Source organism: Amycolatopsis australiensis (genome assembly GCF_900119165.1).
Taxonomy (GTDB): domain Bacteria; phylum Actinomycetota; class Actinomycetes; order Mycobacteriales; family Pseudonocardiaceae; genus Amycolatopsis; species Amycolatopsis australiensis.
Genome location: NZ_FPJG01000006.1, coordinates 111,666 through 336,329 on the forward strand (window position 1 = coordinate 111,666; position 224,664 = coordinate 336,329).

The 224,664-nt window shown below is 71.6% G+C and carries 212 protein-coding genes and 1 pseudogene (2 of these 213 running past the window's edge); 89 read left to right on the forward strand and 124 right to left on the reverse strand.

Going from position 1 to position 224,664, the window contains the following annotated elements; genetic code table 11:
* Nucleotides 1–1,243, forward strand: partial view of a DHA2 family efflux MFS transporter permease subunit gene (locus BT341_RS01555; protein WP_072474559.1) — the 3' portion only. It extends 371 nt beyond the left edge of the window; 1,243 of the gene's 1,614 nt are visible here — the last part of the coding sequence; its start codon lies beyond the left edge, outside the window; its stop codon occupies nt 1,241–1,243.
* A gap of 63 nt (nt 1,244–1,306) precedes the next feature.
* Here the strand turns inward: BT341_RS01555 and BT341_RS01560 are convergent, their stop codons facing one another.
* Nucleotides 1,307–3,154, reverse strand: coding sequence for a glycoside hydrolase family 3 protein (locus tag BT341_RS01560; protein ID WP_072474560.1), 1,848 nt, complete (start codon nt 3,152–3,154; stop codon nt 1,307–1,309).
* Between the two features lie 110 nt (nt 3,155–3,264).
* Here BT341_RS01560 and BT341_RS01565 point away from each other — a divergent pair, with 110 nt between their 5' ends.
* A complete protein-coding gene (locus BT341_RS01565) occupies nt 3,265–3,894 on the forward strand; it encodes a Maf family protein (protein WP_072474561.1) in 630 nt (209 codons plus the stop codon).
* A 100-nt stretch (nt 3,895–3,994) separates the two neighbouring features.
* The gene (locus tag BT341_RS01570; protein WP_072474562.1) at nt 3,995–5,347 is read left to right on the forward strand and encodes a dicarboxylate/amino acid:cation symporter; all 1,353 of its coding nucleotides are present in this window, start codon (nt 3,995–3,997) and stop codon (nt 5,345–5,347) included.
* Nucleotides 5,348–5,409: 62 nt separating this feature from the next.
* Here BT341_RS01570 and BT341_RS01575 read toward each other — a convergent pair whose 3' ends face one another.
* Complete coding sequence (locus BT341_RS01575) at nt 5,410–6,123, reverse strand: hypothetical protein (protein ID WP_072474563.1); 714 nt, start codon at nt 6,121–6,123, stop codon at nt 5,410–5,412.
* A 130-nt stretch (nt 6,124–6,253) separates the two neighbouring features.
* Here BT341_RS01575 and BT341_RS01580 point away from each other — a divergent pair, with 130 nt between their 5' ends.
* From BT341_RS01580 to BT341_RS01605, 6 genes are all read left to right on the forward strand, one after another.
* Nucleotides 6,254–6,529, forward strand: a complete 276-nt coding sequence (locus BT341_RS01580; protein ID WP_072474564.1) for an SAV_915 family protein — start codon at nt 6,254–6,256, stop codon at nt 6,527–6,529.
* Nucleotides 6,530–6,636: 107 nt separating this feature from the next.
* Nucleotides 6,637–8,430, forward strand: coding sequence for an acetyl/propionyl/methylcrotonyl-CoA carboxylase subunit alpha (locus BT341_RS01585; protein ID WP_072474565.1), 1,794 nt, complete (start codon nt 6,637–6,639; stop codon nt 8,428–8,430).
* Nucleotides 8,431–8,488: 58 nt separating this feature from the next.
* Nucleotides 8,489–9,004 carry a DUF1707 SHOCT-like domain-containing protein gene (locus tag BT341_RS01590; RefSeq protein WP_072474566.1) on the forward strand — a complete coding sequence of 172 codons (516 nt, stop codon included), beginning with the start codon at nt 8,489–8,491 and terminating at the stop codon, nt 9,002–9,004.
* A gap of 7 nt (nt 9,005–9,011) precedes the next feature.
* Nucleotides 9,012–9,401: a DUF1707 SHOCT-like domain-containing protein gene (locus BT341_RS01595; RefSeq protein WP_084742716.1), complete on the forward strand. Its 390-nt coding sequence runs from the start codon at nt 9,012–9,014 to the stop codon at nt 9,399–9,401.
* Nucleotides 9,402–9,422: 21 nt separating this feature from the next.
* Nucleotides 9,423–10,598: a sensor histidine kinase gene (locus tag BT341_RS01600; RefSeq protein ID WP_072474567.1), complete on the forward strand. Its 1,176-nt coding sequence runs from the start codon at nt 9,423–9,425 to the stop codon at nt 10,596–10,598.
* A gap of 10 nt (nt 10,599–10,608) precedes the next feature.
* The gene (locus tag BT341_RS01605; protein WP_143168455.1) at nt 10,609–11,139 is read left to right on the forward strand and encodes a GNAT family N-acetyltransferase; all 531 of its coding nucleotides are present in this window, start codon (nt 10,609–10,611) and stop codon (nt 11,137–11,139) included.
* A gap of 13 nt (nt 11,140–11,152) precedes the next feature.
* Here BT341_RS01605 and BT341_RS01610 read toward each other — a convergent pair whose 3' ends face one another.
* Nucleotides 11,153–12,922, reverse strand: coding sequence for a glycerol-3-phosphate dehydrogenase/oxidase (locus tag BT341_RS01610; RefSeq protein ID WP_425426268.1), 1,770 nt, complete (start codon nt 12,920–12,922; stop codon nt 11,153–11,155).
* Nucleotides 12,923–13,219: 297 nt separating this feature from the next.
* Here BT341_RS01610 and BT341_RS01615 point away from each other — a divergent pair, with 297 nt between their 5' ends.
* Together BT341_RS01615 and glpK are read left to right on the forward strand one after the other, a co-directional pair.
* Nucleotides 13,220–13,972 (forward strand): MIP/aquaporin family protein, encoded by a 753-nt coding sequence (locus BT341_RS01615; RefSeq protein ID WP_177328717.1) that lies wholly within the window; start codon nt 13,220–13,222, stop codon nt 13,970–13,972.
* 31 nt (nt 13,973–14,003) lie between these two features.
* Nucleotides 14,004–15,518, forward strand: a complete 1,515-nt coding sequence (glpK, locus tag BT341_RS01620) for a glycerol kinase GlpK (RefSeq protein WP_072474570.1) — start codon at nt 14,004–14,006, stop codon at nt 15,516–15,518.
* A gap of 323 nt (nt 15,519–15,841) precedes the next feature.
* Here the strand turns inward: glpK and BT341_RS01625 are convergent, their stop codons facing one another.
* From BT341_RS01625 to BT341_RS01645, 5 genes are all read right to left on the reverse strand, one after another.
* On the reverse strand, nt 15,842–16,645 hold the full coding sequence (locus tag BT341_RS01625) for a VOC family protein (RefSeq protein ID WP_072474571.1): 804 nt from the start codon (nt 16,643–16,645) through the stop codon (nt 15,842–15,844).
* Between the two features lie 80 nt (nt 16,646–16,725).
* A complete protein-coding gene (locus BT341_RS01630; protein ID WP_072474572.1) occupies nt 16,726–17,367 on the reverse strand; it encodes a class F sortase in 642 nt (213 codons plus the stop codon).
* Between the two features lie 69 nt (nt 17,368–17,436).
* On the reverse strand, nt 17,437–17,994 hold the full coding sequence (locus tag BT341_RS01635; RefSeq protein WP_072474573.1) for a hypothetical protein: 558 nt from the start codon (nt 17,992–17,994) through the stop codon (nt 17,437–17,439).
* 219 nt (nt 17,995–18,213) lie between these two features.
* On the reverse strand, nt 18,214–18,669 hold the full coding sequence (locus tag BT341_RS01640) for a hypothetical protein (RefSeq protein WP_072474574.1): 456 nt from the start codon (nt 18,667–18,669) through the stop codon (nt 18,214–18,216).
* Between the two features lie 72 nt (nt 18,670–18,741).
* The gene (locus tag BT341_RS01645) at nt 18,742–20,142 is read right to left on the reverse strand and encodes an NAD(P)H-quinone dehydrogenase (RefSeq protein WP_072474575.1); all 1,401 of its coding nucleotides are present in this window, start codon (nt 20,140–20,142) and stop codon (nt 18,742–18,744) included.
* A 126-nt stretch (nt 20,143–20,268) separates the two neighbouring features.
* Between BT341_RS01645 and BT341_RS01650 the strand changes: the two genes are divergently transcribed.
* Nucleotides 20,269–20,721, forward strand: a complete 453-nt coding sequence (locus tag BT341_RS01650) for a gamma-glutamylcyclotransferase family protein (RefSeq protein ID WP_218177718.1) — start codon at nt 20,269–20,271, stop codon at nt 20,719–20,721.
* A gap of 499 nt (nt 20,722–21,220) precedes the next feature.
* On the opposite strand, the gene BT341_RS01655 is transcribed toward BT341_RS01650, so the two are convergent.
* From BT341_RS01655 to BT341_RS01675, 5 genes are all read right to left on the reverse strand, one after another.
* Nucleotides 21,221–22,522, reverse strand: a complete 1,302-nt coding sequence (locus BT341_RS01655; protein ID WP_143168456.1) for an amidohydrolase — start codon at nt 22,520–22,522, stop codon at nt 21,221–21,223.
* Between the two features lie 206 nt (nt 22,523–22,728).
* Nucleotides 22,729–23,031, reverse strand: a complete 303-nt coding sequence (locus BT341_RS01660; protein ID WP_072474578.1) for a hypothetical protein — start codon at nt 23,029–23,031, stop codon at nt 22,729–22,731.
* 49 nt (nt 23,032–23,080) lie between these two features.
* Nucleotides 23,081–24,076 carry a methylmalonyl Co-A mutase-associated GTPase MeaB gene (gene meaB / locus BT341_RS01665; RefSeq protein WP_072474579.1) on the reverse strand — a complete coding sequence of 332 codons (996 nt, stop codon included), beginning with the start codon at nt 24,074–24,076 and terminating at the stop codon, nt 23,081–23,083.
* Between the two features lie 3 nt (nt 24,077–24,079).
* The gene (scpA, locus tag BT341_RS01670) at nt 24,080–26,248 is read right to left on the reverse strand and encodes a methylmalonyl-CoA mutase (RefSeq protein ID WP_072474580.1); all 2,169 of its coding nucleotides are present in this window, start codon (nt 26,246–26,248) and stop codon (nt 24,080–24,082) included.
* The gene (locus BT341_RS01675) at nt 26,245–28,080 is read right to left on the reverse strand and encodes a methylmalonyl-CoA mutase family protein (protein ID WP_177328718.1); all 1,836 of its coding nucleotides are present in this window, start codon (nt 28,078–28,080) and stop codon (nt 26,245–26,247) included. The genes scpA and BT341_RS01675 overlap by 4 nt, the downstream gene beginning before the upstream one ends.
* Before the next feature lie 124 nt (nt 28,081–28,204).
* On the opposite strand from BT341_RS01675, the gene BT341_RS01680 reads away from it, so the two are divergent.
* Complete coding sequence (locus tag BT341_RS01680; protein WP_072474582.1) at nt 28,205–29,929, forward strand: serine/threonine-protein kinase; 1,725 nt, start codon at nt 28,205–28,207, stop codon at nt 29,927–29,929.
* Nucleotides 29,930–29,937: 8 nt separating this feature from the next.
* Here BT341_RS01680 and BT341_RS46245 read toward each other — a convergent pair.
* Nucleotides 29,938–30,127, reverse strand: a pseudogene (locus BT341_RS46245) (IS481 family transposase); the annotation flags it as partial.
* 1 nt (nt 30,128) lies between these two features.
* Entirely contained in the window at nt 30,129–30,761 is a 633-nt protein-coding gene (locus BT341_RS01685; RefSeq protein ID WP_072481732.1) for a MerR family transcriptional regulator, read from the reverse strand.
* 113 nt (nt 30,762–30,874) lie between these two features.
* Between BT341_RS01685 and BT341_RS01690 the strand changes: the two genes are divergently transcribed.
* The 3 genes from BT341_RS01690 to BT341_RS01700 are packed head-to-tail and all read left to right on the forward strand — an operon-like array spanning nt 30,875 to nt 33,008.
* Complete coding sequence (locus tag BT341_RS01690; RefSeq protein ID WP_072474583.1) at nt 30,875–31,816, forward strand: hypothetical protein; 942 nt, start codon at nt 30,875–30,877, stop codon at nt 31,814–31,816.
* Nucleotides 31,813–32,232, forward strand: coding sequence for an ABA4-like family protein (locus tag BT341_RS01695; RefSeq protein ID WP_072481733.1), 420 nt, complete (start codon nt 31,813–31,815; stop codon nt 32,230–32,232). Before BT341_RS01690 ends, BT341_RS01695 begins: the two co-directional genes overlap by 4 nt.
* Nucleotides 32,229–33,008 carry a purine-nucleoside phosphorylase gene (locus BT341_RS01700; protein ID WP_072474584.1) on the forward strand — a complete coding sequence of 260 codons (780 nt, stop codon included), beginning with the start codon at nt 32,229–32,231 and terminating at the stop codon, nt 33,006–33,008. The genes BT341_RS01695 and BT341_RS01700 overlap by 4 nt, the downstream gene beginning before the upstream one ends.
* 92 nt (nt 33,009–33,100) lie before the next feature.
* On the opposite strand, the gene BT341_RS01705 is transcribed toward BT341_RS01700, so the two are convergent.
* Complete coding sequence (locus BT341_RS01705) at nt 33,101–34,261, reverse strand: glycosyltransferase (RefSeq protein WP_072474585.1); 1,161 nt, start codon at nt 34,259–34,261, stop codon at nt 33,101–33,103.
* A gap of 30 nt (nt 34,262–34,291) precedes the next feature.
* On the opposite strand from BT341_RS01705, the gene BT341_RS01710 reads away from it, so the two are divergent.
* The 8 genes from BT341_RS01710 (at nt 34,292) to hisS (ending at nt 41,692) form a co-directional block, all read left to right on the forward strand.
* The gene (locus tag BT341_RS01710; protein ID WP_072474586.1) at nt 34,292–35,926 is read left to right on the forward strand and encodes a phospho-sugar mutase; all 1,635 of its coding nucleotides are present in this window, start codon (nt 34,292–34,294) and stop codon (nt 35,924–35,926) included.
* Nucleotides 35,926–36,378 carry a flavodoxin family protein gene (locus tag BT341_RS01715; RefSeq protein ID WP_072474587.1) on the forward strand — a complete coding sequence of 151 codons (453 nt, stop codon included), beginning with the start codon at nt 35,926–35,928 and terminating at the stop codon, nt 36,376–36,378. The genes BT341_RS01710 and BT341_RS01715 overlap by 1 nt, the downstream gene beginning before the upstream one ends.
* A 312-nt stretch (nt 36,379–36,690) precedes the next feature.
* Nucleotides 36,691–37,095 (forward strand): helix-turn-helix domain-containing protein, encoded by a 405-nt coding sequence (locus tag BT341_RS01720; RefSeq protein ID WP_072474588.1) that lies wholly within the window; start codon nt 36,691–36,693, stop codon nt 37,093–37,095.
* On the forward strand, nt 37,092–37,613 hold the full coding sequence (locus BT341_RS01725) for a hypothetical protein (protein WP_072474589.1): 522 nt from the start codon (nt 37,092–37,094) through the stop codon (nt 37,611–37,613). The genes BT341_RS01720 and BT341_RS01725 overlap by 4 nt, the downstream gene beginning before the upstream one ends.
* Nucleotides 37,610–38,752 (forward strand): MAB_1171c family putative transporter, encoded by a 1,143-nt coding sequence (locus tag BT341_RS01730; protein ID WP_072474590.1) that lies wholly within the window; start codon nt 37,610–37,612, stop codon nt 38,750–38,752. Before BT341_RS01725 ends, BT341_RS01730 begins: the two co-directional genes overlap by 4 nt.
* Nucleotides 38,740–39,906, forward strand: a complete 1,167-nt coding sequence (locus BT341_RS01735; RefSeq protein ID WP_072474591.1) for an amidohydrolase family protein — start codon at nt 38,740–38,742, stop codon at nt 39,904–39,906. Before BT341_RS01730 ends, BT341_RS01735 begins: the two co-directional genes overlap by 13 nt.
* A gap of 86 nt (nt 39,907–39,992) precedes the next feature.
* On the forward strand, nt 39,993–40,382 hold the full coding sequence (locus tag BT341_RS01740) for a hypothetical protein (protein WP_072474592.1): 390 nt from the start codon (nt 39,993–39,995) through the stop codon (nt 40,380–40,382).
* A gap of 23 nt (nt 40,383–40,405) precedes the next feature.
* Entirely contained in the window at nt 40,406–41,692 is a 1,287-nt protein-coding gene (gene hisS, locus BT341_RS01745) for a histidine--tRNA ligase (protein ID WP_072474593.1), read from the forward strand.
* Between the two features lie 49 nt (nt 41,693–41,741).
* Here the strand turns inward: hisS and BT341_RS01750 are convergent, their stop codons facing one another.
* The 8 genes from BT341_RS01750 to BT341_RS01785 all read right to left on the reverse strand — a co-directional run bounded on the left by BT341_RS01750 (nt 41,742) and on the right by BT341_RS01785 (nt 50,262).
* On the reverse strand, nt 41,742–42,953 hold the full coding sequence (locus tag BT341_RS01750) for a sensor histidine kinase (protein WP_072474594.1): 1,212 nt from the start codon (nt 42,951–42,953) through the stop codon (nt 41,742–41,744).
* Nucleotides 42,950–43,597, reverse strand: coding sequence for a response regulator transcription factor (locus BT341_RS01755; protein ID WP_072474595.1), 648 nt, complete (start codon nt 43,595–43,597; stop codon nt 42,950–42,952). The genes BT341_RS01750 and BT341_RS01755 overlap by 4 nt, the downstream gene beginning before the upstream one ends.
* Nucleotides 43,598–43,661: 64 nt before the next feature.
* Entirely contained in the window at nt 43,662–44,942 is a 1,281-nt protein-coding gene (locus BT341_RS01760) for a cation:proton antiporter (RefSeq protein WP_072474596.1), read from the reverse strand.
* Nucleotides 44,939–46,204 carry a cytochrome P450 family protein gene (locus BT341_RS01765; protein ID WP_072474597.1) on the reverse strand — a complete coding sequence of 422 codons (1,266 nt, stop codon included), beginning with the start codon at nt 46,202–46,204 and terminating at the stop codon, nt 44,939–44,941. The genes BT341_RS01760 and BT341_RS01765 overlap by 4 nt, the downstream gene beginning before the upstream one ends.
* Entirely contained in the window at nt 46,201–47,271 is a 1,071-nt protein-coding gene (locus BT341_RS01770) for an alpha-hydroxy acid oxidase (protein WP_072474598.1), read from the reverse strand. The genes BT341_RS01765 and BT341_RS01770 overlap by 4 nt, the downstream gene beginning before the upstream one ends.
* Nucleotides 47,271–48,806, reverse strand: coding sequence for an NAD(P)-binding domain-containing protein (locus BT341_RS01775; RefSeq protein WP_072474599.1), 1,536 nt, complete (start codon nt 48,804–48,806; stop codon nt 47,271–47,273). The genes BT341_RS01770 and BT341_RS01775 overlap by 1 nt, the downstream gene beginning before the upstream one ends.
* An 80-nt stretch (nt 48,807–48,886) precedes the next feature.
* Nucleotides 48,887–49,810 (reverse strand): aldo/keto reductase, encoded by a 924-nt coding sequence (locus BT341_RS01780; RefSeq protein ID WP_177329034.1) that lies wholly within the window; start codon nt 49,808–49,810, stop codon nt 48,887–48,889.
* Between the two features lie 50 nt (nt 49,811–49,860).
* Complete coding sequence (locus BT341_RS01785; protein WP_072474601.1) at nt 49,861–50,262, reverse strand: MerR family transcriptional regulator; 402 nt, start codon at nt 50,260–50,262, stop codon at nt 49,861–49,863.
* An 82-nt stretch (nt 50,263–50,344) separates the two neighbouring features.
* On the opposite strand from BT341_RS01785, the gene BT341_RS01790 reads away from it, so the two are divergent.
* The gene (locus BT341_RS01790) at nt 50,345–50,959 is read left to right on the forward strand and encodes a TetR/AcrR family transcriptional regulator (protein WP_072474602.1); all 615 of its coding nucleotides are present in this window, start codon (nt 50,345–50,347) and stop codon (nt 50,957–50,959) included.
* Here BT341_RS01790 and BT341_RS01795 read toward each other — a convergent pair.
* From BT341_RS01795 to BT341_RS01805, 3 genes are read right to left on the reverse strand one after another with little or no spacing between them, the layout of a single operon-like run.
* On the reverse strand, nt 50,935–51,828 hold the full coding sequence (locus tag BT341_RS01795; protein ID WP_072481735.1) for a pentapeptide repeat-containing protein: 894 nt from the start codon (nt 51,826–51,828) through the stop codon (nt 50,935–50,937). The two genes, BT341_RS01790 and BT341_RS01795, sit on opposite strands and share 25 nt — an antisense overlap.
* A gap of 34 nt (nt 51,829–51,862) precedes the next feature.
* A complete protein-coding gene (gene upp, locus BT341_RS01800; RefSeq protein ID WP_072474603.1) occupies nt 51,863–52,486 on the reverse strand; it encodes a uracil phosphoribosyltransferase in 624 nt (207 codons plus the stop codon).
* A gap of 5 nt (nt 52,487–52,491) precedes the next feature.
* Nucleotides 52,492–52,914, reverse strand: a complete 423-nt coding sequence (locus tag BT341_RS01805) for a protein-tyrosine phosphatase family protein (protein ID WP_072474604.1) — start codon at nt 52,912–52,914, stop codon at nt 52,492–52,494.
* Between the two features lie 85 nt (nt 52,915–52,999).
* Between BT341_RS01805 and BT341_RS01810 the strand changes: the two genes are divergently transcribed.
* The 4 genes from BT341_RS01810 (at nt 53,000) to BT341_RS01825 (ending at nt 57,022) form a co-directional block, all read left to right on the forward strand.
* Nucleotides 53,000–53,614 carry a DUF1707 SHOCT-like domain-containing protein gene (locus tag BT341_RS01810; RefSeq protein ID WP_072481734.1) on the forward strand — a complete coding sequence of 205 codons (615 nt, stop codon included), beginning with the start codon at nt 53,000–53,002 and terminating at the stop codon, nt 53,612–53,614.
* A 141-nt stretch (nt 53,615–53,755) separates the two neighbouring features.
* Nucleotides 53,756–54,730, forward strand: a complete 975-nt coding sequence (gene deoC, locus BT341_RS01815; protein WP_072474605.1) for a deoxyribose-phosphate aldolase — start codon at nt 53,756–53,758, stop codon at nt 54,728–54,730.
* Nucleotides 54,730–56,163: an aldehyde dehydrogenase family protein gene (locus BT341_RS01820; RefSeq protein ID WP_072474606.1), complete on the forward strand. Its 1,434-nt coding sequence runs from the start codon at nt 54,730–54,732 to the stop codon at nt 56,161–56,163. Before deoC ends, BT341_RS01820 begins: the two co-directional genes overlap by 1 nt.
* On the forward strand, nt 56,156–57,022 hold the full coding sequence (locus tag BT341_RS01825; protein WP_072474607.1) for an aldehyde dehydrogenase family protein: 867 nt from the start codon (nt 56,156–56,158) through the stop codon (nt 57,020–57,022). Before BT341_RS01820 ends, BT341_RS01825 begins: the two co-directional genes overlap by 8 nt.
* A 346-nt stretch (nt 57,023–57,368) precedes the next feature.
* On the opposite strand, the gene BT341_RS01830 is transcribed toward BT341_RS01825, so the two are convergent.
* Together BT341_RS01830 and BT341_RS01835 are read right to left on the reverse strand one after the other, a co-directional pair.
* Nucleotides 57,369–58,022 (reverse strand): GH12 family glycosyl hydrolase domain-containing protein, encoded by a 654-nt coding sequence (locus BT341_RS01830; protein ID WP_245804866.1) that lies wholly within the window; start codon nt 58,020–58,022, stop codon nt 57,369–57,371.
* Nucleotides 58,023–58,289: 267 nt separating this feature from the next.
* A complete protein-coding gene (locus BT341_RS01835) occupies nt 58,290–58,928 on the reverse strand; it encodes a TetR/AcrR family transcriptional regulator (protein ID WP_072474609.1) in 639 nt (212 codons plus the stop codon).
* A gap of 179 nt (nt 58,929–59,107) precedes the next feature.
* Here BT341_RS01835 and BT341_RS01840 point away from each other — a divergent pair, with 179 nt between their 5' ends.
* Genes BT341_RS01840 through BT341_RS01850 form a run of 3 tightly spaced genes read left to right on the forward strand, consistent with a single transcriptional unit; the run spans nt 59,108 to nt 61,767 of the window.
* Nucleotides 59,108–60,331 carry a cytochrome P450 gene (locus BT341_RS01840; RefSeq protein ID WP_072474610.1) on the forward strand — a complete coding sequence of 408 codons (1,224 nt, stop codon included), beginning with the start codon at nt 59,108–59,110 and terminating at the stop codon, nt 60,329–60,331.
* Nucleotides 60,332–60,341: 10 nt separating this feature from the next.
* On the forward strand, nt 60,342–61,535 hold the full coding sequence (locus tag BT341_RS01845) for a cytochrome P450 (RefSeq protein WP_072474611.1): 1,194 nt from the start codon (nt 60,342–60,344) through the stop codon (nt 61,533–61,535).
* Between the two features lie 37 nt (nt 61,536–61,572).
* The gene (locus BT341_RS01850; RefSeq protein ID WP_072474612.1) at nt 61,573–61,767 is read left to right on the forward strand and encodes a ferredoxin; all 195 of its coding nucleotides are present in this window, start codon (nt 61,573–61,575) and stop codon (nt 61,765–61,767) included.
* A gap of 43 nt (nt 61,768–61,810) precedes the next feature.
* Here the strand turns inward: BT341_RS01850 and BT341_RS01855 are convergent, their stop codons facing one another.
* From BT341_RS01855 to BT341_RS01870, 4 genes are read right to left on the reverse strand one after another with little or no spacing between them, the layout of a single operon-like run.
* Entirely contained in the window at nt 61,811–62,644 is an 834-nt protein-coding gene (locus tag BT341_RS01855) for a carbohydrate ABC transporter permease (protein ID WP_072474613.1), read from the reverse strand.
* Entirely contained in the window at nt 62,641–63,573 is a 933-nt protein-coding gene (locus BT341_RS01860; protein ID WP_072474614.1) for a carbohydrate ABC transporter permease, read from the reverse strand. The genes BT341_RS01855 and BT341_RS01860 overlap by 4 nt, the downstream gene beginning before the upstream one ends.
* On the reverse strand, nt 63,573–64,907 hold the full coding sequence (locus BT341_RS01865) for an ABC transporter substrate-binding protein (protein WP_072474615.1): 1,335 nt from the start codon (nt 64,905–64,907) through the stop codon (nt 63,573–63,575). The genes BT341_RS01860 and BT341_RS01865 overlap by 1 nt, the downstream gene beginning before the upstream one ends.
* Nucleotides 64,900–65,904, reverse strand: a complete 1,005-nt coding sequence (locus tag BT341_RS01870) for a zinc-dependent alcohol dehydrogenase family protein (protein ID WP_072474616.1) — start codon at nt 65,902–65,904, stop codon at nt 64,900–64,902. The genes BT341_RS01865 and BT341_RS01870 overlap by 8 nt, the downstream gene beginning before the upstream one ends.
* A 128-nt stretch (nt 65,905–66,032) precedes the next feature.
* Here BT341_RS01870 and BT341_RS01875 point away from each other — a divergent pair, with 128 nt between their 5' ends.
* Nucleotides 66,033–67,022, forward strand: a complete 990-nt coding sequence (locus tag BT341_RS01875) for a sugar-binding transcriptional regulator (RefSeq protein ID WP_072474617.1) — start codon at nt 66,033–66,035, stop codon at nt 67,020–67,022.
* 28 nt (nt 67,023–67,050) lie between these two features.
* Here BT341_RS01875 and BT341_RS01880 read toward each other — a convergent pair whose 3' ends face one another.
* Complete coding sequence (locus BT341_RS01880) at nt 67,051–67,410, reverse strand: winged helix-turn-helix transcriptional regulator (protein ID WP_072474618.1); 360 nt, start codon at nt 67,408–67,410, stop codon at nt 67,051–67,053.
* Between the two features lie 69 nt (nt 67,411–67,479).
* Between BT341_RS01880 and BT341_RS01885 the strand changes: the two genes are divergently transcribed.
* Nucleotides 67,480–68,058, forward strand: a complete 579-nt coding sequence (locus BT341_RS01885; RefSeq protein ID WP_072474619.1) for an NADPH-dependent F420 reductase — start codon at nt 67,480–67,482, stop codon at nt 68,056–68,058.
* Here the strand turns inward: BT341_RS01885 and BT341_RS01890 are convergent, their stop codons facing one another.
* Together BT341_RS01890 and BT341_RS01895 are read right to left on the reverse strand one after the other, a co-directional pair.
* Entirely contained in the window at nt 68,059–69,102 is a 1,044-nt protein-coding gene (locus tag BT341_RS01890) for a C45 family autoproteolytic acyltransferase/hydrolase (protein WP_084742718.1), read from the reverse strand.
* Nucleotides 69,103–69,263: 161 nt separating this feature from the next.
* Nucleotides 69,264–71,768: a DEAD/DEAH box helicase gene (locus BT341_RS01895; protein WP_072474621.1), complete on the reverse strand. Its 2,505-nt coding sequence runs from the start codon at nt 71,766–71,768 to the stop codon at nt 69,264–69,266.
* 148 nt (nt 71,769–71,916) lie between these two features.
* Here BT341_RS01895 and BT341_RS01900 point away from each other — a divergent pair, with 148 nt between their 5' ends.
* Entirely contained in the window at nt 71,917–73,185 is a 1,269-nt protein-coding gene (locus tag BT341_RS01900; protein WP_072474622.1) for a primosomal protein, read from the forward strand.
* Nucleotides 73,186–73,615: 430 nt separating this feature from the next.
* On the opposite strand, the gene BT341_RS01905 is transcribed toward BT341_RS01900, so the two are convergent.
* Both BT341_RS01905 and BT341_RS01910 read right to left on the reverse strand, forming a co-directional pair.
* Nucleotides 73,616–74,827 (reverse strand): MFS transporter, encoded by a 1,212-nt coding sequence (locus BT341_RS01905; RefSeq protein ID WP_072474623.1) that lies wholly within the window; start codon nt 74,825–74,827, stop codon nt 73,616–73,618.
* A 100-nt stretch (nt 74,828–74,927) separates the two neighbouring features.
* Nucleotides 74,928–76,022, reverse strand: coding sequence for an adenosine deaminase (locus BT341_RS01910; protein WP_072474624.1), 1,095 nt, complete (start codon nt 76,020–76,022; stop codon nt 74,928–74,930).
* Between the two features lie 213 nt (nt 76,023–76,235).
* On the opposite strand from BT341_RS01910, the gene BT341_RS01915 reads away from it, so the two are divergent.
* Nucleotides 76,236–77,327, forward strand: a complete 1,092-nt coding sequence (locus BT341_RS01915) for a coiled-coil domain-containing protein (RefSeq protein ID WP_072474625.1) — start codon at nt 76,236–76,238, stop codon at nt 77,325–77,327.
* 97 nt (nt 77,328–77,424) lie between these two features.
* On the opposite strand, the gene BT341_RS01920 is transcribed toward BT341_RS01915, so the two are convergent.
* The 6 genes from BT341_RS01920 to BT341_RS01945 form a co-directional block, all read right to left on the reverse strand.
* Nucleotides 77,425–78,708, reverse strand: a complete 1,284-nt coding sequence (locus tag BT341_RS01920) for a thymidine phosphorylase (protein ID WP_072474626.1) — start codon at nt 78,706–78,708, stop codon at nt 77,425–77,427.
* A complete protein-coding gene (locus tag BT341_RS01925; RefSeq protein ID WP_072474627.1) occupies nt 78,705–79,094 on the reverse strand; it encodes a cytidine deaminase in 390 nt (129 codons plus the stop codon). Before BT341_RS01925 ends, BT341_RS01920 begins: the two co-directional genes overlap by 4 nt.
* A complete protein-coding gene (locus BT341_RS01930; protein ID WP_072481736.1) occupies nt 79,095–80,327 on the reverse strand; it encodes an ABC transporter permease in 1,233 nt (410 codons plus the stop codon).
* A gap of 32 nt (nt 80,328–80,359) precedes the next feature.
* Nucleotides 80,360–81,451: an ABC transporter permease gene (locus BT341_RS01935; protein WP_072474628.1), complete on the reverse strand. Its 1,092-nt coding sequence runs from the start codon at nt 81,449–81,451 to the stop codon at nt 80,360–80,362.
* Entirely contained in the window at nt 81,448–83,031 is a 1,584-nt protein-coding gene (locus BT341_RS01940) for an ABC transporter ATP-binding protein (protein WP_072474629.1), read from the reverse strand. The genes BT341_RS01935 and BT341_RS01940 overlap by 4 nt, the downstream gene beginning before the upstream one ends.
* 77 nt (nt 83,032–83,108) lie before the next feature.
* Nucleotides 83,109–84,251 carry a BMP family lipoprotein gene (locus tag BT341_RS01945; protein WP_072474630.1) on the reverse strand — a complete coding sequence of 381 codons (1,143 nt, stop codon included), beginning with the start codon at nt 84,249–84,251 and terminating at the stop codon, nt 83,109–83,111.
* Nucleotides 84,252–84,801: 550 nt separating this feature from the next.
* Here BT341_RS01945 and sdhC point away from each other — a divergent pair.
* From sdhC to BT341_RS01965, 4 genes are read left to right on the forward strand one after another with little or no spacing between them, the layout of a single operon-like run.
* A complete protein-coding gene (sdhC, locus tag BT341_RS01950) occupies nt 84,802–85,245 on the forward strand; it encodes a succinate dehydrogenase, cytochrome b556 subunit (RefSeq protein WP_072474631.1) in 444 nt (147 codons plus the stop codon).
* A 1-nt stretch (nt 85,246) separates the two neighbouring features.
* Nucleotides 85,247–85,663, forward strand: a complete 417-nt coding sequence (locus tag BT341_RS01955) for a succinate dehydrogenase hydrophobic membrane anchor subunit (protein ID WP_072474632.1) — start codon at nt 85,247–85,249, stop codon at nt 85,661–85,663.
* Between the two features lie 19 nt (nt 85,664–85,682).
* Nucleotides 85,683–87,437: a succinate dehydrogenase flavoprotein subunit gene (sdhA, locus tag BT341_RS01960; protein WP_072474633.1), complete on the forward strand. Its 1,755-nt coding sequence runs from the start codon at nt 85,683–85,685 to the stop codon at nt 87,435–87,437.
* Nucleotides 87,437–88,207: a succinate dehydrogenase iron-sulfur subunit gene (locus tag BT341_RS01965; RefSeq protein ID WP_072474634.1), complete on the forward strand. Its 771-nt coding sequence runs from the start codon at nt 87,437–87,439 to the stop codon at nt 88,205–88,207. Before sdhA ends, BT341_RS01965 begins: the two co-directional genes overlap by 1 nt.
* Before the next feature lie 546 nt (nt 88,208–88,753).
* Here the strand turns inward: BT341_RS01965 and BT341_RS01970 are convergent.
* Together BT341_RS01970 and BT341_RS01975 are read right to left on the reverse strand one after the other, a co-directional pair.
* On the reverse strand, nt 88,754–90,148 hold the full coding sequence (locus tag BT341_RS01970; protein WP_072474635.1) for a S8 family peptidase: 1,395 nt from the start codon (nt 90,146–90,148) through the stop codon (nt 88,754–88,756).
* A 63-nt stretch (nt 90,149–90,211) separates the two neighbouring features.
* On the reverse strand, nt 90,212–90,445 hold the full coding sequence (locus BT341_RS01975; protein WP_072474636.1) for an SCO4848 family membrane protein: 234 nt from the start codon (nt 90,443–90,445) through the stop codon (nt 90,212–90,214).
* Nucleotides 90,446–90,488: 43 nt separating this feature from the next.
* Here BT341_RS01975 and BT341_RS01980 point away from each other — a divergent pair, with 43 nt between their 5' ends.
* Nucleotides 90,489–91,733, forward strand: a complete 1,245-nt coding sequence (locus tag BT341_RS01980) for a D-alanyl-D-alanine carboxypeptidase family protein (protein WP_072474637.1) — start codon at nt 90,489–90,491, stop codon at nt 91,731–91,733.
* Here BT341_RS01980 and yhjD read toward each other — a convergent pair.
* The 5 genes from yhjD to BT341_RS02005 form a co-directional block, all read right to left on the reverse strand.
* A complete protein-coding gene (yhjD, locus tag BT341_RS01985; protein ID WP_072474638.1) occupies nt 91,730–92,740 on the reverse strand; it encodes an inner membrane protein YhjD in 1,011 nt (336 codons plus the stop codon). The genes BT341_RS01980 and yhjD overlap by 4 nt on opposite strands.
* Before the next feature lie 45 nt (nt 92,741–92,785).
* The gene (locus tag BT341_RS01990) at nt 92,786–93,286 is read right to left on the reverse strand and encodes an AAA family ATPase (protein WP_072474639.1); all 501 of its coding nucleotides are present in this window, start codon (nt 93,284–93,286) and stop codon (nt 92,786–92,788) included.
* The gene (gene trpS / locus BT341_RS01995) at nt 93,283–94,317 is read right to left on the reverse strand and encodes a tryptophan--tRNA ligase (protein WP_072474640.1); all 1,035 of its coding nucleotides are present in this window, start codon (nt 94,315–94,317) and stop codon (nt 93,283–93,285) included. Before trpS ends, BT341_RS01990 begins: the two co-directional genes overlap by 4 nt.
* A gap of 559 nt (nt 94,318–94,876) precedes the next feature.
* Entirely contained in the window at nt 94,877–95,218 is a 342-nt protein-coding gene (locus BT341_RS02000; RefSeq protein WP_072474641.1) for a hypothetical protein, read from the reverse strand.
* 336 nt (nt 95,219–95,554) lie between these two features.
* Nucleotides 95,555–96,052 carry a MarR family winged helix-turn-helix transcriptional regulator gene (locus tag BT341_RS02005; protein ID WP_072474642.1) on the reverse strand — a complete coding sequence of 166 codons (498 nt, stop codon included), beginning with the start codon at nt 96,050–96,052 and terminating at the stop codon, nt 95,555–95,557.
* Nucleotides 96,053–96,133: 81 nt separating this feature from the next.
* Here BT341_RS02005 and BT341_RS02010 point away from each other — a divergent pair, with 81 nt between their 5' ends.
* Nucleotides 96,134–96,607 (forward strand): cupin domain-containing protein, encoded by a 474-nt coding sequence (locus tag BT341_RS02010; protein ID WP_072474643.1) that lies wholly within the window; start codon nt 96,134–96,136, stop codon nt 96,605–96,607.
* Here BT341_RS02010 and BT341_RS02015 read toward each other — a convergent pair.
* Nucleotides 96,604–97,401, reverse strand: a complete 798-nt coding sequence (locus BT341_RS02015; protein WP_072474644.1) for an exodeoxyribonuclease III — start codon at nt 97,399–97,401, stop codon at nt 96,604–96,606. The two genes, BT341_RS02010 and BT341_RS02015, sit on opposite strands and share 4 nt — an antisense overlap.
* Nucleotides 97,402–97,439: 38 nt before the next feature.
* On the opposite strand from BT341_RS02015, the gene BT341_RS02020 reads away from it, so the two are divergent.
* Nucleotides 97,440–98,183, forward strand: coding sequence for an MBL fold metallo-hydrolase (locus tag BT341_RS02020; protein WP_072474645.1), 744 nt, complete (start codon nt 97,440–97,442; stop codon nt 98,181–98,183).
* Nucleotides 98,184–98,762: 579 nt separating this feature from the next.
* On the opposite strand, the gene BT341_RS02025 is transcribed toward BT341_RS02020, so the two are convergent.
* Nucleotides 98,763–99,059 carry an SH3 domain-containing protein gene (locus BT341_RS02025; RefSeq protein WP_072474646.1) on the reverse strand — a complete coding sequence of 99 codons (297 nt, stop codon included), beginning with the start codon at nt 99,057–99,059 and terminating at the stop codon, nt 98,763–98,765.
* 192 nt (nt 99,060–99,251) lie between these two features.
* Nucleotides 99,252–100,475: an NADP-dependent isocitrate dehydrogenase gene (locus tag BT341_RS02030; protein ID WP_072474647.1), complete on the reverse strand. Its 1,224-nt coding sequence runs from the start codon at nt 100,473–100,475 to the stop codon at nt 99,252–99,254.
* Nucleotides 100,476–100,731: 256 nt separating this feature from the next.
* Between BT341_RS02030 and BT341_RS02035 the strand changes: the two genes are divergently transcribed.
* Genes BT341_RS02035 through BT341_RS02050 form a run of 4 tightly spaced genes read left to right on the forward strand, consistent with a single transcriptional unit; the run spans nt 100,732 to nt 102,961 of the window.
* Nucleotides 100,732–101,241: a hypothetical protein gene (locus tag BT341_RS02035; protein WP_072481737.1), complete on the forward strand. Its 510-nt coding sequence runs from the start codon at nt 100,732–100,734 to the stop codon at nt 101,239–101,241.
* 25 nt (nt 101,242–101,266) lie between these two features.
* The gene (locus tag BT341_RS02040) at nt 101,267–101,647 is read left to right on the forward strand and encodes a DUF2203 domain-containing protein (RefSeq protein WP_072474648.1); all 381 of its coding nucleotides are present in this window, start codon (nt 101,267–101,269) and stop codon (nt 101,645–101,647) included.
* Nucleotides 101,648–101,657: 10 nt separating this feature from the next.
* Nucleotides 101,658–102,275, forward strand: coding sequence for a class I SAM-dependent methyltransferase (locus BT341_RS02045; protein ID WP_072474649.1), 618 nt, complete (start codon nt 101,658–101,660; stop codon nt 102,273–102,275).
* Nucleotides 102,272–102,961, forward strand: a complete 690-nt coding sequence (locus BT341_RS02050) for a hypothetical protein (protein ID WP_072474650.1) — start codon at nt 102,272–102,274, stop codon at nt 102,959–102,961. Before BT341_RS02045 ends, BT341_RS02050 begins: the two co-directional genes overlap by 4 nt.
* Here the strand turns inward: BT341_RS02050 and BT341_RS02055 are convergent.
* A complete protein-coding gene (locus BT341_RS02055) occupies nt 102,951–103,439 on the reverse strand; it encodes a hypothetical protein (protein WP_072474651.1) in 489 nt (162 codons plus the stop codon). The genes BT341_RS02050 and BT341_RS02055 overlap by 11 nt on opposite strands.
* Nucleotides 103,440–103,573: 134 nt before the next feature.
* Nucleotides 103,574–103,987 (reverse strand): DUF2000 domain-containing protein, encoded by a 414-nt coding sequence (locus tag BT341_RS02060; protein WP_072474652.1) that lies wholly within the window; start codon nt 103,985–103,987, stop codon nt 103,574–103,576.
* A 50-nt stretch (nt 103,988–104,037) separates the two neighbouring features.
* On the opposite strand from BT341_RS02060, the gene BT341_RS02065 reads away from it, so the two are divergent.
* Genes BT341_RS02065 through BT341_RS02075 form a run of 3 tightly spaced genes read left to right on the forward strand, consistent with a single transcriptional unit; the run spans nt 104,038 to nt 105,925 of the window.
* Complete coding sequence (locus BT341_RS02065; RefSeq protein ID WP_072474653.1) at nt 104,038–104,814, forward strand: helix-turn-helix transcriptional regulator; 777 nt, start codon at nt 104,038–104,040, stop codon at nt 104,812–104,814.
* 21 nt (nt 104,815–104,835) lie between these two features.
* Nucleotides 104,836–105,339 (forward strand): DUF2165 domain-containing protein, encoded by a 504-nt coding sequence (locus BT341_RS02070; protein WP_072474654.1) that lies wholly within the window; start codon nt 104,836–104,838, stop codon nt 105,337–105,339.
* 4 nt (nt 105,340–105,343) lie between these two features.
* Nucleotides 105,344–105,925, forward strand: a complete 582-nt coding sequence (locus tag BT341_RS02075; protein ID WP_072474655.1) for an HhH-GPD-type base excision DNA repair protein — start codon at nt 105,344–105,346, stop codon at nt 105,923–105,925.
* Between the two features lie 159 nt (nt 105,926–106,084).
* Here the strand turns inward: BT341_RS02075 and BT341_RS02080 are convergent, their stop codons facing one another.
* Nucleotides 106,085–106,825 (reverse strand): spermidine synthase family protein, encoded by a 741-nt coding sequence (locus BT341_RS02080; protein ID WP_245804867.1) that lies wholly within the window; start codon nt 106,823–106,825, stop codon nt 106,085–106,087.
* A gap of 58 nt (nt 106,826–106,883) precedes the next feature.
* On the opposite strand from BT341_RS02080, the gene BT341_RS02085 reads away from it, so the two are divergent.
* Nucleotides 106,884–107,072 carry a DUF1918 domain-containing protein gene (locus BT341_RS02085; RefSeq protein WP_072474656.1) on the forward strand — a complete coding sequence of 63 codons (189 nt, stop codon included), beginning with the start codon at nt 106,884–106,886 and terminating at the stop codon, nt 107,070–107,072.
* Here the strand turns inward: BT341_RS02085 and BT341_RS02090 are convergent.
* The gene (locus BT341_RS02090; RefSeq protein ID WP_072474657.1) at nt 107,069–108,247 is read right to left on the reverse strand and encodes an MFS transporter; all 1,179 of its coding nucleotides are present in this window, start codon (nt 108,245–108,247) and stop codon (nt 107,069–107,071) included. The two genes, BT341_RS02085 and BT341_RS02090, sit on opposite strands and share 4 nt — an antisense overlap.
* A 107-nt stretch (nt 108,248–108,354) precedes the next feature.
* Between BT341_RS02090 and BT341_RS02095 the strand changes: the two genes are divergently transcribed.
* Together BT341_RS02095 and BT341_RS02100 are read left to right on the forward strand one after the other, a co-directional pair.
* Nucleotides 108,355–108,678, forward strand: a complete 324-nt coding sequence (locus tag BT341_RS02095) for an ArsR/SmtB family transcription factor (protein ID WP_072474658.1) — start codon at nt 108,355–108,357, stop codon at nt 108,676–108,678.
* Between the two features lie 186 nt (nt 108,679–108,864).
* Nucleotides 108,865–110,049 carry an MFS transporter gene (locus BT341_RS02100; protein WP_072474659.1) on the forward strand — a complete coding sequence of 395 codons (1,185 nt, stop codon included), beginning with the start codon at nt 108,865–108,867 and terminating at the stop codon, nt 110,047–110,049.
* Here BT341_RS02100 and BT341_RS02105 read toward each other — a convergent pair.
* Both BT341_RS02105 and BT341_RS02110 read right to left on the reverse strand, forming a co-directional pair.
* Nucleotides 110,046–110,369 (reverse strand): DUF3017 domain-containing protein, encoded by a 324-nt coding sequence (locus tag BT341_RS02105; protein WP_072474660.1) that lies wholly within the window; start codon nt 110,367–110,369, stop codon nt 110,046–110,048. The genes BT341_RS02100 and BT341_RS02105 overlap by 4 nt on opposite strands.
* Entirely contained in the window at nt 110,369–111,223 is an 855-nt protein-coding gene (locus BT341_RS02110; protein WP_072474661.1) for a bifunctional methylenetetrahydrofolate dehydrogenase/methenyltetrahydrofolate cyclohydrolase, read from the reverse strand. The genes BT341_RS02105 and BT341_RS02110 overlap by 1 nt, the downstream gene beginning before the upstream one ends.
* A gap of 221 nt (nt 111,224–111,444) precedes the next feature.
* Here BT341_RS02110 and BT341_RS43400 point away from each other — a divergent pair, with 221 nt between their 5' ends.
* Entirely contained in the window at nt 111,445–114,984 is a 3,540-nt protein-coding gene (locus BT341_RS43400) for a glycohydrolase toxin TNT-related protein (RefSeq protein WP_084742721.1), read from the forward strand.
* Nucleotides 114,985–115,027: 43 nt separating this feature from the next.
* On the opposite strand, the gene BT341_RS02125 is transcribed toward BT341_RS43400, so the two are convergent.
* A complete protein-coding gene (locus tag BT341_RS02125; RefSeq protein ID WP_072474662.1) occupies nt 115,028–115,615 on the reverse strand; it encodes a pentapeptide repeat-containing protein in 588 nt (195 codons plus the stop codon).
* Between the two features lie 310 nt (nt 115,616–115,925).
* Here BT341_RS02125 and BT341_RS45135 point away from each other — a divergent pair, with 310 nt between their 5' ends.
* Both BT341_RS45135 and BT341_RS02135 read left to right on the forward strand, forming a co-directional pair.
* Nucleotides 115,926–116,123, forward strand: a complete 198-nt coding sequence (locus tag BT341_RS45135) for a hypothetical protein (protein ID WP_177328720.1) — start codon at nt 115,926–115,928, stop codon at nt 116,121–116,123.
* A 422-nt stretch (nt 116,124–116,545) separates the two neighbouring features.
* Nucleotides 116,546–117,289 carry a class I SAM-dependent methyltransferase gene (locus BT341_RS02135; protein ID WP_072481738.1) on the forward strand — a complete coding sequence of 248 codons (744 nt, stop codon included), beginning with the start codon at nt 116,546–116,548 and terminating at the stop codon, nt 117,287–117,289.
* Here the strand turns inward: BT341_RS02135 and BT341_RS02140 are convergent.
* From BT341_RS02140 to BT341_RS02155, 4 genes are all read right to left on the reverse strand, one after another.
* Entirely contained in the window at nt 117,282–120,587 is a 3,306-nt protein-coding gene (locus tag BT341_RS02140; protein WP_072474663.1) for an error-prone DNA polymerase, read from the reverse strand. The genes BT341_RS02135 and BT341_RS02140 overlap by 8 nt on opposite strands.
* The gene (locus tag BT341_RS02145; protein WP_072474664.1) at nt 120,588–120,965 is read right to left on the reverse strand and encodes a hypothetical protein; all 378 of its coding nucleotides are present in this window, start codon (nt 120,963–120,965) and stop codon (nt 120,588–120,590) included.
* Between the two features lie 2 nt (nt 120,966–120,967).
* Nucleotides 120,968–122,575, reverse strand: a complete 1,608-nt coding sequence (locus BT341_RS02150) for a DNA polymerase Y family protein (protein ID WP_483860496.1) — start codon at nt 122,573–122,575, stop codon at nt 120,968–120,970.
* Between the two features lie 469 nt (nt 122,576–123,044).
* Nucleotides 123,045–123,752, reverse strand: a complete 708-nt coding sequence (locus BT341_RS02155; RefSeq protein WP_072474665.1) for a hypothetical protein — start codon at nt 123,750–123,752, stop codon at nt 123,045–123,047.
* 216 nt (nt 123,753–123,968) lie between these two features.
* Between BT341_RS02155 and BT341_RS02160 the strand changes: the two genes are divergently transcribed.
* Nucleotides 123,969–124,457 (forward strand): GNAT family N-acetyltransferase, encoded by a 489-nt coding sequence (locus tag BT341_RS02160; RefSeq protein ID WP_072474666.1) that lies wholly within the window; start codon nt 123,969–123,971, stop codon nt 124,455–124,457.
* Between the two features lie 46 nt (nt 124,458–124,503).
* A complete protein-coding gene (locus BT341_RS02165; RefSeq protein WP_072481740.1) occupies nt 124,504–125,253 on the forward strand; it encodes a hypothetical protein in 750 nt (249 codons plus the stop codon).
* Here the strand turns inward: BT341_RS02165 and BT341_RS02170 are convergent.
* The 9 genes from BT341_RS02170 to BT341_RS02210 form a co-directional block, all read right to left on the reverse strand.
* Nucleotides 125,250–126,026 (reverse strand): hypothetical protein, encoded by a 777-nt coding sequence (locus tag BT341_RS02170; RefSeq protein ID WP_072474667.1) that lies wholly within the window; start codon nt 126,024–126,026, stop codon nt 125,250–125,252. The genes BT341_RS02165 and BT341_RS02170 overlap by 4 nt on opposite strands.
* 119 nt (nt 126,027–126,145) lie before the next feature.
* Nucleotides 126,146–127,705 (reverse strand): bifunctional phosphoribosylaminoimidazolecarboxamide formyltransferase/IMP cyclohydrolase, encoded by a 1,560-nt coding sequence (purH, locus tag BT341_RS02175; protein ID WP_072474668.1) that lies wholly within the window; start codon nt 127,703–127,705, stop codon nt 126,146–126,148.
* Nucleotides 127,695–128,312: a phosphoribosylglycinamide formyltransferase gene (gene purN / locus BT341_RS02180; RefSeq protein WP_072474669.1), complete on the reverse strand. Its 618-nt coding sequence runs from the start codon at nt 128,310–128,312 to the stop codon at nt 127,695–127,697. Before purN ends, purH begins: the two co-directional genes overlap by 11 nt.
* 77 nt (nt 128,313–128,389) lie before the next feature.
* A complete protein-coding gene (locus tag BT341_RS02185; RefSeq protein WP_072474670.1) occupies nt 128,390–129,895 on the reverse strand; it encodes a cell division protein PerM in 1,506 nt (501 codons plus the stop codon).
* A 142-nt stretch (nt 129,896–130,037) separates the two neighbouring features.
* Nucleotides 130,038–130,820, reverse strand: a complete 783-nt coding sequence (locus tag BT341_RS02190; RefSeq protein ID WP_072474671.1) for a DUF5336 domain-containing protein — start codon at nt 130,818–130,820, stop codon at nt 130,038–130,040.
* Between the two features lie 207 nt (nt 130,821–131,027).
* Entirely contained in the window at nt 131,028–131,918 is an 891-nt protein-coding gene (gene sucD / locus BT341_RS02195) for a succinate--CoA ligase subunit alpha (protein WP_072474672.1), read from the reverse strand.
* Nucleotide 131,919: 1 nt separating this feature from the next.
* Nucleotides 131,920–133,089: an ADP-forming succinate--CoA ligase subunit beta gene (gene sucC, locus BT341_RS02200; RefSeq protein ID WP_072474673.1), complete on the reverse strand. Its 1,170-nt coding sequence runs from the start codon at nt 133,087–133,089 to the stop codon at nt 131,920–131,922.
* A 117-nt stretch (nt 133,090–133,206) separates the two neighbouring features.
* Complete coding sequence (locus BT341_RS02205; RefSeq protein ID WP_072474674.1) at nt 133,207–133,521, reverse strand: hypothetical protein; 315 nt, start codon at nt 133,519–133,521, stop codon at nt 133,207–133,209.
* Nucleotides 133,511–135,331, reverse strand: coding sequence for a hypothetical protein (locus BT341_RS02210; protein ID WP_072474675.1), 1,821 nt, complete (start codon nt 135,329–135,331; stop codon nt 133,511–133,513). Before BT341_RS02210 ends, BT341_RS02205 begins: the two co-directional genes overlap by 11 nt.
* A gap of 733 nt (nt 135,332–136,064) precedes the next feature.
* Here BT341_RS02210 and BT341_RS02215 point away from each other — a divergent pair.
* Nucleotides 136,065–136,745, forward strand: a complete 681-nt coding sequence (locus BT341_RS02215; protein WP_072474676.1) for a M23 family metallopeptidase — start codon at nt 136,065–136,067, stop codon at nt 136,743–136,745.
* A gap of 1,352 nt (nt 136,746–138,097) precedes the next feature.
* Here BT341_RS02215 and pcrA read toward each other — a convergent pair.
* Entirely contained in the window at nt 138,098–140,512 is a 2,415-nt protein-coding gene (gene pcrA / locus BT341_RS02220; RefSeq protein ID WP_072474677.1) for a DNA helicase PcrA, read from the reverse strand.
* 156 nt (nt 140,513–140,668) lie between these two features.
* On the opposite strand from pcrA, the gene BT341_RS02225 reads away from it, so the two are divergent.
* The 7 genes from BT341_RS02225 (at nt 140,669) to BT341_RS02255 (ending at nt 147,452) form a co-directional block, all read left to right on the forward strand.
* The gene (locus tag BT341_RS02225; protein ID WP_072474678.1) at nt 140,669–141,094 is read left to right on the forward strand and encodes a DUF1707 SHOCT-like domain-containing protein; all 426 of its coding nucleotides are present in this window, start codon (nt 140,669–140,671) and stop codon (nt 141,092–141,094) included.
* Between the two features lie 162 nt (nt 141,095–141,256).
* Complete coding sequence (locus tag BT341_RS02230; RefSeq protein ID WP_072474679.1) at nt 141,257–141,553, forward strand: chorismate mutase; 297 nt, start codon at nt 141,257–141,259, stop codon at nt 141,551–141,553.
* Between the two features lie 64 nt (nt 141,554–141,617).
* Nucleotides 141,618–141,932, forward strand: a complete 315-nt coding sequence (locus BT341_RS02235; RefSeq protein ID WP_072474680.1) for a hypothetical protein — start codon at nt 141,618–141,620, stop codon at nt 141,930–141,932.
* 310 nt (nt 141,933–142,242) lie between these two features.
* Nucleotides 142,243–143,412 carry a hypothetical protein gene (locus BT341_RS02240; RefSeq protein WP_143168458.1) on the forward strand — a complete coding sequence of 390 codons (1,170 nt, stop codon included), beginning with the start codon at nt 142,243–142,245 and terminating at the stop codon, nt 143,410–143,412.
* 260 nt (nt 143,413–143,672) lie between these two features.
* Nucleotides 143,673–144,536 (forward strand): hypothetical protein, encoded by an 864-nt coding sequence (locus BT341_RS02245; RefSeq protein ID WP_072474681.1) that lies wholly within the window; start codon nt 143,673–143,675, stop codon nt 144,534–144,536.
* 215 nt (nt 144,537–144,751) lie between these two features.
* A complete protein-coding gene (locus tag BT341_RS02250; RefSeq protein ID WP_072474682.1) occupies nt 144,752–146,368 on the forward strand; it encodes a serine/threonine-protein kinase in 1,617 nt (538 codons plus the stop codon).
* A gap of 13 nt (nt 146,369–146,381) precedes the next feature.
* Entirely contained in the window at nt 146,382–147,452 is a 1,071-nt protein-coding gene (locus BT341_RS02255) for a serine/threonine-protein kinase (RefSeq protein ID WP_072474683.1), read from the forward strand.
* Here BT341_RS02255 and BT341_RS02260 read toward each other — a convergent pair.
* Nucleotides 147,449–148,351: a LysR family transcriptional regulator gene (locus tag BT341_RS02260; protein ID WP_072474684.1), complete on the reverse strand. Its 903-nt coding sequence runs from the start codon at nt 148,349–148,351 to the stop codon at nt 147,449–147,451. The two genes, BT341_RS02255 and BT341_RS02260, sit on opposite strands and share 4 nt — an antisense overlap.
* Before the next feature lie 103 nt (nt 148,352–148,454).
* On the opposite strand from BT341_RS02260, the gene BT341_RS02265 reads away from it, so the two are divergent.
* A complete protein-coding gene (locus BT341_RS02265; protein ID WP_072474685.1) occupies nt 148,455–149,369 on the forward strand; it encodes a DMT family transporter in 915 nt (304 codons plus the stop codon).
* Here the strand turns inward: BT341_RS02265 and BT341_RS02270 are convergent.
* Genes BT341_RS02270 through BT341_RS45140 form a run of 3 tightly spaced genes read right to left on the reverse strand, consistent with a single transcriptional unit; the run spans nt 149,366 to nt 151,797 of the window.
* The gene (locus BT341_RS02270; protein WP_476726792.1) at nt 149,366–150,034 is read right to left on the reverse strand and encodes a response regulator; all 669 of its coding nucleotides are present in this window, start codon (nt 150,032–150,034) and stop codon (nt 149,366–149,368) included. The genes BT341_RS02265 and BT341_RS02270 overlap by 4 nt on opposite strands.
* A 19-nt stretch (nt 150,035–150,053) precedes the next feature.
* The gene (locus tag BT341_RS02275) at nt 150,054–151,343 is read right to left on the reverse strand and encodes an ATP-binding protein (RefSeq protein WP_425426461.1); all 1,290 of its coding nucleotides are present in this window, start codon (nt 151,341–151,343) and stop codon (nt 150,054–150,056) included.
* A gap of 49 nt (nt 151,344–151,392) precedes the next feature.
* Nucleotides 151,393–151,797: a glycoside hydrolase family 6 protein gene (locus tag BT341_RS45140; protein WP_072474687.1), complete on the reverse strand. Its 405-nt coding sequence runs from the start codon at nt 151,795–151,797 to the stop codon at nt 151,393–151,395.
* A 21-nt stretch (nt 151,798–151,818) separates the two neighbouring features.
* Here BT341_RS45140 and BT341_RS45145 point away from each other — a divergent pair, with 21 nt between their 5' ends.
* The 3 genes from BT341_RS45145 (at nt 151,819) to BT341_RS02295 (ending at nt 153,844) form a co-directional block, all read left to right on the forward strand.
* Nucleotides 151,819–152,145, forward strand: a complete 327-nt coding sequence (locus BT341_RS45145; RefSeq protein WP_072474688.1) for a hypothetical protein — start codon at nt 151,819–151,821, stop codon at nt 152,143–152,145.
* Nucleotides 152,146–152,343: 198 nt separating this feature from the next.
* Nucleotides 152,344–153,621, forward strand: coding sequence for a PspC domain-containing protein (locus BT341_RS02290; RefSeq protein ID WP_072481742.1), 1,278 nt, complete (start codon nt 152,344–152,346; stop codon nt 153,619–153,621).
* On the forward strand, nt 153,614–153,844 hold the full coding sequence (locus tag BT341_RS02295; RefSeq protein ID WP_072474689.1) for a hypothetical protein: 231 nt from the start codon (nt 153,614–153,616) through the stop codon (nt 153,842–153,844). Before BT341_RS02290 ends, BT341_RS02295 begins: the two co-directional genes overlap by 8 nt.
* A gap of 43 nt (nt 153,845–153,887) precedes the next feature.
* Here BT341_RS02295 and guaA read toward each other — a convergent pair whose 3' ends face one another.
* Nucleotides 153,888–155,444, reverse strand: a complete 1,557-nt coding sequence (guaA, locus tag BT341_RS02300) for a glutamine-hydrolyzing GMP synthase (protein WP_072474690.1) — start codon at nt 155,442–155,444, stop codon at nt 153,888–153,890.
* A gap of 109 nt (nt 155,445–155,553) precedes the next feature.
* Between guaA and BT341_RS02305 the strand changes: the two genes are divergently transcribed.
* Complete coding sequence (locus BT341_RS02305) at nt 155,554–156,099, forward strand: DinB family protein (RefSeq protein WP_072474691.1); 546 nt, start codon at nt 155,554–155,556, stop codon at nt 156,097–156,099.
* Here the strand turns inward: BT341_RS02305 and BT341_RS02310 are convergent.
* Nucleotides 156,067–156,672: a rhomboid family intramembrane serine protease gene (locus BT341_RS02310; protein ID WP_072474692.1), complete on the reverse strand. Its 606-nt coding sequence runs from the start codon at nt 156,670–156,672 to the stop codon at nt 156,067–156,069. The two genes, BT341_RS02305 and BT341_RS02310, sit on opposite strands and share 33 nt — an antisense overlap.
* Nucleotides 156,673–156,746: 74 nt before the next feature.
* Here BT341_RS02310 and BT341_RS02315 point away from each other — a divergent pair, with 74 nt between their 5' ends.
* Nucleotides 156,747–157,781 carry a zinc-dependent alcohol dehydrogenase family protein gene (locus BT341_RS02315; protein WP_072474693.1) on the forward strand — a complete coding sequence of 345 codons (1,035 nt, stop codon included), beginning with the start codon at nt 156,747–156,749 and terminating at the stop codon, nt 157,779–157,781.
* Between the two features lie 55 nt (nt 157,782–157,836).
* A complete protein-coding gene (locus tag BT341_RS02320) occupies nt 157,837–159,282 on the forward strand; it encodes an aldehyde dehydrogenase family protein (RefSeq protein WP_072474694.1) in 1,446 nt (481 codons plus the stop codon).
* Nucleotide 159,283: 1 nt separating this feature from the next.
* On the opposite strand, the gene BT341_RS02325 is transcribed toward BT341_RS02320, so the two are convergent.
* The 3 genes from BT341_RS02325 to BT341_RS02335 all read right to left on the reverse strand — a co-directional run bounded on the left by BT341_RS02325 (nt 159,284) and on the right by BT341_RS02335 (nt 163,348).
* A complete protein-coding gene (locus BT341_RS02325; RefSeq protein ID WP_072474695.1) occupies nt 159,284–160,756 on the reverse strand; it encodes an FAD-binding oxidoreductase in 1,473 nt (490 codons plus the stop codon).
* Between the two features lie 161 nt (nt 160,757–160,917).
* On the reverse strand, nt 160,918–161,628 hold the full coding sequence (locus tag BT341_RS02330; RefSeq protein WP_072474696.1) for a maleylpyruvate isomerase N-terminal domain-containing protein: 711 nt from the start codon (nt 161,626–161,628) through the stop codon (nt 160,918–160,920).
* A gap of 10 nt (nt 161,629–161,638) precedes the next feature.
* Nucleotides 161,639–163,348, reverse strand: coding sequence for a GMC family oxidoreductase (locus tag BT341_RS02335; RefSeq protein WP_072474697.1), 1,710 nt, complete (start codon nt 163,346–163,348; stop codon nt 161,639–161,641).
* A gap of 153 nt (nt 163,349–163,501) precedes the next feature.
* Here BT341_RS02335 and BT341_RS02340 point away from each other — a divergent pair, with 153 nt between their 5' ends.
* A complete protein-coding gene (locus BT341_RS02340; protein ID WP_072474698.1) occupies nt 163,502–163,696 on the forward strand; it encodes a DUF397 domain-containing protein in 195 nt (64 codons plus the stop codon).
* On the opposite strand, the gene BT341_RS02345 is transcribed toward BT341_RS02340, so the two are convergent.
* The 4 genes from BT341_RS02345 to guaB all read right to left on the reverse strand — a co-directional run bounded on the left by BT341_RS02345 (nt 163,680) and on the right by guaB (nt 167,628).
* Nucleotides 163,680–164,813 (reverse strand): GuaB3 family IMP dehydrogenase-related protein, encoded by a 1,134-nt coding sequence (locus tag BT341_RS02345; protein ID WP_072474699.1) that lies wholly within the window; start codon nt 164,811–164,813, stop codon nt 163,680–163,682. The two genes, BT341_RS02340 and BT341_RS02345, sit on opposite strands and share 17 nt — an antisense overlap.
* Before the next feature lie 190 nt (nt 164,814–165,003).
* Entirely contained in the window at nt 165,004–165,531 is a 528-nt protein-coding gene (locus BT341_RS02350) for a hypothetical protein (protein WP_072474700.1), read from the reverse strand.
* Between the two features lie 74 nt (nt 165,532–165,605).
* On the reverse strand, nt 165,606–166,064 hold the full coding sequence (locus tag BT341_RS02355; protein WP_084742723.1) for a DUF3574 domain-containing protein: 459 nt from the start codon (nt 166,062–166,064) through the stop codon (nt 165,606–165,608).
* 52 nt (nt 166,065–166,116) lie between these two features.
* Complete coding sequence (gene guaB, locus BT341_RS02360) at nt 166,117–167,628, reverse strand: IMP dehydrogenase (RefSeq protein ID WP_072474702.1); 1,512 nt, start codon at nt 167,626–167,628, stop codon at nt 166,117–166,119.
* 150 nt (nt 167,629–167,778) lie between these two features.
* Here guaB and BT341_RS02365 point away from each other — a divergent pair, with 150 nt between their 5' ends.
* A complete protein-coding gene (locus tag BT341_RS02365) occupies nt 167,779–168,174 on the forward strand; it encodes a DUF5319 domain-containing protein (RefSeq protein ID WP_072481743.1) in 396 nt (131 codons plus the stop codon).
* Nucleotides 168,175–168,235: 61 nt separating this feature from the next.
* On the opposite strand, the gene BT341_RS02370 is transcribed toward BT341_RS02365, so the two are convergent.
* From BT341_RS02370 to BT341_RS02390, 5 genes are all read right to left on the reverse strand, one after another.
* Nucleotides 168,236–169,180 (reverse strand): anti-sigma-D factor RsdA, encoded by a 945-nt coding sequence (locus tag BT341_RS02370; protein WP_072474703.1) that lies wholly within the window; start codon nt 169,178–169,180, stop codon nt 168,236–168,238.
* Nucleotides 169,181–169,753 (reverse strand): sigma-70 family RNA polymerase sigma factor, encoded by a 573-nt coding sequence (locus tag BT341_RS02375; protein WP_072474704.1) that lies wholly within the window; start codon nt 169,751–169,753, stop codon nt 169,181–169,183.
* A gap of 388 nt (nt 169,754–170,141) precedes the next feature.
* Nucleotides 170,142–170,738 carry a response regulator transcription factor gene (locus BT341_RS02380; RefSeq protein WP_003073605.1) on the reverse strand — a complete coding sequence of 199 codons (597 nt, stop codon included), beginning with the start codon at nt 170,736–170,738 and terminating at the stop codon, nt 170,142–170,144.
* Nucleotides 170,739–170,869: 131 nt separating this feature from the next.
* Nucleotides 170,870–171,724, reverse strand: a complete 855-nt coding sequence (locus BT341_RS02385; RefSeq protein ID WP_072474705.1) for a hypothetical protein — start codon at nt 171,722–171,724, stop codon at nt 170,870–170,872.
* Between the two features lie 56 nt (nt 171,725–171,780).
* Entirely contained in the window at nt 171,781–172,686 is a 906-nt protein-coding gene (locus tag BT341_RS02390; RefSeq protein ID WP_177329036.1) for a MerR family transcriptional regulator, read from the reverse strand.
* A gap of 248 nt (nt 172,687–172,934) precedes the next feature.
* Between BT341_RS02390 and BT341_RS02395 the strand changes: the two genes are divergently transcribed.
* On the forward strand, nt 172,935–173,237 hold the full coding sequence (locus BT341_RS02395; RefSeq protein WP_033261506.1) for a WhiB family transcriptional regulator: 303 nt from the start codon (nt 172,935–172,937) through the stop codon (nt 173,235–173,237).
* A 119-nt stretch (nt 173,238–173,356) separates the two neighbouring features.
* Here BT341_RS02395 and groL read toward each other — a convergent pair whose 3' ends face one another.
* Nucleotides 173,357–174,970: a chaperonin GroEL gene (gene groL, locus BT341_RS02400; protein WP_072474707.1), complete on the reverse strand. Its 1,614-nt coding sequence runs from the start codon at nt 174,968–174,970 to the stop codon at nt 173,357–173,359.
* A 98-nt stretch (nt 174,971–175,068) separates the two neighbouring features.
* Nucleotides 175,069–175,362: a co-chaperone GroES gene (gene groES, locus BT341_RS02405; protein WP_004559922.1), complete on the reverse strand. Its 294-nt coding sequence runs from the start codon at nt 175,360–175,362 to the stop codon at nt 175,069–175,071.
* Between the two features lie 328 nt (nt 175,363–175,690).
* Between groES and BT341_RS02410 the strand changes: the two genes are divergently transcribed.
* On the forward strand, nt 175,691–177,562 hold the full coding sequence (locus BT341_RS02410) for an N-acetylmuramoyl-L-alanine amidase (RefSeq protein ID WP_072474708.1): 1,872 nt from the start codon (nt 175,691–175,693) through the stop codon (nt 177,560–177,562).
* Between the two features lie 25 nt (nt 177,563–177,587).
* Here the strand turns inward: BT341_RS02410 and BT341_RS02415 are convergent, their stop codons facing one another.
* Together BT341_RS02415 and xrtP are read right to left on the reverse strand one after the other, a co-directional pair.
* On the reverse strand, nt 177,588–178,964 hold the full coding sequence (locus tag BT341_RS02415; RefSeq protein ID WP_072474709.1) for an XrtP-associated glycosyltransferase: 1,377 nt from the start codon (nt 178,962–178,964) through the stop codon (nt 177,588–177,590).
* Nucleotides 178,961–179,470 carry an exosortase P gene (xrtP, locus tag BT341_RS02420; RefSeq protein ID WP_177328721.1) on the reverse strand — a complete coding sequence of 170 codons (510 nt, stop codon included), beginning with the start codon at nt 179,468–179,470 and terminating at the stop codon, nt 178,961–178,963. The genes BT341_RS02415 and xrtP overlap by 4 nt, the downstream gene beginning before the upstream one ends.
* Before the next feature lie 360 nt (nt 179,471–179,830).
* Here xrtP and BT341_RS02425 point away from each other — a divergent pair, with 360 nt between their 5' ends.
* The 3 genes from BT341_RS02425 to wecB all read left to right on the forward strand — a co-directional run bounded on the left by BT341_RS02425 (nt 179,831) and on the right by wecB (nt 182,059).
* Nucleotides 179,831–180,601, forward strand: coding sequence for a choice-of-anchor protein CoaP (locus tag BT341_RS02425; protein ID WP_072474710.1), 771 nt, complete (start codon nt 179,831–179,833; stop codon nt 180,599–180,601).
* 11 nt (nt 180,602–180,612) lie between these two features.
* Complete coding sequence (locus tag BT341_RS02430; RefSeq protein WP_072474711.1) at nt 180,613–180,792, forward strand: LPXTG cell wall anchor domain-containing protein; 180 nt, start codon at nt 180,613–180,615, stop codon at nt 180,790–180,792.
* 115 nt (nt 180,793–180,907) lie between these two features.
* Nucleotides 180,908–182,059: a non-hydrolyzing UDP-N-acetylglucosamine 2-epimerase gene (gene wecB / locus BT341_RS02435; protein WP_072474712.1), complete on the forward strand. Its 1,152-nt coding sequence runs from the start codon at nt 180,908–180,910 to the stop codon at nt 182,057–182,059.
* Between the two features lie 9 nt (nt 182,060–182,068).
* Here the strand turns inward: wecB and tsaD are convergent, their stop codons facing one another.
* Genes tsaD through tsaB form a run of 3 tightly spaced genes read right to left on the reverse strand, consistent with a single transcriptional unit; the run spans nt 182,069 to nt 184,256 of the window.
* A complete protein-coding gene (gene tsaD / locus BT341_RS02440) occupies nt 182,069–183,115 on the reverse strand; it encodes a tRNA (adenosine(37)-N6)-threonylcarbamoyltransferase complex transferase subunit TsaD (RefSeq protein WP_072474713.1) in 1,047 nt (348 codons plus the stop codon).
* Entirely contained in the window at nt 183,115–183,594 is a 480-nt protein-coding gene (gene rimI / locus BT341_RS02445; RefSeq protein WP_072474714.1) for a ribosomal protein S18-alanine N-acetyltransferase, read from the reverse strand. The genes tsaD and rimI overlap by 1 nt, the downstream gene beginning before the upstream one ends.
* Entirely contained in the window at nt 183,591–184,256 is a 666-nt protein-coding gene (gene tsaB, locus BT341_RS02450; protein ID WP_072474715.1) for a tRNA (adenosine(37)-N6)-threonylcarbamoyltransferase complex dimerization subunit type 1 TsaB, read from the reverse strand. The genes rimI and tsaB overlap by 4 nt, the downstream gene beginning before the upstream one ends.
* Nucleotides 184,257–184,456: 200 nt before the next feature.
* On the opposite strand from tsaB, the gene BT341_RS02455 reads away from it, so the two are divergent.
* Nucleotides 184,457–185,881, forward strand: coding sequence for an acyl-CoA synthetase (locus BT341_RS02455; RefSeq protein ID WP_072474716.1), 1,425 nt, complete (start codon nt 184,457–184,459; stop codon nt 185,879–185,881).
* Nucleotides 185,874–187,205, forward strand: coding sequence for a carboxyl transferase domain-containing protein (locus BT341_RS02460; protein ID WP_072474717.1), 1,332 nt, complete (start codon nt 185,874–185,876; stop codon nt 187,203–187,205). The genes BT341_RS02455 and BT341_RS02460 overlap by 8 nt, the downstream gene beginning before the upstream one ends.
* A gap of 15 nt (nt 187,206–187,220) precedes the next feature.
* On the opposite strand, the gene tsaE is transcribed toward BT341_RS02460, so the two are convergent.
* From tsaE to glmS, 8 genes are all read right to left on the reverse strand, one after another.
* Nucleotides 187,221–187,685, reverse strand: coding sequence for a tRNA (adenosine(37)-N6)-threonylcarbamoyltransferase complex ATPase subunit type 1 TsaE (tsaE, locus tag BT341_RS02465; RefSeq protein WP_072481745.1), 465 nt, complete (start codon nt 187,683–187,685; stop codon nt 187,221–187,223).
* Nucleotides 187,682–188,779, reverse strand: coding sequence for an alpha/beta fold hydrolase (locus tag BT341_RS02470; protein WP_072474718.1), 1,098 nt, complete (start codon nt 188,777–188,779; stop codon nt 187,682–187,684). The genes tsaE and BT341_RS02470 overlap by 4 nt, the downstream gene beginning before the upstream one ends.
* Nucleotides 188,776–189,891 (reverse strand): alanine racemase, encoded by a 1,116-nt coding sequence (alr, locus tag BT341_RS02475; protein WP_072474719.1) that lies wholly within the window; start codon nt 189,889–189,891, stop codon nt 188,776–188,778. The genes BT341_RS02470 and alr overlap by 4 nt, the downstream gene beginning before the upstream one ends.
* A gap of 29 nt (nt 189,892–189,920) precedes the next feature.
* A complete protein-coding gene (locus BT341_RS02480; protein WP_072474720.1) occupies nt 189,921–191,012 on the reverse strand; it encodes an ABC transporter ATP-binding protein in 1,092 nt (363 codons plus the stop codon).
* Nucleotides 191,013–191,015: 3 nt separating this feature from the next.
* Nucleotides 191,016–192,446: a xylulokinase gene (gene xylB, locus BT341_RS02485; protein WP_072474721.1), complete on the reverse strand. Its 1,431-nt coding sequence runs from the start codon at nt 192,444–192,446 to the stop codon at nt 191,016–191,018.
* The gene (locus tag BT341_RS02490) at nt 192,436–193,269 is read right to left on the reverse strand and encodes a DeoR/GlpR family DNA-binding transcription regulator (RefSeq protein WP_072474722.1); all 834 of its coding nucleotides are present in this window, start codon (nt 193,267–193,269) and stop codon (nt 192,436–192,438) included. Before BT341_RS02490 ends, xylB begins: the two co-directional genes overlap by 11 nt.
* A 157-nt stretch (nt 193,270–193,426) precedes the next feature.
* Entirely contained in the window at nt 193,427–194,866 is a 1,440-nt protein-coding gene (locus BT341_RS02495; protein ID WP_072474723.1) for a bifunctional ADP-dependent NAD(P)H-hydrate dehydratase/NAD(P)H-hydrate epimerase, read from the reverse strand.
* Between the two features lie 18 nt (nt 194,867–194,884).
* Nucleotides 194,885–196,747: a glutamine--fructose-6-phosphate transaminase (isomerizing) gene (gene glmS, locus BT341_RS02500; RefSeq protein ID WP_072481746.1), complete on the reverse strand. Its 1,863-nt coding sequence runs from the start codon at nt 196,745–196,747 to the stop codon at nt 194,885–194,887.
* A 263-nt stretch (nt 196,748–197,010) separates the two neighbouring features.
* Here glmS and BT341_RS02505 point away from each other — a divergent pair, with 263 nt between their 5' ends.
* Nucleotides 197,011–197,835 carry a dienelactone hydrolase family protein gene (locus tag BT341_RS02505; RefSeq protein WP_072474724.1) on the forward strand — a complete coding sequence of 275 codons (825 nt, stop codon included), beginning with the start codon at nt 197,011–197,013 and terminating at the stop codon, nt 197,833–197,835.
* Nucleotides 197,836–197,839: 4 nt separating this feature from the next.
* Here the strand turns inward: BT341_RS02505 and BT341_RS02510 are convergent, their stop codons facing one another.
* From BT341_RS02510 to BT341_RS02530, 5 genes are all read right to left on the reverse strand, one after another.
* Complete coding sequence (locus BT341_RS02510; protein WP_072474725.1) at nt 197,840–198,295, reverse strand: hypothetical protein; 456 nt, start codon at nt 198,293–198,295, stop codon at nt 197,840–197,842.
* Nucleotides 198,296–198,309: 14 nt separating this feature from the next.
* Nucleotides 198,310–200,859 carry a hypothetical protein gene (locus BT341_RS02515; RefSeq protein ID WP_072474726.1) on the reverse strand — a complete coding sequence of 850 codons (2,550 nt, stop codon included), beginning with the start codon at nt 200,857–200,859 and terminating at the stop codon, nt 198,310–198,312.
* Nucleotides 200,859–201,170, reverse strand: a complete 312-nt coding sequence (locus BT341_RS02520; protein ID WP_245804868.1) for a hypothetical protein — start codon at nt 201,168–201,170, stop codon at nt 200,859–200,861. Before BT341_RS02520 ends, BT341_RS02515 begins: the two co-directional genes overlap by 1 nt.
* A 117-nt stretch (nt 201,171–201,287) precedes the next feature.
* Complete coding sequence (locus BT341_RS02525) at nt 201,288–201,542, reverse strand: acyl carrier protein (protein ID WP_072474728.1); 255 nt, start codon at nt 201,540–201,542, stop codon at nt 201,288–201,290.
* The gene (locus BT341_RS02530; protein ID WP_072474729.1) at nt 201,535–203,079 is read right to left on the reverse strand and encodes a fatty acyl-AMP ligase; all 1,545 of its coding nucleotides are present in this window, start codon (nt 203,077–203,079) and stop codon (nt 201,535–201,537) included. The genes BT341_RS02525 and BT341_RS02530 overlap by 8 nt, the downstream gene beginning before the upstream one ends.
* A 30-nt stretch (nt 203,080–203,109) precedes the next feature.
* On the opposite strand from BT341_RS02530, the gene BT341_RS02535 reads away from it, so the two are divergent.
* Nucleotides 203,110–203,994 carry a cytochrome P450 family protein gene (locus BT341_RS02535; RefSeq protein WP_072474730.1) on the forward strand — a complete coding sequence of 295 codons (885 nt, stop codon included), beginning with the start codon at nt 203,110–203,112 and terminating at the stop codon, nt 203,992–203,994.
* On the opposite strand, the gene glmM is transcribed toward BT341_RS02535, so the two are convergent.
* From glmM to rplM, 3 genes are all read right to left on the reverse strand, one after another.
* Nucleotides 203,980–205,314, reverse strand: coding sequence for a phosphoglucosamine mutase (gene glmM, locus BT341_RS02540; RefSeq protein WP_072474731.1), 1,335 nt, complete (start codon nt 205,312–205,314; stop codon nt 203,980–203,982). The two genes, BT341_RS02535 and glmM, sit on opposite strands and share 15 nt — an antisense overlap.
* 173 nt (nt 205,315–205,487) lie before the next feature.
* Nucleotides 205,488–205,982, reverse strand: a complete 495-nt coding sequence (gene rpsI / locus BT341_RS02545) for a 30S ribosomal protein S9 (RefSeq protein WP_072474732.1) — start codon at nt 205,980–205,982, stop codon at nt 205,488–205,490.
* Between the two features lie 11 nt (nt 205,983–205,993).
* Nucleotides 205,994–206,446, reverse strand: a complete 453-nt coding sequence (gene rplM / locus BT341_RS02550) for a 50S ribosomal protein L13 (protein WP_004560141.1) — start codon at nt 206,444–206,446, stop codon at nt 205,994–205,996.
* A gap of 261 nt (nt 206,447–206,707) precedes the next feature.
* Between rplM and BT341_RS02555 the strand changes: the two genes are divergently transcribed.
* Both BT341_RS02555 and BT341_RS02560 read left to right on the forward strand, forming a co-directional pair.
* Entirely contained in the window at nt 206,708–207,601 is an 894-nt protein-coding gene (locus tag BT341_RS02555; RefSeq protein WP_072474733.1) for a hypothetical protein, read from the forward strand.
* Nucleotides 207,602–207,630: 29 nt separating this feature from the next.
* Nucleotides 207,631–208,293 (forward strand): DUF4333 domain-containing protein, encoded by a 663-nt coding sequence (locus BT341_RS02560; protein ID WP_072474734.1) that lies wholly within the window; start codon nt 207,631–207,633, stop codon nt 208,291–208,293.
* A 503-nt stretch (nt 208,294–208,796) separates the two neighbouring features.
* On the opposite strand, the gene BT341_RS02565 is transcribed toward BT341_RS02560, so the two are convergent.
* The 5 genes from BT341_RS02565 to eccCa all read right to left on the reverse strand — a co-directional run bounded on the left by BT341_RS02565 (nt 208,797) and on the right by eccCa (nt 216,187).
* Entirely contained in the window at nt 208,797–209,090 is a 294-nt protein-coding gene (locus BT341_RS02565; RefSeq protein WP_072474735.1) for a WXG100 family type VII secretion target, read from the reverse strand.
* Between the two features lie 61 nt (nt 209,091–209,151).
* Complete coding sequence (locus tag BT341_RS02570) at nt 209,152–209,469, reverse strand: WXG100 family type VII secretion target (protein ID WP_072474736.1); 318 nt, start codon at nt 209,467–209,469, stop codon at nt 209,152–209,154.
* A gap of 251 nt (nt 209,470–209,720) precedes the next feature.
* Entirely contained in the window at nt 209,721–210,056 is a 336-nt protein-coding gene (locus BT341_RS02575; protein ID WP_072474737.1) for a hypothetical protein, read from the reverse strand.
* A 16-nt stretch (nt 210,057–210,072) separates the two neighbouring features.
* Entirely contained in the window at nt 210,073–212,064 is a 1,992-nt protein-coding gene (locus BT341_RS02580; protein ID WP_072474738.1) for a type VII secretion-associated protein, read from the reverse strand.
* A 112-nt stretch (nt 212,065–212,176) separates the two neighbouring features.
* Nucleotides 212,177–216,187 carry a type VII secretion protein EccCa gene (eccCa, locus tag BT341_RS02585; protein ID WP_072474739.1) on the reverse strand — a complete coding sequence of 1,337 codons (4,011 nt, stop codon included), beginning with the start codon at nt 216,185–216,187 and terminating at the stop codon, nt 212,177–212,179.
* A gap of 316 nt (nt 216,188–216,503) precedes the next feature.
* Here eccCa and eccD point away from each other — a divergent pair, with 316 nt between their 5' ends.
* Nucleotides 216,504–217,868, forward strand: a complete 1,365-nt coding sequence (gene eccD / locus BT341_RS02590) for a type VII secretion integral membrane protein EccD (RefSeq protein WP_084742725.1) — start codon at nt 216,504–216,506, stop codon at nt 217,866–217,868.
* A gap of 21 nt (nt 217,869–217,889) precedes the next feature.
* On the forward strand, nt 217,890–219,512 hold the full coding sequence (locus tag BT341_RS02595) for a type VII secretion-associated serine protease mycosin (protein ID WP_072474741.1): 1,623 nt from the start codon (nt 217,890–217,892) through the stop codon (nt 219,510–219,512).
* Between the two features lie 12 nt (nt 219,513–219,524).
* Here BT341_RS02595 and BT341_RS02600 read toward each other — a convergent pair whose 3' ends face one another.
* From BT341_RS02600 to eccB, 3 genes are all read right to left on the reverse strand, one after another.
* Nucleotides 219,525–220,547, reverse strand: a complete 1,023-nt coding sequence (locus BT341_RS02600) for a WXG100 family type VII secretion target (protein WP_072474742.1) — start codon at nt 220,545–220,547, stop codon at nt 219,525–219,527.
* Nucleotides 220,544–220,864 (reverse strand): hypothetical protein, encoded by a 321-nt coding sequence (locus BT341_RS02605; protein ID WP_245804869.1) that lies wholly within the window; start codon nt 220,862–220,864, stop codon nt 220,544–220,546. The genes BT341_RS02600 and BT341_RS02605 overlap by 4 nt, the downstream gene beginning before the upstream one ends.
* 63 nt (nt 220,865–220,927) lie before the next feature.
* Nucleotides 220,928–222,568: a type VII secretion protein EccB gene (eccB, locus tag BT341_RS02610; protein ID WP_072474744.1), complete on the reverse strand. Its 1,641-nt coding sequence runs from the start codon at nt 222,566–222,568 to the stop codon at nt 220,928–220,930.
* A gap of 873 nt (nt 222,569–223,441) precedes the next feature.
* Between eccB and eccE the strand changes: the two genes are divergently transcribed.
* Nucleotides 223,442–224,664, forward strand: the 5' portion of a protein-coding gene (gene eccE / locus BT341_RS02620; protein ID WP_072474745.1) for a type VII secretion protein EccE. 13 nt of this gene lie beyond the right edge of the window; 1,223 of the gene's 1,236 nt are visible here — the first part of the coding sequence; its start codon is at nt 223,442–223,444; the stop codon falls past the right edge of the window.

Genomic DNA, 224,664 nt, shown 5'->3' on the forward strand with positions numbered 1-224,664 from the left:
GCACCTGTTCCCGCCGGCCAAGCGCGGTCCGGCGATGGGCATGTGGGGCGGTGTCGCCGGCCTGGCGACGATCACCGGCCCCCTGCTCGGCGGCGTGCTCGTCGACCACCTCGGCTGGGAATGGATCTTCTACGTCAACGTGCCGATCGGCGTGGTCGCCATCGTCATGACGCTGCTGCTGGTGCCGGACTGGCAGCCGAAGCACTCGCACTCGTTCGACCTGCTGGGCATCTTCCTCTCCAGCGCGGCGCTGCTGTGCATCGTCTTCGGTGTCCAGAACGGACAGCAGTACGACTGGGGCACGGTGTTCGGCGGGATCACGGTGTTCGAGATCATCGGCGCCGGCGTGGTGCTGCTGATCGCGTTCCTGGTGTGGCAGCGGTACAACAAACGCGAGCCGCTGCTGCCGCTGCAGGTGTTCGCGAACCGCAACTTCTCGGCGGGCACGCTGACGGCGACGACGGTCGGCTTCGCGATGACCGGCATGTTCCTGCCGCTGGTCATCTACATCCAGTCGGTGCTCGGGCTGACCCCGACGATGGCGGGCTTGCTGACCGCGCCGATGTCGCTGCTGTCGGGGCTCGTCGCGCCGTTCGTCGGGAACCTGTCCGACAAGGTGAACGGCAAGTACCTGGTGATGTTCGGGCTGGCGGCGCTGGCCGCGGGCCTGGGGATCATCGCGCTGCAGGCGTCGCCGACGAGCAGCGCGTGGAGCTTCATCCCGGCGCTGCTCGTGTGCGGGCTCGGCATCGGCTGCATCTTCTCGCCGATGAGCAACATGACGATGGGGTCGGTGGAACCGCGGCTGGCCGGGACGGCGTCGGGGATCTTCAACACCTCCCGCCAGGTGGGTGGCGTGCTCGGCTCCGCGGCGATCGGCGTGCTGCTGCAGGCGCAGGTCAGCTCGTCCATCGCCGACGAGGCGGCGAAGGCCGCTGCGCAGCTGCCGGAGCAGTACCGGGAACCGTTCGCTTCGGGGATCGCGCACGCCGCGGCCAGCACCGGCGAGTTCGGGCCGGCCGGCGGGCCGTCGCCCATGCCGGGGCTGCCCGCGGAGATCGCCGCGCAGGCCGGGAAGCTGGCCACCGAAGCGGTCCACAGTGGACTCACGGACGCGGCCCGCGTGACGATTCTGCTGCCGATGGCCGTGCTGCTGCTGGGTGTCCTGTCGGCCGCCGTGCTGCGGCGGGTCACGCCGCACCGGGAAGCGCCGAAGCCGGCCACCGAGGCCGCCGCGGCCTGAAAACCGTGCGAGCCTCCGGGTGTCGGGTACCGGAGGCTCGCACGGACCGCGGGAGCGGTGGTTTCAGTGCCGTCGGTAGGACAGCCCGTACCCGTACGGGAAGAGGGGCTGCTGCCCGTCACCGACGTTGATCGGCTCCTGGGACGAACTGCGCGGCCAGGTGAAGTTCAGCTTCCCGGTCGGGTTGTAGTCGCCGTAGAGGACGTCCGCGACGCCGGCGCCCTCCGAGCCCGGCAGCCAGGCCGCGACCAGGCCGTCGATCGACGGCAGCTGCGCGGTGAGGTCCAGCGGCCGCCCGGAAACCGTCACCACGACCAGCGGGACGCCCGAAGCCTTCAGCTTGCCGATGAGGGCGACGTCTTCGGCGTCGAGGCCGAGTCCGTCCGGCCGGTCTCCCCGCCCTTCGGCGTACGGCGTTTCGCCCACCACGGCGACCGCGACCTGGTAGCTGTGGTCGATTCCGTCACCCGCACGGTCATAGGTCACCTCCGTGCCCTTCCCGGCACCGCTGCGGATGCCGTCGAGGATCGTCGTGCCGGGGATGACCCGCTCGCCGCTCTGGCCCTGCCAGGTGAGCGTCCAGCCGCCCGCCTGGTTGCCCATGTCGTTCGCGTTCTTCCCGGCCACGAAGATCTTGCTGTTCTTCTTGGCCAGCGGCAGGACCCCGTCGTTCTTGAGCAGCACCTGCGACTCGCGCACCGCCTGCCGCGCCAGCGCGCGGTGTGCCGCGCTGCCGAAGTCCTTCTGCAGCGAGCGGTCGGTGTACGGGTGCTCGAACAGGCCGAGCTCGAACTTCTTCGTGAGGATCCGCCGGTTGGCGTCGTCGATGCGCGACATCGGGACGTGTCCGTTCTGGACTTCGACGCGCAGCGTGTCGATGAACTTCGCGTAGTCGTAGGGCACCATCACCATGTCGATACCGGCGTTGACGGCCTGGCTGACCTCGGCCGGGGTGAACCCGGGCTGGCCGTCGATCTGGTTGATGCCGTCCCAGTCCGAGATCACGTACCCGGAGAAGTGCAGCTCGCCCTTCAGCAGGTCGGTGATGAGGAACTTGTTGCCGTGGTCCTTGACGCCGTTCCAGCTGTTGAAGCTGATCATCACCGAGCCGACGCCGTGGTCGACCGCGGCCCGGAACGGCGGGAGGTGGATGCGGCGGAGCTCGTCGAGGCTGATCTGCGTGTTGCCCTGGTCGACGCCGCCGGTCGTGCCGCCGTCGCCGATGAAGTGCTTGGCGGTGGCCATGATCGACGTCCGGTCGTCGAGCGAACGGCCCTGCATGCCTTCGATGATCACGGAGTTCGCGACGGCGTTGCGCGGGATCTCGCCGAACGACTCGTACGTGCGGCCCCAGCGGTCGTCACGGGCGACGCACAGGCAGGGCGCGAAACCCCACTTGACGCCGGTGGCGGCGGCTTCGTCCGCGGTGACCGCGCCGATCTTCTCGACCAGCCGCGGGTCGTTCGCCGCGCCGAGGCCGATGTTGTGCGGGAAGACCGTGGCGCCGTAGACGTTGTTGTGGCCGTGCACGGTGTCGGCGCCGTAGACGATCGGGATGCCTAGGCCGGTCGACGTCGCTGCCTGCTGGTACGCGTCGATCATGTCCGCCCACCCGGCGGGCGTGTTCGGCGTCGGCGTCGAGCCGCCGCCGGAGAGGATGGAGCCGAGCCGGGCGGTCGCGGACTGGGCGGGCGTCGCGACCTGGCGCTCGGCCTCGGTCATCTGCCCGATCTTGTCGTCGAGCGTCATCCGCGACATCAGGTCCTTGACGCGTGCGGACACCGGTGCGTGCGGGTTCTTGTAGAGCGGCGCCGCCGAGGCCGACGCCGCCGGGGCGAGCGCCGTGCCCGAGACGAGGACAGCGGCGAGGACAGTGGCGCGCAGTGATCTCTTGGCGCGGAGGAGCGACATTGTTCCCTCCGGAAACGATCCATATGTTGCGAGCCACAACAAAATAGCTCTCCGGCTGCGTGGCGTCAGTCACAATTCGGTCACGACGGCCCGCCGGGTACGTTCACGCTGTGCAGTTCGTTCTCGCCTCCCAGTCCCCCGCGCGGCTCGCCCTCCTGCGCTCGGCGGGCCTCGATCCCGCCGTGTTCGTCTCCGGCGTCGACGAAGACGCCGTCGCCGCTTCACTGACCGACCCGTCGCCGTCGGAGCTGGTCACCGCGCTCGCCGCGGCCAAGGCCGACGCGGTCGTCGAGCAGGTCGCCGCGGCGCACCCGGACGCCGTCGTCGTCGCCTGCGACTCGATGCTCAACATCGGCGGCCGGATGGTCGGCAAGCCGGGTGCGCCGGAGATCGCGCGGGAGCGCTGGGCCGCGATGGCGGGAACATCCGGTGAACTCCTCACCGGGCACGCGGTCGTCCGGCTCGAAGACGGCGCGCGCACGAAAGAGACCAGCGGCTGGGAATCGACGACCGTCCGCTTCGGCACGCCGACCCCCGAGGAGATCGACGCCTACGTCGCCACCGGCGAGCCACTGCACGTGGCCGGCGGCTTCACGATCGACGGCCTGGGCGGCTGGTTCGTCGACGGGCTCGCCGGCGGCCACACGAGCGTCATCGGCATCAGCCTGCCGCTGACGCGCCGGCTGCTCGCCGAGGTCGGCGTGAGTGTCGTGGATCTCTGGCGGCGTCCCGCATCCTGAGAAAGGCGCCACACGAACGGGTGATCCGGAAGAGTGCTCGCTTGCCTAACGTTCTTCCCACGAGGCAAGACAGGAAACTTTCGAGCACCGGAGTCGCCCCGTGTCTTTCGTACGGACCTACACCAAGCCGCGGGTGTTCGCGGCCGCGGTCCTCGGTTCGCTGGTCGTCGGCGCCCTCCTCGGCGTCGTCGCGCGGCAGACCGAGGCCGGCTGGCTGACCGATCTCCTCGACCAGGTCGGCACCATCTTCACCACGCTGCTGCAGATCGCGGTGATCCCGCTGGTCTTCACGGCGATCGTGGTCGGCATCAACAGCCTGCGCGGCCTCGGCGGCGGCCGCACCGCCGCGCGCCTCGGCGGCAAGACGGTGCTCTGGTTCGCCATCACGTCGTTCATCGCGTCGCTGATCGGCATCGCGATCGGCCGGATCTTCAACCCGGGCGCCGGCGGGCTCGGCGGCGTGACGGCGACGGCCAAGAACGCCGACAAGGCCGCCAAGAGCGTCGACCACTGGGGCTCCTGGGACGCCTTCGTCAAGGGACTGCTGCCGGAGAACTTCGTGAAAGCGTTCTCCGACGGCGAGACGCTGCAGGTGCTGTTCCTCGCGCTGGTCATCGGCGCGGCCGCCTACAGTCTCGGTGAGCGCGCGAAGCCGTTCGTGGACTTCACGACGAGCGTGTTCGAGATCATCCAGCGCTACCTCGGCTGGATCGTCCGGCTCGCCCCGATCGGCATCATCGGCCTGATCGGCGCGGCGGTCTCCAACTACGGCGACGCGCTGTTCCGGCCGCTGTTTTCGACCACGCTCGCGGTGTACGTCGGGTGCCTGCTCGTGCTGTTCGTCGTCTACCCGATCCTGCTGCGGTTCGTGGCGAAGGTCAGCCCGCTGAAGTTCTTCGCCAAGGCAGGCACGGCGATCCAGTTCGCGTTCGCCTCGCAGTCCTCGGCCGCCACGCTGCCGCTGACCCGCCAGTCGGCGGTGAACCTCGGCGTCCAGCCGGCGTACGCGGCCTTCGCGACCCCGCTCGGCAGCGCGACCAAAATGGACGGTTGCGCCGCGGTCTTCCCGGCCATCGCGGCGATCTTCGTCGCGAACCTGGCCGGGGTGTCGCTGAACTTCTGGCAGTACGCGGGCATCGTGGTCGTCGCGGTGGTCGGCGCGCTCGCGACGGCCGGCACCACGGGCTGGCTGACGGCGTTCACGCTGACGACGTCGTTCATCGGCCTGGACGCGAAGCAGGTCGCACTGGGCCTGGCGCTGATCTACTCGGTCAACCCGATCATGGACATGATGCGCACGGCGACGAACGTCGCGGGCCAGATCGTGGTCCCGACGATCGTGGCCCGCAGCGAGGGCCTGCTCGACGACGAGGTCCTGAACTCGCCGACGGACCGCCCGCTGCACACCGACGACGGTTCCGCAGCGCGCCCCACGGCCCCGGCTCCCGCCTGACCCCAGCGCCCCAAGGCGGCCTTGGGTGCGTCTCACGCACCGAAGGCCACCTTGGGGCGCTTTCAGGCCGGGCAGGGGCGCAGGTCGGCGCGGGTGAGCCGGATGTCGGGCCAGCCGCGCAGGTCGGACGGCGACGTCACGCGCCGCGTGCAGCCCACCGACCGGCCCGCCAGGTCGTACACCTGGCCCAGCACCGGGGCCGCGTCGCACTTCGGGGTTCCGGGCTCCGCGCCCGGGCAGTCGTGGCGCACCACGATCACGTCGGGACGGCCGTCGGCCGTGACGTCGTAGAGCGAGAGCGTCCCGGCGTCGGAAAAGTACGGCTTCCCCGGGTCGCGCCACACTCCCCCGCTCGCCACCAGCAGCTCGCCGTACGCGGCCTTGCCGGCGTCGCCACGGATCAGGCACGCCGGGGCCGCGCCGTCGATGCAGCGCAGCGAGTCCTGGTCCAGCCGCACGCCGAGCTGGGCGATCGCCAGCTCGAACACCGTGCCCGGCTCGGGCCCGACCCGCACCCGCGCCGACCCGCCCGAGGCGTCGGTGAGCAGCACCACCGGCACCCCGCCGACCGTCATCGCCGCGACCTGGCGGCACGGGCCACCGCCGCACGTCACCACCGGGGGCACCGGGGCCGCCGCGGGTTCGGCCGCGCCGGACGGCTCCGCCGGCCGCGGCCGCAGCAGGAACACCGCGCCGATCGCGCCGAGGGTCACCACCGCGGCCAGCACCGCGGTCAGCAGCGCCGACCGTGGCGTCCGCGCCGCCGAAGTCCGCATGAGACAGAGCGTAAGCCGGTTCGCGACTGTGTGTGGGCGGCGCCCCGGCCGGGTGTGGCCGAAATCCCCCGGCCGGGCACCCCGCGGAGCCGAGCGGGCCTCGCGGAGCGTATCCGTCTATGTTGGCCGGGTGACGAACCCGAACCTGCCGCCCGCCCTGTACCTGCCGACCGGCCCGGTCAGCGCCGAGACCGAAGGCGCGTCGATCGAGCTGCGCCGCACGCCCGACGGCCGTACCGCGCTGGTCGCGTTCACCGCGCTCGACCGGCTGATCGAGTGCTGCGGCGAGCACCAGCCGTGGGCGCTGGTGAACACCGAGCACCTGCCGAAGGTCCACGCGGCGAACCCCTACGACGTGATCGTCCTCGACTCGCCCTTGCCCGCGGAGCTGCGCCACCACGCCTGAGCGTGGTTCAGCTCTCACTCCAGGGACGCACGACGTCAGATCCGTAGACTTTCCGGATGCCGCGCAGGCGGTCAGCAATGCAGCTGTCGGGACGCAGGAGGTGCGGGGTGGCCGAGCAGGTCGGCGAATCCACGGGTGGCCCGGTGACCAAGATCCTGGTCGCCAACCGGGGCGAGATCGCGGTGCGGGTGATCAGAGCCGCCAAGGACGCTGGGCTCGCCAGCGTCGCGGTGTACGCCGATCCGGATCGCGACGCGCCGCATGTGCGCCTGGCCGACGAAGCCTTCGCGCTCGGCGGCACGACGGCCGCCGAGAGCTACCTGAACATCGAGAAGCTGCTCGACGCCGCGAAGCGCGCGGGCGCCGACTCGGTGCACCCGGGCTACGGCTTCCTCTCCGAAAACGCGGACTTCGCCCAGGCCGTCCTCGACGCCGGGCTGACCTGGATCGGGCCGAGCCCGCAGTCCATCCGCGACCTCGGCGACAAGGTCACCGCGCGCCACATCGCCATGCGCGCGGGCGCGCCGCTGGTCCCGGGCACCAAGGAGCCGGTCAAGGACGCCGCCGAGATCGTCGCGTTCGCCGACGAGCACGGCCTGCCGGTGGCGATCAAGGCCGCCTTCGGCGGTGGCGGCCGCGGCCTCAAGGTCGCGCGCACCCGCGAAGAGATCCCCGAGCTGTTCGAGTCGGCCACGCGTGAAGCTGTGGCCGCGTTCGGCCGCGGCGAGTGCTTCGTCGAGCGCTACCTGGACAAGCCGCGGCACGTCGAAGCCCAGGTGCTGGCCGACATGCACGGCAACGCGATCGTCGTCGGCACCCGTGACTGCTCGCTGCAGCGCCGTCACCAGAAGCTCGTCGAGGAGGCGCCCGCGCCGTTCCTGAGCGACGAGCAGCGCAAGCGCATCCACGAGTCCGCGAAGGCCATCTGCAAGGAAGCCGGCTACTACGGCGCGGGCACGGTCGAGTACCTCGTCGCGACCGACGGCACGATCTCCTTCCTCGAGGTCAACACGCGGCTGCAGGTCGAGCACCCGGTGTCGGAGGAGACGACCGGGCTCGACCTGGTCCGCGAGATGTTCCGGATCGCGCGCGGCGAGAAGCTGCGGATCACCGAAGACCCCGAGCCGCGCGGGCACTCCATCGAGTTCCGCATCAACGGCGAAGACGCGGGCCGCGGCTTCCTGCCCGCCCCGGGCACGGTGACGAAGTTCGTCGCGCCGAGCGGGCCGGGCGTGCGCGTCGACTCCGGCGTCGAGTCCGGCAGCGTGATCGGCGGCCAGTTCGACTCGATGCTGGCGAAGCTGATCGTCACCGGGTCGGACCGGAACAACGCCCTCGAACGCAGCCGCCGGGCGCTCGACGAGATGGTCGTCGAGGGCATGGCGACGGTGCTGCCGTTCGACCGCGTGATCGTCAACGACCCCGCGTTCGTCGGCGACGAGAACGGCTTCAGCGTGCACACGCGCTGGATCGAGACGGAGTTCGACAACCAGATCGAGCCGTTCGTCGCCCCGGACGTCGAGACGCCGGAAGAGGCGCCGCGGCAGAACGTCGTGGTCGAGGTCGGCGGGCGCCGGCTGGAAGTGTCGCTGCCGGGCGGCTTCGCGCTCGAAGGCGGCGGGGGCGGCGGAGCGGCCGTCAAGGCGAAGCCGCGCAAGCGGGCCGGCGGCGGCAAGGCCGCCGTGAGCGGCGACGCCGTCACCGCGCCGATGCAGGGCACGATCGTGAAGGTCGCCGTCGAAGAGGGCCAGACGGTCGAAGCCGGTGAGCTGATCGTCGTCCTCGAGGCGATGAAGATGGAGAACCCGGTCACCGCGCACAAAGCGGGCACCGTGACCGGTCTGGCGGTCGAGGTCGGCGCCGCCGTGACGCAGGGCACGCAGCTGCTCGAGATCAAGTAGGACAGTTCGTTACGGATGTCGTGGTGGGCCGCCCCGGAGGCGGCCTACCATCGACTACGTGACCGAAGTTCCGTCTCCGCAGCTGCGGATCAGCGACCAGAACCGCGAGTCCGCGTTGGCCGCGCTCGGCGAGCACATGAGCGCGGGGCGGATCGACATCGACGAGTACGGCGAGCGCTCGGCGCGGATCACCGCGGCGAAGACGCGCGGCGAGCTCGTCGAGATCTTCGCGGACCTGCCGGCCCCGCACCCCCAGTACGACGACGTCCCGCGGCCCGCCGCGGCCCCGGAGCCGGCCGCGGCCGCCCCGCCGGCGCCGCGTCAGCCGGACGGCTGGTCGGGCGCCCAGCGGTTCGTCGCCGCGTTCGTCCCGCTGATCTGGCTCGTGGCGATCGCGCTCATCGCCACCCACGTCGTGCACCCCACGCTGATCCTCATCCCGATCGGCGTGAGCATGTTCGGCCGGGCGATGTGGGGCCACGACCACCGGCGGGACCGGCACGTGCGCGACCGGGAGCGCCGGCGCGAGCTGCGTGACTCCTTCCGCGACCAGCGGCGCGAACTGGGTCGCTGATCCCGTCGTGGGTGACATGCGGTTGAGCGACGCCGAACGCCAGGACGCCCTGGACGTGCTGGAAGAGCACGTCCGCACCGGGCGGCTGGACATCGACGAGTACGGCACGCGCTCGGCGAAGGTCACCGCGGCCAAGCGGGTCAGCGAGCTCGTGCCGCTGTTCGAGGACCTGCCGTCGCCGCGTCCGAGCGCCCTGCTCAACGGGGCCACGGCGCCCGACGTGCCGGTGATGCCGGGCGGCAACGCGCTGGCCACGTTCCTGACCCGCAGCGCGGTGCCGATCGCGATCGTCCTGGCGATCGCGGTGCTGGTCCTGTCCCGCGGCAGGCTGCTGATCATCTGCGTCGCGCTGCCGCTGGTGGTCGCGATGCTCGCGGGCGTCCGCCGTCGCCGCTGAGCCTGCGAGAATCGGCCCGTGATGGGCGTGGTTCCGGGCGCGCTGGACGCCCGAGGCGAGCGGCTGGCGGGACCGGTCTTCACCGGCGTCGGGCTGGCCGCGCTCGCCGCCTGCGTGGTCTGGGGGCCGGGGGTCCGGGGCACCACGCTGGTGTTCGTCGTGGTGACGGCGGTGTGGCTGCCGCTGCTGATCCCGCTGTTCCCGCGCCGGGCGGCGCACCCGTGGCTGGTCGCCGGCTACTACGCCGGCGTGCTGGCGGCCGCCGTGGTCCTGGTGGCCCGCGACGACACGTTCATGGGCTTCGCGTCTTTCGGCTATCCCCTCGCCTTCGTGCTCTTCCCGGCGCGGTGGGGCTTCTTCGCGGTGGCGGCGACGGCGACGTTGTCGCTGCTGGCGGCCGACTCGGAGGCGCGGAGCCCGACGTGGGTGCTGGTCCTGTCGCTGGCCGGGCCGTTGCTGTACGCGGCCTGGTTCGTCGGCGCGGAGAGCGAGCAGCGGCGGAAGGCGAACGTGCGGCTGGAGGCCGCGCTGGAGGAGAACGCGAGTCTGCACGCGCAGCTGGTGGCGCGGGCACGCGAGGCGGGCATGCTCGACGAGCGGCAGCGGTTGGCGCGCGAAATCCACGACACGCTGACCCAGGGCCTGACCGGGATCGTCACGCAGCTGCGCGCGGCGGAGGAGGCGGACGGCCCGGAACGCGACCGGCGCCTGGAGCTGGTACGCACGCTGGCGCGCGACAGCCTCGGCGAAGCGCGCCGGGCGGTGCAGGCGCTGGCGCCGGAGCCGCTGGTGTCGGCGCGGCTGCCGGAAGCGCTTTCCGAGCTGGCGGCCCGGGTCGCGGCGACGTCCGGCATCGACGTCGGCTGTACCGTGACCGGCGATCCGTCGCCGCTGCTGCCGGAGCTGGAGGTGACGCTTCACCGCGTCGCGCAGGAAGCGCTGGCGAACGCGGAGAAGCACGCCAAGGCGTCAAGGATCGGGCTGACACTGTCCTATTCGGACGAAGTGGTGCTGCTGGACGTGGTCGACGACGGCATCGGGTTCCGCCCGGGCGACCGCGGCGAAGGCACGGGGTTCGGCCTTGAGTCGATGCGCCGGCGCGTCCACCGGGTGGCGGGGACGCTGTCGGTGGAGAGCACGCCCGGGGGCGGGACGGCGGTGAACGCCCAGGTCCCGGCGATCCGCCGGGGTGGCTAGGCTGGGCGGAGTGGAACCGGTGGAGATCAACGCGGGCACGTACTACCTGCGCCAGCTGCGCGCGGACCGGCACATCGACGACCGGCCGTTGCTGATGGAGGCGTTCGCGGACCCGACGCACCGCAAGTACGTGCTGAACTACCGCCTGCGCACCCTGGACGAAGCAACGGAGTACGTCGCGCTGCGAGCAGCCCAGTGGGCGGGCGACGAGCGGTGTTCCTGGGCGATCGCGGAGCCGACGTCAGGACGGCTCCTTGGCGAAGTGGGCCTGCGCGAACTGGACCTGGACGCGGCGTACGCGGAGGCGACGATCTGGGTCCACCCGGCAGAGCGAGGAAAGGGCATCGCGACGACGGCGTTGACCGCGGCACTGCGGTTCGGCTTCGGCGGCCTGGGGCTGCGGGAGGTGACGTACCGCTACGAGGAGAGCAACACCGCCTCGGCGATCGTGGCGGAGCGCTGCGGGTTCACGCTGCTGGGCCCGGAGGCCGAGCACGCCCCGACGGGAGAACGCCTGATCCGCTGGCACCGCACGTCCTGAGCACGCCGCCCGCTCAGCTCACCGGCTCCACGATGCCCGCCCGCGCCTCCGGGGCCGCCGACCTCAGTGCGTCCGCCGCTTCGTCGTTCGGCTGGGACTGGGACTCTCGCTCCGCCTTGACCCGCGCGTTGTAGACCTCGATCTCGTGCTTCACCGTGTCGGGCGACCAGCCGAGGACTTCGCCCACCAGGGTCGCCACCTGCTCGGCGCAGTCCACGCCGCGGTGCGCGTACTCGATCGAGATCCGCGTCCGGCGGGCCAGGACGTCCTCCAGGTGCAGCGCGCCCTCGTGCGAAGCCGCATACACCACTTCGACGCCCAGGTAGTCCGGGGCGTGCTCGATCGGCTTCAGCAGCTCCGGGCGGCCGTCCGCACAGGCCAGGACCTCGTGGACCAGCGAGCCGTAGCGGTCCAGCAGATGCCTCACCCGATAGGGGTGCAATCCGTGTTCCGCGGCGAGGTGGTCGGCCTGGTTGACGAGCGCGTGGTAGCCGTCCGCGCCCAGGAGCGGGACCTTGTCCGTGATCGACGGCTGCGAACGGCCCGGCAGGTCCACCGCCGCCGCGTCGACCGCGTCCGCCGCCATCACCCGGTACGTCGTGTACTTGCCGCCCGCGATCGCCACCAGGCCCGGCGCCACCCGCGCCACCGCGTGCTCGCGCGAGAGCTTCGACGTCTCTTCGCTCTCGCCGGCCAGCAGGGGGCGAAGGCCCGCGTACACGCCTTCGATGTCGTCGTGGGTCAGCGGCGTCGCCAGCACCGTGTTGACGTGCTCGAGGATGTAGTCGATGTCGTGCTTCGTCGCGGCCGGGTGCGCCAGGTCCAGGTTCCAGTCCGTGTCCGTCGTTCCCACGATCCAGTGATTTCGCCACGGGATCACGAACAGCACGGACTTCTCCGTCCGCAGGATCAGCCCCGACTCCGAGACGATCCGGTCGCGCGGCACGACGATGTGCACGCCCTTGCTCGCGCGCACCCGGAACCGCCCGCGGCCGCCGGAGAGCCGCTGCAGCTCGTCGGTCCACACGCCGGTGCAGTTGATCACCGCGGCCGCCGAGATCTCCGTCTCGCGCCCGTCCTCGACGTCGCGCACGCGCACGCCGGACACCCGGTCGGCCTCCCGCAGGAACCCGACGACCTGGGTCGAGGTCCGCACGACCGCCCCGTAGTGGGCCGCCGTCCGCGCGACCGTCATGGTGTGGCGAGCGTCGTCGGACTGGGCGTCGTAGTAGCGGATGCCGCCGATCAGCGCGGACCGCTTGAGCGCCGGCACCATCCGCAGCGCACCCGCGCGGGTGAGGTGCTTCTGCCCCGGGACGCTGCGAGCGCCGCCCATCGTGTCGTACATCAGCAGGCCCGCCGCGGTGTACGGCCGCTCCCACACGCGGTGCGTCAGCGGGTAGAGGAAGCTGACCGGCTTCACCAGGTGCGGCGCGATCGTCGTCAGCATCAGCTCGCGCTCGCGCAGCGCCTCCCGGACCAGGCCGAACTCCAGCTGCTCCAGGTAGCGCAGGCCGCCGTGGAACAGCTTGCTCGACCGGCTCGACGTGCCCGAGGCGAGGTCACGGGCTTCGACGAGGGCGACCCGCAGCCCGCGCGTCGCCGCGTCCAGAGCCGTGCCCGCGCCGACCACGCCACCGCCGATGACGACGAGGTCGAAGGTCTCGTTGCCCAGCCGTTGCCAGGTCTCTTCCCGCTTGGCCGGGCCCAGTCGAGCCGGGTTCGTCTCCGCTGCGTGCTGAGCCACGTGACATCCTCCTCGTGCCGGCGAGGCTTCCAGCATCGCACGACCTGGTGATCCTCCGCCCGTCCACGGGCGACACGTGTGGCGTAACCCTCCGCGATCTTGCTGTGCCGCTGGTTGGCCAATCCGACGGCAGCCACGGCGAAAACCGGCACGTCGCGAATCGGCTGCGGCCCGTACCCGCCTGCTTTCAGTCGGATTGGTCAAAGTTTCGGCTGCCCGGTGCTTGGAATCCGCTTCTACGCCCCGGTAACGTCGCGCTGACGTGGGTCGGCAACGGTGCCGTGGCTCGCCGTGATCGACCCTGCGCAGAGTGTCCAGTGTGGAGGTGCAGCGGTGAGTGCTGGGGCAATAATCGTCTGGGAAATACTGGGAACGGCCGCGCTGATCCTGCTCGGCAACGGCGTGGTCGCCAACCACGTGCTCCGCAAGAACAACGGCCACCAAGCCGGCTTCCTGTTCATCAACTTCGGCTGGGCGTTCGCCGTGTTCACCGGCGCCAGCATCGCCGCGCCCACCGGCGCGCACCTCAACCCGGCGGTGACGCTGGGCCTGGCCATTTCCGGCAAGACCCACTGGTCCGACGTCCCGTTCTACTTCATCGGCGAGATGGTCGGCGCGATCCTCGGCGCCGTGCTCTGCTGGGCCGCCTACAAGCTGCAGTTCGACGACCACCCGGAACCGGAGAGCACGCTCGGCATCTTCTCCACCGCGCCGCAGATCCCGAACGTCGCCTGGAACCTCGTCACCGAGATCATCGGCACCTTCGTGCTGGTCGTGTGGATCCTGCTCAGCCCGGTCGCGGCGGCCGCGTCGCCGGACGGCGTGCCGACCTTCGGCAACTCCGCGCTCGGCTACGCGGGCGTGTCCTTCGTCGTCCTCGTGATCGGCACGTCACTCGGCGGGCCGACGGGTTACGCCATCAACCCGGCCCGCGACCTCGGCCCGCGCATCGCCTACGCGTTCCTGCTGCCGATCAAGAACAAGGGCAACGCCAACTGGGGCTACTCGTGGATCCCGGTCGTCGGCCCGCTCGTCGGCGGCGCCCTCGCCGCGCTGGTCTACCTCGGCGTCCACAACCTGTCCTGATCGCCCCTCCTCCCGAATTCCTGGAGCACACATGACTTCGTACGTAGCCGCGATCGACCAGGGCACCACCTCGACCCGGTGCATGATCTTCAACCACGAGGGCCGCGTGGTCTCGGTCGACCAGCGCGAGCACGAGCAGATCTTCCCGAAGGCCGGCTGGGTCGAGCACAACGCCGAGGAGATCTGGGAGAACACGCGCCGCGTCGCCGCGGGCGCGCTGGCCAAGGCCGACCTGACCGCCCGCGACATCGCCGCCGTGGGCATCACCAACCAGCGCGAGACCGCGCTCGTCTGGGACAAGACGACCGGCAAGCCGGTGTACAACGCGATCGTCTGGCAGGACACCCGCACCGACCGGATCGTGACGGAGCTCGGCAACCTCGGCGGCGGCCAGGAGCGTTACCGCGCCAAGGTCGGCCTGCCCCTCGCGACGTACTTTTCCGGGCCGAAGATCAAGTGGATCCTCGACAACGTCGAAGGCGCGCGCGAGAAGGCCGAAGCCGGTGACCTGATCTTCGGCAACATGGACACGTGGGTGCTGTGGAACATGACCGGCGGCGCCGACGGCGGGGTGCACGTCACCGACCCGACGAACGCGTCCCGCACCATGCTGATGGACCTCGACACCCTGCAGTGGGACGCCGAAATCGCCGGCGAGATGGGCATCCCCCTTTCGATGCTGCCGGAGATCCGTTCGTCGTCGGAGGAGTACGGCAAGGTCCGCGAGAAGGGCGCGCTGGCGGGCGTCCCGATCGCGGGCATCCTGGGCGACCAGCAGGCCGCGACGTTCGGCCAGGCGTGCCTGTCGCCCGGCGAGGCCAAGAACACCTACGGCACCGGCAACTTCATGCTGCTGAACACCGGCCCCGAAAAGGTGATGTCGCAGAACGGGCTGCTGACCACGGTCTGTTACAAGATCGGCTCGAACGACACGGTCTACGCGCTGGAGGGTTCCATCGCGGTGACGGGTTCGCTGGTCCAGTGGCTGCGTGACAACCTGGGCATGATCACGACGGCGGCCGAGATCGAGGAGCACGCACGCAGCGTCGAGGACAACGGCGGCGCGTATTTCGTTCCGGCGTTCTCGGGCCTGTTCGCTCCTTACTGGCGATCCGACGCGCGCGGCGCGATCGTCGGCCTCACCCGGTTCGTCAACAAGGGCCACCTGGCCCGCGCGGTCCTGGAGGCGACGGCGTTCCAGTCCCGCGAGGTGATCGACGCGATGAACGCCGACTCCGGTGTCCCGCTGAAGTCGCTCAAAGTGGACGGCGGCATGGTCGTCAACGAGCTGCTGATGCAGTTCCAGGCGGACATCCTGGGCGTGCCGGTGATCCGCCCGGTGGTCAACGAGACAACCGCGCTGGGAGCCGCGTACGCGGCCGGGCTGGCGGTGGGCTTCTGGGAGTCGGAGGACGACATCCGCAACAACTGGGCCCAGGACAAGCAGTGGGACCCGGCAATGGACGAGTCCCGCCGCGAGCGCGAGTACCGCAACTGGAAGAAGGCGGTGACAAAGACGTTCGACTGGGTCGAGGACGAAGACTGACCGAGCCGAGCCGCGAGGGCCGGGGGTGCCGATGGGCGCCTCCGGCCCGCTCGCTGCTCGGGCTCCTCGCTTGTCGTGGCTGACCGGCCGCGGCCGGGCTCGCGACTGAGGCTCCGGCGCCACCGCGGCCGACCCCGACGGCAGCACCGAGCCGCGCACCACCAGGCAGAACGGGACGATCGCCCCGGGCTCGCCAGCTCCGGCCTGCACCCTCTCCGGCCCGCTCCCCTCCGGGCCCCCGGCCCGCTCCCCCTCTCCGGCCCGCTCCCCTACGGGCCCCCGGCCCGCTCCAGCCCCGGCCCGGCCCCGGCCCGCGAACCGGCTCAGTCCTCCCAGCCCTCAGGCTTCCCGGACTGCTCATTGGGCGCGATGACCAAGAACGTCACCCCCTGGTCATCGGCCAGCCGAACCTGCCGCCCATAAGGCGAGTCGGACGGCTCATCGAGCACCCGGCCACCCAGCTCGGCAGCCTTCGCCGCGGCCGCCTCGGCGTCCGCCGCCCAGAAATACGTCGACCAGTGGGACGGCACCTCCGCCGGCACCGACTCCGGCAGGCCGCCGAGGCCGCCGACCGGGCGGCCGTCCACCAGCAGGACCGCGTACGTGAACTCGTCGTTCGACAGGTCCTGGAAGCCGTAGCCGAAGACCTGCTCGTAGAACGCCTTCGCCGCCGGGTAGTCGCGGCTCATGCATTCGTTCCACGCCGGCGCTCCGGGTGTCGCCGTGACCTGGGTGCCCAGGTGGTTGCCGGGCTCCCAGAGGCCGAACACGCCGCCCGCCGGGTCGGCCGCCACCGCCATCCGGCCTTCCTGCATCACTTCCATCACCGGCATGACGATCTGGCCGCCGGCCTCGGTGATCGCCGCGGCTGTCTTGTCCACGTCGGACACCGACAGGTACGTCGTCCACACCGGTGGCACGTCCTGTCCCGGCGGTGTCTGGCCGATCCCGGCGACCGGGCGGCCCCGCAGCTGGGCCATGCCGTAGAAGCCGGTCTCCTCACCGCCCGTCTGCACGTCCCAGCCGAAGAGGCCGCTGTAGAACGCCACCGCTTTCGCCTGATCGGGCACCATCAGGTCCACCCAGCTGGGTGTGCCGTCGGGCCACCGCTCGTCCCGGAACACCATGTCGACTCCCAACCCTCGTCCACGCCGCCTGGGGTGACGGCCGACACAGTCTTGCACCCACCACCGACAGAAACCGAAAATCAGCCCTCGACCAGGCGGGCGTAGACGACGATGTTGTCGACGTAGTTGTGCGCGCTCCGGTCGAAGACACCGCCGCAGGTGATCAGCCGCAGCTCGGGGCCCGCCGTGTCGTCGTAAACGCCTTCGCGTTCGAAGTCCTTTTTCGGCACCTGGTGAACCTTCGTCACCTCGAACACCGCGGTGGTGCCATCCTTTCGGGTGATCGAGACGCGGTCGCCGGGCGCCAGTTCCTTGAGCCGGAAGAAGATGCCCTTCTGGTGGTTGCCGTCGACGTGCCCGAGGACGACGGCCGGGCCGACCTCGCCCGGCGTCGGCGCGTAGCTGTACCAGCCGGCCTGCAGCGGCGTGGTCACCGGCGGTACTTCGATCGTGTTGTCCGCGTTGACGCCGAGCGGGATCAGCGACGAGTGCGCGCCGATCTTCGGGATGTCGATCGAGACGGGATCGGACTTCGGCAAGGCCGCGACGACGTGCTGGGCCTGCGGTTCCTGCGCGGACGCGACCGGCCGGGCGGGCGGCGGCTGCGCGGTGCCCGGGTCATCGTCTCCGCCGAGCGTCAGGACCAGCACTGCCAATGCGGCCAGCAGCGCGACGACGAGGGCGATCAGCACGCCGCGTCTGCTCGTGATTCTCGTGGTCATGCTCTCCCCCTCGTCGTAACGCGACACTTTCGGGTGAACCCGCCGACCGAAGCTACCCCGGCTCCCCGGTCAGCGGCGCCGTGCCCGCCGGGCGAGCACGAGACCGGCGCCGCCGGCCGCGAGCACACCCATCCCGGCGGCAGCAGCCAGCGGGGTGCCGGAGCCGTCGGCCGGGCCGTCGGTACCACCGGTCTGCGGTGCACCGGCGGGCACCTTCGCGACCTGCTTGGTGGCCTCTTTCGCGACCTGCCTGGGAACGACGTGGACGACCACGTCCGGCTCCGCCGCGTCGCAGAGCATCCCGACGCGGTAGTCGCCCGGCTTGGCGGTCAGCGAGACCTCGAAGGTCGCCTTGACCAGGTTGCCTTCGCCGATCGAGGTGACCTGCTTGCTCACCTCCTTGATCTCCGGCACGGTGGCGAGCAGGACGTCAGTGTTGCGGTGGTTGCGGAAACACCGCCCGCTGACCACGAATCTGTCACCGGGGTGGACCGTCTTCGGGTTGGCCGTGAGGTACGGGAACGGCGGCTTGTGCATCGGGCCGGTCGGCGTTTCCGCGGCGAAAGCCGCCGGAGTGCCCAGCAGCAGCCCAGCCGAGACACCGGCGACAACAAACGTCCTACGCATTGTTTCTCCCCTTTTTTGGACAGCGCGAATACCGCGGAGAATTTCCTCGATTTCAGCTCACGGACACCGTTCACGGCCCCCTGCCTCGGCTTTCCCGCTCGCCTATGCCTTGGAAGACGCCCAGCACGCGCCGGGGTTGCGCGCGTTCACAACGAATCGGCCGACATGAAAAAACCACCCGGGAGCGCGGCTCCGAGGTGGTTCCTTCTGCTCAGCGGATCAACCGGCCATGCTGCCGTCGCCCGCTTTCGCGGCGCCGGACGGCACCTTCGAAACCTGCGGTGCCGGCACCGTGAACTGCGTCGTGTAGTTCTGCTCGCTGCAGGACACCGTCAGCTCGTACGTCCCGGCCGGGGTGCCCGGCTTGAGCGCGACGTCGGCGCTGACGTTCGCGTCGACGCCCATGAACGGGCCCGGCGTGTAGTTGGAAAACGTCAGCACTGGCGACGTGAAGGTCGGCTTGTCCCCCGCGCACTTGGCCAGCGCCACGTTCGGCGCGTCGCGGACGTACTTGTTCACGAGCGTCTGGTTGACCGCCGTGTTGGCGTTGAGCTGGACGAAGCCCGGCGGCGGCGTGGCAGGCGCCGGACTGGTGCTCTGCTGCGCCGTCGCGGGCGCCGCCAGCGCCGTTGCCCCGAACACCGCTGCCGCAACGAAAACCACCGTCTTGCGCACCTTCGCACCCTTCGCGTCCTTCAGCCTTACAACCGACAAGACGCGAAGGGCGTGAAGGGGTTGCGTGCTTCGTCAGTCGAGATCGTCGTGGCGCATGAGCTGGCGTCCGGCCTCGGTGATCGAGCCCGAGAGCGACGGGTACACCGAAAATGTCAGTGCCAGGTGGTCCACTGTGAGCTGGTTCTGGACGGCGAGCGCGATGGGAAGGATGAGCTCGCTCGCCTGCGGCGCCACGACGACACCACCGACGACCACGCCGGTGGCGGGGCGGCAGAACAGCTTCACGAAGCCTCGGCGGAGGCCCTCCATCTTCGCGCGCGCGTTGGTGGCCAAGGGCAGCATGATGGTGCGCGCGGGCACCTCGCCGGAGTCGATCGCCTGCTGGCTGATGCCGACGGTGGCGATCTCCGGGTGGGTGAACACGTTGGCGGCGACGGTCTTGAGCTTGATCGGCGCGACGCCCTCGCCCAGCGCGTGCCACATCGCGATGCGGCCCTGCATGCTCGCCACCGAGGCCAGCATCAGCACGCCGGTGCAGTCGCCGGCGGCGTAGATCCCGGGAACGGAGGTGCGCGAAACGCGGTCGACGGTGATGAATCCGCCGGGGCCGGGCGAGATGCCGACCTTGTCGAGGCCGATGTCCTTGGTGTTCGGGACCGACCCGACGGTCATCAGCGCGTGGCTGGCTTCGATCACGCGGCCGTCGGCGAGGAAGATCTCGACGCCCTTTTCGGTGCGCTCGACGCGGTCGGCGCGCGCCTGCTTCGCGACGGTCGTGCCGCGCTGGGAGAAGACCTCTTCGAGCACCGCGGCGGCGTCGGCGTCTTCGTGCGGGAGGACGCGGTCGCGGCTGGAGACGACGGTGACCTTGACGCCCATCTCGGTGTAGGCGGACGCGAACTCGGCGCCGGTGACACCGGAGCCGATCACGGCGAGGTGCTCCGGCAGCTCCTCGAGCTCGTAGAGCTGACGCCAGTCGAGGATGCGCTCGCCGTCCGGCACGGCACCGGGCAGCACGCGCGGGGTCGCGCCGGTCGCGATCAGGACGACGTCGGCGGGCAGCGTCTCGGTGCCTTCGGACGTCGTGACGGCGACCTTGTGCGTCGCGAGGCCGGGCTCGTCGTCGCTGAAGCGGGCTTCGCCGATGATGACGCGGACGCCTTCGCGCTGGACGCGGGCGCGGATGTCGGCGGACTGGGCGAGCGCGAGACCCTTCACGCGGCCGTGGACGGTCGGGAGGTCGATGCTGGTGTCGGCCAGGTCGGTGTTGATGCCGAGCTCGCCGAGGTCGTGCATCTTGGCCAGCGCGCCCGAACTCGCGATGAACGTCTTCGAGGGGACGCAGTCGTAGAGGACACAGGCACCGCCCAGGCCGTCGCGCTCGACGATCGTGACGTCGGCGCCGTGCTGGGCCGCGACGAGCGCGGCTTCGTAGCCGGCCGGGCCCCCGCCCATGATCACGATCCTGGTCACCTGGCTCCTCCTTCGACAATCCGTGCGGTGCTCTCACCGTACGCGGCGAAGGTGACCGGACACTGAAGTGGGCGAACACGGCGAGTGCGTCCACTCGGGTGCGGGAGGTGTCGCTACGCTGTCGGCGTGCCGTTGTATGCCGCGTACGGATCGAACATGGAGCCCGCCCAGATGCTGGAGCGCGCGCCGCACTCGCCGATGGCCGGCACCGGCTGGCTGGAGGGCTGGCGCCTGACCTTCGGCGGCGAGGACCTCGGCTGGGAAGGTGCCCTGGCGACGATCGTCGAGGACCCGGGTTCGCGGGTCTTCGTCGTCCTCTACGACGTGACGCCGCTGGACGAGGCGGGCCTGGACCGGTGGGAGGGCGGTGAACTGGGGATCCACACGAAGATCCGCCTGCGCGTCCAGACCATGGACGGCTCGGCGCTCGCGTGGCTCTACGTCTTGGACGCCTACGAGGGCGGGTTGCCTTCGGCCCGGTACCTCGGGGTCCTGGCGGACGCCGCCGAGGCGGCCGGCGCTCCGGCCGACTACGTCGAGGACCTCCGGACGCGTCCCTGCACCGGCATCACGGGCTGATCGGCTCCGCACGCAACCGAGGGCGAGATGCGGCAACGCCCTGTGGATACCTCGGCGGCTCGGGCGGTCGGTGACGCGGTCCCGCACATGGTCCCGAAGCCTTCGGAGAGGATCCGGCGGCAGACCGCGGATGCCCGTTTCGACGGCCGCCAAGGCGGTTCGCTCGCCACCCAGGCACAGCAATCACTCAGCGATCGCAGGCCATCGGTTTCGAGTACGACGTGCTGCTCGTCCGGCGGTCGAAACCCCATGCGGCACAAGGGAAGCGCACAGCCGCTGCCGCCCGGTCGGTAGAGCGGGTGAGTCGGCGCCTGGCCCACCGCGCGCTGCCATGAGCGGACGCCAAGGCTTGGCGGACGGCACGCTCCCGAAGTACTTCGACGGCCCCGCGCATTGATCACCCGACCGTGAACGAGGCCCTTCCGGCACCGCCGGAAGGGCCTCGTCAGCAGCCTGTGGACAACCTGGCCGACCTGTGGACAACTCGGCCTGAGCGGGGTCAGGCGAGGGACGTCAGAGCGGTGTGGACCAGGGTCCGGACTCCACAGAGGAGAGCACGTTCGTCCAGGACGAAGGTGGGGCGGTGGATGTCCGACTGCGGGTCCGGGGATCCCGGCCACACGCCCAGGCGGGCGAAGGCTCCCTGGATGTGCTCCAGGTACCAGCCGAAGTCCTCGCCGCCGGAGGACTGCTCCGTCGAGGCCACCGCGCGCTCGCCAAGGGCCGCCTCCGCGCCCGCGCGCATCAGGGCCGTCGACTCCGGGTCCGACACCACCGGCGGGACGCCGCGGCGGTAGTCCAGCGAGAAGCCGACGCCCGTCGGAGCCAGCAGGGACTGCACCGACGACGCCACCAGTGGCTCCAGCGCCGTCCAGACCTCGTGGTCCGCCGTCCGCAGCGTGCCGCGCAGGACGCCGTCCTGCGGGACCGCGTTCGCCGCCTGGCCCGCGTGCACCGCGCCCCAGACCAGCACCGTTCCCGAGCGCGGGTCGACGCGCCGCGACAGCAGCGCGGGCAGCCCGGTGATCACCGTGCCCAGCGCGTGGACCAGGTCGGCCGTCAGGTGCGGGCGGGACGTGTGCCCGCCCGGCGACGTCAGCCGCAGCTCGATCAGGTCCGCGGCCGACGTCAGCGCGCCCACGCGCATCCCGATGCGGCCCACCTCCAGGCGCGGGTCGACGTGCAGGCCGTAGATCCGCTCGACGCCGTCCAGCGCGCCCGCCGCGATCATGTCCAGCGCGCCGCCGGGCATGACCTCCTCGGCGGGCTGGAAGATCAGCCGCACCCGGCCGGGCAGCTCGGGCGCGCCGGCCAGCGCGCGGGCCGCGCCGAGCAGGATCGCCGTGTGGGCGTCGTGGCCGCACATGTGGGCCGCGCCCTCGACGGTCGAGGAGTACGGCAGCCCGGTCGCCTCGGTGAGCGGCAGCGCGTCCATGTCCGCGCGCAGCGCCACGCACCGCTCGCCGCTGCCGATGTCGCAGACGACGCCCGTGCCGGCCGGCAGCACCCACGGCTTGAGCCCGACGGCGCGCAGCAGCGTGACGACCAGTTCCGTGGTCGCGAACTCGTGCCGGGACAGCTCCGGGTGCGCGTGGATGTGCCGCCGCCAGGCGAGCACGTCGGTCGCGTTGGCGCGCAGCCAGTCGTCCAGCCAGAACGGGCCGCGGCCCGCACCAAGGTCCTCCACGGGAGCCATGCTTACGCCGGCTTCGGAAATGAGCGCTTCGGACCCCTCCATGGGGTTGATGATGCGCCCATGGGGGTCGCCTGGAACGTCCGGTCGTGAGTCGAGCACCGTCACGCCGCACCTCCTCCCGCAACACGGGTAACCCGCGCGGCGGCTGGGGTCACGCAACGTGCCGATCGATCTGTCGTACGCATTTGCAGACGATCGTGCACCATGCAGCCGGCAAGGCGCGCCTCGAAAACGGCCGTCCTAGATGGCCGGTACCGGATCTGCGTTGAACGGCGCGCGGGAGTTCGGCAACGCCGAACGCCGTTCCCGCGTCAGGACCCCTTGGCCCGCTTCGAACGGATCCGCCTGCCCCAGATGACGATCGCGAGCAGGACGACCGCGACCACCCCCGCGATCAGCTTGTTCTTGGTCTTCTCGCTGTTCGCCTTGTCGGTCTGGGCCGGGTCGAGGACCGGGCCGGGCGGCTGGGTCTGCACCGGCACCAGCACGGGAGAAGCGTGCGCCACGGTCACCGTGACGGCCGCCGTGCGCACCGGCTCGGCCAGCGCCGGCGACGCGGTGAACAGCACCGCGCCGAGCACCCCGACCAGGACCAGACCCCGCAGTTTCGCCATGTCATCCCTTCGCCTCGCCAGGCATTGTGCCCGCGGACCGCCCGGGGTGTCAGCCACCGCGCGGTGGACTGAACGCGTCGAGGATCCGCTGAGCACCGAGGGTAGCCGTCAGCTCACCGTCCCGCACCGCCCGTTCGACGTCGGGAACGACCGTTCGCACGTCCGGATGCGCCGCCAGCCGACTCAGCAGCTGTTCGCGGACCATCGCCCACGTCCAGTCGACCTGCTGCTGCCGCCGCCGCGCCGCCAGCTCGCCGGACGCCGTGAGCGTGTCGCGGTGCTTCTCGATCGCACCCCAGACCTCGTCGAGCCGCAGGTTGTGCAGGCCGCTGCAGGTCAGCACCGGCGGGGTCCACGACGCCTCGGGCCCGTAGATCATCCGCAGCGCGCCGGACAGCTCCCGCGCGGCGCGCCGCGCGTCCCGCTCGTGGTCGCCGTCGGCCTTGTTGACCGCGATGACGTCGGCCAGCTCCAGCACGCCCTTCTTGATGCCCTGGAGCTGGTCGCCGGTGCGGGCCAGGGTGAGGAACAGGAAGCAGTCGACCATGTTCGCCACGGTCACCTCGGACTGCCCGACGCCGACCGTCTCCACCAGCACGATGTCGTAGCCGGCGGCCTCCATCAGCACGATCGTCTCACGGGTCGCCCGCGCGACGCCGCCGAGCGTGCCGGACGTCGGCGACGGCCGGATGAACGCCCGTTCGTCGACCGCCAGCCGCGCCATCCGGGTCTTGTCGCCGAGGATCGACCCGCCGGTGCGCGTCGACGACGGGTCGACGGCCAGCACGGCGACGCGGTGCCCCGCCGCGGTCAGGTCCGTGCCCAGCTGATCGATGAATGTCGACTTGCCGACACCGGGCACGCCGGTGATGCCGACGCGCTGGGCGCCGCCCGCCGACGGCAGCAGCTCGACCAGCAGCTCCTGGGCCAGCGCCCGGTGGTCCTCCCGCTGCGACTCGACCAGCGTGATCGCCTTCGACAGCGTCCCGCGGTCGCCCGCCAGGACGCCCTTGGCGTAGGCGGTGACGTCGATCTTGCGCGGCAAGGGTCAGGACTCCCGCGCCGACAGCTGGCCGAGCAGGTCGATGGCCGCGTCCGCGAGCACCGTGCCGGGTCCGAAGATGGCCGCCGCCCCGGCCTCGCGCAGCGCCGGGTAGTCCTGCGGCGGGATGACGCCGCCGACGACCACCATGATGTCCTCGCGGCCCAGCTCGGCCAGCTCGTGGCGCAGCGCCGGCACCAGCGACAGGTGGCCGGCGGCCAGCGACGAGACGCCGACGACGTGCACGTCCGCCTCGATCGCCTGGCGGGCGACCTCGGCCGGGGTGGAGAACAGCGGGCCGACGTCGACGTCGAAGCCGAGGTCGGCGAAGCCGGTGGCGATCACCTTCTGGCCGCGGTCGTGGCCGTCCTGGCCCATCTTCGCGACGAGGATCCGGGGTCGCCGGCCCTCCTCCGCGGCGAACTCCTCGACCAGCGCACGGGCCTTCTCGACGTTCTGCGTCTTCCCCACCTCTTCCCGGTACACCCCCGAGATGGTCCGAATCTGGCCGGAGTGCCGGCCCCAGACCTTCTCGAGCGCGTCGGAGATCTCGCCGACCGTGGCCTTCGCGCGGGCCGCGTCGATGGCCAGCTCCAGGAGGTTGCCGCCGTTCTGGGCGCCTTCGGTGAGCCGCCGCAGGGCGTCCTCGGTCGCGGCCGGATCCCGCTCGGCGCGCAGCCGCCGCAGCTTTTCCAGCTGCTGGGCGCGGACGCCGGCGTTGTCGACCTTCAGCACTTCGATCTCGATGTCGTCGGTGACCTGGTACTTGTTGACGCCGATGACCGGCTGGCGGCCGGAGTCGATGCGCGCCTGGGTGCGCGCGGCGGCTTCCTCGATGCGCAGCTTGGGGATGCCCGCGTCGATCGCCTTGGCCATGCCGCCGGCCTGCTCGACTTCGGTGATGTGGCCCCACGCCTTGCGCGCGAGGTCGTAGGTCAGCTTCTCGACGAACGCGCTGCCGCCCCACGGGTCGATCACGCGCGTGGTGCCTGATTCCTGCTGCAGCAGCAGCTGCGTGTTGCGGGCGATCCGCGCGGAGAAGTCGGTCGGGAGGGCGAGGGCCTCGTCGAGGGCGTTGGTGTGCAGCGACTGCGTGTGCCCCTGAGTGGCGGCCATCGCCTCGACGCAGGTGCGGACGACGTTGTTGTAGACGTCCTGCGCGGTCAGCGACCAGCCCGACGTCTGGGAGTGCGTACGCAGCGAAAGCGACTTCGACGACTGCGGGTTGAAGCCCTTCACCAGCTTCGCCCACAGGAGACGCGCCGCGCGCAGCTTCGCGACCTCCATGAAGAAGTTCATGCCGATCGCCCAGAAGAACGACAGCCGCGGGGCGAACTTGTCGACGCTCAGCCCGGCGTCGACACCCGATCGGATGTACTCGACGCCGTCCGCGAGCGTGTACGCCAGCTCCAGGTCGGCGGTCGCCCCGGCTTCCTGCATGTGGTAGCCGGAGATGGAGATCGAGTTGTACTTCGGCATGTGCTGCGAAGTGAAGGCGAAGATGTCGGAGATGATCCGCATCGACGGCTGCGGCGGGTAGATGTAGGTGTTGCGGACCATGAACTCCTTGAGGATGTCGTTCTGGATGGTCCCCGCGAGCTGCTCCGGCTTCACCCCCTGCTCCTCGGCCGCGACGACGTAGAGGGCGAGCACCGGCAGCACCGCGCCGTTCATCGTCATGGACACCGACATCTTGTCCAGCGGGATGCCGTCGAAGAGCTGGCGCATGTCGTAGATCGAGTCGATGGCGACACCCGCCATGCCGACGTCGCCGGAGACGCGCGGGTGATCGGAGTCGTAGCCGCGGTGGGTGGCCAGGTCGAAGGCGACCGAAAGCCCCTTCTGCCCGGCGGCGAGGTTGCGCCGGTAGAAGGCGTTGGACTCCTCGGCGGTGGAGAACCCGGCGTACTGGCGGATGGTCCACGGCTGGTTGACGTACATCGTCGGGTACGGCCCGCGCAGGAACGGCGCGATGCCGGGGTAGGTGTGCAGGAAGTCCACATCGGACAGGTCGGCGGCGGTGTAGACGGGCTTGACGCCGATGCCCTCGGGCGTCTCCCAGGCCAGCGCGTCCGGGCCCTTGCCGGTGGCGTTCTCCACCGCGCGCGCCCACGTGCCGCGGTCGCCGGTGGCGGGCGTGCCGAGTTCGACGCCGGCGAAGTTCGGGATGGTCATCGCGCAACTCCCAGCTTGGCGTGCAGGCCGTTGAGGACTTCGAGGGCGTCGCACCCGGCGAAGACGTTCTCGTCGATGCCGTCGTACTCGCCCTTGCCCGCGAGCAGGACGTACTCGGCGCCGAGGGACGCGGCGACGTCGGCCGCCTGCGCGGAGTAGGCCTCGTCGGTACCGCAGATACAGGCGATCCGCGCCCCGCTCGCGCGGAAGGCGCCGGGCAGGTCGTCGGTCGCGCCCGGGTTGACGGCCTCGATGCCGCCGGCCTGGAACAGGTTCGCGGCGAAGCCGGCCCGCGCGGTGTGCGCGGCGACCGGCCCGAGGGTGGCGAGGAAGATCTTGGGCCGCGAGCCGTGCGAAGCGAGGTACGCGTCCGAAGCGTCGCGCAGCGCTTCGAAGCCTTCGGCGTACCGGTGCCGCGGCAGGCCGCCCTCCATAGTGGACTCGACGGGCTCGCGGACCACCGGCTTCTCGGCCAGGTCGGGGAACTCGCTGACGCCGGTGAGCGGGTCTCGCCGGGTGGCGATCCGCTTCGCGCGCTTCTCCCAGGTGGCGGCCAGCCGGGACGCCAGCGCGCCGGACGAAAGCTCGGCGACCAGGCCACCCGCGCCCTCGATGGCGGTGAACTCGGCCCACGCGGCGTGCGCGAGGTCGTCGGTGAGCTTCTCGACGTACCAGGAGCCGCCGGCCGGGTCGACCACGCCGGCCAGCTTGGACTCCTCCAGCAGCACGGCGTGGGTGTTGCGGGCGATCCGCGCCGAGAACGCGTCGGGCTTGCCGATCGCCGCGTCGAACGGCAGCACCGTGATCGCGTCCGCGTCGCCGACACCCGCGCCGAAGCAGGCGACCGTCGTGCGCAGCATGTTCACCCACGGGTCGCGCCGGGTCAGCATCGCGGGCGACGTCACCGCGTGCTGGCGCATCGGCGAGGAGAACCCGCAGACCTCGGCGACCCGGGCCCAGAGCCGGCGGGCCGCGCGCAGCTTCGCGATGGTGGAGAACTGGTCGGCGGTCGCGGCGAGCCGGAACTCCAGCTGGGCGGCCGCGGCCTCGACGTCGAGCCCCGCGTCCGTCAGCGCCCGCAGGTAGGCGACACCGGCCGCGATCAGCGCGCCCAGCTCCTGCGCGTCCGACCCGCCGGCTTCGTGGAACGGCAGGCCGTCGGCGACGACCGTGCGCACCTTCGGGTACTTCCCGGCGACACGCGCGGCGAGCGCGGCGGCCGGTCCGAGGTCGGCGGCCGAGCCGGTGCGCGCCGCCAGCCCGATCGGGTCGGCGCCGAGCACGGCGGTGGCCTCGCTCGCCGGGATCTCCCGCTCGTCGAACAGCGTCAGCAGTTCCGAAGCCGCTTCTTCGTAGTCGGCCCCCGCGTCGAGGACGACCGGGGCCAGGTCGAGGTAGACCTCGTTGAGCGCGTCGGCGACCGACGCGGGCGGGACGGCCAGCCAGATCGACGTCACGCCGCCTTCGAGGTCGGCGAGGATCGCCTTGTTGACCGCGCGGGCGTCGTCGCCGGCGAAGCGGGCCCGGACGTCCCAGCCGGTGCTGACGTGGCCTTCCGCCCGGGCGCCGCGCACGTACGGCGGCACGCCGGGGAAGCCGCTGTCCCACGGCACGTCTTCGGCCGTGTACAGGGGCTGGATCTCGATGCCGTCGTAGGTCCGCGTGACGAGCTTGCTCTCCGGGGCACCCTGGAAGTCTTCGGGCAGCTTGCCGCTCTTGCGCAGGACACCGGCGACGAGCTCCTGCCACTGCTCGCGCGTCGCCTGCGGGAACTCGGCCGCCAGGTCGAGTTCGGAGATCGGCGCTGACTCCGGACCGGCCACTTCAGTCATACCCAGTGATGGTAGAGGCACGGGCCGCGTCCGACCTGTGACTCTAGTCGCGCCCCTATGCGGATAAGGGTCGATCGGGTACGCCACAATTGGGGACGTGCCCCCATCCAGCGAAGAGACACGAGTGGTCGCCGGTCGCTACCGGCTGCGTTCGGTGCTCGGCTCCGGGTCCATGGGCACCGTCTGGTCGGCCTACGACGAGTTCCTGCACCGGCAGGTGGCCGTCAAGGAGATGAAGGTGCCGCCGGGCATCCCGGCGTCGCAGGCGGACGAGCTGCGGGAGCGGACGCTGCGCGAAGCCCGCGCGATCGCCGTGCTGTCCCACCCGAACGTGATCATCCTGCACGACGTCGCCCGCGAGGACGACCAGCCGTTCGTGGTCATGGAGCTGCTGCCTTCGCGCAGCCTCGCGCACATCCTGCGCGACCACGGGCCGCTGACCGTCGAGCAGGCCGCCGCGGTCGGCATCGCGGTGGCCTCCGCGCTGGAGGCCGCGCATGCCGCCGGCATCACCCACCGCGACGTCAAGCCGGGCAACGTCCTGGTGGCCAGCGACGGCCGGATCAAGCTCACGGACTTCGGCATCGCCCGCAACGTCTCCGAGGCGACCATGACCCGCACCGGGATCATGCTGGGCTCGCCCGCCTACATCGCGCCGGAGGTCGCCTCCGGCGGCGCCGTCACGCCGGCCGCGGACCTCTGGGGCCTCGGCGCGACGCTGTTCGCCGCGGTCGAGGGCGCGCCGCCGTACGACGCCGACGGCGACCCGCTGGAAACCGTCGGCAAGGTCGTCAACGGCAAGGTGCCCGAGCCGAAGGACGGGCCGCTGGCCGACGTCATCACCGCGCTGATGAAGAAGGAGCCGGGCGAGCGGATCACGCTGCGGGACGTCCGGCACCGGCTGTACCCGCTGCAGACGAAGACGCCGCTGGACCTCTTCGGGCCCGAACTGTTCCGCACCCCGGACGGGAAGAAGACGTCCGCGCAGCCGGACGCGACCGACACGCAGGTGATCAAGACCGTCCTGCCGGAGAAGCCGTCGAAGGCGGAGAAGCAGGCCGAGGGGTCGAGCAGCGAGCTGGCCGCCGACCCGGGCCCGCTGCCGTTCCTGCGCCCGCCCCCCTCGCCCGCGACCGACCCGCCGACGGTGTTCGTGCCGCCGCCGCCCGGGCCGGGACGGCGGACCGCGCGGGCCACGGCCGTGCTCGTCGCGGTGGCGATCCTGCTCTTCCTGCTGGCCGCGGGCGGCGGGTTCGCGCTGGCCAGGACGGTCGGCGGGCAGCCGCTGCTGCCCCCGGGCGGCGAGCCGGCGGCCACGTCGAACGGGCCCACCGAGCTGCCCGCGCCGGTGCTGGTGCGCCAGACCGGCGACGGCAGCTACGCGACCGGCGACGGCGGGCAGTTCGCCCTCGACGTGCCGGAGGGCTGGCAGAAGTTCTCCGCCACGCACAACACGAAGTTCGGGGTCAGCCTGGCCGTCCAGTACGTCTCGCCGGACGGGCGCCGGTCGCTGCGGCTGGAGCGGCTGGCGAAGTACTTCGGCCAGTTCCCCAACGACGACGAGTACATCGCCTGGCTGAAGCAGTCCAACTCCGGCAACGCGCTGGAGCTGTTCCCGCCGCAGCCGCTGCCGGACGGCAAGGGCACGACGCTGGTCTACCGCATGGCCGAAGGCGGCAGCCAGCACCCGGGCGACGGCGCCGGCGGCACCCGCGTCACGTTCGCGAACCTGGTCAGGGCGGGCACCAGCCTGTGGATCCTCTCGGTCACCGCGCCCGCCGAGCAGGAGAACGCGGCCAAGGCGGACGTCTTCGACCCCATCGCCCGCACGCTGAGCGTCACGGACTAGGTGTACTGCCCGGGGAGGTAGCCGATGCGAGCCGGCCCCCAGCGGCGGGCGAGCCGGGCCTTGATGACCCGCCGCTCGGTCCACGTCGGCGTCCGCCCTGCGCTGGTCCGCGGCCGGCTGGACCGTCGAGCATCCCTGTTCACCCTGGTCGCAGTAGCGAGCGGCCCATCGGGCGGTGGTGAAGACCGACACCTGGAAACTAGGGCGCCCGGTCCAGCAGCTCACGGGAGGCGAACTCCTGGGCGACGTGACGCAGGCCGGTGAAGATCCGGTCGCCCAGCACCGTGGCGATCAGGCCGGCCTCGATGATCTTGTCGAACGACGTCAGCCCGGTCACCACCTCGACGTCGAGCTCCGCGACCCGCAGGGCCAGCACGAAGTACTCGTCGAGGCGTTCGGCCAGCTTCTCGTGGCCGAGCTCCTTCGCCGTGGCCAGCGCGGCGACCAGGTTGCCGACCGTCCGGTTCTCCTCCGGGTGCCACTTCCAGCCGTGACGGCGGGCGAGGTCCCGCAGCAGCTCCGATGCCCACTCCGCGGCCTCTTCCGACACCTTCGGGGGGTCGCCCGCGAGCTCCTGCTGGACGACGCCCATCGTCTCGTGCGGGGTCTCGCCGCCGTCGATCGCCGCGAGGACGGCGCCGACCGAGGCCAGTGGCAGGCCGCCGACCTCGGTGAGCGCCTTGATCAACCGCAGCCGCTGGACGTGGGCCGCGGAGTAGCGGGCCTGGTTCGGGCTCGTCCGCTCCCCCGGCGGCAGCAGTCCTTCGCGCAGGTAGTACTTGACGGTCGCGACCGGCACCCCCGACTCGGCGCTCAGTTCGGCCATCCGCATGCGCATCCGCTCCGATCCCAGGGTCGGCCTCCGGGGCAACCCTGAAGACTCCTCAGCATGGATAGTTTAGCTTCCCATAACGGAGAGCTTGACTATCCATTCTGGGAGGAACCATGACCATCCTTGCCGACGTCCGGAACAGAACGCGCGGGTGGCACCGGCCGTCCGCGTTCGCGGCCGTCACCCTCGGCGTGGTGGCGGTGCTGTGCGTCGCCGCGCTGCTCGTCGACCACCGGACCCTCGGTGGCGCGCCGATCTGGGCCAAGCCGTTCAAGTTCGCCGTGTCCGGCGCGCTCTACTTCGCCACGTGGAGCTGGCTCGTCTCGCTGCTGCCGCGGTTCCGCCGCACAGCGGGCCTGCTGACGAACTTCCTCGTGCTGATCTTCGCCGCGGAGTACGTCCTGCTGGTGTTCCAGGCGGCACGCGGGCGGGCGAGCCACTTCAACAACGCGACGCCGCTGGACGCCGGGATCTACAACGTCATGGGCAAGATGATCATGGGCCTGTGGGTGGCGACGCTCGTGCTGACCGTGCTGGTGATGTTCACCGAGGTGGCGGACCGGGCGAGCTTCTGGGCCGTGCGCGCCGGCGCCGTGCTGTCGCTCGTGGGGATCTCGCTGGGCATCCTGATGACCAGCCCGACCGCGCAGCAGCGCGCGCAGTGGAAGGCAGGCGGGCAGCCGGACATGATCGGCGCGCACACCGTCGGGCTCGCGGACGGCGGCCCCGGCCTGCCGATCCTCGGCTGGAGCACGGCCGGCGGCGACCTGCGGATCCCGCACTTCGTCGGGATGCACGCGCTGCAGGTGCTGCCGCTGCTGGCGATCGGGCTCCTGGCCCTGGCCGGGCGTTTCCCGCGGCTGCGTGACGGCGTCGTGCGCGCGCGGCTCGTGCTGATCGGCGCGGCCGCGTACGCGGGCCTGACCGCGCTGGTCACCTGGCAGGCGCTGCGTGCGCAGTCGATCGTGCACCCGGACGCGGCGACGCTGGGCGCGGCCGCGGCGCTCGTCGCGGCCACCGGGCTGGGCTCGTGGGCGGCGGTGCGCACCCGATGACGCTGTTCGGTCTCGCGTTCCCGCTGGCGGCGCCGTTCTGGACGCTGATGATCCTGGCGCCGGCGTGGCGGTGGACGCCGCGGATCATGGCGTCGCCGTGGGTGCCGCTGCTGCCGCTGGCCTGCTACTTCGCACTCGTGCTGCCGCACTTCGGCGAGTGGGGGCCGGCGATGCTCCGGCCCGACCTCGGCGTGCTGCAGACGCTGCTGGCCACGCCGTGGGGCGCCGGGCTCGTCTGGGCGCACCTCATCGCGTTCGACCTGTTCATCGCCCGGTGGATGTACTTCGAAGGCCGGTCACGCGGGATTTCGCCGTGGATCGTGAGCCCGGTCCTGGTGCTGACGATCTTCCTCTCCCCGTTCGGGCTGGTCGTGTTCCTGGTGGTCCGGAGCGTCCGGATACGCTCGGCGGCATGAGTGAACACGAGGCCGCGAGCGCCATCGCCAAGCGCACCGGCGTTGACGCGCACGACATCGCGGTGGTCCTTGGCTCGGGCTGGCGCCCGGCGGCGGACGTCATCGGGGAGTGCGAGACGGAGATCCCGTTCGCCGAGCTGCCCGGCTTCACCACGCCCGGCGCGGTGGGGCACGGCGGCACCATCCGCTCGCTGAAGATCGGCGACAAGAACGTCCTGGTGATGCTGGGGCGGACGCACTTCTACGAGGGCAAGGGCGTCGACCAGGTGGTGCACAACGTGCGCACCGCGGCGGCGGCCGGCGTCCGGTCGGTGCTGCTGACGAACGCGGCGGGCGGGCTGCGCGAAGGGTTCCAGGTGGGGCAGCCGGTGCTGATCTCCGACCACCTCAACCTGACCGCGCGCTCGCCGATCGTCGGCGCGAACTTCGTCGACCTGACGGACCTGTACTCGAAGCGGCTGCGGGACATCGCCCGCGAAATCGACCCGTCGCTGGAGGAGGGCGTCTACGCCGGGTTGGTGGGGCCGCACTTCGAGACGCCGGCCGAGATCCGGATGCTGCGCACGCTGGGCGCGGACCTGGTCGGCATGTCGACGGTCCTGGAGGCGATCGCGGCCCGCGCGGCCGGGGTCGAGGTGTTCGGCCTGTCGCTGGTGACGAACCTCGCCGCGGGCATGACGGGCGAGCCGCTGAACCACGAAGAAGTCCTGGAAGCGGGCCGCGCGGCGGCGACCAAGATGGGCTCCCTGCTGCGCGAGCTGGTCACCCGCGCCTGACCCGAGCGCCCCAAGGCGGCCTTCGGTGCGTCAGACGCACCGAAGGCCGCCTTGGGTGCGTCTGACGCAACCAAGGCCACATTGGGGCGCGGTCAGGCCAGGGTCGGGAGCTGGGCCGCCACTTCGGCCGGGGACGGCATGGCGGCCACTTCGGCGGCCAGCGTGCGGGCCGCGTCGCGGACCGACGTGTCCGTCAGCAGCGTGCGGGCCTTTTCGGCGACGGCTTCGGCCGTGACCTCCGCGGCCAGCAGGCGGTCGCCGACTCCGGCCGCCAGCACCGCGTCCGCGTTGCTGAACTGGTCCGCGCCCTGCGGCAGGAGCAGCTGCGGCAGGCCCGCGCCGAACGCGCCGAGCGTCGTGCCGCTGCCGCCGTGGTGGACCACGAGGTCGACGTGCGGCAGCAGCTCCGACTGCGGGACCCACGCCTCGAGCCGGACGTTCGCGGGCACCTCGCCCAGCACCGCCGGGTCGACCGTCGGGCCCGTCGCGACCAGGACGTCGACGTCCAAACCGGACAGACCGGTGATCGCCGCGCCGAGGACGCCAGCGTGGCCCATCGCCGTGCCGAGCGTCAGGTAGACCAGCGGCCGCGACCGCTCCAGCACACCCGGCGGCAGCTCACCGGGCTCGCTCCAGCCGACCGGCCGCAGCGGGACCCGGCGCGTCCGCGCCAGGAAGTCCGGGTCCTGCACCGACTCCGGGCAGATGTCGATGAACGGCCCGGCGAACGCCAGGTCCTCGCCGACGTGGATGCCCAGCGACGCGCCGTGCGCGCGGATCGCGTCGCGGATCCGCGTCACCATCGGGTCGCCGGTCGACACGCGCCCGAACCCGTGGGCCACTGCCGGGATCCCGGCCTTCATCGCGGCGAACGTGCCACCCGAGTTGCCCGCCTCGCTCACGACCAGGTCGGGCCGGACGTGTTCGAACAGCGGCAGCAGGTCGGCGAAGAACCGCTCCGGCATGAGTTCGCCGAACACCTTCGCGACGATCGGCCCGAGCACCTCCGGCGGGATCTCGCCCGGCGGGCGCCGCGGCCCGGGCGGCCCCGACTCGGCGAACGCCTGGCCGAAGGCCTGCGAGATGGCGAGCCCGGCGGCCGCGGTCTCGAGCCCGGCTTTCGTCAGCTGTGGCAGGAAGTCTTCCGAAGTGGCGAAGACGACGTCGTGGCCCGCGTCGCGCGCGGCGACCGCCAGCGGGACGAGCGGGAACGTGTGACCGAAGGACCCCAGTGAGGTGAAGAGCAAGCGCACTCCCCCGACCCTAGCCCGTAGGCTGGCCCGGTGACACTGAACTCCACCCTGCGTGACGCCGCCTACCGCTGGATCGCCGACGACCCGGACGAGCACACCCGCACCGAACTGCAGGAAGTCCTGGCGAACGCGATGGGCGGCGACGCCGCGGCGGCCGGCGAGCTGGCGGACCGGATGGCCGGGCCGCTGGAGTTCGGCACCGCCGGCCTGCGCGGGCCGGTGCGGGCCGGGCCGAACGGGATGAACGTCGCCGTCGTCACGCGCACCACCGCCGGGGTGGCGGAATGGCTGAAGGCGCACGGGCACGCGGGGGCGCTGGTCGTGATCGGCCGCGACGCGCGGCACGGCTCGGAAGCCTTCGCCACCGTGGCCGCCGAGGTGCTCACCGCGGCGGGTTTCGACGTCAAGGTGTTCGGCCGCCCGTTGCCGACGCCGGTGCTCGCCTTCGCCGTCGGACGGCTCGGGGCGGTGGCCGGCATCCAGATCACCGCGTCGCACAACCCGCCCGCCGACAACGGCTACAAGCTCTACGACGCCACCGGCGGGCAGATCGTGCCGCCGTCGGACGGCGAGATCGAGCGGGCCATCCAGGCCGCGCCCGCCGCGGTGAGCGTCCCGCGGGCGCCCGGCGCCGAGGTCGTCGACCTGCTGGACCGCTACCTCGACGAGGTCGCGACGCTGCCGATGGGTTCCGAGCGCACGGTGCGCGTCGCGGCGACGGCGCTGCACGGCGTCGGTGCCGAAACGCTGCGCGCCGCGTTCGAGCGGGCCGGGTTCACCGACCTGCACCTGGTGGCCGCGCAGGAAACGCCGGACCCGGAGTTCCCGACCGTGGCGTTCCCGAACCCGGAGGAGCCGGGCGCGACGGACCTGCTGCTGGCGCTGGCGTCCGAAGTGGACGCCGACCTGGCCATCGCGCTCGACCCGGACGCCGACCGCTGCGCGCTGGGCGTGCGGGAGCGGGACGGGCGGTGGCGGATGCTGCGCGGCGACGAAACCGGCGTCCTGCTCGGCGCGTACGTCTTGTCCACAGTGGATCGCACGGTGCTGCCGGACCCGCTGGTCGCGACGACGATCGTCTCGTCGTCCATGCTCGGCGAGATCGCGAAGGCCGAAGGCGCCCGCTACGCCGAGACGCTGACCGGGTTCAAGTGGCTGGTCCGCGCCGGCGAAGGACTCGTGTTCGCCTACGAAGAAGCGCTCGGCCTCTGCGTCAACCCGGGTTTCGTGCGGGACAAGGACGGCATCGCCGCCGCCACGCTGGCCGCCGGGTACACCGCGCGGCTCAAGGCGGAGGGCCGCACGCCGCTCGACGTGCTGGACGAGCTGGCGCGGCGCCACGGCGTCCACCTGACCGACCAGGTTTCGCTGCGGGTCACGGATCTCGCCGTCCGCGGGCAGCTGATGGCGAAGGTGCGGGAGACGCCGCCGGCCGAGCTGGGCGGGGTCGCCGTGACGCTGACGGACCTGCTGCCCGACGCCGACGTGCTGCGCCTGACCGGCGAAGGCGTCCGCGTGGTCGTGCGGCCGTCCGGGACCGAGCCGAAGCTGAAGGCGTACCTGCAGGTCGTGGCGCCCGTCACGGATTCGCTGGCGGACGCGCGCGCGGCGGCGCAGGCTCGGCTGAGCGCGTTGCGGCAGAACGTCGAGGAGCTGCTCGCCTGATGCCGCGGCTGCTGATCGTGCACCACACGCCTTCGCCGTCGACGCAGGCGTTGTTCGAGGCGGTGCTGGCCGGCGCGACCCACCCGGACATCGAGGGGGTCGAGGTGGTCCGCCGGGCGGCGCTGGCCGCGACCGTCTCCGACGTCCTCGCCGCCGACGGCTACCTGCTGGGCACGCCGGCGAACCTGGGCAGCATGAGCGGCGCGCTGAAGCATTTCTTCGACACCATCTACTACCCGTGCCTCGACGCGACCCGCGGGCGGCCGTTCGGCTACTGGATCCACGGCAACAGCGACACGTCCGGGACCGAGCGGCAGCTGCTGGCCATCACCACGGGCCTGGCCTGGACGCAGGCGGCGGCCCCGGTGGTCACGACGGGCGAACCGGACAGGAAGACCCTGGACGCGTGCACCGAGCTGGGCGGCACGCTCGCGGCGACCTTGCCGGCCTGACTTTGCCGGTCCGGGAAAAGAAGGGGGCCTGTCACCGGAAGCCCTGGGGGTCGACCTCCGGCGACAGGCCGTTGGTCAAGGGATCGCCACGAGGGCGTTCGACCTTGGCAGGAGAAGCGTACTACAGACGGTGCGATCATGACGAGTCGAAGACGCGGGCGCCTCTCGTCTTGCGGTTCCGTACACCCCCAGGGTACGGAGAGCAAGACGAGAGGCGTGCCAACTGTAAACCACTGCATACGTTAGCTGTCAACATGTGCGTACAGTGGTTTCCCGGCTAGAATTTTCACGGCGGAAACCTAGGGGACGGGTATGGCACGGGAACGCACCTTCGCCGAGCGCCTGAGCGCCCTGATCGAGGCAGCTCGGGTCGACGGCCGCGCGCCGCACAGCTACCGGGAGATCTCGGCCGCCATCGAGCGGGCGGGCGGGCCGGCGATGTCGCCCGCCTACCTGCAGCAGCTCGCGACGGGCAAGCGCGTCAACCCGAAGATCCACTACGTCGAGGCGCTGGCGAAGCTGTTCGGCGTGCCGGTCACGTACTTCTTCGACGAAGAGGTGGCCGCGGTCCCGGCCGGGGAAGCGCAGCTGATGGCGATGCGGGCGCAGGAGCTCTCGCCGCAGGGACGGCGGCAGGTGATGGACCTGCTGGAGCTGGTGGAGCGCTACGAGCGGGCCGAACGCGAGGGCCGCAACCCCGAGGACGCCGCGCGATGAAGGAACGGGAGCTGCGCCGCCGCTGCCGCAAGCTGCTGAAGCAGCTCGACATCGGGCCGCCGCTCGACGTCGGCGTGCTGTGCACGCGGCTGGGCGAACAGCGCGGCAGGCCCATCCGGCTGATGGCCTACCCGCTGGAGGTGCCGGGCCCGTTCGGCTGCTGGATCGCGACGTCGTCGGCCGACTACATCTTCTACCAGGCCGAAACGACGAAATCCCACCAGGACCACATCATCCTGCACGAGCTCGGGCACATGCTGGCCGACCACCACCCGCACGGCGACGCCGAGCCCGCCGACTTCCTCCGCGGGCCCGCGCCCGGCCTCGACCCGGACGCCGTGCACCGCGCCCTGCGGCGCACGTCCTACGATGACGCGCACGAGTGGGAAGCCGAGACCGTCGCCACCATCATCCTCGAGTGGGCGTCGGTCCTGAACTACACGATCCCGCGGCGCGCTGCGGACCGGGATCTCCGCCGGATCCAGGGGGCGCTCGGCGATCACCAAGGGTGGTTGTGAGCACGCTTTTCAGCCCGGTGAACGTTGTCGCGTTGGTGCTGTTCGCCGCCGCTCTGGCGTGGCGGCTCTACCAGGTGACGCGTGCGCCGACGCTGCCGAACTGGGCGGTCACCGCGTGCGTGGCCGGGTTCGCCGCGGCGTTCCTGCTGCAGCAGCAGGTGGTTTCCGACGAGGTCGACGCGGTCTTCGGCCGCGGCGCGGCCCGGGTGGCCAACAACGCGCTGCTGGCGTGCGGCGTGTGCGCGCTGGTGATCTTCTTCCTCGGCTCGGCGCTGGGCCCCCGCCGCCACCGCCGGGTGGCGGCGGAGCTGGTGCCGCTGGCCGCGGCGATCGCCCTGATGATCGTCGCGATGGGCGTGACGCCGGCGCCACTGCGCGGGCTCCCGCTGGGACCGGCGACGATCCACGACACCGGCGTCGCCGTGTTCTACCTCGGGGCCGGCCTCTACCTCATCTACGGGCTCGTCGCCTGCACCACGTGGATCGTGCGGTACCAGCGGGTGGCGGACCGGAACCTGCGGATCGGGCTGCGGCTGAGCGCGGTCGGCCTGGCCAGCGCGGCCGCGGGCAGCGTCTTCCGCGCGTTGTACATCGTGGTGGCGTGGGTGTTCGGCCCGGTCGTGAAGGTCCTGCTGCTGCTCGGGGTGCCGTTCGTGATCGTCGGCGGGACGCTGTTCCTCGCCGGCGTCACCTACCCCGGGGTGCGGGCGCGGATCGCCGCGCTGCGCCGGCGCAGGCGGCACCGCCGCGAGCACCACGAGCTGGCTCCCTTGTGGACGGTCCTGGTGCGGGCGTTCCCCAGCATCGTGCTGCGGACGCCGCCGCGGCGGCGCGGCGAACGGCTTTCCCCGCGCAGCGTCCACCGCGTCTACTACCGCCGGGTGATCGAGATCCGCGACGGGCTGGTGCAGCTTTCGCCGTACCTGGACGCGGACTTCGGCGAGCTGGTCGCCGCCGATCCCGCCGCCGCGGCCGCCGCGCTGCAGGCGGCGCTGGCGCGGCACGCGGCGGCCGAGCCCAGTGACGGGCACGCCAAGCAGGTCCTGCCCGCCCCGGCGGACGACATCGAATCGGACGTCCGGCCGCTGCTCGCGCTGTCGGCCGCACTGGGAGAACGGGGAGTCACGTGGACACCGTGATCACCGCCGGCCGGGTGCTGCCGCGGCCGTCGGCGCCGGTCGAGGACGGCGCCGTGCTCGTGCGTGACGGCGTGATCGTGGCGGCCGGGCCGCGCGCGGACGTCGTCGCGCAGGCCGGGCCGGACGCCGTCCGGCACGACTTCCCGACCGGAACCGCGCTGGCGGGACTGTTCAACGTCCACGTGCACCTGGCCTTCGACGCGTCCCGCGAGATGCTGGCGCACTTCTCCGAGAGCGACGACCTGCTGGAGGGCGCGCGCTCGCGGCTGACGTCGATGCTGCGCAGCGGCGTGACGACCGTGCGGGACCTCGGCGACCGCGGGCACCTCGGCGCGGCGGTCCGCCGGTCCTTCGCGGGCGAGGTCGCGCCGCGGCTGCTGGTGTCCGGGCCGCCGATCACCGTGCCCGGCGGGCACTGCCACTTCTTCGGCGGCGAGGTGTCGTCCGACGACGAGATCCGGGCGCTGATCGACGCCAACGCGGCGGCGGGCGCCGACGTGATCAAGGTGATGGCCAGCGGCGGCCAGATCACCGAAGGCGGCGCCGACATGTGGGAGTCGCAGTTCGACGCGCGGCAGCTTTCGCTGGTCGTCGCACACGCGGCCACCCACGGCCTGCCGGTGGCGGCGCACGCGCACGGCGCCGACGCGATCGAGGCAGCGGTCGAGGCCGGCGTGTCGACGGTCGAGCACTGCAGCTTCCTGACCGGGCCACGCTCGTCCGACCGCCGCGACGCCGTGGCGGCGAAGATGGCGGCCGACGGGATCTCGGCCTGCTCGACGAGCAGCCGCAACTGGCGGGTGATCGTCGAGAAGCTCGGCGACGAGGTGGCGCAGGCGATGTACGGGCGCCTGCCGTGGCTCGAGGAACACGGGGTGCGGCTGCTGTCCGGCACGGACGCGGGCCTGCCGGGGTCGGTGTTCGACGACCCGGTGGGGGCGCTGGAGCTGTACGAATGGCTCGGCTTCCCGCGGCGGCGGATCCTGGAGATCGCCACCGAGGACAGCGCCGCGGGCCTCGGCCTGGGTTCGGTGACCGGACGGCTCGAGGCCGGGCTCACGGCGGACGTCCTCGTGGTCGAAGGCGATCCGCTGGCGTCGCTGTCCGCCCTGCGGAACCCGCTCCTCGTGCTGGCCCAGGGCCGCGAGGCGTAGTTACCCGGCCGGGGAATGCCGACTTTGGTGACGCTGTTTTAAAACAGTGTTACTGTAGCGCCACCCCGACCCGAAGGAGTCCTCCGATGCACGGACCGACCCAGCTGTTCACGGTGATCGCCCTGGTCTCGCTGCCGACCGTGATGTACGGCGGTTACGCGCTGATGGGCGTCATGCGCGACCGCAAGCTCACCGAGCACCAGCGCGCGATGTTCCGCGCCGGCCACGCCCACGCCGGCGTCCTGCTGGTCCTCGCCCTGGTCGCGCTGCAGATCCTCAGCCGCACGACCCTCTCGGACACCACGCAGTGGATCGCCTGCTTCCTGCTGCTGTTCGGCATCCTCGCTCAATCGGGTGGATTCTTCGTCCACCTGATCCCGGGCAAGGGGTCGCTCGGCGGGCGCGTCACGTCCGTCGGTGCGGTGCTGCTGGCCGCGGCCACGCTGCTCACCGCGTACGGGGTCGCCTTCGCCTGAGCGCCGGTCGTTAAGCTGGTGACGTGCCTGAATACCTGCCGACCGCGCCCTACAAGGGGACCCGGGACTTCCTGCCCGCCGAAATGTCCGTGCGTACCCAGGTGTTCGGTCATCTCTACGACGTCCTGGAGCGCCGCGGCTTCCTCCGCTACGACGGCCCGATCCTCGAGTCGGCCGAGATCTACGAGCGCAAGTCCGGCCAGGAGATCGCGGACAAGCAGCTGTACACGCTGACCGACAAGGGCGGGCGACGGCTCGCGCTGCGCCCGGAGATGACGCCGTCGGTGGCGCGGATGATCGCCGGGAGCGCCAAGTCGCTGTCGTTCCCGGTCCGCTGGTACAGCCACCCGAACTGCCACCGGTACGAGGCGCCGCAGCGCGGCCGCGTGCGCGAGCACTGGCAGATCAACGCGGACATCTTCGGCTCGGACAGCGCCAACTGCGAGATCGAGATCTTCGAGCTGGTGCACGACATGATGGCCGCGCTGGGCGCGACGCCGGACATGTTCGTGCTGCGCGTCAACGACCGGAACCTGCTGACGTCGGCGCTCACCGACGTCGCCGGCGTCTCCGAGGACCACCTGTCCCAGGTATTCGCGCTGGTCGACCGCTGGGAGAAGTACCCGCGCGAGAAACTGGCCGAGAGCGCGGCGGAGATCGGGCTGTCGGACAAGCAGTTCGAGAAGCTGGCCGAGACGCTCGGCGCCGGCGAGGCGCTGCTCGACGAGCTGCCGTCCGAGGTCCGGGAGCAGTCGAACCTGGTCCGCGTGCTGAACAGCAGCGCGGGTTCGCTGGTGAAGTACGAGCCGATGATCGTGCGCGGGCTGGCGTACTACACGTCGACGGTGTTCGAGGTCTTCGACACCTCACCGGAGAACCGCCGTGCCCTGTTCGGCGGCGGCCGCTACAGCGACCTGGCTTCGATGTTCACGCCGCAGCAGATCCCGGGTATCGGGTTCGGCATGGGCGACGTGACGCTGATGGACTTCCTCGGCACGCACGGCCTGACCCCGGCCCCGCGCAGCGAGGTCGACGTGATGGTGATCCCGGTGACCGAGGACCTCTTCGACGCGGCCCGTTCCGTGGCGGGCTCGCTGCGCGCCGCCGGGCTGCGGACGTCGACCCCGATCGAGCACCGCAAGCTCGGCAAGGAGCTGACCCGCGCGGACAAGGCGGGCGCGGTGGCGGTGGTGATCGTCGGCCAGGAGGACTGGGCGGCGGGGAACGTGACCGTCCGCAGCCTGGCGACGCGGGAGCAGAACCCGGTCCCGGTCGCGGAAGCGCCCGCGGCGGTCGCGGCGTTGCTGTGACACAGCGGTATCGCGCGTGCTGCCCTCCGGCCGCGCGACGCCTGCCTGATCACGCGTGCTGTCCGGCCGGGTCGGCGCGGAGCAACCTCAGGGTGAACGTCGCTCCCGCCCCCGGCTTGCTCGCCGCCGCGATCGTGCCGCCGTGGCCCGTCACCACCTCGCGGACCAGTGCCAGGCCGAGGCCGAACCGGCGGCCGTCGCCGTCCGAGCCGCGGGCGAACCGCTCGAAGACGCGGTCCGCGTCCGCCGCCGGGAAGCCGACACCCGTGTCGCGGACGCGCAACTCCACGTGCCGGTCGTCGGGCACACCCAGCCACACCTCGATCGAGCCGCCCGGCGGCGTGTGGCCGAGTGCGTTGTCCAGCAACGCCGACAGCACCCGGCGCAACGCCGTCGGCACTCCCTGGACCACGTACGGCCGCCGCTCGCGGGTCACCGCCAGCCGCACCTGGCTCTCGCCCGCGCGGACCGCCTCCGCCGCGACCGCCTCCTCCGCCAGCGTCCCGAGCTCCACCGGCTCCAGCGACGGCCGTTCGCCGCACGCCTGCGCCGACAACAGCAGGTCCTCGACGACCTCGCCGAGCTCCCGCGTGCCGCGTACCAGGTGATCGAGGTCCTCGGCGTCACGGCCGGACGCGCGTCGGGCCAGCAGCTGCGCCCGCGTGTGCAGCCTGGTCAGCGGCGCGCGCAGTTCGTGGGAAGCGTCGGCGACGAACGTCCGCTGCCGCCGCAGCGCGTCGGCCAGCGGGCGAATCGCCCGGCACGCCAGCACCCGCCCGCACAGCACGGCCGCCAGCAGCGCGAGCACCTCGGCGACGCCGAGCCCGAACACCAGCGACGACCGGTCCTGGATCTGGTAGCGCTCCTCGAAGAACGCCTGCGAGACGACGCCGTCACGGTTCTCCACGCGGATCGTGTACGTCATCCCTTCGAGCGACCGCCGTTCCGTGTGGACGTCACCGGGCGAGGGCACCGCGGCGTCCAGCGACGGCAGCGGCATCCCGGGCGGCACCGGGCCCGCCGGCGTGTGCGTGCCCGGCGTGAACAGCCAGACGCAGCCCGGCGGGATCGTCGCGGGACCGAGCTGGATCGTCCGGGCCAGCGTCCGGTCGGCGTCGGCGTGCTGCCCGGACAGCAGCATCCCGTAGGCGACCGCGCCCGCGACGGCCACCAGCAGCGACACGACCACGGCGATCTGCGCGGTGATCGCCCACCGCGCCCGCCGCAGGGCCCGCTCTTCGGGGTCGCCGCGGGCCTTCACACCGCGCCGATCTGGTAGCCGAGGCCGTGCACGGTCCGGACGACGTCGCGGCCGAGCTTGCGCCGCAGGTAGTACACGTAGGTGTCCACAATGGACTCACCGGTCGAGTCGGCGAACACGCGCGTGCGCAACGCGGCGCGCGGGTGGATCGCCTTGGGCCGCTGGGCCAGCGTCCGCAGCAGCTCGAACTCGCGCCCGGACAGCGTGATCCGCTCCCCGCGCGGCAGGACGACCTCGCGCCGTTGCAGGTCCAGGGCGGCCGCGCCGAGCGGGAGGCATTGCGCGCCCTCGAGGTCACGGCGGCCCAGCGCCCGCAGCCGGGCCAGCAGCTCCTCGGCCTCGAACGGCTTGACGAGGTAGTCGTCGGCACCGGCGTCGAGCCCGCCGACGCGGTCGGCCAGCTCGCCCAGCGCCGAGAGCACCAGCACGCGCGTGGTCACCGCGCGGGCCCGCAGCCGCCGGAGCAGCTCCAGCCCGTCCAGCACCGGGAGACGGCGGTCGATGATCATCACGTCGTACCGCCCGGTGAGCCCGAGGTGCAGCCCCCGCTGGCCGTCGTGGGCCGCCTCGGCTTCGTAGCCTTCGCCGGTGAGCAGCTCCGCGAGCATGCCCGCCAGTTCGCGGTCGTCTTCGACCAAGAGCACCCGCGGTTTCGTTGCCCCATCGCGCACGAACCCATACTGGCAGTGATTTTCCGAATTTGAACTATCAACTTTTCCCGGTGGCCGGCACCGGTTCCGCCGTCAGGAGTACCGCGCTGCTCCCCCGGCGGGCATCGCGCCGGTCGAGCAGGGTCAGGATCGGCGCGGTCATGATCGTGGTGACGAGCGCGACCAGCACCAGCACCGTGAACAACGCCGACGAGACGATCCCGGCGGCGAGCCCGATGTTCAGCGCGATCAGCTGCATCAGCCCCCGCGCGTTGACCAGCACGCCGACCCGCGTCGCGATCTCCGGCGGCTCGCCGGCCAGCCGGGCGGCACCCCACGAAGCGCCCAGCTTGCCGGCGATCGCGACCACCACCGTCACCAGCGCGAAGGCGAGCAGCTTCGGATCGGCCAGCAGCGCGAACCGCGTGTTCAGGCCCGAGTAGGTGAAGAAGAGCGGGACGAACACGATTCGCCCGATCGGCATCAGCTTGGCGAGCACCGCGTCGGAGGCCGCGCCGCGCGGGAACGCCACGCCGACGGTGAACGCGCCGAACACCGCGTACAGCCCGATCGTGTCGGTGAACCAGGCGGCCGCGAACAGCGTCAGCGCGGTGATCAGCACCCGCTGGTCGACGCTCACCCGCTCGCTGCCGATCATCCGGCTCAGCAGGCGCCGGCCGACGACGAACACGGCCAGCGCGAAGAGCACGCCGCCGCCCAGCGCGAGGGCGACCGGACCGGCCGACCCGGCGTGCATGCCGAGCACGACCGCCAGCAGCAGCCACGCGAGCACGTCGTCGAGCGCGCCGCAGGCCAGCGCCAGCGAGCCGAACTTCGTCGACGCGATCCCGCGTTCGGTGATGATCCGGACCATCATCGGGAACGCGGTGATCGCCACCGCCACCCCGACGAACGCGGCCGAGGTCACCGGCGAGACGCCTTCCTTGCCGATGCCGACCCACGACGTCCCGGCGACCGCGACGCCGACGCCGAGTGCCAGCGGCACCAGCGTCCCGGCCGACGAGATCGCGGCGACCGACTTCCGCGACCGCGCGATGCTCCCGAGGTTGAACTCGTAGCCCGCGCCGAACATGTAGATGACCAGGCCGATCTGGCCGCCGACGTAGAGCAGCGAGCGGATCCCGTCCGGGAACAGCGCCGCCTGCACGTGCGGCAGCAGCAGCCCGAACAGCGACGGGCCGAGCAGCACGCCCGCGACCATCTCCCCGACCACCGGCGGCTGGCCCAGCTTGACCGCGATCATGCAGACCACCCGCACGACCACGAGGATCACCACCACGGCGAGGAAGAACATCGGCGCCGCTTCGGACGGGCTCATCGGTTACCTCCGGCGAAGTAGGTGGTGCAGAGGGCCTGGCGACGGGCGTCGAGAACCATGTACGTGCCGAAGACGAGCTGGGCGAGGCTGCGCCAGACGTCCTCCCAGCGGTCGCGGACCGCGAGCCACGCCAGCGGCGCGCGGTTCCGGCGGGCGCCACGCGGGGTGAGCAGTGCGGGACCGCGGTTGGGGATCGAGCGCGTGTGACCGGCCGTCGAGGCGAGGCTGAACCGCCGCAGCACCTCGCGCGTCACGATCCGCATGGTCACCGGGGCGATCCCGCGGGCCGGGCAGGCGCGGTTCTGCGCGACGCCGAACGGGATGAAGTCCGCCTTCGCCGCCTGCGCCGCGAAGTCCGGGTAGCTGAAGCACAGCACCGTGCCCGCCGGGATGGTCAGGTGCTCCAGCTCGATGTCGGCGGTGGAGATCCGGTGCGCGATGCCGAACAGCGGGTACGCGCGCAGTCCGTCGTCGATCACGCGGGCCAGGTAGGCGTCGTCGTCCGGGTGCTCGACGAGGCGCGCCTGGACGTCCGGCCGTTGGGCGATGATCATCAGCAGGTGCGCCATCGCTTCGGACATCTGCACGACAGCGGTGTTGAAGAACGTCCCCTGCAGGTAGTACGCCTGCTCATCCGGGGTCAGGGAGGGCGGCAGCGGGTGCGGGACGTCGGTAAGCCGCCGGCGCAGGTACCGCGTCAGGCGGGCCCGGCGGCGCATGTTCCGCGGCCGCACGCATTTGAGCGCCGAGACGACGTCGTCGGCGTGCCCGACGATGAGGTCGCGGGCCTCGGGCGGGCACGGCTCGTCGAACACCAGCTCGTAGTACAGCTCCGCCCAGATCGGCATCATCTCGTCGCGCAGCCGGACCAGCCCGGGCCGGACGCCGTCGAGGACGCGCGCTGCCACCCGCCGGGTCAGCTCCTCCGAGTCCTGTTTGGACCGGACGAGGATGTGCCGGGTGCACTTGGCGACCTCGTCGTAGCGCGGCCCGGCTTCCAGGTGCTCCTGGTGCACCTGCGGGCCGGGCGCGAGCCAGTACCAGAACAGGTCCGACAGCGCGGCACCGCGGCTGCGGCCGTTCGCGGCCGGGTCGGCGTAGACGCGCTTGAAGTCCGCGGCACCGACCCGCTCGCCGGGGACGGTCAGCGTGTCCTGGCCGTTGACCAGCGCGAAGATCTTCATCCGCAGCGCCACGACCCGGTGTGGCAGCCACGCGGGCGCGGTCGCCACGGCGGCCGCGGCCAGCACCTTGCCGATCATCGCCGCACCTGGTCCGGGGTGAGGTCGGCCGGGTGCCGGCCGCCGCACATCGCGAGGGCCTGGTCGAAGTCGTCCCGCAGCAGGTTCAGGACCTGCGTGACGCCTTCGCGCCCGGCCGCGGCCAGGCCCCACACCACCGGGCGGCCGACGCCGACCGCGTCCGCGCCGAGGGCCAGCGCCTTGACGACGTCGGTGCCGCGGCGGATCCCGCCGTCGAGCAGCACGGGGATCGCGCCGCCGACCGCGGCCGCGATCTCCGGCAGCACGTCGATCGTGGCGGGCACGGTGTCGAGCTGGCGGCCGCCGTGGTTGGACACGACGATCCCGGCGACGCCGTGGTGCACCGCCAGGCGCGCGTCTTCGGGGTGGAGCACGCCCTTGACCAGCACCGGCAGCTTGGTCTTCGCGCGCAGCCACCCGATGTGGTCCCAGTTCAGCCCAGCCGACATGACGATCTCCCGGACATGGCTGGCGTTGCCGCCACTCCGGTTTTCCCCCAGGTTGCGCAGGTTCTCCACGGCCAGACCCGGCGGCAGGTCGTGGAAGTCGTTGCGGTCGTCGCGCTCGCGGCGGCCGAGCACGGGCGAATCGACCGTGACGACGAACGCCTTGACACCGGCCGCTTCCGCGCGGCGCACGATCGCCTCGGTGAACTCCAGGTCGGGCTGCAGGTACAGCTGGAACCACAGACCCGGGTCCGGCACGACCTCGCGGGCCGCCGCGGCGATGTCCTCGATCGCCGTGGTGGCGGCCATGCTGACGATCATGATCGTGCCCGCCCGCGCCGCCGCGCGAGCCGTGGCCAGTTCGCCGTCGGCGTGCGCGAGCCGGTGGAACGCCGTCGGCGCGAGCAGGATCGGCATCGAAGACGGCGTCCCGAGCAACCGGATCGAGAGGTCGCGCTTGTCGCTGCCGCGCAGTACCCGGGGCAGCAGCCGGAGGCGTTTGAAGGCTTCTTCGTTGTCGCGCACGGTGATTTCGTCCTGTGCGCCGCCCGCGAAGTAGTCGTAGTGCACCGGGTCGAGGCGCTGCCGGGCCGCCGCCTCGAACTCCGCGACCGTCCGCATCACAGCTCCCGCGTGAAGAACGCGGCCAGCGGTCCGATGTGGACCTCCTGGTCCCACTCGTTCTCGAGGTTCTCGGTGACGTGGTGGGTGGCGACCAGCTCGCCGCGGCGGTAGTGCCGCACGATCGGGTGGAGGTAGTGGCCTTCGCCGTGGTCGTTCGCCTTGTCCTGGGCGGCACGGGCGACGAAGTCGAACGGGTCGACCTTGTCGTGGTCCGGGCCGTAGTCCAGCGTGACGACGTAGGCGTCCTCCGGCGGGTTTTCGAGGACCCGGTCCACCGGCACCTCTTCGAGGTAGCGGGCGGTGTCGCCGTCGACGACCAGGACGTCACCGAGGAAGCCGAACTGCTGGTACAGCGCGGAAGTCCGGTTGATCCGGGTGATCACGGCGTCGGTCAGCGCGTCCGGCTTCGCGGGCAGCTCGGTGGCCGGCCACGGCGTGTCGTGGTACCGCTCGTTCAGCACCTTGGCCAGCGCGCGGACGCCGTAGCGAAAGCCGTGGATGAACGCGCTGGTGGCCTTCTTGAAGTCGCGGACCTGCGTGATCGTGCCCGCGAAGTACAGGCCGGGCACGTTGACGGACTCCCAGTCGGGTGTCTGCGCCGGGAAGCGGTCGTTGATGGTCAGCCGCGGGCGGCAGTCTTCGTCGAACATTGAGGCGTCGAAGCGGAAGCCGGTGCAACCGATCACGCGGTCGTAGCGGATCTCCTTGATGACCTCATCGGCTCGCGCGAAGGCGAACTTGACGTGGTAGCCGTCGGCGTCCTTGCGGATTTCGCGGACTTCGCCGTCGAGGATCGCGTGCTGCAGCTTCAGCTGGTACATGTCGAGGATGCCCGCGTTGTAAGCGCGGAGGTGGCCGACGAAGTGCGTGCGCCACGCCAGCTTCACCGGCCGCGGGCCGCCGACGTGCACGACAGCGGCCTTCTCGATCAGGTTGTCGGCCGTCTCGAAGGCGGAGTTGCCCTTGCCGAGCACGAGAACCCGCTGGCCGGTGAACTCGTCCGGGTCCACGCTGACGTCGACGTACTGGTCGATCAGCTCGACGCCGGGGAACCGCGGGATGTACGGCTTGGTCACGCCGGTGGCCATGATCAGCCGGTGCGCCCGGAATTCCGGGTCACCGGCGGTGAGGACGAAACTTCCTGCTTCGCGGCGGATGCGCGTCACGCGAGTGTCGTAGCGGACGTCGACCTTGTGCTTCTTCGCGTAGTCGGCGACGTAGCGCAGGAAGTCCGGTGCGTCCGGGAAGAGCTTGTCGCTGTAGTCGGTGAAGACCAGCTGGTCATCGTCGCCGTCGGCGAGGATCGAGTTCCAGTCCATCCGCATGCGCAGCTCCGGGTCGGCGTACCCGGTGTGCTTCTTGTTGATGGAGATGAGGGTCCGGTGCCGCGGGAACGTCTCGAAGAAGTGGCCGGGCGCGGACCCGGCCTCCAGCACGAGGTACCGGTGCCCGGCGTGGCCGAGGTGCTGCCCCAGCTGCAACCCGGCCGGCCCCGCGCCGACGACCAGATAATCGAGCACTTCCTCCGCCACGACGACCTCCTGAGGCTCGGCACCGAAGTTGATCGGCGCCGAGCCTGCTCCGGAGATCTCAGAAAAGGCTCAGAGGCGCGTTACTTCCCGGCCGCGCGAGCCAGCCGTTCCGGGTAGCGCTCCCCCGCGACCGCGTCGGCGGGTGCGGCCGCCTCGATGGCGGCGAGGTCTTCGGCCGTCAGCTCCAGGGAAGCCGCCGCCACGTTCTCCTCGAGGTACTTGCGGCGCTTGGTGCCCGGGATCGGCACGACGTCCTCGCCCCGCGACTGCACCCACGCGAGGGCGAGCTGCCCCGCCGTGACGCCCTTCTCCGCGGCCAGCTTCCGCAGCGCGTCGACGATCGCCAGGTTGCGCTCGAAGTTGCCCTCGGCGAACCGCGGCAGGCCGCGGCGCATGTCGTCCTCGGGCAGGTCCGCCACCGACTGCACCGCGCCGGTCAGGAACCCGCGGCCCAGCGGCGAGAACGGCACCACGCCGATGCCGAGCTCCCGGCACGTGTCCAGGATTTCGCCCTCGATGCCCCGCGTCCACAGCGACCATTCGCTCTGCAGCGCGGTCACCGGGTGCACGGCGTGCGCCGCGCGGATGGTCGCCGCGCTCGCCTCGGAAATCCCCGCGTACCGGATCTTCCCGGCTTCGGCCAGCTCGGCCAGCGCGCCCCAGGTCTCCTCGATCGGCGTGTCCGGATCGACGCGGTGCTGGTAGTAGAGGTCGATGTGGTCGACGCCGAGCCGGCGCAGCGACTCGTCGCAGCACTGCTTGACGTACGCGGCGTCGCCGCGCGCGCCCATCGCGCCGTCGTTCCAGACGATGCCGAACTTCGTCGCCAGCACGACTTCGTCGCGGCGGCCGGCGATCGCGCGGCCGACCAGCTCCTCGTTGACGCCGTTGGCGTAGACGTTCGCGGTGTCCAGCAGCGTGACCCCGAGCTCGAGGGCGCGGTGGATCGTCGCGATCGACTCCTCGTCGTTGTCGCGGACGCCGTAGGCCTGGCTCATCCCCATGCAGCCGAGCCCCTGGGCGCCGACCTCGAGGCCGCCGAGCTTCCTGGTCTTCACGCGGAAATCTCCTCCATGCCGGGTTCGACGCCGAGCACCTTGCGCTCGACCTGGGCGTAGTTGTCGATCTTGTAGTCGAGGATGTCGAGGCAGGCCTGCAGCTCGGCGATCCGCTCGGCGACCGACCGGCGCTGCTCCACCAGCAGGGCCTTGCGGCGGCCCGCGCTGGCCACGCCGTGACGGCGCAGCGACGCGTACTCGCGCATGCTCTTGATGGGCATCCCGGTGGTGCGGAGCTTGGTCAGGAACCCCAGCCAGTTGAGGTCGTCGTCGGAGTACGCCCGGCGGCCGGCGGTGTCCCGCGCGGGCGGGTCGAGCAGTTTGATGCGCTCGTAGTACCGGAGGGTGTCGATGGACAGTCCGCTACGTCGAGCGGCTTCCGCTATCGAGTAGCTCATGGCTCGACACTACGACCTGGAGTGCACTCCAGGTCAACTCCCGCTCCTGCCATTGGTAACACTGTTGCGCTACGCTGCGTGGATGGCGCGACCACGCACGCACGACGAAGCGCTCCGGCTGAAGCTGCTCGACCGCGCCGGCGAGCTCATCGCGGCCGACGGGCCGAAGGCGCTCTCCCTGCGCAAGCTGGCCGCCGACGCCGGGACGTCGACCACCGCCGTGTACTCCCTCTTCGGCAGCAAACCCGATCTGGTGAACGCGCTCTACACCGAGGGTTTCCGCCGGTTCGGCGCCCGCATGGCCGCCACCCCGCTGACCGGCGACCCGGTCGAGGACCTCGTCGCGCTGGGCAGCGCCTACCGCGCGAGCGCGCTGGCCGACCCGAACCTGTACGGGATCATGTTCACCAGGTCGGTCCCCGGGTTCGAGCCGAACGAAGACGCCGAGAAACTCGCCCGTGAAACGCTGAAGCCGCTGGAGCGGATCATCCGCCGGGCCATCGCCGACGGAGTCTTCGTGGACGTCCCGCCGGAGACGGTCGCGGTCGGCTGCTGGGCCTTCGTCCACGGCCTCGTGTCGCTGGAGCTGACCGGCAACCTGCCGGAGGAGTTCGACGTCACGGGCTCGTACGAGACGGCGTTGCGCGCGAACGCGTCCGGCTGGCTGCGGCCTCAGAACAGCCGCAAGGAGCCCTGACGGTCCTCGTCCGCCAGGTCGAGGTGCTCGTGTTCGCCGCCCTCGAAGTCAGCTACCGCTTCGAAGACCGTTTCCGCGAACTGGAAGCGGCCGCCCGAGCGGACCCGGGTGAAGCGGACGTCGCGGGCGAAGCGCGACCGGGAGAAGAACGCGCCCTCCTCGAAGACGGTCCGGTCGAAGTTCGCGATGTCGGTGAACTCGGTGCCGTAGAACGCCGCGCGGCGGGTGAAGCGCGCGCCGCGGATGTGGACCGCGCCGACGAACCGGGCGCGGCTGAAGTCCGCCGCGGCCAGGGTGCAGCCGCTCAGGCGGAAGTCGACGAGGGTGGCTCGCTGCAGGTCGATCGACATGCCGGGCCAGTAGCCTGCCGTGTCGTGGCTCAGGTGGGTCTTGAGCAGCTCCTGCACGGCCAGGCGGACCAGGAGCTCGGGGTCGGTGTCGCCCAGTTCCGCGACGGTCCGGCCGCGCAGGCCCGTCACCGGGCCCGCGAACGGCATCCGCAGGGCGGCGCACCACACGTTGACGATCATCTGGCGCTGCTTCGGGTTGTCCTGCCCGAGCCGTTCCAGCGCGTAGAGGCCGCCGAGCCGCACCGGCGCCTTGTCGCTGCCCAGCTGCTCGACGGCCTTCGTGTACAGCTCGGTGACCCGGCGTTCCTCCAGGTCACGGGTCGTCTCGGCCAGCTGCAGCTCGAGAGTGCGCTGCCGGCGCGTCGCCAGCCACAGCGCGAACACCCCGCCCGCGCCCGCGCCGACGCCGAACGCCGTCTTGACCGCGTCGATCCGCACCGGCGCGTCCGGGCGTCCCGACCAGGCCAGGAACAGCCAGAGGAGCACGCCGGTGACGACCGCGACCGCGGCGGCGGTCACGGCGATCCACCGCCACTTCAGCACCGGCAACGGCTCAGACGGCGCCGTACTGGCGGTCACCGGCGTCGCCGAGGCCCGGGACGATGAAGCCCGAGTCGTTGAGGCGCTCGTCGATGCTCGCGGTGACCACGCGGACCGGCAGGCCGGTCTTCTCCAGGTGCGCCAGGCCTTCCGGCGCGGCCAGCGCGCAGATCGCCGTGACGTCGTCGGCGCCGCGGTCGGTGAGCAGCCGGATCGTGTACTCCATCGAGCCGCCCGTGGCCAGCATCGGGTCGAGCACCATGACCGGCCGGTCGGCGAGCGATTCCGGCAGCGACTCGAGGTACGGCGTCGGCTTCAGCGTCTCCTCGTCGCGTGCGAGGCCGACGAAGCCCATCTGCGCGTCCGGGATCAGCTTGTGCGCCTGGTCGGCCATGCCCAGCCCGGCGCGCAGCACCGGGACCAGCAGCGGCGGCTTGGCCAGCCGGTAGCCGTCGGTGCGGGCGACCGGCGTGTGGATCCGCTCGGTCTTCACCGGCACGTCGCGCGTGGCTTCGTAGACCAGCATGACGGTCAGCTCGTGCAGCGCGGCCCGGAACGCGGCGCTGTCGGTGCGCGCGTCGCGCATCGTGGAGAGCCGGGCCTTCGCGAGGGGGTGGTCGACGACGTGCACATCCATGCGGGTCAATCTAGCTGTTTCGCGAAGCTCTTCACCCAGCCGCGCTGCCAGGGCGTTTCGACGGCTCGCTCGTGGTAGTGCGCTCGCGTCCAGGCGACGGCTCGGTGGGCGGGGACGCCGGAGAGCACCGCGAGGCAGGCCATGACCGTGCCGGTCCGGCCGGCGCCGCCGTAGCAGGCGACCTCGACGGTCTGGGTCTTCGCCCGCTCGTGCAGGGCCTTGATCTTCCGGCGCGCTTCGGCGGGGCGGGTGGGCAGCAGGAAGTCGGGCCAGGTGACCCACTCGTGCGGCCACGTGATGCCGCCGCCGTACTTGCGCCGCAGCTTGCTCGTTCCCAGGTAGAGCCCGAAATCGGGCTCGGGTCCGTCGGGGCGTGGGCGCGCCAGCCCACGCCCGTGCACGCGGGTGCCGTCCGGAAACTCGACCATGGGGTAAGTGTCCTCCGGAAGATGGACACGGTGGGTGGTTTTCGCCGCTAAGCTGCGCCGGGTGAGCGAACTGACGCCCGACCAGATGCGGGCTTCCGACGCGGACCGCGAACGCGTCGCCCAGGTGCTGCACAACGCCCTCTCGGAAGGGCGGATCACGGTCAACGAGCTGGAAGAGCGGCTCTCGACGGTCTACGCGGCGAAGACGCTCGGCGAGCTGAAGCCGGTGACGGCGGACCTGCCGTCCGCGGCGGCGGCCGTCGAGCCGGCGACGACGCGGGCACTGGGCTACCCGGACCAGCGCATCGGCGGCCACCCGGGCTCCCCGGTGTCGATCGGCGTGCTGTCGGGCGCGGTCCGCAAGGGCAGCTGGGTCCTGCCCCCGCAGCACAACAGCTTCGCGTTCTGGGGCGGCACGGAGATCGACCTGCGCCAGGCCCGTTTCGCGGACAAGCACAGCACGATCACGGCGGTCGCCATCATGGGCGGCATCCAGATCACGGTCCCGGACGACGTGAACGTCGACGTCACGGGCATCGGCCTGATGGGCGGCTTCGTGCTGGAGGACAAGTCGGGAGCGCCGCCGGCACCTCCGACGGCACCGACGGTGAAGGTGAACGGACTGGCCTTCTGGGGAGGCGTCGTCGTGTACCGGAAGCCGGCCCAGCGTTCGGAGCCGCCGCAGATCGAAGGGGCCTGACCGGTCCCGAGCGCCCCAATGCGGCCTTCGGTGCGTGAGACGCAACCAAGGCCGCCTTGGGGCGCTCGTCGCCGGTGACATGCCAAGCCGGACCGTCACATCCCTCCGGCACTGTCGGACCCGCCGCCTAGACTCAGCGGCATGACAGCCACGACCAGCACGTCAGCGGCGCCGGCCACCCCGGCACCGCTGGTGGACGCGACTCGCGACGACGCGAGCCTGCGCCGCTTCCTGCTCGGGCTGCCCGGTGTCGACCAGGTCGGCGTCGAGCAGCGCGCGGCGGGCCTCGGCACGCGCAGCATCAAGAAGGACGCCAAGCGGTGGGCCATCGACACCGCCATCTCCATGGTCGACCTGACCACGCTGGAGGGCGCCGACACCCAGGGCAAGGTCCGGGCGCTCGCCGCGAAGGCCGTCCGGCCCGATCCCGAGCGGCAGGACACCCCGCGCGTCGCCGCCGTCTGCGTGTATCCCGACCTGGTCGCCACCGCCGTCGAGGCCCTCAAGGGCAGCGGTGTGCACGTCGCGAGCGTCGCCACCGGCTTTCCCGCCGGGCGCACCAGCCGCGAGGTCAAGCTGGCCGACACCCGGCTCGCCGTCGAGTCCGGCGCCGACGAGGTCGACATGGTGATCGACCGCGGCGCCTTCCTCGAGGGCCGCTACATGGACGTCTTCGAGGAGATCCAGACCGTCAAAGCCGCCTGCGGGGAGGCCCATCTGAAGGTCATCCTCGAGACCGGCGAGCTGGCGACGTACGACAACGTGCGGCGCGCGTCGTGGCTGGCGCTGCTCGCCGGCGGCGACTTCATCAAGACCTCCACCGGCAAGGTCTCCCCCGCCGCGACGCTGCCGGTCACCCACATCATGCTGCAGGCCGTCCACGACTGGCACCGGCAGACCGGGCAGCTGCGCGGCGTCAAGCCCGCGGGCGGCATCCGGACGACGAAGGACGCGATCAAGTACCTGGTCGCGGTGCACGAGGTCGCCGGCGAGCAGTGGCTGACCCCGGACCTGTTCCGGTTCGGCGCGTCCAGCCTGCTCAACGACCTGCTGCTGCAGCGCCGCACCCAGGTGGACGGCCACTACAGCGGCCCCGACTACGTGACGGTGGACTGATGCCCGTTTTCGAATACGCGCCGGCGCCGGAGTCCCGGGCCATCGCGAACCTGAAGGACTCCTACAAGCCGTTCGTGAACGGCGAGTTCGTCGACGGCTCGGGTGAGCCGCTCAAGACGATCAACCCGGCCACCGAAGAGGTGCTCGCCGAGGTCGGCACGGCCTCGAAGTCCGATGTGGACACCGCGGTGAAGGCCGCGCGCAAGGCGTACGACGGTGTCTGGTCCAAGATGCCGGGCACCGAGCGCGCGAAGTACCTCTTCCGCATCGCGCGGCTGATCCAGGAGCGCTCGCGCGAGCTGGCCGTGCTGGAGAGCCTCGACAACGGCAAGCCGATCAAGGAGTCGCGCGACTCCGACGTCCCGACCGCGGCCGCCCACTTCTTCTACCACGCGGGCTGGGCCGACAAGCTGGAGTACGCCGGCTACGGGCCGTCGCCGAAGCCGCTGGGTGTCGCGGGCCAGATCATCCCGTGGAACTTCCCGCTGCTGATGCTGGCCTGGAAGATCGCGCCCGCACTGGCCACGGGCAACACCGTCGTGCTGAAGCCGGCGGAGACGACCCCGCTGACCGCGCTGGTCTTCGCGGAGATCTGCCAGCAAGCCGAGCTGCCGCCGGGCGTGGTGAACATCCTCCCGGGCGCGGGCGACATCGGCGCGTCCATTGTGGAGCATCCGGGCATCGACAAGATCGCCTTCACCGGCTCGACCGAGGTCGGCAAGGCGATCCAGCGCCAGGTCGCGGGCACGCCGAAGAAGCTGACGCTGGAGCTGGGCGGCAAGGCGGCGAACGTCGTGTTCGAGGACGCGCCGCTCGACCAGGCCATCGAGGGCATCGTCAACGGCATCTTCTTCAACCAGGGCCACGTCTGCTGCGCGGGCTCACGGCTGCTGGTCCAGGAGTCCATTGCGGACGAAGTGCTGGAGAAGCTGCGGTACCGGGTGTCCACGTTGCGCATCGGCGACCCGCTGGACAAGAACACGGACATCGGCGCGATCAACTCCGCCGAGCAGCTGGCGAAGATCCGCGGGCTCGTCGAGTCGGGTGACGCCGAAGGCGCGCAGCGCTGGACCAGCCCGTGCCCGGTGCCGGAGCGCGGGTTCTTCTTCGCCCCGACGGTGTTCGCCAACGTCCACCAGTCGATGCGGATCGCGCGCGAGGAGATCTTCGGCCCGGTGCTGTCGGTGCTGACGTTCCGCACGCCGGACGAAGCCGTCGCGAAGGCGAACAACACGCCGTACGGGCTCTCGGCGGGCATCTGGACCGAAAAGGGCTCCCGGATCCTGTGGATGGCGAACCAGCTGCGCGCCGGCGTGGTCTGGGCCAACACCTTCAACCGCTTCGACCCCGCCGCGCCGTTCGGCGGCTACCAGGAATCCGGCTTCGGGCGCGAAGGCGGCCGCACCGGGCTGGAGGCTTACCTCGATGTCTGACCGTATTTCCGTCGCGAAGACGTACAAGCTGTACATCGGCGGCAAGTTCCCCCGTTCGGAGTCCGGCCGGGTGTACCCGGTGACGGACGGCAAGGGCAAGTTCCTGGCGAACGCGGCGCACGCGTCCCGCAAGGACGTCCGCGACGCGGTGGTGGCGGCCCGCAAGGCGTTCCCGGGCTGGTCGAGCGCGACGGCGTACAACCGCGGCCAGGTGCTCTACCGGGTGGCCGAGGTGCTGGAGGGCCGCCGCGACCAGTTCGTCGCGGAGGTCTCGGCATCGGAAGGCCTGGCCGCGAAGAAGGCCGAGTCCCTTGTGGACGCTTCGATCGACCGCTGGGTCTGGTACGCGGGCTGGACCGACAAGATCGCCACGGTCCTCGGCGCGGCGAACCCGGTGGCGGGCCCGTATTTCTCGTTCACGGTCCCGGAGCCGACCGGCGTGGCCGGGGTACTGGCCCCGCAGGGGTCGTCGTTGCTGGGCCTGGTCAGCGTGCTGGCCCCGGTACTGGCGACGGGCTCGACGGCGGTGGTGGTCTCGAGTGCGGAGCGCCCCTTGCCGGCGATCACGCTGTCGGAGGTCCTGGCGACATCGGACGTCCCGGCGGGTGTGGCGAACATCCTGACGGGCCGGGCTTCGGAGCTGGGCCCGTGGCTGGCGTCCCACGCGGACGTCAACGCCCTGGACCCGACAGGAGCGGCCCCGCAGGACCGCCCGGGACTGACGCGCGAAGCGGCGAACACGGTGAAGCGGGTGCTGACGGTCCCGGAGGCGGAGCCGGACTGGACGGCGGCGCCGGACCTGACCCGGCTCCGGAGGTACCTGGAGGCGAAGACGGTCTGGCACCCCCTGGGCGTCTGATGTCGTGAGCGGAGGCCACCACCCGTTCGGCCGGGTGGTGGCCTTCATTCTTGTGGTGGATTCTCCGCGGAGCGCTGTCGATCCATGTCGCGGCCCGGCCAGGTCCGGCGGGTTCAGCCGTCGTTGCAGTTCGACCCGGGCCGGAAGGATCCGGCCGCCCAGCTTGACGACGTCGAAGAGGTCGCACGCCACCTGCACAGCCTTGGCAGGCGCTGCTGGATCGACGGCTCCGACGTGGCGGACCAGCCCGGCTTCGGCGCCGGTGGCGCGACGCCAGCAAGCCGGTCGCGTTCGCGACCTCGCACCATCTCGCCTACCTGGCCACTCGCGACGCGGCCTGACGCCGTCAGCTCATCGTCACCGAGAAGTCCGTCAGCGTGAATCTCGCCTTGCCGCCGCCCGTCGAGCAGAACTCGATTCCGTAGCCGATCTGGTTCACCGTCGGGTTCGGGGGGATCAGGCCCTTGCCGACCGCCCACGCGATCATCGCCTTCAGGTCCACGCTGCCCGAGTACTGCGTCGCCCTCGACACGAACGCCACGTAACCCTCGTCGTCCGCCCAGACGTCGTACGTCGTCCCGGCCGCCGTGTACGTCGTCAGCTTGTCTCCCGACGGGACCTGCTTCCGGTTCTCCGTCCACACCATCAGCTCGCTGACGCCCTTGCCGTCACCCACGCCGTTCAGCCACACGTCGTACGCCACGTCGTAGACTCCGACGCCCGGGCCGCGGCCCGCGAACGTCGACCTGATCACCGAAAAGTCGTTGACCGGCTTCCCATTCTGATTGTTTATGTCCTTGTGCACGTTCGGATAGGTTTTCACCGACGTCGAGTCCGGCTGGGTGGATTCGACGAACCAGTTGTCGTACGCGCACGCGTGCAATGTTTCCGGGCCCGCCTCGCCCGCGTTCCACATGTTGTTGTGGACGTAGTAGCCGCCGTTCGCCCAGCCGCCGTCGGGTTCGCTCGTCGTGAACTCCGGGCTGCGACAGCTGCGCACCGGCGTTGCCGACGGCGGCGCCGGGGGCGGGACCACCGCACGGGACGAAGGCGCAGGTGACACTGAGGTCGCCGGTGGCACGGACACCGCAGGCGAGGAGGCCGGCACGGCCGGGGAAACCGGAGCAGCCGCACCGGCGACCGGCCCGCCACCACATCCCGCGACCGTCAGAAAGGGAATCGCCAACCAGCAGGACAGCATTCTTCGTCGCATTTTCCCGCCCGCAACCCGAATTCGGCAGAACGAGGCGGAACACTAACAGAAGAATCAGGCGGGATCGAGGTCCCGCGAAGTGATCGGCCGCCCCGGCAGTTCGCTGCCCGGCCGGGCGCCGAGGCCGTCGATCATGATTCCGACGCAGCGCCGGGCCGCCAGCTCGGCCACCTCCGGCGTCTTCGCGCGGACCTGCCGCAGCAGCGTCGCGAACAGGATCGCGATGTCGCCCGCGCCGACGTCCTCGCGCAGCTTGCCCTCGGCCTTGGCGCCGTCGACGAACTCGTCGAGCACCGCCAGGATGTCGTCACGCAGCCGGCGGACCTCGGGGTCGTTCTTCAGGATCACCAGCGCCCGCGGCGACACCATCGCCAGCTGGACGCTCAGCTGCAGCTCCACCGACTGCCGCAGCAGCCGCTCCAGCGCGCGCCACGACGATGTCTCCTCGGCCGCGATCGCCCTCGCGTCGATGAGCACGCGCTCGAAGTTGTCCATCGCGACCGCGCGGATCAGCGCGTCGCGGTCCGGGAAGCGGCGGTACAGCGTGCCCACGCCGACGCCGGCCGCGCGGGCGATCTCCTCCATCGGCACCTCGGGACCGGAGACGGCGAAGATGGTCTTCGCGGCGGCCAGGATCTGGTCGCGGTTGCGGCGCGCGTCCGCCCGCAGGGTGGTCTCGGGGTCTGCCGTCATGCCGTTCGCCTTCCGATGGATCGCGCGCGCTGATTCTCGCACGGTCAGGCGGCCACGCACTGGGTCCACACCACGTCACCCGTTAGCTAGTGGACGACTTCCTTCCGCTTCGGTACGTTGGGCCCTGGAACCGGAATGTAATCCTCCGCATACTTTACGTCCGTTTTAGGGGGCCCGAAATGACCGAAGTCGCCGAACCTGCCACGCGGGAAGACGTCTTTCCGCTGGAGCGGAGCTGCCCGTTCGCTCCGCCGCCGGCCTACGAGAAGCTCCGCGCGGCCGGGCCGGTGCACCGCGTCGAGCTGCAGTCCGGCCAGGAGGCCTGGGCCATCACCCGGCTCGAGGACGTCCGGCAGATGCTGACCGACCCGCGGTTCAGCTCCGACCGGTTCAACCCGGGCTTCCCGTTCCTGACCAAGCAGGGCCGCCCGGTGCGGCGGAACAACTTCACCGCGTCACTGATCAACATGGACCCGCCGGAGCACACCGCCGCCCGCCGCGAGGTCGTCGGCGAGTTCACCGTCAAGCGGATGAAGGCGCTGCAGCCGCGGATCCAGCAGATCGTCGACGAGCACATCGACGCGATCCTGGCCGGCCCGAAGCCCGCCGACCTCGTGTCCGCGCTGAGCCTGCCGGTGCCGTCGCTGGTCATCTGCGAGCTGCTCGGCGTCCCGTACGCCGACCACGAGTTCTTCCAGGTCCGCAGCTCGACGCTGCTCAACCGCGACGTCGACCAGGAGGTCCGCGTCCAGGCCGTCGACGAGCTGCAGGAGTACCTCGACCAGCTGGTCGCCAAGAAGGAGGCCGAGCCGTCCGACGACCTGCTCGGCCGCCAGATCCGCAAGCAGCGCGAGGAGCACGGCGCCGCCGACCACGACTCGCTCGTCTCGCTGGCCTTCCTGCTGCTCATCGCCGGGCACGAGACGACGGCGAACATGATCTCGCTCGGCACGGTCGCGCTGCTGGAGAACCCGGACCAGCTCGAGATCATCAAGAACGACCCGGGCAAGACGCTCGACGCGGTCGAGGAGCTGCTGCGGTACTTCACGATCGCCGAGTTCGCGACCTCGCGCGTCGCCACCGAGGACGTCGAGATCGGCGGGCAGCTGATCCGCGCCGGCGAGGGCGTCCTCGGCCTGAGCTACTCCGGCAACCGCGACGAAGCCGCGTTCCAGGACGCCGACAAGCTCGACCTCGAGCGCGGCGCGCGCCACCACGTCGCGTTCGGCTTCGGGCCGCACCAGTGCCTCGGCCAGAACCTGGCCCGGATGGAGCTGCAGATCGTCTTCGACACGCTGTTCCGCCGCATCCCCGAGCTGAAGCTGGCCGCGCCGGTCGACCAGCTGCCGTTCAAGCACGACTCGTCGATCTTCGGCCTCTACTGCCTGCCCGTGACCTGGTGAGGGGGACGTCATGACCGCGGTCCACGAGTTCCCGATGACTCGCACGTGCCCGTTCGCGCCGCCGCCGGCGTACGAGCAGATCCGCGAAGCGGAGCCGGTTTCGAAGGTGCGGCTGCCCGACGGCGGCTGGGCCTGGGTGGTCACCCGGCACGAGGACGTCCGGACCGTGCTGAACGACCGGCGCTTCAGCGCCGACCGCCAGCACCCGGACTTCCCGCAGCTGGTGAAGGGCGGCTTCCGGCGGCAGGGCGACGAACGCACGATGATCACCATGGACGCGCCCGAGCACGGGCCGGCCCGCAAGGCGGTGCTCGGCGAGTTCACCGTGCGCCGGATGGAGGCGCTGCGGCCGCGGATCCAGGAGATCGTCGACGGGCAGATCGACGCGCTGCTGGCCGGGCCGAAGCCCGGCGACCTCGTCGAGACGCTGGCGCTGCCGGTGCCGTCGCTGGTGATCTGCGAGATGCTCGGCGTGCCCTACGCCGACCACGACTTCTTCCAGACCCACACGGCGAAGATCATCAAGCGCGGGACGAGCCCGCAGGAGCGGCGGGCGGCGTTCGACACCGTGCGCGGCTACATGGCCGACCTGATCGCGGAGAAGGAGCAGGACCCGCCGGACGACGTGCTCGGGCGGCAGATCGTCAAGCTGCGCGAGGAAGGCACCTACCGGCGGGCTTCGCTGGCCGCGACGGGCTTCCTGCTGCTGGTCGCGGGCCACGAAACCACGGCGAACATGATCTCGCTGTCGACCGTGGCGTTCCTGCGCAACCCGGAGCAGCTCGCGCGGATCAAGGCCGACCCGGGCAAGACGCTCGACGCGGTCGAGGAGATGCTGCGGTACTTCACGATCGTCGACGCGGCGACGGCCCGGCTGTGCGTCGAGGACATCGAGGTCGGCGGACAGCTGATCCGGGCCGGCGAGGGCGTCCTGGCGCTGGGCTACGCGGCGAACCGCGACCCGCGGGCGTTCGACAACCCGGACGAGCTGGACATCGAGCGCGGCGCGCGTCACCACGTCGCGTTCGGGTTCGGCCCGCACCAGTGCCTCGGCCAGAACCTGGCCCGGATGGAGCTGCAGATCGTCTTCGACACGCTGTTCCGCCGGGTCCCGACGCTGGCGCTCGCCGCGGACGTCGACGACCTGCCGTTCAAGGACGACGCGAACATCTACGGGCTGTACCGGCTGCCGGTGACCTGGTAGAGAACGAGCTGCCGTCCCACCACAGGAGAGAAGGACCATGAAGATCATCGCGGACACCGGCAAGTGCGTCGGCGCCGGGCAGTGCGTGCTCACCGAGCCCGCGCTGTTCGACCAGAGCGAGGACGACGGCACGGTCATCGTCCTCGACGACCAGCCGACGGGCGAGCTGGTGGAGAAGGCCCGCGAAGCGGTGCACGTCTGCCCCAGCCAGGCCCTCTCGCTGCAGGAGTGAGCAAGGCCGTGAAGGGCACCTCCGCCGAGGTGCCCTTCACGGGCTACTTGACCGCGCCCATGGACAGGCCGCGGACCAGGTGGTTCTGGGCGATCCAGCCGACGATCATCACCGGCAGCGAGGCCAGCAACGCGGCGGCGGACAGCTGGGCCCAGTACAGGCCCTCGCTGGTGATGAACCCGACGAGGAACACCGGCACGGTGCCGGCGCGGGCCGCCGTCAGGTTGACCGCGTAGAAGAACTCCGTCCAGGAAAAGATCACGCAGATCAGCGCCGTCGCCGCGATCCCGGGCGCGACCACCGGCATGATGATCTTGCGCAGCAGCGTCGGCAGGTTCGCGCCGTCGATGCGGCCGGCCTCGATCATCTCGTGCGGCACTTCCAGGAAGAACGACCGCATCATCCAGATGGCCAGCGGCAGGTTCATCGACGTGTACAGGATGACCAGCGCCCACACCGTGTCGAGCAGTTCGGTGTTCTGCGAGATCACGTACAGCGGGATGATCGCCGCCACGATCGGCAGCATCTTCGTCGAGAGGAAGAACCCCAGCGCGTTGGACGTGCCCTTCACCGGCGCCAGTGACAGCGCGTACGCCGCCGGGACGCCGAGGAGCAGCACCAGCAGCGTCGACAGGATCGTGACGAACGCCGAGTTCGCCAGGTAGGGCAGGAACCCGCCGTTCAGGACGTTGGCGATCTGGTCGAACGTCGGCGTGAACAGCAGCTTCGGCGGGTCGGTGTAGGCGTCGGCCTCCTGCTTGAACGCCGTGATGATCATCCACAGCAGCGGGAAGACGAAGAGGATCGCGATCACCCAGGTCGCCAGGGTCAGCGAGCCCTTGCCGTACTGCCGCTTCCGGGGAGCCAGGGTGGTCATTTGATTCCTCCGCTCACGGAGAAGGTGCGGAACATCAGGCGCAGGGCGAAGGTCGCGACGATCATCGTCAGGATCACCACGATGACCCCCATCGCCGACGACTGGCCGACGTCGAAGCCCTCGAACGCGCGCTGGTAGATGTAGTACGGCAGGTTGGTGCTCGCCGTGCCCGGGCCACCCTGAGTCATGAGGAAGATGGCGTCGAAGCTGTTGACGATGTAGATCGCGCCCAGCAGCGTCGCCAGCTGCAGGAACCGGGACAGGTGCGGCAGCGTGATGGCGACGAACGTCCGCCACCGGCCCGCACCGTCCACATTGGCCGCTTCGAGGACGTCCTTGGACTGGCTCTGCAGGCCGGCGAGGATGAGCAGCATCATGAACGGCGTCCACTGCCACACGATCTGCGCCATCACCGAGGCGAGCGGGAACTTCGACAGCCAGTCGACGTCGGTGCCGAAGACGAAGTGCAGCAGCCCGTAGGTCGGGTCGAACATCGTCGTCTTCCACAGCAGCGCACCGGCCGCCGGCAGGATCAGGAACGGCGTGATCAGCAGCGTCCGGACGACACCGCGGCCGAAGAACTTGCGGTCGAGCAGCACCGCCAGGCCGAGACCGAGCAACAGCGCGACGAGCACGCACACCACCGTCAGCAGCACGGTGTTGAGCAGCGCGACCAGGAACGTCGTGTCGCTGAAGACGTCGACGTAATTCCGCAGGCCGACGAAGTGCCGCGACCCGGGCCGGACGAGGTTCCACGACTGGAACGAGTAGAACACGGTGAGCAGGAACGGCAGCTGCGTCACCGCGATGACGAAGATCAGCGCGGGCAGCAGCGGCAGCCGCCGTTTCGCCGCGGTGCTCAGGCCGCGCTTCTCCTCGACCTTCGCGTGCGTCTGGGACGTGGGGGTGGATACGGAGAGCGTGGACATCACTGCACCGCCTTGTAGGAGTCGCCCACGGTTTGCGCGTAGCCCTGGGACTGCTTCAGCGCGTCTTCGACGGATTCGCGGCCGGCGATCGCGGCCGACAGCTGCTGGCTCACCCGCGTGCCCAGGTCCTGGAACTCGGGGATGCCGACGAACTGGATGCCGGGATAGGGCACCGGGTTCGCCATCACTTTCTGCTGGTTCGCGTCCGCGATGCCGTCGAGCGTCGGCTTCGCGTAGGCCGCCGCGGCCTTGGCGTACTCGGGGATCGCGTACGTCGACTGGCGCACGCCCGGCGGGACGCGGTTCCACCCGTAGGTGTGGCCGACCTTCTGCACGTACGCCTTGTCGGTCATCCAGGCCATGAACTTCCAGGCCGCGTCCTTGTCCTTGGCCACCTTCGGGATACCGAGCGCCCAGGTGTAGAGCCAGCCGCTGGCCCGCGTCTTGACGACCGGCGCGGGCGCGTACCCGGACTTGCCCACGATCTTGCTGCTCGACGGGTCCTCGTTGGTGCCCGCCATGACCGTGGCGTCGTACCACATCGCGGCCTGGCCCTGCGTGTACCGCGTGCCGCACTCGGAGAACCCGGCGCTGGAGGCACCGACTTCGCCGTGTTCGCGGATGAGGTCGACGTAGAAGTTCGCGGCCGCGGTGAACTCCGGGGACGTCAGCTTGGCGTTCCAGTCCTTGTCGAACCACTGCGCGCCGAAGGTGTTGGCCACCGTCGTGAACGGCGCGAGGCTCTCGCCCCAGCCGGGCTTGCCGCGCAGGCAGATCCCGGCGACGCCGGCGGCCTTGTCGTCGAGCTTCGCGGCGAAGTCCGCGATCTGCTGCCAGGTCGGCTTGGCGGGCATCGTCAGCCCGGCCTTCTCGAAGAGGTCCTTGCGGTAGGCCAGGAACGACGACTCGCCGTAGAACGGCACCGCGTACATCTGGTTCCGGTACGACAGCGACTGCCTGATGCTGGGGATGAAGTCGCCTTCGTCGTAGCCCGGCGTGGCGGCCATGTGCGGTTCGAGGTTCTCGAGCCAGCCGTTGGCCGCCCACTGCGGGGCCTCGTAGTTGCTGATCATGACGACGTCGAACTCGCCGCCCTCGGTGGCCGTCGACGCGGTGATCTTCGCGCGGGCCTGGTTTTCCGGCAGCGAGACGAACTTCAGGTTGATGCCGGTGGCCTTCTCGAACTCCGGCGCGAGCGAGATGGCGTCCTTCATCTGCGGGTTGGACACGATCGCGATGACGAGCGTGCTGGCGCCCTGGCCGATCGAGCCCGCACCCGCACAGCCCGTGACCAGCAACGACGTCGCGGCGAGGAGGGTGAGCACCTTACGCACGGCCGCCTCCGGGGAGCACCTGCACCTTGAGGCCCGCGCCGCTGCGCATCTTGGCCAGCGCCTCGGGGTACTGCTCCAGCGGCAGGGTGTCCGTGAGCAGCGACCCGGTGTCGATCGCGCCGTTCGCGACGAGATCGAGGGCCGCGCCGAAGCTGTGCAGCACGGCCATCGAGCCGACGACGGTGATTTCGTCGTTGTAGATGCGGAACGGCGAAAGCGCGACGCGCGCTTCGGCCGGTGCGACGCCGAAGACGAGCAGGCGGCCGCCGCGGCGGATCGAGTCGAAGGCGGCTTCGATGGCGGGCGCGGCGCCGGTGCAGTCGACGGCTACGTCGAACTTCTCGCCGTGCAGATCGCTGACGTCCTTCGCGGTGGCGACGGCGCCGAGGCTCTTCGCGCGGGGCAGCCGGGCTTCGTTGCGGTCGACCACGGTGACCTGCGCGCCCGAACGCTGCAGCAACTGCTGCATGATCAGGCCCATCGTGCCGGCGCCGACGACGAGGAAGCGTTCTCCGGCCTCGGCACCGACGCGGCGCACGCCGTGCACCGCGCAGGAGACGGGCTCGACGAGCGCGCCCTGCTCCCAGGTCATCGAGTCGGGCATGCGGTAGCAGTTGGCCGACGGGACGGCGACGTACTCGGCGAAGGCGCCGTCGACGGTGTCGCCGGTGGCGCCCCAGTTCGCGCAGAGGTTGCCGTGGCCGGCGCGGCAGGGGCCGCAGTAGCCGCAGAACAGCGACGGGTCGACCGCGACGCGGTCGCCGACCTTCCACTCGCCCGGCACGTCCGCGCCGAGCTCGACGATCTCGCCGGCGAACTCGTGCCCGGGGACGATGGGGTACGGGGTGGGCGGGAAGTGCCCGTCCGCGATGTGCAGGTCGGTCCCGCAGATCCCGCACGCTCCGACCTTGACGACGACCTGGCGTTCCCCGGGTTTCGGATCGGGCACCTCGCCGACCCTGATCTCACCGGGCCGGTCGACGATGGCGGCACGCATGCCTTGCCCCTTCCTCGCGCTCATATGAGCGGCGTTGACCTATGGCGTCGAGAACATGTGAAGGCATTACAGGTCTGACGTCGGTGTTACGTCAACCTTTCGGCTGGATTTCGCGTTATAGTGCTCATATGAGCGCTTCCAAGAAGCAGCCGTCGTTGAGCGAGGCGATGCTGCTGGCCACCGTCGCCCGGCGCTTCTACGTGCAGGGACGGTCCAAGCTGGAGATCGCCGGCGAGTTCGGCGTCAGCCGGTTCAAGGTGGCGCGGATGCTCGACACCGCCAGGGAGTCCGGGCTGGTCAGGGTGGAGTTCTCGCTGCCGGTGCCGGTGGACCTGGCGTTGTCGGACGAGGTGCGCTCGGCGTACGGCCTGAAGCGCGCGCTCGTGCTCGAACGCTCAACCGAGCGCGAACCGAAGGAGGTCGTCCGCGGGAAGATCGGCACGTTGGCGGCCCGGCTGCTGGAGGAGATCGCGGTCCCGTCGGACGTCATCGGGCTGTCGTGGGCCCGGTCGGTGAACGCGATGACCGAGGCGATCCGGTCGCTGCCGCGGTGCCCGATCGTCCAGCTGTGCGGGGTGCAGGCGGGGATGGACATGCGCGGCCGGTCGGTGGAGACGGTCAGCCGCGTGACGTCGGTGTCCGGCGGCGACGCGTACCCGATCTTCGGGCCACTGGTGCTGCCGGACCGCCGGACGACCGAGACGTTGCGGCGGCAGCCGGGGATCGCGGAGACGTTCGGCCAGTTCCGGAACCTGACCAAAGCCGTGGTCAGCATCGGCGCGTGGCAGCCGGGCGAATCGACGGTGTACGACGCGCTGGACGAGGCCGAGCGCGCGGCGATCGCGGCCCGTGGCGCGACGGCGGAGGTCGCGGCACGCCTGTTCGACGCTTCGGGAAACGCCCTGTCGACCGGCTTGGCCCACCACGTGCTGGCGATCAGCCACGAGGAGCTGATGGCGGTCCCGGAGGTGATAGCGCTGGGCTACAGCCGCCCGAAGGCGGCGGCGGTGGACGCGGTCCTGAGGTCGGGCATGGTCTCGACGCTGATCACCGACGCGGCGGCAGCGGTCCCGCTCCTGGCGCTGGCGGCCAAGAACCCGCCCAGCCCTCGTGAGTGAGAAACAGTGTTCTGCCCCTGTTCCTCACTCACGACAACCCGGCGCGGTCGGCGGCTGCCCGCGTTGTCGCTGGCCGTGCTCGGTCTTGAGCAGCGAGGACGGCGTCGCCGTGCTCGGCGGCCCAGCGCCCGAAGCCCTCGATCGGCTCCAGCAGAGTCGCGCCCAGCGACGTAAGCGCGTACGCCCCTTCGCGACGCTCGACCAGCCCGTCGAACTCCAGGCGGCGCAAGGTTTCCGTGAGCACCTTCGCGCTGATCCCGCCGATCTCGCGCCGGAGCTCGACGTGCCGGCGTGGGCCGTCGCGCAGTGCCCACACCACCACCGGGTTCCACGTGTTGGCGACCAGGTCGAACGCGAGCCGCGTCCGGCAGTCGGCGAGGAAGTCCATGGTTACCGTTCGGTTCCTTCCCGGGTCCCTACCGTCGTGCTGGTACCAGCCAAGCACACGGAGGACGCAATGCGGATCGGGATCTTCGGCACGGGCGGGATGGCGGACGCCCTCGGCACACACTGGGCCCGCGCGGGACACGAACTGATGATCAGCGGCCGCTCGGACCCCGGCGCCCTCGCGCGGCGGCTCGGCGCCGCCACCGGAGCGTGGCACGAGACGGCCGCCTTCGCCGACGTGCTCCTGCTCGCGGTCCCCGCCGGGGCGATCGGCAAGGTCCTCGCGCAGGCGGGCCCGCTGGCCGGGAAAGCGCTGGTGGACTGCACCAACGACCCGGGACTGACCGGCGCCCCGGTGGCGTCGCGGATCGTCACGGACGCCCACGTTGTGAAGGCGTTCAACCTCGCCCCGACGGACGTCTGGCGGCTGACCCCGCCGGCCTGGGACGGCCGCCCGCTGGCAGTCCCCCTGTGCGGCGACGACCCGGCGGCGGTGGAGAAGGTCAGCACGCTGGTCCGGGACGTCGGCGCCAAGCCGGTCCACGCCGGCGGCCTCGACCGCGCCGCGCTCCTGGAAGCGACGGCGGCGTTCGTCATCGGCCTGTGGTTCGCGGGCGAGGACGCCCAGGCGATCCTCGCGCCGTCCTGATCAGCCGACGGCGCCGACGTTCCCCGCGGCCAGGTCCGCCGCCCCGGCCCGCAGCGGCGCGCCGCCGCGGGGAACCACCGTCACCTCACCCGAAGCCAGATCCGTCACGACGGTGCTCAACGTCAGCAAGGTGTCGTCGCCGGTGGCGTCACGGTGGACGTCGCCGGTCAGCGCCGCGGTCAGCCACTTCGCGTCCGGATCGGACGCCGTCAGGTGCGCGCACACCTCCGCCCGCGCCAGGCTCTCCTCCGGAGCGACGTCCAAAGTGGGCGGAAGCTGCCGGAAGTGGTTGGTGTGCCAGGAAAGTCCATTCGCGACGGTCGACACCGCCGTCTCGTCGCCCGCCTTTTCCGCCACCGTCACGCCCGGCGACCCGACACATCCCATCGTGTAGGCGAACCCGCCCGCCGAAGTCCGTGACCGCAGCATCGACACCGCTTCCGCGAGCGTGGAAGCACGCTGCAGCGTGCGCGCCACGAAGTGCCGCCCGGCGCACGGCGAAGGCGCGACCACGCTGACGCTGTCGATGCCCCACACCAGCCCGTGCGTGGTGATGGTGAACGTGTTCGACGGCAGGAACCCCGGGTACCACCAGACGCACACGCCGGGCTCGCCGTCGATCAGCAGCGTCAGCAGCCGCCCGATGCCGTCGAACACCGGGTCGCCGTCCTCGTTGTGGCCGAGCAGCGACCGCGGGCCCGCCCAGGCCAGGTCGGTGCACCCCGTGCCGTCGCCGGCGCCGAGGTCGCCACGCAGGTTGGCCAGCAGCAGGTCGTCGAACGGCACCCCGGCACCCTCGGCAAGCGCGGTCAGCTCCGCGTACGCGTCCGGGTGCTCGACCTGCGACGCCGATTCGATCGCCCGGAACAGCACCGGCGACCGCCGCGCGCGGGCCGTGACCGGCCACGACGGCAGTCCGGCCAGGACGGTCCGGATGTCCGCGGCGGCGTAGGCGCCCAGCTCGCGGAAAGCGGCTTCCCGCGGACCCCGGACGATCGTCCAGCACACGTCGCCGATCCGGTGCTCCGCCACTGTCGCCACCATGGCATCACGATGACTGACAAGTCAGGAATTCGCAACGGCGGTGACACCCGGGGCTTCGCCCCAAGCCGGGGACTCCGCCACCCGGACCTCCGACAAGAATCAGAGACATCCGGGGCTTCGCCCCAAGCCCGGGACTCCGCCACCCGGACCCCCGACAAGAATCAGTGCGCGCCCACCCCGGTCACCCGCACGACCGCCGCGCCGGCCTCGTCCGACGCCGCCAGGTCGACCTCCGCGCTGATGCCCCAGTCGTGGTCGCCCGCCGGGTCGTCGAAGATCTGCCGGACCTTCCACACGTCCGGCTGCTGCTCGATCACCAGCAGCTGCGGGCCGCGCGCGTCCGGGCCGGTGCCGAGCGAGCCGTACTCCTCGAAGTACTCCTCGATGGCGTCTTCCCACGCCTCGGCGTCCCAGCCGGACGCCGCGTCCAGCTCGCCGAGGACCGACCACGCCCGCCGCGCGAACAGCTCGACCCGGCGGAACAGCTCGTTGCGCACCAGGACGCGGAACGCGCGCTCGTTGCGGGTCACCGCGGGCGGCAGCTCCGGCGGCCGGTGCGACGGCGGTCCCTCCTCGGTCGGGTGCCGCAGCGCCTCCCACTCGTCGAGCAGGCTGGAGTCGACCTGCCGGACGAGCTCGCCGAGCCACTCGATGAGGTCCTGCAGCGCCTCCGTCTTCGCCTCGTCGGGCACCGTGTGCCGCAGCGCGTCGTAGGTGTCCGCGAGGTAGCGCAGCACCAGGCCTTCCGACCGCGCGAGCTGGTAGAACCCGATGTACTCGACGAAGTTCATCGCACGCTCGTACATGTCGCGCACGACGGACTTCGGCGAAAGCTCGTAGTCCGCGACCCACGGGTGGCCCTGGCGGTAGCTGCGGTAGGCGTTGTTCAGCAGCTCTTCGAGCGGCTTCGGGTAGGTGACGTTCTCGAGCAGCTCCATCCGCTCGTCGTACTCGATGCCCTCGGCCTTCATCGCCTGCACGGCCTCGCCGCGCGCCTTGAACTGCTGCTGCGAAAGCACCGGCCGCGGGTCGTCCACAGTGGATTCCACAACGGACACGACGTCGAGCGGGTACGACGGCGACTCCATGTCGAGCAGCTCGATCGCGGCCAGCGCGAACGGCGAAAGCGGCTGGTTGAGCGCGAAGTCGAACTGCAGGTCGACGGTGAGCCGGACGATCCGGCCCTGCTCGTCCGGTTCGGGCAGCCGTTCGACGACGCCGGCGGCGAGCAGCGCGCGGTAGATCGCGATGGCCCGCAGGATGAGCTTGCGCTGCGACGCGCGATCCTCGTGGTTGTCCTCCAGGAGGTGCCGCATCGAGTCGAACGCGTTGCCGGGTCGCGAAATCACGTTCAGCAGCATCGAGTGCGTGACCTTGAAGCTCGAAGTGAGCGGCTCGGGATCGGCCGCGATGAGCCGGTCGAACGTGCTCTCGGTCCAGTTGACGAACCCCTCGGGCGCCTTCTTCCGGACGATCTTCTTTTTCTTCTTCGGGTCGTCGCCCGCCTTCTCCAGTGCCTTCGCGTTCTCGACGACGTGGTCGGGTGCCTGGACGACGACGTAGCCGTCGGTGTCGTAGCCCGCGCGCCCGGCCCGGCCGGCGATCTGGTGGAACTCGCGCGCCTTCAGGTGGCGCTGGCGGACGCCGTCGTACTTGGTCAGCGCGGAAAACACCACAGTCCGGATCGGGACATTGATGCCGACGCCGAGCGTGTCGGTCCCGCAGATCACCTTGAGCAGCCCGGACTGGGCCAAGGTCTCGACCAATCGGCGGTACTTCGGCAGCATGCCGGCGTGGTGGACACCGATGCCGTGGCGGACCAGCCGCGAGAGCGTCTTGCCGAACCCGGCGGAGAACCGGAAGTCGCCGATCAGCTCGGCGATCGCCTCCTTCTCGGCCTTCGTGGTGACGTTGATGCTCATCAGCGTCTGCGCGCGTTCGATGGCCGCGGCCTGCGAGAAGTGGACGACGTAGACGGGCGCTTGACCGCCGTTCAACAGCTCGGACATCGTCTCGTGCAGCGGCGTCAGCGCGTACCGGAAGGTCAGCGGCACCGGGCGCTGCGCCGACGTGACGACCGCGGTCGGCTTGCCGGTGCGGCGCGTGAGGTCCTTCTCGAAGAACGACACGTCGCCCAGCGTCGCCGACATCAGGACGAACTGCGCCTTCGGCAGCTCCAGCAGCGGCACCTGCCACGCCCAGCCGCGGTCGGGCTCGGAATAGAAGTGGAACTCGTCGGCCACGACCTGCCCGACCGGGGCGTCCGCACCGAACCGCAACGCGATGTTCGCCAGGATTTCCGCCGTGCAGCAGATGATCGGGGCGTCCGGGTTGACGCTGGAGTCCCCGGTCATCATCCCGACGTTGTCGGCCCCGAAGATGTCGATGAGCTGGAAGAACTTCTCCGAGACGAGGGCTTTGATGGGCGCGGTGTAGTAGCTGCGGCGGCCCTGGGCGAGCGCGGTGAAGTGCGCGCCGACGGCGACGAGGCTCTTCCCGGACCCGGTCGGCGTCGACAGGATGACGTTCGATCCGGAGACGACCTCCATCACCGCCTCCTCCTGCGCCGGGTACAGCTCGATGCCCCGTTCGGCCGTCCAGGTCGTGAACGCTTCGAACAGGGCGTCGGGGTCGGGATCCGCAGGCAGGAGGTCTGTAAGAGTCATCAGGCGTCCATCGTGCCATCCGCTCGTCGCAAAGTCGGCAGGGGCGATCGCATCGCGCGTGGTAAACCCGTAGGCTTCGCGGTACCGCGCTACGACCGGGGAGATACGGTGTCGCGCGCACACGGGCGGTACTCCGGAGGGCTTAGGAATGGCACAGGACATCATCCCGATCGAACTCGGGCTGCCGCAGGGCGACGTCGTCACCCTGTGGGCGCCGCGCTGGCGGGAAGACGGCGAGGAGTGGGAAGCGTTCCTCGGCGACGAGGACGACCTGTACGCCTTCCCGGACGCCGCTCACCTGGCCGCTTTCGTCCGCACGTCCGAGCGGCACGACCTGATCGACCACCCGGCGTGGGACGCGGTGCCGTCGCTGAACGTGCCCGAGCTGATCCCGGACGAGGACCACACCTACGACCTCGTCGGCGTCCCGGAGCTGGTGGCCGAGGAGCCGGACGTCTGGCACATCGCCGAGCTGGCGGAGATCGTCGGCATCGTGCGGTCGCTCGCCGACGTCTGCGACCTGGAAGAGGTCCACGAGATCCTCGACTCGACCGAGGGCTTCTCGCTGCTCGACCAGGGCACCCTCCCGTTCACCGGCAGCGTCGGCGTGCAGGTGTGGAACGACCTGTCCGAGACGGTGTCGCAGAAGTGGGACACCGTGCTGGACGCGATCGACAGCCTGGTGACGGTGCCGGACGTCGACGAGAAGGTGCTGGAGCAGACGGCCGAGGAGCTGGCGGCCTTCCACGAGGAGTCCGCGGAGGCCGAGGCCGGCGCCGAAGGCGAAGAGGACCTGGAGGCGCTCGACACGCTCGACTCCGCCGAGGACGAGGACGAGGACGAGGAAGACGAGGGCCCGGTCGGCTTCTGGGCCGAGGTGGGCATCGACCCGATCAAGATCATCACGTCCGGCGCGGAGTACTACACGCTGCGCTGCTACCTCGACGACGCACCGGTGTTCCTCGGCAGCGAGGGCGAGATCGACGTGTTCACGTCCACGGGCGCGCTGGCCCGGGCGCTCGCCGACGGCAAGGAGCTGGCCGACACGGACCTGGCCGAGGTGTCCACGTGGGACGAGGTCCTGGCCAAGGCGACGGCGGGCGAGCTGGAGATCGAGGTCGACCCGGAGAACACGTACGTGTTGACGGGCCTGGACGCGGACATCGCGGAGGGCCCGGAGGCGATCGACCCGAACCAGCTGGAGCTGGCGGTGGAGCTGATCACGGACGCGGCCGAGTGGGCGGGCGACGAGAGCGTCGAAGCGGCGCTGGCGTCGAACGAAAGCCTGGGCTGGCTGGTGTCGTTCGTGCTCCGCCCGGACCCGACGCGCCTGGAGCCGTCGGCCCCGTTCGACACGGAGCAGAGCGCGTGGCGCAAGCTGGTGGAGACGTTCGAGAACCGCCTGACGGTGGCTTGATCATTCCGGCCGGAGGCCGCCTCCCGTGATCGGGGAGGCGGCCTCCGCCGTGTCCGGCGCCCGGCGGATCGCTCCACAGCCTCCGCTGGATGTGGACAACTCGGCCCAGCGCGCGCACGCACGCCGGTTTTCGTCGGCGCCCGCCGATACGCTGGAGACGGGGGGCGCCCCCGCGAGCCAAACCGCGGCAGGCCGCCCCCGCGGGCCAAACCCCCACAGGCCAAACCGCAGCGGCCGAGCCCGCGGGCCAAGCCCCCACGGGCCAAACGCCCGCGGGCCAAACCGCAGCGGACCACGCCCCCACAGGCCAAACCGCAGCAGGCCGCCCCCACAGGCCAAACCGCAGCGGGAGCGGATTGGCGGCATCAGTGGACGGCACCCACGTTGACCCCCGGATCACGCCTCGGCTGGAGGCGCAGGTCAGGCCGCTTCAGGCGTCTGAGGGGTGCTCCGCGCGGACCGGGACCACCGCCACCGCCAAGGCCGGGAAGATCGCCGCCACGCAGAACGCCAGTGCGTACCTGCTGTCGCCGATCACCAGGCCCAGCAGGGGCGGCGTCAGCGAGGCCGCGATGTTCTGGGCCGTGTTCTGGGTGCCCATCGCGCGGCCCGACCACGCCAGGCCCGCCAGCTCCGCCGACGCCGTGAACCCCAGTCCGTTGTCGGCCACCGTGATCACCCCCGCCAGTGCCAGCGCCAGCAGCACCAGCCATGGCCACGAAGCGTCCCCCAGCGCCACCAGCAGCATCACGCCGCAGCTCATGACCGCCAGCTGACGCATCGGGCGCAGCCTGCTGCCCACCCGGTCCGACCACCAGCCCGACCCCAGCCGGCCGGCCGCCCCCAGCACTTGGACCACCGCCAGGTACCAGCCTGCCGACAGCGGGCTCCAGTGCTGCACCGCGACCAGGTACACCGGCGCGAACGCCGACACCGCGAACTGCGGCACCACCAGCAACGTGCTCGCCCCGTGCACCCGCCACAGCGCCGCGTGCCGATACGGCGACGGCGGCTTCTCCCCCGAAGCCGGCCGAGGCGGCCGCGGCGGGTCCGTCACCAGCCACGCCACCAGCAGCGCCACGACGATCGCCAGCCCGGCCGGCAGCAGCACCGCCGCCCGGAACCCGAAGTGCGCGGCCAGCGGCGGCAGCCCCAACGCCGCGACGCCGACGCCGAGCGGCTGGGCCGTCTGGCGGATCCCCATCGCGATGCCGCGCTCGGACTTCGCGAACCAGCCCATGACGACGCGGCCGCTCGCCGCGTTCACCGAAGCCGTGCACGCTCCGGCAGCCAAGAACACCCCAAAGAGCAGGCCGACCGGGTGAGTCCCGACCCCGGCGTACACCAGGAGTAATCCCGAGACACCCAGGCCGAGCGCCATGATCAGGCGCTCTCCGTAACGGTCCGCAGCCGCGCCCCACACGATCAGGGTGAACAGCAGCCCGATGCTCGGCGCCGCGACGACCGTGCCCGCCTCCGCCAGTGACAGCCCCTCGGCTTCCCGCATGGCCGGGACCAGGAACGGGATGCCGTAGAGGAACGAGCAGCTCGCGGTCTGCGCGGCGAGGCCGAGCGCGAGGATGAGCCACCGCCGTGAACTGGCTTGCAGCTGCTCACCCGCATCACCCGCGACCTGCGCCATCGCCCTCACCGTCTCAATATATGAGAAGTACTTCCTACATAGTGAACGATAGTTGGCATGACTAAGGACCGCAAGCGAGTTACGGTCCGAAGCCGGGAAGTCAGGCCAGCGCGGCGTAGCCGGGCTTGATGACGTCGTCGATCAGCGCCAGGCGGGCGTCGAAATCGATGAACGCGGATTTCATCGCGTTGATGGTGAACCACCGGAAGTCGTCGAGGCCATACCCGAAGGTCTCGTGCAGCGCGGCGAATTCGCTGGTCATCGTGCACCCGCTCATCAGCCGGTTGTCCGTGTTCACGGTCACCCGGAAGCGCAGCCGCGTGAGCAGGCCGATGGGGTGCTCGGCGATCGAGCGCGCCGCGCCAGTTTGGACGTTCGACGTCGGGCAGATCTCCAGCGGGATGCGGCGGTCGCGGACGTACGCGGCCAACCGTCCAAGGTGGACCGTGCCGTCCGCGTCGGTCTTGATGTCCTCGACGATCCGCACGCCGTGCCCGAGCCGCTCGGCACCGCAGTGCTGAATCGCCTCCCAAATGGACGGCAAACCGAACGCTTCACCGGCGTGAATGGTGAAATGCGCATTGTTCTGGCGCAAATACTCGAAGGCGTCGAGATTGCGGGTCGGCGGGAATCCGTCCTCCGGCCCGGCGATGTCGAAGCCCACCACGCCGGCGTCGCGGTAGCGGACGGCCAGGTTCGCGATCTCCAGCGCGCGGGCGTGCTGGCGCATCGCGCAGAGCAACGTCCCGACGCGGATGCTGCCGCCGTTCGCGGCCACCCGGCGGGTGCCCTCCGTGAAACCCGCCTGGACGGCCTCGACCACCGCATCGAGTGACAGACCGCGTTCGACGAACAACTCCGGTGCGTAGCGCACCTCGGCGTAGACGACGCCGTCGGCGGCCAGGTCCTCCACCGCTTCCGCGGCGACCCTGACCAGGGCATCCTCGGTCTGCATCACGCCGCAGGTGTGCGCGAAGGTCTCGAGGTAGGACACGAGCGAGCCGGAGTCGGCCGCCCGGCGGAACCAGGTGCCCAGCTCGGCCGGGTCGGTGGCCGGCAGACCGGCGTAGCCGGTGGCTTCGGCGAGCTCGGCGACGGTGGCCGGGCGGAGGCCGCCGTCCAGGTGGTCGTGCAGCAGGACCTTGGGGGCGCGGCGGAGCGTCTCGCTGGTCAGAACAGGGCTTTCGTCAGGCATCCCCCAACGGTAACCTCGGTGTCATTCCCCTACATGGCCGTAACTCTCAAGCTCGGGCTAACCCTCAGCGTCGAGGATCACGTGGCGAATCGGCCATCCGGGGGCAGCCTCCGCAATAGGTGCTTCACGGGGGCCATACAGACAGCAATTTTTGCAATCGATAAGCTTCGTGGCACGTCCCTCCATTTCCCCGCCGACGAAGGACACACAGCAGTGACCACTGACAACCACATTGCCGCCCCGTCCTTCGACCGGATGCGCAACATGCTGGTGCGCGCGGCCGAAGTGCGTGAGAGCGAGCAGCAGCAGATCTTCGACGCGCTGGACGACATCTACGCCCGGCTCGCGCCGGTGGACTCGCTGGGCGCGGTCCGCAAGCGGCTGTCCGAGCTCCCCGACCGCACCGAGGTCGGCGTGCTGGCCGAGCGCCTCGACGAGGCGATGTCCCGCCTCGAGGCCCAGGACAACGCGCTCGCCGCGCTGACCCGCGCGGTCGAGAGCATCGTCGACAAGCTCGCCAAGCCCTTCGCGCAGCTCGACGGCCGTCTCGACGGCGTCGCCGCGCGGTTCGAGGGCGTCGCCGGGCGGATGGACGGGCTCGAGGACAAGCTGCAGAACATCCACCGGCGGCTGGACGAGCTGGGCGGGCACCTCGACAAGCAGGACGCGAAGCTCGAGGCGCTGCCGCAGTCGGTGCACGGGCCGGTCCGCGAGCGGATCGAGCTGGCCGAGTCGATGCTGCGCGAGCGCGTCGACACCGCCGACCACGAGCTGCGCGCGAAGGTCGACGAGCTGGACCGCGCCACCAAGGAGCGGATCGGCGCCAACACCGAGGCGCTCAAGACGGCGCTGACCGAGACCGGCGAGATGATCGACGCCTCGGACCGCCTGGAGAACCTCGGCAACCGGCTCGAGACGGTCACCACCCGCCTCGACGACCTGGCCGCCCGCCTCGACAAGGTGGAGGACGGCTTCCTGACGAGCCTCGGCGACCTCGACGGCGCGGTGAAGAGCGGCCTGGCCAAGGTCGAGGGCACGCTGGCGAAGCAGCCGGACACCGACTCGGTCGACTCGCTGGTCCGCCGGAGCAACGACGAGAGCGTCCGGCGCATCGGCGGCCAGCTCGACGAGGCGATGGCGACGTTCGCGGAGCTGATGCTCGGTGGCGGCCCGGCGGTCCAGCAGATCGCCCCGCCCCCGCCGGCCCCGCGCCAGCCGCGTCGCAGCTCCCGCAACGGCCGGGCCCCCAAGCCCGCGGACACGAAGGCCAAGGCGGGCGACGGCGCCGAAGAGGCCACGGAGTAACGATCCGCTCAGCTGACGAGGCCCCCGCCGGATCCCGGCGGGGGCCTTGTCGGTCGAGCGGAGTCACTCGGCGGGGTGATCATCGCCGCGATGACCATCACATCCCGGCGCGGATGGTCTCCACGACGATCGGCCCCGGCGAAGGGGCCGACTCGGCGATCGAGAAGCCGCCGGCCAAGGCCTCCAGGGCCGCCGGGACCGCTTCCGGCGTGTCCGTGTGCAGTTCCAGCAGCGGCTGCCCCTCGGAAACGGCGTCCCCGGGCTTGGCCAGGCACAGCACGCCCGCCGCCGCCTGGACCGGGTCCTCCTTGCGCGCGCGGCCCGCGCCCAGCCGCCACGCCGCGACCCCCACCGCGTAGGCGTCCAGCGAAGCGAGCACACCCGAAGAAGGCGCCGAGACGACGTGTACGTGCGAAGGCGTAGGCAACGGCGCCGACGGGTCGCCGCCCTGGGCGGCGATCATCCGGCACCACACCTCGTACGCTTCGCCGGACGCCAGCACCGCCGCGGGATCCGCGGAAACTTCCGCGAGAGCCAGCATCTCCGTGGCCAGCGCGAGAGTCAGCGAGACCACGTCGGACGGGCCGCCGCCCTTGAGCACCTCGACCGACTCCGCGACCTCCACCGCGTTGCCGACCGCACGCCCGAGCGGGACGTTCATGTCGGTCAGCAGCGCCGTCGTCGGCACGCCGTGGTCCGCGCCGATCGAGGTCAGCGTCGAGGCCAGCGCCCGCGCCTGGTCGAGCGACTTCATGAACGCGCCCGACCCGAACTTCACGTCCAGCACCAGCCCGGACGCGCCTTCGGCGATCTTCTTGCTCATGATCGAGCTGGCGATCAGCGGGATCGACTCGACGGTCGCGGTGACGTCCCGCAGCGCGTACAGCTTCTTGTCCGCCGGCGCCAGCCCGGACGTCGCCGCGCAGACCACCGCGCCGACGTCGTCGAGCTGCCGGAGGATCTCCGCCGTGGACAGCGAAGCCCGCCACCCCGGGATCGACTCGAGCTTGTCGAGCGTCCCGCCGGTGTGGCCGAGCCCGCGCCCGGACAGCTGCGGCACCGCCGCCCCGCACGCGGCCACCAGCGGCGCCAGCGGCAGCGTGATCTTGTCGCCGACCCCGCCCGTCGAGTGCTTGTCGACCGTCGGCCGCGACACGTCCAGCGACAGCCGCTCGCCGGACTCGATCATCGCGCGGGTCCACCGGGAGATCTCGGCCGGCGACATCCCGTTCAGGAAGATCGCCATGGCCAGCGCCGACATCTGCTCCTCGGCCACGACTCCGCGCGTGTAGGCGTCGACGACCCAGTCGATCTGCTCGCCGGAGAGCGTCCCGCCGTCCCGCTTGGCCCGGATGACGTCGACCGCCGCGAACCCGCTCACGGCAGGTCGTCCGGGCCGAAGGCGTCCGGCAGGACTTCCGACATCGGCAGGATGCCGCTGGGCGTGTCCACCAGGCACGTGGATCCGCCCAGCTCGAACAGGATCTGCCGGCAGCGCCCGCACGGCATCAGCAGGTCACCGGCGCCGCTGCGGCACGCGACGGCGACCAGCCGCCCGCCGCCGGACAGCCGCAGCTGCCCGGCCATCGTGCATTCGGCGCACAGCCCGAGCCCGTAGGACGCGTTCTCGACGTTGCAGCCGGTCACGACCCGGCCGTCGTCGACGATCCCGGCGACCCCGACGTGCAGCCCCGAGTAAGGCGCGTACGCGTGGGAAGCGGCCTCGATGGCCTGAGAACGCAGCGCGTCCCAGTCGAAAGTAGACACTCAGTCCTCACCTCGCCGGTACGGCTGGCCGTCGGCCTTCGGCGGCCGCAGCCGCTGCGACGCCACGGCCAGCACGATGAGCGTCACGAAGTGGGCGGTGTACGGGATCAGGTCGGACGGCAGGGTGTCGTTCGCCCAGTAGATCGCGTACAGCACGCCCGCGCCGACGACGCCGAGCCCGGCGGCGATCCACTGCCGCCGGAACAGCTGGACGACGACGATCACGGCGACCAGGATGACCGCGCCGTACAGCAGCGCGAGCACCGCTTCGCCGCCGCCGGCGAGCTGCAGGCCGTCCGCGTAGCCGAACAGCGCCGCGCCGCCGAGCAGGCCGCCCGGCCGCCAGTTGCCGAAGATCATCGCCGCGAGGCCGATGTACCCGCGGCCGTTCGTCTGGTTCTCCAGGTAGTCCGCGCCGCCGCGCAGCAGCACCAGCGACGCGCCGCCCATCCCGGCGAGCGCGCCGGAGACCAGCATGGCGATGTACTTGTGCCGGTAGACGTTGACGCCGAGGGACTCCGCGGCCACCGGGTTCTCGCCGCACGAGCGCAGCCGCAGGCCGAAGCGGGTCTTCCAGAGCACCCAGAAGCTCACCGGCACCAGGACGATCGCGATCATCGTCAGCGGCGCGACCTCGGTGACCAGGCCGCGCAGGATGCCGGCGACGTCGGAGATGCCGACACGCTGCTGCTTCTCCAGGTCGCCGAGCCAGTCCGAGAGGAACGTCGCCGAGTACGTGTCGAACTTCGGCACCACCGGCGACTGCCGCGGGTTGCCCGACAGCGGCTCGAAGATCAGGTTCGCCAGGTACTTCGTGACGCCGAGGCCGAGCAGGTTGATCGCGACACCGGAGACGATGTGGTTGACGTTGAACGTCACCGTCGCCACCGCGTGCAGCAGGCCGCCGAGCGCGCCGAAGGCGATGGCGGCCAGGAGCCCGGCCCAGACGCCGCCGTTGTACGAACCCCAGGCCGCACCCCAGGTCCCGAGGATCATCATGCCCTCGAGACCGATGTTGACCACGCCCGCGCGTTCGGCCCAGAGGCCGCCCAGCGCGCAGAGCAGGATCGGCAGGGCCAGGCGCAACGCCGTGTGCGCGGTGTTGGACGACGTGAGCGCGGCGACGCCGGTGGAGTACGACGCCGTGGAGATGACGGCGATGGCGACGACGGCCCAGATCACGCCGCGCAGCCAGCCGGGGAGCCGGCCGCGGCGCTGACGCCGCACCGGCATGGTCGAGCCGGATCCGGGAGCGACGTCGGTGATCACACCGCACCTCCCCCGGCGACGGAGGAACCCTTGCGGCCGGCCAGCGCGCGCCCGACGCGCCGCTGCTCGGCGGCCAGGTCGGCCCGGCGCACGACCTCGTACGCCACGACGACCGACAGCACGATGATGCCCTGCATGATCGTCGCGATCTCCTTGGACACGTTGATCTGCTCCAGCGACACCGCGGAGGTGTCGAGGAACGCCCACAGCAGCGCGCCGAGCGCGATGCCGCCGGGGTGGTTGCGGCCCAGCAGCGCGACCGCGATGCCGGTGAAGCCGTACATCTGCGTCGCGGTGATGCCGTAGGTGTAGTCGCGCCCGAGCAGCTCCGGCATGGCGACCAGGCCGGCCACGCCGCCGGAGAGCAGCATCGCGATCAGCGTCATCTTCTTGGCGTTGACGCCGCCCGCGGCGGCCGCCGTGGTGGACTCGCCGGACGCCTTGAGCTCGAACCCGAACCGGGTGCGGTTGAGCATGAACCAGTACGCGGCGCCGATCACGGCCGCGATGATCACGAACCCGAACAGCGTGCCGGAGCCGAGCGGGATGCCCGGGATCCGGCCGGACGGGGCGATCACGCGGGTGCCGATGTTGTTGCCGGTCTGCACGCCGAACTGGTCGGCGTTGACGAGGAAGGCGATGATCCCGGCGACGATCGCGTTGAGCATGATCGTCGAGATGACCTCGCTGACCCCGCGGGTGACCTTGAGGACCGCCGGGATCGCCGCGTAGGCCATGCCCGCGACGATGGCGACCAGCAGGATCGCGATCACGTGGATGACCGGCGGCAGCTGCATGGCGCCGCCGGCGATGGCCGCGACGACCGCGGCGAACCGGTACTGGCCCTCGACGCCGATGTTGAACAGGTTCATCTGGAAGCCGATGGCCACCGCGAGCCCGGACAGGTAGTAGACGGTCGCCAGGTTCACCGTGTCGACCGCGGTGGAGCCCTTGAACATCTGGCCGATCATCGTGCCGTACGCCTGCAGCGGGTCCGCGCCCGAGATGATCAGCGCGATCGCCGAGAGCAGCACGGCGAACACGATCGCCAGCAGCGGCGGCAGCAGTTTCGTGCGCCAGGAGGTCATTCTTCGTCACCCTCTCCCGCGCCGGTCATCGCGGAGCCCAGTTCCTGCGGGGTCACCGTCGCCGGGTCGGCCTCGCTCACGAGGCGCCCGCGCAGCATGACCCGGATCGTGTCGGACAAGCCGATCAGCTCGTCGAGGTCGGCGGAGATCAGCAGCACGGCGAGGCCGGCGGCGCGGGCCTGGCGGATCTGCTCCCAGATCAGCGCCTGCGCGCCGACGTCGACCCCGCGCGTCGGGTGCGAGGCGACCAGCAGCACCGGGTTGCCGGACAGCTCCCGCCCGACGATCAGCTTCTGCTGGTTGCCGCCCGAGAGCGCCGCGGCCGGGACGTCGATGCCGGGCGTGCGGACGTCGTAGTCCCGCACGATCCGCTCGGTGTCGGCGCGGGCGCCCGCGATGTCGAGCAGCTGTCCCTTCGAGACCGGTTCGCGGGTCTGGTAGCCGAGGATCCGGTTGACCCACAACGGTTGCGTGAGCAGCAGGCTGTGCCGGGTGCGGTCTTCGGCGATGTAGCCGATGCCGGCTTCGCGCCGCGCCAGCGTGCCCGCTTTCGTGATGTCGCGGGCCTTGCTTGCGCCGGTGCCAGTTTCGTGAATGAGCTCGATCCGGCCGCCGGAGGGCTTGCGCATGCCCATGATCGTCTCGACGAGCTCGGTCTGGCCGTTGCCCTCGACGCCCGCGATGCCGAGCACCTCGCCCGCGCGCACGGTGAACGTGACGTCGTCGAGCGCGTTGCGGTCCGATCCGTCGGCGCGCAGCGTCAGCCCGGTCAGCCGCAGCACGTCCCGGTCGGTGACCGTGGACTCGCGGGTCTCGGGGCTGGGCAGCTCGGAGCCGACCATCATCTCCGCGAGCTGGTGGGAGGTGATGGTCTTCGGGTCGGCGGTGCCGACGGTGGTGCCGCGGCGGATCACCGTGACGGTGTCGGCGATCGCGCGGACCTCGTCGAGCTTGTGGGAGATGAAGAGGAACGTGTAGCCGTCGGCCTTCATCTCCCGGACGGTCGCGAAGAGCGCGTCGACCTCCTGCGGCACGAGCACGGCGGTCGGCTCGTCCAGGATGATGATCTTCGCCCCGCGGTAGAGCACCTTGACGATCTCGACGCGCTGGCGGTCGGCGACGCCGAGCTCCTCCAGCAGCGTGTCCGGCTTGGCGTGCAGCCCGGTCCGCTTGGCCAGCTCGGCCAGCCGGGCCCGGGCGGCGCGGCCGATGCCGTGCAGGCCCTCGGCGCCGAGGAACACGTTCTCGCCGACGGTGAGGTTGTCGGCCAGCATGAAGTGCTGGTGCACCATGCCGATGCCGTGCCGGATGGCGTCCTGCGGGTTGCGCAGCTTCACCTCTTCGCCGTTGATCGCGATCGTGCCCTCGTCCGGCGGCTGCATGCCGTAGAGGATCTTCATCAGGGTGGACTTGCCGGCGCCGTTCTCGCCACAGATGGCGTGCACCTCGCCGGCGGCGACGGTGAGGTTGACGTCGGAGTTGGCCACCACGCCGGGAAACCGCTTGGTGATCCCGGTCAGCTGGACGGCGGGCACGCCCCGGTCGGGGACGGCCTCGGCCGGGGCCTCGGCAGTGCTCATGGGCGGGAGAATTCCATATCTCGTAAACGCGTGCGGGGCCCGGAGGAGAATTCCTCCGAGCCCCGGCGCGGTCTGCCTTACTTCTGCGGCTTGTCCGAAACGGTGATCGCGCCCGAGATGATCTGGGCCTTGTAGCCGTCCAGCACGTCCTTGATGTCGTCGACCTTGCCGCCCGAGGTGGCGTAGCCGACGCCGTCGACCTTGAGGTCGAACCGCTTCGGCAGGCCGCTCAGGTCACCCTTGGCGACGGCCTGCACGTAGTCGAACACCGCCACGTCGACGCGCTTGAGCATCGACGTGATGATGATGTCCTTGTCGGCCTCGACGGTCTTCTGGTTGTACTGGTCGGAGTCGACACCGATGGCCAGCGCGTTGCCCGCCTTCGCGGCGTCGAACACGCCCTTCCCGGAGGCGCCGGCGGCGTGGTAGATGACGTCCGCGCCCTTGGCGATCTCGGCCTGGGCCTTCGCGTTGCCCTTCGGCGGGTCCTGGAACCCGGAGAAGTCACCGGCGGGCGTGAGGTACTCGTCCTCGATCTTGATCTTGTTCGAAACGGTCTTCGCGCCCTGCAGGAAGCCGGCCTCGAACTTCTGGATCAGCGGGGTGTTGACGCCGCCGACGAAGCCGATGTGGCAGTTCTTGCTCTTGTACGCGGCGGCGACGCCGGCCAGGAACGACCCCTGCTCCTCGGCGAAGACCAGCGGCGTCACGTTCGGCAGCTGGATCGAGTCGTCGTCGACGATCGCGAACTTCGTGTTCGGGTACTTGGCCGCGACGACCTTGACCGACGGCGCGTAGGCGAAGCCGACCGCGATGATCGGGTTCAGGCCCTGGCTGGCCATCTGGTCGAGGCGCTGCTGCTTGGCCGACTCGGCCTCGCTGGCGCTGGCGGTGCTCTCGCTGACCGTCGTGACGCCGAGGTCGCTCTTCGCCTTGTCGGTGCCCGCGGCGGCGGCGTCGTTGAACGACGCGTCACCCCGCCCGCCGACGTCGAAGGCCAGGCCGATCTTGAGCTTGCTGCCGTCCACCTTGCCGCCGGCGGCGGCCGTGCTGCTCGACGCCGCGGGGGCCGCGGGCGGCTTCGGCGCGGTGACGCAGTCGGAACCACCCGACGAGGCCGCGGTGTTGTTCGAGCTGTTCCCACCGCCGGAGTCCTTGGCGCACCCGGCCAGGGCGAGCACCCCGGCCATGGCCACGGCGGCCAGCGCGGTTCCACGCATGCGACGCAACGTGTTTCTCCCTCCCCGCTGATCCAGCGGATGATCAAGGGCACGACCCGGCCCTACTGCCGGGTCGACCGCCAGACCGTACCCGGCGGACAGGAAGGCGCCATAGGAAAGGCACGCTACGTAACACAAACGTTTACTCGCGACTTGAACGCGCGACCGAACGTGCACCCAAAGTGATCATCGGGTACGTCGAAAGCTACTTTCGGCGGGTTGTGCCGCTTTGACCCCGGCCGGAAGGCCGGGTCGCGTCACTCAGTGTGCCGGATCGGCGGAGCGCACGACCAGCGCGGTCACTCTGTGAGATGACGGGACATCACGCCGCCGAGTGCGCTGCACCACACCGCCGGGTGGCGGCACGGCCGTACCGGTGTCTGGTCCATCACAGAGGGGAACCCGGAGGTGAGCCGGGTGCCGCGGGCGGGTCTAGCATCCGATCCATCCAGGCTCGATGACGTTGATCTCGGCATTGCCGCCGTTTCAGGGCGGTTGCGGACCTCACCGGCCACCGGGCACACAGTCAGACGTTGGAGGCCGTTCACCGATGTCCACCACGGCGAGCACTGCCCCGCAGGCAGGCGCGAGCGATCGGGCGGGTGCCTCACGCCGGCAGGGGACCTTCTACCGGGGTGACCCCGGCATGTGGTCGTGGGTCCTGCACCGCATCACCGGCGTGCTCACCTTCTTCTTCCTGTTCGTGCACGTGCTCGACACCGCGCTGGTGCGCGTGTCGCCGAACACCTACGACCAGGTCATCGAGACCTACAAGACCCCGATCGTCAACCTCCTGGAGGTCGGCCTCGTCGGCGCGGTGCTCTTCCACGCGCTCAACGGCGTCCGCGTCATGCTGGTCGACTTCTGGTCGAAGGGCCCGAAGTTCCAGAAGACGATGCTGTGGGTCATCGGCGTGGTCTGGGTCGTCGTGATGGTCCCCGGTGCGTTCTTCATGCTGAAGCGCACCGCCGAAATGCTCTTCGGGGGTAACTGACATGGCCGAGTCGCTCACCCTCGACAAGCCGCGCTCGCCGAAGCGCCCCGCGGCCCGCCGCAGCAACTTCGAGCTCTACAGCTGGCTGTTCATGCGGATCTCCGGCCTCGCGCTGATCATCCTCGTGCTCGGCCATCTGCTGATCATGAACATCCTCGACGGCGGTGTGCACCGCATCAACTGGGGCTTCGTCGCCGGCCGCTGGGCCTCGCCGTTCTGGCAGTTCTGGGACCTGCTGATGCTCTGGCTCGCCGAGATCCACGGCGGCAACGGCCTGCGCACCATCATCGACGACTACGCGCGCAAGGACAGCACGCGGTTCTGGCTGAAGATCCTGCTCTACGTCTCGATGGTGGTCATCCTTGCCGTCGGCACGATGGTCATCTTCACGTTCGACCCGAACATGCCCGCGAACTGAAAGCCACGGAGACTTTTTCATGCAGTTCCACAAGTACGACGTGGTGATCGTCGGCGCCGGCGGCGCCGGCATGCGCGCGGCCATCGAGTCCGGCCAGCGCACCCGCACCGCGGTCCTCACCAAGCTCTACCCGACCCGCTCCCACACCGGCGCGGCCCAGGGCGGCATGTGCGCCGCGCTGGCGAACGTCGAAGAGGACAACTGGGAGTGGCACACCTTCGACACGGTCAAGGGCGGCGACTACCTCGTCGACCAGGACGCCGCGGAGATCATGGCCAAGGAGGCCATCGACGCGGTCCTCGACCTGGAGAAGATGGGCCTGCCGTTCAACCGCACGCCCGAAGGCAAGATCGACCAGCGCCGCTTCGGCGGGCACACGCGTGACCACGGCAAGGCCGCGGTCCGCCGCGCCTGCTACGCCGCCGACCGCACCGGCCACATGATCCTGCAGACGCTGTACCAGAACTGCGTCAAGCACGGCACGGAGTTCTTCAACGAGTTCTACGTGCTCGACCTGGTGCTCTCGGAGGACGAGAACGGCAACCCGGTCGCCTCCGGCGTCGTCGCCTACGAGCTGGCGACCGGCGAGCTGCACGTCTTCCAGGCGAAGTCGATCGTGTTCGCCACCGGCGGCGCGGGCAAGATCTTCAAGACGACGTCGAACGCGCACACCCTGACCGGTGACGGCCTCGGCATCATCTTCCGCAAGGGCCTGCCGCTGGAGGACATGGAGTTCTTCCAGTTCCACCCAACCGGCCTCGCCGGCCTGGGCATCCTGATCTCCGAAGCCGTCCGCGGCGAGGGCGGGATCCTGCGCAACGCCGACGGCGAGCGGTTCATGGAGCGCTACGCGCCCACGATCAAGGACCTCGCGCCGCGCGACATCGTGGCGCGCTCGATGGTGCAGGAAGTGCTGCAGGGCCGCGGCTGCGGCCCGAACAAGGACTACGTCGTCCTCGACGTCACGCACCTGCCGGTCGAGGTCCTCGAGACCAAGCTGCCGGACATCACCGAGTTCTCGCGCACCTACCTGGGCGTCGACCCGGTGAAGGAGCCGGTGCCGGTGTTCCCGACCTGCCACTACGTGATGGGCGGGATCCCGACCAACGTGCACGGCGAAGCGTTGCGGGACAACGAGAACGTCATCCCCGGCCTGTACGCGGCGGGCGAGGTGGCGTGCGTGTCCGTGCACGGGTCCAACCGGCTCGGCACGAACTCGCTGCTGGACATCAACGTGTTCGGCCGCCGCGCCGGCATCGCCGCCGCGGAGTACGCGCTGTCGCACGACTTCGTCGAGCTGCCGGACAACCCGGCGCAGCTGGTCGAGGAGCAGCTGGCGAACCTGCTGTCCGAGCACGGCGACGAGCGCGTGGCGGACATCCGCAAGGAAATGCAGCAGACGATGGACTCGCACGCTTCGGTGTACCGGACCGAGGACACGCTGAAGCAGGCGCTGACCGACGTCCAGGCGCTGAAGGAGCGCTACCAGCGGATCACGGTGGCGGACAAGGGCAAGCGGTACAACACCGACCTGCTCGAAGCCGTCGAGCTGGGCTTCCTGCTGGAGCTGGCCGAGGTGCTCGTGGTGGGCGCGCTGGCGCGCAAGGAGTCCCGCGGCGGCCACGCCCGCGAGGACTACCCGAACCGCGACGACACGAACTTCATGCGCCACACCATGGCCTACAAGCAGGGCACCGGGCTGTCCGCGGACATCCGCCTCGACTACAAGCCCGTGACCTTCACCCGCTACGAACCGATGGAGCGGAAGTACTGATGACCACTGCTACTGAAGCTCCGGCTGCTTCTGTCGCCGACGACCACACGCCGATCACGGTCACTCTGAAGATCCTGCGGTTCAACCCGGAGGTCGACGAGGAGCCGCACTGGGAGTCCTACGACGTCCCGGCCCACCGCACCGACCGGCTGCTGAACCTGCTGTTCTACGTCAAGGACTACATCGACGGCACGTTCTCGTTCCGCCGTTCGTGCGCGCACGGCGTGTGCGGGTCCGACGCGATGCAGATCAACGGCATCAACCGCCTGGCCTGCAAGGTCCTGATGAAGGACCTGCTGGAGAAGGACGGCAAGAAGACGACGATCACGATCGCGCCGATCAAGGGCCTTCGCACGCTGAAGGACCTGTACGTCGACATGGACCCGTTCTTCGAGGCGTACCGCGCGATCAAGCCGTACCTGATCACGTACGGCAACGAGCCGACGCGCGAGCGCATCCAGTCCCAGGCCGACCGCGACCGTTTCGACGACACGACGAAGTGCATCCTGTGCGCATGCTGCACATCGTCGTGCCCGGTGTACTGGAACGACGGCTCGTACTTCGGCCCGGCGGCGATCGTGAACGCCCACCGGTTCATCTTCGACTCCCGCGACGAGGGATCGGAGGAGCGCCTGGACATCCTGAACGACGCAGAGGGAGTGTGGCGCTGCCGCACGACGTTCAACTGCACGGACGCCTGCCCACGAGGCATCCAGGTGACGAAGGCGATCCAGGAAGTGAAGCGCGCCCTGCTGTTCAAGCGCGTCTGACGCATCCGCAACACCGAAAGGCCCTCCGGCAACCTGCCGGAGGGCCTTCTTCATGTCCCGCGCAAGTGAGCAACCGGCAGCCGGCAGCGCAAGCCAACCACGACGTCACCAGACCTCGCCCGCCCCTCATCCCAGCCTTCTCTTCAGCCGGCGGTCGGGTTTGTCAAGGCACGCTTTCCCGCCTTGACAAACCCGACCGCCGGCTGAAAATCCCCCTGGAGGGGCGGGGGAGGTCGGACCCGCTGTTTCCTCGGCAGGACTGAGCCGCGGCAGACGTCTGCCGCGGCAGAAAAAGATCTTCCTCGCCGGACGGGCAGGCTCCGGGATGACCACCCGTCTCGCTGCTGCCTCTCGTTTGCGAGGTGGGCCGCTGGGTGGTCATCCCGTCGCCTGGTTGAGGCCTATCACTTTGAGCCGGGCCCGCAAGCTTGCGCTGTTCTCTCGCCTTGGTCTCTGTGTTGCGGGCCCGGCTCAAAGTGATTTGATGGCCTCAGGCGACGGGATGACCACCCAGCTCCTTTGTCGGGCGTTGCGTCCGTGCCCCCGTCAGCGCACCGCGTCCAGGGCGTTCACCAGGCCGTGGCCGTAGTACGAGTTGTTCTTCGCCGGGCCCGTGCACTCCGTTTCCGCCGACGCGCACTTCACCACGTCCGCCTCGCCCTCCAGGAGCCGTGCGATGAACCACGGTGGAGCGCCGCGGAACTTCGATGCCAGCAGCGCCGCCACTCCAGCCGCGTGCGGGGATGCCATCGATGTCCCGCACTTCGACCCGTAACGGCCGCCGAACACCGTTGTCGAAAGCGGGCAAGCCGGGCCGGCTCCTTCCGGCGGCGTCTGGACGAAGTCGCCGCCCGGGGCCGTCACGTCGATCTCGCCGTAATTGCTGAACGACGACTTCGTGCCCGCGTAGCCCACCGAAGACACCGTCACCACTCCGTCGATCGCCTTCGGGAGGATCCCGCACGTCGAGTCCACCGGGTGCGGGCGGTTCGGGTCCGTGGTCTGCTTGGTCGTGTCGAAGCCCGAGTTGCCCGCCGCCGACACGTTCAGCACTCCGTGGCGCGTCGAGAACTCGATCGCGCGGCGGACCGCTTCGTACGCTGCCGCGTCGCCTGGCTCGCGGGAGCAGAAGAACATTCCCGGGTCGATGTAGTAGCTGTTGTTCGTCACCTGGAAGCCGTGCTCCGCCGCCCAGACGAACCCGCAGACCGCCGACTCCGGGAAGATGTAGCCGTCGTCGTTGACGACCTTCACCGAGGCCAGCCGTACTCCCGGCGCGATGCCCGTGAAGCCCGCCGCCGGGTCCTCGCCCGCGATCGTGCCCGCCACGTGCGTCCCGTGGTCCGACGTCGTCGGCGCCCAGGACGCCGGTGACGAGTCCGGCGCGCCCGTGACGCAGCCCGCCGACGACCGCGGGTCGACGGCCGCCCGCAATGCCGGGTGCGTCGCGTCGATGCCCGAGTCGAGCACGCCCACCGTGACCGAACGGCTGCCCTGGAAGATCTTGTTCGCTTCCGGCGCGTGAATCGCCTTCATGTCCCACTGCTGCGCCGACAGATCGCCGGCAGCCGCGACGGACCGCGTGTGCTCCAACGTCCGGACCGCGCCCAGCGACGTGCGCGCCGAGACGGCCGAAGCCACGTCCTTACCGCCCGAATACGCCCGGTAGACGCCGATCTTCTGCTGGAAGTCCGCGTTGCGCGAACTGGCGATCGCGACGCCGATCTCGGCGTAGTACGCCACCTTCGTGCCGCACTTGGCCGCCAGTTCGCGGTCGACGGCCGACGCCGGCGTACCCGGCTGGTACGTCACCACGTAGGTGTACGGCGTGCTCGTCGTGTCGCAGGTGACCGGCGCGGCCTCCGCGGGCGGTGCCGCCGTGAACAGGCCGCACCCGACGGCCAGCGCGAGCGGAACCGCCATCCGGCGTGAACGGGACATTCCACCTCCAAAGTCGGTGGCGTCAACCTAAACCGGCCCCGGAGCCGGCGCCACCGACCAAAGTCAGGAGCCGGCGCGGGCCCGCACGCCGCGCCAGCCCAGCACGCCGATGATCGTGCCGAGCACGAACGACACGACCGTCAGCACGGCGTGGACGACGAAGTACGCGGTCGGCGAGCCGTCGGGGGTCCACGACCGGTCGCTGTCCCAGAGGTTCTTGGCGAACGTGATCCAGATGATCCACGACCACACGCCGAAGGCCAGCAGGAACAGCGAGGTGCCTCGCGAAATGCGCATGCCCCTGAGTATGCGACGCGGCCCGCGGCGCTAGATTGCTTGGGTGCACTCCGCTGTCTCCCGGTCGCTCAAGGTCCTCACGACGACGCTCGCCGCCGCCCTCCTGGCCCTGAGCACCCCCGCCCTCGCGGCCGCCGGGCCGCAGCCGGGCCAGTGCGCGAACCGGGAGGCCCCGCCGGCCCCGGTCGACACGTCGGAGAAGCCCGCGCCGGGCAAGGCGGCCCCGCCGCCGCTGCCCGTGCCCGCCGTCCCGGTCGGCGGCCCGCGGATGGCCGAGTGCGGCCTGATCACCCCCACCGGCGCGCTCAACCCGCCGGACGGCAACACCGCGGCCTCGTGGCTGGTGCAGGACCTCGACACCGGCGCGGTCGTCGCGGCGAAGGACCCGCACGCGCGCCAGCGGCCGGCGTCGCTGATCAAGACGCTGCTCGCGCTCGTCGTCGTCACCCAGCTGAACCCGCAGCAGGTGATCGTCGCGACGAAGGAGGACGCCGAGCAGGAGTGCACCTGCATCGGCCTCGTCGCCGGCGGCCAGTACACCGTCGACCAGCTGCTGCACGGCCTGCTGATGCACTCGGGCAACGACGTCGCGCACGTGTTCGCCACCGCGCTCGGCGGCGTCGACGCCGCGGTCGCGAAGATGAACGCGCTGGCGGCCCGCATCGGCGCACTGGACACGCGCGCCGCGACACCGTCGGGGCTGGACGGGCCGGGCATGTCGACCTCGGCCTACGACCTGAGCCTCATCTTCCACTACGCGATGAAGCAGCCGGAGTTCGCGAAGGTCGTCTCGACGAAGAACTTCGAGATCCCGCCGACCGGCGGCAAGCCGGCGATCCCGGTGTTCAACGACAACAAGCTGCTGGGCGTCTACCCCGGCTTCCTCGGCGGCAAGACGGGCTTCACCGACGACGCCCGGCACACGTACGTCGGCGCGGCGCAGCAGAAGGGCAAGCGCCTGGCGGTGGTCATGATGCGCGCCGAGCAGAAGCCGACCAAGGTGGTCGACCAGGCGGCGAAGCTGCTCGACTACGGCTTCGCGCTGGAGGCCGACCACGCCGAGCCGGTCGGCAAGATCGACTACCGGGCCCCGGCGGCGACGCCGTCGAGCAGCGAGCCGTCCGTGCTCGCCGACGGCGGCACCGGCAACAGCGGCACGTCTTCGGCCGCCGCGGCCGCCAAGGAGGACCCGTTCGGCGTCACCGGCTGGATCATCACGCTGGTGGTGTTCCTGATCATCGTCGCCGGGTTCGTCATCGGGCACCAGCGCAAGAAGGCCGCGAGCTAGGACTTGCGGCGGCCCAGCCAGGCGAGCAGGGCCCCGGCGCTGAACGCGCCCGCGACGGCCCCGAGCCCCGGCCCGCGCTGCACCGTGACGCGCTGTTCGAGCCGGACCGGCGGTGGCGGCGGCGCGACGACCTTGCGCTGGTTCTCCGTCGCCGTCGCCGTCCACGCGGTGACGAGCAGCAGGAAGCGCGAGACGAGGTTCGCGAACACGAGCAGGCCGATGACCGGCCCGAACAGCGCGGCCGACGGCGACTTCGTCACGCTGGCCAGGTAGACGGTCGCCACCTGCTGGAGGACGACGAACCCGACAGCGGCGAAGGCGGCGCCCTTGACGGCGCTGCGCAGCTCGACGCGCTCGCGGGGCAGCCGCGCGATCACCCACAGGAAGACGAGGGTGTTGGCGAGCAGGCCGAGGATGATCGTCGCGACGCGGAGCAGGAAGATCGCCCAGGTGGCGTGGTTGAGGCCGACGAGCTCGAGCAGGAACTGCCCGACGCCGCCGCCGACCGCGGTCAGCGCGAAGGACACCCCGAGCGCGACCCCCAGCCCGATCAGCGCGACGAGGTCCTTCAGCGTCTGCTTGACGAACGGCTGCGGCCGTTTTTCCTGGCCCCACTGCGCGGTGAGCGCGTCACGCAGGTTGGACATCCAGCCGACGCCGGAGTAGAGCGCGATGAGCAGGCCGAAGATCCCGATGCCGCTGCCGGAGTTGAGGGCGCCGTCGACGATGCTCTTGACGAGGCCGCGCAGGCCCTCGGGCACGGAGTTGTCGATGCCGTCGGTGATCTTGTGGATGATCGTCTGGTCGTGGTTGACGACCAGCCCGAACACCGCGAAGGCGACCATGAACAGCGGAAAGACCGAAAGGACGCTGAAGTAGGTGATGGCGGCGGCGTAGTGGTTGCCGTACCGCTCGGTGAAGGCCTCGTTGGCCCGGATGAGGTGATCGAGCCACGGGTACTTCCGCCGCAGCCGCGGCAGGAGCTTTTCCTTCTCTTCTTTCGCCACTGTGAAACGCTAACCACGCCCCGTGACTCCCGCAACGCGAGCGGCTCAGGTGAGGGAAGCGAGCAACGCGGGGTACGCGTCCGCGGAGGTCAGCGCCGTCACCCGGCGGCTCGCGGCGAACGCGGTGACCGCCTCGTAGGCCCGGTCCAGTTCGGACTCGGTCAGCGGGACGGCCGTCTCGATCTCCGACGGGCCCCGCGTTTCGAACCGGCGCCGCGCGAGTTCGCGCCCCGGCAGGAGCACGAACTCGTGGTACGCCGCGCCGGTCTCGCCGGCCAGTGCTTCGAGCCGCTCCGGGAAGCCGGGACGCGCGACCAGCTGCGGCACCACGACGTCGTGGCCGGCGGACAGGTGCGTCCGCGCGGCCGCCACCGCGATGTCCCTGGCCAGCAAACCGGCTTCGCCGGGATGCGCGCGCCAGCCGCCGAGCATCGCCCGGAGGCGGTCGACGTCGAGGGCCAGCGCGGGCGGGTGGTCGTCGGCGTAGCGCCGGGCGAGCGTCGACTTGCCGCTGGCCGGCGGGCCGTTCAGCAGGATCAGCTTCACCGCACCGGCGGCAGGAACCCGATCCGCTGGTAGGTCTTGGCCAGCGTCTTCGCCGCGACCTCGCGGGCGCGCTCGGCCCCGGCGGCGAGGATCTTGTCCAGCTCCGCGACGTCGTCCAGATAGGACTTCACGCGGTCCTGGATCGGCGTCACCCACTCGACGAACACCTCGCCGAGGTCCTTCTTGAGGTCGCCGTAGCCCTTGCCTTCGTAGGCGGCCTCGAGGTCGGGGATCGACCGCTCGGTGAGGGCGGAGTAGATGGTGAGCAGGTTCGACACGCCCGCCTTGTTCTCGGCGTCGAACCGGACCTCGCGGCCGGTGTCGGTGACCGCCGAGCGGATCTTCTTCGCCGAGCGCTTCGGGTCCTCCAGCAGCTCGATGAGACCGTTGCCGGTGGCCGACGACTTGCTCATCTTGCTCGTCGGGTCCTGGAGGTCGTAGATCTTCGCGGTGTCCTTGATGATGTACGGCTCGGGCACGACGAACGTCTTCCCCAGCCGGTTGTTGAAGCGCTGCGCGAGGTCGCGCGTCAGCTCCAGGTGCTGGCGCTGGTCCTCGCCGACGGGGACGGCGTCGGCCTGGTAGAGCAGGATGTCCGCGGCCTGCAGGATCGGGTAGGTGAAGAGGCCGACGCTGGAGCGGTCGGAGCCCTGCTTCGCGGACTTGTCCTTGAACTGCGTCATCCGGCCGGCCTCGCCGAAGCCGGTCTGGCATTCGAGGATCCAGCTCAGCTGGGCGTGCTCGGGGACGTGGCTCTGCACGAACAGGGCGCTGCGCTGCGGGTCGATGCCGATGGCGAGCAGCTGCGCGGCCGAGACCCGGGTGCGCTGCCGCAGCACCTTTGGGTCCTGCTCGACGGTGATGGCATGCAGGTCGACGACGCTGTAGAAGGGCTCGTGCGTGTCCTGCAGCCGAACCCACTGGCGCAGCGCACCGAGGTAGTTGCCGAGGTGGAAGGAGTCGGCAGTGGGCTGGATCCCGGACAGGACCCGCGGACGACGTGCGGCGGCGACGGTCTGCTCATCGGACACGCAAGGATTCTTCCAGGCGGCGACCGGAGGTGGGCGCGGAGGGGGCGCAAGCTGGGGATTCCTCCAAGCCGAGCGGGGCGGCGGGGCGCTCAAGCTCGATTTCGCCGAGCCGGAGCGCGCCGCTCGTGGGTTCAGCCACCGCCGGGCGGCGCGGGCACGGGCTTCGGGCCGAAGCCGCGATTCGCTCCACTCGGCGCGGGGCGGCCCATGCGGCCCCGGGTGTGAGCTGCGAAGAGTCAGACCAGGTCCGGGGCTCAGGCGCGCGGCGCGGGATGCGCCCGCCTCGGGGGCTCGGGCCAGCGCCGCGAGAAACTAGGCGGGACTGCGGTGGTCAAGCCGCGGGACGCGCCCGCCTCGGGGGCTTGGGCCAGCGCCGCGAGAAACTAGGCGGGACTGCGGTCGGCAAGCCGCGGGACGCGCCCGCCTCGGGGGCTCGGGCCAGCGCCGCGAGAAACTACGCGGGACTGCGGTGGTCAAGCCGCACCATGCGATGCGCGGGGCCACCAGCCCGGCGCTCCAGCGGCCGGTCGAAGTCGCGAAGTTCCCTGGCGCGCCGGTCTCAGGCGTGCGGGTGCTGGGTGAACAGGGGGCGGGTGGGCGTCGCGTCGGGGTCGGCCAGTACTGCTTCCGCCATGGCGGTCACCCGGCCCGGGACCTTCGGGGCTGCCTGGGCGGGCGTCGTGGCCGTGCGGGTCTTGCGGCGCTGGCGCAGCACGCCGAGTGTCATGCCGACGATGCCCAGCGCCACCGCGACCAGCCCCACCGGACCCAGCACGCCGAAGCTCTCCGCGTTGCTGTCGGCCCGCGCGGTCGTCACGTCGGCGAACGCGCTGCCGCCGGCCAGCAGCAGGGCGGCCGGGACGAAGGTGACCACGGCGATTCCACGCAGGGTCGACCGCATCAGGGGTTGACCTGGGTTGCGCACCGGAGTGCCTCCCGCGAGTGACGAGCTGAACGCTCACCCATCCGAGTGAGACGCTGCGTGCTGCTGGTCAAAAAACTACCGAGCGTGTCAAGACCTGTCGGTTCTGATCGACTCGGAGGCCGAGAGTAGCGCCCAACCGTGGAGACGGTCCGGGCACCCCCAGGGTTCACATCGCCACTCGTGTGGGTTCCACCACTCGGCAAAACGCCCACTCAAAGTAGAGCGACTGCTGCCCGTCCGGTCACCGCCACCCCGGGCAGCCTGTCCTGTTGAGCCGGGGCGCGGCGAGTACCGGGAGGCCCTTCTTCGCGGTCAGGCCGGGTCGAGCATGCGGAGGAGCTTGCGCAGGACGTCGTCGAGCAGGCCGAGTTCCTTGCCGCTGAGAGAGGAAAGCAGCTCGCTGACGTTCGCCGTGTGCTCGGTCATCGCGGCGTCGACGGCCTCGAAACCCTTGTCCGTCAAGCGGATGCGGAAACTGCGGCGGTCGTTCGGGTCCAGCGCGCGCTCGACGAACCCGGCCTTCTCCAGCCGGTCGAGGCGGCTGGTCATGCCCGCGCGGGACATCATCAGCGTCGCGGACAGCTCCGACGGGATGAGCGTGTACGGCGGCCCGGACCGGCGAAGCGCGGCCAGGACGTCGAACTCGCCGCGCTGGAGCCCGTACTTGCCGAACACGCGCTCCTGGGCCGGCCCGAGCACGAGGCTGAGCCGCCCGAGCCGTCCGGCGACGCCGATGGCGGTCAGGTCCAGGTCGGGGCGTTCGCGGTGCCACGCCGACACGACGGCGTCGACGGCGTCTTCATCAGTCACCCGGCCAGCTTATTCGACGACAACACTATTCGACGCCTGATAGTTTGACAGCGAACTATCAGACATGGAATCATCTTCGGCATGACGACATTGCTGGTACGCCACGACGAAGCCGAGCAGCTCGGCTCGACCCCCGACACGATGACCCTGCTCGCGGACGTCTCGCAGACCGGCGGGCACCTCAGCACGAACCGCGCCTCGCTGGGCCGCGGGCGCGACGGCGCCACGCCGCACTTCCACACGTCCTCGGCGGAGATGTTCTTCATGCTCGACGGCGAGCTGGAGGTGCTGAACGGCGACGAGGTCGTGACGGTCTCGACCGGCGACATGTTGTTCGTCCCGCCGCACACGACTCACGCTTTCGGGGCGACTTCGCGGTCGGGCGCCGACGTCCTGATCGTGTTCACGCCCGGGGTCGAGCGGTTCGAGTACTTCCGGATGATCGACCGCATCCGGCGCGGCGAGGCGTCGCCGGCGGAGATCCTGGCGGCGCAGGAGCGGTTCGACAACCACTTCGTGGACAGCGCGGCTTGGCGCGCCGCCCGCGCGGCCTAGATGTCGTAGGTCGCGGTGACCGGCGCGTGGTCGGACCAGCGCTGGTCGTAGGACGCGGCGCGCTCGACGACGACCTCGACGACCTTCTCGGCGAGGCCGGGAGTCGCGAGCTGGCAGTCGATGCGCCAGCCGGAGTCGTTGTCGAACGCCTGCCCGCGGTAGGACCACCACGTGTACGGGCCGGGGCCTTCGGGGTCGAGGCGGCGCTGGACGTCGACGTAACCGGCTTCGGCGTAGACGCGGCCGAGCCAGGCGCGTTCCTCGGGGAGGAAGCCGGAGTTCTTGCGGTTGCCGCGCCAGTTCTTGAGGTCGATCGTGTCGTAGGCGATGTTCCAGTCCCCGGCGACGACGACCTCCCGCCCGGCCGCGGCGGCCTTCCCCCGCAGCTCGCCGAGGTACGGCAGGAACGCGGCCATGAAGCGTTCCTTCTCCGCCTGACGTTCGGTGCCGACGTCACCGCTGGGCAGGTAGAGGCTGGCGACGACGACGTCCGGCAGGTGGATCTCGAGGTACCGGCCGCTGTCTTCGAACTCGGGCTCGCCGAAGCCGATGCGGACTTCTTCGGGCTCGACGCGGCTGTAAACGGCGACACCGTTGCGGCCCTTGACGGCCGAGTGGGCGTGCACCGAGAACCACCCTTCGGGCTCGACGACCGCCTTGGGGAGCTGACTCGCCTCGGCACGCACCTCCTGGCACGCGACGACGTCGGCCTTCGTGGCGGCGAGCCACTCGACGAAGCCCTTCTTGGCGGCGGCGCGGAGGCCGTTGACGTTCACGGTGGAGACGGTCAGCACGGGTGAACGGTACCTGGCCGCTCTGCCAGACTGCGCCCATGGACGATGGCGCGAGCCGGCTGACGGTGCTCGGCAGTTGCGGCGCCTGGCCGGAGCCCGGCCGAGCGTGCGCCGGATTCCTGTTGGTGCACAACGGTTTCCGTGTCGTCCTCGACCTCGGGTACGGCGCGGCGTCGCGCCTGTTCACGCATTGCGCGGGCGGGTTGCCGGACGCCGTCGTGGTGACGCACGAGCATCCTGACCACTGCGCGGACGTCAGCGCGCTCGGGCGGGCGTCGTACTACACGGGGTCGCGGCGGTTGCCGTTGTACTGCACACCGGGCACGGTCCGCCGGCTGGAGGCGATGGAGCCGCGGCCGCATCCGACGGAGGTGTTCGAGGTGCACGACCTCGGCGCACCGGCGGAAGTCGGGCCGTTCGGCCTGACGTCGCACCTGCTGCCGCACCACGTACCGAACTTCGGCGTGCGCCTCAGCGCGCCCGGGCTGACGGTGGCGTACACGGGCGACACGGGCCCATCACCGCTGCTGGCGGACCTTGGCCGCGACGCGGACCTGTTCATCTGCGACGCGACCCTCCGCACCCCACCGCCGGAAGGCGAGCCCCGCTACCTGATGACCGCGCGGGAGGCGGGCGAGCGGGCAGCCTCGGCCGGGGCGCGCCGGCTGCTGCTGACGCACTTCTGGCCGGGCACCGACCGCCCGGCGGCCGCCGCCGAGGCACGCGCGGGGTTCGGCGGTGCGGTGCTGGTCGCGGAGGAAGACCTCACCATCGCGCTCTGACGCCGGAGCCGGGCCCGCTTGCGGCCTTCGGCTGCGCTGGCGGCAGCAGCCGCGCTCGCGGAACGGACTCCTACCGGCCCTTGGCTGATGCCGCGAGACGACGGAAGCCGCGCTGGCGACCTTCCCCCGGGCCCGGGCTGATGGCAGCCGCGGTCTCCGCCGGAACGGACTCCCGCCCCCGTTGGCCACGCCTCCGCGGCGGCAAGCCGGAGCGGAATCCGCCCGCCGTGCCTCCAAGCGCCACCGACGGCCGCGGCCAGGGCGGCCTCGCGATGGCAGCGGCCACCGGAGATCCCTCGCCCCACGCTCCGACCCCCGTCCGAGCGCGTTCCCCAGGCGCCATCCCCGGCAACCGGCCGCCGCTCCAGCCCGCGGACCTCCCCCTGGAGACCCCGCGGACAACCCGCGCCCCATGCCGCATTCAGTTGTCACCCGCTCCCCGGGCTCCGCTCCTCCTCTCCGCCGACCTGCGCGGCCGGATCTGATCAGTTCTAACACCCACCACCGACAAAAACGGGCGCGCTCGATCCACCGCACCGGGGCTCAACGCCGGCCGGCCCGATCAGGTCCAGGAACGAATCAGCAGGTGGAACCGGCTACCGGCTGCGTGAACGCCGCGGCCACCCACTTGCCGTCGGCCACCTTGCGGAAGCCGTTCTGCACGCCCGGCATCGCGTCGAACTGGGCGTCGCGCAGGTACTTTCCGACGATCTTCGCGTTGCCGTCCGCCGACTCGCGGGCGTTGAGGACGTCTGCCGTCACCGTCACCTTGCAGCCGGTCGCCGATGCTCCCGAGGCCTGCTTGCCCGCGTTCATCACGTACACGACGATGACCAGGACGACGGCGCCCAAGATGAGCAAGGTCTTCTTCGACATGCCTTCCTCCAACCGCGAGCCCGTCCCCCGCCAAGGGTAGGCAATCCTTTACCCGGACCGACAGCGCCGGACGCACCAACCACCCGGAGGCGCCAGTCCTCCGCACCCGCCGGTGACCCGCTGTGCACAAAGCCGGGCACGAAAGAAGCCCCCTCCCCGGCGAACCGGGAAGGGGGCTTCGAGCGAGCGAACTCAGCCCTGCGCGATCTTCTTCGCCAGGTTCTCGTCCAGCGTCGCGAGGAACTCCTCGGTCGTCTGCCACGGCTGGTCCTTGCCGATGAGCAGCGCGAGGTCCTTCGTCATCTTGCCGCTCTCGACGGTCTCGACAACGACCTGCTCCAGCTTGTTCGCGAAGCCGATCAGCTCCGAGTTGCCGTCCAGCTTGCCGCGGTGCTCGAGGCCCCGGGTCCACGCGTAGATCGACGCGATCGGGTTCGTCGAGGTCGGCTTGCCCTGCTGGTGCTGGCGGTAGTGCCGGGTGACCGTGCCGTGCGCGGCCTCGGCCTCGACGGTCCGGCCGTCCGGCGTGCGCAGCACCGACGTCATCAGGCCGAGCGAGCCGAAGCCCTGGGCGACCGTGTCGGACTGGACGTCACCGTCGTAGTTCTTGCACGCCCAGACGTAGCCGCCCTCCCACTTCAGCGACGCGGCGACCATGTCGTCGATCAGCCGGTGCTCGTAGGTGAGGCCCTTGGCGTCGAAGTCCGACTTGAACTCGGCGTCGAAGATCTCCTGGAACACGTCCTTGAACATGCCGTCGTAGGCCTTGAGGATCGTGTTCTTGGTCGACATGTAGACCGGCAGGCCGCGGTCGAGGCCGTACTGCAGCGACGCGCGCGCGAAGTCCTCGATCGACTTGCGGTAGTTGTACATCCCCATCGCGACGCCGCCGCCCTCGGGGAACTTCGCGACCTGGAACTCCATCGGCTCCGACCCGTCCTCCGGGGTGAAGCTGATGGTCAGCGTGCCGGGGCCGGGCACCTTGAAGTTGGTGGCCCGGTACTGGTCACCGTGGGCGTGCCGGCCGATGATGATCGGCTTCGTCCAGCCGGGGACCAGCCGCGGGATGTTCTGGATGACGATGGGCTCGCGGAAGATCACGCCGCCGAGGATGTTGCGGATGGTGCCGTTGGGCGACAGCCACATCTTCTTGAGGCCGAATTCCTCGACCCGCGCCTCGTCCGGGGTGATGGTGGCGCACTTGACGCCGACGCCGTGCTCCTTGATGGCGTTCGCGGCGTCGATCGTGACCTGGTCGTCGGTGCGGTCCCGCTCCTCGATGCCCAGGTCGTAGTAGTCCAGGTTCACGTCCAGGTACGGGTGGATCAGCTTGTCCTTGATGAACTGCCAGATGATGCGGGTCATCTCATCGCCGTCGAGTTCGACGACGGTGCCCTGGACCTTGATCTTGGCCATGAGCAGCGGTGCTCCTTCCGCGGATCTTCGCGTTGCTTCATACGTCTCGCCGGTAGCGGTACAAGCGTACTGCTTGACGGAGCTGGATGGTTCCAGTAGTGGTCGGTATCAAGTCTCCACCCGCGATTTGTGGCGGGGCTCACGGGGCGGGTACCGCCGTTCGCGGGATCCGACCGCTCGCCGAGCGAGGATCGCGCGAAGGGGTGAACCAGGGCACGATGCCACCCGTGAACTCATCATGCGGGAGGTGACGGCCATGTCGACCCATCGGTACGCCGACTACGACGAAGACTACGAGGACTACGAAGACACCACCGACGTGCTCGACGAGCGGCCGCGCCGCGGCGTCGCGCACCTGGTCAGCGCCTTGGGCGGCCTCCTGCTCACCCCGGTCGCGCTGGGCCTGCTGAGCTGGGGCGGGCTGCGCCAGCAGCAGCTGATCCAGGCGACGCTGAGCACCAACCGCGACCCGCTGGGCATCGCGCTGCTGGCGGGCGGGGCGATCCTGCTGCTGGTCGTCGCCGCGCTCGGTGCGCTGTCGGCGGCGGGCCCGATCCTCGGCGGCCTGCTCTACGGCGTCCTGCCCGGGGTGGCCGCGATGGCCGTGCCCGAATGGGGCTTCCGGCTGGTGAACCTGATGCCGAAGAGCGACATCGCGTACGGCGTCATGGACTTCCTCTTCATCGGCGGCCTGCTCGGCGTCGGCTTCCTGCTGGTCGGCAGCGGGCTGGCGAACGCGCTGGTCCGGCGGCGCCGCGAAGCCTGACCCCGGCCGGTGGCATCATCGGCGGATGGGACTGTTCACCGTCGCGGAAGCCCGTGCCGAGCTGGCGCGGCTACGGCCGGTCCTGGACGAGCTGGTGCGCGTGCGAGCGGACGCGGCCGAGCTCGCGGCGTCGCTGCGCCCGGGTGGCCGGGGCACCGAGCTGGGCGGGCTGCCCGAGTGGAAAGCCGCGCAGGCCCGGCTCGACGACCTGATGACGACGGTGCAGCGCACCGGCGCCGAGCTCAAGGGGTTCGCGCCGCTGCTGATCGACTTCCCGGCCGAGCTCGACGGCACCGACGTGCTGCTGTGCTGGCTCGAAGGCGACCGCGAGCTGGGCTGGTACCACCGCGCCGACCTCGGGTTCGCCGGCCGGCGGCCACTGAAAACCACTGGCCCGCCCGGCTAGGTTCGAGTCCGTGAGCAACGAATCCAGAGCAGCCTTCTTCGACGGCACGGCCGAGCACTACGACGACGACAATTTCCACGCCCTGGTGGCGGACGCGCTGGTCGAGCCCCTGCCGGACGGTCCGGAGCTGGTCCTCGACGTCGCGACGGGAACGGGCTTCGCGGCGTACGCGGCGTTGCGCCTGAAGCCGGCTCGCGTGCTGGCCGTCGATCTGTCGCCGGCGATGGTCGAGCGGGCTTCGGCGAAGGCGCCTTCGCAGGATCCGTCGGGGCTGATCGAGTGGCAGGTCGGCCCGGCGGTGCCGATGCCGGCGCCGGACGGATCGGCCGACGTGGTGCTGTGCGCGTCCTCGCTGCACTTCCTGGGCGCGGTGGCGTTCGAGGACTGGCGGCGCGTGCTCAAGCCGGGCGGCAGGCTGGCGTTCTCGGTCGTGTCGGGAGCGCGGTTCCGGCCGTCGGGCCCGTTCGCGGAGTTCGTCCCGGGCGATCTGACGTTTCCGCTCGACGAAGCAGGCGCCGCGGCACTGGCGTCGTCGGCGGGCTTCGTGGACGTCTCGGCGCAGACGTTCACCGCCGACGACGGCGAACGGGTCCGCAGCGTGTTCCTGGTGCACGCGACGGCTCCGTGAACCTGGAGCGGTTCGCGGACGGCCACCTGACCAGCGTCGACGTCGCCGGGCGCCGCGTAACGGTCGAGCTGGCGGCCTACGCGGACCACCGGCTGGTGCCGGGCGAGGTCTCGGTCGTCGAGGTGTTCGCGCTGACGGCCGACCCCGCCGAGCTGCGGATGACCGAACCACCGGCTGCGGACCACACCATCGAGGAGCCGTCGTGGTGGGATCACGACGGCCTTCGCACGGTCGAGTTCTTCGCGCCGCTGCGGATCCGCGTGACGGCCGCGGCGTTCGAGCTGACGCGGCTGCGGACCGAACGACGGCCGGTCCGGCCCGCACCGTCGGCGACCGATTGCGCCTTCGCGACTTCGCGCCCGCCTGAACCGCGCGAGCTGGGCGGGTCCGTCGTCTGGCGCACCTACGGTGGTGACGCCGGTACACCGGCCGATCCCGACGGCTGGTTCCTCCAGCGCCGGGATCGGCCGGCGACCTCCCCGACCGGCGTCCTCTGTTCCATCGCGCCGGGCCGGGTGACGTTCCGGCGCTACGACGCCGACGACGACCTGTGGCGCGCCGTCCGGCTGGTCGCCGGCGAAGACGCGAGCCGCGCGTGGTGCGGTAACTGCGTCTTCACCCCGGCCGACTGGGTCGCCTGGGTGACCGCCGGGACCATGCCGCCCGTGGAGCGGCTCAAGCCGTGAAGTGGGCCTCACCGCGGGTGGCCGGGCCGTCCGGGCTGCCGCAGTGCTGGACGAACGTCACGTCCACGCCCGTCTCGTCCAGCCGGTCGATCGTGAAGTCCGCGTAGTCGGTGCCGCAGCCCAGGCCGTTGGTGACCACGAAAATCCCCGGTGTCGGCAGCGCCGGGTCGTTCTGGCCGCGGTAACGCGCGCCCGTGTACGTCCCCGTGTGCAGCGCCTCGCCCGCCGGGGCGCTCAGCTCCACGCGCAGGTCCTTGAAGCCCGACTGCACGTCGATCTTCAGCACGCCGTTGTACTCCCAGACGGCGATCTCGTCGCCCGGGGCCGAGTACCGGGCGCTCCCCTGCAGCGGCCAGGCGCCGTTTTCCGAGGTGTACGCGACCGTCTGCACCGGATCCGCCGAAGCTGCCGGGACGGTCACCGCCGCCAGTGCCAGCGCCGCCGACGTCACGACCAACGCACGACCGAACGAATTCATGTGGAACCTCCCCTGTCCCGCCGCCTCGCGCGGCGCCGCCGCCGATCATGGCAGCGGACCCGTGCCCGACTGGGGCTTTTGCGCTGTTCCCCACGGTTTTCCCAGTTGGGCAACCTTCGCTCGCGCCGGCGCGTCTACTGATGAAGGGAAGCTCCCTTGAGGATCTTGTCCACGGCGTTCTTCGGGCCGTGCACCGCGAGCCCGGCCAGCGCCAGCTTCTCGGCCGGTACCGCGCGGACCGCCGCCCGGTTGTCGGCGTCGTTCCCGGTGTGGAACAGCTCGTCGGTGAAGATCGAGAACCGCAGGCCGCGGCCCAGCGCGCGGCCGTGCGCCGCCGTCAGGACCGCCGCCGAGCCGGAGAACACCAGCACCGGCTGGCCGAACATCGGCAGGTACTCCGTGTCGTCGGCGTCGAAGTACGGTTCACCCATCAGCTCCGGCGTCACGTGCGCGATTCCGCTCACCAGGAACGCGGTGACGTTCAGCCGCTGCCAGGACGCCAGGTCGTCACGCAGCAGGACGGCGATCTTCGTGTCGAAGGAACTCATGCCGGACAGACTCGACCGGCGGCCACCCGTGCGTCTTGTACGTTCTTGACATGGCGCACGTCGCGGCTTGGCGGCCGGCGGTCCCGGGGATCGCCGAGGTGTTCCACGCGCGCTTCACCACCCACGCCTACCCGCCGCACACGCACGACACGTGGACGCTGCTGATCGTCGACGACGGCGTCATCCGCTACGACCTGGACCGCCACCACCACGGCGCACTCGGCCCGGCCGTGACGCTGCTGCCGCCGAACGTCGCGCACGACGGCCGCGCCGCGACCAGCCACGGCTTCCGCAAGCGCGTGCTCTACCTGGACACGTCGGTGCTGGGCGAAGACCTGGCCGGCGCGGCGGTCGACCGGCCGAGCGTCGCCGACGGCGTCCTGCGCACCCGCATCCACCAGCTGCACGAGTCGCTCACTCACCCGGGCGACGCGCTGGAGGCCGAGAGCCGGCTCGCGCTGGTCGCCAACCGGCTCCGCGGCCACCTGGGGAAACCGGCTTCGCACGAGCCGAAACGCGGTCTCGCCGACGACCTGCGCGAGCTTCTCGACGCGAAGCTGCCCGAAGCGCTGACGCTGGCCGAAGCCGCCGAGACGCTGGGCGCGCACCCCGCGCACCTGGTCCGCAGCTTCGGAAGCCGGTTCGGCCTGCCGCCGCACCGCTACGTAACGGGCCGCCGCGTCGACCGCGCCCGGCGGCTGCTGCTCGACGGCTCCCCCGCCGCCGACGTCGCCGCCGCGGCCGGGTTCACCGACCAGGCCCACCTGACGCGGCACTTCAAGCGCTACCTGGGCACGACGCCGTCGCGCTACGCGAAAATCCGGTGACGGCGTCGTTACGATCCGGACATGGGGTTCCTCGCCAGGATCGGTGGCCTGCGGTTCGCGGTCGCCGTCCTCACCGCCATGACCGCCCTCCAGATGACGCTCATCGCGTTCGGCAACATCACCGACTTCGGCACGAACCAGGCCTTCGTCCAGCACGTGCTCGCGATGGACACGACGTTCCGCTCACCGCACATGATGTGGCGCGCGATCACCAGCCCCGGCCTGCAGAACGCGGCGTACGTCGTGATCATCGCGTGGGAGACGCTGACGGCGCTGGTCCTGATCGCCGCGCTGGTCCAGTGGATCCGGGCGAAGGACGCGACGGCCCGGCGGCTCTCGACGCTCGGCTGGGTGATGTGGGTGCTGCTGTTCGGCGTCGGCTTCCTCGCCATCGGCGGCGAGTGGTTCCAGATGTGGCAGTCGGAGAAGTGGAACGGCCTGCAGCCCGCGCTGCAGAACTTCCTGATCGCGACGGTCGCGCTGGTCGTCGCCCAGCTGCCTGCCGGGAAAACTGTGTCAAGATGACCGCATGCTGCGCGAACTGCACCTGACCGGCGACCCGGCGGCCGACAAGCTGCTCAACGACGACCCGTTCGCCCTGCTCGTCGGCATGCTCCTCGACCAGCAGTACCCGATGGAGCACGCGTTCGCCGGCCCGCGGAAGATCGCCGACCGGATGGACGGCTTCGACATCGCCAAGATCGCCGCGACCGACGTCGAGACCTTCGTGGAGCTGTGCGTGACGCCGCCCGCCATCCACCGCTACGGCGGCTCGATGGCCCGCCGCGTCCACGCGCTCGCCCAGCACATCATCGAGAAGTACGACGGCCGCACCGAAGGGATCTGGCTCGACGGGCGCCCGAAGCCGGACGGCCCGGAGGTGTTGAAGCGCCTGAAGGCGCTGCCCGGGTTCGGTGAGCAGAAGGCCAAGATCTTCCTGGCGCTGCTGGGCAAACAGCGCGGAGTCCAGCCGAAGGGCTGGCGCGAGGCGGCCGGCGCGTACGGCGACCGCGGCTCCCGCCGGTCGATCGCCGACGTCACGAACGCCGAGACGCTCGCCGAGGTCCGGGCGTTCAAGAAGGCCGCCAAGGCCGCGGCCGCGTCAAGCTAGCGCACCCAGACGCGCGGCGGGTCTAGCGGACGCGTGCCGTGGTCCAGCGCGCCCCGCAGTGCGTCGCCGTGTTCGTAGCCCATCACCGGCAGGCCCAACAGCCGTCCGAGACGTCGATGCGCGGGAGAATGTCGGCCGCCGTAGCGCGCGGATCGAGCGTCACGGCGTCCGGGAAGTACTCCGGCGTGCGCGTGGGGCTCGTCCAGGCAAGCGGGCCGAACTCTCCGCCGCAGAGCAGGTCGCGCCAGGCGGCGTTCTCCGCGACCGCTGATTCCGCGCGAACCACAGCACGTCCGGTTCGCCGCGGGGCACCTCGACCGGCACTTCCCGGACCGAAGCGAAGTGCGTGCGCAGCCGGGTCGCGAACTCCGGCGCCGCACCCGCGCTCCACACCGCCAGCACCCCGCCCGGGTTCAGCAGCTCCGCCAGCCGGGCCAGCCCGGCGTCGGAATACAGCGCCGCGTTGCTTTCCGTGACCGTCCACTCGGGACCGTTGTCGACGTCCAGGCACAGCGCGTCGAAGCGATCCGACGTCGAGGCCAGCCACGGGACCAGGTCCGTCTCCACCAGGCGGACTCGCGGATCGGCCAGCGCGTCGCCGTGGACTGTCCGAAGTGGACCCTCCCGGTTCCACGCGATCACCGCCGGCTCGCGTTCCACCACCACGACCGAAGCCGCGCCCGCGTCGAGGGCCGCGCGGAGGGAGAAGCCGACACCCAAGCCGCCGATCAGCACCGACGCGCCCGGCGTCAGCGCGCCGGTCACCAGGAGGCGCTCGGACTCGCCGTTGCGGGTGTCCATCAGGAAAACGCCGTTCTCGATCACTTCGTAGGCGTGGCCGTCGCGACGCAGCACGAGTTCGCCGACGCGGCCCCGGACCGATTCCACCACCTCGACCATGCTCCGACCTTCTCACGAGCGGCCGCCGCTCCTACCCTGGACACGGGAGGTGAAACCCATGCACGCAGGAGTAGGAGACGAGATCCAGGTCCACGGCCGGACGGTCGGGGCCGCCGAGCACCGCGGCGAGATCATCGAAGTCCGCGGGCCCGACGGCGCACCGCCCTACCTCGTGCGGTTCGCCGACGGGCACGAGGCCCTGGTCTACCCCGGGCCCGACTGCGAAGTGCAGGCGCGCGCCGACTAGCCGACGGCGACCTGTTCCCGGGGCTCGCGGACCCGCCCCCACGCCGCACCCACGAGCAGCAGGGCCAGCAGCGTCAGCGCGGCCGCGACCTCGGGCAGCAGCAGCGGCCCGCCGGACGACAGGACCGCCCCGCCGACGACACCGGACAGGCCGACGCCCAGGTAGATCGCCGACGCGTTGAGCGAGAGCACCAGGCCGGCGTGGCCCGGGGACAGCTCGATCAGGCGGTGCTGCACCGGCGGGTTGAACGACCACGTCGCCAGGCCCCACACGAACAGCGCGATCGCGGCCCCGATGGTCGTCGCGGTCGCGATCGGCAGCAGGGCCATCACGACGGTGATCGACGCCGTCACGACGAGCAGCGGGCCGCGCGAGCCCCAGCGGTCGACCGCCCGGCCACCCGCGAAGTTGCCGACCGCGCCACCGACGCCGTAGCAGAACAGCAGCACCGTCACCGTCGTGCCGTGGACGCCCGCGGTCGCGGCCAGCAACGGCGACACGAACGTGTACACCATGAACGCCGCCAGGCACGCCAGGATCGTCGTGGCCAGCATGACGAGCACCCGCGGGTCACGGCCGGCGGCGAACCGCTCGGCGAGCCGCACCCGCGGCGGCGCGGCGACCGTCGGCAGCGCCAGCCGCACGGCCAGCGCGCTCGCCAGCGAGAACGCCGCGACCAACGCGAACGCCGCCCGGTAGCCGAGGTGCTGCGAAATGAGGCTGCCGAGCGGGACACCGAAGATGAGCGCGACGGTCAAGCCGCCGAACACGAGCGCGACCGCGCGGCCGCGGCGTTCCGGAGCGGTCAGCTCGGCCGCCACCGCGCTCGCCGCCGGGGTGAACACCGCGGCGCCGACCGCGGTCACCACCCGCGCCACCAGCAGCGTGCCGTAGCCCGGCGCCAGCGCGGCGAACAGGTTGCCCGCCCCGGTGACGGCGAGCGCGGCGACCAGCAGCGCCCTCCGCTCCCAGGTGCCGGTGACGGCGGCGAAGATCGGCGAGCCGACCGCGTACGCGATGGCGAAGGCGGTCACGAGCTGCGCCGCGGCCGTGGCCGAGACGTGCAGCTCGCCGGTCAGCGCCGGCAGCAGCCCGGCGACGATGTACCCGCTGGTCCCGACACCGAACGCGCCGAACGCCAGCACCGAGATCCTTGAGGACGAGGGTGTGGACATGGACTGAGCCCCAAGCTGAACAGGGATTGGTTCGATGAACGTCGTAGTTCGACAGTTACCGTACTACGTCCCCGCGACAATTTCGACATGCGTCGTACAATGGGTCCATGGCCAAGTCCGTCACCCTGCCGCCGCTCGTCCACCCGAACCGGGACGAGATCACCGTCGAAGGCGTGCTGCGCGCCCTCGCCGACCCGGTGCGGCTGGCGATCGTCCGGCAGCTCGCGGCCGCGGACCGCGAGATCGCCTGCGGGGGGCTGACCGTGCCGGTGACGAAGTCCACACTCACCCACCACCTCGCCATCCTGCGGCAGGCCGGCGTCGTGGCCGGCCGCCAGGAAGGCACGACCCGGTTCAACTCGTTGCGCCGCAACGATCTCGACGCCCTGTTCCCCGGCCTGCTCGACGGGGTGCTGGCCGCGCCGCGGTAACCCGTGTGGATCGTCACCCGATATCGGGATGACAACGACCCCCTTCGTCGGTTGAACTGTGCGTAGGACAGCTCACGGCGCTGGGGCCGCATGGCTGTCTTAAATTTTGTCCCTGTACTGAACCGATCCAGTAAACCCCGGCCGGGATTGGCTCGGTAATCGTTTACCCACCCTGGAAGGAGTGCCGTGCCCGTCGCGCTGCTCGCGCTCGCCATCGGAGCTTTCGGCATCGGGACCACCGAGTTCGTCATGATGGGCGTGCTGCCACAGGCGGCCGCCGACTTCGGCGTCGACATCCCGACCGCCGGCCACCTCATCTCCGCCTACGCCCTCGGCGTCGTCGTCGGCGCCCCCCTGCTCACCGCCGTCGCCGTGCGGCTGCCGCGCAAGACCATGCTGCTGGCCATGATGGGCCTGTTCACGCTGGGCAACGGCCTGTTCGCGCTGTCGCCCAACCAGGAGTTCGGCGTCGCGTTCCGGTTCCTCGCCGGCCTGCCCCACGGCGCGTTCTTCGGCGCCGGCGCGGTCGTCGCCTCCAGCCTCGTCGGCGCCGGTCAGCGCGCCAAGGCCGTGTCTCTGATGTTCCTCGGCCTGACCCTGGCGAACGTCATCGGCGTGCCGCTGGGCACGCTGCTCGGCCAGCAGGTCGGCTGGCGTGCCACCTTCGGCGTCGTCGCCGTGATCGGGCTGGTCGCCATCGCGGCCATCGCGAAGCTCGTCCCGCACCAGGGCAAGCCGTCGGCCGAAGCGTCGCTGCGCAACGAACTCGGCGCGTTCAAGCGGCCGCAGGTGCACCTGGCGCTGGCCATCGTCACGTTCGGGCTGGGCGGCGTGTTCGCCTGCCTGTCCTACATCACGCCGATGCTGACCGACGTCGCCGGCTACTCGCCGTCGAACGTCACGCTGCTGCTGTCGCTGGCCGGGGTCGGCATGACGATCGGCAACCTGCTCGGCGGCCGGCTGGCCGACCGCGCGCTGATGCCGAGCCTCTACGTCGCGCTGCTCGCGCTGGCGTGTGTGCTGGGGATCTTCACGATCACGGCGCAGGGCAAGGTCGGCGCGGCGATCACGATCTTCTTCGTCGGTGTCGCCGGGTTCATGATCGGCCCGATGATGCAGGCGCGGATCATGGAGAAGGCGGGCGGCACTCCGTCCCTGGTGTCGGCCGCCGTCCAATCCGCGTTCAACATCGCCAACTCGATCGGGGCCTACCTCGGCGGGCTGGTGATCGCCGGTGGCCTCGGCCTGGTCGCCCCCAACTGGGTCGGCGCGCTCCTGGCCGTCTTCGGCCTGACGCTGGCGATCGTCTCCGGCACGCTCGACCGGCGGGAGGCCAAGGCCGGACGCCGCGAGCTGGCCATGGCGTCCTAAGAGGAACCGAACGGGCCGCCGATGATGGTCAGGGCCACGTAGAGGATGCCCGCCGCGAGGGCCGTGTACGTCACGACGTCGACGACCTTGCCGCGGATCGCCAGCAGTCCCGCCCTGGCCGCCGGCAGCACCGCCCGCAGCACCCCGGCGAGGAGGAGCGCGGCGCCGATCAGCGCCGCGCCCTCCCGCCAGTGGTACTGGACGATCCGCAGGGCCGCCACGGCCACCACCAGCAGCACCACCGCGAACGGCAGCTGGGCGAACCGGGCCTGCCCGCTCCGGCGGTCGCCGATGTCCCGCCGGTCCTGGGTCACGGTCATCAGCCTTGGACCGAGCGTTCCGCCGCCTCGACGACGTTGCTGACCAGCATCGCCCGGGTCATCGGCCCGACGCCGCCCGGGTTCGGCGAGATCCAGCCGGCCACCTCGGCCACGTCCGGGTGCACGTCACCGGTGAGCTTGCCGTTCACGTGGGACACGCCGACGTCGAGCACCGCGGCGCCCGGGGCGACCATGTCCGGCGTGATGATCCCCGGCACGCCCGCGGCGGCGATCACGATGTCGGCGCGGCGGACCTCGGCGGCGAGGTCGCGGGTGCCGGTGTGGCAGAGCGTGACGGTGGCGTTCTCGCTGCGGCGGGTCAGCAGCAGGCCCAGCGTCCGGCCGACGGTGATGCCGCGGCCGACCACGGTGACGCGCGCGCCGTTCAGCTCGACGTCGTGGCGCTTGAGCAGCTCGATGATCCCGTACGGCGTGCACGGCAGCGCGCCCCGCTGGCCCAGCACCAAGCGGCCGAGGCTGACCGGCGCGAGGCCGTCGGCGTCCTTCTCCGGGTCGATGCGCTCGAGGACGCGGTTCGCGTCGAGGTGCTTCGGCAGCGGCAGCTGGACGATGTAGCCGTGGCAGGCCGGGTCGGCGTTCAGCTCGTCGATGACGGCTTCGAGCTTCTCCTGGGTGATGTCGGCGGGCAGGTCGCGGCGGATCGAGTTGATGCCGATCTTGCCGCTGTCGGCGTGCTTCATCCGGACGTAGGAGTGCGATCCCGGGTCGTCGCCGACCAGGACGGTGCCCAGGCCCGGCGTCACCCCCTTCGCGGCCAAGGCCGCGACGCGCGGTTCGAGCTCCGCGAAAATGGCGTTCTTGGTGGCCTTGCCGTCGAGAATCTTCGCCGTCACGGGCCCATTCTGGCAAAGCGGCGCCCGCGCGTCGCTTCCAGGCTCCGGCGGTCGCAGCCCGTAGAGTGGCGGCTACCCCCACGGTCCACTAGCGACGGCGGCCGCGATCAAGCTGTGATCTACCGCACTTCGCATCACACGAGGTCAGACCGTGTGCCACCGGGTCGCCGAGCGGCAAAACCCACATGCGGGGTGCACACGCGCGCGCGAACAGTCAAAATGTGCGGGTGGCACAACCGACGACGCAGCTGAACGCGACCGAGCAGGACACCCTGGTCAAGCAGATCGGCCTTGCCCTGCTCCGTGCCGCCCCGCGCGACTGGCGCAAGGTCACCGCGGAGTACCGAGCCGTCGGGAGGTACCACGAGCTGACCGGCGAAATCGTCACCGAGGACGGCTCGGTGCACGAATGGCTCGCCACCCACGACATCGCCACGCTGTTCGGCAGGCTGCGCGGCGGCATGTACCGCGACGGCCGCGGCACCTGGTTCAACGCGCGCTACCAGCTCGACCACCCGTCCAGCTACAACCTCGAGTACAACCGCGACGAGCCGGTGTGGAACCTCGCCCCGCCGCCGCAGGCCTACTCGGACGAGCTGCGGATGTTCCCGCGCACCGAGGAGAACGTGCCCGAGTGGCTGATCCGGCGGATGTCCGGGCTCGGCCCGGAGCAGCCGGGGCCGCACTTCCGGATCGCCCGGATCTTCGACACGATCGGCCCGGCGGGCCGTCCGGTGATCAACCGCCCCGACCTGGAGGTCGAGGAGCAGGACCGGCTGCTGGAGTACCTCGACCACGCCCCGCTGGTCGTCACCGACCGCGGCTACGACATCGACCGCCTGGCGGCGACGCCCGAGGCCACGGTGCCGGTCGCGTTCCACAGCGACGGCCAGTGGATCTGGCCGGCCGCGGTCAACTTCTACCTGCGCAAGTACGGCGTCTCCCCGGAGCCGGACCTGGTCGAGCACGTGCGCGCGGTCGGGTTCAAGCTCCCGCCGGTCGACGAGCCGACGCTGCAGGCCGCGGGCGCGTACCTGGTCCGCGGCAACCAGCCGCCACCACCACCGCAGCAGCGTCCGGCCGGGCCGCCGCCACAGGCGCCGGCGGTGGCCGCCGTGGCCCCGCCGCCGCAGCAGGCCGCGCCGGAGTACGCCGAAGAGGGGTACGACGAGCAGGAGTTCGACGACCGCTTCGCGGAAGACGAGCACTACGACGAGCATGACGCGGGCTCGAACGGGACGTCCCCGGAGCCGGGCCGGGTCCCGGACCTCGAGGAGACGGCCGAGTACGTGCCCGACCAGCCGATCGGGCATCACGAAGAGGAATCGCACGAGCACGACGGTGCGTCCCATCCGGCGTTCGGTGAAGCGCGGCGGGAGGAGCCGTCGTTCGACGACGGTTCTCATGGGGACGAGGAGCCGTCGCACGCGGGGGGCCAGCCGGGGCAAGCCGGGTTCCAGCCGGGGCAGGAGGGCGAGCACGCCTTCCAACCCGGCCAGCCAGGCGAGCACGCCTTCCAGCAGGGCGAGGCCGGTTTCCCGGCGGGGCGGCAGGCCGGGCCGGGCTTCCAGCCGGGACAGCAAGGTGAGCACGCCTTCCAACCCGGCCAGCAAGCCGGACCGGGTTTCCAGCCGGGTCAGCAGACCGGACCGGGTATCCAGCCAGGCCCGCAGACCGGACCGGGTATCCAGCCAGGCCCGCAGACCGGACCGGGTATCCAGCCAGGCCCGCAGACCGGACCGGGTATCCAGCCAGGCCCGCAGACCGGACCGGGTATCCAGCCAGGCCAGCAGGCGGGACACGGCTTCCAGCCGGGCCAGCAGGGCGAGGCCGGTCTCCAAGCGGCCGCGCAGGCCGAACATGCCTTCCACCCGGACGAAGAGGCTGAACACGGCTTCCAGCCGGGCCAGCGGGGCGAACATGCCTTCCAGCCCAGCCAGGAGTCCGAGCACGACTTCCAACCGGGTCAGCAGGGCGAACCTGGTTTCCAGCCCGGGCAGCAGGGCCAGCCCGGCTACCAGCCAGAGGGCTTCCAGCCCGCCCATCAGGGCGAGCACGACTACCAGCCCGGCCACGAGCCAGAGCAGGGTTTCCAGGCTGCCCAGGGCGAGCATGCGTTCCAGCCCGGCCAGCAGCCGGAGCACGTCTTCCAGCCCGACCGGGAAGCCGAGAGCGGCGGCTTCCAGCCGGAAGAGCAGGGCGAGCACGACTACCAGTCCGGCGAGCAAGGCGAGCACGCCTTCCAGCCCGGCGAGCAAGGTGAGCACCCCTTCCAGCCCGACCAGGCCCGGCGAGGAGACGAGAACGCCAGCTACCAGCCCGGCCCGCAAGCCGAACACGCTCTTCGGCCCGGCCAGCAGCCCGAGCACGGCTTCCAGCCCAGCGAGCAGCCCGAACAAGGCTTCCGGCAAGGCCAGCAGCCCGAGCACGCTTTCCAGCCCGGCCAGCCCCACCGGGAAGAGGAGAACGGCAGCTTCCAGCCCGGCCATGAAGCCGCGCACGGCTTCCAACCCGGCCAGCAGCCCGAGCACGGCTACCAGCCCGGCCAGGAAGCCGACCAGCCCGAACGCGCCTTCCAACCCGGCCAACCCCGGCCGGAAGAGCCGTCGCGGTTCGATCCTGGTCCGCCGACCATGATCACCCAGCCCGAAGTGCCCGGTGTGCTGCCTGTTCCGGAGCCTCCCGCGCCTCAGGCCGCCGCCCAGGAACGGCCCGCGGAGCCGCAGGCGCCCCGGTCCGGCCGTCGGGCGCTGCGTCGGGAAACCCCGGACCACCCCGTGCTCGCCGGCCTGCAGGCCAAGCTCGACGAGCTCGACGTGCCCGAAAGCAGCTACAAGCTCGGTGAGCCCGCCGAACACGGGTGGAGCGTCGAGCAGGTCGACGACGGCTGGCGCGTCGGCTGGTACGACGGCAAGCTCAGCAACCCCGCCGTCTTCGGGGACGCCGAGGACGCCGCCGCGTTCATGCTCGGCAAGCTGCTGCTCCACCCCGAGGGTCACGTGCCCGCCGAGGAGCCGCCGGCCGCCGCCGAACCCGAGCCCGCTCCTGAGCCGGAACCCGCGCCGAAGCGGGTCGTCGCCACCGTGTCGCCTGAAGTCGCCACCGGCTCCTACCCCGTCCGCAAGCCGGACCCGGTGCCGCCCCAGGAGCAAACCGCCTTCACCAGCGCCAAGGAACTCTTCGGCGACCTCGACGACGACGAGAAGCCCGTCCCGCCGCGTCCGCCCGCGCCGGTCGCGCAGCAGGCCGGGCCGCCGCCCGCGCCGCAGCGGCGGGAGGCGCCGACCGTCCTCGCCCCGGCGCCGCAGGGTGCCCCGCCCGGACCGCCGCCCGCCGTGCCACCTGCGCCGCAGCGGCGGGAGGAGCCGGCCCGTCCGGCCGCCGTCAACGGCGGTGGTGGCCAGCAGCAGTGGCCCATCACGCCGCTGGCCGGCGAGCCGCCGCTGACGTTGTTCCGCGGCAAAGAGCTGCGTGAGCTGCCCGCTGGCAGCGAGCTGGACCGCTTCGGCGGTCCGAACGGCAACCTGACGTACGCGGCGGGCACGCCGTTCCCGGAGCGCTCGCTGGTCCCGGAATGGGTGAATCGCCCGTATCACGTCTACCGGGTGCAGCGGCCGCTGGAGACGCTCGCCGGCGTCGCGATCCCGTGGTTCAACCAGCCGGGCGGCGGGTCGGCGTACCTGCTGCCGGCGTCGATCGAGGAGCTGCTCGCCGAAGGCGACCTCATCGAGCTCGACCCGGGTGAACCCCCGATCGACTGAACCTTCGCGAAAGCCCGGTGGCGCGCCACCGGGCTTTCGCCGTTCACCGGACCACGAGCCCGTGGGCCGCGGCGAACGCGATCGCCGTCTCGACGTCGACGCCCGCCCCGCGCAGGTCGGCTTGGACCAGGCCGTTGGCGTCGAGACGCGCACCGCGCAGATCAGCGCCGTCGAACTTCGCGCCGTGCAGGCGGGCGCCGGTCAGGTCACTGTCGCGCAGGTCGGCGCCGGTCAGATCGGCCTCGGTGAGGTTGGCTTCGCGCAACCGCAGGCCCGACAGCCCGAGCTTGCGCAGCCGCGCCTTCGCCAGCGACGCCAGCGAGAGGTCGCACTCGGTGAGCGCGAGCCCGGCGAAGCCGCACTCGGCGAACGAAGAGCCGAGCAGCGAGCACGCCGTCCAACGGCTTTCGACGAGCACCGCGCGGTCGAACGTGCACGAGCGGAACGCCGACGCGTCGTGCCGCGAGCGGGACAGGTCGGCGCGGCTGAACACGCAGTCGTCGAACGTGCAGCCACGGGTCCGCAGGCCGCTCAGGTCCGCCCCGGTGAAGTCGCATCCGGTGAACCGGCGCTTTTCCCACCACTGCCCGGACAACACCGCGTCGCGGTAGTCCTCCCCCGTCTCCAGCACGGGCCCCAGGGTGTCACACCGGCGATGGGAGCTTCGCACCCTGCACGTAGTTCATCGCCTCGAGGTACTCGGGCAGCTGGGCGCGACGCATCATCTCGGCCTCGGTTGCCGAAGGGGTCGCGCACCCGGCCGACGCGGTCGCCGAAGAACAGCACCGTCTGCCGCGTCACCTCGGTGGCGCCGGCGGCGATCGCGCGCCGCTGCGCCTCCTCGCTGTCCGGCACGTAGAGCCGCAGGAAGGCAGGGTTGCGGCCCAGTCGTCCGGCGAGTCGAACGCCATCACGACCGCGTCGCCGATGCGGACCTCGGCGTGGCCGGCCTTCCCGTCCTCACCGACGACCCGGCCGAGTCCCTCGGCGTTGAAAGCCTGCTTCAGGAAGTCGAGCAGACCGGCGGTGTCGTGGCCGATGATCAGCTCTTGACCGCTGCATGCCGGCCTCGCGAGGTGGCTCCGCCGCCCGTGCTGACGGATGTCCTTGCCTGTGGTTGGTACGAGCAAACCGGCTGAGGCGCGCGGACCGGTGGGTACTGGCGGCTGTCGGCGCCGGGGCCCAAGGTGCGGCGGTTTCCAGCCGTTCCCGCGCCTGCTCGGGCACTCGCGTCCGGGCGGACCACCTTGGCCGCGAATGCCGCTTGTCCGGCTCCCCGCAGCGCTCGTGCGCGTGGTCGAAAAGTTCCAGACTCTGCCCGCGCTTCCGCGCCACGCGGCGAAGTGCCGGTCAGCTGTGCGTGCCACCGGGGCACCGGCAAGACCTCAGGCGTGACGCAGGAGCCTCCACGCCCCGGACAGCACGCTCGTCGCCGAGGCCGCGAGCGTCTCGGGCCTGCTGGACCTCGACCGGCGGCGGTTGCTGCCGCGCGGCCGGAGCTGTTCGGCTCGGACCCGAAAACCGCGTGATCATTCCCGCGGCGCTGGCTACGGTGACGCCCGTGCCCGACCACGCCTTCGCCGACCACGAGCTCGCCGCGCTGTACGACGCGCTGAACCCGCGTGAGAGCAGCGGCGACTACGAGTTCTACTTCCCGATGCTCATGGCCGCCGGGTCGGTGCTGGACGTCGGCTGCGGCACCGGTTCGCTGCTGCACTGGGCGCGCGAGTCCGGCCACCGCGGACGGCTCGTCGGCATCGATCCCGCCGCGGGGATGCTCGCCCAGGCCCGCCGCCGGGACGACGTCGAATGGGTGCACGGCGATTTGTCGACTGCCACCTGGGACAGCGAGTTCGACTTCGCCGTGATGACCGGCCACGCGTTCCAGGTACTGCTGACCGATGAGGAGCTGCGCACGGCCTTCGCGGCGATCCAGCGCGCGCTCAAGCCCGGCGGCCGCTTGGGGTTCGACACCCGCAACCCCGCGGCCCGCGCCTGGGAGCGGTGGACGCCTTCGCACGTCTGGGAGGCCGTCACGGCCGACGGCGTCCCGGTCCGTTCGTGGAACGACGCCGGGCCGTTCGAAAACGGCTACGTCCACTTCACGACGACGTTCGAGAGCCCGGCGTGGGACGCGCCCCGGTTCAGCGAAAGCACCCTGCGGTTCCTCGACGTTCCGTCGCTGGCCGCGTTCGTCGCCGAAGCCGGCCTGGTGATCGAGCAGCAGTACGGCTACTGGGACCGCACGCCGGTGACCGACGCGAGCCCGGAGATCATCACGATCGTCCGCCGTCCGCTCACCTGAAGTCCCGCGACTTCGCCTTGATCCGCATCGGCAGCGGCTCGACGCGGTGGGCGAGCACGCTCACCACGCCGTCGGCCTTCTCCACGACCCCGCGGATCAGCAGTGCCGGGCTGGCGCGCGCGACGCGGTGGTAGCGCTGCCACAGGCCGAGCGTGCAGATCACGTTCACCATCCCCGTCTCGTCCTCGATGTTGAGGAACGTGACCCCGGCCGCCGTCGCCGGGCGCTGCCGGTGCGTCACCGCGCCGCCGATCAGCACGCGGGCGCCGTCTTCGAGGTCGGCCAGCCCGCTCGCCGGGACGACGCCGAGCTCGTCGAGGCGGTCGCGGATGAACTCGGTCGGGTAGCTGCCCGGCGACACCCCGGTCGCCCAGACGTCCGCCGCCGCGACGTCGAGGCCGTCCATGCCGGGCAGCACCGGCGCCGAGCCGCCGACCAGGCCCGGCAGCTTTTCCGGGCGTTCCCCGGCGACCGCGCCCGCGGTCCACAGCGCCTGCCGCCGGTCGCCGCCGAAGCACGAGAACGCGCCGGCCGTGGCCAGCGCCTCGAGCTGCGGAGTGGTCAGCCGCACCCGGCGCGCGACGTCGGCCAGGTCGCGGTACTCGCCGTTTTCGGTCCGCTCGGCCACGATCCGCTTCGCGACGTCTTCGCCGATCATCCGCACGGTGCTGAGCCCGGTGCGCACGTCGTGGAACTTCCCCGTGCCCGCTTCCAGCGTCGCGTGCGGCAGGCTGCGGTTGATGTCCGGGCCGTGCACGGTGACGCCGTGGCGCCGCGCGTCGGCGACCAGCGACTGCGGCGAGTAGAACCCCATCGGCTGCGCGCGCAGCAGCCCCGCCAGGAACGCGTCCGGGTGGTAGTACTTGAAGTAGGCGCTGGAAAACACCAGGTGCGCGAAGCTCAGCGCGTGGCTCTCCGGGAAGCCGAAGTTCGCGAACGCCTTGAGCTTCAGGAAGATCTTCTCGGCCAGTTCGCGCTCGACGCCGTTCGCGGTGGCGCCGTCGAGGAACCGCTGCCGCAGCCGGTCCATCTTGCGGTCCGAGCGTTTCGACCCCATCGCGTGCCGCAGCTGGTCGGCCTCCGCCGCGGTGAAGTTCGCGACGTCGAGCGCGATCTGCATCATCTGCTCCTGGAACAGCGGCACGCCGAGGGTCTTTTCCAGCGCTGTCGCGAGCAGCGGGTGGTCGTAGTCCCACTCTTCGCGGCCCTGCTGGCGGCGGATGTACGGGTGCACCGAGCCGCCCTGGATCGGGCCGGGCCGGATCAACGCGACTTCGACGGCGAGGTCGTAGAACTTCTTGGGTTTCAGGCGGGGCAGCGTCGCCAGCTGTGCGCGGCTTTCGACCTGGAACACGCCGATCGCGTCGGCACGCCCGAGCATCTCGTAGATGTTCTCGTCGGTGAGGTCGAGCTCGGCGAGGTCGATCTTCTCGCCCTTGTACTCGGCGACGAGGTCGAGCATGTAGTGCAGCGCCGACAGCATCCCCAGGCCGAGCAGGTCGAACTTGACGAGCCCGGCGGCCGCGCAGTCCTCCTTCTCCCACTGGATGACGCTGCGGCCCGCCATCCGCGCCCACTCGACCGGCACGACCTGGCTCACCGGCTCCTGGCACATGACCATCCCGCCGGAGTGGATGCCGAGGTGGCGCGGGAAGTCCTCGAGCGCGAACGCCAGCTGCACGACCTCGTCCGGGATGTCGTGGTCGTGATCCTTTTCCGTGCTGCGCAGGGACCCCCAGCGGTCGATCTGCTTGCTCCAGGCGTCCTGCTGGCCCGGCGAGTAGCCCAGCGCTCTCGCCGCGTCACGGACGGCGGAGCGCCCGCGATAGGTGATGACGTTCGCGACCTGGGCGGTTCTCAGGCGGCCGTGCTTTTCGAAGACGTACTGGATGGCTTCCTCACGGCGGTCGGACTCGATGTCGAGGTCGATGTCGGGGTAGCCGTCGCGGTCCGGGGCGAGGAAACGCTCGAAGAGCAGGCCGTACGCGACGGAGTCGACCTTCGTGATGCCGAGCGCGTAGCAGACGGCCGAGTTCGCCGCCGACCCGCGGCCCTGGCAGAGGATGTGGTGTTCGTTGCAGAACCGCACGATGTCCCAGACGATCAGGAAGTAGCCGGGGAACCCGAGTTCCTCGATGATCGCCAGCTCGTGCTCGATCTGGGCGTTCGCCTTTTCCTCGTGGTCTTTGCCGCCGAAGCGTTCTTCAGCGCCTTCTTTGGTGAGTTTCCTGAGGTAGGTCGCCTCGGTTTCGCCCGCCGGAACGTCGAAGGGCGGCAGCTTCGGGGCGATCAGCTGGAGCGGGAACGCGCATTCCATGCCGAGGAGAGCCGCGCGGCGGACGGCGCCGGGGTAGCGCCGGAACAGGACGTCCATTTCGGCGCCGCTGCGCAGGAACGCCGTCCCGGCGGCGGGAAGCCAGCCTTCGAGCTCGTCGATGCCACGGCGGGCGCGGATGGCGGCGAGCGCATCGGCCAGCGGGGCGCGTTCGGGCCGGGCGTAGTGCGCGGCGGTGGTGGCGACGGTCGGCACGCCGAGGTCGCGCGCGAGTTCGGTCAGGAGGTCGTTGTGCGTGCTGTCGAGCGGCTGGCGGTGGTCGGTGAGCTCGACGTAGACGTGGTCACGGCCGAAGCGGTCGACGAGTTCCTTGAGCTTTTCGGCGGCGGCGGCCGGGCCGTGCGTGACGAGGGCCGAGCGCACGGCACCCTTCCGGCACCCGGTGAGGACGACGCACTGCCCGGCGACCTCCTCGGCGACGGCGTCGAGGTCGTAACGCGGGCGGCCCTTTTCGGCCTTCTCGTGGATCTGCCCGGCGGTGATGGCGCGGCAGAGGGCCCGGTAGCCCTGGTCGCCGCGGGCGAGCAGCAGGAGGTGCTCACCTTCGGGGTCGGCGACGCCGTTCTGCGGCTTGGGGAGCCCGAAGCTGAGTTCGGTGCCGAAGACGGTGTTGACCCCGAGTTCCCGCGCGGCTTCGGCGAAGCGGACGACACCGTACATGCCGTCGTGGTCGGTGAGGGCGATGGCGTCGAGTTCCAGCCGCGCGGCTTCCTCGACGAGCTCTTCGGGGTGGCTGGCGCCGTCGAGGAAGCTGAAGTTGGAGTGACAGTGCAGCTCGGCGTAGGGCACGCGGACGGTTTCGGCGCCGTCGTCGTTGCGCCGCGCCGGGAGGTCGTGGGGGCGCTGGTAGGTCTCGCGGTGACGGCTCCAGGCGGGGCTGTCGCCGTGATCGCCGGGTGGTACCCCGCCGGCGAGGGTGCGGGCGAGGTCCTTCCACCGGACTGGTGGGTTGTTCCAGCCCATTCAGCGCTCCTCGGCGTCCCGGCGCCGTTGTTCTTCGGCTGCGGCTTCGGCGGCCCGGCGGCGGTGCCAGTTGGTGGGGTGGTTCCAGCGACTGCGCGCTTCGGCTTCGCTCATGTGGCGGGGTTGGTCGCCGTCCTCGCGTCGCCGGCCGGACGGATGGTTCCGCCGGCTGCGCGCTTCGGCCTCGCTCATGCGGCAGCCGTTCTCGTCCGACCGGCGTGGGACCGGCAGCACGATCACCGGGCAGACCCAGTCGTCGTCCGTGGCCGGCTCCGGTACCTCGCGCAGCCACTCGCGCTCTTCGTCCGCCCGGCGCGGCGTTGCCTCCGGTTGCGCGCGCAGCCAGTTGCGCAGCTTTCGTGCGTAGTCCTCGTCCATGCTCAGTCGTACACTCCCTCGACCGTCCACAGTGGATTTTCCGTGCCCGCGCAGTGCACCAGCACCGCTTCCGGCGGGTCGTCCGCCTCGCCGGCGACCAGCAGCTGCACCCGCGCGCGTCGCGGGCCCGGTCTTCGGCGGTCGCCCGCCAGCGGCCACGGCCCCGCCCAGCCCACGACCGCGCGAGGCGGCCCGCCGGTGATGCTCAGCCCGCGCGGGGTCGCCGTCAGCTGGTCGCGTTCGGTGACGCCCACCGGCCTGCCCTCGGCGTCGACGACCTGCGCGGGTACCGGGCGGTCCAGGACCGTCGCCGGGGACGGAGCCGGCAGGCGCCCCGGCCACGTCGCGTCCGCCGGTGTCGTCCGTTCGCGCGGGTCGCCCCAGGGCACCAGGCGGACCCGGCCCGCCGGGTCGCGGCCGCCGTCGAGCAGTGGCGTCAGCACGCCTTCCGGCCCGAGCAGGCCCTGGACGCGCACGAACGCTCGCGCCGCGCGTTCGTCGTCCTCGTCGGAGCGGCCGTTGCGCCACAGGTCGAGCTGCAGCGAACGGCCCTCGACGGTCTCCTCGGGTTCCAGCCGCAGCCGCACGACGCCGGACGTCGGACGCCGGCCCGGTGCGGCGCGCAGCCAGCCTTCGAACTGCCAGCGCAGGCGGTCGGCGACGCCGGCGGGTGTCAGCGGTTCCGCGCACCGCCACGCGCGGCCGAGGTGTTCACCGTCTTCGGTGACCGCGTAGATGCCGAGCCGGGTGCAGGCCAGGCCGTGGCCGGCGAGACCCGCGCAGAACCGCGTGGCGAGGCCCTTGGCGAGGAAGGCCGCGACGTCGACCCGCTCGACGACCGGGTCGAACTCCTCGGTCACCGTCAGCTCCGGCGGCGGGCTGCGGCGCAGCGGCGGACGTTCGGAGCGTCCCCGTGCCAGCCGGTGCGCGAGCAGCCCCGGAGTGCCGAACCGGGTGACGACGTCGCGTTCGGGCAGGTCCGCGAAGGCGCCGAGCGTCCGCAGGCCGAGCCGGCGCAGGAGGTCGACGAGTTCCGCGCGGTCGGCGCCGGGCTGGTCGAGTTCGGTGATCGGCAGCGGAGCGAGGAACTCGGCGACACGCCCGGGTTCGACGAACTCCCCACGCCGGGCGGCGAGCGTCGCGGCGAAAAGCCCTTCGGCGACGCCGACCTGGCATTCGACGCCGGCGGCGGCCGAAACCTCGTCGACGAGCCGTTCGACGAGGGCATGTTCACCGCCGAAGTACGCGGCGGCCCCGGAGACGGGAACGGCAACGAGCCCGGGCCGGACAACCTCGACCCCGACGACAAGCCCCTCGACGGCCAGCGCGACGGCTTCGAAGAGCCGCGCGTCGCGGCCGTCATCGGCGCCGAAGACGGCGAGGTCGGGACAGTTCGACTGCGCTTCCCGCCGCCGCATGCCCCGCCGGACGCCGTTCCGCCGGGCAGGGGCGTTGCTGGCGACGACACGGTTGGCACTGAAGACGGCAGCGGGCACGGTGACGGAAACCCCGTCAACCGCGGCGGCGGCGACCACGGGCCAGTCGGGGCACCAGAGGACGAGCATCCGCGCGGGCAGATCGGAGGCGGCGCGCTGCGCGGGGACGGTCATGCGGCCACCCCACGGCGGCTGGTGGGAGCGGTACCGGTGCGGCGGAGAGGCCGACGCGGGTGAGTGGCGAGCCGGCTCGCGTGGGCAAGCGGACGACGCACGTGCGCGACGGGTCGGCTCGCGCACCGGGATGGTCGGCTCGCATACCCAGCCGGGCGGCTCGCGCACCCGAAGGGTCGGCCCGCGCACCGGAAGGGTCGACTCGCGGGCCCGGCCGGTCGACTCGCCCACCGGAACAGTCGCCTCCGACACCGGAACGGTCGGCTCACGTACTGAGCCAGTCGGCTCGCGCACCGGAACGGTCGCCTCCCGCACCGGAACGGTCGGCTCGCGCACCGAGCCAGTCCGCTCACGCACCGGAAGGGTCGGCCCGCACGCCCAGCCGGTCGGCTCGCCCATCGGAACGGCCGGTTGACCTCGTGGGCGCTTTGACAGGACGCCCAGCTTCCGCAAGTCCACAGTAGACCGCTCATGCTGTCGCCTCCGCCCGCACGACCGGACGCGGCGCAGCCGCCGCACCCGCCGCAAGCGCGCCAGCCGGACCCGGGAGCTGCAGGTCCGCCGTGCGGGGGCGGGCCGCCGAGCCGCGGCCGTGGGCTCGGACCCGTACCCGGCGCTCGCGGAGGTGGCCGTAGCCCTCCTCGAGCCCCGACCACGCCTCCACCCGGCACGACAGCTCGACGTCCGCTCCCGGCCACGGCCCCGACGTCAGCAGGACCGCGCCGCGGTGGCGGGCTCGGGCCGACAGCCGCCGCGCCGCGGCTGCCTGGACCGTCTCCGCCTGGACCGCCACCACGTCCACTCCGTCGAGCAGCGCCGCGACCACCTGCGGCAGCTCCGCGCCCGGACGCGGGACCAGCGCCAGCCGGTCGAGGTCGACGCCGTACTCGGCCGCCGCCGCCAGGCCCAGCGACGGCATGCCGACCACGGCCGCCCACGAGCCCGCCGTCGTGGCCTCGGCGAGCAGCGCGAGCAGCAGTGACGTCGCCCCGTGGACCGCCACCGTGCTCCCCCGGCGGAGGCCGCCGCCGGGCAGCAGCCCGGCCAGCGCCGGGGCGACCCGAAGCACCCTTCCCGTCGCGCGGGCCCGCTCGGCCTGGGCTGCCACCCGGCTCGCCGTGCTCACCCCGGGCAGGGCCGCCAGCCGGGCCACCGGCGGCTCCACCACAGCGGTCACCGCACGCACCTCCCCACCACGGACTAGGCCGGCGATCGGGCCTCTCCCAAAACACGACCGCCGGCACTGGTTCGCCGCGGGGAAGGCGGCGGTTCCATGTCGAACACGTGTTCGACGTAATCAAGTCAACCGTGAACCCCAAGACCTGTCAAGTCACCCACAGGAGTGTCCGTAATGCAGTTGCCTCGGCCGCGGCATGATCGCTAGACAGGCCCCGTGGAGCTCACCGAAGGCCGGCCCGAAGACTGTCCGGAACTGCTCGTCCTGCAACGCTGCTGCTGGGTCCAGGAGGCCATCCTCAACGACACCCTGGACATCCCCGCGCTGCACGAAACCCTCGAAGAAGTCCGCGACTGGACGAAGACGTGGTCGGTCTGGGTCCTGCGCGACGGGCACCGGCTGGTCGGCGCCGTCCGCGCCCGCCTCGACGGTGACCGCTGGGAACTGGGCAGGCTGATGGTCGCCCCGGACCTCGCCGGACGCGGGCTGGGCCGCCGCCTGCTCGAGCACGCCGAAGCGCAGGCTCCCGCCGAGGCCCGCCGGTTCGCTCTGTTCACCGGCGCCCGCAGCACCCGCAACATCACGCTCTACCAGCGGGCCGGCTACCGGCTCACCGACGCGGCCGCGGCGGGCGGGCACATCCGCGGCGCCGTGTACCTGGAGAAACCCGTCACCCAGCGCGAGAAAACCGGTCCGCCCGCCTGACGCTGCGGCGTCGGCTAGATTTCCGGTGGACTTCTCGGGGGTGGCGATGACCAAACGGCCGGTTCTGTGGTTCGCCGGAGCGGTGGTCGCGGCGGGTGCGGTGCTGGCCGTCGTGGTCACCTCGGGCGACGGGGTGCCCGGTGCCAAGGCCGTGGCTCCCGCGCCGACGACGATCGGCGCCGAATGGCGCTCCTTCCGCGCCGACGTCACCGGGATCCGGCCGGGTCCGGACGACCTCAGCCTGTTCGTGCAGGTCGCGCTGCCCGGCCGGGACCCGGGCTGCGTCCGCGAGCCGCGGATCGAACAGGTCGTGGAGACGAAGACCGACGTCCGCGCCGACGTCGTCTACTCGACCCGGCCGGCGGCGGGCGGCTGCCAGGACAAGGTGCCCGCGGAGCTGCGGCTGACCACGGCGACGCCGCTCGCGGACCGCACGGTGATCCTCAACGGCGACAACGGGAACGCCTGGCACCGGCTCGGTGCCGGCTGGGGCCACTGCGCGCCGCGGGGCACCTGCGCCCCGCCCGCCGATCACTGCGATCCGGCGTGGATCGGCGCGGCGGCGTCCGCGACGGCCGCCGACAACGCGGGCACCACCCGCGCCTGCGACCCGGACTGGCTGGTCCTCGACCTGCCCGCGCTCCGGACCGGGCCGGCCACCCGCGCGGTCTTCCGCTGGGCCGACGCCGGCTGGACGTCGGTCACGCAGGTGAAGTCCGCCGGGTGCGGGGAAATCCGGGCCGCCGAGCCGAAGTTCCCCGTCGCGCTCTGCCGGACGCTGCCCGCGCCCGCCTAGCGCGGCAGCTTCTTGACGACCTCCGCACCAACGGCCTTCACGGCTTCGTCGACTTCCTGCTGCGGCATCGGCGAATTCGAGAAGAAGCCCTTGTCCCAGCCGGACACCTCGACCGTCACCACGTTCGTGCCCTTGAGCACGTGCAGCTCGGCGCCACCGAAGGCGCTGTTGGTGACCAGCCGGACCAGGGCCGCCTTGTCACCGATGCCGGGCACGTCGGTCGGCGCGACCTCCGGCCGCGTCGGCATGAAGTTGTCCTTCGCCTGCTTCAGGGCGTTCTCGCCGGAGTACTCGACGACTCGGACGTTGAGGGTCGCGTCGCGGACGTTCTCGTCCGGCCCCGGCTTGAACCCGCAGCCGACCTGCTTCAGCCCGGGGACCGGGGCGGACGTGCCGCCGTCGTTGCTGCCCGCGAAGCTGGGGAACCCGGCCTTCTCCAGCACCGGCGCCGGGATCTGGCATTCGGCCGGCGGTGGTGACGACACGGGCGCCGCGCCGGTGCTCGCGAAGTAGTCGCTCGCGAAGATCCCAAGCGGGATGCCCGCGCCGAGCAGGACGACGACGCCGCCGATGACCCCCAGGATCAACCCGGTCCGCTTCTTCTTCGGCGGCGGCATCGGCGCGCCGTACCCGGCCGGCGGGTAACCCGGTGGCGGGTAGCCCGCCGGCTGATACCCGGGTTGCGGCGGCTGATACCCGGGTTGCGGCGGCGGGTACCCGGGCTGCGGGCCCGGGTACCCCGGCTGACCTTGGCCGTACGGCGGCTGCTGCATCGAGCCCTCCCTCTCGAAGCGCGGGTCTGGTGAACCTTGTTCAGCCGTCGGCCGCCGCATGGTTTCTGCAGTAGTCGGCAGTGTGCGGGCGGGGCACGGCGGCCTCACCAGAACAAGGTTCAGTGCGCGAAGTGGCGCGTCCCCGTCAGGTACATCGTGACACCGGCCTTCTCCGCGGCCGCGATCACCTCGGGGTCCCGGATCGAGCCGCCGGGCTGCACGATCGCCCTCACCCCGGCCTCGGCCAGCACCTCCAGGCCGTCGGGGAACGGGAAGTACGCGTCCGACGCGCCGACCGAGCCCTTGGCCCGGTCCCCCGCCCGCGACACCGCGAGCCGCGAGGAGTCGACGCGGTTGACCTGGCCCATGCCGACGCCGACGGTCGCGCCGTCCGCGGCGAGCAGGATCGCGTTCGACTTCACCGCGCGCAGCGACCGCCACGCGAACTCCAGGTCACGCAGGGTCCGCTCGTCGGCCGGGGTGCCGGTGGCCAGCGTCCACGACGCCGGGTCGTCACCGGGCGCGTCGATCGCGTCGACGGTCTGCACCAGCACGCCACCGGAGATCGGGCGGAACTCCACCGGCGACGCGTCGGTCGCCGGCAGCTTCAGCAGCCGGATGTTCTTCTTGCGCTGCAGGATCTCCAGTGCCTCGGCGTCGAAGTCCGGCGCCAGCACGACCTCGGTGAAGACCTCGGCGATCTGCTCGGCCGCCTCGCGGCTGACCGGCCGGTTCGTCGCGATGACGCCGCCGTAGGCCGAAACCGGGTCGCACGCGTGCGCCTTGCGATGCGCCTCGGCGACGTCCACGCCGACCGCGATGCCGCACGGGTTGGCGTGCTTGATGATCGCGACGGCGGGCTCGGTGAAGTCGAACGCGGCGCGGCGCGCGGCGTCGGTGTCGACGTAGTTGTTGTACGACATGGCCTTGCCGTGCAGCTGCTCGGCGTGCGCCAAGCCGGGCCGGTCGCTCTTGTACAGCGCGGCCTTCTGGTGCGGGTTCTCGCCGTAGCGCAGGACGTCGCCACGCTGCCAGCTCGCGCCGAGGTAGTCCGGGAAGCCGGAGTCGTCCGCGGGCGCGTAGACGTTGGCGAACCACGACGCCACCGCCGTGTCGTACGCCGCCGTGTGGGCGTACGCCTGGGCCGCGAGCCGCTTGCGGTCGTCGAAGTCGAAGCCGCCGCCGGCGACGCGCTCCAGCACCCAGCCGTAGCGGGCCGGGTCGACGACGACCGCGACACTGCCGTGGTTCTTCGCCGCCGCGCGGACCATCGCGGGACCGCCGATGTCGATGTTCTCGACGCAGTCCTCGGGGCTCGCGCCGGACGCGACGGTCTGCGCGAACGGGTACAGGTTCACCACCAGCAGGTCGAACGCCGCGATGCCGAGCTTGCGCAGCTGCTCGACGTGGTCGGGGTTGCCCTGGTCGGCCAGCAGGCCGGCGTGCACGCGCGGGTGCAGCGTCTTCACGCGGCCGTCCAGCGACTCGGGGAAGCCGGTGACCTCTTCGACCGGCGTGACCGGGACACCGGCGTCGGCGATGACCTTCGCCGTGCCGCCCGTGGAGACGATCTCGACGCCGGCCGCGTGCAGGCCGGTCGCGAGGTCCAGCAGGCCCGCCTTGTCCGAGACGCCGATCAGCGCCCGGCGGACCGGGCGCCGTCCCAGGTCAGTGCTCACGAAATGTCACCTTTCGTCCGTCCACGGTGCAGCCACCGCGGCCGAGTCGCTCGATCGTTTCCACCAGCAGCCTGCGCTCGACGGCCTTGATCCGTTCGTGCAGGACGTCTTCGGTGTCGTCGCTCTCCACGACGACCGCCTCCTGGGCGATGATCGGCCCGGTGTCGACCCCGGCGTCCGCGAAGTGCACGGTCGAGCCGGTGACCTTGACGCCGGCCTCGAGCGCGTCGCGGACCGCGTGCATCCCGGGGAAGGACGGGAGCAGCGCCGGATGCGTGTTGATCACCGTGAACCGGCCGAGGAACTGCTCGCCGAGGATCTTCATGAAGCCCGCGGAGACGACCAGGTCGGGCTGGTAGGCCGCGACCGCCTCGGTCAGCGCCTTGTCCCAGGCGGCCCGGTCGGGGTGGTCGGCGACGCGGACGGTGAACGACGGGATGCTCACGCGCTCGGCGCGGGTCAGCGCTTCGATGCCGGTGCGGTCGGCCCCGACGGCGACGACCTTGGCCGGGAAGCCCGACCGCGCGGTGGCGTCCAGCAGCGCCTGCAGGAGAGTGCCGGAGCCCGACGCGAGCACGACGAGCTTCACCGGGGTGGGCAGCTCCAACCGTTGAGACAGAGCGGGCTCCTTGCCGCGGGCGGTGCGCAGCCGGGCGCACGGCGCTTCACCAGGTCACGTCAACCCTAACGGTCGGGCTCGTCCGGCTCGACGTCGCCGCAGGTCTCGGTGCCTCCGGTCACAGCCTCGTCCGCTTCGGCGACACTTCCGGGTGGCGGTGCCGGGTCTTCGGCGACGCCGGATTCACCGGAAAGGACGGGTTCTTCGAGGTCCAGCTCGGCGTCGGCCTCCGCTTCGAACTCCGTGTCTTCGCCGGGTTCTTCGGGCGCCTCCTCGTCCTCTTCGGACGCTTCGATCTCCTCGACGGCTTGGGCCGCTTCGTCCGCATCGACCTCTTCGGCGTCCTGGAACGCTTCGTTGTCCTCGAGCGCTTCGGGTGGCGCAGGCGGCTCGTGCTCGCCCGCGAAGAACGCCACGAACGACCCCGGGATGACGATCCAGCAGAACGCCACGACCGACGCGACCCCGACCGGCACGCTCACCGGGTCGAACGGGCCGTCGCCGAGCCGTCCGCCCGACAGCGAGCCCAGCGCGACACAACCGAGCGCGACCACCGCGCCGGCCACGGCGACGGCGCGGATGCGCTGCGCCGGGTCGGCGTCGACCTTGCGCAGCGACCAGCCGACCAGCACGCCGGTCGCCGCGGGCAGCGCGAGCAGCGCCGGCCACCACGCCGCGTGGTGCTCGGGCAGGCCGCCGAGCAGCGGGACGCCGGGCACCGCGCCGCCGCGGTACCCGAACATCCCGACGTTCAGGTCGCCGATCGAGAAGCCGGGGCCGGTGACGAACGACAGCGCGGCCGTGACGGCGTTCGGCAGGTACAGCACGGAAAGCAGGAAGAGCCCGAAGCTGCTGCCGAACGCCGGCTCGTACATGTCGGCGACGGTCCGCCAGGACACCGCGGTCGCGACCGTGAACACGCCGGCCCCGACGGCCACCAGCACCGCGAGCCCCAGCGCGCCGGCCCGCAGGCCGCGCAGGGCGAGCGGGTCGACGCGCTCGGCGACGACGTCCGGCAGCCCGCAGCACCGGACGATGCCCGCGGCCGAGGCCAGCGCGGCGAGCAGGCCGGGCACGGCGAAGGCGACCAGCGGGCTCGCCGTCGCCACCGAGCCGCGCGTGCCGAGCGCCACGGCCAGCCCGCACAGCGCGTGCGCACCGGTGATCGTGACGAACACCGGCAGCGCTTCGCGGGGCGACCGGCAGCCGAGGCGGGCGGCCGCGCCGGACGCCGTCCGCGCGGCCAGCACGAGCGCGCCCAGCGTCGGCAGCACGGGCAGCACACCGAGTGGGTGACCGCCGAGGTCGAGACGCACCTGGTGGGCGGCCAGCCAGCCGGGCCCGGCGGCGAGCAGCACACCGGTGGCGGAGAAGACGGCGCGTTCGGCGGTGAGCGTGATCAGCGCCAGCACGGCCGCGACGGCGGCGTAGCCGGTGACCAGCGGGCCGAGCGCGGCGGCGAGCAACACCCGCACCCGCGCCGCGCGCGAGGGTCCGGCGCCGGGTTCGGGGTCGTCCACCGCTTCACCCGGCGGGCGGGGGTCGTCGGTGAGCAGCTCCATGATCCGCACCCTGACATCCGCGCTGCTCCGTCCGGGTGAGGCACGCCGCCGGGGAGGGACGTGGCGAAGCTAACCCACCCGGTCGGGTAACCCCGGAGTGCAAAACACCCGCTGTGCCACGGCGTCACAGCGGGTGTTCTCGCGGGCTTCGTCAGTTCGTCTTGCCGAACCCGCCGGGCGGCGTGCCCGGGTTGTCCGACGGCGGCGGCTGCTGGAAGAACTGGCCCTGCTGCGGGGCGTACGTCGTGGCCTGCTGTCCCGGCGGCGGCGTGGTCGACGGCGGGTTCGGCGAGCCGTACTGGCCCGGCTGCGAGAACGGCGCCGATGGCTCCCCGGCCGAGGCGACCGGGCCCGGCTGCTGGCCGAACTGCGGCCCCGGCTGGCCGAACTGCTGCTGGCCGGGCTGACCCGGCTGGCCGTACTGGCCGCCGTATTGGGGCGCGGCGGGCTTCGGCGCCGGCGGCTTGATCACGTCCTGGTCGAGCAGCAGCGCGGCGACCGCGACGAGCATCTGCAGGATGCCGAGGATCAGGATGACGGTGACGATGCCCGGCGAGGTCTGCATCGCGACCAGCGCGTCGAGGACGTCGAGCGCGCCGAGGACGCTGAACAGCGCGGCGAACGGCAGCGTCTTCGGGCCCTTCGGCAGCGCGTGCATCGCCGCGAGCAGGCCGCCGCCCAGCAGGAACGTCGTGCCGAGGCCGACGTCGGCGCTGTCGGAGAAGCCGAGGAAGTACTGGACGAGGCCGAAGACCGCGACGACGAGGGCGAGCAGCAGCGGCAGGTTCTGCGGCAGGCTCGCGCCGGCACCCGAGGGCGCCTGGTGCGAGTGCGGCGGCTGGTGCTGCGCCGGGAAGCCACTGGACGGCGGTCCGGGGGGCTGCTGGCCGCCACCCTGCTGGGGGTAGCCAGGCCCGCCGCTGGGGAAGGTCATCGGATGCACTCCTGTCGGTTCGACCGGCACTCCGGGGTACCAGGACACCCGGGGAAGACGAGGCGGCTTGCGTGCGCAGAACGCTAGCGCACTCGAAGGCCGCCAGCCCACCAGACGCGTGAATACCTCGGGAGGTTTCGTCCCGAAACGCGACGAGGCCGGGCACCCCCTCGGGTGCCCGGCCTCACCAGCGATTACGTCCCGGTGTCAGCCGAGGTTGTTGTACAGCTCACGCGCGAGGACGGCGGTCTCGCTCGGGGTCTTGCCGACCTTGACGCCGGCGGCCTCGAGGGCCTCCTTCTTCGCGGCGGCCGTGCCGGAGGAGCCCGACACGATGGCGCCCGCGTGGCCCATGGTCTTGCCCTCGGGCGCGGTGAAGCCCGCGACGTAGCCGACGACCGGCTTCGTCACGTTCTCCTTGATGTAGGCCGCGGCGCGCTCTTCGGCGTCGCCGCCGATCTCGCCGATCATCACGATGACCTTGGTCTCGGGGTCGGCCTCGAACGCCTCGAGGGCGTCGATGTGCGTGGTGCCGATGATCGGGTCACCGCCGATGCCGACCGCGGTCGAGAAGCCGATGTCCCGCAGCTCGTACATCATCTGGTAGGTCAGCGTGCCGGACTTCGACACGAGACCGATGTTGCCGGGGCCGGTGATGTCGGCCGGGATGATGCCGGCGTTCGACTTGCCCGGGCTGATCACGCCGGGGCAGTTCGGGCCGATGATCCGGGTCTTGTTGCCCTTGGCGACGGCGTGGGCCCAGAAGTAGGCCGAGTCGTGCACCGGGATGCCCTCGGTGATCACCACGGCCAGCGGGATCTCGGCGTCGATGGCCTCGATGACCGCGTCCTTGGCGAACTTCGGCGGCACGAAGATGACCGAGACGTCGGCGCCGGTCTCCTTGATGGCCTCCTCGACCGTGCCGAACACGGTGAGGTCCTTGCCCTCGATGGTGACCGTCTGGCCGGCCTTGCGGGCGTTGACGCCGCCCACGATGTTCGTGCCGGACTTCAGCATCTTGGTCGCGTGCTTCATGCCCTCGGAGCCGGTGAGCCCCTGGACGATGACCTTGCTGTTCTCGTTGAGGAAGATCGACATCTCACGCACCTGCCGCGGCGAGCTCGGCAGCCTTGTCGGCCGCGTTGTCCATTGTGTCCACCACGGTGACCAGCGGGTGGTTCGCGTCGGCCAGGATCTTCCGGCCTTCCACGACGTTGTTGCCGTCCAGGCGGACGACCAGCGGCTTGGTGGCCTCGTCGCCCAGGATCTTCAGGGCCTCGACGATGCCGTTCGCCACCGCGTCGCAGGCAGTGATGCCGCCGAAGACGTTGACGAAGACGCTCTTCACGTCGGTGTCGTTGAGGATGACGTCCAGGCCGGCCGCCATGACCTCGGCCGACGCGCCGCCGCCGATGTCGAGGAAGTTGGCCGGCTTCACGCCGCCGTGCTTCTCGCCCGCGTACGCCACGACGTCCAAAGTGGACATGACCAGGCCCGCGCCGTTGCCGATGATGCCGACCTCGCCGTCGAGCTTGACGTAGTTGAGGTCCTTGGCCTTGGCCTTGGCTTCGAGGGGGTTCTCGGCTTCCTTGTCCACCAGGGCCTCGTGGCCCGGCTGGCGGAAGGAGGCGTTCTCGTCGAGGGTGACCTTGCCGTCGAGGGCGATGATCTTGTCCTGCGGGTCGCGGACCAGCGGGTTGACCTCGACCAGGGTCGCGTCCTCGGAGACGAAGGTCTCCCAGAGCTTCACGACGACGTCGGCGGCTTCGTCGATGATCTCGGCCGGGAAGTTGCCGGCCTTCAGGATCTCGAGCGCCTTCGCCTTGTCCACGCCGGCGATCGCGTCGACGGGAACCTTCGCGAGCGCCTCGGGGCGCTCGACGGCGAGCTGCTCGATCTCCATGCCGCCCTCGGCGGACGCCATCGCCAGGAACGTGCGGTTCGCGCGGTCCAGCAGGAAGGAGAAGTAGTACTCGGACGCGATGTCCGAAGCTTCGGCCACGAGCACGCGACGCGTGACGTGGCCCTTGATGTCGAGGCCGAGGATGGCTTCCGCCTTCTCCTTCGCCTCGTCCGGCGTCTGGGCCAGCTTGACGCCACCGGCCTTGCCCCGGCCGCCGACCTTCACCTGCGCCTTGACGACGACCTGGGTGCCGATCTGCTCCGCGGCGGCCTTGGCTTCTTCGGGGTTGCTAGCCACCGAGCCCGGCAGAACCGGTACTCCGTGGGCGGCGAAGAGATCCCTCGCCTGGTACTCGTAGAGGTCCACTACTCCAGTCTCCTGACGACACGCCACTGTGGTGGTCCGTTGCCGGACCGCGCTGTCGGACCAGTCGAGGTTAGCGACCTGCGCAGACGCAGGGGACTCCGCACCTGGTGAAGTCGGTCACCGTGCGCGGTCAGACGGTGCTTCAGCGGTGTGAGACCGCCCACCGGCGAGCCATTCCGCGGCTTCTCCGGCGGTCGTGAAGACGCGGACACCCAGCGCGCGCTTCAGGCCATCGGGTGGTTCGGCGCCGAGCACGCCGACGGCGTCCGGGTCCTCCTGCTCGGCGGTGCGCAGGATCTGCTCGGCGGTGCCGAGGGGTCCGGCGTGGACGACCTCGACGCCTTCGTCACGCAGGACGCGGCCGAGCGCGACGGCGGCCGGGTCGGGACGGGCGAACTCGACGAGGAGCACCCGCGGGCGGTCACGCGGCACGGCGGTCTTTCGCCGAGATGCCCGCGGCGACGAGCAAGGCGGCCACGGCGGCGAGCGCGACCCAGAACCCGGCCGACGGGCTCGCGTCGCCGAGAGCGCCGCCGACGAGCGGAAGCTCGGCGGCGTGCAGCGCGACGAGCAGGGCGGCGCCGGTGAGCAGGGCCGCACCCGGTCGCGGCCGGGAGCGCAGCGCGAGCAGGGCCGCGCCGACGACGACCACGGCGGCGGTCAGCAGTCCCCACGAAGGCGTGTCGAAGTTCGACCAGAGCCCGGGCGCGACGTAACCGGGGACGCTGAAGACGGGCAGCCCGAACGCGGCGACGGCCAGCACCGCGCCGGCGACGACGGGGGTGAGCAAGTTCTTGTCCGGCTCGCCGCCGTCCCCGGCGTCTTCGCGTTCGACGACGCCGGTGCCGACGGCGGCGAGCGCGACCAGCGCGGCGAGGACGAGCGCGGCGAACGTCCAGCCCGCGCCGGCGCCGAGGTCGTAGGTGAAGGCGGGGGTGGCGCCCGACGTCCCGCCGAGGTCCGCGCCGCCGAAGCCGGCGAGGTTGCCGGCCTGGGTCGCGGTGAGCGCGGTGTTGAGGACGGCCGTGCCGGCCAGGACGATCCCGGCCCAGGCGAGCCCGAGCACCGGCCGCGCGAAAGGCGCGGTCTTCGGGACGAGGGTGCCGGCGGCGGGGACGGCGACGACGAGCGCGGCGGTGAGCAGGAACCACCGGGCGGGGCTGTCGGCGGCGGCGCTGACCGGCGCGGCGCCGCCGGGGTTCAGCGCGGTGACGGCGACCTGCGGCGCGAAGGTGCCGACGACGGCCGCGACGGCGGTGGCGAGCCCGAGCACCCCGGTCGTCAGCCGCCACCAGAACAGGCCGGGGACCTTGACGTCGGCTTCGGTGTCTTTCGGCTGCTCGGTCAGCCGCGTCCCGGCGAGGCAGGCGATGACGGCGGTCGCCGCGAGGACGAGGACCGGCCCCCAGGTGACGTGCAGGTCCGCGCGGAAGAGCCCGGCGAGGACGGGCGGCGCGGCGACGGCGAAGGCCCCGGCGGTCAGCCCGCCCAGAGCCCCACGGGCGGTGCCTTCGTCCGGAGCGGCGAGGGCGAGGGCGGCGGCCAGCGGCAGCCCGGCGGCGAGCAGGAGGTAACCGCCGAGGGCGGGCCAGGGCCCTTCGAAGGCGGCGCGGGCGAGCAGGAAGCCGTTGTCGGAGTCGACGGGCTCGGTGAGCAGCCCGACCGAAGCGGCGACGGCGAGCAGCGGGACGAGCAGCCGCCAGCGCCGGCGTTCGGGTTCCTCGCCGCTGCGGGTCGCGCGCCAGGCGGCGACACCGGCGGCCGCGGTGAGGACGTGCCCGGCGACGAGCAGCCAGAACCCGGCGCCGACCGAGGAGCTGCCGAGGAAGCGGTCGGGCAGGTACAGCTCGGGCCGGATGGTGAGCGGCCCGTTGACGGCGAACTGCAGGTCGAGCAGCAGGCGCCCGGGAGCGAGGGCGGCGAGGCCGAGAAGCAGCCCGGCGGCGAGCCGGGGCCGGCGCCGCGCGGCCTGGATGGCGACGGCGACGGGAGCGAGGGCGAGCAGCGCCAGCCACGGCCAGCTGAGGAACCCGGGCCCGGCGGCGGGAGAGACGGGCACGAGGGCGGCAGCGGTCAGCGCGACGGCGCCCAGCGTGGCGAGGCCGAGGGCGAGCTTGGTTTCGCGGCTGTCCGTGTCGGCGTCCCAGGCTTCGGGTACTGACAGAGAGCCGGGGCGAGGGGCCGCGGGGTCGTGCGGGGAGCCGGGGGTGCTCCCGTCGGGGTGCTCGGAACGTGGGGGCATTACCCGCGACGCTAGCAAGGTCCGGTTGGGGTGGCCGCGTTCGCGGGGCGCGAGTCGCCGACTCGGCGAGGCCGTGCCCGGTAATCGGACGATCGGGACATATCACGCGGCTGACCGTTGCCGCCCGACGATGAGTCGCCGAACGGTTCGCAGGCGTCGCCGAACGGTCGGCCCAGGCGTCACATCCTCGACTTCGCAGCAGCCTTTTCCGCCTGACAGGGCCGGTTCCGCTGACCCGTGAGGCGTCGAAAAGGTGTCAACATCCGCTGGCAAACCCTTATTCCGGCCGTTTCGAGCCTCCACGGCCCTCAGGCAGCCTCCAACAGAGCGCAAGAGCTGTAAGGCAAGTCACAACCAACGTCGTAAACCCCCTCTGACTTTCGGTAATCGACACAGGTCGGCGGCTGATCGACGCCACCCGATCGGCCGACGCCGGGGGCAGATCTTGCCTAGAGAGGTGCCCCTTCGTTACTGTCCCCCGGTCCCCATTACAGTCAGGTCACGAAGTAGGACGCCGAGCGAACCGCCCCCGAGGTTGGCTCACCGGGTTCCCCCGCCCGCAGTCCTCAGACCCGGCTCCCCGACGATGGAAGGCTCTGTCTTGGCTTCACACCGCTCCCCCGGCGGCCAAGCTCCTTCCCCGGCACTGAAGGACGCACTGGAAGGTGCAGTCGTCCGTGTCCGGGGTGCGCACCGCATCGCCCCGCCCTCCTCGGCCCTTTGTGGCCGTGTCGTGGTCGCCGCGGTGGCGGCCGGAGCGTTCGCCGCCGCAGCAGCGGGCCAGACACTCAAGACGGTCACCGACTCCGACGCGGCCGTGACGCCGCTGGCCAACAGCCAGGACGCCAGCGCGTCCCTGACCGCGGGAGGTGCGGGCTCCGGGGGTGCCCCCGAGCTCCTGCCGACCGGCCACACCGTCGACGCCTCCGCCGAGGCCGCGAAGCTCTCCGACAGCGCCTCCGTCACGCAGGCGCGTGAGCAGCGCGAAGCCGACGCCGCGAAGAAGGCCGCCGAAGAAGCCTCTCGCCCCAAGACCTGCCTCCCGGCTCACGGGACGTTCACGTCGGGCTTCGGCGCCCGGTGGGGCACGAGCCACCTGGGTATCGACATCGCCAACGCGATCGGCACCCCGATCTACGCGGCCTCCGACGGCACGGTGATCGAGGCCGGCCCGGCGAGCGGCTTCGGCCTGTGGGTCCGCATCCAGCTCGACGACGGCACGATCCAGGTCTACGGCCACATGAACAGCTTCTCCGTGAAGGAGGGGCAGAAGGTCAAGTGCGGCGAGCAGATCGCGGAGATCGGCAACCGCGGCCAGAGCACCGGCCCGCACCTGCACTTCGAGGTGTGGCAGAACGGCACGAAGAAGATCGACCCCCGGCCGTGGCTGGCCGCGCGCGGCATCGTCATCTGACCCGTTCACGACGCCCCCTCGCGTGCTGAGCGCGCGGGGAAACCGGCCACAGAGCGCTGTTTCGCCGCCGAGGGCCGACGCCGACCCTCGGCACGGCGAACACCGGTGCCGGTTGAGCACCCGCCGCTCGGGAACACCCGGTGCGATCGAGGTTCCGCCGCAGGTGAGCCTCGCCCCGGGCGAGCACCCCGAGTCGGCTGAACACACGCCGTTCGGAACGCCTGCTGGCCGGAGCCCCGCCGCAGCGAGACAAACCACCCCGCGCGAACACCCGCGCCGACCGAGCACGCGCCGTTCGGAACGCCTGCTGGCCGGAGCCCCGCCGCAGCGAGACACGCCTCCCCGTGCGAACACCCGACTGGCTGAACACGCGCCACTGGAACGCCCGCCGGACGAAGCCCCGCCGTAGCAAGACAAACCACCCCGCGCGAACACCCGAGCTGACTGAACACGCGGCGCTGGGTACGCCCGCCGACCGGAGCCCCGCCGCAGCGAGACAAACCACCCCGCGCGAACACCCGCGGCCGCCGAGACCCCGCCGCCGGGAGAACGCCCGCCCCAGCGAGGGCCACGCCACCGGGCACCAGTCCGCTCCGACTGAGCCGTTTCCCGGCGCGACAACCCACTCCGGGCGAACGCCCCCTCCGGCCGAATCCGCGGGTGACGGCACGCTCCAGCCAGCTCCCCGCCTCCTGGGGGACGCTTGCCCGGCGGCCGAACCGCTCTCGCGCTGAAACCCGTCACGAACTGAGAGATCGCCGCCAGGGCCAATCGGCAAACTCCCGCTTCGGGTGATCTTCGCCCGCGGACTCCCCTGGGCGCCCGAAACCCGCCCTCGGCCACCGGAACCCCACCCCGGCCGCCCAGGCCGTCACAAGCCGCCTCAGCGCGGGGAACCGCCTATCGTTGCCCGCCCGGCAACCGGCGGATGAAGTACGCCACCGCGATCTGCCACACCGTGCACAGCTCCGTCGCGGAGCGGACACGCGCGGCACGACGTGTCGTCCAGCGGCGTCCCCGGCCGCAGGTGACACATCGGCCGTCCGCTCCCAGCTCGTGCTGCTTGAGCAGCGCTCGCCAGGCGGCAGCCAGCCGGCACGCCTCCGCTCCCGCACGCGAAGAGCTTCCCGAAGCCCCCGAAGGCTCCCGACCCCGATCGGGAACCGCAGTCCCCAGGACTCCTCGCAGGTATTTCTGTACCCCTTCGGCCAGCAGGCCAAACAGCACCGGGTCCACACCACACTACCCCCTCCGTCGAACTTGTGTTCGATGACGGGGTCAGTTCTACCGGCGGGGTACGACGATTTCGGGGGCGATCGCCGGGATCGGCGCCGGGTTCACTCGGACGGGTGTCAGAGCTTCACCATCGGCACGCTGCCGATGAGCATCAGGCGGACCTTGCCCGCCGCGCCGAAGTCGATCGTCGCCGTCGCGCGCGGACCCACGCCGTCGCACGAGATGACCGTGCCCAGGCCGTACTTGTCGTGGCTGACGCGGTCGCCGACGTCCAGCTTCAGCGCCACCGTGTCCTTCCAGCCCTTGCCGAACGACGGCGTCCCGGAGGACGAAGACGGCGAAGAAGACCGGCGGCCGCCCCACGTGGTGGCCGCCCGCGGAGTCCCGCGGGAACCGGACCCGAAGCCGAATCCCGGGCTGGACGGCTCCAGCCGCCGCCAGTCGACGAGGTCCGGCGGCAGCTCGTCCAGGAACCGCGAAGCCGGGTTCATCGACGGCTGGCCCCAGGCCGACCGCGTGATCGCCCGCGAGACGTACAGGCGCTTCCGCGCCCGCGTGATCGCGACGTACGCCAGCCGCCGTTCCTCGGCCAGCTCCGTCGGGTCGCCCAGCGCCCGCATGTGCGGGAAGACGCCGTCCTCCCAGCCGGTGCAGAACACCACCGGGTACTCCAGGCCCTTCGCGGTGTGCACGGTCATCAGCGTGACCACGCCCGCGCCGCCGTCACCTTCGTCGCCGCCGTCGGGCGAAGGCACCGAATCGGCGTCCGCGACCAGCGAAACGCGCTCCAGGAACGCGGGCAGCGACCCCGGCGCCGGCACCCCCGGGTCCACGACCAGCTCGGCGTTCTCGTCCGCGGCGACCTCGGCGGTGATCTCGGTGAACTCCCGCGCCACCGTGACGAGCTCGTCCAGGTTCTCCACGCGCGTGTGGTCCTGCGGGTCCTCCGACTCCTCGAGCTCGACACGGTAGCCGGTCTTGTCCAGCACGGCCTCCAGCACGTCGTGCACCTCGGCACCGGAGTCGACCAGCGCGCCCAGCTCGTCGAGCAGCGCCACGAACCCGCCGATCGCCTTGACCGAGCGCGGGTTCAGCAGCGGCACCTTGCCCTCGACGGCGTCGCGCAACGCCTGGGCGAACGAGATCCGCTCGCGCTCGGCGTGCGTCGCCACGACGGCTTCCGCGCGGTCGCCGATGCCGCGCTTGGGCACGTTCAGCACGCGCCGCAGGCTGACCGTGTCCTCCGGGTTCGCCAGCACGCGCAGGTACGCGATCATGTCGCGGACCTCGCGGCGCTCGTAGAACCGCACGCCGCCGACAACCTTGTACGGCAGGCCGAGCCGGATGAAGATCTCTTCGAAGACGCGGGACTGGTTGTTGGTCCGGTAGAAGACGGCGACGTCGGAGTAGTCGGCCTCGCCCTTCTCGGCCAGCGCGTCGATTTCGCCCGCGACGAACGCGGCTTCGTCGTGGTCGTTGTCCGCGACGTAGCCGACGATCTTCTCGCCGTCACCCGAGTCGGTCCACAGCCGCTTCGCGCGCCGGTTCGGGTTCCGCTCGATGACGGCGTTGGCCGCGGACAGGATCGTCTGCGTCGACCGGTAGTTCTGCTCCAGCAGGATGGTGTGCGCGTTCGGGAAGTCCCGCTCGAACTCCTCGATGTTGCGGATCGTCGCGCCGCGGAAGGCGTAGATCGACTGGTCCGCGTCACCCACGACGACCAGCTCGGCCGGCGGGACGCCCGCCTCGTCCGGCGCGGTCCCGGCGAGCTCGCGCACCAGGGTGTACTGCGCGTGGTTCGTGTCCTGGTACTCGTCGACCAGCACGTGGCGGAACCGCCGCCGGTAGTACTCGGCGACGTCCGGGAACGCCTGCAGCAGCGACACCGTGCGCATGATGAGGTCGTCGAAGTCGAACGCGTTGGCCAGCGCCAGCCGCCGCTGGTACTCGGCGTAGACCTCGGCGACGCGGCGCTCCAGGTCGTTGGCCGCGTTCGCCGCCGCGGTCTCCGGGTCGGTCAGCTCGTTCTTCAGGTTCGAGATGTGCACGGCCAGCGTGCGCGCCGCGTACCGCTTCGGGTCGATGTCGAGGTCCCGCGCCACGAGCGTGATGAGCCGCTTCGTGTCGTCCGAGTCGTAGATGGAGAAGTTCGACGACATCTCCAGCGTCTTGGCTTCGCGGCGCAGGATCCGCACGCACATCGAGTGGAACGTCGACACCCACATCGCGTTCGCGCGACGGCCGACGAGCGCGGCGACCCGCTCGCGCATCTCCGCGGCCGCCTTGTTGGTGAACGTGATCGCCATGATCTCGCCAGGGTGCACGCGGCGTTCCGCGAGCAGGTAGGCGATCCGGCGGGTCAGCACCCGGGTCTTGCCCGATCCCGCGCCCGCCACCACCAGCAGCGGGCCACCGGCGTGAGTGACGGCTTCGCGCTGGGCGGGGTTCAGGTCGTCGAGCAGCTCGGCCTGCCCGCCGGCGGCGGGCTTGCGCACAGGGGTCTCGGCGGGGAGATCGAAGAGGGTGTCCATCGCCTGTCCACGCTACCCCGGGCGGGCGGGGCTCCGGCACAGCCTGCCGACGCGGCGATCCGGCGTGGCGGCGGCGGGGTACCGCGCCGGGCGTAGCGGCGGATGTCGCCTGCCGTCCGACGCGCGGCGGGGTCGCCGCGCGGAGCATCGACGGACATGGAAGACAACCGCACCGCCCGCATCCGGGCCGCCGACGCCGACCGCGAACGCGTCGCCACCACCGTCCAGACCGCCGGTTCCGAAGGCCGGCTGACCCTCGAAGAGGTCGAAGAGCGCCTCACCCGCGTCTACGCCGCGAAGTTCACCGACGAGCTCACCGCGCTCACCGCCGACCTGCCGCGGCCCGCGCCGGCCCGCCCCGGCTTCCCGCTCACCCTCGCCGCGTTGCGCCGGCACCCCGCGCTGCGCCTGCACCTCGCCGTGGTCGTGGTGATCTCGGTGGTGGCGATCGTCCGCTGGGCGGTGCTCGGCGCCGGGTTCTTCTGGCCGGCCTTCCCGATGTTCTGGCTCGCCGTCAGCCTCTTGGTTCATGCGGGGATGCGCTCGGTCCGGGAGCGCCCCGGCGCGCCTGTGCCATACTGAAGGCGTGCGGCACCACGCGGAGCGATTTTTTTACGGGACCCGGACTCCGGCTCCCGTGATCGCGTAGTGCCCGAACCGCCATCACCGCCAGCCCCGGAGTCCACGGACCCGGGGCTGTCGCCGTCCCTGGGGCCGGGTCCGGGCATCGAGGGAGAGGTCCCGATGAACGCACAAGCGACGAACGCCGACGGCCAGCCCGCCGAGCACACCCCCGCCGGGGACGACATCGCGTCGCTCCGGCAGGAGATCGACTGGCTGGACAAGGAGATCCTCCGGCTGGTGAAACGCCGGATCGAGGTGTCCAAGACGATCGGGGCCGCGCGGATGGCCGCCGGCGGCACGCGGATCGTCTACAACCGCGAGATGGACGTGCTCGCCCGCTACCGCGAGCTGGGCCCGGAAGGCAGGCAGCTGGCCATGGCGCTGCTCAACCTCGGGCGCGGCAGGCTCGGCCGGTAACGATCGGCCCAACTCGGGGACTTCCCGGAGGCACCGGCGGCCCGGCTGCGGGCAGACTGGACCCATGGACTGGCTCGTCAACCTCATCGCCGTCATCGTCGCGCTCGCCAGCGTGCTGGCCGCGCTGGGCCACGTGGGATACCTGGCGCTGCTGAACAACGCGGCGGGCAAGCGGGCGGGCGGTGCTCCCGTCGCGCAGTACGTCCGCAGCCGGTGGGCCGTCGCCGGCGGCACCACCGCCGCGTCGCTGTTCGCGTGGCTGCTCACCGCGGGCGGCCCGGCGCTCGACGTCGTCGCGATCATCGTCGCGGCGGGAAGCGGTGTGGTGGCGACGAAGGCGCTGCAGTCCACTCGGGACCGCTACCGCACGGGTGGCTGAGTCCCGGCGACTTCGCAGCGTCACCTTCCCCCGCCCGGTCGCGCCCGACCGAGTGAAACCTGTGCAACTTGCAGGTTTGGAGGCGACTTTCTCCGCCGAATGCTCCTAGGGTTGACGCCGTGAGGACCCTTGCGTCTGGGTCGGGCATCGCCCGGGGGACGCGCGGGGGCAGCGGCCCCGCGCGCCCAGTGTCGCATGCGCGTGCATCTGCGCAGGATTCCGAACGCGATTCCGCGCGTGAGGATGCTCCGATCGGGTCCTCTGGCCGCCGGACGGCGTCAGGACCGCACCCCGGGGCGGTCGAGCCGACATGAGCAACGGCACGGAGTTCCACGGACGCGGCACCGCGCCCGCGCATCCCGGGCGGCACCGGCTCGACGGCACGGGCGGCTGGACGCCGCCGCTGCCCCCGAACCGCGCCGCGCGGCGGCACGCGGCCGGGCTCGCCCCGGCCGACCCGCCGGTGTCCGGCTCCCTGCCGCTCCCCCAACCCCGCGACCGGCGGCCCGCGCCGCCGCTGTTCCCCGCCGCGCACGGCAGCCTGCCGCTCGACGGCGTCGAGGACCTCGAAACCGACGAAGCGCCACCGCGCACCGAGTCCCGCACCGACCAGGCCGCCCGGCGCACCCGCGTCTCGCTGGCCACCCCGCGGCCCCGCGTCGCGGACCAGGACGACGAAGACGTCCGCATCTACGCCGCGCCCCCGATCGACGGGCTCGGCGGGTTCACCATCGGCTCGGTGCCCGCTTCCGTGACCCCGCCCAAGACCTGGAAGAAGGCGGCCTGGTTCGCGACCGGCGCGTCCGGTGCCGTGGTCGTCGGGCTGCTGTTCGCCGGGTCCTACCTGGTCGGGAAGCCGCCGGTGGACCAGGCCGTGCAGGGCGCGTGGCCGGGCTACCAGGGCGCCCCGACCGTCATCGACCCGACCGGCGACGCCGAGCCGCCGACCCACCAGGGCGGCTCCGCCCCGGAGCCGGACAGCACGGCCCCGCCGGAGAAGGCGGCCGGGCGCAGCGGGGGCGGCGGCGCCGGTCCCGTCGACGGCACCGCCCCGCCGCCGGCCGCCGTCACCGAGCGGCCCGTGACGACCGGGACGGTCACGCCGAGCGGGCCGCCGCACAAGCCGCCGGTCACGCCGGCCCCGCGCGAGACGTCGGCCACGGCGCCCTGGTACTACTCCTTCCCGCCGGACCCGCAGACCATGGGGGACAACTCCGAGAAGTTCTTCAACACCGTCACCACCGACCCGGCGGCGGCGTCGTCGGTCACCACCGGCCAGCTGCACGACCAGGGCCCGAAGGCCCTCGCCGAGCGGTACGCCGGCATCGCGTACTTCGAGGTCCGCAAGATCAGCATCGACCAGCAGCGCGGGGTCACGGTGAACACCGTCGAGATCACCTACACCGACGGCTCCAAGAAGGTCGAGGAGCGCACGCTGACGTTCGGGGACGGCGACAAGATCACGGCTGACGGCCAGTAACGGGGCCTGCACGTGCGGCTCGCCCGTTCCGATGCACGTGCGGTGCGCCGAGCGGTTACCCCTGGTCCGGGTGGGTGACATAAGCTGCCGCTCGTCGTCTCGCGACGGCATTCCGGCGACAGAGCCTGGTGGTGCCCGTCCGCACAGGGTTACCTGACGACAGCGGGTCCGGATCCGGCCACGAGTCGGCCAGCCGGACCAACGGCAGCCCGGCCGAACGGCCGAGCGGCCGTCCCCGGAACCCCAGAGCGAGGACTTTCGTGCTTGATCGGCAGCGCACACGGCGTGAGGCAGCACCTCAGGCCGTCCGCGTCGAGGACGTGATCCCGGCCGAGATTCTCGACGGCGTCGGCGACGCCGACCGCGACTATCTCGAGCAGGTCTTCCGCGACCCGCAGAAGTTCCTGCCGCCCCGCCCGGAACCGGTCCGCGAACCGGAGCGGGCCGAGGACGCCGGCGAACCCGAAAGCCGGCTGGCCCGCCGGGCCAAGCTGGCCGGGCTCGTCGCCGCGGGCGCGCTCGTCGCCGGCGCGGTGGCCGCCGCGCCGATGCTGACCAGTACGCACCGCGCGGTGTCCGAAGGCGGCCAGGCCCGGCCCGCCGGGTTCAGCGGCGCCGCCGAGCTCGGCGGCCTCGCCGTCCCGCAGCGCCAGTCCGGCGGCGGCGCGCCGGAGCAGCGCAGCACGTCCACGCCGGGCACGCACTCCGGTGGCACGCCGACGGCCCAGCAGCCTGCCGGGGGCAGCCCGCAGGTCCAGGCCGCGCCGGCCCCGCCGAACGCGGTGCCGGACACGGCGGCCGACGCGCGCAGCGCGAGCCGGAAGATCCAGGCCGTCAAGGATTTCTACGCCACCATCGCGAAGGACCCGGCGGGCGCGCTGGCCCTGCTGAGCCCCTCGCTGGCCGATGGCGCGGCGGGCGAGCTGGTCCGCACCTGGAGCTCGATGGACGCCATCGACGTCCAGGAAGCCGACACGCAGATCAAGCCGGACGGCTCGATCCTCGCGGTCGCGACGCTGCACCGGCCGGACGGCGCCCTGGTCCGCGTCACCCAGCTCTTCCGCGTCGCCGACACCGGTGGGCTGATCACCGAAGCCGAGCTCGTCTCGGCCCAGTACATGTAGCCCTCGGCGATCACTCCTTCACCCGTGGTTCAAGTGCCTGTACCGGATTCGTGTGCGCAGAGTGAGCGCCTAGCCTTGTCACGGGCCGGTCTCGGAAAAGCCGGCACGCAGCCCACGACATGTGCATACGCTCCAGCGAAGCGGCGTGCGCGTGGCCGCGTCACCAGGCACCGATCCTCACGCCCTGGTGAAGTCGGAGCCCAAAGGGAGGTCGCGTGAGCGACGAGGGTCGTCTGGTCGCCGGTCGGTACCGCATCGTCGGCCGGATCGGCACGGGCGCGATGGGGGCCGTCTGGCAGGCGCACGACGAGGTCCTGGGCCGCACGGTCGCCATCAAGCAGCTGCTCCTCCAGCCGCACCTGGACGAGCACGACGCCGAGGACGCCCGGCAGCGGACCATGCGCGAGGGCCGGATCGCGGCCCGCCTGCACCACCCGAACGCGATCTCCGTCTTCGACGTCGTCACCGACGACAACGGGCAGCCCTGCCTGATCATGGAGTACCTCAACTCCACCAGCCTGGCCGCCGTGCTGCAGGAACGCCGCACGCTGCCGCCGACGGAGGTGGCGCGCATCGGCGCCCAGGTCGCCGCGGCGCTGCGCGAGGCGCACGCGAACGGCATCGTGCACCGCGACATCAAGCCGGGCAACATCCTGCTCGCCGGCAACGGCACCGTGAAGATCACCGACTTCGGCATCTCCCGCGCCAAGGACGACGTCACGGTCACCAAGACCGGGATGATCGCCGGCACCCCCGCCTACCTCGCCCCCGAGGTCGCCATCGGCGGCGAGCCGGGACCCGAGTCCGACGTCTTCTCCCTCGGCTCCACGCTGTATGCCGCGTGCGAGGGCCAGCCGCCGTTCGGGCTGTCGGAGAACACGCTGAGCCTGCTGCACGCGGTCGCGGCGGGCCAGATCATCCCGCCGCGCCAGTCCGGGCCGCTGGCGAGCGTGCTGGCCGTGCTGCTGCACCCGGACGTCCAGCACCGGCCGACCGCCGAGGAGTGCGAGGAGCTGCTCGCGGCCGTCGCCCGCGGTGAGACGCCGCTCGGCGCCCCGGCCGACGAGACGGTGCTGGCGCCGTCCGCCGGCGTCCTCGGCGCGGCCGCCGTCGCGGACCCGAACGCGACCCAGATGTTCGACGAGGTCCCGGCGGGCCACTCGGGCACGCTGCTGAACGACCCGGCCCCGACCCAGGCCGTGCCGTACTACGACGAGGACGACTACCCGGAGGCCACCGGCTACCCGGAGGACGACTACGACGGGTACGGCCACCAGGCCGCGGGGAACGTGCCACCCGGACTGGCCGCGACCCGCGCGGTGCCGGTGCCGCCGCACGAGCAGAGCCCGTACGCGGACGACTACGACGACTACGAAGACGAGCCGGCCCCGCCGCCCCCGCCGCGGCGCCCGCAGACGAGCCCGGCGGACGAGGACGACGAGAAGCCCGGCGCCTGGAAGCGCCCGGCGATCATCGGCGGCATCGTGGTCGTGGGCCTGGTGGCGCTCGCCGTGTGGCTGCTGAGCCCGAACAACCCGGAGGCCCCCGCGGCGCCGGTGTCGAGCAGCAAGCCGGCGCCCGTCGCGACGTCGGAGTCGCTGCCGTCGACGACGGAGGATTCGGTCAGCACGGCGGACGTGCCGCCGCCTGCCCAGGAGACGACCTCGTCGGCCAGGCACACGTCCACTCCACGCGAAACGCAACCCGTGGAAACGACCACTACGCCGAAGTCGACGACGCCGAAACCGCCTTCTACGACGCCGTCAACCGACACCAAGCCGACCGATACGCCAACTGGCGGCTCCAGCTCGAGCGTAGCCAACGGCGGATGATCGAGGACCCACCTTGAGTTCTGAAGGCACCATCGTCGGCGGCCGGTTCCGGCTGGACCAGCCGATCGGCCGTGGCCGCGCGGGCATCGTGTGGCTGGCGTTCGACACGCGGCTGTTCCGCACCGTCGCGATGAAGCGGATGTACCTGCCCGTCGGGGCTGGGGACCGCGCCGAGCAGGCGCGCGCCGCCGCGATGCAGGAGGGCAAGGACGCCGCGCGGATCGAGCACCCGTGCGCGATCAAGGTGTTCGACGTGCTGCCCGACGGCCAGGACGTCTGGCTGGTGATGGAGTACATCCCGTCGCGCAGCATGGCGACGTTCCTCGCCGAGCACGGCAGGCTCACCCCCGACCAAGCGGCGCACCTGGGCATCCAGCTGGGCAACGCGCTCACGGCGATCCACGCGGCCGGGTTCGTGCACCGCACGCTCGAGCCGGGCACGGTGCTGCTCGCCGACGACGGCGGCGTGAAGCTCACCGACATCGGCATCAGCGGCGGCGGCCCCAGCCCGGCGTACGTGGCACCCGAGGTCGCGCGCGGGCTGCCGCCGACCCCGGCCGCGGACGTCTTCTCACTCGGCGCGACGCTCTACACGTCCGTCGAGGGTGTCCCGCCGTTCGGTGACGACGGCCAGTCTTCGGAACGCCCGCCGCAGAACGCGGGCGTGCTCACCGAGGCGCTGCGCAAGATGCTGCGCATCGACCCGACGACGCGTCCGACCATGGCCGACACGGTCCGCTCGCTGAAGGCGATCACCGAGGGCCGCGAGACGGCGTTCATCCCGCCGACCGCGCCGGCCATCCCGACGATGCCCGCGGGACGGCCGCCGGTGCCGCCGGGGCCGCCGCCGTTCCAGCAGCAGGTCCCGCTCACGCCGCCGCCCGGCTACGCGGCCCAGGGCGCGACGCAGCAGATCCCGCCGGTACCGCAGGCCATGCAGTACGCGCCGCCGCCGGCACCGCAGCCGCAGCAGCAGGCCGGCGGACGGAACCTGCCGGTGTCGAAGAAGACGCTGGTCACCGTGGCCGCGATTCTCGCGGCCGTGCTCGTCGGCATCCTCGTCTCGGAGCTGTTCTTCGTCTAGGCCACCTTGGCGGTCGCCGCGCGCATGGCCGCCAGCAGCGTGCGGACGGCCGGGTGGCCCGCCGCCCGTGACGCCACCGCCGCGTGGATCGCGCGGACCGGCTCCGGGTTGCGGATCCGGCGGACGACCACGCCGGGGTGCGGGGCGCCGAGTCCCAGTTCAGGCACCAGGCCGACGCCGATGCCGGCGGCGACGAACCCCTGCGCCGTCTGGTAGTCCTCGGACTCGACGACGATGTTCGGCGCGAACCCGGCGGACGCGCAGGCACTCTCCAGGATGTCGCGGCAGACGCCCGGGAGGCCGTCGACGCCGACCCACGGCTCCTCGGCGAACTCGGTCAGGTCGAGCACGCGCTTGCGGGCCAGCGGGTGCGTTTTCGGCAGCACGGCGCGGTACGGGTCGTCGAGCAGGTGCACCAGCTCGACCCCCTTGCCCGGCGGGGTCTTGCGCGGGAAGACAGTGATCGCGACGTCGGCCTCGCCCGCTTCGACGTCCATCATCGGGTCGTCCGGCTCGACGAGCTTCAGGTCGAGGCGGACGCCGGGGTGCTCGCGGCGGACCGCGGCGATGGCGGGCGGGACCAGGGACGCTCCGGCCGTCGCGAAGTAGCGGATGGCGACGCGGCCGATGCGGCCTTCCTTGAGCTCGGTCAGCGCGGCTTCGGCTCGGGCCAGCTCGGCGCTCAGCGTCTCGGCGTGCTCGGACAGCAGCGCGCCCGCCGCGGTCGGCCGGACGCCGCGGCCGACGCGCTCCAGCAGCTCGGTGCCCGCTTCGCGTTCGAGTGCCGAGAGCTGCTGGCTGATCGCGGACGGCGTGTAGCCGAGGTTGCGGGCCGCGGCGGTGATCGACCCGCTGGTGATCACGGCGCGGAGGACCTGCATGCGGCGAACGTCGAGCATGCCCCGATCGTACAGCTCAGCTTAAGCGTCCCTGCAGTTAATTTCGCTTGTCCTTACGTCTCGGGCGAGCGAAGCTGGCGCTTGTTCGGCGAAGGAGGACTGGGTGGGAGAGACGAAGACCCTGCTGCGGATCGGCGCGCTGGCGTTGATGTGGGGCTCGAGCTTCTTCTGGATCAAGCTGGGGCTGGGAATGTTCTCGCCGGTCCAGCTGGTGCTGGCGCGGCTCGTGCTCGGCGCGGCGATGCTGGTGCTGCTGTGCCGGCTGCAGCGCGCGCGGCTGCCGCGGGGCCGCCGGATGTGGGGGCACCTGGCCGTCGCCGCGTTCTTCCACAACGCCCTGCCGTTCCTGCTGTTCGCGATCGGCGAGACGACGGTCGACTCCGGGATCACCGGGGTGCTGAACTCGACGACGCCGCTGTGGGTGCTGCTGGCGGCGCCGCTGATGGGGACGTCTTCGCGGATGACCGGCACGCGCGTGGCGGGGCTGGTCATCGGGCTGGGCGGGATCCTGCTGATCTTCGCGCCGTGGCAGGCGTCGGGCCTGCTGAGCTGGGGCGCGCTGGCCTGCCTCGCGGCCGCGGCGAGCTACGGCTTCGCGTTCGTCTACGAGGGCAAGTACCTGTCGGACCCCGGGTTGTCGCCGTACGCGACTTCGGCGGGCCAGATGCTGCTGGCCAGCGGGTTCATGGTGCTGGCGGTGCCGGTGGGCGGGTTGACGCCGGTGCACGTGTCGACGGGTCCGTTGCTCGCGGTGCTGGTGCTGGGCATCGGGTCGACGGGCATCGCGTTCGCGTTGAACTACCAGCTGCTGGCCAGCGAAGGCGCGGTGGCGGCGTCGGTGGTCGGGTACCTGCTGCCGGTGGTCTCGGTGCTGCTGGGCGCGTTGTTCCTCGGCGAGCAGCTGCACCTGCGGGTGATCGCCGGGATGGTGGTCGTGCTCGGCGGCGTCGCGCTGACCCGGATCCAGAAGCGCGTGACGGCACCGCCGCTGCCGGCGCGGGCGACGGAACGCGTCTAGACGAGACGGCGGTCGGAGGCCCAGCGGGACAGCTCGTAGCGGTTCGACAGCTGGGTCTTCCGCAGGACGCTCGACACGTGCGTCTCGACCGTCTTCACCGAGATGAACAGCTCCGACGCGATCTCCTTGTACGCGTACCCGCGGGCCAGCAGTCGCAGCACGTCCCGCTCGCGCGGGGTCAGCAGGTCCAGCTCCGGGTCGTTGATCGGCGCCGAGCCCGGGCGGTCGGCGAACGCGTCCAGGACGAAGCCGGCCAGGCGCGGGGAGAACACCGCGTCGCCGTCGGCCACCCGGACCACCGCGCGGACCAGCTCCTTCGACGAGATCGTCTTCGTGACGTAGCCGCGGGCGCCGGCGCGGATGACCGCGATGACGTCCTCCGCCGCGTCCGAGACCGACAGCGCCAGGAACACGACATCCGGCAGCTCGGGACGCACGCGGCGCAGTACCTCGGCGCCGCCGCCGTCGGGCATGTGGACGTCGAGCAGGACCACCTGCGGCTTCGTGCGGGCGATGCCGGCCACCGCTTCGGCCACCGAACCCGCTTCGCCGACGACGCGGACTTCGTCGGTGATCGAGTCGAGCTCGGTGCGGACGCCCGCGCGGAACAGCGCGTGGTCGTCGACGAGGAAGACCTTGACCGGTTCCCGCTGGCTGTCAGTCACGTCGTCGAGCATAGCCGCCTCACGCCGCCCCCTTGCCCGCTTTCACCGGCATGGCGAGCTGCACTTCCGTGCCCTCGCCCGGCGCGGTGCGGACCTTGCACGTGCCGCCGTGCCGGGTCATCCGGCCGCGGATGGAGTCGGCGAGCCCGTGGCGGTCGTCCGGGACGAGCTCGGGGTCGAAGCCCTTGCCGCGGTCGCGGACGAACACCGTCACCGCCGTCGGCTCGACCTCGGCGTACACGCTGACCTCGTCGACCCCGGCGTGCTTGGCCGCGTTGACGATGGCTTCGCGCGCGGCCTGGACCAGCGCGACCAGCGACTCGTCCAGCTCCGCGTCACCGACGACCACCTGGCCGACGGAGATCGCGAACGTGTCCTCGACCTCGCCGCACGCCGTGGCGAGCGCTTCCGACAGCAGACCGGCGGCCTCCTCGACGGTCTCGGCGGGCTTGCCGTAGCCGTTGGGTCCGTAGAGCCAGCCGCGCAGCTCACGTTCCTGGCTGCGGGCCAGCCGCGCGACCTCGCGCGGGGATTCACTCTGCTTCTGGATCAACGCGAGCGTCTGCAGGACGGAGTCGTGCAGGTGAGCGGCGATTTCGGCGCGTTCGTCGGTGCGGATGCGGGCCTTGCGCTCGTCGGAGAGGTCCCGGACCAGCCGCAGCCAGAAGGGTACGGTCAGCACGGCGACGCCGATGAGCGTGGCGATGACGGCGATCAGCGCGAACTGGACCTGGTCGAAGCTGCCGCTGCGGAGCACGACCACCCCGATGCCGGTGATCACCAGCGCGACGCCGGCGACGATCCGGATCGCGGCCGACCAGCCGCCCCCGCCGAGGAACGCCCCGGCGAAGCCGTCCTTCGCGCCGACCTTCCAGCGGCGGCGCTGCGACTCGTCGGCCTCCCGCCAGACGACCGCGGCCCCGATCATGGCGACGGCGAGCGGCACGGCGACCCAGCCGCTGATGAACCCGGTGAGCGTCCCGCTGGCGACGGCGAGGCCGACACCGAGCGCGATCAGGCCGAAGGCCTGCTGACGTTCCTTGGCGGTGGGCGCCTTCGCGGCTTCTTCGGTCTGCTGCTGGACGAAGACCCAGAGGAGCCCGTAGGCGAGCAGGCCGGCGCCGTTGAGGGCGGCGAGCAGCGCGAAGGCGGTGCGCACCCAGACGACCGGCAGGCCGAGGTGGTCGGCGAGCCCCCCGGCGACCCCGGCGACCGCCCGCCCGGACCGCCGCCGGTACATCTTGGGCTTTTCCGGGACGGCCACTTGCTCGCTGGTGACGTGGTCGAGGGACTCCTGCACGCCGTCCATGGTCACACGCGCGGGCACGGCGTTCCATCGGGGGAAATCCCTGATCCACCTACGGCACGAGCGCGACGGCGAGCCCGGGATCGAACACCCCGCGGCGGCTGTGCGGCGCGGTTCCGCAGGGCCCGTCGGACACGCCGGGCGTGGTCAGCCAGAGCCCCTGCGGTTGCGGCGCCGGGGCGAGCCGCGTCCAGGCGCCGGTCTTCGCGCCGGCCGGATTGCAGGTGCCGGTCACGGCGGCACCGTTGCGGCTGGTGTCGGAGAGGGGCAGGTAGTCGGTGCGGCCGGTCGATGCGGCCAGGCGGGCCTGGATCGCCTTCGCCGTCGCGGTGAGCTGGTCGTCGGGGGCGTATCGGCCGACGTTGAGCGCGAACCCGGCCGCGTCCCGCACGTCCGCGTCGGCGAGCAACCGGGCCGCGTCGTCCGGGAAGCCGAGGTCGGAGACGTCGAGCAGCACGGTCGTGCGGGCGCGCGCAGAATGCGCACGGCGTCCGCGAGCGCGGCGGCCCGGCCGTCGTCGCACGCTCGCACGACGACGAGCGCGGGCTGCCCGGCGATCTCCCGCGCCAGCGCGGCGAACCACTCGTGGGCGGCCTCGGCGGGGCAGGCACCGGAAGCGTCGGCGAGCAGGACGGGCTGCCGCTTCGCCGTGGCCGCCGCGCGCACGAACGGTCCCGCTTCGCCGGGGACGGTGATCCGGCGGGCCGCGGGCCGGTTCGCGATCCGGTCGCGGACCGTGTCGCGCGCGGGTCCGGGCGGCGCCGCCGGGACCCAGGTCGCCGCAGGGCCGCCGGGATCGACGTAGAAATCGCCCGAGTCGCCCAGGAGTACGTAGTGCACAGCCTTCGACGGTGGCGGGTCGCCGCCCGCGTACGGGCCGCACGCTGCCAGCAGGGCGACGAGCGCGAGCACGGCGAGGCGGCGGATCATGGCGTCATTCTCCGGGAAACCTCAGGGGCCATCCCCGATGTACGCCGTCTTCGCGTGGCGCATGCTCTTCGGTATGAGTGGTGCGAGTGAGACGCGGGCTCCGAAGCCCGGTCCGTTGAACGGCTTCGAGGAGACCGTCAAGGACTTCTGGGTGAGCCGTCCCCGGCGGCCGCATGCGGGGCGGAAGCTGGCCGGGGTGGCCGCCGCCATCGGGTACCGGTACGGGATCGATCCCGTCGTCGTGCGGATCGCCCTGGTGGTCGCCACCGTCTTCGGGGGGTTCGGCGTTCCGTTCTACCTGCTGGGGTGGCTGTTCCTGCCCGGGGAGGGCGACGAGGTGTCCGGCTTCGAAGGCCTGATCGGGCGCGGCCGGTCGGCCGTGTCGCCCGCGTTCGCCGTCGTCCTGTCCGTCCTCACCGTCGTCAGCGTCGGGGGCAGCTTCAGCGGCTCGTGGTTCGACGGCGGCGGCCTCATCAGCTTCGCGCTCATCACCGTCGCCCTCTACCTGCTGCACCGCAGCCGCGGCCAGGAGAACCGGCCGGCCCCGGTCGTTCCGCGGGCCCCGGCCTTCACCGGGAACGGAGCCTTCACCATGACCGACACCGCCACGGCCGAGGCCGGGGCCAAGCCGGGGTGGGACCCCCTCGCCGCCGACCCGGCGGGCTGGGACCTGCCCGACCCGCCTTCGGCACCGCCGCCCGCGCCGCCGACGTCGTCGTACCGGCCGCCCGAGCCGCGACACCGCTCCAAGGTCGGCTCGGTGACCTTCGCGGTCGCCGTGCTCATCGCCGGCGGTGGCGTGCTCGCGAACCTCGACGGCAACGCCTGGTTCTCCGCGCAGCACATCATCGGCCTGGTGCTGGGCGTGGTCGGGATCGGCCTGGTCGTCGGCGCGTTCGCCCGCGGCGGCCGCGGCCTGATCGGGCTGGCCGTGCCGCTGGCCATCGCCGGGATGGTGCTGACGACCGTGCCGTTCCAGAACTTCGACTTCCGCGGCGGCACGGGCGACCTCCGGGCCACGCCGCGCTCGGTGGCCGACGTCCAGCCGCGCTACCAGCACGCGGCCGGCGACATCGACCTCGACCTGTCGAAGCTGCCCGCCGGCGCGCCCTTCTCGACCGAAGTGGTCAACGGCGCGGGCGACACCACCGTCATCGTGCCGGAGACCGCGGACGTCACCTACGACTGCAGCACCGGCGCCGGCTCGGCGTCGTGCTTCGACCGGTCCACCGACGGCATCAGCCAGGACGCGCTCACCGGCACCGACAACGGCCCCGACGGCGTCGGCGGCCAGAAGATCACCCTGCACGTCAAGAACAGCGTGGGCAACGTGGAGGTGCGCCGTGGCTGACCAGAACCCCTACGCCTACGACAACGAAACCCAGCCCGCGAAGCGCGGTACCGACGTCTTCACCCTGATCGTCGGGGTCGCGACGCTGCTGATCTCCGTGTACGTCCTCTCGGACGGCGCGAGCTGGCTGCCACAGTTCGACTTCCGCTGGGTGATCGCCGGCGGCGCGGTGTTCGTCGGGCTGCTGCTCCTCGGCGCGTCGTTCGGCAAACGCCGCCGCTGAAAGAACTCTCGAGGCCCCGGATCCCACGCCGGGGCCTCGAGTCCTATTCCCACTCGATGGTGCCCGGCGGCTTCGACGTCACGTCCAGCACGACCCGGTTGACCTCCGGGACCTCGTTGGTGATCCGGGTGGAGATCCGCTCCAGGACGTCGTAGGGCAGGCGCGTCCAGTCCGCGGTCATCGCGTCCTCCGACGACACCGGCCGCAGCACCACCGGGTGCCCGTAGGTCCGGCCGTCGCCCTGGACGCCGACGCTGCGGACGTCGGCCAGCAGCACCACCGGGCACTGCCAGATGTCGCGGTCCAGCCCGGCCGCGGTCAGCTCCTCGCGGGCGATCAGGTCCGCGGCCCGCAGCGTGTCGAGGCGCTGCTGGTCCACCGCGCCGATGATCCGGATGCCCAGGCCGGGGCCGGGGAACGGCTGGCGGTGCACGATCGTCTCGGGCAGGCCCAGCTCCAGGCCGACCCGGCGGACCTCGTCCTTGAACAGCAGCCGCAGCGGCTCGACCAGCTCGAACTGCAGGTCGTCCGGCAGGCCGCCGACGTTGTGGTGGCTCTTGATGTTCGCCGTGCCTTCGCCGCCGCCGGACTCGACGACGTCCGGGTACAGCGTGCCCTGGACCAGGAACTTGTAGTCGCCCTCGGCCTTGAGGTCGCGCTCGGCCTGCTCGAACACGCGGATGAACTCGCGGCCGATGATCTTGCGCTTCTGCTCCGGGTCGGTGACGCCGGCGAGCGCGTCGAGGAACCGCTCGCGGGCGTCGATGGTGACCAGGTTGACACCGGTGGCCGCCACGAAGTCGCGCTCGACCTGGGTGCGCTCCCCCGCCCGCAGCAGGCCGTGGTCGACGAACACGCAGGTCAGCCGGTCGCCGATGGCGCGCTGCACGAGCGCGGCCGCGACGGCCGAGTCGACGCCGCCGGACAGGCCGCAGATGGCCCGGCCGTCGCCGATCTGCTCGCGGATGCGCTTGACCTGCTCCTCGACGATCGACGACGTCGTCCACTGCGGCTTGATGCCGGCGATGTCGTGCAGGAACCGGCGCAGCACCTCCTGGCCGTGCGGCGAGTGCGCGACCTCCGGGTGGTACTGGACGCCGGCGAAGCGGCGCTCGACGTCTTCGAAGCCGGCGACCTGGGCGCCGTCGGAGGACGCCGTGACGACCGAGCCCTCCGGCGCCTTGGTGACGCTGTCGTTGTGGCTCATCCAGGCGGGCTGGTGCTCGGGCAGGCCGGCGTGCAGCACGCCGCCGTCGCCGGTGACGCGGACCTCGGTGCGGCCGAACTCGCGCACGCCCGTCGGCTCGACGACGCCGCCGAGCGTGCTGGCGAGCAGCTGGTGGCCGTAGCAGATGCCGAAGATGGGGACGCCCGCTTCGGTGAGCTTCGGGTCCATGCCCGGGGCGCCTTCGGCGTACACGCTCGACGGACCACCGGAAAGGATGATCGCCGCGGGGTTCTTCGCGAGGATCTCCTCCGTCGACGCGCTGTGCGGGACGACCTCCGAGTAGATCTGCGCCTCGCGGACGCGCCGGGCGATCAGCTGCGCGTACTGCGCCCCGAAGTCCACGACGAGAACCGGATCGGTGGGATCGGGCACCTGGCGACCTCCTGGCGAGAAGCGGGATTCCCCTCCATCGTCCCAGGTGGGCTGGGTCACCCGGGACTCAGGGCCGGTGCTGTCCTCGATCGCGCCTACGGTGCGTGGCATGGCTGTGAACTGGACGAAGGAACTGGCCGACCAGCTCGGCTTCCACTGGCGGGTGCACACCCGCCCGAAGCTCCAGGGCCTCACCGACGAGGAGTACCTCTGGGAGCCGGTCGCCGGCTGCTGGACCGTCCGGCCGCGGAAGTCCGGCGCCGAACCGGGGACCGGTCCGTTCACCATCGACTGGGCCTACCCGGAGCCGGTCCCGCCGCCGGTCACGACGATCGCGTGGCGCCTGGGCCACATCCTCGTCGGCGTGCTCGGCGCGCGGATCGGGTCGCACTTCGGCGGCCAGCCGATCGGCTACGAGAACTACCCGTACCCCGGGACGGCCGCCGAGGCACTGGCCGAACTCGACAAGCTCTACGCGCAGTGGATCGCCGGCGTGCGGTCACTCGACGAGGACGGCTTGGCGCGGCCGTGCGGCCCGGCGGAGGGCCCGTACGCGAAGTACCCGATGGCGACGCTGGTGCTGCACATCCACCGCGAGATGATCCACCACTGCGCCGAAGTCCTACTCCTGCGCGACCTCTACCGGAGCCGGTAGCACCAGGAAGCCCAGCGCCAGGCCCAGCAGCAGCGGGAGGCCGTGGTTGTCGTGCAGCAGCGTGTCGATCACGGCCAGCACCGGCGCCGCGAACGCCATCACCCGGAACTGCACCGGCAGCGTCACGCCGTAGCGGCGCGACGCCACCATGACGACCGCGGCCAGCGCACCGATCAGTCCGACGACGCACATCGAGTTGCCCGCGCCGACGGGATTCAGCCACACGTAGCTCATGACCTGGCCGAACAGGCCGCAGCCGAAGTACAGCAGCAACCACTTCGGGCGGCTGAAGACGCGCTCGGCGAGCGTGCCGAACACCGCCAGCCACAGCAGGTTCGAGACCAGGCCGAGCGCCCGGTTGTCCTGGAAGAACATGCCGGTCACCAGGCGGTACCACTGGCCGGCGTCGATGCGGGACGCGTCGCGGACGACGTGGTCGTACAGCGGCGGGTGCACCAGCTGCGCGATCCCGCACGCGAGCGTCACGGCGAACACCGCGGCGGTCAGGACCGGGCGGCGCGCCCCGGTGCCGAGTGCCCCGAACGGGTGGCGGCCTGCGGTGGTCGTGTTCATGGCGCAAAATCTAGGCGCGCCACCGCGGTCGCACCCCCGACGTTTGTCACGATCCCTCCCGGGAAGGCCCAACCATGCGAGCGACAGTCATCTACGGTGCCGGCGACGTGCGGGTCGAGACGGTCCCGGACCCGAAGCTGGTGGAGCCGACCGACGTCGTCCTGCGGGTCGTGCGGTCGTGCATCTGCGGCAGCGACCTCTGGCCGTACGCGGACATGAAGCCGAGCGAGCACGGCCGCCGGATCGGCCACGAGTTCCTCGGGGTGGTCGAGGAGACCGGCGCCGACGTCACGACGCTGAAGAAAGGCGACCTCGCCGTCGCGCCGTTCGTCTGGTCCGACAACACGTGCGAGTTCTGCCGCGAAGGGCTGCAGACGTCGTGCCTGCACGGCGGCGGCTGGGGCGCGAAGGGCGTCGACGGCGGCCAGGGCGAGGCCGTACGCGTCCCGCAGGCCGACGGCACCCTCGTCAAGCTCCCGGACACCGAAGACGCCGGCCTGCTCGCGTCGTTCCTCACGCTGTCGGACGTCTTCTCGACCGGGCACCACGCCGCGGTGAAGGCGCGCGTGCGCCCGGGACAGAACGTCACCGTGATCGGGGACGGCGCCGTCGGCCTCTGCGCGGTTCTCGCGGCGAAACGGCTCGGCGCCGACCGGATCGTCCTCATGGGACGCCACCGGGCGCGCACCGACCTCGGCCGCGAGTTCGGCGCCACCGACGTCGTCGCCGAGCGCGGCGAAGAGGGCATCGAGAAGGTGCGGGAGCTGACGAACGGGCGGGGCACGCACGCCGTCCTCGAGTGCGTCGGCACGAAGGCCGCGTTCGAGATGGGCGTCGGGGTCGTGCGCGCGGGCGGGGAGGTCAGCCGGGTCGGCCTGCCACAGTACGAAGAAGGCCCGATCGGCGTGGGCGTGTTCCGCCGCAACGTCACCGTCACCGGCGGCGTCGCCCCGGCCCGGCACTACATCCCCGAGCTGCTGCCGGACGTCCTCGACGGCAAGTACCAGCCCGGGAAGGTGTTCGACCGCACCATCGACGTCGAGGGCGTGCCGGACGGCTACCGCGCGATGGCGGCTCGCGAAGCGCTGAAGGTGCTCATCGAGCCGTGACCCGTCCGGGTGGGGGTCCGGCGGCGGGCCACCCACCCGGATTACGTTGGTACGCATGGACATGATCACCCCCGAGCCGCGCCCCGCCTGGATCGCCGGCCGCCCGGAGCCGGGCGCCACCACCCTCGTCGTGCACCACCCGTACGACGGCAGCGAGGTCGCCACGGTCGCGGTGCCCGGGCCGGAGCAGGTCGAGCGTGCGGTGACCGCTGCCGTCTCGGTGGCCAAGGACCTGCGGCGGACCCCGGCGCACGTCCGCGCGGGCGCGCTGGAGCACGTCTCCCGCGTGCTCGCCGCGCGCGCCGAAGAGATCGCCGAGGTGATCACCGCCGAGAACGGCAAGCCGCTCAAGTGGGCCGAGGCCGAGGTCAAGCGCGCGGTGTCGGTGTTCCGGATCGCCGCCGAAGACGCCCGCCGGTTCACCGGCGACGTCCAGCGGCTCGACACCGATCCCGCGGGCGAGGCGCGGCTGGCGCTGACCCGGCGCGTGCCGCGCGGGCCGGTGCTCGGCATCGCGCCGTTCAACTTCCCGCTGAACCTCGTGGCCCACAAGGTGGCGCCGTCGCTGGCGATCGGCGCGCCGATCATCGTCAAGCCCGCGCCGCGGACTCCGCTGTCGGCGTTGATCCTCGGCGAGATCCTCGCCGAGACGGACCTGCCTGAAGGCGCGTTTTCCGTGCTGCCGCTGGGAAACGAGGAGACGCAGCGGCTCGTCGCCGACCCGCGGCTGCCCGTCGTGTCGTTCACCGGCTCGGGCCCGGTCGGCTGGTCGCTCAAGGACGCCGCGCCGCGCAAGCACGTCGTCCTGGAGCTCGGCGGGAACGCGGCCGCCGTCGTGCTGCGGGACTGGCCGGACCCCGAAGGCGCGGCGCAGCGCATCGCGACGTTCGGCAACTACCAGGCCGGGCAGTCGTGCATCGCCGTGCAGCGGGTGATCGTGGACGCCGCCGTCGCCGGCGAGTTCGTGCCCGCGCTGCTGGAAGCGGTGCAGGCGCAGCGGACCGGCGACCCGTACGACCGCAACACCGACGTCGGCCCGGTCGTCGACGAAGCCGCCGCCGAGCGGATCGTCGCGTGGGTCGACGAGGCCGTCGCCGCGGGCGCGAAGGTCCTCACCGGCGGCACCCGTGACGGCGCGACGGTCGCGCCGACCCTGCTCACCGACGTCCCGCCGGACACCAGGGCGTGGGCCGAGGAGATCTTCGGGCCGGTGCTCGCGGTGTCCGTTGTGGACGGTGTGGACGACGCCTTCCGGGCGGTGAACGCCTCCGCGTATGGCCTCCAGGCCGGCGTCTTCACCACCGACGTCCAGCTCGCCTTCCACGCGTCCGCGGAGCTGGAGGTCGGCGGCGTGATCATCGGTGACGTCCCCTCCTACCGCGCCGACCAGATGCCCTACGGCGGCGTGAAGGGCTCCGGCGTCGGCCGTGAAGGCGTCCTCGCGGCGATGCACGACCTGACGGAGGAACGCGTCACCGTCTTCACCGGCATCGACCTCTGACTCAGGACTGGATGCCCTGCCCGAACCGGAAGACGTTGAAGGGGTCGTACTTCTTCGCGACGTCGGCCAGCCGCTTGGCGTTGTCGCCGTAGTAGGCGGTCTTCCAGTCGGGCAGGTCCGGGTCGATGTAGTTGACGTACCCGCCACCCGCGCCGGCCGCGGCGAGCCCGGTGACGACGTCGTCCACCGACTGCGTCACCTGTGTGCGGTTCTTCGTCGTGGCCGGCGCGTAGATCTGCACGCTGGCCAGCGCGTCGCGGTGCCAGAACGCCGTCGCGTCCTTCGCCGGCTCGGCGACCTTGCCGCCGAGGCCGTCGATGAGCAGGTCCATCCCCGCCCGCCCGTCGGCGAGGGCGACGACCTTCGCCGCGTCGACCGGGGTGGTGATGATCCGCGACGACGCCACGAACGACTGCCGGGCCGAGCTGCCCTCGAAGTACTTCATCGCGCCGAGGTAATCGAGGCTGCGCACGACCCGCTGCGCCGGCCGCGCACCGGCGTTGGTGGTGAGGTTGTTCAGCAGCGTGTTCAGCCCGGCGGCGCCACCGACGTAACAGCCGCCGACGCGGCACTGGACCGGCGAACCACCCGAGAGCACCAGGTTGGCCCACAGCTCGGGCGGCATGGCGGCGATCCACTGCTGCCACGCGGCGAGCACGTCGGCCGCGGAACCGGCCGGGAAGTGCAGCGAGAACACCGTCAGGTCCGGCGCCGGATCCGTGTCGAAGGTGAACTCGGTGACGATGCCGAAGTTGCCGCCGCCCCCGCCGCGCAACGCCCAGAACAGGTCCGGTTCGGAGTTCGCGGACGCCGTGACCACCCGGCCGTCGGCCGTGACGACCTGCGCGGAGACCAGGTGGTCGCAGGTCAGGCCGTACTTGCGGGCCAGCACGCCGATGCCGCCGCCGAGGGTCAGCCCGGCGATGCCGACCGTCGGGCAGGAGCCGGCGGGCAGCGCGCGCCCGGCCCCGGCCAGGCCGGCGTAGACGTCGTGCAGCTTCGCCCCGGCGCCGATCACGGCCTGGCTGCCGCGGACCTCGACCTTGTTCAGCGCGGAGACGTCGATGACCAGCCCGCCCTCGGGGACGGAGTAACCGGCGTAGCTGTGGCCGCCGCTGCGCGCGGCGAGCGTCACGCGGCCGGCGGCGGCCTGGACGCACGTCTGGACGTCCTGGACCGTCGCCGCCGTCGCCACCGCGACCGGGTTGTTGCCGTCGAAGAGCGAGTTGAAGCCGCGTTTGGCGGCCGAGTAGCCGTCGCTGGCCGGGCGCAGCAGGCCGCCGGTGAGCTTCGTGCGCAGGTCGTCCCAGTTCGGCGGGCCGCTGGGCGGCCGGCTCGCGGGCGGCCCGGACGTCACCGGCGGTGGCGGCGCGGTCGAGGCGACGGGCGCGGAGGGGCCGCCCGGCCCGCACGCGGCCGCGACGGCGCCGGCGGCCGACACGCCCGCGACCCGCAGGAACGCCCTTCTGTCCATATGGTCGGAGACGTGCGGCCGTCCGGCGGGTTGCCCGGTCACGCGACCGGCCTGCTCACGCTGTCCACATCGGACTCCTCGCTGCCGGGGAGGCCCAGTTTAGGACGGGCCCGGGCCTGCGCGCGCCCTCGACCGGTACACGGCGGACGGTGCCGGCGAGTTCACGCCCAGGCGGGGAGCCGCGGCACGTCGCCGTCGAGGGCCGCGCCGTCGGAACGGCCGGTGAGCCAGGCCAGCAGCTGGCCGGCGGACCCGCTGACGGTCACCCCCGGCGCGGCACCCATGGTCCACTCGAAGCCGCCGCCGGCCAGGCGCAGTGCGGGCAGGTGCGCGGCGCGGGAGGTGATCGCGTGCTGGACGACGTCCTCGGTGAGCGGGCCGAGCAGGCCGAGCACCCGGTCCAGGTCGTAGCCGCGGTCGAGGTCGGCGAGGTGGATGGTCAGCTCGGACAGCCGCATCCGCGCGACGACGGCCCCGGTGACGGGTGCGCCCTGCCGGTTGCGGGCTTCGCGCGCCCACGCCTCGTCCGGCATCGCGGCGGCGTACTGCTCGAACCGCCCGGCCGACGCGACGAAGTCGGCCAGGATGTCGGCGGCACCGCGCCGCGCACCGGCCTCGATGTCGGCGTCGCGGGCTTCCGGACTGGCGTACATCGGGGTCTCGACGCCGGTGTTCGCCCACGTCAGCAGGTTGCGCAGGCCATCGGCGTTGCGGGCGAGGTGCGCCAGGACGTGCGCTCGCGACCAGCCGGGCAACGCGCTGGGCGCGCGCAGCTCGGGCTCGCCGAGGCCGCCGATGACCCGGGCCCATTCGTCGTCGAGCTTCCTGACCCCGTCGAGCAGTGCGTGCGCCTTCTCGGATGCCGTCGTCACGGCGCCGAGTCTAGGACCGGCGCAGCGCGGCCGGGGCGCCGGCGGGCACGGCCGGGTTCTTCGGCGCGACCGGCTCCAGCCGGACGTACGGCGCGTCCTGCGGCGGCCGCGCGTCCGGCTCGCCCTTGTTGGGCCAGAACGAAAACGCCCGCTCCGCCTGGGCGGCGATGGTCAGCGACGGGTTCACGCCGAGGTTGGCCGTGATCGCCGCGCCGTCCACCACCGACAGGCCCGGGTAGCCGAAGACGCGGTGGTACGGGTCGATGACGCCTTCCTCGGGTGTCGCGCCGATCGGGACGCCGCCGATGAAGTGTGCCGTCAGCGGGATGTCGAAGATCTCGCCCCACGTGCCGCCCGCGATGCCGCCGATGTGCTCGGCCGTGCGCTGGTTGGCTTCGTGACCGGCCGGGATGAAGCTCGGGTTCGGTTCGCCGTGGCCCTGCTTCGACGTGTACTTGCGCCGGCCGAACAGCCCGCGCTTGGTGTACGTCGTGATCGAGTTGTCCAGGCTCTGCATCACCAGCAGGATCACCGTGCGCTCGCTCCAGCGGTAGCCGTTGAGCATGCGCGCCGACTGCACCGGGTGCTTGAGCAGGAAGCGCAGGAGCTGCTGCCAGCGCGGCACCGGCGACGCGCCGTCGGTGGCGATCGTCTGCAGCAGGCTCATCGCGTTGCTGCCCTTGCCGTAGCGGACCGGCTCGATGTGGGTGTTCTCGTCGGGGTGGATCGACGACGTGATCGCCACGCCGCGGCTGAAGTTGCGGCTCTCGTCGACTTCGGTGCGCGCGGCGCCGATGATCGCCTCGGAGTTGGTGCGGGTCAGCTCGCCGAGCCGGCGCGACAGCTTCGGCAGCGTGCCGGTGTCCTTCATCCGGTGCAGCAGGTTCTGCGTGCCCCACGTGCCGGCCGCGAAGACGACCTTTTCGGCGGTGATCGTGGTCCGGAAGCGCCGGGACGTCGTCCCGGTCTTCTTCAGGTCGACCGCGTACCCGCCGTCGATCGGCCGCACCGACGTCACGGTGGTCAGCGGGATGACCTTCGCGCCGTCCTGCTCGGCGAGGTAGAGGTAGTTCTTGACCAGCGTGTTCTTCGCCCCGACGCGGCAGCCGGTCATGCAGGAGCCGCACTCGGTGCAGCCGACGCGGTCCGGACCGGCGCCGCCGAAGTACGGGTCCTTCACCCGCTCGCCGGGCTTGCCGAAGTAGACGCCGACGGGCGTCGGGTGGAAGGAGCCGGCGACCCCCATGTCCTTGGCGACCTCGCGCATCACGACGTCCGACGGCGTGATCGTCGGGTTCGTGACCACGCCCAGCATCCGGCTCGCCTGGTCATAGTGCGGCGCGAGCTCGGCCTCCCAGTCGGTGATGTGCGCCCATTGCCGGTCGCGGTAGAACGGCTTCAGCGGCCGGTACAGCGTGTTCGCGTAGACGAGCGACCCGCCGCCGACGCCCGCGCCCGCCAGCACCATGACGTCGTTGAGCATGTGGATGCGCTGGATGCCGTAGCAGCCGACCTGCGGCGCCCACAGGTAGCGTTTGAGGTCCCACGACGTCTTCGCGAACTCGTCGTCGGCGAACCGGCGGCCCGCCTCGACGACGGCTACCCGGTAGCCCTTCTCGGTGAGCCGCAGCGCCGCGACGCTGCCGCCGAACCCCGACCCCACCACGACGACGTCGTAGTCGAGGCCACCCGCACTGGTGGTGGTGTTACTGGCAGTCACACCCTGAGCGTAACCCGGGGCCCTCGTCCTGACCAGAGGTAAGTTACTCGCCAGTCACGGTTGTCCGACGGCAATTGTGGGTATCTACCACGGTGCTCGATGTCCGCGTCGCCGATTCACCGGCGGCGGGACACGATTTCCGGGAGGGACCACATGCGCCCCCAGCAGCTCACCGGTTGGCACAAATCGAGCCACAGCCACTTCGAGGAGAACGCCTGCGTCGAGGTCGGCACCGGTCCCGGTGTCGTGGGCGTGCGGGACACCAAGCAACCGGAGCCCCGCCCGATCCTCACCTGCTCGACGACCGCATTCGCGGCGTTCCTCGACCACCTCACCGGCGGACGGTGAGCCCCACCCGCTGGAACTCCTTGAGGTCGGAGTAGCCCGTCTTCGCCATCGCGCGGCGAAGCGCCCCGAAGAGGTTCACGACGCCTTCCGCGTCGGACGACGGCCCGAACAGCAGGGTCTTGAGGTCCACGGCGTAGTCCGGCCCGGCCGCCACGCGCGAGCGCGGCAGCGACGGGTGCGCGGCCGCCGCCGTCCAGTAGAGGCCCTGGCCGGGCGCGTCCGACGCCGCGGCCAGCGGGGCGCCGAGCATGACGGCGTCCGCGCCGCACGCGATGGCCTTCGCGATGTCGCCCGACGTCGTCATGCCACCGTCCGCGAGCACGTGCACGTACCGGCCGCCGGTCTCGTCGAGGTAGTCGCGGCGGGCGGCCGCGGCGTCGATGATCGCCGTGGCCATCGGGACGCCGATGCCGAGGACGCGGTCGGTGCTGGTGACACCGGGCGTGTAGCCGTGGCCGACGATGACGCCCGCGGCGCCGGTCCGCATGAGGTGCATCGCCGTGCGGTAGTCGCTGACGCCGCCGGCGATCACCGGCACGTCGAGGCGGCCGATGAACTCCTTGAGGTTCAGCGGCTCGGCGTCGCGCTGCACGTGCTCGGCGGAGATGATCGTGCCCTGCACGACGAGGATCTCGACGCCGGCGGCGATGAGGTCCGGCGTCAGCTCGGCGGCGTGCTGCGGGCTCACGCGCGCGGCGACGGTGACGCCGGACTCGCGGATGGTCTTGATCGCCTCGGTCAGCAGGTCGAGCCGGATCGGCGCGGCGTGCAGCTCCTGCAGCACGCGGCCGACCGCGGTCGCGTCCTCGAGGTCCTCGGCCGCGCGGACCAGCTGGAAGATGGCGTCCTCGACGTTGGCGTGCCGCGCCCAGAGACCTTCGGCGTTGAGCACGCCCAGCCCGCCCAGCTCACCGACGGCGACCGCGGTGCCGGGCGAGACGGTCGCGTCCGTCGGGTGCGTGACGAGCGGTAGGTCGAAGCGGTACGCGTCGATCTGCCAAGCGGTGGACACCACCGACGACGACCGGGTCCGCCGCGACGGCACGATCTCGACGTCGTCCAGGTCGTACGCCCGCCGCGCGGTGCGGCCCATCCCGATCTCGACCAGGTCCCGCACGTGAAGCCTCCTCCGACGACGACAATCTGCCGTGCCCCATTGTCGCTAGGCCGCGTGGGTGACCCGCGCACGGGGGTTCCAACCGCCCGGAGCAAGCGCCCCAATGCGGCCTTGGTTGCGTCTTGCGCACCGAAGGCCGCCTTGGTTGCGTCTGACGCACCGAAGGCCACATTGGGGCGCTTTTGGACCCTCACAGCCGCACGAACACCGCCACCGGGGCCAGCACCGCGCCCAGCGCGAGGGCCAGCCAGGTCGCCACCGGCGGGTAGACGTTCAGCCGGACCGCACCGAAGTACACCGCGCCCAGCGCCAGCAGCGCCGCGACGATCAGCAGCACCGGACGCACCACTCCCGGGCGCAGGTCGACCACGCCGCCGCCGGCGTGGAGATAGGCGACCGCGCCGTCCGCCGTCGAGACGTCGAGCGCCACCGGCTGTCCCGGCGGCAGGTCGAGGCCGGCGCTGACCGCCGTGATGCGGTAGCGCCGGTTTCCCGCGTCGACCGCGATGGTGTGGCTCACCGCGTCGTCGTCCCCGCCGACCGGGAGCGCTCCCCGTTCGTGGGACACGACGTGCCCGTCGACGCGGTAAGTGGGCGCGTCCCGGCCGGCCAGCACCTGGCACATCAGGCAGACGACTCCGCCGAGGCACAGCGAGACGAGTGCGACGGCCGTGAAGAACACCTTGCGCAGCACGCGCGCGAAGCGGCTGACCGTCATGTCCTTCAGTGCACACCACGGCGGCCACGCAAGGCGATAGACCGATTACCGTAAGCACGCTAGGTCACGGGAACTCAGAAGGAGACCTTCTCCACGGAGTCCGAACGCAGTACCGACTCCTGCCGGAACTGCTTCTTGTAGTCGGCTCGCAGCCCTTCGATCTCCCGTTCGGCGTCCCGGTCGGTGAACGGGTACAGCAGCACGATCACGTGCGTGTGCTCCCGCACGATCGCTCCCGTCCCGCCGCGCCACTGGCCGGTCCCGTCGAGCCGGGTGAAGCCGTCCGGGAACGCCGGGGTGATCTCGCGCTCGGCGAACGCGGCGAACTCCGGGTCGGTCACCTCGGTGCCGTCCGGCTTGCCCGTGCCGAAGAACAGCTCGGTGCGTTTCCAGAGCTCGCCCGGTGACTGCACGGCCGGCGTGGCCGGCGAAGGCGTCGAAGCGGCCGATGCGGCGACACCGCCGCCGAGTCCGAGCACGGCCGCGGCGGCGGCGGCCACCACTGTCCGTCGGGAGATCGCCATCCTGGTCATGGGCCGAGTGTCGCGGCCCATGACCAGGGCGCGAAACGACCGGAAGGGCGGACTAGCGGGTCGTGTAGTTCGGCGCCTCGACGGTCATGGTGACGTCGTGCGGGTGGCTCTCCTTGAGCCCGGCCGCGGTGATCCGCACCAGCTGCGCATCCTGCAGCTCCGCGATCGTGTTCGCGCCCGCGTACCCCATGCCGGCCCGCAGGCCGCCGACCAGCTGGTGCACCACGTTCGCCAGCGGGCCGCGGAACGGGATCCGGCCCTCGATGCCTTCGGGGACCAGCTTGTCCTCGTTCAGCACGTCGTCCTGGGCGTAGCGGTCCTTCGAGTACGACTTGCCCTGGCCGCGCGACTGCATCGCGCCGAGCGAACCCATGCCGCGGTAGACCTTGAACTGCTTGCCGTTGACCAGGATCAGGTCGCCGGGCGACTCGGCGGTGCCCGCGAGCAGGCTGCCCAGCATGACCGTGGACGCGCCGGCCGCGATGGCCTTCGCGATGTCGCCCGAGTACTGGATGCCGCCGTCGCCGATCACCGGGACGCCCGCCGGGCGCGCGGCCTGGTCGGCTTCGTAGATCGCCGAGATCTGCGGGACGCCGACGCCCGCCACGATCCGGGTGGTGCAGATCGAGCCCGGGCCGACGCCGACCTTGATACCGTCCGCGCCCGCGTCGACCAGCGCCTGCGCGCCCGCCCGCGTCGCGACGTTGCCGCCGACGATGTCGACCGACTCGCCGAGTTCCTTCTTCAGCAGCGACACCGTGTCGACGACCGCGCGGGAGTGCCCGTGCGCCGTGTCGACCATCAGCACGTCGACCCCCGCGTCGGCCAGCGCCATCGCGCGCTTGTGCCCGTCGACGCCGACGCCGACCGCGGCGCCGACGATGAGCCGGCCGTCCGGGTCCTTCGTCGCCTTCGGGTACTGCTCGGTCTTGACGAAGTCCTTGACCGTGATCAGCCCGCGCAGCTTGCCGGCGCCGTCGACGATCGGCAGCTTCTCGATCTTGTGCCGGCGCAGCAGGCCCAGCGCCGCGTCCGCCGACACGCCGACCTGCGCGGTGACCAGCGGCGCCCTGGTCATCACCTCGGACACCGGGCGGCTGTGGTCGACCTCGAACCGCATGTCGCGGTTGGTGATGATGCCCACCAGCGTCCCGGCCGCGTCCGTCACCGGCACGCCGGAGATGCGGAACCGCGCGCACAGGGCGTCGACCTCGGCCAGCGTCGCGTCCGGCGAGCAGGTGACCGGGTCGGTGACCATGCCGGCCTCCGACCGCTTGACCACCTCGACCTGCGCGGCCTGCTCGTCGATCGGCAGGTTGCGCTGCAGCACGCCGATGCCGCCCTGGCGGGCCATCGCGATCGCCATCCGCGCCTCGGTGACGGTGTCCATCGCGGCCGAGACCAGCGGGATGCCGAGGGTGATGTTCCGGGTCAGCCGGGTGCTCGTGTCGACCGCGCTGGGCACGACGTCCGATTCGGCCGGCAGCAGCAGCACGTCGTCGAAGGTCAGGCCGAGCATGGCGAACTTGGCCGGAACGGGGGCGGTGATGCCGTCGCTGGTCATAGCGGGTGAAGGGCCTTCCTGGCGCGGGATGAGCGGGGTCGCCGCGTTCGATTCGGGATCAGTGGCGGCGACTCGGAGCCTTCTCCTCATGATATCCGCCGGGCGGCCCCGCCCCGGGTGGTGGGCGAGCCGCGGGGACCGGCGGGTACCGTGCAGGCCGTGGCGCATGATGTCCTGCCTCCAGACCCGTTCGCGGACGACCCGGACGACCCGGCCCGCGCTTTCGGAGACCCCGAGGACCGGCTGGACGAGCCGATCAGCGACTCCGAACGCACCGAGCTGCTCGCCGACCTCTCGGATCTGGCCGTCTACCAGGCCCTCCTTGAGCCCCGTGGGATCCGCGGCATCGTCGTCGACTGCGGCGAATGCGACGAACCGCACTACCACGACTGGCACCTGCTGCGGGCCAGCCTGGAGCAGCTGCTGGCCGACGGGCGGATGCGTCCGCACGAGCCGGCCTACGACCCCAACCCCGGCGACTACGTGAGCTGGGACTACTGCCGCGGCTTCGCCGACGGCGTCACGGCCAACGAAAGCGCCTACTGAGAGACCAGGAAAAAGCCCCTGGTGACGTTGCTCACCAGGGGCTTCTTCGTGTCCTTCGGTCCTACTGGCCCGCGCCGACGCTCTGCTGGGCGCCGCCTGCCGACTCGCTGCGGCCGGTGTTCGTGCCCGGGTCGTTGCCACTCGCGGCCGTGGTGGTCGGCGGAGGCGGCGTCGTGGTGGGCGGAGGCGGCGTGGTGGTCGGCGGCGGGGGTGTCGGGGTCGGCGTCCCGGTGCCCGGCAGGCTGGTGGTGCCGCTGCCGCTGCCCGGGATGGACGTCGCCGAGCCGGCCGGCGGCACCTGCGTCGACGGGACACCGGGCGGCGCCTGCGGCGACGACGTCTGGATCGGGCCCTGGACCGGCGCGTCCGGCTTCTGCAGCTGCGCAGCGAGCTGGCGGTGCTGCTCCAGCAGCTGGTCCCGGTTGTCTTCGTCGCTGACCTGCGACAACGCGGCCTGGGCGGCGTCGAGGGCCTCGCGCGCGGCGGCGAGGTTGCCGCCGGCGATGGCCAGGTTCGCCTTTTCGAGGTCGAGCTTCGCGTTCGCGGCCGCCTCGACCGAGCGGGTGTGGTCGGAGTAGAGGACCTTCGCGAGGCCCCACAGGGTGTCGCCCGGCTGCGCGGAGCGCGCGGCCAGCCCTGTCCCGGTGAAGGCGATCGCCAGCACGGCGGCGGCGACGGCGACCGGGACGAGCAGCCTGCGGCGGCGTCCGCTCGAAGCGTGCTTCTTCGCGAGGTTGGCGGTGGTGACGGTCCGCACGGCGGTGTCGACGTCGACCAGCTCGGCCAGCGGCTCGCTGTCGATGTCTCTTCGCCACGCCACCAGCAACGCGTTGAGCTCCTGGTCGCCGAGACCGTCGGCCAGTGCCGGGTCGGACCCGCCGAGCGCGTCGAGCAGCGCGTCGTCGGCCTGGACGGCCGACAGGTCGGCGGCGAACTCCGCCTCCGACGCCGACAGGCCACTGCCGAAGACGTCGTCCGGCTCGAACCCCTTCTCGTGACCGGTCACTCAGATCACCTCCTCCGCGGCCAGGACCTTTCTCAGCCGCGCGAGGGCGCGGTGCTGGGCGACGCGGACGGCGCCGGGGGTCGACCCCACGGCGTCCGCGGTCTCCTCCGCCGACAGGCCGACGACCACGCGCAACACCACGATCTCCCGCTGCTTGTCCGGCAGCACCTGCAACAACTGGGACATCCGCTCGTTCAGCTCACCTTGCAGCGCCCGCTGCTCGGGGCCCACCCCGCCCTCGATCTCGTCGGGGATCTCGGCCACCGGCTCGGCCCGGTTGCGCGCCGCCGCGCGATGCGCGTCGGCCACCTTGTGCTGGGCGATGCCGTAGACGAACGCCAGGAACGGGCGGCCTTGGTCACGGTACGAAGGCAATGCCGTTAGCACCGCGAGACACACCTCCTGCGCAACGTCGTCCGCCGAAGCGAACGATCGCTCCTGCCTGCCAACCCGGGCGCGGCAATACCGCACTACCAGTGGACGGATAGCCGCCAGCAGCCGCTCCACTGCCTGGGGATCTCCCTCGACAGCAGCGGCGACTGGCTCATCCAGTCCATCCCCCACATTGGCCATCGCAGACAACAGTCCCAGTGTTACGTGTAGGTGGGCAAAGAACCCGGCCCGTGGTCGCCTCCACCGCGCGCCGGAGACCGCTACCGTACCTTCGGTCCGCTTCGGGGCGGCGCGCGCGGTGCTCCCGGGCGTGCCGCGGCCTCGGTAGCCGCGAAAACACGGATCGTGCTGCCGACCCGCGGTCGACGTCGCCGATTCAACGAGCGAAGGACGTCACGGGTACGAGATCCGTCGGAGGGACGGGTGCCCGGGCGGGCTTCCGGCCCGGGGGCTGCCCCGAAGGGCGCCGGAGTGTGATGGGGACCACAAGGGTACGGGCCAGGGCGGTGCGCCCTGGCCCGTCGTCACCTGTATACCGGCCGTGTCAGGAACGGGGAGCGAGGAGAGGTCAGCTGACCAGGCCGCGACGGAAGCCGTGGGCCACGGCCTGCGCGCGGTCGCGCACGCCGAGCTTGCGGAACAGCCGCCGGGCGTGGGTCTTCACCGTGTCCTCGGACAGGTAGAGCTCGCGGCCGATCTGGCCGTTGCTCTTGCCCTGGCTCATCCCGCGAAGCACCTGAAGCTCGCGCTCGGTCAGCTGGACGCCCGGGTCGGACGGCTGACGGGGCGCGGGCACCGAGGTGCTCGCCAGGGTGTGGGCCAGCGCGGCGACCAGCTCCGGCCGGGACGCGTCCCAGCGGAGGTAGCCGCGCGCGCCGCCGGCGATCGCGGCGGCGATGCTGCCCGCGTCGTCCGGGGCGCCGAAGACGATGACGTTCGCCTGGGGGTTGGCCGAGACGAGCCGCCGGGTGGCTTCGACACCCGTCGGGACCGCGCGCTGCGTCCCGACCAGCACGACGTCGACGGGCTGACGGGAGTACCGGGCCAGCAGCTCGTCACCGTGCGCTACGCAGTCGATGCGACTGACCCCAGGGACCGCGGACATCACTCGGGTGAGCCCTTCACGGACACTGCGTCGGTCGTCGCAGATCAAGACCGTCGTCACGGGGTTTCCTTCCTGCAGCCGGGTGACATTCCTCTTCCCCTATCGGACGCTTTAGCCCGAACCTTGACACGATCCGGTGGCTTTTTTTGAAGTTTCTTAGCCCGGATGCCGGAACACCCCATTCCGACGGCTCAACCACCCGGGACGGGCACCCATGGTGATTCCCCCGCGACCCTCCTCCCGCAAGGATCTGCGCTTCGTAACACTGCGTGCAACACCTCTGCCACTCTGAATCGATACTCCTCGGCGTGTCCTGGGCGCAGGTCGGCCATGACGAGTGCGGCCGGCCACAAAAGTGAAAGGAGTTCGCATTCCTCGGCGGTCGCCATCGCATTTCCGACAAGACCGTCCGAAATCTTCCGGTGATCGGGAGCTCCGGCGGCCAGCAGCGCGACGGCCAGCACAATCCCGGATTTCGTGGCGTGCCGCCGGGCACCGCGCGCGACCGCCGTTTCGAAGGCGCGCTCGGCGTGCGGCACGGCGGCGGCCCCTTGACCTGCGGCGAGCTCGATCTCGGCGCCGACCCAGCCACCGCGGACGCAGGCCCGCCAGCCGGCGCGCTGCTCGGCGGCCCGGGCGGCCAGCCGCCGGGCGGCTCCCAGGCGCCCGAGGGCGAGGTTGTCGGCGGCGAGGCCGAGCAGCGCGTCGGCACGGGCCCCGGCGGCGTCGAGGCCGTCCGGGTCGGGCTCGGTCCCGAGAGTGACGGCGCGGGCGAGGGCCTCGCCATCGAGGGCGCGGGCTTCCCGGTGCCCGCCGAGCTGCCGCCGGTGCGCGGCGAGGGTGCTGGCCGCGAGGGAGGCGTGCAGCGGATCGCGCTCGCGCCGGAGCGGGCCGAGCAGGCTCGCGGCGGCGGCGTACCGGCCCTGAGCGCCGAGGACGACGGCGGCGAGCAGCCGTTCCCGCGAAGTACGGGCGCGGCGCGTGACGACGGGATCGGGCAGCGGATCGCCCCCGAACGCGGCGGCCCTCAGGGCGGGTTCGTGCACCCGTCCTTTCTAGCGGGTCCCACCGACAGAAACCGGATGGAACCGCGCACCCGCGCCTACCGGCGTGCGCCGGCCAGCACGTGCTCGATGCGGTCCGCCGCTCCCGGCAGGTCCGTCAGCAGCTCCACCTTGTCCGGCAGCGTCGCCGGGTCCCAGCCGGGGCCGCAGGCGAACAACCGGCTCCGCTGCCTGCCGCGGGACACCCGCGCGAACAGCCGCGTGTCCGCCACCGCTCGCCGGTGCGCCCACAGCACCACCGCCGCCGGGGCGCTGCGGCGGACCGCCACCGCCAGCACCTCCGCCGGCAGCGGGACGCCGAACAGCTGGACGCCGATCCGGCGTCCGGCCAGTGCCGCCGCCAGCGCGTACATCGGCATCGTGTCGCGCTCCTCCGGGACGCAGCCCAGCAGCACCGGGCGGGTGTTGCGGGGCTCGTCGAGCACCGGGGTCGCCCGCACCAGCGCCGCGAACACGCACTCCGCCAGCAGGTACTCGACTTCCGCGCCCGCGCTCGCGCCCCGCCAGCGCGCCCCCAGTGCCGACAGCACCGGCTCGATCACGCCCGTCCACGCCGGGAGGACGCCCAGCTCCGCGATCGTGTCGGCGAGCATGCGCTGGACCGCGCCGACGTCCATCGCCAGCGCCGCCGTGCTCAGCCGGCGCGCCAGGCGGGACCGGACTTCGAGACCGTCGTCGGCGACCGGGTCGCCCGGCGGCTCTCCCGGCTCTTCGGGCTGCGGCGGCCCGGAACGCGGCATCTGCTCAAGGGCGTAGCGCGCGGCCTCCGCCGTCGACGCCCCGCTCAGCAACGCCCGCTGCATCAGTTCCAGCCTGCCGATGTCGGAGCTGCCGTAACGGCGGTGACGGCCGTCGGTGTGCCGGCTGGGGCCCAGCCCGTAGCGGCGGTCCCAGGTTCGGAGGGTGGACGGGGCGACCCCGAGCCGGCGGGCGACGGAGGCCACCGGCAGGGTGGGTTCTTCGGTGCCCGACCCAGCTCCCACGAGCCTCAATATCCAGGCACCCACCGGAGTCGGCAACCGGAGGCGAAACCGCTGCTCACACATCCGGGGGATGCCTAACGGCTGAATCGAGCCGGATCGCTTGAACAACTATTGGCGCGCTTCTAACGTTACCGCCGTTGCACCGAATGGAGTATCGGCACCACAGCAGAGCAGCTAGCGGCATCGACCGAATGACGGAGGCGGTCAGGATGGCAGACACGCGCAGGCTCCCGGGTCCCAACGCCGACATGTGGGACTGGCAGCTCGAGGGGTCGTGCCGGGGAATGGACAGCGCGTCCTTCTTTCACCCGGACGGCGAGCGCGGCCCGGCGCGGGCACGGCGGGAGGCCAGAGCCAAGGCCGTCTGCCTGAGCTGTCCCGTCTTGGAGATGTGCCGCAGCCACGCGCTCGCCGTGCACGAGCCGTACGGCATCTGGGGCGGGCTCTCGGAGTCCGAACGCGAGCACATCATCAAGTCCGACAAGCGCGCGCTCAGCATGTCCGGCGGCTGAGCGCGCCACAGACATCGGAGGGCGGCACCGGGTGGGGTGCCGCCCTCCGTGCTTTCCGGGCCGGACGGGAACGGGGCGGCACCTCCGCCAGAGGTGCCGCCCCGTTTCGTGGAACTGCGTCAGTGCGAGTGGCCGTGGCCCGCCGCGGCGGGCTCTTCCTCGGCCGGCTTCTCGACGACCGACGACTCCGTCGTCAGCACGAGACGCGCGATCGAGGCGGCGTTCGCCACCGCGGACCGGGTCACCTTGACCGGGTCGACGATGCCGGCGGCCAGCAGGTCGGTCAGCTCGCCGGTGGCGGCGTTGAAGCCCTGCCCCCAGCCCTGCTCCTGCACCTTGTTGACGATGACCGCGCCCTCGTGGCCCGCGTTGGTCGCGATCCAGAACAGCGGGGCGGTCAGCGCGTCACGCACGATGCGGACACCGGTCGCTTCGTCGCCTTCGAGGCCGAGGAAGCCGTCGAGCTCCTTGACCGCGTGGACCAGCGCCGAGCCGCCGCCGGGCAGGATGCCCTCCTCGACGGCCGCCTTGGTCGAAGCCACGGCGTCCTCGATGCGGTGCTTGCGCTCGTTCAGCTCGGTCTCGGTGGCCGCGCCGACCTTGATCACCGCGACGCCGCCGCCCAGCTTCGCGAGCCGCTCCTGCAGCTTCTCGCGGTCCCAGTCGGAGTCGGTCGTCTCGATCTCCTTGCGGATCTGCGCGACCCGCCCGGCGATGGCGTCCTTGGTGCCGGCGCCGTCGACGATCGTGGTGTCGTCCTTGGTGACGACGATCCGGCGCGCCTTGCCGAGCGAGCCGAGGTCGACGTCGGACAGCTTGCGGCCGATCTCGGCGGAGATGACCTCGCCACCGGTGACGACCGCGAGGTCGTCCAGGAACGCCTTGCGGCGGTCGCCGAAGAACGGCGCCTTGACCGCGACGGCGGTGATCGTCTTGCGCAGCGAGTTCACCACCAGGGTCGACAGCGCCTCGCCGTCGACGTCCTCGGCGATGATCAGCAGCGGCTTCTTGGCCTCGACGACCTTCTCCAGCACCGGCAGCAGGTCGGCCAGCGCCGAGATCTTCTCGCGGTGCAGCAGGACGTAGGCGTCCTCGAGGATCGCCTTCTGCTCCTCGGGGTTGGTCGCGAAGTGCGCCGAGAGGAAGCCCTTGTCGAACTGGACGCCCTCGGTGATCACCAGCTCGGTCGCCAGGGTCGACGACTCCTCGATGGTGATGACGCCGTCTTCGCCGACCTTCTCGACGGCTTCGCCGAGCAGGGCGCCGATGTTGGCGTCACGCGAGGTGACGGTGCCGACCTGGGCGATGTTCTCGCGGCCCTTGACCGGGGTGGCCTTGGCCTTGAGGACCTCGATGACCTTCTCCGCGGCGGCCTCGATGCCGCGGCCGATCGAGGTCGGGTTGGCCCCGGCCGCGACGTTCTTCAGGCCGTGCTTCACCAGCGACTGCGCCAGCACCGTCGCGGTGGTGGTGCCGTCACCGGCGACGTCGTTGGTCTTGGTGGCGACGCTCTTGGCGAGCTGCGCGCCGAGGTTTTCGAACGGGTCCTCCAGCTCGACCTCACGGGCGACGGTCACGCCGTCGAGGGTGATGGTCGGGCCACCGAACTTCTTGTCGAGCACGACGTGGCGGCCGCGCGGGCCGAGGGTGACCTTGACCGCGTCGGCGAGCTTGTTCACCCCGCGCTCCAGCGCGCGACGAGCGTCCTCGTCGAAACTGATCTGCTTGGGCATAGCGAGTTCCGCTTACCTTTCGGTGGGTCTGAAACGCAAGAACGCCCCGTCCCCCGGCTTGTGCGGGGCCCGGGGCGTCATTGCGCTGCGAGCGGACGTCAGTTGATGACGGCCAGCACGTCGCGGGCGGACAGGATGAGGTAGTCCTCACCGTTGTACTTGACCTCGGTGCCGCCGTACTTCGAGTAGATGACGACGTCGCCGACGTTCACGTCCAGCGGGACGCGGTTGCCCTTGTCGTCGATCCGGCCCGGGCCCACGGCCAGAACCTTGCCCTCCTGGGGCTTCTCCTTGGCGGTGTCGGGGATGACGAGGCCGGAAGCGGTCGTCTCCTCGGCCTCGCTCGTCTGGACAACGATCTTGTCCTCGAGCGGCTTGATGTTCACGCTCACCGGGTTGACCTCCACGGTCGTCGAAAGCGTCGGCAGGATGACTTACGGCTCCTACCACCCCCGCCGTCGCGGGTGCCGGGGCGTGTCGGGCCGTGCGATTAGCACTCTAGCCACGTGAGTGCCAGTCGTGCAAGGAGGGCCCCCACGGCCGTGTGAAACACCCGCGCAGGGTTCCTGACCGGCCATGACGCCCACGGTGGCCCGGCCTCCCGCGCCCGGCGGCGGTCAGCACCGGAGACGAGGAGCGGGAGAACAAGCCCTTACCCCAAGCGTGAGTTTCGGGTTAGGTTCTCACCACCTGGCACCTGAACCCTGGGGGTTTATGCCCATGTCCTCCCATCCCCTCCACAGAACGGCGTTCCTGGCGGCCGCCATCGCCCTGACGGCCGGGCTGGCCGCCGCACCGGCCCAATCGGCAACCCAGGACCAACGGCAACACGACTTCGCCGCCGCGGCGAAGGAGTTCGGCGTCCCGGAGAACGTCCTCCTCGGCGTCTCGTACCTGGAGTCCCGCTGGGACGTCCACGGCGGCACGCCGAGCACGTCGGCAGGCTACGGCCCGATGCACCTGACGGACGTCCGCGAAGCCGGCGCGGCGACGAGCCACCACGACGAAGGCACCGAAGACCCACGCGGCGACGACGCCCGTCCGGCACTGCACCCCCAGGCGGGCCCCGCCGCCCCGCCCGAGGGACTGCAGACCGTCGACGAAGCGGCGAAGCTCATCGGCACCGACGCCGCGACCCTCCGCACCAACCCCGCCGAGAACATCCGAGGCGGCGCAGCCCTGCTGGCGAAGTACCACGCCGGAACGACGGACTGGTACGACGCCGTCGCCCGCTACAGCGGCTCCACGGACCAGACCGCCGCCAACGCCTTCGCCGACGAGGTCTTCGAGACCATCAAGAGCGGCGTGAGCCGGACCACCGACGACGGCCAGCAGATCACCCTCGCCGCGACCCCGGACATCCCGCTGCCGCGGCGCGCCGCGAACCCCGCGGACGTCGAGTGCCCGCGAACCGTGGCCTGCGAGTCGGTCCCGGCGCCGTACCAGCAGCTGCCGGGCGACGACTACGGCAACCACGACCTGGCCGACCGGCCGGTGAGCCAGAAGATCGACCACATCGTCATCCACGACACCGAGGGCTACTGGGACAGCGTCCTCAAGCTCGCGCAGGACCCGACGTACGTGAGCTGGCACTACACCGTCCGCTCGAACGACGGCCTGATCGCGCAGCACGTGCCGACGAAGGACGTCGCCTGGCACGCCGGCAACTGGTACGTCAACTCGAAGTCCATCGGCATCGAGCACGAGGGCTTCGCCGCGAAGGGCACCTGGTACACCGAAGCGATGTACCGCTCGAGCGCGAAGCTCGTCGGCTACCTCGCGCGCAAGTACGGCATCCCGCTCGACCGGGCGCACATCATCGGCCACGACAACGTGCCCGGCACTGTCCCGTCGACGATCAAGGGCATGCACTGGGACCCGGGCCCCTACTGGGACTGGTCGCACTACTTCGACCTGCTGGGCGCGCCGCTGGGCGGGTTCGGCCTGCCGGGCTCGTCGCTGGTCACCATCGACCCGGACTTCGCCAGGAACCAGCCCGTGTTCACCGGGTGCGACACCGCGGGCCGGCCGTGCGCGCCACGGGGTTCCGAAGCCGTCGTGCTGCACTCCGAGCCGAGTGAAACCGCGCCGCTGCTGAAGGACGCCGGTCTGCATCCCGACGGCTCGGCGTCCACGATGGACGTCGCCGACGTCGGCAGCCGCGTCGCCACCGGGCAGCAGTACGCCGTCGCCGAAGTCCGGGGCGACTGGACGGCGATCTGGTACCTCGGCCAGAAGGGCTGGTTCCACAACCCGCGCGACGCCCGCGTCGCCAAGCCCGCGTTCGGGTGGGTCGTGACGCCGAAGCCGGGCCTCGCGACCGTGCCCGTGTACGGCCGCGCCTACCCCGAGCCCGAGGCCTACCCGGCGAACGTGCCGGTGCAGGCGATCACGCCGCTGCCCTACACGCTGGCCGCCGGCCAGCAGTACTCCTCGGCCGGCACGGTCGGCTCGGAGTACTACTACGCGGTGACCTTCGACCCGGCAGGCCACGTCGTGGTCAAGGGCAAGCTCAAGTACGTCCAGATCCAGTTCGGGCACCGGATCGCGTTCGTCAAGGCCGACGACGTCCGGATCCTGCCCGCGTTCTAGGAGAACGTCCGGGCGGAGGTCGCGCTCACGCGTCGAGCGCGACCTTCGCCCCGGCCGCCCGTTCGGTGTTGCGGCGCGTCTTCGCCCAGCCGTTGCGGCCGCGCACCAGCCGGAACAGCGCACGCCACGACGTCACGTAGAACGTGTAGATGTACGCCGCGTACGCGAAGCCCATGCCGAGCCCGCGCAGGACGTTCCTGCTGCGCAGGCACTTCAGCTGGTAGATCGGGCCCCAGACGAGGAACGGCAGCAGCCCGAACGAGCCGTAGATCGCGAACAGGATCCAGGCGCCGCCGGTGAACCACGTCCACATCTGCCCCGGGTCGCCCGCCGTGCCCACCACCAGCAGCACGAACGGGATCGGGTACAGCAGCGAGCCGAGCAGCTGCAGCCACGGCTGGGCGAGGTAGTACATCATCTCCGCCGCCCCGAGCGTGCTGACGTGCGGCGAGTCCCAGATCCGGCGCAGGTACCGGCCGCACTGCATCGTGCCCTGGCCCCACCGCGTGCGCTGCACCAGGAACCGCCGCAGGCTGTACAGCCCCTCCTGCGCCACATGGGAATCCGGCGTGAACCCGGTGCGCCAGCCCGCCGTCAGCAGGTGGACGCCGAGCTCGAAGTCCTCCAGCAGCGAGCCGCGCCACGGCTGCTGGTCGCCGCCCGCGATCGAGTCGAGCGCGGTGAGCCGGGTGAACTGGCCGTTGCCGCCCATGGAGATCGTGCCGGTGAACCCGCGCGAGGTCTGGATCGCCGCGATCGCCGTGCGGAACTCCAGGTCCTGCAGCTGCGCGAGCTTGAGCCCGAACCAGCGCCCCACCGCGGTCCGCGACGGCGGCGGCGTCCCGACGTTGCTCATCCGGACGTCCAGCTGCACCGCGCCGATCTCCGGGTCGCCGAACAGGTGCGGCGCCGCGCAGACCTCCAGGCAGTTCGGGGCCGGGCGGCCGTCGGCGTCGACGACCACCACGACGACGTCGTCGCGGCGCGCGTCCGGGCCCATCCACTCGTTCAGCGCCCGGTAGGCGGCGTTGAGCGCGTCGCCCTTGCCGGTCCGGGCCTCGGGCCGCACGCGCGGCACGAGGTGCAGGTACGGGTCGTAGCCGCCGTGCCGCCGCCACAGCATCCGGACGACGCGGGCGGTGCGGTCCTCGGAATCGTCGTCGACGACCCAGACGTGCGCCTTGCGGAACGTCGTGCGCAGGTAGCGGATCGTCTCGCGGATGACCGCCTGCTCGTCGCGGCAGGGGACGAAGAAGTGCCAGGTGAACTCGGCCGGATCGCCGACCGGTCCCGGCTTGCGCCGCAGGTACGGCACGACGATCAGGACGACGTACACGAGGAAGGCCACGCTCATCGTGAGCGCGAACGCCTGCGTGATCGCGAGGAGGACCTTGACGCTCATGCCGCGCGCTTCCGCGTGGCGAGCCAGACGAACAGGACGAGGGAGACCGCGCCGCCGAGCACGCTGACCATCGAGCCGAGCAGCGTGTGCCCCCAGTAGTAGCCGTCGTCGGTGCCGAACCAGTGCACGAGCCCGACGATGGTGAGAATGCGCAACTGGTTCACCAGCACGACCACGAGTGTGGAAATGCCGAGCGAAAAGAACACCCGCTTCGCATTCGACGGCCGGAAGTACACCATGAGCATCGTCACAACGAGCAGCGGGAGCAAAAGGAACGCCGAAGAGCATTCCGGAGTCATTCTCAACCCGAATGGAGTAGCGCTGGATAACCCAAAGTAGACCGTCTCCCGATCAGGGGCGACATAAACACCCGATGTAGTGATGACGTCGAGGATCGCGCCCGCCAGGCGCACTTCCAGTTCGCGGTAGAGCCGCTCGGCCAGCACCACCACGGCACCCGCGGCCGCGAGCGCGCTCAGCGCGATGACCAGCGGAAATCTTGCCATGCCTCGATTCGGAGCGCTCGCTACGGCCACGACGTTCCTCTCGGTGTCGATTCTTCGATCAAGCTGCGGACCCCCGGGCGAGCGTAAGTCATGGTCACCCGGTCGTTCCACCCGGAGGGGTGGTTTCGGCGGCCCATTCGGCACGATCGAGTGCAAACTTGTTACGCCGTTCGAGTGATGTGGTGCGCGACCAGCGTAAACACCCTCGGGTTATACCTGATCAGGTGAAATGAGAATTTTTGTGTGCTATTCGGGCCGCACTTCGCGATAGTCGATTCGCGTGCCGAGTCGAGGCAAGCCGGTTCGATCCGCGCCGCCGTCACGCGAAACCCCGGAAACTCACTCAATTCGGAGGATCAGTTGAAGAAGAGCTCCCTCGTGCGCCGCGGCGGCCTGCTCGCCGCGGTCGTGGCGAGCGTCGTGCTCGCCGGCGCGACCCCGGCTTCGGCCGCGCCCGGCGACGGGTCCGCCTACGGCGCCAAGGTCGACGTCAAGCTGCTCGGCCAGGACGCGGTGAAGGCGGGCCCGTTCGCGGCCGCCAGCACCGCGGGCCCGACGAGCAACAGCCTGGCCAAGGTCGACCTGACCGGCATCCTCACCGCCGGCGCGATCAACACCGAGGCCAAGCGCGACGACAACTCCGGCGCGGTGACGGCGAAGGCGAGCACCGCCGACGTCGGGCTGCCGCTGCTGAAGGCGGCCCTCGGCACCGTCGGCATCAAGCTCGTCGAGGCCGTCTGCACCGCGACGCAGAAGGGCGTCGAGGGCAGCACGCAGCTGGTGGGCGCGAACCTCGGCAGCGCCGGCGCGGTCGACTCCACCCCGGCGGCGAACACGCAGATCAAGGTGGGTCTCGGCGCGATCAACGTCGCGACGATCATCCTCAACGAGCAGATCAAGAACAGCGACGGCAGCCTCACGGTCAACGCCGTCCACGTGAAGCTGCTCGGCGAGGGCCTCAACGCGCTCGGCTCGGGTGACGTGATCGTGTCGTCGGCCACGTGCGGCCCGGCCGCGCCGCCGATGCCGCTGGCGTCCGGCGCCGGCCTGTGGATCGGGCTCGGCCTGCTCGGCGCGATCGCGATCCCGGTCGGCACCCGCGTCTACCGCCGCCGCTCCGCCCAGGCCTGAGCGAGGCGCGGATGTACAAGATGCCGGGCGCGGGCGTCGGCGTGGCCGGGGGTGGCGTGGGCACCCTCGCGGCCACCGGCGCCGACATCGGGTGGTGGCTGGCCCTCGGCGTGCTGCTGGTCCTGCTCGGGACCGTCGCGCTGATCGCCGTCCACCGCCGCAACCGCCGCCTCTCCCAGGCGCGGGAGTGAGGCTCGTGCGGCCTCGTTGAGGTGCGGCCGCCGGCGTGTGCCCCTCGCACGCCGGCGGCCGCACCGGGGGGAATTTTCCTGGAGACTGGACGATGTGGAGAAGGAGCACCGCGCAGTGGACGTGATGTTGCTGGCCGGCACGCGGCCGGAAGCGCTGAAGCTGGCCCCGCTGGCACTGGCTCTGGACGCGCATCCGGCGCTGCGGCCGGTCCTCGTCCACAGCGGCCAGCACCCGGGCATGGTCGAGCAGGCGCTGGAGCCGTTCGGCCTGACCGCGGATGCGTGGCTGGACGTGCCCCCGCGCGTCACCGGCAGCCAGGCCGAGCTCGTCGCCGGCCTGCTGCCCGCCCTCGACGACGTGCTGCGCCGGCACGCCCCGGCCGCGCTGGTCGTCCAGGGCGACACGACGACGACACTCGCCGGCGCGCTCGCCGCGTTCTGGCTCGGCATCCCGGTGGTGCACCTGGAAGCCGGGCTGCGCACGCACGACCTGGCGGCGCCGTTCCCCGAGGAAGGCGCGCGCCAGATGGTGTCCCGGCTGGCGGCCCTGCACCTGGCCCCGACCCTCGGGGCGGCCGCCGCGCTGCGTGCGGAAGGCGTTGCGCGGCAACGGATCGCCGTCACGGGCAACACGGTCGTCGACGCGGTGCTGGAAATCGCCGCGCGCGACCTCCCGGCGCGGGACACGGCACTGGCATTGCTGGAAATGGAGATCGCGGAGGCGGGCGAACGGCTGGTGCTCGTGACTTCCCACCGCCGCGAGTCGTGGGGCGAGCCGCTGGAGCGGACCCTCGCGGCGGTGCAGCTGATCGTGGCCGAGCACCCGGACGTGCAGGTGCTGTTCCCGGCCCACCCGAACCCGCAGGTCCGCACCCAGGTCGAGGCGGCGCTGGGTGGCCTGCCGCGGGTGACGGTCACCGACCCGCTGGAGTACCCGGACCTCGTCCGGGCGCTGCGGCTGGCGTCCCTGGTGCTGACGGATTCGGGCGGCATCCAGGAGGAGGCGCCGACGTTCGGCACACCGGTGCTGGTGCTGCGGGACGTCACCGAGCGGATGGAGGTCGTCGAGGCCGGCTGCGCGTGGCTGGTGGGCACGGACACCGAACGCATCGCCGACACCGCGGCGCGGCTGCTGCGCGGCGAGCTGCGTCCCGCGCAGGTGGGAAACCCTTACGGCGAAGGCAATGCCGCGGTTCTCGCGGTCGCGGCGATCGAGGAACTGCTGGGCGTGGGCAGCCACGCACACAAGCACGCGGCGGCTTCGTAGGCCGTCGTACTAGAGCGAGACGACCTCGACCGGCAACGCCGGGTTCGCGCTGAAGTCCAGCGGCGCCGTCGGGCGCCCGGCCGCCACCACGTGCGCGCCCAGTGCCGCGATCATCGCGCCGTTGTCCGTGCACAGCCTCGGCCGCGGCACCCGCAGCTCGATTCCCGCCTCGGCACAGCGTTCGGCCGCCAGGGAGGACAGCCGGGAGTTCGCCGCGACTCCGCCGGAGATCACGATGGTGCCGATCTCCTGCTCCTTCGCCGCGCGGACCGCCTTCATCGTCAGCACGTCCGCGACGGACTCCTGGAACGACGCCGCGACGTCGTCCACCGGGATCTCCTCCCCGCGCCGCGCCGCGCCTTCGACCCAGCGGGCCACCGCCGTCTTGAGACCGGAGAACGAGAAGTCGTTCTTCGCGTCACGCGGGCCCGTCATGCCACGCGGGAACGCGATCGCCGCCGGATTTCCGTTCCCGGCCGCCTTGTCGATCGGCGGGCCGCCCGGGTACGGCAGGCCGAGCACGCGCGCGACCTTGTCGTACGCCTCGCCCGCCGCGTCGTCCACAGTGGACCCGAGCTCGGTGATCCGCGACGCGATGTCGTCGACGCGCAGCAGCTGCGTGTGCCCGCCGGAAACCAGCAGCGCCAGGCACGGCGTGGGCAGCGGCCCGTGCTGCAGCGTGTCGACCGCGATGTGCCCGGCCAGGTGGTTGACGCCGTAGAGCGGCACGTCCAGCGCCGCCGCGTAGGCCTTCGCCGCCGAGACGCCGACGAGCAGCGCACCCGCCAGGCCCGGCCCCGCCGTGACCGCGATGGCGTCCACATCGGACAATTTCAGCCCGGCCTGGTCGAAGGCGCGCGAAGTCGTCGGGACCATCGCCTCCAGGTGCGCGCGGCTGGCGACTTCCGGTACCACGCCACCGAAGCGGGCGTGCTGCTCGACGCTGGAGGCGACCTCGTCGGCGAGCAGCTCGACCGTGCCGTCGTCGTGCAGGCGGACCAGGCCGACCCCGGTCTCGTCGCACGAGCTCTCGATGCCCATGATGATGCGCGGCATCAGCCCGCCACCTCGTCTCGCGTCCGCGCCGGGCGGACCATCGTGTACGCATCGGCGCCGGAAGGCTGGTAGTAGCGCTTCCGGATGCCGAGCCGTTCGAAGCCGTGGCTCTCGTACAGCGCGAGCGCCGGGTCGTTGTCCGTTCGGACCTCGAGGAAGACCGGTGCCTCGACCTCGTCGGCCCGCGCCAGCAGCGCCCGCAGCAGCGCCTTGCCGATGCCCTGGCCCTGGTACTCGGGGGCGACGCCGATCGTGTGCACGGTCGCCTCGTACTCGCCGCGGCGGCGCCCGACGACGGCGAGCCCGGCGTACCCGAGCAGCTCGTCACTCTCGTCCGGGCGCGCGGCCAGGTAGAAGTGGCCCGCGTCCAGCTCGGAGTGGAACGCGCGGGCGCTCCACGGGTCGTCGCCGGGGAAGAGGATCTGCTCGATCTCGACGCACCGGGCGATGTCCCGGCGGCGCAGCGGCTCGAGTCTCACGGCACGGTCACCCGTTTCGGCGCCGCGGGCTCGGCGGCGTCGGGACGGCGCAGGTACAACGGCGTCAGCGGCGCCGGAGTCGCCTTCGCCAGCAACGCGGCGCGAGCGGCCTTCACCAGCCCGGCGGGCGACGGGAAACGCGGCTCGATCGGCTGGACGTCGAGCGCGGCGGCGTACAGCAGGGCACCGTCACCGGCCGCGACCTTGACGCCGGTCTCGAGGTCGGCCGGACGCTGCACGTGCGGGCCGTCGGTCCGGTTCCCGGCGGCGTCGTAGGCGGCCCAGTAGACCTCGCGGCGGCGCGCGTCGGTGAGGACGAGGAAGGGACTGCTGCCGGGGACGACGTCGGCGGCCAGCGCGTCGAGGCTGCAGACGGGGTACACCGGGATCCCGAGGGCGTGGCCGAGCGCGGCAGCGGTGGCCATCCCGGCACGCAGGCCGGTGAAGGGACCGGGACCGACCCCGGCGACGATCGCGTCGAGCTGCTTGAGAGTGACACCGGCGGCTTCGGTGGCGGCCAGCGCGTGCGGCATGATCAGCTCGCCGTGGGCGCGCGGGTCGACCGTGACGCGGTCACCCCGCGTTTCGACACCGTCGCCGTCCACCGCGACGACGCCCGCGGTCACCGCCGGGGTCGAGGTATCGATCGCCAGTACCAACACGGTGTCCCAGCCTACGACCAGGGCCTTCGGCAGCTCGCTGCAGGGGACGGATCCGCAGGGTACTGTGCCGTTCGTTACCCATCCGGCAGCAGTCACGGCGGAAACCGGCGCCTCGCGTCGATCGGCCGCGAAACGTATCCGCCCGCTTTCGGCCGGATTGGTAACGTGCGGATGGAGTCCGACTCTGGGAGGTCCCCGCGGTGCCCGCCCCGTTGTTCCCCGCCCTCGCCGACGGTTCCGGCCGCGAAGCCCTGCGCTTCGGCGACCACGCCCTCACCTACGCCGACCTCGCCGCCGTCGCCGGCGACCTCGCCCGTGAGCTTCCGCCGCGCCGGGTCGCGGTGTGGGCGACGCCGACCGTGCACACCAGCGTGGCCGTCGTCGCCGCGCTGCTCGCCGGTGTCCCGGCCGTGCCGCTCAACCCGAAGATCGGCGAGCGTGAGCTCGCGCACATCCTCGCCGACAGCGACCCCGCGCTCGTGCTGGCCGAACCGGGCGCCGAGCTGCCCCCCGGGCTGGCCGGCCTCCCGCGCCGGGACATCCCGCTGACCGGCGAGAAGACACCTATCGCGGACGAACCCGACCCCGAGGCGCCGGCCTTGATCGTCTACACGTCGGGCACCACCGGGCCGCCCAAGGGGGTCGTCCTCCCCCGCCGCGCGCTCGCGACCACGCTCGACGCCCTCGAGGACGCCTGGGGCTGGACCGCCGACGACGTCCTCGTGCACGCCCTCCCGCTGTTCCACGTGCACGGCCTGATCCTCGGCATCCTCGGGCCGCTGCGCCGGGGCGGCTCGGTGCGTCACCTCGGCCGCTTTTCCCCCGAAGGTGTCGCGCACGAGCTGGCGAACGGCGCGACCATGCTGTTCGGCGTCCCGACGATGTACCACCGCATCGCCGGCGAAGTCGGCACGAACCCCGCGCTGGCGGACGCGCTGCGGGCCGCGCGGCTGCTCGTCTCCGGCTCCGCGGCGCTGCCGGTGCACGACCACCAGCGGATCACCGCGGCGACCGGCCAGCAGGTCGTCGAGCGCTACGGCATGACCGAGACGCTGATGAACACCAGCGTCCGCGCGGACGGCGAACGCAAGCCGGGCACGGTCGGCGTGCCGCTGCGGGGCGTCGAACTGCGGCTGGTCGGCGAGGACGGCGAGGTCGTCGACGACCCCGAGACGGTCGGCGAGATCCAGGTGCGCGGGCCGAACCTGTTCACCGAGTACCTCAACCGCCCGGACGCCACCGCGGCCGCGTTCGACGACGGCTGGTTCCGCACCGGCGACATGGCCACGCGCGACGCCGACGGGTACGTCAAGATCGTCGGGCGCAAGGCCACCGACCTGATCAAGAGCGGCGGCTACAAGATCGGTGCCGGCGAGATCGAAAACGCGCTGCTCGAACACCCCGGCGTCGCCGAAGCGGCCGTCACCGGCGAGCCGGACGACGACCTCGGCGAGCGGATCGTCGCGTGGATCGTGCCCAGCGGCGAACCACCGTCCGCCGGGGAACTGGCCGACCACGTCGCCAAGCTGCTCGCGCCGCACAAGCGCCCGCGGGTCGTCCGGTACCTGGATGCCTTGCCGCGCAACGACATGGGCAAGGTCATGAAGCGGGCGCTCGGTGCCTAGGCTGCCGGCGCGCGAAGTCGTCGGCGCGATCGCGAACGGCTTCGCGGAGTTCCCCACCCCGCTGCGCGACGAGCCGGCCGACGGCCCGATCGGCTGGCCGGGTTACCGCGAAGCACGCGCGGATGCGGAAGAGCGCACCGGCGAGAAGGAGTCGGTCGTCTGCGGGACGGCGAAGATCGGCGACGTCGAGGCCGTGCTGATCGCGTTCGAGTTCGGGTTCCTCGGCGGCTCGCTCGGGCAGCGGACCGGCGACCGGATCGAGGCGGCGTTCGCGCACGCGCGCGACGCCCGGCTGCCGGTGGTTTCGCTGGTCGCCACCGGTGGCAGCCGCATGCAGCAGGGCATGCGCGCGTTGATGCAGCTGCAGCGGGTGGCGCGGGCGTCGGCGTTGACGCGTTCGCTGGGCATCCCGCAGATCTCGGTGCTGCGCGATCCGACGACCGGCGGCGGCTGGGCGACGCTCGGCGCGGGCGCCGACGTCATCCTCGCCCTGCCGGAAGCGCAGGTCGGCTTCGCGGGTTCGCGGGTGCGGCCGCCCGGGTCGCCGGAGGCTTACACGGCCGAGGCCAAGTACGAGTGGGGACAAGTCGACGCGATCGTGTCGCCGGACGAGCTCGGCGGCACCCTGGAGCGGTGGCTGCGGCTGCTGACCGCACGTTCGTCGGCGGCGGCTCCGCCCCCCTCGGCCCTGCGGCCGGCTTCGCTGCCGGAGACCGGCTGGGAAGCCGTCGAGGCGGCGCGTTCACCGCGGCGGCCCCGCGCTCACGAGTACCTCGACGCGTACTTCGACTGGCGTGCGGACATCAGCGGCGACCGCTGCGGCGGCGTCGACCCGGGTGTGGCCTGCGGCTTCGGCTGGCGGGACGGCCGGACGATCGCGTACGCGGCCCAGTGCGGCACGCCCACGCAACCGGCGGGCTTCCGGACGGCGGCGCGCTTGGTGCGGCTGGCGTCCCGCCTGGGCATTCCGGTGCTGACGCTGGTCGATACCCCGGGTGCGGCCAACGACGCGGCCGCGGAGCAGGCGGGCGCGGGCGGCGCGATCGCGGCGATGTTCGAGGCGGTGGCGACGGCATCGATCCCGGTGACGACGCTGGTGATCGGCGAAGGCGGCTCGGGCGGCGCGCTGGCGTTCGCCGCGGCGGAGTCGACGTGGGTGGCGCCGGACGCGTACTTCTCGGTGACGTCCCCGGAGGCCGCGGCGGCCATCCTCAAGCGCCCGGCTTCGGAGGTCCCGGCCATCGCCAACCAGCTGCACCTGCGGCCGCAGGACCTCGTGGACCTGGGTGTGGCGCGCGCGGTCGTGAGTGAGAAACAGGGTTAGCACACGGTTTCCCGCTCACGACATCTTGGCGAGTTCCGGGGTCCGGTCGGTCCAGGTGCCGTGCGGTTCGAGCGTCACCTCGCGGACGTCGTCCTCGCGGCGGGCCAGCCGGACCACCAGGTAGTCGTCCGTCAGCCGCTCCGCCGCGCCTTCACCCCACTCGACCACGATCGCCGAGCGCTCGAGGTCGGTGTCCAGGTCCAGGTCGTCGAGCTGCGAGAGGTCGCCGCCGAGCCGGTACGCGTCCACGTGTACCAGCGGCACGCCCGAGGCGCCCGCCGGGTGGACGCGGGCCAGGACGAACGTCGGGCTGCTCACGCGGCCGCCGACGCCGAGCCCCTCGGCGATGCCGCGGGTCAGCGTCGTCTTGCCGGCGCCGAGCGGCCCGGCCAACAGGACCAGGTCACCGGCACGCAGGACGCGGCCGAGCGCGCGACCGAAGTCCATCGTCGCTTCGGGCGTCGGGAACACGAACGTCAACGCTGCCACCACCAGGTTCGCCGGGACGTAGGCACGCCGTCCACGCCGGAGCAGCGTTGCAGGAGGTCGATCAGATGACTGTTCACCAGCTCCGGCTGCTCGAGCAGGACCATGTGCCCGGCGCCGCGGACGCGCACCAGCTCCGCGTCGGGCAGCTCGGCGGCGATCCGCTCGGCGTGCGAGAACGGCGTGAACCGGTCCGAGTCGCCGCCGATGACCAGCACTTCCGCGTGCTTCAGGCCGGCCAGCGCGGCATAGCGGTTGTGGCTGCCGAGGGTGTCGATGAAGTTGACCAGCCCGCGCACCGGCGTCACTTCGAGCATCTCGAGCATGAAGTCGACGAGCCGCGGCGCGACGTCGCGGCTGCCGAACGCCAGCCGTCGCACGGCCTGACGCGTCAGCTGCCCGCCCGCGGCGCGCACGAACTCCACCAGCCCGGGCTGCCAGCCGGCGAGCCCGCCCGCCGCGCGCGTCAACGGGTTGTACTTCGAGAGCAGCGAACGCGGCAACCCACGTGCGCCCACTTCGCCCGCCGCCGTCGCGATGAAAGCAACGCCGCACACACGGTCTTCGAACAGCTCGGGGAACTCGGCGGCCAGCTCCATGATCACCATGCCGCCCATCGAGTGCCCCATCAGCACGATCGGTCCCTCGGGCACCACGGACCGCAGGACGCAGTCGAGGTCACGGGCCAGCTGCTCGATCGTGGACGTCTCGGCGGAAGCCGCGCCGGACAGCCCGTGGCTGCGATGGTCGTAGTACACCTGACGCACGCGCGGCAGCCGAAGCGACGCGAGGTCGCGACGCTGGAAATGCCAGCAGCGCCGCGAAAGCGCGAAGCCGTGTACTCCCACGACAGTCAGTTCGGGTTCGCCGCCGTCTTCCGGGTCGATCTCCTCGACCGAAAGCGGCGTGCCGTCCTCGGCCGCGACCGTGGAAGTACGGTCCGGCTTCAGCTCCCCCAGCGGCTCGTCCACGTACGGATCCTCACTGTGCCGCCGCTGCTGCGCGGCGACGGCGATGGCGGCGGCGGTCCCGGTGGCCAGTGCCCCGACCCCGCCGGCGATGGCCAGCAGTCGTCGTGAAGGTGTCACGACCGGTCCCCCAGATACCGGCGCCGCACGCGCGGCCGGTACATCGAGGTGACGATCTCGTAGTCGATGGTGCCCAGCTTGTCGGCCCATTCCCGGGCGGTCGGCTCGCCGTGCGTCCCGGCGCCGAAGAGGACGACCTCGTCGCCGACCGCGGGCACGTAGTCGCCGCAGTCGACGACCAGCTGGTCCATGCAGACCCGTCCGGCCACCGGACGCCGCTGCCCGCCCAGGAAGACGTCCATCCGCCCGGACAGCGACCGCGGCACGCCGTCGGCATAGCCGGCCGGCACCAGCGCGAGGTTCGTGTCGCGCGAAGCGGTCCACGTGTGCCCGTACGACACCGACTCCCCGGCCTCGATGCGCTTGACCAGCGCGACCGCCGACCGGAACGTCATGGCCGGACGCAGGTCTTCGGCCTGCGGCACCGGGTTGAGCCCGTACATCGCGATGCCCGGGCGCACGATGTCGAAGTGCAGGTCCGGCCGGGTGAGCAGCGCCGCGGAGTTCGCCAGGTGCCGTTTCGGGTCCAGCCCGGCGGCGCGGGCGACGTCGTAGGCCTCGGCGAAGCGCTTGGCCTGCAGGTCCGTCGCCGGGTGCGCCGGCTCGTCGGCGCACGCGAGGTGGGACCAGATCGCGACGACCTCGACCCTCGGTTCGGCGGCCGCCGCGGCGACCAGCTCGGCCCACGCGGCGGGCGGGCAGCCGTTGCGCGACAGGCCGGTGTCGATTTTGAGGTGCACACGGGCCCGGGTACCCGCCGGCGTGGCCGCGGCGATGCGGCGTAGCTCACCCAGCGAGCTGGCCGCGAGGTCGACGTCGGCTTCGATGCCCGGCGCGAAGTCGACGTCCGGGGTGTCGAGCCAGCTGAACAGGCGGGTGGTGATCCCGGCGGCCCGCAGGGCGAGCGCTTCGCCGAGCGAGCACGTGCCGAGCCAGCTCGCCCCGGCCTCGACCGCGGCGCGCGCCACCGGCAGCGCGCCGTGGCCGTAGGCGTCGGCCTTGACCACGGCCATCACCTCGGCGCCGGGCGCGCGGGCGCCCAGCAGGGTGAGGTTGTGGCGGATCGCGTCGAGGTCGATGTCGACCTGCGCGCGCGGGAAACTGGGAGTCATGGCGACTCCCAGTTTCCCATGACCCGAGGTCAGGGCAGGCGTGCGCCCGTGGTGGCGGAGAACACGTGCAGCTCGTCGGGACGGATCCGCAGGTGCAGCGTGTCGCCCATGGCGGGCGGCGTGCGCGGGTCGACGCGGGCCACGACGTTGGACTTCGTGCCCTCGGCGTCGGTCTCGGCCAGCTTGCCGTAGACGTAGGCGTCCGAGCCGAGCTCCTCGACCAGGTCGACCTTGATCGGCACGGAGTCGGGGCCCTCGCTGACCACTTCCAGCGACTCGGGGCGGAAGCCGAGGGTCACCGTGTCGCCGTCGGCGGCCTGGATGACCTCGCGAGTCAGCGCCACGCTGCCGCCGCCCAGCTCGGCACCGTCGGCCGTCAGCTTCGCGGTCACGAGGTTCATCGCCGGCGAGCCGATGAACCCGGCGACGAAAGCGTTTGCGGGCCGGTCGTACAGCGCGCGCGGGGTGTCGCACTGCTGCAGCAGGCCGTCCGACAGCACGGCGACGCGGTCACCCATCGTCATGGCCTCGACCTGGTCGTGCGTGACGTACACGGTCGTGACGCCGAGGCGGCGCTGAAGCGCGGCGATCTGCGTACGCGTCGACACGCGCAGCTTCGCGTCGAGGTTCGACAGCGGCTCGTCCATGAGGAAGACCTGCGGCTCGCGCACGATCGCCCGGCCCATCGCGACACGCTGGCGCTGACCACCGGAGAGCGCTTTCGGCTTCCGGTCGAGGTACTGCTCGATGTCGAGCAGCTTCGCGGCTTCCAGGACCTTCTGCTTGATCTCGGACGCGGGGCGGCCGGCGATCTTCAGCGCGAAGCCCATGTTCTGCGCGACCGTCATGTGCGGGTACAGCGCGTAGTTCTGGAACACCATGGCGATGTCACGCGAGCGCGGCGGGAGCTGCGTGACGTCGCGGTCGCCGATCCAGACGGCGCCTTCGTCGATGTCCTCGAGGCCGGCGAGCATGCGCAGGCTGGTCGACTTGCCGCAGCCGGACGGGCCGACCAGCACGAGGAACTCGCCGTCGGCGATCTCCAGGTCCAGCGCGTCGACCGCGGGGCGCTCGGCACCGGGGTAGCGCCGGGTCGCCTTGTCGTAGGTGATGGAAGCCATCGGTCAGTCCTCTCCGAGATTCCGCCGGGCCCCGTACGCCGCTTCGCGGGCTTCGAGGTGGCGCTGCTGGATCCGGTGGCCCTCGGCGCGCTGCGCCTCGGTCGGCTCGTCCAGCTCGAGCCGGGGTTTGCGGTTTTCCTGCCAGGACGGGGGTTCCGCACTGGAAGCCAGGGCCCACGCCGCCTGCCGCGCCGCGCCGAGCGCGACGTACTCGGCGACTTCGGGCAGCTGCACGGGCACGCCGAAGACGAGCGGCGCGACCGCGCGGACGGCGGCCGACTGCGCGCCCCCGCCGATCAGCAGCACGCGCTCGACGTCGAGGCCGTGCGCGCGCACGGCGTCGAGGCCGGCGGCCAGTCCGCAGAGCATGCCTTCGACGGCACTGCGCGCGAGGTTCTCCGGCGTCATGTTCGCCCTGGTCAGGCCGCTCAGCGAGCCGGTGGCACCCGGCAGGTTCGGGGTGCGCTCGCCGTCGAGGTAAGGCAGGAACGTGAGGCCGCCGACGCCGGGCTCGGCGCCGAGGGCGAGCCGGTCGAACTCGCTCAGCGTCGCCCCGAGCATGGTGGCCGTCGCGGTCAGGACGCGGGCGGCGTTGAGGGTGCAGGCCAGCGGGAGGAACCGGCCGGTGGCGTCGGCGAACCCGGCGACCTCGCCGGACGCGTCGGCCGCACCGGTCTCGGCCACGCCGAACACCGTGCCGCTGGTGCCGAGCGACACGACGACGTCACCCGGCCGCAGTTCGAGCCCCAGCGCGGCGGCCATGTTGTCCCCGGTGCCCGCCGAGACGAGCACGCCGTCCGGGGTGTGGCCGGCGACGTCGGCCGGGCCGAGCACGGTCGGCAGCTCCGGCGTCCGGCCGCCGAACGCGTGGCTCAGGACGTCCAGGCGGTAGGAGTTGTCCGACGGCGAGAAGTAGCCGGTGCCGGACGCGTCGCCGCGGTCGGTGACCGGGTCGCCGCCGGTGAGCTTCCAGGTCAGCCAGTCGTGCGGCAGCAGGACGCGGGCGACGCGGTCGGCCAGCTTCGGCTCGTGGTCGGCCAGCCAGCGCAGCTTCGTCACGGTGAAGCTCGCGACCGGCACCGAGCCGACGGACTTCGCCCAGACCGACGGCCCGCCGAGCTCGTCGACGAGGTCGAGGGCGGCCTGCGCGGAGCGCGTGTCGTTCCACAGCAGCGCGGGCCGGACCACGTCGTTGTTTTCATCCAGCGTGACCATGCCGTGCTGCTGGCCGCCGACGCCGATGGCCTTGACGCCGTCGAGCACGCCGTTCGTCGCTTCCTGGAAGGCGCTCCACCAGGCGTCGGGGTGCACCTCGGTGCCGTCGGGGTGCGGCGCGCGGCCGGTGCGGACGATCTCGCCGGTTTCGGCGTCGCACACGACGACCTTGGTCGACTGCGTGGACGAGTCGATGCCGGCGACCAGCTCAGCTGTCATAGGGCTGCCCCTCTGCGACGTGTTCGACGATCTCGATCGCGGTGCCCGCGTTGAGCGCGGCCTCGATCTCCTCGGTGGGCGTGGCTTGCCCGGTGATCAGCAGGTCGTAGTCGCCGACGTCGCCGTGCGCGTAGGTCGCGGTGCGGCCGAACTTCGAGTGGTCGACGACGAGGACGTTCTGGTTGGCGATCTTCAGCGCGGCCTTCTTCAGCTCGGCGTAGTCGCGGTCGGGGTGGAAGAGCCGCCCGACGGCGACGGCGGTGACCGAGACGAAGGAGACGTCCGCGCGGATCGAGTCGAGCAGGTTGAGGACCTCGGGGCCGGCGCAGGAGTCGTACTCGTGGCTGTACCGGCCGCCGGCGAGGACCACGTCGACCTTGGGCCCGAGCAGCCGCGCGGCGTGCAGCGAGTTGGTGACGACGGTGAGCGCGTCGATCTCGGCGAGCCGCCTGACCAGCGGAAGGAGGGTGGTGGAGTCGTCGACGAAGACGGTCTGCCCGGGTTGGACGTGGTTGGCGGCGGCCGCGCCGAGCGCGTCCTTCTCGCCGTGGTGGAGCGTGTCGCGGAAGCGGGCGGCGGTCTCGATGGTGAGCGCCGGGTAGGCCTCGACCTTGCCGCGCAGCTTGCGCAGGAGCCGGCGTTCGGCCAGGTCGTCGAGGTCGCGGTGCATGGTCATGAGGCTGACCTTGAAGCGGGCGGTGAGGTCGTCGATGCGGGCTTCGCCGTGCTCGATGACGTGGTCGAGGATGTCCTGCCGCCGCCGTTCGACGACGGCATCGGACGGCCGGGTCTTCCGGTCTCCGGGTACTGTGCCGCCGCTCACACAGCATTCTTACCAGATTTATCGCCCGGAGTTAACAGAGAACTCGATAACTCTTCGCACGCCCCAAGCGCCCCAATGTGGCCTTCGGTGCGTCAGACGCACCCAAGGCGGCCTTCGGTGCGTCTGACGCAACCAAGGCCGCCTTGGGGCGCTTGGGTCAGGTCGCGAGGGAGCGGATCGAGCGGATGGCTTCCGGGATCGCGTGGACCAGGCCGGACGCCGAGGTCGGGGCGTTCTGGGCCGCGATCGCGCCCGCCAGCGAGTGGACGTGCGCCGCGGCCGCGGCCGCCAGCCACGGGTCCAGGCCCGCCGCCAGCAGCGAGCCCACCAGGCCCGACAGGACGTCTCCCGAGCCCGCCGTCGCCAGCCAGGCGCCACGCGGGGTGTTCACCGCCACCCGGCCGTCCGGGGCCGCGACCACCGTGCAGTGCCCCTTCAGCAGCACGACCGCGTTGTACTTCGAAGCCGCTTCGCGCGCCGCCGTCACGCGGTCCGGACCCGGCTTGCGGCCCATCAGGCGCTCGTACTCGCCCGCGTGCGGGGTCAGGACCAGCGGCGTGTCCGGGTCGCGCGCGTCGAGGACCTCCGGGGACTTCGCGATGATCGTGGTCGCGTCGGCGTCCGCGCAGACCGGGACGCCCTGGCCGAGCACGTACCGCAGCACGTCACGGCCCTCCGAGCCGGTGCCGATGCCCGGGCCGACCGCCCACGCCTGGACGCGCCCGGCGTCCGCGACCGTGCCCGTCGCGATGATCTCCGGCCACTGCGCCCGGACGACGTCGGCCGCGTGGCCCGCGTAGCGCACCATGCCCGCCGTCGCGCGGACCGCCGAGCCGGCCGCCAGCACCGCCGCACCCGGGTACGTCGCCGAGCCCGCCGCGATGCCCACGACACCCTGGCTGTACTTGTCGTCCTCCGGTCCAGGCACCGGCCAGGCCGCCGCGACGTCGACGATGTCGAGCAGGCGGAGATCGGGTTTCTCCAGCTGGAGGCCGATGTCGACCAGCACGACCTCGCCGCACCACGACGGCGCGAGCACGTGCACCGGCTTGAGCGCGCCGAACGTGACCGTCCGGGCCGCCTTGACCGCCGGGCCGTCGACCGCGCCGGTGTCCGGGTCGACGCCGCTGGGCAGGTCGACCGCGACGATCGGCGCCTCGGCCAGGTCCACCAGCCGCGCCGCGTCCGGCCGCAGCGGGCCGCGGCCGGAGATGCCGACGATCCCGTCGACCACGACGTCGGCGCGCTTGATCCACTGTGGACCGTCCTCGGCGGACACCACGCGCCCACCGGCGCGGCGCAGCGCCCGCAGTCCCGCGGGGTGCGCTTTGTCCGGCTTCAGCAGGATCGCCGTGACGGAGACCCCGCGCTTGCGCAGGAACGCCCCGGCCCACAGCGCGTCACCACCGTTGTCGCCGGAGCCGACGAGCAGCACGACCCGGCGTCCGGACACCGTGCCGACGTACTCGGAGAGGAAGTCCGCGACCTGCACCGAAAGGCCGAACGACGCCCGCCGCATCAGCTCGCCCTCGGGCATCACGGCGAAGGCCCGCCCCTCCGCCTCGCGAATCCGTTCCGTGGTCCAGATTCCCTGCACGGCGGGGCCTCCCGCGGGTTACTCGACAGTGACCGACTTCGCCAGGTTACGCGGCTTGTCGACGTCGTACCCGCGGGCGCGGGCGATCTCCGCGGCCAGCACCTGCAGCGGCACCGTGGACACCAGCGGCTGCAGCAGCGTCGGCACGGCGGGCACCTCGATCAGCTCGTCGGCGAAGGGCCGGACGGTCTCGTCGCCCTCTTCCGCGATGACGATCGTGCGGGCGCCGCGCGCCTGGATCTCGCTGATGTTCGAGACCAGCTTCGAGTGCAGCACCGCGCGGCCCTTGGGCGACGGCATCACGACGACGACCGGCAGGCCCTCCTCGATCAGCGCGATCGGGCCGTGCTTGAGCTCGCCGGCCGCGAAGCCCTCGGCGTGCATGTACGCGAGTTCCTTGAGCTTCAGCGCGCCTTCGAGCGCGACCGGGAAGCCGACGTGCCTGCCGAGGAACAGCACCGCGCGCGAGTCGGCGATGCGACGGCCCAGCTCGCGCGTCTGCTCCACAGTGGACAGTACCTTCTGGACGGCCGCGGGCATGGCCTCCAGCTCGGCGAACTCGCGCGCGACCTCGTCCGGGTACTTCGTGCCGCGGGCCTGTGCCAGCGCGAGGCCGACGAGGTAGTTGGCCGCGATCTGCGCGAGGAACGCCTTCGTCGAGGCGACGCCGATCTCGGGCCCGGCGTGGGTGTACAGGACCGCGTCGGACTCCCGCGGGATCTGCGCGCCGTTGGTGTTGCAGACGGCCAGGACGCGCGCCTTCTGCTCGCGCGCGTGCCGGACGGCTTCGAGCGTGTCCGCCGTCTCGCCCGACTGGGAGACGGCGACCACCAGCGTGTCACGGTCCAGGACCGGGTCGCGGTAGCGGAACTCGGACGCCAGCTCGACCTCGACCGGCAGCCGCGTCCAGTGCTCGATCGCGTACTTGGCGACCAGGCCGGAGTGGTAGGCCGACCCGCAGGCGACGACGAAGACCTTGTCGACGTCGCGCAGGTCCTGGTCGGAGATGCGCTGCTCGTCGAGGATGATCCGGCCGGACTCGAAGTGCCCGCGCAGCGTGTTGGCCAGCGCCTCGGGCTGCTCTTCGATCTCCTTGAGCATGAAGTACTCGTGGCCGCCCTTCTCGGCGGCCGACAGATCCCAGTCGACGGTGAACGGCTTCGCCTGGGCGGCGTCGCCGTGGAAGTCGGTGACCTCGTAACCCTCGCGCGTGATGACGACGAGCTGGTCCTGGCCCAGCTCGACGGCCTCGCGGGTGTGCTCGATGAACGCGGCGACGTCGGAGGCGACGAAGTGCTCGCCGTCGCCCACCCCGACGACCAGCGGCGACGACCGGCGCGCGGCCACGATCGTGTCCGGCTCGTCGGCGTGCGTCACGACCAGCGTGAACGCCCCTTCGAGGCGGCGGCAGACGGCGGCGACGCTGGCGGCGAGGTCACCCTTGGTGTCGCCGTCGGCGTAGGCGCGGGCGACGAGGTGCGCGGCCGTCTCGCTGTCGGTGTCGCTGGTCATCTCGACGCCGTCGGCTTCCAGCTCGGCGCGCAGGGCGGCGAAGTTCTCGATGATGCCGTTGTGCACGACGGCGACGCGCTGCGAGGCGTCCCGGTGCGGGTGCGAGTTGCGGTCGATCGGCGCGCCGTGGGTGGCCCAGCGCGTGTGCCCCATGCCGGCGGTGCCGCCGAAGTGGTCGCGGCCGACCTTGTCGAGCTCGGCTTCCAGGTTGGCCAGGCGCCCGGCCTTGCGCTCGACGGTCAGCGAACCGGCGCCGTCGAGGACCGCGACACCGGCCGAGTCGTAACCGCGGTACTCCATGCGCCGGAGCCCGCCGAGGACGACGTCCAGAGCCGGGCGGTGCCCGACATATCCCACGATTCCACACACGCGCACCAGCCTAACGAGGGACGTTCAGCGGGTTGACGGGGTCCGGAAAGGCCGATTGACCTGCACGAACACTCGGCCGGGTGGTTCAAACCAATCCACCCCGGCCTGGAACGATCCACCCAAGCGCCCCAAGGCGGCCTTGGTTGCGTCTGACGCACCCAAGGCGGCCTTCGGTGCGTCTGACGCACCCAAGGCCACATTGGGGCGCTCGGGCCGGGGCGGCGGGCGAGCCGCGGGAGGGCTCGCACAGTAGGGTTCCGGCCATGGCCAGCAAGCCCAAGCAGCTGCTCGCGGAGTTGACGCACCCGGGCCCGCACGAGGTCCTGCGGGGCAATCTCGCCCTGGTCGGCCTGCCCGGCGTGGTCTTCACGCCACGCGCCGGCCTCGGGCTGCCCGCCGTCGCCTTCGGGCACGGCTGGCTGCAGCCGCCCGAGCGGTACCGGCAGCTGCTGCACCACCTCGCCAGCTGGGGCATCGTCGCCGCCGCGCCCGCGACGCAGCGGGGGCCGCTGCCGTCGCACCGGCTGCTCGCCGCCGACCTGATGACCACCCTCGACGTCGTCACGACCGTGCGGCTCGGACCGGACGGCATCAGCGTCGATCCCGCCAAGCTCGGCCTCGCCGGGCACTCGACCGGCGGCGGCTCGGCCGTCCTCGCCGCGGCGCAGGACGCGCCGGCCGAGCACCCCCGGATCAAGGCCGTCGCCACCATCGCCGCCGCTCAGACGCTGCCGCCCGCCACCGAGTCGGCGAAGGCCATCACCGTTCCCGGCCTGCACCTCGCCGCCGAAGAGGACCTGGTCGCCCCGAAGGTCGGGCACGCCGAGGCGATCACGAACGCCTGGGGCGGCGACGACGTCCAGCTGCGCACCCTCGGCAAGGCGACCCACCTGGGCGTCACCGAGGGCAGGCACTGGTCACAGCTGATCATGCACGGCAAGCCGCACCGCAAGACGCAGCAGCTCACGCGCGCGCTGTTCACGGCGTTCTTCCTCACGCACCTGACCGGCACCGACAAGTACCGGCCCCTGCTCGAAGCCGACGTCAAGCGCGCCACCATCGAACGCGAGGAAGAACCCGCGCACTGAGCGCTCAGACGAGCCAGCTGGTGCTGGAGAAGTCGTCCTCGTCGTCGGGCTGCCGGGCGTGCCTGCCCCGCCGCGGGGGCTCCGGCGCCGGGGGTTCCGGTGCCGGCTCCGGGCGCGGCGCGGCCGTGACCGGAGTTCCGTAGCTCGGCGTCGGGTAGTTCGGGTACCCGGTGCCGGCTTCCTCGTCCTGGACGCCGAACTCCATCAGCGACTCGCGGCTCTTGTCGGCCAGGGTCTTCTCCGTCGCCCAGCCGCCCGCGCTCTGCTTGCGCTTGTTGAGCTCGTCCATGTGCTCGGCGTACTTCTGCGCGGCGGCCAGCTCCTGCTTCAGCCCCTCGCGGGCCTGCGCCTCCGCCTCCGCGACCCGGCGCTCCCGCAGGCCCCGCTGCTCGTCCTGCTCGCGCGCCGCGGCCTCCATCGTCGAGATCGCCGCGCGGTACCGGTCTTCGGCGCTGCTCATCGGCCCTCCTCCCGTCACCGGTCGTACCGGATCGACCGGTCGCCCTCGTCGTCCAGCGAGCCGCTGATCCGGCCCTTGGCGCCGCTCGTCTCGAAGACGCCGCCTTCGATGCGGTACTGGCTCGGCCCGCGCTGCTGGTCACCGCCGCCACCACCGGGCGCGGCACCCATGCCGCCCATCATGCCGCCCATGCCACCCATGCCGGTCATCCCGCTCATGCCGCCCGGCGCGCTCGCGGTGGCTTGGTGCATTCCCGGGTCGACCGGGGTGGCGCCGAGCCCGGCACCGCCGTCGGACATCGGGAGCGACGCGTCGCTACCCGTGTGCGCACCCGGGTCGAGCGAGACGGCGCCCGCGAAGTCGGCCGAACCACCGCCGGTGACGGCGGAGCCGAAGTCGCTCGCCCCGGCCGTCGTGGTCGCGTCGCCTGCCGCGCCGGCACCGGCCGCGACGCCGGCGTCGGCCGTCGCCACGGCGGGCTCCGCGGCGACGCCGCCACCGGCACCGCCGCCGAAGTCACCGGAGAAGTCCTGCCCGCCCGGCGCGGTGAACCCACCGCCACCGGCGGCCGCCGCGCCCTGGGTGAAGCCCGGGTCCGGGTGGGGCGGCGCCGGGTCCTTCGTCAGCGGCGGCTCGGCGCCCGGGTCGTGGTGGATCGCCGAGCCGGTGACGCCGTCGCCCGTGGTGCGGGCCGGGTCGGTCTTGGCCTCACCCGCCTTGGCCTCGCCCGCCTTGGGGTCGTCCTTGTCGTCCAGCGTGTACGTGGTCGGCTCGCCCTTGCCGTCGTCGACCGTCACGATCGTGGGCCCGTTCGGGCCCTCCGGCCGCTCGGCGGTGATCTTCAGGTTGCCGTCCTGGATGTGGATCTTGCCGTCCGGGCCCGGCTTGTAGGTGCCGTCGGCCGACGGCTGCCCCTCCTTGACCGCGCCCTGCGGGCCGAAGCCGCCGTCGGCGGGCTTGGCGCCGTCCTTGCCCGCCTCGGCCTTGTCGCCGTCACCCCAGTCGAGGTGGTAGTCCTTCTTGTGGCCGTGGCCGTCGTCCACGGAGATGTCCTGCTTGCCCTCCTTGTCGGGCTCGGACATCTCGATCGTGTTGTCGCCCTTCTTGACCGACACCGTGTCCGTGTCGTCCAGGTCCTTGATGGCTTCGCCGGTCGTCGGGTCGATCGGGTACGGCTTCCCGGTGGCCGGGTCGACCTCGAGGGGCTTGCCGGTGATCGGGTTCTTGCCGTCGTCGTGCTTCGCCGGCTCCTCGGCCTTGGGCGGCTCGGCCGCCGACGGCGTCGTGCTGCCCCCGCCGCCCGTGCTGCCACCAGCGCCCGTGCTGCCACCACCGCCGGTCGAGCCCCCGCCGCCGGTGGTCCCGCCGCCGCCGGTCGTGCCGCCGCCGTTGCCGTTGTGCGTGTCGCCGCCCTTGTCGCCGCCGGTGTTCTGCGTCTCGGTGAGCTGGTTGCGGTAGCCGTCCATGAACCGCTCGAGCGCGCCGAACTGCTGGTCGATCGTGTCCTTGGCGGATTTGCAGGAGCCGTTGAACGCGTTGATCAGGCCCTGGTACTCCGTGGTGAACGCGCCATCCCGCCAGTACCGGCAGACGTTGCGGCCGTACTCCTTGTTCTCGTCGTTGAAGCCGCAGTCGTCGTTCTGCAGCCGCTCGGCGAGGTTCGTCTGGTTGCCGTTCTTCGCGTTGACGGCGTCGACCCAGCCGGCGACCTTCATGAAGTCGTCGAACTTGTCGGTCTCGCCGTTCGCGATCTTGAGGACGTCACGGGCCATGTTGATGTCGGCCTGCGCGATCGTCGTGCGGTGCAGCGCGAGGACCTCGTCGACCTTCTTCTTGACCGCGTCGTAGACGTGCGTCACGGTCTGCGGGATCAGCTTCGCGGCGCCGTCGATCTGCTGCGAAAGCTCCTTGGCGTGCGGCTTGATGACCTCGTCGTACTTGATCTCCGCCGCGTTCGCGCCCTTGCCCTTCCACTCCCCGAAGAGGGTCTGGAGCTCGGTGTCGCTCTTGGTGAGCGTGTCTTCGACGACCTTGTGCGCCTTGGCCAGGTCGTCGGCCTCGGTGAGGAACTTCTGGAACTGGATGCCCCGGTTCTCGTGGAACTTGTCCCGGATGTCCTTCTGCGAATCGATGTGCCCGGTGCCGCCCTTGATCTTGTTCCAGATCTCGTCGGTCCACTGCACCAGGAAGTCGACGGCGACGTTGCCCTGGTCGAGCATTTCGTCGGAGGTCTTCGCACCCGCGCCGAGCGTCGGCGTGGTGATTCCGTCGAGGTTCTTCTTCGCCTGGTTCTTGCGGTCGGTCTGGGCCTGCTGTTCCTTGCCCTTGGCGGCCGATTCCTGCTTCGCGCGGGCGACGATTTCGTCGGTGTCGTTCGAGTCGAACGGATCCCAGCCGTCGTTGTCGCCGTCGGAATACCCCTCGATGTACTCCTTGGCGTACCGCTCTTCTTCGTCGTTGAAGTTGAAGGTGTTGCGGTCGTACTCCTCCATGAGCTCCGACTTCGTCTTCATGGAGACGTTCGGGTCGTCGAGGATCTTCTTGATTTCCGCCCAGTCGGCCATTACCGGCTCCCCGCCGCGTTCGCCCGCGCACCGGCGTCCTGCTCCTGCGTGGAGTACTTGGAGCCGGCCGTCCCGATGCCGGAGCCCAGGTTCATCAGCGCGTTGGAAAGCCCGGTGAGGCCGGCGCCGATTTCGTCGATGCCGGTCTTGTACTTGTCGAAACCGTCGCCGTGGACGCGGCCCATGTCTTCTTTCTTCAGCTCGGTCGGCGCGACCTTCTTCGCTTCGGCTGCCGGGTCGTCGGCGACGTCCGCGAGGCGCATCTGCGCCCGCGTCATCGCCTCGGAACTCGTCGCATAACCGTCTGGCATGGTCGCTGCCCCCTTCGATCCCACAGTCCCTGGCTCGGGTTTCAAGACTGTGACGCGCCCGGACGCCGTTCGGTGCCGTCGCAGATGCACACAGAGTCTAGCGGTCGGCCGGGCGGCCTACCTGGGCTTTGCCGCGACCGCCTCGGCGATGACCTCGGCGACCCCGCGGACGTCGACCAGCCGGTCGAGCTCGTCCAGGTCGACCGACACGCCGTAGCGCACCTCGACCCGCGCGAGCAGCTGGACGCGCTGCCGGGACGTCATGCCGATGTCGTCGAACGGGGTCTCGTCGGTGAGCCGCTCGGGCGGCAGCTGCAGAGCGGTGCAGACGATCTTCCGGATCTCGACGGTGTAGCCGGCCAGGTCATCCATGGCGCTCATTGTCGCCCCACCAGCGCTCGCGGGCCGCGGCGCGGGAGACCTTGCCGCTGGAGGTCCGCGGCACCGCGCCCGGCGGGACCAGCCACAGCGCCCGCAGCGGCAGGTCGTGGCCTGCCGAGACGGCCCGCCGCACGGCCCTCGCCACCGTCTCGTCCGGGTTCACGCAGCCGGCCACGACCGCGACGCCTTCACCCCGCTCGTCCCGGACGGCGAACGCGGCGACGCGCCCGGCCCGGACGCCGGGGTGCGCGGCCTCGACGGTGGCCTCGATGTCCTGGGGGTGGTGGTTGCGGCCGTCGACGATGATGAGGTCCTTGAGCCGTCCGGTGACGTACAGCTCGCCGTCGTGGACGAACCCGAGGTCGCCGGTGCGGAGCCAGCCGTCTTCGGTGAAGGTGCCGCCACGGCCCGGCCGGCCCCAGTAGCCGTCGGCGACGTTCGGGCCGGACACCCAGATCTCTTTGTCGACAAGGCGGATCCGCTGGCCGTACGGCCGCCCCACCGACACGCGCGGCTCGCCGTCGAACGTCGTCACGGTGGGGCCTTCGTCGCCCGCGCTCGTGACGAACACCGTCGCCTCGGCCAGCCCGTAGCACGGTTTGTGCGCGGTTCGCGGCAGCCCGAAGGGAGCGAAGGCCCGCTCGAAGGCTTCGACGGTGGCCGCGCGGACCGGCTCGCTGCCGTTGAGCACCGAGTTGACCTGCGAAAGGTCGACGTCCGTCAGCTCGACGGCGGCCTCGGCGGCCAGGTCGAAGGCGAAGTTGGGTGCCGCGGTGACCACGCCGGGGAACTCGGCGAGCAGGCGGATCCAGCGCAGCGGGTCGCGGACGAACTCCATCGGCGTGAAGAACACTGAGTGCGCGCCGAGGAACACGGGCGTGCCGATGAGCAGGACCAGGCCCATGTCGTGGAAGAACGGCACCCAGCCGGCGAGGTGGGCCGACGCGTCGGCGTGGTAGCACCGCGTCGTCTGCCAGCAGGCGGCCACCAGCGCGCGGTGCGAGATCACCGCGCCGGCCGGGCGGCTGGTCGAGCCCGACGTGTACTGCAGGTAGGCCGGGTCGCGCATCGCCACCTCGGCGGGCGGCTCGGTGTCGCCGGGCTCGATGTCCTCGACGGCCAGCACGACGGCCGCCGGCACCTTGTCGAGGAGGTCCTTCGAGGTGAGGCACACCGCCGGGGTGGCGTCCGCGAACGCCGACTCGATCCGGGCGCGGTTCGTGCGGCTGGTCGGGACGGACAGCGGCACCGCGATGCGGCCCGCGTACAGCGTGCCCAGGAAGGCGACGACGTACCCCAGGTCCTGCCGGGCGACGATCGCCACCCGATCACCCGTTTTGGTGAACCGTCGCAGCTCGCGGGCGACGCCGCGAACCCGGGCGAGCACCTCGGGCCACGTCAGGGTGTGGTCGACCGGACCGGGGAAGGTGCGGCAGGTGAACGCCGGGCGGTCTTCGGCCGCGTTGCGGAGCAGGTAGTCCGTGAACGGCGTGGTCAGGACGTCATCCGGGACATCTGCGGGCGGCACGGCCCCATCCTGCCCTACCGTGTCGAACCGATGGACGAGTTCGAACGGCACGGCGTCGCCGTGGTCTCCGGCCGCAACGCGTGCGCCCGCGCCCTGCGCTCCCCCGAGCTGACGTCGGATCCCGGCGGCGGCTCACCGAGCGTGCTGCTGCGCGACGGCGACGATCACGCCCGGGTGCGTGGCGTGCTTCGGGCGATCATCGCCGGGCTGGAGCCGTTCCCGGACTCGCTGCGCGCCGCGGTCGAGGACGGGGTCGGCGGCCTGGGTCCGGCGTTCGACCTCGTACGCGACTTCGCGCGGCCGGTGGCGGGCACGGTTACGTCCGCGGTGCTCGGGGTCGACCTGGACGACGTCTTCCTGGACCGCCTGGAGGCGACGACGGCGAACCTCGACGTCTTCGGCGGCACGGACGGAGCGGGCCAGGCGGCGGCGTTCCGGCTGGCGGTGCAGCTGAGCCGGGCCGAGGCCGAGCCGGGCGGGTTGACGGCGCTGCGGGAGGCGCACGCGGCCGGGCGGCTCGACGACGACGAGCTGATGTTCAACCCGGTGGTGCTGGCCCACGCCGCCTACGAGAACTCGCTCAACTTCCTGGCGTGCGCGGGGCTGGAGCTGGCTTCGGGGTCGTCGCGGAGCGTGCGCGACATGGTGACGGCGATCTGCCCGGCGCGGTACGTCCTGCGCTTCGGCCCGGCGGGCCCGGTGGCGGTCTCACTGGCCGACGGCCTGCCGTTCGGCCTGGGACGGCACGCGTGCCCAGGCTCCGGCGTCGCGCTGGCCGAGGCCGAGATCGCGCTCACCGCACTGGCCCGGCGTCTCGAGGGCGGCTGCGAGGTGGGTGAGGTGCGCTGGAAGACGCACCCGGTGTTCCACGGCCTGGCCTCGGCGCCGGTGGTCGTGAGGTTACGAGACGGCTGAGACCACGCCGGCCAGGCGATCGGCCGCGGCCTGGGCCGTCGACTGCGCCGGGGCCTCCACCATCACGCGGACCAGCTGCTCGGTGCCGGACGGGCGCAGCAGCACCCGGCCCTCTTCGCCCAGCTCGGCCTCGACCTCGCCGATCGCATCACGGACCTCGGACGAGTCGGCGACCGCCGCCTTGTCCGCGACCGGGACGTTCACCAGCACCTGCGGGAGGCGGTTCATCACGGCCGCCAGGTCGGCGAGGGACTTGCCCGTCTCGGCCATGCGGCTCATCAGGCGCAGCGCGGTCAGCAGGCCGTCACCCGTCGTCGCGTGGGCCGGCAGCACGACGTGCCCGGACTGCTCGCCGCCGAGGGCGTAACCGCTGGCCCGCAGCTCCTCCAGGACGTACCGGTCGCCCACCGCCGTCGTGACGACGGTGATGCCGTGCGCCTTCATCGCCAGGTGCAGGCCGAGGTTGCTCATCACGGTCGCGACCAGCGTGTCCTTGGTCAGCTCGCCGGACTCCGCCAGGGCGAGGGCCAGGACCGCCATGATCTGGTCGCCGTCCACCAGCTCGCCGGCGGAGTCGACGGCCACGCAGCGGTCGGCGTCGCCGTCGTGGGCGATGCCGAGGTCAGCGCCGTGCGCGACGACCGCCTCGCGCAGCTTCTCCGGGTGGTTGGAGCCGCAGTGCTCGTTGATGTTGATGCCGTCCGGCTCGGCGTGCAGCGCGACGACCTCGGCGCCCGCGCGGCGGTAGACCTCGGGCGCGGCGGCCGACGACGCGCCGTTCGCGCAGTCGACGACGACCTTGAGCCCGGCCAGCGAGTGCGGCGTCGCGTTGACGAGGTGGGCGGCGTAGCGGTCGAGGGCGTCTTCGACGTCCGTGACGCGGCCCACACCGGCGCCGGTCGGGCGGACCGCGTCGGCGGACAGGCCGGCCTCGATCTCGTCCTCGATGCCGTCAGGGAGCTTGTGGCCGCCCGCGGCGAAGAGCTTGATGCCGTTGTCGGGCATCGGGTTGTGCGACGCGGAGATCATCACGCCCAGGTCGGCTTCGAGCGCGCCGACCAGGTAGGCGACGGCCGGCGTCGGCAGCACGCCGACGCGGAGCACGTCGGCCCCGGCGGAGGTGAGGCCCGCCACGACCGCGGCTTCGAGCATCTCGCCGCTGGCGCGCGGGTCGCGGCCGACGACCGCGACCGGCCGGTGCGAGCGGTCGTGCGCAGCCAGCACGCGGGCGGCGCTGGCCGCCAGCGAGAGCGCCAGCTCCGGCGTCAGCTCGGCGTTGGCCAGGCCACGGACCCCGTCGGTCCCGAACAGGCGTGCCATCGATCGACCTCCTCGTACAACCACCACGACAACCTAGCGATCCCGGCGGATCGCACTCCCCTGCCCCCGATGTCGCCCCGGACCGCGGAAACGACACAACTTCCGGTGAAAAACGCCGGAGCGCCCATCCGGTGGACGGATGGGCGCTCCGGTGGGTTGCGCCAGAGGCGCGATCAGCGCTTGCTGTACTGCGGGGCCTTGCGGGCCTTCTTGAGGCCGTACTTCTTCCGCTCCGTGGCGCGCGCGTCACGGGTCAGGAAGCCGGCCTTCTTGAGGGCCGGGCGGTCGTCCGCGTCGACCTCGACGAGCGCGCGGGCGATCGCCAGGCGCAGCGCACCGGCCTGGCCGGAGACGCCGCCGCCCTTGAGGTTGGCGAAGATGTCGAAGGAGTCCGGCTTCTCGACCGTGACCAGCGGCTCGCGGATGAGCTGCTGGTGCACCTTGTTCGGGAAGTACTCCTCGAGCGAGCGGCCGTTGAGCTTGAACTCACCGGTGCCCGGGACGACCCGCACGCGGACGACGGCTTCCTTGCGGCGGCCGACGGTCTGGGCGTTGCCGCCCGCGGCCCGCGACGGGCGCGGCGCGGCGGGAGTCTCGCTGGTCGCGACGGCGCCGGTCTCGGTCGCCTCCGGCGTGACCTCGGGGGTCTCGGTCTCGGTGCTGGTCAACTGTTCCTCACTCACTGCGCGACCTGCGCGATCTTGGTGATCTCGCGCGCCTGCGGCTGCTGCGCGGCGTGCGGGTGCTGCGGGCCGGCATACACCTTCAGCTTCTTCGCCTGGGCGCGGCCGAGCTTGTTCTTCGGCAGCATGCCCTTGACGACCTTCTCGACGAGGTGCTCGGGCTTGGTGTCGAGCAGCTCGCCGAAGGAGCGCTTCCGCAGACCGCCCGGGTAACCGCTGTGCCGGTAGGCGAACTTCTGCTCGCGCTTGTTACCGGTGAGCGCGACCTTCTCGGCGTTGACGATGATGACGAAGTCACCGGTGTCCACGTGCGGGGCGTAGGTCGGCTTGTGCTTGCCGCGCAGCAGCGTGGCGACCTCGGTCGCCAGCCTTCCGAGCACGACATCCTCGGCGTCGATCACGTGCCAGGCACGAGTGACGTCGCCGGGCTTGGGGCTGTACGTGGGCAAGGGTCTACCTCGTCGTCAACATTGCGTGTGGGTTCTGTGCGGGCCTAGCGCTTACGCGCCGCAGCGCACAACGACATATGAAGATACCCCCACGCCCACCGCGCCCGTGCATCGGGGGTGGGTGCGAGCGCCCATACTAGGCTTCGAGCGGCCCTGGCGCAGCTGGGACTCTACCCGGTTTTCCCCTCGAAGTGCCTGCACGCGCCGCCGCGACACGCGAGGATGGGACCCACCGGGCGGCACACTCGAGCAGGGGACGGCATGCGGAAACGACCGACGGCGATCTTCGTCCTGGGTGCCCTCTTGGCCCTGGTCAGCGCCTGCGGCCAGGCGAAGGCGGGCACCGCGTTGCCGAAGGGCGACGACGCGGCCGACTACGTCGGCGCCAAGTTCGAACAGGTGATCGGCAAGCTCGGCCGGAGCATCACCGACACGCGCGACGTCACCAACTCGCTGGACGCGTACTTCAAGTTCGACGACAAGTGGATCCACAGCGTCGTCACCTCGGCCCGCACCGGCAGCCCGGAGAGCCGGGTGGTGCGGCACCGCTCCCTGAAGAACCCCGACGAGATCATCGACACGTACACCCCGGCCGACGGCGCGGTCGAGTACACCTACCTCGGCCCGGTCTACGTGCAGGCGGGCGTCTCGCCGACGGCGTGGGTGTCGATGCCGAAGCCGGAGGCCGGGCTGGTCCAGCCGTGCGTGTGGGGCGGGGTGCTGACGCCGTGCCGGATGGCCGACTCGACGGTCGACGCCTACCAGGCCGACAAGCGCGCGGTCCGCGGGGCGAAGAGCATGGGCGACGGAAAGACCGCGCTGACGGTCAACGTGCCGTTCGGGGTCTTCGTCAAGAACAAGGTCGAGATCCTGCCGCAGAGCATCGTCGACCAGGTGGGGCCGGAGCTGAAGAAGGCGGCGGTGCCGACCACGATCACGCTGAACCCGGACGGCAGCCTGGTCTCGTTCGTGATGGAGGCCAAGTTCGCCGGCGACGGCCACCAGCTCGAGCTCAAGTACGACTTCCGGTTCACCGGCAAGGCGAGCCTGCAGGACATGCCGAAGCTGCCGGACGCGTCGCAGATCACGGTGCTGCCCGACCGGGCGGCGATGAACGAGTTCTACCGCCGGCTCGGCGAGGCGCAGGGCAGCTGACGCGTGACCACGACCCGAGGTGATCTCCGATGACCCAGCCGCCCGACCCGCAGCAGCCGCAGTGGTGGCAGCCGCCGTCGAACCCGCCGGGCGCCCCGCCGGGCTGGCAGCCCGAGCAGCAGGCGACCGGCCCGCACGCCGGCCAGTGGCAGCAGCAGGCCGACCCGGGCTCGGGTTCCTACACGGGCCCGTGGAACCAGGGGGCGAGCGGGTCGTTCTCGGGGCCTTGGCAGCCGCAGCCGTCGTCGCCGTCCTCGCCGTCTTCGCCGCCCAGTGGTGGCTGGCCGGCCGCTCCGGGACAGCAGCAGTACGGCGGCGGGTTCCAGCCGGCCCAGTACGGCGGGCTAGGCGCGTTCCAGGCCGAGCCGGAGAAGAAGCCGAAGTCGACGAAGCCGTGGCTGATCGCGGGGGCGGCGGTACTGGTGGTGGTGCTCGGCGGCGGAGCGGCGTGGCTGCTGGGCGCGTTCCGCGGCGACGTCCTGGACCGGCAGTCCCTTCAGGACGGTGTGGTGAAGGTCCTGAACGAGAACTACGGCGAGCCGGACGTGAAGGACGCCCAGTGCCCGGCGAACGAAGCGGCCGAGAACGGCACGACGTTCGACTGCACGGTGAAGATCGGCGGCCAGGACAAGAAGGTGACGGTCCGGGTGCTCAACGACCGCCCGGAGTACGAGGTCGGCGCCCCACACTGAGTGCGCCCGGCCTGGGCCACGAGTCTCGGCGCCGATCACGCCGGTTTCCGGTGCTGCGCGCGAGTTCTGGCTCCGCCACGCCGGTTCTGGCCTCGCTCACGCGACTTCCGGATCACCGCACCAGTTCCGGCCCCGGCCACGCTAGTTCCGGCTCCGCCACGCCCGTTCCGGCCCCCGCACCGGTTCCAGCCCGCGGCCACGCCAGTTCCGGCTCCACCACGTGGGTCCCGGCAACGACCACCCACGTTCCGGATCACCGCACCAGTTCCGGCCCCCGGATCACACCAGTTCTGGTTACACCGCGCCGGTCCCGGGGCGACCACGCGGGTTCTGACCACACCGGGCCGGTCCGGGCCCGCTCACGCGAGGTCCGGGTTCCGCACCGGTTCCCGCCCCACCACGCCGGTTCCGGCGGCGGGGCCGCCAATTTCCTTCCCGTGCAACAGAAAACGGCGGGCCCCGCACCGGAGTGCGGGCCCGCCGTGGTTTCCGGGGTCACCCGATCAGAACAGGCCCTCGACGGCCTTGTCCGTGCTCTGGTAGCCGTCGGCGATCTGCGGCAGGGCGGCGGCGATCTGCGCCAGAACCTGCTTCAGGTCCTCGAACTTCTGGTCCCAGGTGCGCTGGGCCTGGTCGTACTGCTCCTTCGCGGCACCGGTCCAGGTGGTGACCAGCGGGCGGAGGTCGTCCTTCAGGCGGTCGAAGGCCTGCTGCAGCTCGTTGCCGGTGCTGTTGCAGTCCTCGGCGGCCGCGTGGATGGTGGCGTAATTGACGACAATGCCGGCGCCATCGGGCATGATGTGCTCCTTCTGTGCTGCGAAAGTTTTGGTCGGGAAAAAGAAAGTCGGGGAACGGTGCTCAGCCGAGGGCCTCGAAGCCCTTGTTCAGGGCCGCGATCGTCTCCTGCTGCTGCTGCTCGGAACGCTCGTACTTCGAACCGGCCTCGCGGAGCAGGTCCGCGATGCGCTGCAGGGCCTGGTTCATCTGGCGGGCGTCGTCGTCGAAGCGCTGCATGACGTGGTCGAACGCCTTCTGGGCCTCACCCTGCCAGCCGGCGCGGGTGGCCTCGATGCGGTCGCGCAGCGTCGCGAGGTTGCCGTCCATGCTGGTGCGGACCTCGGTCACGCGACCCTCGGCCTCGGTGAACTGCTGCGGTGTTCCCTGGAATCCAGCCATGCTGGAACCCCCTTCGTAAGAGTGGCCGGCCGTACCGGGTTCGTTCGTTGTACGGCCCTACGACGCAGACATTGCCATGACCGGTTCCCCCTTGTCGTGGTTTGCCCCCAAGTAGTTGCTTGAGTGAACGCCCGCCGCGGGAACCGGTCGCCGCACGTATTCCGCGGGGCCACCCGAGCGGCGATGCGCCACCCGAAAACGCGTTCTCCACCAGCGGAGTTAGCACACGCACAGCGATCTCCGGCCGATGGTCAGCCGTCGCGTTTCATGATTCGCATCTGGGAAAAGTCTTCGTCTTGGTCACCCGTCCGAGGGGCACGAACGGGAGGTTGCGAACGCGAAGGAACCTCGGGGACGCTCAGCCCGCGGGCCCGGCGGAACCGTTCGGCGGCCGCGCGCAACGTGCCGGGCGTCGGATCACCCGGCTTCTCGCCACGGCCGCCGCGTTTCAGGAGCTCCGCGTTCTCGCTGTGGTGACGCTGGTTCCGCGCCTTGGCGTTCCCGGCGACGCGGCGGGCGTGCGTCACCGCGTCCTGGCCGATCCGCCGGAAGGACGCCGCGGCGCTTTCGAACTCTTCGGACGGCACCGCGTGCCCTCCTCTCTCAGTTGACGATGTCGACCGTGCGCACGGCCTGCGTGCAGGCCGCGGTGACCCGGTCGCGCAGCTGCGCCGTGGCGTACTGGCAGCCGACGTGGACCCGGATCCGCCCCTTCGCCACGACGTACCAGTCGACCTGGAGGTCGGGCCGGTCCGGCTTGCTCTCGTGGTAGCCGATCACGGTCCGGCCGGCGTAGGACAGGCTCGGGTTGACCGCGCTCCAGCGCTCGGGTTGCTCCTTCGCGCTGCGCTCCAGCTCGTCGACGAGCTTCTGCGGGTCGGCGGTCGCGTCGTAGTCCATCACGTACTCCTGCGCGACCAGCAGGTCGTTGCCGTCGCGGGACTCCTGCGGGTGGATGACCACCTGCCGGTCGGCGACCCGGTCGTCGGTCTGGACCCAGTCTTCGGGCGCGACGAACTTGAAGTCGTACTGCGAGAGCGTCCGGCCCGTCTCCGCCTGGGTGCCGGAGCGGTTGAACACCAGCACCCCGCCGACGACGAGCGCGGCCACGACGACCACCGCGACCGCGATGACACCCCAGAGCTTCCGGCGGCTCTTCGCGGCCGGTTCCGGGGCGGGCCGGACCGCGGGCGGCGAGGCGGGCTGCCCGGCCGGCGGCGTCCACGGACGGGCCGCCGGCTGGCCGTGGGGCGGTGAAGGCGGCGGTGCCGGGCGGTTCGCGTTCGGCGGCGGGCCGAACGACCCGGGCGGCGGCGTCCGCGGCGGGCTGGGGCGCGGAGCGACGTCACCGGGGCGGACGACCTCCGTGCGCTGGGCCGCCGGGCTGAGCGTGCCGCCCGGGACCGCGCCCAGCCGGGCCATCGCCTCGCCGGGCAGCGCCCCGGTGCGGTCCGGGTCCACCAGGACCGCCCGCAGCGCGCCGCGCGCGACGACCGTCTCGGGCTGGTCGAGGCTCGTCGGCACGACGCCGGTGCGTTCGTGCACCAGCCGGGAGATCATCGGGATCCGGCTCGACCCGCCGACCAGGAAGATGGCCGTGAGCTGCTTCGGCCGCAGGCCCGCGTCGGAGATCGCCGCGACGGTCAGCTCCACCGCGCGGCCCAGCGGGGCCGCGATCAGCCGTTCGAGGTCCTCGCGGGTGACGTGGGCGTCGGCGAACGGCGGCGGCATCGGCACGTCCGTGTAGGCGTGCCGCGACAACGTCTCCTTCGCGCCCCGCACGTCCTGGCGCAGCACCCGGCGACGGCGCCGGTCCACCAGCTCGCGCCCTTCGACCAGCTGCCGCCACGCGTCCGGGTCGGCCGCGGACACCAGCGAGCCGACGTGCTCCAGCAGCGCCTGGTCGATGTCCGCGCCGCCGAACGCCGGGTCGCCGCGGGTGGCGAGCACCTGGAAGCCGCCGCGCTGCGGGCGGCCGGCCCGGTCCCGCGCGGTCTCCGGCGGCAGCCGCCGCACCACGCTGACGTCGACCGTGCCGCCACCGAGGTCCAGCACGGCCAGCGCGTCGCCGGGACGGCCGCTGAACTCGACCGTGCGGTCGTTCGTCACGTCCTGCGGCGCGAACGTCGCCGCGTGGTACACCGCCGCCGCGACCGGCTCCGGTACCAGCGCGACCTCGCGCGCCAGCCCGCCGGCCGCCTGCCGCAGCAGCCGGGTGCGGATCGCGCCCCAGTCCGCCGGGTGGGTCAGCACCAGCAGGTCGACCTCGGCGTCGCCGGCCAGGCGGCGTGCCTCGGCGACCGCCCGCGCCAGCACGGCGTGCACGACGTCGGTGACCCGCAGGACGTTCTCCCCGAGCAGCAGCTCGCCTTCGTCGATGCGCCGCTTCGGGTTCGGCTCGTACCGCGACGGGTCGACGGCCGCCTGCCGCTCGGCCTCCTGGCCGACGAACAGCGTGCCGTCCGCCGCCACGTACACCGCCGAGGACATCAGCGGCTGGCCGTCGATCACCACGACCTGCGGGTCGCGCCCGTTCACCGAGGCGACGACGCAGGTGCTCGATGTCCCGAAGTCCACCGCTACCCGGACCGTCACCAGCAGCTCCCGCAGTATTCGTCGCGATCCCCCGCACCCAGCCGAGCACGTCGGCGGGGCGCACTCCCGGGGAGGAACCTACCCTCCGCCGCGGCACGCCCCGCCGACGCGTTCAGTCGGGCTGGATCCACGAGACCTGGATGAGCTGCTTGCCGAACTTGCGGGTGAGCATGTTGCCCCGGCCCGGCGGCATCGCGGACGGCTTGATGTTGCCGACCAGCGCGCCCTCGTCGCGCGAGCCGTTCATGACCATGCCCGGTGCCGCGATCTCCTTGAGCTTGCCGATGATCGGGTCGTACATGGCCTTGCTCGCGCCACCGGTGCGCCGGACGACGACCAGGTGCAGGCCGACGTCCTTGGCCTGGGGCAGGAAGTCCGACAGCTTCCGCAGCGGGTTGTTCGTCGAGGTGGCGACCAGGTCGTAGTCGTCGACCAGGATGAACAGCTCCGGGCCCTTCCACCAGGACCGCGTCTTCAGCTGCTCCTGCGTGACGTCCGGGCCGGGCAGGCGCCGGGTCATCGAGTTGAAGACGTCGCTGACCATGCTCTCCAGCTGCGCGGCCGAAACCGCGTACCCGAGCAGCGAGTCGCCCTGGATGAAGCCGAGCATCGTGCGCCGGTAGTCGACCAGCAGGATCAGCGCTTCCTTGGCCGTGTAGCGCTCCGAGATGCCCCGGGCGATCTGCCGCAGCAGGTTCGTCTTCCCCGACTCGCCGTCGGCGAAGGCGTAGAAGTGCGGCTCGGCGTTGAAGTCGAGGTAGATCGGCTGCAGGTCCTCCTCGTTGACGCCGATCGGGATCAGCTTGGAGTCGCGGTGGCTGTCGAGCTTGAGCACCTCTTCGTAGGTGATCAGCTCCGGCAGCAGGCGGACCTGCGGCGCGACCCGGCCGCGCCACGCGCCCCGGATCTTCGCCACCGCGTCGGCGACGCCGGCCGCGATGGTCTCCGGGTCGCTGGACCCGTCGATCCGCGGCAGGCCGCCGAGCATGTGCAGCTTCTCCCGCGTCAGGCCACGGCCCGGCCGCCCCGCCGGGACGTTGACCGCGACGCGGCGGTCGATGTCCGACTCGGTCGGGTCACCGAGCCGCAGCTCGAACCGGGTGCCCAGCATGTCCTTGATCGCCGGGCGGATGTCGGCCCACCGGTTCGCCGCGATGATCACGTGCACGCCGTAGGACAGACCCTGCGTGGCGAGCCGGGTGATCGTCGTCTCCAGCTCCTCGAAGTCGTCGCGCAGCGCCCGCCAGTTGTCCACGACCAGGAACGCGTCGCCGAACGGGTCCTGCTCCGGCCGGATCTCGCCGCGGCGCTTGCGGTTGCGGAACTCGGTCATCGAGTCGATGCCCATCGCCCCGAACCGGCCTTCCCGCTCGGTGAGCAGGGTCGTCAGCTCGGCCACGATCCGGCGGGCCTTGTCCGGCTCGCGCCGGGCGACCGCGACGCCACCCACGTGCGGCAGGTCGGCCAGACCCGCCAGGGTGCCGCCACCGAGGTCGAGGCAGTAGAACTGCGCCTCTTCCGGGGTGTGGGTCAGCGCCATCGACATGATCAGCGTCCGCAGCATCGTCGACTTGCCCGACTGCGGCCCGCCGACGATCACGCCGTGGCCCGCCGCGCCGGAGAAGTCGGCCCACAGCGGGTCGCGCCGCTGCTCGTACGGCCGGTCGATGATGCCCAGCGGCACCTGCAGCCGCCCGTTGCCGAAGAAGCCGACCGGGGACAGGCCGCGGTCGTCGGTCGGGTTGAGGTTCGGCAGCAGCGTGTCGAGCGAGTTCGGGTCCTTCAGCGGCGGCAGCCACACCTCGTGCGCCGGCGGGCCCTGGCCCACCAGCCGCGAGACGATGACGTCCAGCTCGCTGGGCTCGACCGCCTCCTCGGACTGCGGCTGCTGGGCCACCGGCGCCTCGATCTGCTGCGGCTCCGGCTCCTTCGGCAGCTCGACGAAGTCCGGAACGAACAGCTGCGGCCGCTTGTCCGCGCGCACCACGGTCGCCGCCGGGCCCGCCGCCTTGATGCCGGCCGGCCGGTACGGGCCCGAGACGTAGGCCGCCTTGAACCGCACCAGCGTCGAGGTGTCGTACTTGAGGTAGCCACCACCGGGCACCGACGGCAGCTCGAACGCGTCCGGCACGCCGATCGCCGCACGGGACTCCGCCGCCGAGAACGTCTTGAGGCCGATCCGGTACGACAGGTGCGAGTCCAGCCCGCGCAGCTTGCCTTCCTCCAGGCGCTGGGACGCGAGCAGCATGTGCATCTGCAGCGACCGGCCCAGCCGGCCGATCGCGACGAACAGGTCGATGAAGTCCGGCTTCGCGCTCAGCAGCTCGGAAAACTCGTCACAGACGATGAACAACGCGGGCAGCGGGTCGAGGTCGGCGCCGTTCTCGCGGGCCTTCTCGTACTCCCAGACGTTCTTGAAGTTGCCGCCGTTCTTCAGCGCCTCCTGGCGCCGGTTCATCTCGCCGGCCAGCGCGTCCTTCATGCGGTCGACCAGCGTGACCTCGTCCGCGAGGTTCGTGATGACCGCCGAGACGTGCGGGGCCTTGTCCAGGCCAAGGAACGTCGCGCCACCCTTGAAGTCGACGAGGACGAAGTTGAGCGTGCTCGACGAATGCGTCGCCAGCAGGCCCAGCACCAGGGTGCGCAGGAACTCCGACTTGCCGGAACCGGTCGCGCCGATGCAGAGGCCGTGCGGGCCCATGCCTTCGGCAGCCGCTTCCTTGATGTCCAGCTCGACCGGCTGGCCGTACTCGCCGACGCCGAACGGCACGCGGTAGCGGTCGCGGATCGGGCGGGGCCGCCACGCCTGCTGGACGTCGAAGGTCATCGGGTCGCCCGGGATGCCGAGCAGCTCCAGCAGTGACGGGTTGGACAGCAGCGGCTCCTCGTCGCCGACGTCCTGCCCGCCCGCGCCACCGACGCGGTACGGCGAGATCAGCCGGGCCAGCGACTCCGTCTCGACCACGCTCAGCGTGTCCGGCCTGCCGAACCACTCGACACCGCCGGCGCTGCGCGCGCCCAGCCGCTCGGCCTCCACGACCAGCCGCAGGCCGCGGCGGGCGGCGAGGTTGCCGATGGAGTCGGACAGGTCGATCAGCGTGACGCCGACGAGCCCCTCTTCGAGGATGATCTGCTCTTCGCGGGTGACCTCGGCGTCGTCGATCACGATCACGACGTGCGGCTGGTCCGGCGCCGGCGTGGCGTTGCGGGAGAACCGCTGGCGGTCACGCAGCTCCTCGTCGAGCCAGTTCTCGATCTGGGCCAGCGAACCGGCCATCATCCGCATCTGGCCGATGCCGTCCGACAACGTCGGGTGCTGGACGTGCGGCAGCCACTTCGCCCACTCCCACTCCTCCTTCGCCCGGCCCGCCGTGGCGACCGCGATCAGCACGTCGTCGGGGCTGTGGAAGGTGACCAGCTGGGCCAGCATCGCGCGGGTGAGGCCGCGGGTGAGCGCGCGGTCGCCCTGCATGCTCACCGCGGCGAACCCGCGCAGGGTGATCTGGGTCGGCAGGTCCGGCACGATCGAGTGCGCGCGCACGAACCGGCGCAGCGCGAGGGTGGCGATCGGCTCCAGCTCGTCGACGGGCCCGGTCTGCGGCGGGACCAGCCGCGTGGCGAGGCGGTGCGAGCTGCGCCCGACGCGCAGGTGCAGGAAGTCCTGGTCGTTCTGGCGGCGTTCCCACATCCGGCGGCTGGCGGCCAGCGACCAGAGGGACTGGGGGTCGGGGTGGACCCATTCCAGGGCGGCTCGCTGGTCGACCATGGCTTCGCGGGCGCGGTCGCGCATCTGGCCCAGGTAACGCAGGTAGTCCTTGCGGTCCTCGTCCATCTCGGCGCGCTTGGCACCGCCGCCCTTGCCGCCGCCACCGGCCATCATCCCGAGCGTCCCGACGACCATCATGCCGCCCATGGCCATCATCATCGGGTTCCGGTTGCTGGCCTGGAACATGAAGACCATCATCCCGAGCGACGCGACGATCATGACGACCGGAAGCGCCTTCATGACGATGTTGCCGGGGATGACGCGGGGCACCTCGGGCGGCGGCTCGAGGTGCACCTCACCACCCGGCGGGCGCGGTGCCGCCAGCCGCGGCGACTTCTTGAACTGCAGCGTGCTCATCGAAGGACCCCTCATTCAAACTCGACGATGGCGGCCACCGCGTGGTGCGCAAGGTGCGCGCAACAACCTATCGAACGCCGCGGGCGAATTCCGGCGGATGCCGGAACCCCTCGCTGGCGATGCCCCGCCCTCGTCCGGCGAGTGTACGGCCCGGCACCGACAGTAATCCGCGTTTCCGGGCGCCGACCTGCGGATGACGGTGAATTTCGGACGTTCCCTGATGACGGCGCCGTGGTTCGGTATAAGTTCCCCCGGGAGCAGTATCGACCGAGCGGGGGCAGTTGGAGTGGCTACGGGCACGACAGTTTTCAGCAGGGTGACGGTCGTCGCGCCCTCGACGCGCATCGACGTGGCCCTGCCCGCCGACGTCGCGGTGGCCGACCTCCTGCCGATGCTGCTGGACATGGCCAAGGAGACCTCGCCCGACGGCGGCGCCCGCCACGGCGGCTGGGCGCTGGCCAAGCTCGGCGACGCCCCGCTCGACCCGAGCCGCACGCTCGCCTCGCTCGGCGTCGTCGACGGTGAGCTGCTGCAGCTGCGCAAGCGCAACGAGAACCCGCCGCCGCCGCTGTACGACGACGTCGTCGACGCGATCGCCGAATCGACCCCGGACAGCTTCCGCCCCTGGACCAAGGAAACCGCGAACCGCTTCGGGCACATCGCGGGCGGACTGGCGCTCGTCGCCGCCGCGATCGCGTTGTTCATGAGCGGCTCGCTCTACGGCGGCAGCGCGCTCGGCGCGGCCATCGCCGGGGGCATCGGCGCGATCGCCTGCGTCGCGGTCGGCGCGACGCTCGCCAAGGCCTACCAAGCGGAAGCGACCGGGGTGCTGATCGCCGCGGCGGGTGGCCTGCCACTCGCCTTCGTGAGCGGGTTCTACATCGTCCCCGGCCTGTCCATGCGGGCGAACCTGCTGCTCGGCGCGGTCCTCGTGATCATCGTCGCCTCGGTCTGCATCATGGTGATCGGCGCCGGCATCACGACGTTCATCGCGGCCGCGACCGCGGGCACCTTCGGCGCGCTGGCCTTCCTGTTCGGCACGCTCGTCGCGCACCCGGCGGCCGGCATCGCGGCCGGCACGGTCGCGGTCGCCCTCGCCTGCATCTCGATCCTGCCGCGCGCCACCATCTGGCTCGCGAAGCTCCCGCTGCCGCACGTGCCCAGCAACGCCGAGGAGCTGAAGGAAGACTCCGGTTTCCCGGACTACCGGGCGATCGAGCGCCGCACGGCGGTGGCGCACAACTACATGACCGGCCTGATGGTCGGCTGCGGCGCCACGGTCGCGCTGTCCGCGATCATCGCCGCCACCGCGCCCGGCGCGTTCGGGATCATCCTCGGCGTCGTCGCGACGCTCGTGCTGCTGCTTCGCGCCCGCGCGTACGCGAACGGCGCCCAGGCGATCGCCCTGCTCACCACGGGCCTGGTCGCGGCGACCGGGATCGCGGTCGGCTGGCTGGTCTCGGCGAACGCGCAGAACCGCCTGCTCTACGTCTTCGGCGTGCTGATCCTGCTGGCGGCGGGCGCGCTCGTGGTCGGCGTGATCTTCCCGAACCAGCGGTTCTCGCCGCCGCTGCGGCGGACCGTGGAGATCATCGAGGCGATCTGCATCGCCGCCGTGCTGCCGCTCGCCCTGGGTGTGATGGACCTGTACACCACCCTGCGGCACCTGAACTTCAAGTGAACCGGATCGGGTGAATCTCGGATGGCAGCGACCCGGCGTTTCGGCGCCACCCGGCGAACCACGACCGCTCTGCTGGCCGGCACGGTCGGCCTGTTGACGCCGTTGGCGATGACCCTGCCGGGCTGGGCCCAGGGGGCGCCGTCCGACGGTTACTTCGCCACCCCGCCCCCGGTCGACATGAGCAAGCTGATCCCGGACTCCCGGCAGCCGGACAAGAAGTACAAGCAGCAGAAGGGCTGCGTCCAGCGCAGCACGCTCGGCCAGAACATCGTGCTGAAGAACCGGCCGTGGGGCCAGGACTACCTGCAGATCTCGAAGGCACAGGAGATCGTCAAGGCGGCCACGGGCAGCGCCGGGGCCAACGTCCGGGTGGCGGTCGTCGACACCGGCGTCACGCAGCACCCGTGGTTCCAGAACCGCGTCAAGTCCGGCGGCGAGTACGTCGCGAAGCCGAACGGGAAACCCGACGGCCTGGAGGACTGCGACGGCCACGGCACCGAGGTCGCCGGCATCATCGCGGCCAAGCCGGACAACGCGGAGGTCGGGTTCGTCGGCGTCGCCCCGGACGCCACGATCTTGTCCTACCGGCAGCTGAGCGAGAACTACGAACCGGACAACACGCCTTCGTCGCCGCCGCCCTCGAGCAGCGGGACGCCGTCGTCGGGCACCAACCCGCCGTCCGGGTCGGAGTCCGCCCTGCCGCCGAGCACGCAGGGCGGTGGCGGCGGTTCCGGCGAGAGCGACGGGACGTCCCCCGGGCAGTCGAACGGCGGGCGCCAGCTGGAAAAGGCCGGCACGGCGGGCACGCTGAAGACGCTGGCCGAGATCATCCACGGCATCGCCGAGCGGCACGAGGCCGACATCATCAACATGTCGGTCGACAACTGCCGCCCCGCCGACGGACGCATCACCGAAGGCGAGCAGCAGGTCCAGGCCGCCGTCCATTTCGCCGCGTCGCAGGGCATCGTGATCATCGCGGCCGCGGGCAACGCGACGGACACGTGCCCGCAGAACGACCAGCCGGACGCGCGGAAGCCGAAGACGATCGTGACTCCGCCGTGGTTCGCCGACGACGTCCTGTCGGTGGGCGCGATCGACGAAACCGGCAGTGTGGCCCCGTTCAGCGTGCACGGGCCCTGGGTCGGCGTCGCGGCGCCCGGAACGAAGATCATCTCGCTCGACCCGGCCGAAGGCTCGGACGGACTGGCGAACCTGACGTTCGAAAACGGCGACAAGGCCAGCGAAATCCAGGGCACGAGCTTCGCGGCGCCGTACGTTTCGGGCCTCGCGGCGTTGGTCAAGGCCAAGTACTCGAAGCTGGACGCGAAGGGCATCATCAACCGCATCAAGGAGACGGCTCAGCACCCAGCGGCACCGGGCGGCCGTGACAACTACGTCGGTTACGGCGTCATCGACCCGGTCGCCGCGCTGACCCAGAGCCTGCCGTCCGAGGTGGGGAACCAGGCGCCGATCCCGGCCCCGCAACAGGCCCAGCTCCCGCCCGCGAACCCGAACGACTCCACACCGATGATCGTGGCGCTGGCCGGCACCGGCGGTGGCCTGGTGGCGTTGCTGATCACCCTGTTCGTGATGCGCACCATCCGGCGCAACCGCCCGGCCGAAACCGGGCCCACCCGCCGCTGACCGCCTCCGGCGTCACCGCGCGGGCGGCGCCGGAGGTTGTTTCTGCGGGTTTTCTTCCTCGCCGATCACCGGCGGCGCCACCATTCCCGGCTCCCCCAGCAACTCCGACGGCTTCGTCACCGGACGCGTCTTCGCGGGACGCCGTCCCTGACCGCCGCCCATGCCGAACGCCCCGAAGCCCATCATCGGCATCATCGGGACGCCCGACGCGCCGTGATTCGCCGAGCCGTCCGGCGCGGGCGGCTGGGCCGTGGTGTCCGCGGGTTGCCCGTCCGCCGGCGTGCCCGACCCGGTGTGCCGTCCCTCCGCGGGATCCGCTGCCGAGGACGGCGTCATCACTTCGTCGGCCGCGCCCGCTTCGTTCAGTGCCGTGTCGTGGAGCTTGAACCGCTCCTGCGGGTAGCGGTGGCGGATCTCGATGCTCCGCGAAGCCGCGTCCGGGTCGTCGACGCCGTCACACAGCCGGTCGAACGCCTCCATGACGTCGCGCGCGGTCTCGTACAACGCCTTCGCCGCGTCCTGCGTCTCCTGCAGCTGCGCGCGGGCCCGCTTCGTGCCGCCGCTCGGCAGCAGCATCGTCTCCGAGAGCAGCTCGGCCGCGTCCACCAGGACCTCTACCAGGTCGACGACCACGTGACGCAGCGTCGTCACCAGCTCGTCGAGCGCGCCGGCGAGGGTGGTGAGCGCCTCCTGGAGGTCGCCGCCCGCGGCCCCGATTTCCCGCATGTACGCGACGAACGAGTCCGCGTCGCGGCCCTCCCAGCCCGCGTCGAGCCGGCCGAGCTGGTCCTCCAGCCGGGCCGAGACGCCGGCCGCCGCGGCGGCCGCCTGCCGGAGCCGGTCGGCCTCGGCGCCGAGGTCTGCCCAGCGGCCGATCAGCGGCCGGAAGTACGTCTCGACGGGGTCGGGCACGCCGAGCCGGCCCGCGAGCTCGGTCAGGTAACCGAGGTACGGCTCCGCCGCCGCAGTGATGTCCTCGCCCGCGGTAGTGGCCGCCGGATGCGGGATGGACTCGGTCGAGCTCTCGGCCATCATCCGTCGAGCCTCCCGGCGCGCTTGATCAGCTCCGCGGCCTCCGCGTCCTGGCCGCCGTGCCGCACCGTCACCTGCCGCAGCGCCTCCGCCGCCGAGCGCAGGGCCTCGGCGCCGTCCGTCAGCTGGCGCCGCAACGCGCCCGCGGCCCGGCCGTACGACTCACCGAGCCCGATCTGGGCCCCCAGCGCGCCGTAGGACTCCGCGGAAACCCCTTCGCCGCCTACGTCGGCCGCCGCCGCGTCCAGGTCGTCCGCGGCCTCCTCCGCCGTCTTGGCGTACTCGGCGACGACGGCGCCGTCCATTCTCAAGCCGGCCACGGCACCTCCGCTCACCCAGGACTGTCCGAGCGTGTGACGCCCGTGGCCGGCCGATGGTTCCGGTCAGCTGCCCGCCGGCTGCGCCGCGGTCGGGAACGTGCCCGCGTTCGGGTCGATCGGCACCGAGTCGAACTGCTTCAGCACGTCCTGCGTGTTCAGCGACGCCCCGGTCGGCAGCAGGCCGATGATCGACTCGGGCGCGGGCTGCCGGTTGTTCAGGCCGATCGCGTCCGCCGTCGCCGCGTCCGGGACGCTGTAGCGCACCCCGCGGTCGGAGATCAGCTGGATCGCGCCCTTGCCGAAGCTGGCCTTCCCGGTCGCCGACTGCACGACCGCGCCGAAGCCCGGCTGCATGTAGAAGCCCGTGATCGGCACGCGGTTCGGGCCCGGGGTTGTGACCTTGATCGTGGCGAACTTGGGTCCGTGGCTGTTCTGGCCCGGCAGCTGGGTGTCGACGTACACCGACGTGTGGCCGTCGCGGTTGTCGCCGTCGCCGACCACCGACCAGCCGAGGCAGGCGACCGCGGAGTTCTTCGTCGCGTCGAGGACCGTCGGCACCGAACGCGGGAAGTCGTCGACCTGGATGTAGTCCGGGTCTCCGGGCCGCAGCACGCGGACGCCGGACAGCTTGTCGAGGCCGAGCGTCCGCAGCTTGCTCGCGCTGCCGTGCTTCGCGACGCGCATGACGTCGGCGACCGCCTGCGACACCTGCTGGATGCCGGTGGTGGTGATGGCCCAGTACTGCGCCTGCTCGCCCGTGGGCTGCGTGGCGAAGACGTCACCCGCGGCCAGCCCGTCCAGATCGGCCGGGGCCGCGCCGTCCGGGATCTGCGGCGGCGTCAGGCGCGGCACCTCGGGAATCGCGTTCAGCAGGCCCTGCGTGATCTTCCGCGGCTTCTGGTTCAGCAGCTGCAACGCGGTCGAAACCGCGTTGTGCGAGTCGCTCGTGTCGATCTCGGCGCGGACGGTGTTGGCGTTCGGGCGGTTCTGCGTGCTCGGCAGGCGGTAGATCAGGTACGTCTTGCCGTTGTCGGCCGCCGCCAGCAACGCCTCCTTCTCCCCGAGCTCGGTGCCGAGACCGCTCGGCGCGACACCGCCGAAAACGTAGGTGTTCGTCTTGCCCGTGTCGGGATTCGGCAGCGACGGGTCGAGCTGAACCTGGTCGCACACCGCCCAATTGGGGGAAATCCGCTGGGAGTCCGTCGGAATCAGCTGCGGGCCGTCCGGAATACCGGTCAGCTTTCCGCGCGGAATGTCCTTCAGTTGTTCGTCGGAAACGACCGTGGGATTCTTCACACTCGCCGGGCTGGCCGGCGCCGGAGCGGGCGCCGCCGTCGCCCCGCCGGTGCCGCCCGCGCTCGACTGCTTCTGCTGAGCCAGCAGCAGAAGCCGCGCCGAAGCGAGGTTGAACGTCGGGACGAGCGTCTTCGGGTTCCCCATCACGACGTAGACCGTGCCGGACTGCTCACCGATCACGATGTTGCCGGAATCCGGCACCGACGGCGCCGGGCTGAGCAGCCCCCAGACGACGAAGACGATCATGCCCAGCGCGCCCAGCACCACACCGACGATCGTGGCGCGCGTGTGCGTGCGCATCGGGTCGTGCAGCATCACGGCGTCACGCCGCACCAGCGCCGACTGCATGCGCCGTAGGACGAACTGATACGCCTGGACCTGAGACTTAGTCGTGGGTGTTGATGGCATTCTCGACCTACAGCTCTCCCCGTCGCGGTACGGTTCCGCAGGATAGCCGTACGGGGACCGTCTGGTGTGGGGTTTCTACCAACTCCGGCTAGGGTCGGACACCCCGGGACCCGGCTTCCGGGTACGCAAGCACGAGGGGAAGAGAACGCGCGGATGTCCGTCAGCACGCCTCCACGTCCGCCTGGCCCGCCCGGGCCGCCGCCACCCGGCCGCCCGCCGGGCCCGCCGCCGCGGCCGGGCAGACCGGGCGGCGTTCCCGGCGGACCCGGTGGCGTTCCCGGTGGACCCGGTGGCGTTCCCGGTGGACCCGGTGGTGTGCCGGGTGGACCCGGTGTTGCTCCCGGCGGACCCGGTGGTGTGCCGGGTGGACCTGGCGGCCCCGGTGGCGTGCCCGGTGGACCTGGCGTGCCCCCGCGTGGGCCTGGCGGTCCTGGTCCGGGCGGGCCTGGCGGCCCCGGCCCTGGCGGTCCCGGCCCCGGCGTGCCCAGTGGGCCTGGTGGCCCGAGTGGACCCGGCGGCCCCGGTGGTCCCGGCGGGCCTGGTGGTCCCGGCGGGCCTGGTGGACCTGGCGGCCCCGGACCTGGCGGCCCAAGTGGCCCCGGCGGCCCCGGCCCCGGTGGACCTGGCGGCCCTGGCGGAGGCGGCCCCGGACCTGGCGGCTCCGGCCCGGGCGGTCCCGGTGGACCTGGCGGTCCCGGCGGCGGTGGTGGTCCTGGCGGCCCCGGCGGCGGCCAAGGCGGACCGGGCGGTCCCGGTGGTGGTGGTCCCGGCGGGGGCGGGCCTGGTGGACCTGGCGGTCCCGGCCCCGGCGGACCGGGTGGTTCGCCGGGCTCCGACGACAGCGGCCCCGCCGCCGGGTCCGGTGCGGTGCGGATGGCGCCGCCCGCGCGGCGGCGTTCCTCCGGTGTCAACCTCGGCCCGCTGCCCGTGGCGAACCTCGTCGTGCTCGAGGTCGGCCTGGCCGTCGGGCTCGTGCTGCTCGCCATCGACATGTCGCTCAAGTGGGTCGGTGTCGGCGTTCTCGGCCTGGCCCTGCTCGTCGCGGTGCTGCGCTGGCGTGGCCGCTGGTTCACCCAGTGGGTCGGGCTGACGCTGCGGTACTCGTTCCGTTCACACGATCGGGTGGCGAACCCGCTGCCGCCGAGCACCGTCGAGGAGCTCGCCGCCGAAGAGACCACCGTGACCGGGCCGGAAGACGCGCGCGTCAACCTTCTCCGCATCGCCGTGCCGGACCTCGTGGTCGCGCACGGCGTCGACCACGAACGCCAGCAGGTCGGGATCGCGTGGAACGACGGCACCTGGACGGCTGTGCTGCTCGTCGAGCCGACGCCGGCGCTGATCACCCAGGCCGGTGGCGCGCCCAGCCTGCCGCTGTCCGCGCTCGCGCCCTGCCTCGAGGACCGCGGCGTGGTCCTCGACTCGATCCAGATGATCTGGCACTGCTACCCCGGCAGCGCCGCCCTGCCCGCGGACTCGCCCGCGCTGAGCTCCTACATGGAGGTCCTCGGGCCGCTGCCCGCGGCGGCGCGGCGGACGACGTGGGTCGCGATCCGGCTCGACCCGAAACGCTGCCCGGCCGCGATCCGCGAGCGCGGCGGCGGTGTCGTCGGCGCCCACCGCGCGCTCATCGGCGCGCTTTCGCGGGTGCGCAACGCGCTGGAGTCCCAGGGCGTGCCGACGCGGCCGCTCGACCCGGACGAGCTGCTGCGGGCGAGCATTTCGGCCGCGGAGCTCACCTCCGTCGCCGGCTCCCCGAACAAGGTGACGTTGCAGGAGCGCTGGTCCGGCGTGACCGCGGCCGGCATCGGGCACGCCAGCTACGCGATCACCGGCTGGCCGAAGGGCAAGATCACCGGCAGCCTGAACGCGCTGACGAGCGTCCGCGCCCTCTCGGCGACGCTCGCGATGTCGATCTCCCCGGCGGCCGACGAGGGCAAGATCGGGCTGCGCGGCGTCGTCCGGCTGAGCGCGCGGAACCCGCGTGAGCTCGACGCCGCCGACCAGCGGCTGAAGGGGCTGTCCGAGCGGCTGGGCGTCGACCTGACGCCGCTGCGCGGGCTGCAGGTCTCCGCGTTCGCGGCGACGCTGCCGATCGG

Bases quoted from the DNA above. Each gene is read 5' to 3' on its own strand.
- BT341_RS01740 (WP_072474592.1), top strand. From the start codon at position 39,993: ATGCACGGACCGACCCAGCTGTTCACGGTGATCGCCCTGGTCTCGCTG.
- BT341_RS02010 (WP_072474643.1), top strand. From the start codon at position 96,134: ATGACGACATTGCTGGTACGCCACGACGAAGCCGAGCAGCTCGGCTCG.
- BT341_RS02595 (WP_072474741.1), top strand. From the start codon at position 217,890: ATGGCAGCGACCCGGCGTTTCGGCGCCACCCGGCGAACCACGACCGCT.
- BT341_RS02170 (WP_072474667.1), bottom strand. From the start codon at position 126,026: ATGCAGCAGCCGCCGTACGGCCAAGGTCAGCCGGGGTACCCGGGCCCG.
- BT341_RS01760 (WP_072474596.1), bottom strand. From the start codon at position 44,942: ATGAGCCCGTCCGAAGCGGCGCCGATGTTCTTCCTCGCCGTGGTGGTG.
- BT341_RS01785 (WP_072474601.1), bottom strand. From the start codon at position 50,262: ATGAGCTACTCGATAGCGGAAGCCGCTCGACGTAGCGGACTGTCCATC.
- BT341_RS01700 (WP_072474584.1), top strand. From the start codon at position 32,229: ATGAGTGAACACGAGGCCGCGAGCGCCATCGCCAAGCGCACCGGCGTT.
- BT341_RS01765 (WP_072474597.1), bottom strand. From the start codon at position 46,204: ATGATCGGCAAGGTGCTGGCCGCGGCCGCCGTGGCGACCGCGCCCGCG.
- BT341_RS02260 (WP_072474684.1), bottom strand. From the start codon at position 148,351: ATGCTCGACGTTCGCCGCATGCAGGTCCTCCGCGCCGTGATCACCAGC.
- BT341_RS01560 (WP_072474560.1), bottom strand. From the start codon at position 3,154: ATGTCGCTCCTCCGCGCCAAGAGATCACTGCGCGCCACTGTCCTCGCC.
- BT341_RS02080 (WP_245804867.1), bottom strand. From the start codon at position 106,825: ATGGTCGAGGTGGTGGAATCGGTCCGGGGCCGCGTCGGCGAACTCGTG.
- alr (WP_072474719.1), bottom strand. From the start codon at position 189,891: ATGACTCCCAGTTTCCCGCGCGCGCAGGTCGACATCGACCTCGACGCG.
- BT341_RS01805 (WP_072474604.1), bottom strand. From the start codon at position 52,914: ATGGTCGAGTTTCCGGACGGCACCCGCGTGCACGGGCGTGGGCTGGCG.
- pcrA (WP_072474677.1), bottom strand. From the start codon at position 140,512: ATGGACACCCTCTTCGATCTCCCCGCCGAGACCCCTGTGCGCAAGCCC.
- BT341_RS01850 (WP_072474612.1), top strand. From the start codon at position 61,573: ATGAAGATCATCGCGGACACCGGCAAGTGCGTCGGCGCCGGGCAGTGC.
- guaB (WP_072474702.1), bottom strand. From the start codon at position 167,628: ATGACCAGCGACGGCATCACCGCCCCCGTTCCGGCCAAGTTCGCCATG.
- BT341_RS01905 (WP_072474623.1), bottom strand. From the start codon at position 74,827: ATGGCGCAGGTCGCGGGTGATGCGGGTGAGCAGCTGCAAGCCAGTTCA.
- BT341_RS01945 (WP_072474630.1), bottom strand. From the start codon at position 84,251: ATGCGTGGAACCGCGCTGGCCGCCGTGGCCATGGCCGGGGTGCTCGCC.
- BT341_RS02000 (WP_072474641.1), bottom strand. From the start codon at position 95,218: ATGCGGTCGACCCTGCGTGGAATCGCCGTGGTCACCTTCGTCCCGGCC.
- BT341_RS02350 (WP_072474700.1), bottom strand. From the start codon at position 165,531: ATGACGGTCAGCCGCTTCGCGCGCGTGCTGCGCAAGGTGTTCTTCACG.
- BT341_RS01955 (WP_072474632.1), top strand. From the start codon at position 85,247: ATGGCCGAGTCGCTCACCCTCGACAAGCCGCGCTCGCCGAAGCGCCCC.
- BT341_RS01695 (WP_072481733.1), top strand. From the start codon at position 31,813: ATGACGCTGTTCGGTCTCGCGTTCCCGCTGGCGGCGCCGTTCTGGACG.
- BT341_RS01635 (WP_072474573.1), bottom strand. From the start codon at position 17,994: ATGCGTAGGACGTTTGTTGTCGCCGGTGTCTCGGCTGGGCTGCTGCTG.
- BT341_RS02165 (WP_072481740.1), top strand. From the start codon at position 124,504: ATGACCAAACGGCCGGTTCTGTGGTTCGCCGGAGCGGTGGTCGCGGCG.
- BT341_RS02340 (WP_072474698.1), top strand. From the start codon at position 163,502: ATGCGCCCCCAGCAGCTCACCGGTTGGCACAAATCGAGCCACAGCCAC.
- BT341_RS02320 (WP_072474694.1), top strand. From the start codon at position 157,837: ATGGACATGATCACCCCCGAGCCGCGCCCCGCCTGGATCGCCGGCCGC.
- BT341_RS02395 (WP_033261506.1), top strand. From the start codon at position 172,935: ATGGCAGACACGCGCAGGCTCCCGGGTCCCAACGCCGACATGTGGGAC.
- BT341_RS02305 (WP_072474691.1), top strand. From the start codon at position 155,554: ATGGCTGTGAACTGGACGAAGGAACTGGCCGACCAGCTCGGCTTCCAC.
- BT341_RS01975 (WP_072474636.1), bottom strand. From the start codon at position 90,445: ATGCGCATTTCGCGAGGCACCTCGCTGTTCCTGCTGGCCTTCGGCGTG.
- BT341_RS02065 (WP_072474653.1), top strand. From the start codon at position 104,038: ATGGCGCACGTCGCGGCTTGGCGGCCGGCGGTCCCGGGGATCGCCGAG.
- BT341_RS01840 (WP_072474610.1), top strand. From the start codon at position 59,108: ATGACCGAAGTCGCCGAACCTGCCACGCGGGAAGACGTCTTTCCGCTG.
- BT341_RS01930 (WP_072481736.1), bottom strand. From the start codon at position 80,327: ATGCCGGTGCGGCGTCAGCGCCGCGGCCGGCTCCCCGGCTGGCTGCGC.
- BT341_RS01720 (WP_072474588.1), top strand. From the start codon at position 36,691: ATGGCACGGGAACGCACCTTCGCCGAGCGCCTGAGCGCCCTGATCGAG.
- BT341_RS02415 (WP_072474709.1), bottom strand. From the start codon at position 178,964: ATGAGCGTCAAGGTCCTCCTCGCGATCACGCAGGCGTTCGCGCTCACG.
- BT341_RS02020 (WP_072474645.1), top strand. From the start codon at position 97,440: ATGGACGATGGCGCGAGCCGGCTGACGGTGCTCGGCAGTTGCGGCGCC.
- BT341_RS02090 (WP_072474657.1), bottom strand. From the start codon at position 108,247: ATGTCCACACCCTCGTCCTCAAGGATCTCGGTGCTGGCGTTCGGCGCG.
- BT341_RS01790 (WP_072474602.1), top strand. From the start codon at position 50,345: ATGGCGCGACCACGCACGCACGACGAAGCGCTCCGGCTGAAGCTGCTC.
- BT341_RS02355 (WP_084742723.1), bottom strand. From the start codon at position 166,064: ATGACCAGGATGGCGATCTCCCGACGGACAGTGGTGGCCGCCGCCGCC.
- glmM (WP_072474731.1), bottom strand. From the start codon at position 205,314: ATGGCACGCCTGTTCGGGACCGACGGGGTCCGTGGCCTGGCCAACGCC.
- scpA (WP_072474580.1), bottom strand. From the start codon at position 26,248: ATGACCATCCCGAACTTCGCCGGCGTCGAACTCGGCACGCCCGCCACC.
- BT341_RS01895 (WP_072474621.1), bottom strand. From the start codon at position 71,768: ATGACTCTTACAGACCTCCTGCCTGCGGATCCCGACCCCGACGCCCTG.
- BT341_RS02510 (WP_072474725.1), bottom strand. From the start codon at position 198,295: ATGAGCAGCGCCGAAGACCGGTACCGCGCGGCGATCTCGACGATGGAG.
- sucD (WP_072474672.1), bottom strand. From the start codon at position 131,918: ATGTCGATCTTCCTCAACGAGAACAGCAAGGTCATCGTCCAGGGGCTC.
- BT341_RS02325 (WP_072474695.1), bottom strand. From the start codon at position 160,756: ATGGACAGAAGGGCGTTCCTGCGGGTCGCGGGCGTGTCGGCCGCCGGC.
- BT341_RS02480 (WP_072474720.1), bottom strand. From the start codon at position 191,012: ATGGCTTCCATCACCTACGACAAGGCGACCCGGCGCTACCCCGGTGCC.
- BT341_RS01910 (WP_072474624.1), bottom strand. From the start codon at position 76,022: ATGCCTGACGAAAGCCCTGTTCTGACCAGCGAGACGCTCCGCCGCGCC.
- sdhA (WP_072474633.1), top strand. From the start codon at position 85,683: ATGCAGTTCCACAAGTACGACGTGGTGATCGTCGGCGCCGGCGGCGCC.
- groL (WP_072474707.1), bottom strand. From the start codon at position 174,970: ATGCCCAAGCAGATCAGTTTCGACGAGGACGCTCGTCGCGCGCTGGAG.
- BT341_RS02315 (WP_072474693.1), top strand. From the start codon at position 156,747: ATGCGAGCGACAGTCATCTACGGTGCCGGCGACGTGCGGGTCGAGACG.
- BT341_RS02505 (WP_072474724.1), top strand. From the start codon at position 197,011: ATGGCCAGCAAGCCCAAGCAGCTGCTCGCGGAGTTGACGCACCCGGGC.
- BT341_RS01890 (WP_084742718.1), bottom strand. From the start codon at position 69,102: ATGGTGGCGACAGTGGCGGAGCACCGGATCGGCGACGTGTGCTGGACG.
- BT341_RS02520 (WP_245804868.1), bottom strand. From the start codon at position 201,170: ATGCCAGACGGTTATGCGACGAGTTCCGAGGCGATGACGCGGGCGCAG.
- BT341_RS02375 (WP_072474704.1), bottom strand. From the start codon at position 169,753: ATGGCCAATGTGGGGGATGGACTGGATGAGCCAGTCGCCGCTGCTGTC.
- BT341_RS01770 (WP_072474598.1), bottom strand. From the start codon at position 47,271: ATGCGGACGGTCGCGGAGTTCGAGGCGGCGGCCCGGCAGCGCCTCGAC.
- xrtP (WP_177328721.1), bottom strand. From the start codon at position 179,470: ATGGCAAGATTTCCGCTGGTCATCGCGCTGAGCGCGCTCGCGGCCGCG.
- BT341_RS02290 (WP_072481742.1), top strand. From the start codon at position 152,344: ATGAGTGGTGCGAGTGAGACGCGGGCTCCGAAGCCCGGTCCGTTGAAC.
- BT341_RS01600 (WP_072474567.1), top strand. From the start codon at position 9,423: ATGGGCGTGGTTCCGGGCGCGCTGGACGCCCGAGGCGAGCGGCTGGCG.
- BT341_RS01610 (WP_425426268.1), bottom strand. From the start codon at position 12,922: ATGCTGGAAGCCTCGCCGGCACGAGGAGGATGTCACGTGGCTCAGCAC.
- BT341_RS02030 (WP_072474647.1), bottom strand. From the start codon at position 100,475: ATGGCCAAGATCAAGGTCCAGGGCACCGTCGTCGAACTCGACGGCGAT.
- BT341_RS45145 (WP_072474688.1), top strand. From the start codon at position 151,819: ATGCGCACGGCGTCCGCGAGCGCGGCGGCCCGGCCGTCGTCGCACGCT.
- BT341_RS01845 (WP_072474611.1), top strand. From the start codon at position 60,342: ATGACCGCGGTCCACGAGTTCCCGATGACTCGCACGTGCCCGTTCGCG.
- BT341_RS02515 (WP_072474726.1), bottom strand. From the start codon at position 200,859: ATGGCCGACTGGGCGGAAATCAAGAAGATCCTCGACGACCCGAACGTC.
- BT341_RS02070 (WP_072474654.1), top strand. From the start codon at position 104,836: ATGGGGTTCCTCGCCAGGATCGGTGGCCTGCGGTTCGCGGTCGCCGTC.
- BT341_RS02555 (WP_072474733.1), top strand. From the start codon at position 206,708: ATGCGGAAACGACCGACGGCGATCTTCGTCCTGGGTGCCCTCTTGGCC.
- BT341_RS01940 (WP_072474629.1), bottom strand. From the start codon at position 83,031: ATGAGCACTGCCGAGGCCCCGGCCGAGGCCGTCCCCGACCGGGGCGTG.
- BT341_RS02085 (WP_072474656.1), top strand. From the start codon at position 106,884: ATGCACGCAGGAGTAGGAGACGAGATCCAGGTCCACGGCCGGACGGTC.
- BT341_RS02230 (WP_072474679.1), top strand. From the start codon at position 141,257: ATGAACGCACAAGCGACGAACGCCGACGGCCAGCCCGCCGAGCACACC.
- eccB (WP_072474744.1), bottom strand. From the start codon at position 222,568: ATGCCATCAACACCCACGACTAAGTCTCAGGTCCAGGCGTATCAGTTC.
- BT341_RS01575 (WP_072474563.1), bottom strand. From the start codon at position 6,123: ATGCGGACTTCGGCGGCGCGGACGCCACGGTCGGCGCTGCTGACCGCG.
- BT341_RS01820 (WP_072474606.1), top strand. From the start codon at position 54,730: ATGCCCGTTTTCGAATACGCGCCGGCGCCGGAGTCCCGGGCCATCGCG.
- BT341_RS02410 (WP_072474708.1), top strand. From the start codon at position 175,691: ATGTCCTCCCATCCCCTCCACAGAACGGCGTTCCTGGCGGCCGCCATC.
- upp (WP_072474603.1), bottom strand. From the start codon at position 52,486: ATGGATGTGCACGTCGTCGACCACCCCCTCGCGAAGGCCCGGCTCTCC.
- BT341_RS02210 (WP_072474675.1), bottom strand. From the start codon at position 135,331: ATGCCCCCACGTTCCGAGCACCCCGACGGGAGCACCCCCGGCTCCCCG.
- BT341_RS01630 (WP_072474572.1), bottom strand. From the start codon at position 17,367: ATGACCACGAGAATCACGAGCAGACGCGGCGTGCTGATCGCCCTCGTC.
- BT341_RS01825 (WP_072474607.1), top strand. From the start codon at position 56,156: ATGTCTGACCGTATTTCCGTCGCGAAGACGTACAAGCTGTACATCGGC.
- BT341_RS02275 (WP_425426461.1), bottom strand. From the start codon at position 151,343: ATGGACGGCGTGCAGGAGTCCCTCGACCACGTCACCAGCGAGCAAGTG.
- BT341_RS01685 (WP_072481732.1), bottom strand. From the start codon at position 30,761: ATGCGGATGGCCGAACTGAGCGCCGAGTCGGGGGTGCCGGTCGCGACC.
- deoC (WP_072474605.1), top strand. From the start codon at position 53,756: ATGACAGCCACGACCAGCACGTCAGCGGCGCCGGCCACCCCGGCACCG.
- xylB (WP_072474721.1), bottom strand. From the start codon at position 192,446: ATGACAGCTGAGCTGGTCGCCGGCATCGACTCGTCCACGCAGTCGACC.
- BT341_RS01885 (WP_072474619.1), top strand. From the start codon at position 67,480: ATGCGGATCGGGATCTTCGGCACGGGCGGGATGGCGGACGCCCTCGGC.
- BT341_RS01625 (WP_072474571.1), bottom strand. From the start codon at position 16,645: ATGGTGTTCCGGGACGAGCGGTGGCCCGACGGCACACCCAGCTGGGTG.
- BT341_RS01880 (WP_072474618.1), bottom strand. From the start codon at position 67,410: ATGGACTTCCTCGCCGACTGCCGGACGCGGCTCGCGTTCGACCTGGTC.
- BT341_RS02075 (WP_072474655.1), top strand. From the start codon at position 105,344: ATGCTGCGCGAACTGCACCTGACCGGCGACCCGGCGGCCGACAAGCTG.
- BT341_RS02105 (WP_072474660.1), bottom strand. From the start codon at position 110,369: ATGACCGTGACCCAGGACCGGCGGGACATCGGCGACCGCCGGAGCGGG.
- BT341_RS01690 (WP_072474583.1), top strand. From the start codon at position 30,875: ATGACCATCCTTGCCGACGTCCGGAACAGAACGCGCGGGTGGCACCGG.
- BT341_RS02140 (WP_072474663.1), bottom strand. From the start codon at position 120,587: ATGGGCTGGAACAACCCACCAGTCCGGTGGAAGGACCTCGCCCGCACC.
- BT341_RS02240 (WP_143168458.1), top strand. From the start codon at position 142,243: ATGAGCAACGGCACGGAGTTCCACGGACGCGGCACCGCGCCCGCGCAT.
- BT341_RS01835 (WP_072474609.1), bottom strand. From the start codon at position 58,928: ATGACGGCAGACCCCGAGACCACCCTGCGGGCGGACGCGCGCCGCAAC.
- BT341_RS02310 (WP_072474692.1), bottom strand. From the start codon at position 156,672: ATGAACACGACCACCGCAGGCCGCCACCCGTTCGGGGCACTCGGCACC.
- BT341_RS02600 (WP_072474742.1), bottom strand. From the start codon at position 220,547: ATGATGGCCGAGAGCTCGACCGAGTCCATCCCGCATCCGGCGGCCACT.
- BT341_RS01780 (WP_177329034.1), bottom strand. From the start codon at position 49,810: ATGGGGATGAGCCAGGCCTACGGCGTCCGCGACAACGACGAGGAGTCG.
- BT341_RS01725 (WP_072474589.1), top strand. From the start codon at position 37,092: ATGAAGGAACGGGAGCTGCGCCGCCGCTGCCGCAAGCTGCTGAAGCAG.
- BT341_RS02565 (WP_072474735.1), bottom strand. From the start codon at position 209,090: ATGCCCGATGGCGCCGGCATTGTCGTCAATTACGCCACCATCCACGCG.
- BT341_RS02025 (WP_072474646.1), bottom strand. From the start codon at position 99,059: ATGTCGAAGAAGACCTTGCTCATCTTGGGCGCCGTCGTCCTGGTCATC.
- BT341_RS02040 (WP_072474648.1), top strand. From the start codon at position 101,267: ATGGGACTGTTCACCGTCGCGGAAGCCCGTGCCGAGCTGGCGCGGCTA.
- BT341_RS02150 (WP_483860496.1), bottom strand. From the start codon at position 122,575: ATGACCGTCCCCGCGCAGCGCGCCGCCTCCGATCTGCCCGCGCGGATG.
- BT341_RS01935 (WP_072474628.1), bottom strand. From the start codon at position 81,451: ATGACCTCCTGGCGCACGAAACTGCTGCCGCCGCTGCTGGCGATCGTG.
- BT341_RS01715 (WP_072474587.1), top strand. From the start codon at position 35,926: ATGCCGCGGCTGCTGATCGTGCACCACACGCCTTCGCCGTCGACGCAG.
- BT341_RS01855 (WP_072474613.1), bottom strand. From the start codon at position 62,644: ATGACCACCCTGGCTCCCCGGAAGCGGCAGTACGGCAAGGGCTCGCTG.
- BT341_RS01870 (WP_072474616.1), bottom strand. From the start codon at position 65,904: ATGCGTGCCGCCATCGTCGACCGGCCCGGTGAGATCAGGGTCGGCGAG.
- BT341_RS02035 (WP_072481737.1), top strand. From the start codon at position 100,732: ATGTCGACCCATCGGTACGCCGACTACGACGAAGACTACGAGGACTAC.
- BT341_RS01965 (WP_072474634.1), top strand. From the start codon at position 87,437: ATGACCACTGCTACTGAAGCTCCGGCTGCTTCTGTCGCCGACGACCAC.
- BT341_RS02235 (WP_072474680.1), top strand. From the start codon at position 141,618: ATGGACTGGCTCGTCAACCTCATCGCCGTCATCGTCGCGCTCGCCAGC.
- BT341_RS01900 (WP_072474622.1), top strand. From the start codon at position 71,917: ATGGCACAGGACATCATCCCGATCGAACTCGGGCTGCCGCAGGGCGAC.
- BT341_RS01810 (WP_072481734.1), top strand. From the start codon at position 53,000: ATGCGGGCTTCCGACGCGGACCGCGAACGCGTCGCCCAGGTGCTGCAC.
- BT341_RS01675 (WP_177328718.1), bottom strand. From the start codon at position 28,080: ATGACTGAAGTGGCCGGTCCGGAGTCAGCGCCGATCTCCGAACTCGAC.
- BT341_RS01970 (WP_072474635.1), bottom strand. From the start codon at position 90,148: ATGTCCCGTTCACGCCGGATGGCGGTTCCGCTCGCGCTGGCCGTCGGG.
- BT341_RS02190 (WP_072474671.1), bottom strand. From the start codon at position 130,820: ATGACCTTCCCCAGCGGCGGGCCTGGCTACCCCCAGCAGGGTGGCGGC.
- tsaD (WP_072474713.1), bottom strand. From the start codon at position 183,115: ATGCCGCGCATCATCATGGGCATCGAGAGCTCGTGCGACGAGACCGGG.
- BT341_RS02525 (WP_072474728.1), bottom strand. From the start codon at position 201,542: ATGGATGACCTGGCCGGCTACACCGTCGAGATCCGGAAGATCGTCTGC.
- BT341_RS01875 (WP_072474617.1), top strand. From the start codon at position 66,033: ATGAGCGCTTCCAAGAAGCAGCCGTCGTTGAGCGAGGCGATGCTGCTG.
- BT341_RS02225 (WP_072474678.1), top strand. From the start codon at position 140,669: ATGGAAGACAACCGCACCGCCCGCATCCGGGCCGCCGACGCCGACCGC.
- BT341_RS02560 (WP_072474734.1), top strand. From the start codon at position 207,631: ATGACCCAGCCGCCCGACCCGCAGCAGCCGCAGTGGTGGCAGCCGCCG.
- sdhC (WP_072474631.1), top strand. From the start codon at position 84,802: ATGTCCACCACGGCGAGCACTGCCCCGCAGGCAGGCGCGAGCGATCGG.
- BT341_RS02145 (WP_072474664.1), bottom strand. From the start codon at position 120,965: ATGGACGAGGACTACGCACGAAAGCTGCGCAACTGGCTGCGCGCGCAA.
- BT341_RS02060 (WP_072474652.1), bottom strand. From the start codon at position 103,987: ATGAGTTCCTTCGACACGAAGATCGCCGTCCTGCTGCGTGACGACCTG.
- eccCa (WP_072474739.1), bottom strand. From the start codon at position 216,187: ATGAGCACGCTGCAGTTCAAGAAGTCGCCGCGGCTGGCGGCACCGCGC.
- BT341_RS01660 (WP_072474578.1), bottom strand. From the start codon at position 23,031: ATGGCGAAACTGCGGGGTCTGGTCCTGGTCGGGGTGCTCGGCGCGGTG.
- BT341_RS01860 (WP_072474614.1), bottom strand. From the start codon at position 63,573: ATGTCCACGCTCTCCGTATCCACCCCCACGTCCCAGACGCACGCGAAG.
- BT341_RS02570 (WP_072474736.1), bottom strand. From the start codon at position 209,469: ATGGCTGGATTCCAGGGAACACCGCAGCAGTTCACCGAGGCCGAGGGT.
- glpK (WP_072474570.1), top strand. From the start codon at position 14,004: ATGACTTCGTACGTAGCCGCGATCGACCAGGGCACCACCTCGACCCGG.
- BT341_RS02095 (WP_072474658.1), top strand. From the start codon at position 108,355: ATGGCCAAGTCCGTCACCCTGCCGCCGCTCGTCCACCCGAACCGGGAC.
- BT341_RS02430 (WP_072474711.1), top strand. From the start codon at position 180,613: ATGTACAAGATGCCGGGCGCGGGCGTCGGCGTGGCCGGGGGTGGCGTG.
- BT341_RS02055 (WP_072474651.1), bottom strand. From the start codon at position 103,439: ATGAATTCGTTCGGTCGTGCGTTGGTCGTGACGTCGGCGGCGCTGGCA.
- BT341_RS02535 (WP_072474730.1), top strand. From the start codon at position 203,110: ATGGACGAGTTCGAACGGCACGGCGTCGCCGTGGTCTCCGGCCGCAAC.